The sequence below is a fragment of the Streptomyces sp. NPDC052236 genome, assembly GCF_044548015.1.
GTDB lineage: Bacteria > Actinomycetota > Actinomycetes > Streptomycetales > Streptomycetaceae > Streptomyces.
In genome coordinates, this window is record NZ_JBIUBL010000023.1 from 1 (window position 1) to 170,130 (window position 170,130).

The window sequence follows — 170,130 nt, forward strand, 5'->3', positions numbered from 1 at the left end:
ATGCTCGAAAACGGTCATATTGCGGCCGATCTCACCCAGACCGCCCAGGGCGACAATCCTCAGCCCTCCCTTGGGTAGCGGAGGGGCGGCTTTCAGTTCGGGATGCGGATGACTCATATCCCGAAGCTACCGGAGAGTCGCGCGAGGCGAATCTCCGGGCGTCCGCTTGGGCCGCTGACCTGCGCACGGCTGGCTACGGAGCGTGGTGGGGAGTCTTCCGTGGCGTGCTCGGTGGCGCGCCAATTGGCGTGACACCGTCGGCAGAGCGGTGATGCCGGGTACCCGCGACAAGGAACTCTCGAAGGAGCCGAGCATGGACCGTCACACGATGGACGAGTTGATGGGCGCCCCTGCCGAAACCCCGGACACCCTGATCCGGCACATGATCCACGCGGCTCGGTTCATCGCCGAGGCCGGGCTGCTGACACCCTCGGGCCACGCGAACATGACCGCGCGGCTGCCCGGCGATCCAGAGACCCTGTACCTCATCGGGAAACGGTTCGACGACTCCCTGCGCGAGGACGATGTCGCTGTCATCAACCTCCGCGGCGGGGTCCGTCAGGGAGCCGTCGAAGCCAACGTGGCCGAGGTGCTGGGCATGCACACCGCGGTCTACCAGCGTCTGACCGACGTCAATGAGGTCAATGTCGTGCTGCACACGCACTCGCCGCACACCACCGCGTTCGCGGTCGCGGGCCGTCCGATGGAGGTCGCGATCGAGGCGCTCGCGCTCCTGGGGGTGACCCGCCCGGTCCCGGTCACGCGCGCCTACGCGCCCCGCGGCGGGGAGGACGCGGTGGGCCAGATCCTGGAGGCGATCGGCGAGGACAGCCCTGATACCCCCGATACCCCCGGCACACCCGCGGTGCTGCTCGCCAACCATGGCCTGCTCCTGTGGGGACGGCATGTGGCCCACGCCGTCTATACGCTGCTCTGCCTTGAGGAGAACGCACAGATGGTTCTCGCCTCTCAGGCGCTGGGCGGCCCCCGCGTCATCGACCCTGAACAGACGCGGCGCGCCCTCGCGAGGGCCGAGGCCTTTCGCCGGGCGGGTGACCTCACGGGAAGCCCGTCGGCATCGGCGTCAAGACCCTGAGGTCCTCAGGAAGGGGTGCCACTCATGGCGGTGGTAGAGCAGCGGCGTGCGATCGGGATGATGAGCGCTGCGCAGCACCCGCCCCACCAGCAGGGTGTGATCCCAGACGTCGTAACAACTCTCGACGGCGCAGACGACGCCGGCGGCGGACCCGGCCAGGACCGGCTGCCCGCCCTCGGACACCCACGGCACACCGGCGAATCTGTGGCGCGCCGGTTCCTCCGCGAACCGCCGCGTCAGCTCGCGCTGCTCCCAGCTCAGCACGTTGACGGCGAAGCCGCCCGCGCTCCGGATCTCGTGCGCGGTGCGGCCGGCCGAGGTCAGCGAAATCAGCAGTCCGGGGCGGGTGCAGGGACAGGGACAGCACCGCGTTGGCCGTACAGCCGACAGGGCCGTGGAGCGCCTGTGTGGTGACGACCGTGACACAGGTGGGCATATGGGCCATCGCGGCCAGGAAGTCGGAGGGAGCGCCGTCGTCGCTCATGCGCGGCTCCTGTACGGGGCCAGCGCGGCGCGCAGCTCCTCCGGTACGGGAATCGGGCACATCCCCTGGTCGGTGCGGCGCATACAGGCCACCGTCTGGCCGCCTCGCGCGACGAGCTGAGGCACCGCCGCGTTGGTCCGGTAATAGTGGAAAGCCATGCTGAGCTGGTGGTCGTCGGCCGCGGTCAGCGACATCCGGAGGGAGACCCGGTCCATGGCGTACAGCTCACCGAAGTACTCGCAGTGGCAGGACGCGGTCACCAGAGCCAGCTCGCCGTGCAGCGCCCGCATCACACCCGGCGCCCGTTCCATGAGGAACCGCTCCCGGCAGTGGCCCTGCCAGCGCAGGTAGTTCGTGAAGTACACATTGCCCACGACGTTGGTCTCCTCCAGCGTCACCAGGTGCTCGTACGCGTACGTCGGCGTCGTCGACGGATCGCTGAGAGTCATCGGCTGCCCTCCGGGCCGCTCAGCACCGCCACCGCCACCCGCTCGGCGACCCCCGCCACCCGCAGCACCCCCGAGGCGATGAGGGCGTCACCGGAGCGCAGCAGCACCCACCCGCCGTCGAAGACCCCGCTGAGGGAGAGCGGCGCGCGCGGTGGCCTGCCCGCCTTGGCCAGGCACTCCATCGCCGTCCACACGCGGGTGGCGGCCATGTCGAACGGCTCTCCGCTCCGGTGGAGCAGAAGCTCGGTCAGCGCCAGCCTGTCCGGATCGAGCAGCCCTCGCCACTCGCTGTCGGGGCGCGCCGTCACGGCCTCCCAGTCACAGGCGACCCTGCGCGGTCCCGCCGGGCCGCCGCCGCTCTCGACCCGCAACACCAGTCCGTCCAGATGGCTACGGGAGAGGCCGGGCCGCGGGATCCGCGGTACCGCGGAGCGTTCGCCGGGATGGACCGCCACCGCGAGCGTGTCGTCCAGGCCGAGCGCCGCGGTGGCACGCTCCAGGAGTACGGCCAGCAGCGCGGCCGGCCAGGGGCGGTCACCGCGGGGGAGCGGGCCGACATCCTTCAGCCGCAGCCCGTGCCACTGGACGACGGGACGGCCCGAGGCGTCGAGCCCCTCCACGTCCCAGACGTACTCGCCGTCGGCCGCGCTGAGCTCACTGCCGCGTATCCGCTCGACCGGCCCGCTGCCGGGCCGGATCGTCAGGGATTCGGCGGCCACGGGCAGCAGCCTGCGGTGCGGTACGCAGGCCTGCAGCGCGTGCAGCGTGGCGTCGTTGGCGGACGGGTCGCCCAGCAGCGGGGCGGCGAGCGGCGCCGCGAACCACGGGTCCGCCCGCGCGGGCGCCAGGGTGGCCCGGCAGGTGCGCGCGGACGGGGCGGACAGGCGCTGGACCCGCTGGAAGCGGCCGGTGTGGAAGTACAGCGGTCCGTACAGTTCGGCGGAGTGCAGTTCGCCTGCGCGCAGAGGGTCCTCCACAGCGGGCGGCGCGTGATGTCCGTTCGGGGAGGGCACCGCGACCGGGAAGACAGCTCGGAAGTGGTCGACACAGAAGTCGTTCTCGTCGCTGCGCAGCACGGTCTCGACGGAGTCCCCCCGGTGCAGGGCGCACACCCGTACGGTGCGAGCCCCCTCTTCGGGCACGGTCACCGGATGCGCCCACACGACATCGCGGGCCTCGCACAGCCGTTGGCCGGCCACCGCCGATGCCGCCTGGGCCATGGCTTCCACACCCAGTACGCCGGGCAGCCAGCAGACCCCGTCCAGCCGGTGATCGCTCAGATACGGGTCGCCACGCAGGTCCAGGCGTGCCTCGGCGACCAGTTCGAGCCCCGGGTAGTGGACGCGGAGGTTTTCCAGGAACCGTTGCGAAGGGCCCGGCAGGGCAGGCACCGGCAGGTCTCGGCCCAGCCTCCCGTGCACGGCCACCGTATGCGTATGCGGCGTACCGGCTGCCAGCAGGCGCAGGAACAGGTCGACACCGGTCTCCGGCGCGAGAGGCGTGACATCCTCGCGCAGCAGCGAGTCCAGTACGCCGAGCCGCACCCCCATGCCCGTGCCGGTCCACACGGACCAGTCCACGTTCAGGACCCGGCAGTGCGGCAGCGCGACCGCCAGCCGTTCGAGCTCGGCCCGCAGCAGGCCGTTGGCCAGGGCGTAATGGCTCTCGCCGGGCAGTCCATGACGGCCGATCACCGAACCGAAGCCGACGAGCAGCCGCAGCCGACCGGTGGGCAGCGCCGCGAGAAGATGGCGCAGACCGCTGACTTTCGGGGCGACATGGGCCTCGACGCGCTCCTCGTCCAGGTCGGTGAAGGGCGCCGGTTCGTTGATGCCTCCGGCGTGCATCACCCCGGCGACCGGGCCGAGCCGCTCGGTGAGGCGGCGCACGGCTTCGGCGACCGCGGCCGCGTCGGTGAGGTCGGCCGTCTCGTACGCGGCGCTCACCCCGGCTTCGGCCAGCGCCGCGAGATTCGTACGCAGGGTCTCGTCGCTCTCCGGCCGGGCCCGGCCGAGCAGGGCAAGACGCGCTCCGCAGGCCTGCGCCAGCGCCCGGGCGCAGCTGTGGCCGATGCCCTTGCCGCCGCCGCTGACGAGCAGGACCTCACCGGGGCCCAGTGGGAGCTGGCGCGCGGTGTCCGGCAGCCGCGCGATCTGTTCCATCGGGACGTGTGGCATGCCCCGGCCATCCATGACCACCTCCCGGTACTGCCCGGGCTCCGCGCCCGCCCACCGGGCGGCGTGGCGCAGGCCCGCTTCGGTCTCGGGGACGCGCAGCAGGGTGATGCCAAGACCGGGGTGTTCCTTGCAGAGGCTGTGCAGAAAACCCGAGAGCGCGGTGTCGTGCGCCACGACCACCAGGCGTCCCGTACGGAGCGCGGAGCGGGCGGTGGCCAGGAGCGGGCCGATCGGCGGCGGGCCGGATCCCCGTGGCACATAGAGGAGTTCCGTGTGCTCTGCGTCCGCTGCGCCGCTCGTGAACAACCCGGTGGCGTACGCGGCCGGCTCGCCGCCGCCGAGCACGGTGGTACGCCATCCGGGGCTCGGCCGGGGCAGCCGGCCGTCCCGCGCCCGGCTCAGCCGCTCGGTGAAGCAGTGGACCCAGGTGTCGACGCCTGTGGCGACGGCATCCGGCCCGGGTTCGGCGGCGGAGGGCAGCGCGTCGAGGGCCTCGACCAGGTCGTGGACCCGGGCGTCGGCCAGGGACAGGGGCGCGGACGGCGGGCGGCGGCCCATGCCGTGCGCGGCGGTGGCGGCGAGCTGGGTGACCGTCAGGGAGGTCAGATGCAGGTCGGTCAGCAGCCGGGTCTCCATGCCGATCAGCTCCGGCGCCAGCTCGGTGGCGCGCGCCAGCAGGTCGCGTACGGCAGTCGCGGTGTCCTCGGGCGCGCGGCTCTCCTCCGGCGCCCCCGCCTCCTTCTCCGTCTCCTTCTCCTTCGGGCCGCTGTCAGCGAAGGGAAGAGGCGCCGAACACGGGCTGCTGAGGAAGGTGGGGTCCCGCCAGACGTCGATCGGCCTGGCCGCGCGGTCCGCCGTCAGCGCGTCGATCCGGTGGCCGGCACCCGCCGCGAACAGGGCGGCAGCCGCGTGCGCGGTTGTCGCGGCATCCGGATCGCCGGCGCCCACCGTGACCACGGGAGTGCCGCAGCCCTGGTCGGCGAGGAGGGCCGCCAGGCCCTGCCCCGGCCCGCAGGCGCAGAACAGGTCGGTGTCCGGCAGCACACCGCTGACCGCGTCCCAGAACCGTACGGGCGCGGTGACCTGTTCGGACAGCAGAGCCGTCAGATCGTCGTCCGGGGTGAGTGCTCTGCCGTGCACGGTGGACAACAGGCGGCGCGTGGGGAGGCCGAAATCCACGGTGGCCAGCTCCCGGCGCAGCTGCCGGACGCACGGCAGGACCGCGGGGGAGTGGAAGGCGTGCGACACGGGCAGCACGGAGCAGGCGATGCCCGCCCGGCCCGCGCGGGCCGCCACCTCGCGCAGGTCCGCCAACGGTCCGGCGAGCACCACCGCATGGGGGCCGTTGTACGCGGCGATGACCAGCCCGGTCCCCGCGCAGAGCGACAGCGCGGACGAGGGTTCCGTACGCAGGCTGACCATGCCGGTGCCGGGTATGGCGAGGGAGGCCATCAGCCTGCCCCTGGCGCGTACCAGCCGGATGCTGTCCCGTACGGACAGCGCGCCCGACCACACCAGCGCGGTGATCTCGCCCAGGCTGTGGCCGACGGCGGCCGTCGCCGTGACGCCGAGGGCGTCGAGCATGCGCAGGCCGCGCAGCGACGCGCGGTGGATGGCGGGCTGGGCCTTCTCGGTCCCCGCGGCCCGCGCGCCGTTCACGCGGGCCAGGCCGGGCGCGCCCTGCCCGGGGAACAGCAGGGTGACCCGCCCTCGTACGCCATGTCCCACCCATACGCCGGGCGGCAGGTGCGTCAGCCCGCCCGGCGCGGCGTCGGCCGTAAGCGCAAGGTTGTCGGCTGCGGCGGTGGCCCGGACCGCGAGTTCGTCGGGACTGGCGGCCACCACGGCGACCCGCACCGGACCGGTGGCCCGCCGGCGCGCCAGTTGGGCCGCCAGATCGTGCACCTCGGCGAACGACAGCCGGGCGGCGAGCCGGGAGATCCGCTCGAACAGCGCCCGCATGGCAGCGGCGTCGGTCCCGGCGACGGCGATGACGGCGTGCTCGGGGGCGGGGTGGAGTACTGGCAGCGGCCCAGGTGTGGGGGGCAGCTGTACGGGGGCGGGGCCGGGCCCCGTCGACACCCGTGCCGGGCCGGAAGCGGGCGGCATCGGTGTCGGGTCGCGCTGTGACGGCACCTCCGGCGTATCAGGACCGGTCGACAGGCTCGCCGGGTCGGACGCCGATGCCACCTTTGCGGGTTCAGAACTGGTCAAGACCCGCGCCGGTTTGAGGCCGGACGGTACCTGTGTGGGTTCGGGCCTCGTCGGTACCCGCGCCGGGTTGGTGGCAGGCAGCACCTGCGTGGGGTCGGCGCAGGTCGCTGCTTCCGCCGGTTCGGGCGCGGATGGCGACCTTGCCGGTTCGGGCCCGTACGACGTTCGCGCGGGGTCGGCGACGGGCCGCATGCCCGCCGGGCCGGAAGCGGGCGGCATCGGTGCCGAGTCGCGTTCTGACGGCACCCCCGTCGTTTCCGGCCCGGTCGACACGCGCGGCGGGTTGGCGGGCAGCCCCCGCGCGGGTTCCGTGGAGGTCGCTACTCGCGCCGGGTCGGGCGCGGACGGCGACCTCGCCGGCTCGGGCCTGTACGACGTCCGCGCGGGGTCGGCGACGGACGGCATGCCCGCCGGTGCGCGCCCCGGCGACGACACCGCCGCCCGGTCCGGACCGGACAGCACCAGATGGGCGTTGATGCCGCCGAACCCCATCGAGCTCACCCCGGCCAGCCGGGGCCCTGGCGGCCAGTGCTCCGGGTTGCGCAGGATCCGCAGCCGGGCGGCGCGCGAACGCAGTACGGGATGCGGGGTCTCGCAACCCGTCGTCGGCGGCAGCACTCCGGTGTGCAGGCTCATCGTGGCCTTGATCACGCCCGCCGCGCCGGCCGCCGCCTTGGTGTGGCCGATGTTCGCCTTGACCGTGCCGAGCGCCGCGGGCCGCCGGGCGTTCTCCCGTAGCGCGGTCAGGGCGTTCAGTTCGACCTCGTCACCGACCTGCGTCCCCGTGCCGTGCCCTTCGTGGAGCAGCACCTCGCCCGGGTCGAGCCCGGCCAGTTCGTACGCCCGGCGCAGCGACAGCAGCTGTCCGTCGCGGTCGGGCCGGGTGATGCCGCCGCTGCCGTCGGAGGAGATGCCCCAGCCGCGGATCTCCGCGTAGACGCGCAGTCCGGCGGCGCGCGCGTCGGCCGTTCGCATCAGCGCCAGCATTCCGCAGCCCTCCCCGGGCCAGAAACCGGCGGACCGCTCGTCGTAGACCCGCATACGGTCCGTGGCGAGCGCGCCTGTCTTGGCGAAACCCACCAGCTCGAACGGGTCCAGGCTGAGGTCGACCCCGCCGGCCAAGCCGAAGTCGATGCTGTGGTCCCGCAGCGCCCGGCACAGCTCGATGACCGCCAGCAGCGAGGACGCGCAGGCGCCGTCGACCGTGTAGCCGCCGCCGTGGAAGTCGAAGTGGTTGCAGATGCGCCCCGCGATCGTGTTGGACAGCGCCCCGGCCAGCGACTCGTCGGTCGTCGGCGGGAACGGCGCGAGGTAACCGGCCGCGGCCCGCCGCAGCACCTCGTCGCGCACCACGCCGGCGATGTCCGCGTCCTCCAGGGCGGCGGCGAGTACCCGGCGTACGTACGGCCAGCGCAGCCGCAGCGTCCCCGCGCGGGTGGCGTCGCCGGTGAGGCTGTTGCCCAGGATCACGGCGACACGGTCGCGGGTCAGGCCGGTCCCGCCGGGGAAACCGGCGTCATCGAGCGCGCGGGCGGCCGTCTCCAGGGCGAGCCAGTGCGCCGGGTCGCCTGCCCGGAACACCCGCCCCGGGACACGGAACGCCGACCGGTCGAACGTCCAGCCCTCCAGAACCGCGGCATACAGGCTGTACGTCTTGTCGGCGGCCGTGGGATCGGGGTCGTAGTAGTCGGCGGCGGCCAGCCGTTCATCCGGGAGGCGGCGGAACGCTCTGCGCTGGTCCAGGACCATCTCCCACAACTGAGCGGGACGGTCGGCGTCGGGATAGCGGCAGGCCATGCCGACGATCGCGAGAGAGCCGTACGCGCTCATCGCGACTCCGGCTGGAGCGAGGAGGCCGGCGCCGCGGCAGGCTCGGCCGCCCCGTGGCTGCTCTGCGCCGGTACCGAGGCACGCTCCTCGCGGGGCCGTGGGATCCGCTCGGCGGCGACGAGAACGCACGCTCGCAGCGCACAGGCGATGACCAGCGCGAAGAACAGGCCGAAGACGATGTGGAAGTGGACGAGCACCCCGTACACGGCGGCCGTCGCCGCGCCGAAGACGACCTGATGGCGAGGGGGCGCCGGGGTGGTACCCGGGTCGGTGATCATGTAGTTGGTGAACAGGATGAACGCCGTACCGGTCATCGGCAGTAGTGCGCTCACCAGCGAAATGTCCGTCATGGCCCAGCGGATGACGGCCTGTGCGACGAATCCGGCGGCCCAGCCCGCGATCAGTGGTGCTTTTCTCGTCAGCTTGGCGTTCAGCATGGTCCCGGCCATCAGCACCGCCAGCGGAATCAGCGCGTCCAGCGGGCCGGAGATCCACTCGGTGAACTGGTACGGCGGCGCGATGCCGACCCACGGGAACAGCAGCAGGACAAGAACGATCCCCGTGTTGCTGGGGTTGAGCACATGCCTGGCCCGCCCCGCCACGCGCACCCTGACGACGTACTTGCTCGCCACCCCCGCCACGGTGGCCAGGACGGTCGGCATCAGCCGGTCATTGGCGTACAGCAGCATCGCGCAGGCGAGTGCCGTGATGTAGGCGGGCAGCAGGAAATCCACGACGGCGCTCGCGGAACGGGAGTACCAGGGGTGTACGCGACGGCCATAGGCGTCGATGCTGCCCAGTACGCCCTCGGTGATCAGAGCGGCCGCCACCGCGACCACGGGAGTGAGGTACGCCTGCTCGAAACCCAGCACGGTGTGACCCACGACGGTCAGTACGGAGATGGAGAGCCCGAACCGGCGGAGCGCGGCGCTGCGAGGGTCGTCCGGGCCGCCGAGCAGGTGGCGGACCATGGTGGACGATCGTCGGCCGAATCCCTTCATCGTGCCTCCTCTGTGAGGACCAGCTCGTGCCATCCCGGCCGGAGCGTGGTGCTGCGGGTGTGGATGCGGGCGCAGCCGTCGCGCCAGGTGAGGCGCACCGGAAGAGCACCGGAGGTCGCCTTCTGTCCACCGAGGCCGAAGGTGATCTCGGGAGCGTTCACCCCGTTGTGGCCGTTGGCCGGGTACACCTGCTCGGTACGGACGCTGCCGTCGGGCAGTGTGAGGGTGGCGGTGGCGCCGATGGCGGGCCGCGTCCGGCCGGCCCCGGACCCGCTGTCGCCGCAGGGCTGCCCGCCCGCGGGAAGCCGCAGCCGCAGCCCGAGTACGTCATCGGCCGGGCCGGTATTGCGGAACATGACCGACGGCGCCCACTGGTTGGCCACGACGAAGTCGAGCCTGCCGTCGGAATCCACGTCACCGACCGCGAAGGCCCGGCTGACGGCGTCCGTGCCGACCCCGGTTTCGTCGGCCACATCGGTGAAGCGGCCGCCGGGGCCACGGACGAAGAACGTGTTCTGGTCGTGGCCCGACAGGTCGGTCCCCTCGGGGAAGTGCGGCCACAGCCGGGGGTTGTCCAGGATGAGGTCATTGGACATCGCTGTTTCCTGCAACTGTGCCCAGCGGTTGGTCTGTCCGGCGACGAAGCCTGTGGCGTGCATGATCTCCGGGCTGCCGTCGTTGTCGAAGTCGGCGGCCTTCACATCCCAGGACCAGCCGCTACGGGAGAGACCGAGCGGCTCGCTCTTGTCGTTGTAGGGCGCGACGGCGCGGTGGAGGGACTGTCCCGCCGTCTTCGGACTGCCGGTGGCGACGAACGCGAAGTTGCTCTCGTGCAGGGCGTATGCCTCGCCGATGTTGCTGACCAGAATGTCCGGCACCCGGTCCGGGCCCAGCTGGGTGAAGGCGACACCCATGCCCTTGAAGGAGTCCCGGCCCAGCACCTTCGATTTGGGGGTGGTCAGGTGCCGCTGCCCCACCGCCTCCCGGAAGCGGATACGCCCCGGCGACGACTGGTTGACCAGCAACTGGTCGGGCCCGAAGTCATTGGCGACGTACAGCTCCGGGCGGTTGTCGCCGTCGAGGTCCTGGGTGCCCAGGGCCAGGGTCCAGCCGCGCGTGGCCCGCGCGTCGAAGGCGTCCGGCACTTCGGTGAACCGGACGTCCGGGGCGGGCCCCTGCCGCGCGCCGGTGAAACGCAGCAGCCGGTTGGCGCCACCGTTGTGGGCGTTGGACAGGGACCTGTTCATCACCAGCTGCGGCTGCCTGGCCGTCGGGTCCAGTACGCGCGCCCCGTCCGGGAAGTAGTTGCCGAAGACCAGGTCCAGATGCCCGTCGCCGTCGTAGTCGCCGAGTGTCGCGGCGTTGGTGTTCCATACGGCGCGGGGGCGGACCAGTTCCCGGGCGAGGAAGGCCTTGGTGCCGGGGGCACTGTCCGCGCGGCGCATGAAAATGACGGGTGAGCGGCCCCAGTAGTAGACGACAACGTCTTGCCACCCGTCTTCGTTGAGGTCCGCCGGCAGGCAACCCATGGGCGCGGCGTACGTGGGCATGTCGCGCGCCGGCGGGCTGAGGGCGAAGGGCGCGTAGCGTCGGCCCGTGCCGGGGGCCGGGCCGATGGTGACCGTGTCCGTACGCGGGTCGACGAGGCAGATGTCGTGCGACACGCTCCCGCCGTCGGCGGCGAGGAGCGCCACCCCTGCGCCGACGGAGGAGATCCAGGGCCGGATGTCCCGGTACGCGGGGGCCACCGGCCGCAGCGTCCGGTCGGTGGCCCGGTGGGCGGGAGAAACGAGGTGGGAGGAGAAGGAGAACCGCTGGGCGAGGCGGTCCCGTTGGGTCTGGGAGGCGGCCGGGGGCTGGGTGAGCTGCCACAGCAGCAGGCAGGCGAGCAGCGCGGTGATCCGCGCGAGATTCCGGCGTACCAGTGCGGTCATGGGCGGTGGTCCTCTCGGCGGCTGCTGATGTACAGGTCCCGGATACCGGCACGCCACCGCTGGTAGTGGCCGGTGGAGGCCGGCCGGGGTCCCAGCGCCGCGAGCGCGCGGTCGGTCCAGTCGGCCGCGGTCTCCGCGTCGGCGCCCGTCAGGATGAGCGCTGCCTCGCTGGTGTGCTCGGGAACGGTGCCGGAGATGTGGTGCGCTGTGCAGGCGAAGGCGGAGCCCTGGGCCAGGGCGGCACCATGGCCTCCGGCGGTTCCGGCACCTCCGGCACCTCCGGCTGCTCCCGCGGATCCGGCGGTCCCGGCCGTTCCGGCAGCTCCGGGCGTTCCTGCGGATTGCGCGGATTCCGCGAGGTGCCGCAGTTCGCGCGCCGTGGCACCGCCCGCGTACGTCGCGGCAAGGCCCACCCCGCTCCACAGATCCCCTTGCCGCGCCGCGGGGAACTCGGAGATCCGCAGCGCGATCCCCTCCGGGTCGGCGCACTCGTGGAACCACAGGGCGCGCCCGAGCCCCTGGTCTCGGATCGACCGCTCGTCGGCATTCAGCCCGCGCTCGATCTGCTGCCGCCCGATGACGCGGTCGGGGTGGAAGAACCCCTGGTGGAATCCGTATCCGTCCCAGGCGAGCCAACTCGTGGGCGGCTGTGAGGCGGGACTGCCGTTGCGCGGCCGGAGCCCCAGCCGCGCGTAGGCCCATCCGGCGCCTACGTGGGTGAGGTGCGGATAGCGGGCCGCGGGTCCGGCCAGCAGGGCGGTGAACCGGCGACCGCGCGAGCCGGTGATCAGGTCGAGTACGCAGCAGGCCATGCCCGCGCCCTCGTACGCGAACCCCCGGCGCTCGGGCGGCAGTCGCTCCACGTCCGCCGCGAGTTCCGGCAGGGTGTCGGCGCGCAGGGCGGCGTTGAAGCCGCTGAGGAACGCCAGCCCGGCCGACTGCAGGATCTCGCGGGACGGCCCGCGCCGGAGGCGGAAACGCCGCACTCCGAAATCGACCTGGGCCAGGTTCTGGCGGAGCAGGGGAATCGCGATGCGACGCAGAGGGCGCGGCACCATGGGGGTGGCTCGAGGGTTTTCGGGTGGCGCTGCCTCGGATGGGAGAGGGGCCGGTCCGGGGGAGGAGTGAGAGACCATGTCAGCCGGGCTCCTGTTTCTGGGCATTCTCATCATTTTGGGTGTTCTGGACTCTGGTGATCGCGCGTTCCATGAGGGCGGTCAACAGGTAGGGCCTTGCCACGGCCTGGAAGTCCAGCTGTGGGCTGAGCGCGCGAACGGTGCCCTCCAGAACCAGCAGCGACAGGATCGGGAAGACGAACTGCGGGTCCGCGTACAGCCCGTGGCGACGCTGCAGGGCGAAGAGCCGCGCCGCGAAACCCATCAGGTCGAAGGTGGCGGCCGTCGCTCCCCCGCAGGAGGCGATGAGTGCGGACAGGTCGCGGCGGAAGGCCGCGGTGTCGGTCTGCCGGCCGGTGCGCGCGGTGGACAGCACGACGTCGGCGCAGGTCTGTCCGTCCTCGACGGTCATCGCGTAGAAGAAGTCGGTGAACTTCTCCCGGGCGTGGGCGGTCAGACGCACCGTGAACCCGGCGTCAACGATGGTCACGGTGCGGCCCGGTCCGCAGGAAAGATTGCCGGGATGCAGATCGCAGTGCACGAAGCCGTCGAGGAAGAGCATGTGGTACGCGGCGCACAGCGCGGTGACCGCGGCCTGTTCGCCGCCGGTGGTGCGGGCGGCCTCGCCCAGGTGCGGGTGCGGCTGCCGGTGTAGGTCGCCGAGGTACTCCATGACCAGGACCTCAGGGCCGCACAGCTCTTCGTACACGGCGGGCACCCTCACATGCGGCACCTCGGCCAGATTCTCTTTCAGGAAACGCAGGCTCTGCCGCTCGCGGTGGAAGTCGAGCTGCCCGCGCAGGGAGTCGGCGAGCTGCCGCATGATGTCCACCACCGGCACCCCGCGCAGCGGAGGGAGCCGAGCGGCGAGCCGGGACAGCGCCAGCATGATCGCCAGATCGGTGGACAACAGGCGGACGACGCCGGGCCGGCGGACCTTCAGGGCGACGGTCCGACCGTCGACCAGGTCAGCCCGGTAGACGCAGGCGATGGTGCCCGAGGCCACCGGACGGCGGGTCGCCAGCGTGGGATCGTCCCGCAGCGCCCGCGTCAGCTCGGGGCCGAAGCGGCGAGACCCCGAGCCGAGGGGAAGCGGGCGTACCTGGTCGTGCAGCGTGCTCAGCACCCCGGCGACATGACCGGGGATCAGGTCGGCACGGGTGCTGAGAATCTGGGCGATCTTGACGAAGGCCGGTCCCAGGGCGGTCACCGTGGCCACGAGCCAGGCGTCACGCCGTGGTGCGAAGCCGCCGCTGCCCCGCACGAGCGAGCAGCGAAGGGCGAGGCCGCCGAGCGCGGCCAGCCGGATCATCAGGACCAGGCAGATGCGCAGTCCCCGAACGGCGCCGGCGACAACAGTCACCTGAGGAATGCCGGCTTGGCTCATCAAGCATCCGTCCCTCGCCGTGAGTGGTGGCCGGTCGGTGTGTCATCGGCTCACAGGCCGCCGACCTGGAGGTCGAAGCTCGCGATCGTGGCCACGGTCTGGTCGGGGCTGTCCTTGTCGACCAGCTGGATCTCGCTCTGGAGCTTGTAGGTGTCCCCGTCCGGCGGGAACTTGGAGAGCTCCGCCTTGAGCTTCGGGGCGACCTTGGTCTTCAGGGTCAGCGGCGCGGCGGCTGCCCGGCCCTCGCCGCCGAGTCCCTCGGGCGGACGCTCGATGGTGATCGTGAACGGCAGGACCATCGTCTGGCTGAGCTTTGGCGGGAACGGCTGGATGAGCTCCAGGACGCTCTCCGGCGTGATCGTGATGTCCTCCTGCGTGATGGTGACGGAGCCGAGCTGCGGGTGGTCGGCCTTCACCTCGTGGCCGATGACCTTCAGCAGGACGGCCCTTGTCGGGGGCTCGTTGGGCTTGAGCTCCACCCTGACCTTGATCTGGCCCTTGAACTCCAGGTTGATGACCGCGGTACGCACCTTGAGCGGCACGTTCGCGGCGTAGCAACTGCAGGGGATTTCGGCGCCGACGGGCGGCAGTAGTGCGGTCTGGTTGGGCATTGAGAGAAAACCTCCGAACATTACGCGGGGGGTGTGTGGTGGGCAGTTTCGACATGCCCACGTACCACCATTTGGATCATTTTCCTCATCAGATTCACCCTGCCGAGTGAAAATTAGCGAGCATGGAGGGGATGGGGGTGTATGGGTTAATTACTCGGGGGTCATATAGGAAAGCATCGGCCGTATATTCGTATAATCCGTACGGTATTTCGACTTGCGGGCGTGGGGGCGTACTCAGTTCTCATCGAATCGTCGGCCGCGGGTCTCCGGCGCGAAGAACACGAACGCCAGCGCGGCCAGGGTCAGCGGCGCCGCCGCCACCAGTGCCGTGACCTCCAGGGGAGGTACCGCCGCGGCCCCCACCGACAGCGCGAGGACCAGCACCCCGCCAACCTTGCTCACGGCCGCCGCCCAGCCCGTCCCCCGGGCTCTGAGCGAGGTGGGATACACCTCGGAGCTGTACGCGGCCACCACCGCCGCGGTCGCGCTGATGCCCCACAGCGGGACGAACAGCAGAAGCCGCATCATCGACTCGTTACCGGCGACCGTCTCGCCCGCCGTCGCCAGCACCACCAGCGCCGCCGCCGCGGCACCCGCGACGACGACGACCGTGCGCCTGCTGCTCCACAGCCCGTACAGCAGCGCGGTCAGCAGATTGAGCGGCAGGCTGATCAGGGCGCTGTCCCGCAGAAGGCGCGCGGACGATGCCTCCAGGTATCCGATGCGCCCGAGGTTGACGGGCAGCCACATCTGGAAACCGTAGGTCAGCAGCCCGGCGCCCGCGGCCAGGACGGTCAGCACCGCGGTACGGCCGCCGAACCCGCGCTCCCACAGCCGGAGATAGCCGGGCCGGGGACCGGGCGCGGGACCGGGCGGATCGGCGGGACCGGACACCGGCGCGCCCGGCGGTGCGGGCGTCATGGTCGCGCCGTACCGCAGCAGGACCTCACGGGCCTTGTCCGTACGGCCGGTGGCCAGCAGAAAACGCGGCGACTCCGGGATCCAGCGGTTGAGCACGAGCAGCGCCAGCCCCGTCGGCAGCCCTACGAGCCACAGCGCGCGCCAGCCGAACTCCGGGGTCAGCAGCGCCGCCAGCCAGCTCGTCAACGCGTAGGCGACCGTGACGTTTCCGCCGATCAGCACCATCAGCCAGCCGCGGTGCCGACGCGGAACGGTCTCCGCGAGCAGCGTGAAAGCGATGGGGATCATGCCGCCGGCCGCCATGCCCATCACAAAACACATGAGGACGTTCCACCAGAAGCCCGGCATGGCCCCGCAGACGGACGTCGTGGCGAACAGCATGCCCGCCAGGAGGATCGAATTCCGCCGCCCGATCCGGTCGCCGAGCCACCCCCAGAGGAAGGAGCCCACCATGGTCCCGGAGATTCCGGCGAGCGGCAGCCACGACACCGGTACGCCTCCCCCCGGCCTGAGCGGGGAGGCGAGACCGTACTCGGCGGCGACTCCGGGGACGACGAGGGACAGGGTCAGCGGTTTCATGACGTCGATCGTCACGGCGAGCGACAGCACGATCAGCAGCATGACGTGGGCGGGCCGCAGCCCGGCGTCGTCCTCCGCGGACACCCGGACGGACGTGGCCTCGCGGCGCAGGGCCTCGGCACGGGGCGGCCAGAGCCCGGCCAGCACCGCTCCCGCGCCGCACACGATAAGTACGAGACCCATCACCATGGCCGGATCCGGGACCATCCCGGCCATTCGGTAGCCCATATGACGGGCGGCCAGAAACATGGGCAGGTGCATCACGGTGCCTGCTGTTCCGGCCGCCACCCCGAGCCAGAACCACCCGGGACGGGGAAACCCACCTCCGGCGCTGCGCCCGACGGTGTCGCGCCTGTCGTTCGTCTTTCCCCACAGTTCGGTATTCACTGCCGCCCCCTGAAAGCCGCCCCGTCCCGGTTCGTGAATTCCCTCGGCGGGTGCGCTCCATGCCCGCCAGTATTCATGTCCGATTTCGTTGCCCTCCAAGGCAACCTTTCCGTCCCCGGCGGCAACTCCTCAGCAGCACACCCCCCATGGCAGTCCGGACGAAGGAGAACCATGCCGACTCACAACAAGCCACAGCGCCGCCGAAGCGCAGGAAGTCTGATGGCCGCCGGTGGCGCGCTGGCACTGGCCGTCGTGGCAGGGTCGATGGGCGGATCGGCCTTCGGCGTCGACGGGCAGGACGAGACACCAAAGATGGCCTCCGCCGCATGGGCGTCCGACGTCGCGGACGGCTTCGCCTCCGTCAACGCGCTGGGTCAGAACGGCACGTACGGCGGGCGGGGCGGCCCGACCGTGACCGTCCGCACCCTCGCCGACCTGGAGAAGTACGCGACGGCGCCGGAGCCGTACGTCATCGTCGTCGCCGCGGCGATCAACATGAACCCCAAGGGCAAGGAGATCAAGGTCGCCTCCGACAAGACGATCGTCGGCTCCGGCACCTCGGGCCACATCGTCGGCGGCGGGTTCTTCCTCGGGCAGGGCGTGCACAACGTCATCATCAGGAATCTGACGATCCGGGACTCGTACGCGGGGGTCTGGAACGACAAGGAGAACGACTGGGACGCCATCCAGATGGACGGCGCGCACCATGTGTGGATCGACCACAACGATCTGCGGAACATGGCGGACGGCCTGATCGACAGCCGGAAGGACACGACGTATCTGACGGTGTCGTGGAACCGGCTGCAGAACAACAACAAGACCTTCGGCATCGGCTGGACGGAGAACACCACCGCCGACATCACCATTCACCACAACTGGCTGCGTGAGACCGAGCAGCGCAACCCGTCCGCCGACAACATCGCGCACGCGCACCTGTACAACAACTACCTCCAGGACGATCCGGGCACGACCATCGGTTCGTCCTACGGCAACTACGCGCGCGGCAACACCAAAATGGTGCTGGAGAACAGCTACTTCGAAGGGTTCAAGAACCCCGTCACCAAGGACGCCACCGCCTCCCTCGTCCAGCGCGGCAATGTCTTCGTCAACACCACGGGCCGCAACGAGAGCGGCGGCACGGCCTTCGACCCGAAGACGTACTACAACTACACCCTCGACGCTGCCGCCGACGTCCCCTCGCGTGTGAAGGCGGGCTCCGGGCCGCGGTCGACCATCGGTACGGCGACGGCAACGGCGACGGCGACAGGCACGAGGGCAGTCGCTGCCACCACGCTCACCGTGGCCAAGGACGGCAGCGGCCAGTACACGACCGTACAAGCCGCCGTGAACGCCGTCCCGGCGGGCAATGCCTCCCGCGTCGTCATCAACGTCAAGCCCGGCACCTACCGCGAGACGGTCAAGATCCCGTCGAACAAGCCGCAGGTCACCATCCAGGGCACCGGCGCCAGCCGCAAGGACGTCGTCATCGTCTTCAACAACTCCGCGGGCACCGCCAAGCCCGACGGCTCCGGCACCTATGGCACCAGCGGCAGCGCGACCGTCGCCGCCGAGGCCGACGACTTCCAGGCCCGCAACCTCAGCATCACCAACGACTTCGACGAGGCCAAGAACCAGAACACCACCGGGCACCAGGCGGTGGCCCTGCGCACCGCCGCCGACAAGGTGTTCCTCGACAACGTCATTGTCACCGGCGACCAGGACACGCTCCTGCTCGACACCGCGGCCAAGGCAAAGCTCGGCCGGGTCTACCTCGTGAACTCCTACGTCGTGGGCAACGTCGACTTCATCTTCGGCCGCGCCACCGCAGTGATCAACAAGTCCGTGATCACGCTGACGAAGCGCTGGAACGGCGTCTCCGGCGGCTACATCGTCGCGCCCAGCACGGCCGCCGACCGTAAGGGCTTCCTCATCACCGGCTCCACCGTCAACGGCGCTGTGTCCGCCAGGACCTTCAACCTCGGCCGCAACTGGCACGCGGGCGGTGACGCGACCCTCCGCCCGCAGGCCACGGTGCGCAACACCAGCCTGTCCGACGCCATCAAGACCACCCCGTGGGCCGACATGGGCGGCTTCTCCTGGAAGGCTGACCGCTTCGCCGAGTACAAGAACACCGGCTCCGGCTCCGGCACCGCGAGCGCCGACCGCCCGCAGCTGACCGACGCGCAGGCCGCGGACCAGGAGATCAGCGACTGGCTCGGCAGCTGGACTCCCGCACCCTGACCCGCCGGGCCGGGAGCCTCTGCTCGAACGTGGCCAGGGCCCGGCAGACGGTAAGCCGTCTGCCGGGCCCTGGCCACGAAGTCGAGCGGTGCTGAAAGCGGCGGCTACCGGAGGCTGCCCGCCTTGTCCTTGGTGTTCGAGCCGATCCGGTTCCGTATCAGCGCGACCGCCACCACCAGCGCGGCGAGGAGCACCGACAGCAGCACCTGGGTCCGTCCGCCGCCGTCGCTGTCGTCGGTGAGCATGTAACCGAGTACGAACGTGATCACCGCGATCGTCGCCCACGTCAGGTACGGGAACAGCCACATCCGGACGACGAGCTTTTCGGGGTCCTCGCGGAGGATGATTCCGCGCATCTTCAGCTGCGAGAAGCAGATGACGAGCCATACGAAGAGCGCGATGGCACCCGAGGAGTTCAGCAGGAACCGGAAGACCGTGTCCGGCCACAGGTAGTTGAAGCCGACCGCGACAAAGCCGAAGACGACGGAGACCAGGATCGCGGCCTGCGGGACGCCCCGGGCGTTGGTCCGTGCGAAGGACTGGGGCGCGTCGGCGCGGCGGCCGAGGGAGAAGGCCATCCTGGAAGCGGTGTACAGGCCGGAATTGAGGCACGAGAGGACCGCGGTGAGGACGACCACGTTCATGATCTCCCCCGCGTGCGGGATGCCGATCGAGTCGAGGGCCGCGACGTACGAGCCCTTCTCCGCGATCGCGGGATCATTCCACGGCAGCAGGCAGACCACGACGAGGATCGAGCCGAGGTAGAAGACGCCGACCCGCCAGATGACGCTGTTGGTGGCCTTGGCGACCGCGCGCCGCGGGTTCTCGGACTCGGCGGCGGCGAGGGTGACGATCTCGCTGCCCATGAAGGAGAAGACGACCAGCAGCACGCCGGTGAGGATCGCGCTCGGCCCGTTCGGCAGGAAGCCGCCCGCGTCGGTCAGATGCGCGAAGCCCGCACCGGGGTTGTCCGAGCCGGGCAGCACCCCCAGGACGGCCAATCCGCCGATGACGATGAACCCGGCGATGGCGACGACCTTGATGCCCGCGAACCAGAACTCGAACTCACCGAAGGAACCGACGGAGGCAAGGTTCGTGGCGGTGAGTACGACCATCACGATCAGCGCCCAGCCCCACTGCGGGACGGCGGGCATCCAGCCTTCGAGGATGACGGCGCCGGCGGTCGCCTCGACGGCGAGCACCACGACCCAGAAGAACCAGTAGAGCCAGCCGATGGAGAACCCGGCCCAGCGGCCGAGCGCCCGGTCCGCGTAGGCGGAGAAGGAGCCGGAGCTCGGGTTGGCGGCGGCCATCTCGCCGAGCATCCGCATCACGAAGACGACCATCGCGCCGACCAGGGCGTACGACAGCAGGATGCCGGGACCGGCGGCGGTGATGCCGGAGGCGGAACCCACGAAGAGACCGGCGCCGATGACTCCGCCGATGGCGATCATGGACAGGTGGCGGTTCTTGAGCCCCGCCTGCAGGCCTGACTGTTCGGGAGACTGAGTGTCCGACGAGGGAGACGGGGGAGGGGAGGGAGAGACCACGGGGCTAGGGGGACGTGTAGTCATCTGGACATCCAATGAGTGGGTGGGCGGTCATGCGCGGGGGTGCCTGCTCGAATCGCCCCGGTGCGGGCGGGGCGGGCGGGCGGCCGAGCAGGCGGGCAGGTCACAGACGGTGATGAGGGCCCTGAATCAATGCCACGGGCCGCGCTGCGCGGACCGCGGATTTCGGTCACCGGCGGCGGTGCCGACACCGGTGACGCAGCGGTTACGGCGCGTCCGCGCCTCGCGCTTCCTCCTCGTGAGAGGTGAGCGGCACCGCTTGAGAGGGGATTCGAGCAGCGTATTGGGCAAGTGGGGGCTGCATGCTTGTGCAGCTCGACAAAATGCGTGCGCAATGGCTGTCCGGCTCGCCAATGCCGGTGCCGGCCGGCGCAGGCTCAGGTGGCGGGCGGTCGCTCCAGCCGCAGCTGGAGCATGGCCAGCAACCGCTGCTCGGGACGGGTCAGATCGAGGCCCGTCAGCTCCTCGGTCCTGCGAATCCGGTAGCGCAGTGTGTTGGGGTGTACGTGCAGCCGGGCGGCTGCCGCCCGTACGTCGCCGAAGGCGTCCAGGTAGGCCAGGACGGATTCGGCGAGCTGTCCCTGGTTCCCGCTGTCGTGCTCGACCAGGGCGGTCAGCCGTGAGTCCCGTATCTCGGGGTGGGCGGAGAGCAGCGTCAGCAGTTCGCTGACCAGCACTTCCGCCTGGACATCGGCCAGCCCCGCGACCGTCGTCGCGGCACCGGCACCGAACCCCACGCCGACGCTCGCCATCGCGTCGAGGATGCGGTCCGCTTCCCGGCGCGACTCGGGGACCTCCGCGAGCCCCGGCACGACGCAGCCGACCGAGCCGCGCAGCGACAGGCCCAGGTGGCGGTGGGCGGCGTCGGCGATCTCCTGCCCCCAGCCGCGCAGTATGGCGAGGTCGATGCTGGGCGGCAGCTGCGGCAGCAGCGCGTATATACGGGCATCGACCCGGGTGACCAGGGCGCTGCGGTGATGGGCGGCCGTGTGTACCGAGATCAGGTTGGTGATCTCGGTGCGGGTCAGCTCCGGTGTGGTGACTTCGGCCGCCTCGTACGAGAAGCCCAGGACAGCCGCCGGGCGTGCCGTGTCCAGCCCCAGGTGGTCGGCCAGCGGCTGCGGACTGGCGCTGCCCTCCAGGAGTCCGGCCAGCAGCGTCCACGTCAGCGTCACGTCCGGGGAGAGCTCCCGGCGACGGCGTACGAGATGGAGCGCGGCCACCCGGGCGGCGCCCAGCATCGCCTGCTCCGAGCGTTCGGTCAGCGGCGACGAACTCTCCTGCACCCAGATCGTGCCCAGTTGGCGGTTGCCCGACCGGATGGCCACCGCGAGGCGGCGGCGGATCCCCAGCTCGGGGTGGCTGTCGATGCCGACCACCTCGTCGGAGGCGTGCAGCCGCTGGAAGACACCCCACTTGCGCAGGGTCGCCAGGTACGCCTCCGGGCCCTGCCAGCCCAGGATGGACAGCCGCCGCAGGTCGTCCACCTCGTCGGAGTCCGTGGAGCGGGAGTAGGCCAGCACCCGGTTGGCGGTGTCCTCGATGGAGACGATGCCGCCGGTGAGGACGGCCGTGGTCTGGGCCAGCGAGAAGAGGTCGCCCTCCGCGGGCCCCTCGCCGGGGTGGCCGGGCGGGGCGTTGTCGATGGCCGCGCGGGCGAGGGCGTCCACCTGCTCCCAGCGCGCCTCGCTGCGTACGGAGAGGAGCGCGACCCCCGCCTCGGCGGCGGTCGCGCTGAGGGCGGCGGCCTGGCCGGGAGCGTCCAGCTTGACCGCGACGGCGGCGGCTCCGTCGCGCCCGCCCGCACGCAGCGCGGGGAACGCGGCGCGGCCACGGGCCCCGATGGCGAGAACCAGCTCGCCCGGACGGGCCACCGGCGGGTCCTCGGGGTCGAGCAGGGCGACGCTGCTGATCTGGACGTCCAGTCCGGCGGGAGCGGTCTGCAACTCGACCAGCGGTTCACCCAGGGACATCAGCAGCTGGCGCAGGCTGATGGAGCCGGTGGGCTGGGATGCCGCGGCGTCTGGATCCATGATCGGCACCTTTGCTGGGTCGTGTGCTGATGCTATCCGCCATCACTGTCACGCCCCGCTGCCGCCGCTCGGACGCTGCCGCCGCTCGGAGGCCCTGGAGCCCGACGCCGGGCGGGATAACGCGGCAACCCTTCCGTGCGCGGCGGCGACTGACCGTACGCAACCCGCACGCACCTCTCCTGGAGGAACAATGCAGCATCCGCTTCATCCCCCCACGCGCCGACGCGGCCCCACGCGGGTACTTCTCACCGCCGTCGTCGCCGGAGCGCTCGCCGCCACCGGGCTCACCACGCTGGCCGGGACCTCGTCCGCCGCGGCCGCCGCGACCGCCCGCCAGGTCGAGAAGCTGGACCGCGGAGTCGTCAGTGTCCACACCGGCAGCGGCAACCTCGTCACCTGGCGCTGGCTCGGCACCGACCCGGACAATGTGTCCTTCAACGTCTACCGGGCCGGTACGAAGGTCAACGCGTCGCCCGTCACCGGCTCCACGAACTACTTCCACTCCGGCGCGCCGAACTCGGCCGACTACACGATCCGGGCGATCGTGAACGGCGTCGAGCAGGCCGACTCCGTCCACGCGGTCCAGTTCCGCACCGGCTACAAGGACGTGCCGATCACCCCGCCCGCCGGCGGCTCCGGCTTCACCTACGAGGCGAACGACGCGTCCGTCGGCGACCTCGACGGCGACGGTGCCCTCGAATTCGTCCTCAAGTGGCAGCCCACCAACGCCAAGGACAACTCGCAGTCCGGCGTGACCGGCAACACCATCATCGACGCGGTCAAACTCGACGGCACCCGCATGTGGCGCGTCGACCTGGGGCGCAACATCCGCTCGGGCGCGCACTACACGCAGTTCCAGGTGTACGACTACGACGGCGACGGCAAGGCCGAGGTCGCCATGAAGACCGCCGACGGCACTGTCGACGGCACGGGCAAGGTGATCGGCAACGCCTCGGCCGACCACCGCAACTCGGCCGGGTACATCCTGACCGGACCCGAGTACCAGACCATGTTCAACGGTCAGACGGGCGCGGCGATGGGCACGGTCGACTATGTCCCGGCGCGCGGCACCGTCTCCTCGTGGGGCGACAACTACGGCAACCGCGTGGACCGCTTCCTCGCCGGAACCGCCTACCTGGACGGCGCGCGCCCCTCGCTGATCATGGCGCGCGGCTACTACACCCGTACGGTCATCGCCGCCTGGGACTGGCGCAACGGCCAGTTCACGCGCCGCTGGACGTTCGACACCAACTCGTCGACGAACACGGGCAAGGGCTACGACGGCCAGGGCAACCACAGCCTCTCGATCGCCGACGTGGACGCCGACGGCAAGGACGAGATCGTCTACGGCGGCATGACCGTGGACGACAACGGCAACGGCCTGTGGACCACCAAGCTGAACCACGGAGACGCCGGACATGTCGGCGACCTCAACCCCTCCCGCTCGGGCCTGGAGTACTTCAAGGTGTCCGAGGACAGCTCCAAGCCCGGCTCCTGGATGGCCGACGCGCGCACCGGCCAGATCCTGTGGCAGACCGCCTCCGGCAGCGACAACGGCCGCGGCGTCTCCGCCGACATCTACGCGGGCTCGGCCGGCGCCGAATCCTGGTCCGCGGCCGACACCACACTGCGCTCGGCCACCGGAGGCTCACTCGGCCGCGAGCCGTCCAGCATCAACTTCCTGAGCTGGTGGGACGGCGACACGACCCGCGAACTGCTCGATGCCACCCGTATCGACAAATACGGCACAGGCGGCGAAACCCGCCTGCTGACCGGAGCGTCCGTCGCCTCGAACAACGGCACCAAGTCGACCCCGGCGCTCTCCGGTGACATCCTCGGCGACTGGCGCGAGGAGGTCGTCTGGCGGACCTCGGACAACCGGGCCCTGAGGATCTACTCGTCCCCGAACGAGACGAGCACGAAGATCACCACGCTGCTCCACGACACCATGTACCGCACGGGTCTCGCCTGGCAGAACACGGCCTACAACCAGCCGCCGCACCCGAGCTTCTTCATCGGCAACGGCATGGCGACCGCGCCCCGTCCCACCGTCTTCACTCCCTGACCAACCTGACCAACTTGTGTGTGTGGGGCGGGTTTCCGCCCCACACGCTGTTCGTCATCTCGAACGACATCCGGAATCCCGGTGGATGTCTGCGTGAACCGTTGACGTGTGAAACGATCCACTTTACGGTCCCGTTCGAGGTCACGAGCGCCATTCGAAATCTCGGACAACGGGAGGTGGGGACGCCTCCGTGAAAAGGGCCGCCATGTCACCAACCCTGCCCGGCCGCCGTTCTGTGCTCGGCGGACTGGGAGCGCTGGCCGTAGCGGGCAGCTTCGGTCTCGCCGCCACCGGCCGCAGCGCCTCCGCCATCGCCTCGGACGCGGACGTACGAGTCCGCTACTGGAATCTGTTCAGCGGCGGCGACGGCATCAACATGATCACGACGCTGGACGCCTTCCGTAAAGCGAACCCCGGCGTCGCGGTGAAGGACTCCACCCTCCGCTGGGGCAATCCGTACTACACCAAGCTCGCCATGGCAGCCTCCGGCGACCGCGCGCCGGACCTCGGCGTGATGCACCTCGGCCGGATCGCGGGCTTCGCGCCCGGCCGCCTCCTCGACCCGTTCGATGTGGAACTCCTCGGCCGGTACGGCGTACGGGAGAAGGACTTCAACCCGGCGCTGTGGCAGCGCGGCATGATCGACGGGAAGCTGTACGGGCTGCCGCTCGACATCCACGCGCAACTCAGCTTCTACCGCCGCGATGTGTGCGAGAAGGCCGGGCTGACCGGGGACGACGGCAAACTCGTCCCGATCTCCTCCACCACCGAGTGGTTCGACGCGCTGAAGGCCGCGAAGAAAGTGGTCAAGCCGGGCCTCCAGACCCTCGGCCTGCACGCCAACGACCAGAACTTCGCCTGGTGGTTCTTCCTCTCCTTCTACACACAGCTCGGCGGCGGGTACTTCGACCCCGCCCTCACGGACGTCACCTTCGACGAGGACAAGGCCACCGAGGTCCTGGAGTTCCTGCGCAAGCACGTCACCGACGGCTATGTCACCGCGGGCGCGGCCGACGCCGAGTCCTTCGTCAACGGCAGCGCCTTCGTCTGGGAGGGCAACTGGTCCGTGCCCGTCTTCTCCGGCCCGAAGCTGGATTACGGAGCCACCCCGCTGCCCGCCGTCTTCGGCAAACCCGCCACCCACGCCGAGTCGCACGCCTTCGTCCTGCCGCACCAGGCGAGCCGCGGCGGCCCCGCCAACGAGGGCGCGCACCAACTGGCCGCGTACATCGTGCGGAACGCGGTGGAGTGGGCCAGGGGCGGCCATATCCCCGCCTACCTGCCGACCCTGAGCAGCTCGGAGTACCGGGCGCTCCAGCCGCAGGCCGAGTACGTCTCCGCGATGGACCATATGGCGCTCGAACCATCCGCGTGGTTCGCCGGATCCGCGGGCACCCTCGCCCAGCGCATCGGCCCCGCCGTCGTCTCGTCCAACCTCGGCTCCGCGAAACCCGACGCGGTGGCCCGCCGGATGCGCCAGGTCCTGGAACGGCTCCTGGAGATGAAGAACCCCATGGAAGGCAAAGCCGTGTCCGAGGGAGGTTCCGCGCTATGACGACATCTACGGAGACACTCGCCGCGCCCGCTGTCGTACGCCCCCTCTCGGCACCCCGCGACGAGACCACGCGCGAGCGCCTCGGCCGGATGGTGCAGCACGGCGGCTGGTTCGTCGCACCCTTCCTGCTGCTGTACGGACTGTTTGTGCTGGTCCCCGTAGTGCGCGGACTGTGGCTGAGTTTCACCGACGCCAATATCTCCGCGAACGACGCCAGTTTCGTTGGCTTCGACAACTACCGCGAGGTGCTCGACGACACGCTGTTCTGGGACTCCCTGGGCCACAGCGCGTACTTCACACTCCTCGTGGTGCCCTGCATTGTGGTCGTCGCCTTCCTGATGGCCATGCTCGCCCACCACATCGAGCGCGCCAAATGGCTGTGGCGGCTGTGCTTCTTCGCGCCCTTCCTGCTGCCGTCCGCCGTCGTCGGCGACCTGTGGCGGTGGCTGTTCCAGCAGGCGTTCGGGCTGGTCAACCACACCTTCGGCCTGGAGACACCCTGGCTCGCCCAGAAGTCGACCGCCATGATCGCCGTCGTCATCGCCACTCTGTGGTGGACGGTCGGCTTCAGTTTCCTGCTCTATCTGGCCGCGCTGCAGAACATCCCGCAGCATCTGTACGAAGCCGCGTCGCTCGACGGCGCCAACGCCTGGCACCGCATGCTGCACATCACCGTGCCGATGCTGCGCAATATCACCGGCCTGATCGTGGCCCTGCAGATCCTCGCCTCGCTCCAGGTCTTCGACCAGGTCGCGGTGATGTACGAGTTCGGCCCGGGGCCGGAGGAATCCACCAGAACCCTGGTGCAGTACACGCTGGAACAGGGCTTCACCAGCTACCGGGTGGGATACGCCTCCGCGATCTCCATGGTCTTCTTCCTGATCATCGCGGTCGTCGCCCTGGGCCGGATGTGGTTGCTGCGCAAGCGTGAGGAGGGCGTGCGATGACAACACGTACTACCACTACTACGGTCACTACGGTCCGGTCGAAGTGGACCCTCAGCCAGGTCGTGCTCACCGCGCTCGGCGTCGCCGTGTCCGCGCTGTGGATGGCCCCGCTGCTGTGGTCACTGTCGACCTCGCTCAAATCCGAGACGGAGGCGGTTACCGCCCCCGTCCACTGGATACCGGACGCGGTGACGATCCAGGCCTGGCGGAACGTCTTCGACGCCGGGAACATCCCCAACTGGTTCGTGAACTCGCTCATTGTGTCCGTGTGTGTCACCGCGGTGGTGCTGGTGGTGAGCGCGCTCGCGGGCTATGGCTTCGCCCGTACCGAATTCCGCGGCAAGGGCGTGCTGCTCGGGCTCGTGATGGCCGGGTTGATGATCTCGCCCGCGGTGCTCGGCGTGCCGCTGTTCACCACCGTCCAGTCCCTGGGGATGGTCGACACCTACTGGGGCATGATCCTTCCGCAGTGCGCGCCGGCCGCGATGGTCTACATCCTCTACAAGTTCTTCCAGTCCATCCCGCGGGAGCTGGAGGAGGCCGCGTTCATCGACGGCGCGGGCCGCTGGCGGGTGTTCTTCACCATTGTGGTGCCGCTGTCGCTGCCCTCCCTCTCCGCGGTCGGCATCTTCACCTTCATCGCGTCCTGGAACAACTTCCTGTGGCCGTACATGGTGACCAACAACCCGGACCTGATGACCATGCCGAACGGCATCGCCACCGTGATGAACTCCTTCGGTATCCAGTGGTCCCAGATGATGGCGGGCGGTCTGATCGCGGGCCTGCCCCTGATCATCGTGTTCATCTTCTTCCAGCGGCAGATCGTCAGCGGCGTGGCCCATACGGGCCTGGCAGGCCAGTGACGCGCACAAACCGGAGTTCTCCCGAACCCCTTCTCCGAAAGGCCGGCATGTCCCGCACCGCCCGCTTCACCCTCGACCCCGCCTTCGCCGTCGGAGACGTCGACCCCCGGCTCTTCGGCTCCTTCGTCGAGCACCTCGGCCGCTGTGTCTACACCGGCGTGTACGAGCCGGGGCACCCGACGGCCGACGAGGCGGGCCTGCGCGGCGACGTACTCGCCCTCGTCCGCGAACTCGGCGTGACAGCCGTGCGCTACCCCGGTGGCAACTTCGTCTCCGGCTACAAGTGGGAGGACTCCGTCGGCCCGGCGGACGAGCGGCCCCGCCGCCTCGACCTGGCCTGGCGCTCCACCGAGAGCAACCGCTTCGGGCTCAGCGAGTACATCGACTTCCTGAAGAAGATCGGCCCGCAGGCCGAGCCGATGATGGCGATCAACCTCGGGACCCGGGGCGTGGCCGAGGCCCTGGACCTCCAGGAGTACGCCAACTACCCCTCCGGCACGGCTCTTTCGGACCTGCGCGTCGCCCACGGCGACAAGGACCCGTTCAACATCCGCCTGTGGTGCCTGGGCAACGAGATGGACGGGCCCTGGCAGACCGGCCACAAGACGGCCGAGGAGTACGGACGGCTCGCCGCCGAGACCGCCCGCGCGATGCGCCAGCTCGACCCGTCCGTCGAGCTCGTCGCCTGCGGTTCCTCCGGGCAGTCCATGGACACCTTCGCCGCCTGGGAGGCCACGGTCCTCGCCGAGACGTACGACCTGGTCGACTACATCTCCCTGCACGCGTACTACGAGGAGCTCGACGGCGACCGCGACTCCTTCCTCGCCTCCGCCGTCGACACGGAGTCCTTCATCGAGAACGTCGTCGCCACCTGCGACCACGTCGGTGCCCGCCTCAAGTCCACGAAGAAGATCAACCTCTCCTTCGACGAGTGGAACGTCTGGTACCAGAGCAGGCCCAACCCGCACCCGACCGAGGACTGGCAGGAGGCGCCGCGCCTGCTGGAGGACGTCTACTCGGTCACCGACGCCGTTGTCTTCGGCTCCCTGCTGATCGCGCTGCTGCGCCACGCGGACCGGGTGACCGTGGCCTGCCTCGCGCAGCTCGTCAACGTCATCGCGCCGATCCTGACGGAGCCGGGCGGCCCGGCGTGGAAGCAGACGACATTCTTCCCCTTCGCGCAGGCCTCGCGGTACGGGCGGGGGCGGGTCCTGGACGTACGGGTGGACTCACCGACGTACGAGACACAGAAGTACGGCGAGGTGGCGCTGGTGCAGGCCACGGCGGTACGCGACCCCGAGACGGGCGCGGTCACGGTCTTCGCGGTCAACCGCAGCCAGCGCGAGGCGCTGCCCCTCGAAGTGGCGGTGCACGGGCTGGATGTGACGACGGTGGTGGAGCACACCGCACTGGCCGACGCCGACCCGGAGGCGCGCAACACCCTGGAGCAGCCGGAGCGGGTCGCCCCGCACGAGGTTCCGGGGACGACGCTCAAGGGCTCCGTCGTGAGCGCGACGCTGGAGCCGCTGTCCTGGAATGTGATCCGGCTGGGCTGAAAAGCCTCGCGCTGAGGGGACGGGCCGGTGCGAAGGCCCGCCCCCCGGCGCGTCAGCGGCCGGTGAACCGGGGCGGGCGCTTCTCCAGGAAGGCGCGCATGCCCTCGCTCTGGTCCTCGGTGGCGAACAGGGCATGGAAGACGCGGCGTTCGAAGAGGATGCCGTCGCGCAGTCCGGTTTCGAGCGCGCGGTCCACTGCCTCACGGGCCGCCGTCACCGCCGCCCGGCCGTAGGAGGCGATGGCCGTGGCCGCCTCGGTCGCCTCGTCGAGCACCCGGTCGTCCGGCACCACCCGGGAGACCAGTCCGGAGCGCTCGGCCTCGGCCGCGTCCATGGTGCGGCCGGTGAGGACGAGGTCCATGGCCTTGGCCTTGCCGACCAGCCGGGTGAGCCGCTGGGTGCCGCCAATGCCGGGGATCACGCCGAGTTTGATCTCCGGCTGCCCGAAGACGGCCGACTCGCCCGCGATGATGAAATCGCACATCATCGCCAGCTCGCAGCCGCCGCCCAGGGCGTAGCCGCTGACGGCCGCGATCTTCGGGGTACGCAGGGCGGCGAACTCCTCCCAGCCCGCGAAGTAGTCCTCGTCGGCCATCTCGGTGGCGCTCTTGGCCGCCATCTCCTTGATATCGGCTCCGGCCGCGAAGACCTTGTCGGAGCCGGTGACGACGAAGCAGCCGACGCCGGGGTCCCGGTCCAACGGCCGTAGTACGTCGAGGAGTTCGGTCATCAGGTCGCGGCTGAGCGCGTTGAGCACGGCGGGGCGGTGCAGTCGTACGGTGACCACCCGGCCGTTTCGTTCGATCTTCAGATTCATCGGCAGACCTTCCTACGAGTCCCAGATCGCGCCGTACGCGGGGATGCCTCGGCGTTCCAGGCCGTGCACCACCTGCCAGGTGAGCTTCTTGTTGGAGATGCAGATGACGGCCTCGGCTTCGAAGTCCCGGTAGGCGGCGTGGGCGAGGCGCACCATGTCGGGTTTGCCGTGCACAGAGGTGTCCCAGACCAGCGCGTCCGGCTGGACCGCGAGGATCTCCTCCATGAGCTCGTGCCCGTACGTCGCGTACGGGTCGCGCGTCGCCCACACCAGCCGCGACGGCACCTCGGCGGCCAGCAGATGCGGCAGACACGGTCCGATGCCGCTGCCGGTGGCGACGTAGATCACCTTGGTGAAGAGCGTCTCGATATTGGCGACACCCGCCGTGGTGATGCCCTTGACCCACACCCGCGACGGGGCGTCGTCGATGAAGGAGCCCGTCCAGTCGCCCGCCCGCGAGATGGTGAGCCGGAAACCGGGCAGGCCGGGGGAGGGCACATTGGCGAAGGAGTGCCACTCCTTGAGCGGGCTACGGCTGATGGCCGTGGAGGATCCGGCGAACGGCGTCACGCCGTGGTCGAAGCGGGCCAGCGCCACGTGCGACGAGGGCCGTTCGATATGTACGTCGACCTTGCGCAGCCGCAGCCAGGGCAGGGCGACGCTGAAGGTGACGAGCGCGAGGATCCAGATCCCGGGCTCTCCCGGGCCGCGCGCCAGCAGCAGGGTGTGCGCCCAGAACAGCAGCAGCGCCGTCCAGCCCCCGAAACGGTGGATCTTCTCGAAGTGGTCGTGGAAACGGGACCGGAACGGGGGCAGCGCGGTCGCCACGATGAACGCGAGCAGCGTGATGAGCGCGTACGAGACGGTGAGCAGCCCGGCGGTCCTGTGCCCGCCGTCGCCTGCCGTCAGCGCCACCGTCAGGGCGAGGAACCAGAGCGTCCCCGACAGGGCGCCGCCCATGTGCAGGCCGCCGAAGTGGTACACCTTCCCCAGCGTCCAGCGCACCTTCAGCGGCCAGCTGACCGGAGCCCAAGTCGCCAGCCGGAAGAAGACGTTGATGACGTACTGCTGGCGTACGAAGACGGCGAGCGCGAGGTTCACGAGCGCGGCGTGGCCGAGGGTGCGGGCGCCGGGCAGGCCTCCGGTGTGGGACGCGAAGGCGAGGAAGGCCAGGTTGGCGGCGATGACGCAGGCCACGAGACGGTTGTAGTGCATGAACCGGGGGTGCTTGAGGACCCGTCGGGGCCAGGAGGTGAGGGGAGGCAGCTCCACGTCGTCGCCGTGCCGCGCGTCGGGCGCGGAGGTGGAACGCACGGGTGTCGAGGATGTCATCGCGCCGCCCCCGCTGCCCCGACCCTGGTGTCGATCTCCGCCGCCAGCCGCAGCAGCGCCCTCGCGTCGATCTTGCCGCGGTCGGTCTCGGGCAGGGCCGCGAGCGGCACCACGGCGGCGGGCACGCAGTAGTACGGCAGTGCGTCGGCGACCGCGCGGCGGGCCGCCTCGGGGTCCACGTCCTGGGGGCAGACGAAGGAGACGAGGCTGCGCGCGTCGCGCCTGAGCGTGGCCGCGCGGGCGCAGCCGGGCAGCGACTCCAGGACCGCCGAGACCGAGCGCGGCTCGACCCGGAAGCCGCGTATCTTCACCTGGTCGTCGGTCCTGCCGAGGTGTTCGAGTTCGCCGTCCGCGGTCCAGCGGCCGAGGTCACGTGTGCGGAACATCCGGCTGCCGCCGCCCAGGAAGGGATCCGGGGCGTACCGCTCATCGGTCAGCGCGAGGTTGCCCAGGTACCCGGCGGAGACGCAGTCGCCGCCCGCCCACATCTCGCCGCGTTCGCCGATGGGGACGGGTCGGCGGTGCTCGTCGAGGACGTAGACGGTGTTGTTGGGAGTCGGGCGGCCGATGGTGAGCAGAGCCGCGTCGGGGCGGTGCAGCCGCATCGTATTGACGATGGTGGTCTCGGTCGGACCGCAGCAGTTGTAGAAGTCGCACGTCTGGGACCACAGATCGGCCAGCGCTCGCGGGCACGGCTCACCCGCGACGGCCACGGTCCGCACCTGAGGGCAGGCCGCCGAATCGATCCCGGACAGCACAGTCGGCGTGGCGATCACCACGTCCGCCCGCCGCACGGCCTCGGCGACGTCCTTGCCACGGATGACAAGGGTGCCGCCGCCCGCCAGGCAGCCCAGGATCTCCCAGGCGGCCATGTCGAAGGCGATGTTGAGGATCTGCGCCACCCGCTGCCCGGGCCCGATGCCCAGACTTCCGGGTGCCGTCAGCAGGATGTTGCAGACATTGCGGTGGGTGACGGTGACGCCGTTGGGGGCGCCGGTGGTGCCGGAGGTGAACAGGACATAGCAGCCGTCGTCCGGCGCCACCTCGCGTGCCAGTGTGTACGAGGGCGGTGCGGGTGGGGAGTACGCGTCGTCCATGAGGTCGATCGCGATGCGCACGTGCCCTTCGGGGAGCGGCACCCGGTCCTGATGTTGTGCCTGGGTGAGGATCACCCGGGTCCCGGCGGTGCGGATGACATGGCGCAGCTGGGCGGCCGGGGTGAGGCCGATGTCCTGCGGGACGTAGGCCGCGCCCACCTTGAGGGTGGCGAGGAGCCCGACGACCATCGGGATCGACCGGCGTACGAACAGGCCGACGCGGTCCCCGGGCCGTACGCCCTCGCGGACGAGCCGGGCGGCGAGCAGCCCGGCCCAGTGGTCGAGCCGGCCGTACGTGATGGTCGCGCCCTGGTGCTCGGCGGCGGTCGCGTACGGGGTGGCCGCGGCCCAGTGCTCGAACGCTTCGTGGATGAGGGAGTACGGCACACAGGCGGCGGGGCCCTGGCCGAATTCCTGGAAGAGCCTGCGGTCACGGGGAGTGAGCAGCGAGGCGTGGGGGGTGAGAGTGAGCGGACGCATGTACAGGAGACCTCCTGGCTGTTTCGCATGACGGACCGGGAAATGCATCAGTCGCTGTGCCGAACGCCGTGCGGTCTTTCAGGAGCGTGACTTTAGTCCGTGTGCTTCAACTCTCAACTAGGCCTCTTCGGCCAAGAACTGAGGTGAATTCAGTCAGATGTGACGCCGGGAGTCTCAGCGGCAACGTACGCGAGGGCGGTGGCGACTGTATCTGGGAGAGTCGCGCCCCGGCATACCACCGGCATACCGCCGACTCCCCGGCAAACCCCCGCAAGCACCGAACCCCACATCCCCACACCCCCCACCACGCAAGGAGACCCGAGTGAGCCGCACTTTCCTCTCCCCCCGACGCACAGCATTACTCGCCCTGCCCGCCGCCGTCCTGCTCGCCCTGATGCCGACAACGGCCTCCGCCTACCCCAACCCCGGACGCGTCACCGGCGACATCGTCGTCCACGACCCGACCATGATCCGCACCTCGTCGGGTCAGTACCTGCTCTACTCGACCGGCGACGGGATGCAACTGCGCACCTCCGCCGACCGGACCGCCTTCGGCCGCAACGGCTCCGCCTTCCCCACCCGTCCGGGCTGGTGGCGGAACTACTCATCCACCTCGGACGTGTGGGCCCCGGACATCTCGTACCACGGCGGCAAGTACCTGATGTACTACTCCGTCTCCTCCTTCGGCTCCAGCGTCTCCGCGATCGGACTCGCGACCTCCACGACCGGACAGCCGGGCAGCTGGACCGACCAAGGCGCCGTGTACACGTCCAACGCCTCCAGCGACTACAACGCCATCGACCCCAACCTCTTCGTCGACAGCGACGGCAAGCGGTGGCTGTCCTTCGGCTCCTGGTGGACCGGGATCAAGCTGATCCGGATCGAACCATCGACGGGGAAGCAGTACGCGGGCGACACCGCGCGCCGCTCGCTCGCCTCCCGCCCCACCGGGACCAAGGCGGTCGAAGCCCCGTACATCGTCAAGCGGAACGGGTACTACTACCTCTTCGCCTCGTACGACACGTGCTGTGCCGGGACCAGCTCCACATACAAGATCAAGGTCGGCCGTGCCACGAGCGTCACCGGGCCGTACTACGACAAGAACGGCGTCAGCATGCTCAACAACGGCGGCACACCCGTCATGGAGAGCAACGGGCGCTACATCGGCCCCGGCGGTCAGTCGATCATGGCGGACAGCGACGGCGACCTGCTCGTCTACCACTACTACGACGGCCAGGCCAATGGCACGCCCAAGCTCGGCGTCAACCTGCTGAACTGGAGCAGCGGCTGGCCCGTCGCGTACTGACACGTCACGCCAGCTGGCGGCGCACCAGTTCACGCAGGTGCCCGCCGGCATCGGCGAGGAGGTCGGCCGGTGCGCCCTGCTCCACGATCCGGCCGTCCGCCATGACGATCACCCGGTCGGCGTCCATGACCGTGGTCAGCCGGTGGGCGATCACCAGGCGGCTGGCGCTGAGCGCGCGGGTGGACTCGATCACGACGCGCTGGGTCTCGTTGTCCAGCGCGCTCGTGGCCTCGTCGAAAAACAGGATGCGCGGGCGGCGGATCAGCGCCTGGGCGATCATCAGGCGCTGCCGTTGCCCGCCGGAGATCGCGCCGCCGCCGGAGATCATGGTGTGCAGCCCCATCGGCATCCGCCTGATGTCCTCGGCCAGGCCCGCCAGCTCGGCCGCCGCCCACGCCTCCTCCTGGGAGAAGGGCTCCGCGCCGCAGATGCAGTCCAGGATCGATCCGGTGAGCGGCTGCGCGTTCTGCAGGACGACCCCGCACTGACGGCGTACGGCCGCCTGGTCCAGCGCCGCCAGGTCCTGGCCGTCGTACAGCACGCTGCCCGAGGCGGGCTTGTCGAAGCCGATGAGCAGCCGCAGCAGCGTCGACTTGCCGCAACCGCTGGGGCCGACGATCGCCACGAACTCACCCGGCTCCACCTGGAACGACACCTCGTCCAGGACCAGGGGGCCGTCGTCGGAGTAGCGGAAGGACAGCTTCCTGGCCTCGATCCCGCCGGACAGGACGCCGGGCCGCGCGCTCGCGCCGCGGACCTCCGGCGCTTCGTCCAGGACCGGCTTGAGCTGCTCGAACATGGGCAGTGCGGCAGCGGCCGAGACCAGCGTGCCGGAGACCTGGGTGACCGACGTCAGCAGCATGGTCACGGAGGTGTTGAAGGTCAGGAACTCGCCGGCCGACATGGAGCCGCGGGCCGGACCGGCCAGCAGCATGAACATGGTGAGTGAGCAGAGCGGCAGACAGACCGCGTCGAGGACCGTGGTCAGGTTCTTGATCCGCCCGGCCCGCTGCTGGAGGTGGCGGGAGCGGGCGAACTCCCGCGCCCACGCCGCGTACGCGAAACTCTCCGCCGCCGCGACCCGCAGCTTCGGCAGTCCGCGCAGAGTCTGGAACGCCTGGTTGTTGAGCTTGTTGCCGAGTTCGACCAGCTGCCGCTGCCACCGCAGCTGCCACAGGCCCATCCCGAGGAACACGGCCCCGATGACGACCAGCATCGCGATCGCCGCCAGCGCCAACGGCACGCTGTACCAGAGCAGCAGACCGAGGTTCATCACACCCACCGTGCACGCCTGTACGGCCACCGGGCCGATGCCGGACACCACCCGGCGGATGGCGCTGATCCCCATCGCCGCACTGGCCAGCTCTCCGGTGGAGCGCTCGGTGAAGAACTTCGTCGGCAGCCGCAGCAGCCGGTCCCACACGGCCGGTTGCAGCGTGCTCTCGATACGTCCCTCCATCCGCAGGACCGTGAGGTTCTGCATCAGCGTGAAAGCCGCCGTGACGACACCGGCGATCATCACGGCCAGGGAGAGGTGGACGATGAGGCTCTTCTGCGCCGTCGGCACGTAGACACCGAGCACCTGCCCGGTCGCGATCGGCACCAGCGCGCCGAGCCCGACCGTCACCAGCCCGCCCAGGGCCAGATTGCGCAGGTCGGGATGGGTGGAGCGGAGGCTGAAACGGAGCAGCCGCCACGGCGTCATGGGCCTCTCCGGCAGCGGCCGGTAGAACATCACCGCCCGCGGCTCCAGCTCCCGCGCGCTGTCCTTGTCGACGCGCCGCCGCAGACCGGAGGCCGGGTTCACCGCCTCGTACCGGCCGCGCCGCCACAGCAGCGCGACCGGCGCACCCGACTTGGCCCAATGGCCGACCAGGGGACCGGCGTCAGTGCGCCACCAGCGCCCGTCGAGTCTCACCGCGCGCGTACGGATCCGGGAACCCGCCGCTATCCGCTCGACCGGACTGACCTGGTCGTCCGCCGGCATCGGGCTCCTGGAGGGCTCAAGCAGCGCGATCCCCGCCGCCTCGGCGACCCGGCGGCAGACCGCGAACGTGGCGTCGTCGGCGGCCCGGTCCGCACCGGCGGCTGTCCGTCCGCCCCGCTCCGGCCTGCCGATGGAGGCCAGCAACGCCTGGTCGGCGCGTGCCCGGACGGCTTCGCCCGCCTTGATGCCCGCTGCCGTACGGTCCTCGTGGGCGCGATCGAGGTGTTCGATCCAGCGGTCCACCGCGGACAGCAGCCGGTACTGCTGACTGACCATCCGCTGCCACAGCGCGCCGTCGACCAGCAGGTCGCCCGCCGCCTCGGCGCCGTACGCGGCGCCGTACCGCACACTGCCGGGGGAGACCGGCATCCACAGCATGTCGTCGTCGGCCACCGCCTCATGCGGGCGGCCGTCGAGCGGGGCTTCGAAGAGGACGCCCAGGCCGCGGGCGGTACCGAGGGCGAAGGCGTACTCCAGGGGTGTCGGCGGTGTGTCGTACTTGTACTCGTACTCGTACTCGCCCCGGTACAGCTCCCGCAGCGGAATCCGCCGCAGCACACAGTCCTGCGAAGGCCTGCCGAGCAGCGTGTGCAGCGGCCCCTCGACCGGGCCGAGCAGCAGCGCCCCCGCCTCCAGCCTGCCGAGGAAGTGCCAGTGCCCCTGCTGGGCCGCGTCGACCGCGAACAGATCCAGGGCCCCGGCGGCGACGAGCCACAGCACCTGCGGCCCCTCCAGCGCCAGGCTGCGCAGCCCGGCGCAGTGGACGGGCACGCCCATGCCGCCCAAGGCGTGGATCACCGGGTCGGTCTCGCCTTGGCCGCCCACCATCGCCGATGACACCTCAGTGCTCCTTGACCAGCTGTGCGTACGGACCCCCGGCGGCGACCAGGTCCTCGTGCCGGCCGCGTTCGACCACCGAACCGTGGTCCAGGACCACGATCTCGTCGCTGTCGCGGACCGTGGACAGCCGGTGCGCGATCACCACGCACGCGCAGCCGCGCCGCCGCAGGTTGTCGATGATGACCTGTTCGGTCCGCGCGTCCAGGGCGCTGGTCACCTCGTCCAGGACGAGGACGCTCGGGCGCCTCACCAGCGCGCGGGCGATCTCCAGGCGCTGCCGCTGCCCGCCGGAGAAATTGCGGCCGTCCTGCTCGACCCGGCTGTGGATGCCCTCGGGCCGCCGCGCGATCACATCGTCGTAGAGCGCCGCGTCCTTCAGGGCCGTGATGACCGCCTCGTCCGGTATCGACGGGTCCCACAGCGCCACGTTGTCGCGGACCGTGCCCTCGAAGAGGAACACGTCCTGGTCGACGAAGGAGACCGAGGCGGCCAGCGCGCTGCGGGAGATGTCCGCCACCCTCTGCCCGTCGATACGGATCGTCCCCTCCCAGGGGGAGTAGAGCCCGGAGAGCAGCCGGGAGACGGTCGACTTGCCGCTGCCCGACCCGCCGACGAGCGCGACCTGCCGGCCGGGGCCGACCTCCAGCGAGAAGCCGGTGAGCAGCGGTTTGTCGAGCGGGCTGTAGCCGAAGGTGATGTTCTCCAGCGTCACATGGCCGGTGAGCCTGCGCGTGCTCGCCTCCGGCTCGGGACGCGAGTAGAGCGAGTCGACCGGGAAGTTCTCGACGTCCTTCAGCCGGGCCACATCGGCCGCGAAGTCCTGGATCCGGCCCGCCACCCCGTTCAGCCGGGTGATCGGCGCGGTGAAGCGGGTCACCAGCGCCTGAAAGGCGACGAGCAGACCTATCGATATATGGCCTTCCACGGCCCGCAGTCCGCCGATCCAGAGGATCAGCGCGCTGTTGAGCGTCGCGAGGGTGGGCGCGACGACGGCCAGCGCCGCGCTCGGCACTCCCAGCCGCTGCTGCACGTCCAGCGTGGTGGCGTGCTGTCCCGCCCACCGGCGGAAGTAGCCGTTCTCACCGCCGGTGGCCTTCATGGTCTCGATGAGTTGCAGACCGGTGTACGAGGTGTTGGTCAGCCGGGCGGTGTCCGCGCGCAGCTTCTGGGTGTGGGTGGCCCGCAGCCGGATCACGATCCGCATCGCGACCACGTTGAGCAGCGCGACCAGGACGCCGATGACGGTCAGTTGCGGATCGTACGTCCAGAGCAGGAAGGCGTAGAGGATCACCACGACGCCGTCCACGCCCGCCGCGGCGAGGTCCCGTGCCAGCGTCTCGGCGACCGCGTCGTTGGACTGCAGCCGCTGGACCAGATCGGCCGGGCTGCGCTGGGCGAAGAAGGTGACAGGCAGCCGCAGCAGATGGCGCAGGAACCGGGCGCTGCCGAGGGTGGACGAGATGATGCGCCCGCGCAGCAGGTTCGCCTGCTGGAGCCAGGTCAGTACGGCGGCGAGCGCCACCATCGCCGCCATCGACGCGAAGAGCGGTCCCAGCATCGACGTCTGATTGCCGATCAGGAACATGTCGATGTACGTACGGCTCAGCGCGGGCACCGCGGCGCCGACCGCGACGAGCAGGAGGCTGGCGAGCAGCGCCGCGAGCAGGGTGCCCGCCGTGCCGCGCAGCCGGGCGGGCACGGCGCTCATGATCCCGGGCTTGCGGCCGCCCCGGCGGAAGGCGGCGGTGGTCTCGAAGACCAGCGCGACACCGGTGAAACTGGTGTCGAAGTCCTCCGTCGCCACGAACCGGCGGCCCTTGTCGGGGTCGTTGATGTGCACGCCCCGGCGGCCGAACCGGCGACCCATGCCGTCGTAGACGACGTAGTGGTTGAACTCCCAGAACAGGATGGCGGGCGCCTGCACCTCCGCCAGCGCCGCCGGTTCCATCTGCATGCCCTTGGCCTGCAGGCCGTAACTCCGCGCCGCCTTCAGCAGGTTGCTGGCGCGTGAGCCGTCGCGGGAGACGCCGCAGGCGATGCGCAGTTCCTCCAGCGGCACATGGAGCCCGTGGTGCGCGAGCACCATGGCCAGCGAGGCGGCGCCGCACTCCAGCGCCTCCATCTGGAGGACGGTGGGGGTGCGGACGGCCTTGGGCTTCCTTCCCTTCGGTTTTCTCCCTTGGGGAGTGGTACGGCGGTGGGGGGCCGGAGCGCTGTCCGGGCGGTGCCTGCCGCGGCCCGCCGGTTCCAGTCGCCGCTGCCGCTGCTGCGCGGTGGTCATGGAAGCAGCCAATCGATGGGGTGCTGCTCGGCCAGGTGGATGGAGGCGGTGGCCAGGGTCATGGAGTCGACCGCGTACGGCGGGCCGTCCGCGGACGACCAGGCGTAACCGGACGTGGTGCGCGAGGACGGGTCAAGACGCACCAGCACCGCCACGGGCTGGCCCTGCCGCGAGAACTGTTCGCCGAGCTGACCGCTGCCGAGGAACCCGGTGATCCGTCGGCGGGTCTGGGCGGTCCGGCCGACGGACTTCACCCGGCCGCGCAGCACCCCGTACCGCTGCGTGGGCACGGACTGGACGGTGAGGTCGACGGACGCGCCCACGGGCACCGCGGACGCTCCGTCGGCGGGCACGTACACCATCGCCATCAGGGGGTCGCCGGGACCGGCGACGCGTTCGACAGCCGCCACATCCGCTCCGGTGGTGACCACCGAGCCGATGGTGGCGACGAGGGCGGTCAGCCTGCCCGCGGCGATCGTACGGACGACGGTGCTGCTGCCCTGCGCGGTACGGATCTTCACCAGGGGCGCGTTGGCGGGCACCCGCGCGCCCTCCTCGGCGAGTACGTCGGTGACCTGGCCCGCTACGGGGCTCTGGAGGACGTAACTGCCCTGCGCGTGGGTGAGGATCGCGGGCGCGCCGACAGTGGACGAAAGGGAGCCGGTCACCGCCCAGAACGACGCGGCGAGCACGACGAGGACAGTGACGGTGAGGACGAGCATCCCCTGCGGCCGGGCAAAGCGCACCGGCAGATCGATTTCCTCGGGCGATTGCAGCTTGGAAAGGGCCTTTTGGCGGAACTGCACTTAACTCTGCCCTCGACTGCACATGTCCGGTTCAGGGAGTGAATAGCGTGGTGAGCCCCGGAACGGTGAAGTTCCGGGGCTCCCTCATGGCTTCTCAGAGAGTGGCGGCGAAGCCGGTGAGGGCCGACGAGTTGAGGCCGGCGAACGACTCGACGGCGCCGAGGGCGCCGGTCGCGAGACCGGAGACCGGGGCGACGGAGTCGACGGTCCCGGTCGCGTTGGAGACCACAGCGTCGGCAACGTTGCTCTGCAGGCCACCGGACACGTTGTCCAGGTCGGCGTCGGAGATTTCCTGGGTCTGGATCTGGTGGGCGTTCATGGTGAGGTTCCCTTCACACGGATTACACGAATGGGCCGCGAACCGAGCCTTTTTGCGGCTGTCCCGCAGTGCGAAGGATCAAAGCACGCGGTCCGCTTGAGCAGCTAATCGGACTATCGCCGATCCACTGACGTGTTGACGCTGAATTGCGCCTGTGTGCAAGTGTGTCCATCAATTGGTGCCAGCTTCTTCACACGCTTTCCCGAGTAATTCCGGCATCAGAGTGCGCGGTTGTTCCGGAACTGGACATTCCGGCTCCGGTTGATCCGGGAGCCGCCGACGCGGTGGGGAACTGTGGGGCGCGGTGTGACGCGTGCGCATTCGGTGTGCAGATTCGCTGAAGGGAGCCGTCATGGCGCAACGTAACGCTGGAGCCGTTGACAAGCTGACGACTCGTCAGGACTGTGGTGGGCATGATGAAGATGCGCGCGCGTCTGACCGGTCTTCTCGTCCTCCTCATGACGGCGTCCCTGACCGCGGGAGGCACACCGTCCGCCGCCGCCGACCCCCTGTGGTTCGACGCGCAGGCAGCCGCCGCCTTCACGGTCCAGCAGGGCCGCTTCACCGACGGACTCGGCCGCGAAGTGGTGCTCCGCGGCTACAACGTCTCCGGTGAGACCAAGCTGGAGGAGAACGGCGGACTGCCCTTCGCCTCCGCCGCCGACGCCGCGAAGTCCGCCGCCGCGCTGCGCGCCCTCGGCGGCGGCAACTCCGCTCGCTTCCTGCTGTCATGGGCACATGCCGAGCCCGTGCGCGGCCAGGTGAACCACGCGTACCTCGCCGCCGCCACCGAACAGCTGCGGGCCTTCCTCAAGGCGGGCATCCGCGTCTACCCGGACTTCCACCAGGACCTCTACTCCCGGCACCTGTTCAACCAGGGCAGCTGGTACACCGGCGACGGAGCCCCCAAGTGGGCGGTCGACGCCGGGAACTACCCACAGGAGTCGTGCGGGATCTGCCTCTTCTGGGGGCAGAACATCACCCAGAACGAGGCCGTGAAGCGGGCGACCTACGACTTCTGGCACAACAGGGGCGGCGTCCAGGACGCCTTCCTCGCCACCGCCCAGGCCACCATGGCGTACTTCGCCCAGCACCTCACCCCCGCCGAGTTCGCCGCGGTCGCGGGGATGGACCCGTACAACGAGCCGCACGCGGGCTCGTACGACTCCGGGCAGACCAGCCGCGCGTGGGAGCGGGACGTGCTCTGGCCCTTCTACGTGAAGTTCCGGGCCCGCATGGACGCCGCGGGCTGGCAGAACAAGCCCGCGTTCGTGGAGCCCAACCTCTTCTGGAACGCCAATATCTCCTTCCAGAAGCAGGAGGGCGGCCTGCTGGACGCGGGCAGCGCCCTCGGCCCGCGCTATGTCTTCAACACCCACTTCTACGACCAGAAGGCCATCTCCGGCATCTTCATGCCGGGCAAGGCAGCCGACGGCCAGTACGCCGGGGACTTCGCCACTGTCCGCGACCGCGCCGCGGGCGCCGGAACCGCCGCGGTCGTCAGCGAGTTCGGCCACCCGCTGACCGGGACGGTCTCCGACAAGGCCCCGACCGTCGGCAAGGCGATGTACCAGGCACTGGACTCCCGCCTCCCCGGGGCGACCTGGTGGTCCAGGCCCGAGCAGTCCGGGCCGGTGCTCTCCGGTACGCAGTGGCAGTGGGACATCTACCACGGCCGCCACCACGAGCTCATGAACGGCAACCCCGACAAGGTCCTGACCGCCGGTGACGCCTGGAACGACGAGGACCTCTCGGCCGTCCGCCTCGACGACTCGGGCACGGCCGTGCTGCGCCAGGACGCCCGGCTGCTGGACCGCCTGTACCCCAGCGCCACGGCGGGCCGTACCGTCGCCTTCAGCTACGAGGACCGTTCGCGCGACGGCTCCGCCACCCTCAGCTGGAACCCCGTCCCGGCCTCGCTGCCGCGCGTCTCGGAGCTCGTCGGCTCCGGGCAGTACGGTGTGTTGCTGTGGCGCTCGGACGGCACTGCCGCTCCCACTGCCGCTCCCACCGAGCTGCACCTTCCGGCATCCTTCGCCACGGCCCGCACCACCGTCGTCTCTGATCTGGGCGCGGTCACCGGGCCGCCCTCGTACACGACATCCACCCCGATCGCCGTCGCCCCCGAGCCGGGCGGGACGGGCAGCCGCCGCCTCCTGCTCGGCTCCGGGAGCTCCGGGAGCTCCGGCGGGCTGCATTACGCCCTGGTCACCAACGGCGCGACCGCGCCCTCGGCGGCTCTGCTGAGTGGGGCGCGGGCGGAGCTGGCGACGTGGGCGGCGGGCGTCGCGGCCCGTGGCTGAAAATCGGTCTACGCAGGTGTGGGGGGCTGGCGGCCCGCTGCGGGCGACGATGATCCCGCAGTCACCGTCGCCGCCGCGTGGCATGCGCCGCGGCCGTCCGCGCGGGCGACGATCCGGCCCGCCTCGATGCGTACGGCGGTCTCGGTCCCGTCGCTGACGGCCGATACGCCCGCCGCCGCCGCGAGAGCGCCCGACGCGTCGTACACCACGCGCAGACCCGGCCACGCCGAGGCCGGGAACGCCTGGCGCAGGCAGGCGCACAGGTCGGCGACGGCCAGCCGGGCCAGCGGTACGAGTTCGTCGGGGGCGCCGGTGACCAGGACGGCGGTGACCCGGGTCCCGGGCGGGACGCCCCGTACCGCCTCCTCGACGGCTTCGAGCCGGTGCAGCCCGAGGACCGCCACCACGCCGTCGTCCGTGAGCCGCGCCGGCTCGTCGCGTACCAGGTCCAGCGCGCACGGCGGGGACCACGGCTCGGCGGCGGGGCGCGCCCCCGGGATGTACGCGAGGTGGGGCGGCGGCCACTCGTCGGCCAGGTCGAGGCCCGCCAGCCGCTCGCAGGCGCTGATGACATTGAAGGGGTCGACGAAGCCGGGCGCGGCGTCGGCCATGAGGCTCGCGCCGTGCAGGGTCGTGAGCGCCGCCTCCGCGATGCGTACGAGACGGACGGCGGGCGTTCCGGGTGGGCGCAGGGCCTCCAGGGCGAGCGCGAGCAGGATCGCGTCGAGCTTCATCAGCTGCGCGAACGGCTGCCGGGTCCGGGCGTCGGCCAGGACTTCGGGCATCAGATCCCTGCCGAGCCGGGGCGGACCGTACTGTTCGTCGGTGGCGAGGGGAATCAGCCTGGCCATCCAGGCGCGCGCCAGCGCGCCGAGCGCCTCGCCGGGGGTGGAGCCCGGCTCCGAGCCCGGCTCCGAGTGCGGCTCCCAGCGCGGCTCCGAGCGCGGCCGTTGCGGCCGTTGCGGCGGATGTGGCCGGTGTGGCGGCAGGGTCTGCTGGGGCGCGCGCTCGGCGAGGTCGGCCAGGACGGCGAAGTACAGTGCGCGTTTACCGGGGAAATTGGAGTACACCGCGCCACGGGTCAGCCCCGCCCGGTCCGCGATGCCGTCGATCTTGGCGTCGCGGAAGCCCCGCTCCGTGAACTCGTCCCTCGCGGCGGCCAGCACTCTGGTGCGGTTGCGCTCTTGTGCCTCTGCCCTGGTGAGCCGGCTCATCACCCTCACTCGTTCGTCCGTTGCCGCCCCCTGCCATTCAAGATACCGTGACCATCCAGATGGCGGCGTCATATGATTTGATCATTCGAATGCGCGCACCGCACCCGTACAGACGCTGAGGAGACGCTCCGAATGGCAGCCATTGGTGACGGCGGCTCCCTGCTGACGTGCACGTTCTGCGGGAAGAGCCAGAAGCAGGTCAAGAAGCTCATCGCGGGCCCGGGCAGGCTCTGCATCTGCGACGAATGTGTGGAACTCTGCAACGAGCTCATCGCGGAGGATCCCGGCGAGTCCGCCACGGACACGCCGCGGGAGCTGCCGACACCGCGGGAGATCCACGACTTCCTCGCGGAGTACGTCATCGGACAGGAGAGCGCCAAGAAGGCGCTCGCGGTGGCCGTCCACAATCACTACAAGCGCGTCCGGTCGATCACCGGCGGCAGCGGATCGCCCGCCGGGCGCGAACCCCAGGTCGAGCTCGGCAAGTCCAACATCCTCCTCATCGGCCCGACCGGCTGCGGCAAGACCCACCTCGTCCAGACGCTCGCCCGGGTGCTCGACGTCCCGATCGCGATCGCCGACGCCACCGCCCTCACCGAGGCCGGATACGTCGGCGAGGACGTCGAGAACATCCTGCTCAAGCTGGTCCGGGCCGCCGACGACGACGTGACGAAGGCCGAGACGGGGATCATCTATATCGACGAGATCGACAAGATCACCCGTAAGACCGCGAACCCGTCGATCACCCGCGATGTCTCCGGCGAGGGCGTCCAGCAGGCCCTGCTGAAACTCCTGGAGGGCACGGTGGCGAATGTGCCGCCGCAGGGGGGCCGCAAACACCCCCAGCAGGAGTACATCCAGCTCGACACCAGCAATGTGCTGTTCATCGTCGGCGGTGCGTTCGCAGGCCTGGATCGGATCATCGAGCAGCGGGTGGGCAGCGGCGGCATCGGCTTCGGCGCGGCGATCCGCACCAAGGAGCAGCGGGAGCAGCAGGACTCCTTCGCCGACGTCATGCCCGAGGATCTGCTGACGTACGGGCTGATACCGGAGTTTGTCGGCAGGCTCCCGGTGGTGGCGACGGTCCAGCCGCTGGACCGGACGGCGCTGACGCGGATCCTCACCGAACCGCGCAACGCGCTGATCAAGCAGTATCAGAAGCTCTTCGAGATGGACGGCGTCGAGCTGGAGTTCACCGAGGACGCCATCGAAGCGATCGCCGACCAGGCGCTGCTGCGCCGCACCGGCGCCCGGGCGGCCCGCGCGATCCTCGAAGAGGTCCTGCTGCATCTGATGTACGAGGTACCGAGCCGGGACGACGTGGACCGTGTCGTCATCGGCCGCGACACCGTGCTCGACAACGTCAACCCGACCCTGGTGCCGCGCAGCCTGACCGACCGCAAGAAGTCCGCCTGAAGTCTGTCTGAAAGTCTGTCTGAAGCCCGCCTGGGCAAGTGCCGCTTCCCGGTCGGACCAGGGGGCCGAGCACCGGCACGGGCGACCGCGTGGGGGAGCACGCGCGCCGACCGGCCAACGGCATCGGTGAATGCGCCGCGCTCCATCTGGAACTCCATGGCCGGTCCCTCTCCTTGCCGCCGTCATCAGTGGTTATGACGCTATGCGCCGCCACTGACAACGCCGTTGGTCCTACCAGCCGCCGCCCGCGATCTGCCGGGTGGTGACGTTGAGGCGGTTGAAGAGATTCGTCACACCGATCATGAGGATCAGGGCCGCCAGCTGCTGCTCGTCGAAGTGGTCGGCGGCCTCGTCCCAGATGTCGTCCGGCACCGGGTCGGCCCTGTCGCTGAGCCGGGTCGCGGCCTCGGTGAGCGCGAGAGCGGCGCGCTCGGCGTCGGTGAAGTACGGGGCCTCCCGCCAGGCAGCCACCGCGAAGAGCCGCTCGTCGCTCTCGCCCGCCTTCCTGGCGCTGCGTACGCCTCCGCCCACGCAGAAGCCGCAGCCGTTGATCTGGCTCGCGCGCAGATGGACCAGTTCGAGCGTCGTCTCCGGCACGCCTGCCTGCCTCGTGGTTTTCAGCAGGTTGAGGATGGCGGGCATGGCGGCGGGCAGTACTGTCGCTGGGTTGTTCATCCGTGCCTGCATGATTGCTTCCCTCCAGGGACGTTGTCGTTACTGCTCTGACGGAACGCGGTGAGGGAATGTGACGGCCGGCCGGCGGCGATTTTCGGACGGACCACGCGCGCGTGCACCCCCGAAGTTGCCGCGCAAGTGCCCTGCTGAGAGGATCACTTGACCGTTAAACCTGTTGATCCTGACCATGTGGGGGCTTCGTATGACCGGCACCGAGCCGATTGCCGCGCGCATCGACACCAGCAAGCCGCATCCGGCCCGCGTGTACGACTGGTTCCTCGGTGGCAAGGACAACTACCCGGTCGACGAGGAGCTCGGGCTCCAGATCGAGAGCCTCGACCCCCGCACCAAGCACATCGCCATGAGCAACCGGTGGTTCATGCAGCGCGTCACCCGGTGGATGGCCGGCCGGGCGGGTGTGCGCCAGTACCTCGACATCGGCACCGGCATCCCCACAGAGCCCAATCTGCACCAGATAGCCCAGGCCACCGCCCCCGAGTCGCGCATCGTCTACACCGACAACGACCCCATCGTGCTGACGCACGCGGAGGCGCTGCTGCGCTCCACCCCGGAGGGCGTCACCACCTACATCCAGGCGGACGTCCGCGAGCCCGCCCGCATTCTCGATGAGGCCAGGAAGACCCTGGACTTCGAGCAGCCGATCGCCCTTTCGCTCGTGGCGCTGCTGCACTTCATCGGCGACGGGGACAAGCCGTACGAGTTGGTGCGCCTGCTCGTGGACGCTCTGCCGTCCGGTAGCTACCTTGTGGTGTCGCAGCTCACCGCCGACTTCCACCCGGAGGCCATCCAGCGGGGCGTCGAGATGTACGCGGCCGGCGGCGTCACGCTCGTGCCGCGCACCCAGGCGGAGTTCTCCCGCTTCTTCGGGGGCCTGGAACTGGTGGAGCCCGGGGTCGTCCAGCTGCCCAAGTGGCATCCGGAGCTGGGGCTCGACGAGACCACGGAAGGGAACGAGGCGGTCTCGCTGTACGGGGCTGTGGCACGCAAGCTGTAGCTGTAGCTGTAGCTGTAGCCGAAGCCGAAGCCGAAGCCGAAGCCGAAGCCGAAGCCGAAGCCGAAGATGTAGCCGTAGCCGAAGCCGAAGCCGAGCGTGCAGGGGTGAGGGCCGGGCCCTCACCCCTGCGGCTCGTCAGCCGAGCAGCGTCGGGGCCGCCCGCTCCAGTACGCCGCAGACCCGCTCCCACGTCTCCATGTCCCGCTCCACCGGCGGCAGTTCGGCCGCGTTGCCGCCCTGCCAGCCGTTCGCCAGCGCCACCGGGTCGTCGCCGGTCGCGGCGCTCGCCGCCAGGGCAGCCGCACCCAGGGCGACCAGTTCGCGGTCCTCGGGGATCAGCAGCGGACGCCCGGACAGACGGCGTACGGTCTCCACCCACATACGGCCCTGGGCCCCGCCGCCCACCAGGCGCAGCGGCCGGGCGGCGACGTCCGGGTCCGCCGGGTCGAGGCCGCAGGCGCGCGCCACCTCGTCCAGCGCGCGCAGCACCGTCACGACCGCGCCTTCGTAGGCCGCGCCCAGCAGCTGCTGCCGTGTGGTGGTGTGGCGCAGCCCGGTGAGCAGGCCGGAGGCGGCGGGCAGGTCGGGAGTGCGCTCCCCGTCGAGATACGGCAGGAGCACGGCCTCCCCGCCCGGTACGGCGTCCGCCCGGTCCAGGCCCAGCAGCTCGGCGACCTTGTCGACGGCGAGCGTGCAGTTCAGGGTGCAGGCCAGCGGGAGATACGTACCGTCGGCGGCGGCGAACCCGGCGAGGGCCGCGGAGGTGGGCCGGGTGCGGCTGGCCGCGAAGACCGTGCCGGAGGTGCCGAGGCTGAGCGCCGGGTGGTCGAGCAGGCCCGCGCCGCCGAGTCCAAGGCCGACCGCGGCGGCCATGTTGTCGCCGGTGCCCGCGGCGACCGCGATGCCCGCGGGCAGGCCGAGCTCCGCGGCGGCGGAGGCGGTGAGGGAGCCGATCCGGGCCGCCCCGGTCGCGGCCACCGGCGGCAGCAGGGCGGCGTCCAGGCCGATCAGTTCGAGGAGCTCCGGGTCGTACGCGCCGGTGGCGGTGGAGTACCAGCAGGTGCCCGACGCGTCCCCGGGGTCGGTGGCCGCGACGCCCGCGAGCCGTTCGGTGAGGAAGTCGTGCGGGAGGCGCACGGCTGCCGCGGCCTCGGCGGCGTGCGGTTCGTGCTCGCGCAGCCACTGCCACTTCGCGGCGGTCATCGAGGCGACCGGCACCGATCCCGTACGGGCGGTCCAGGCGTCCGGGCCGCCGAGCGCCTCGGTGAGGGCGGCGGCCTGTGGGGCCGAGCGGGTGTCGTTCCACAGCAGTGCCGGCCGCACAGGGCGCCCGGCGCGGTCAAGGACGACCAGGCCGTGCTGCTGCCCGGCCACCGCGATGCCCGTCACGGCGGACGCGGGCAGTCCGGAGTCCCTGAGCTCCTTGAGCCCGGCGGCGACGGCCCCGCGCAGCGCGTGCCACCACTCCTCCGGGTCGCTCTCGCGGGCCCCGCCCGCACCGCTGACCTGATGCGCCGCCCGGCCCACGGCGAGCGTCCGGCCTGTGGCGGCGTCGATGAACGCCGCCTTGGTGGACTGGGTCGAGCTGTCCACACCGATAACGACCGCCTGTGTCGGCATTGCCTCACCTCTCCATCCCGGCCTATTTTGGCCTTGAGTGAAACAAATTACGTCACGCGGCTCATCGGGAACAGTCGAGCGAGAGCTTCTTTGATCGGGCAGGCGTGTGCATAATTAGTAAGGTAAGAAAACAAACTCCGCACCCCGCACGGAAGGCGGTCATGAAGATGACGGCACGCTTCACGCCCACCCCCGAGGACAAGTTCACCTTCGGCCTCTGGACGGTCGGCTGGCAGGGCCGGGACCCGTTCGGGGACGCGACCCGGCCGGCCCTGGACCCGGTTGAGTCGGTACAGCAGCTCGCCGCGCTCGGCGCGTACGGTGTCACGTTCCACGACGACGACCTGATCCCCTTCGGTGCGTCCGAGACGGAGCGGGAGTCGCACATCAAGCGCTTCCGGCAGGCGCTGGACGCGACGGGCATGGTGGTGCCGATGGCCACCACGAACCTCTTCACGCACCCGGTGTTCAAGGACGGCGGCTTCACCGCGAACGACCGCGACGTACGCCGGTACGCGCTCCGCAAGACCATCCGCAACATCGACCTGGCCGTCGAGCTCGGCGCGCAGACGTATGTCGCCTGGGGCGGCCGCGAGGGCGCGGAGTCGGGCGGGGCGAAGGACGTACGCGTCGCCCTCGACCGGATGAAGGAGGCGTTCGACCTCCTCGGGGAGTACGTCACCGAGCAGGGCTACGACCTGCGGTTCGCGCTCGAGCCCAAGCCGAACGAGCCGCGCGGCGACATCCTGCTGCCGACGGTGGGCCACGCGCTGGCGTTCATCGAGCGCCTGGAGCGGCCGGAGCTGTACGGGGTGAACCCGGAGGTCGGCCACGAGCAGATGGCCGGGCTGAACTTCACGCACTCCATCGCCCAGGCGATGTGGGCGGGCAAGCTCTTCCACATCGACCTCAACGGGCAGAACGGCATCAAGTACGACCAGGACCTGCGTTTCGGCGCGGGCGACCTGCGTACGGCGTTCTGGCTGGTCGACCTGCTGGAGACGGGCGGCTACGAGGGCCCGCGGCACTTCGACTTCAAGCCGCCGCGGACGGAAGACTTCGACGGGGTGTGGGCGTCGGCGACGGGCTGCATGCGGAACTACCTGATCCTCAAGGAGCGGGCGGCGGCGTTCCGCGCGGACCCGGAGGTGCAGGCCGCGCTGCGCGCGTCGCGGCTGGACGAGCTGGCGCTGCCGACGGCGGAGGACGGGCTGAGCGGGCTGCTTGGGGACCGGGCGGCGTTCGAGGAGTTCGACGTGGAGGCGGCGGCGGAGCGGGGCATGGCCTTCGAGCACCTGGACCAGCTGGCCATGGACCACTTGCTGGCGGCGCGCTGACCTCACGGTCGGTGGGCTTGGGCTGCGACCCGGGCCCGTTCCCCTACGCCCTGGGGGTGTGGGGGACCCCCGGTCCTCAATCGCCGGACGGGCTTGACGCGTCGGGCGCTTGTCGGGGGTGCTGCCCCCGAACCCTCCCCCTACGCCCTGCGGGCGTGGGGGGACCCCCAGCGCCTCAATCGCCGGCGGGGCTGGTTTTCCGCCGGACGGGCTGGAAATCCAGCCCGTCTGGGGGTACCTCCCACGCCGCTAGGCGTAGGGGGAGATTGAGGACACGGCCGAAGGCCGTACCGGGGGTCCAGGGGGCGCAGCCCCCTGGTTAAGGGAAGGGGCGGGGAGGGGGGAACCTACCCCCCGGCGTACGCCACCGGGTCCGCCAGCACGTCCCTCACCACCAGCGCCGCCGCCCCCCGCGCCGCATCCGCCGCCGGCGACGACGCCCGCAGCCTGCCCGCGTCCCGCGGCCACAGGCCCGACACCACGCGGCCCGACAGTTCCTCGCTTGCCGGTGGCGAGAGCCAGGGCAGCAGCGGGCGGTAGATCCCGCCCAGCACCACCGCGTCCGGGTCGAACAGGTTCACCGCGCCGGACAGGACCCGGCCCAGCATCAGGCCCGCCTCCGCCAGTGCCGTCACCGCGCGTTCGTCGCCTGCCGCCGCCCGGCGTTCCAGTTCCGCCACGCCCTGCGCGCCGGTCGTCCCGTCGATGCCCGCCGCCCGCAGCAGCGCCGACTGGCCCGCGTACTGCTCCAGGCAGCCCCGCGAACCGCAGCGGCACTCCGGCCCGTCCGCCGACACCACCACATGGCCGATCTCCCCGGCGAAACCGTGCGCCCCGCGCAGCAGCTCACCGTCCAGTACGAGCGCTCCGCCGACGCCGATCTCGCCCGACAGGTACAGGAAGCTGCGCACCTGTCCCAGACCGCCGAACCACAGCTCCGCCAGCGCCGCCAGATTCGCCTCGTTCTCCGAGCGCACCGGCAGCTCCGGCAGACCGGGCCGCAGCGCGGCGAGTGCCTCGGCGAAAGGGCCCTCGGCCGCGACCTGGGTCCAGCCCAGGTTCGGCGCCTGGCGGACCGTGCCCGCCGAGATCAGGCCCGGCAGGGCCAACTGCGCGCCCACCGGTCTCAGTTCCTGCTCGGCGGCCGACTCCAGCGCACGCGCCGCGATCCGGGCCGCCCGGTCGAGCACCTGGTCCGGCGGCACGCCGCTGTTGTCGAGGTGTTCCACGAGACGTACCCGGTCGGTGCCCGCGAGATCCACCACACACACCGACACATAGTCGACATTGACCTCGACTCCGATGCCCGCGACGCCGGTACGGGCCACCTTCAGCGCCGTGCCCGGCCGCCCCGCCTGACCGCTGAACGTCTTCCCGGACTCGGAAAGGAACCCCGTCTCCAAGAGCTGCTCCACCAGCGAGGAGACGGCCGCGCGGGTCAGCCCGACGCGTGTGGACACGCCTGCCCGGGTCGTCTCGCCCGCCTCGCGGACCGCGCGGAGCACCAGGCTCAGATTGTGCCGTCGCACCGTCTCCCGATCGGCCTTGCGCTCCAGCGGCGTGTGGTGGCCGCTCGCGTGGTTGCCAGGCGCGCTGGTGCCATGGACATGGGTGTTGTTTCCAGTGGTGTGGTTGCCATTCATATCGCCGCTGAGCCTAGGCGACCACGCCCGGCCTCACGCCTCCGCGGGGTCGGTCTCCAGCTCGCTGCGCGGTTCCTTCACGATCCGCAGCTCCTCCGCCGTCAGCGGCGGGCCCGGCAGCTGCGGCAACTTGGGCCCGCGCATTACCGCCATGATGATCTCGGGCTTCAGCAGCGCTGTCGTCGGCGCCGACAGCGTCATCACATCGAACAGCGCCCGGGCGATCATGGGACGGCCGGTGGCGGCCAGCATCAACCGGTCGACGTACTGGCGCAGCACATTCGCCGCCGCGCCGGGCTGCTTCCCGATCGCCCCCGGGTACAGGATGTCCTGCCCCGTGGCGAGGTCCCAGGCCGTGGAGACCGGCCGGGCCACCGCCCGCTGCACCCGCCGCGCGAGACCCTCGGAGGCGAGGCCGCGGGTCTCCAGCGCCTCGCGCAGCGCGAGGACCCCCTGCGCCGCGACCGACATGCCGTGCCCGTAGACCGGGTTGTACGTGGCCACGGCGTCGCCGATCGCCACGAACCCCTCCGGCCAGTTGCCGACCTTCTCGTAGTAACGCCGTCGGTTGACGGTGCTGTGCGTGACCAGGACGTCGGTCAGCGGCTCCGCGTGCGCGATGAGCTCGCCCACCACCGGGTGGCGCACCCCGCGCGCGAAGTCCTCGAACGCGTCGACGGCGCTGGTGGGCTGGCCGCCGCGGGTGCCGGACAGCGTCACCAGCCAGCGGCGGCCCTCGATGGGCATGATCGTCGCCGTCTGGCCCGGCCGCGGTTCGCCCGGGTCGGCCTGCACATTGACGATCGGATAGTTCTCCGTGCCCTGCGGCGCGCGGAAGATCCGGCTCGCGTACGCCAGACCCGAGTCGACCTTCGCCTCGTCCACCTTGGCGACGCCCAGGGAGCGCAGCCACTCCGGCGCCCGCGAGCCGCGGCCACTGGCGTCAACCACCAGATCGGCGCCGATGACGCGCTCGCCGCCGTCCTCGGAGCGCACCCGCACACCCGTCACCCGCGCCGCGCCGCCCAGCAGGCCCAGCAGTTCCGTACGGGGCAGAACGGTCACCCGGGAATGGCCGATGACCTCCTCCCGTACCACCGAGTCGAGCAGATCACGGCTGCATGCGATCACGTACTGCATCTCGGGCCAGCGCCGGAACCAGCCCTGCGCGGACATCGACACCAGGCCCGTCGGCAGCGCGACACGGCGGGCGCCCGCCGCGAGCCAGCGGTCGGTGATCCCGGGCAGCAGCGCCTCGCAGGCCCGCGCCCCGCCCGACCACAGCAGATGGGCGTGGTGTGCCTGCGGGAGGCCCTTACGAGACTGGGGGCCGGAGGGCAGGGCGTCGCGTTCGACGACGGTGACCTCGTCCACGTAATCGCGGAGCACCGCGGCGGCCAGCATGCCCGCCAGCCCCCCGCCGATCACGACGGCCTGGCGGGTTCTCGCAGGATCGCTCGAAAGATCACTCTGATCGCGCTGATCACTCATGGGTGCCGCTCTCTGACCTGGCCGCACGCCGGCGGGCTGCTTCAACGACGGGGGAGTTGCGCAGGGCGAGGGACATGCGCACCAGATCGCGCGGTCCGTCGACTGCCTTGGAGGTATACGCCTGCGCCGAACTTATGATCTTGCCTTCCGGGTCGGCTGTACGTGCCTGAAGCGCGGCGGCGACCATCGCCGCGTCGGCGATCGCACGGGCGCGCCGCGGATCGGAGCCCGCCTCGATCGCCTCGTCGTACGCGCTCGCGCGCAGCGCCGGATCGAAGTACGGATCCAGCTGAAGCATGCCGTCATGGATGTCGGACTCGCGCTGGGTGATGCGCAGATCCGCGGACGACCACCAGGAGATGCGTACGGACGGCGAGCCGCTCTCCACAGCGGCGCGCAGCTCGCGCCAGAGGGTGCCCAGCTGCCGGTAGACGGTCCAGTTGTGCCAGTTGTCCGCCAGGCGCTGGGCGACCAGCGGCAGGACGAACCCGAGGGCGCTGAACAACGCGCCCGCGGAGGCCAGCGGCGGTGCGACCACGGAGCTCATACCGTCCCAGTCGTGGCCCGCCCACCGGGCGAACACGGCGCTGAACTTGGTGACGCCGTAGGCGATATTGAACAGCGACCCGATCACGATGGTGATCAGACCTGTCCGCAGTGAGCCGTGCACCTGGAGCGACCAGCGCCAGCACAGCGCGGTCATCCCGAAGGCGGCGACGGAGTGCGCCGTGAGGTAGAGCACGATCATCTCGCGGATGTACGGCGTGTTGGCGTAGTAGCTGTCCAGGTCCCGCAGCCGTTCTACGGGCGCGTCACCGAGGAGGAACAGCACCACCAGAGCCACGTCCACCAGGCCGTACGCGACGATCCAGCGCCGCGAGATCCGCCGGATCTCCGCGGGCGACCCGCCACGCCAGTGGACCAGCAGCACCAGAACGGACGCGCTGAAGGCGGACAGGATGCAGTAGACCAGCGGCGCGGAGATGTTGGGAACGCCGGTGATGCGGTTGACCTGGCCGATGGTCGGGGGCGCGGCGAAGAAGAACGTGGAGGCCGCCAGGACGAGCAGCACGCAGACGGAACGCAGCAGCGGGTCACGCCAGTCGCGCACCATCCCCGGCAGCTTGAACACAAGTGCGATACCCAGCGCGAGAGCCGGGATGTAATAGTCGTCTCCGTCCACGCACTCAGCCCTGTGGCCCGCGGTATCCCAGGGACGCCTCGATCCGCCCGGCGAGTCCGTCCCGCCGTACGGGCCCGCGGCCGGTCGAACCGGCCAGCCAGGAGCGGCACTTGCTGCCGAGCAGCAGACCGAAACTCTCCGCCTCGTTCTCCTCGGCCTGGACGAAGCTCGTCCTGGCCGCGACCTTGAGCACGGTCGCCTGGAGATCGGCCTCGGCCGAGAGCAGCCGCGCGGCGACGGCAGCGCCGTCCACGTGATGGGTGCAGTGCCCGGCCTTCATATGCCACAGCTCATGACCGAGGATGACTAGTTGGTGGTCGGGGGCGGTGCGCTCCTCGATCACGATCAGATCCTGGTCGGTCATGTCGAGCCACAGACCACTGGCCGTGCCGGGCGGGAAGGAGGCCGTGCGGTACCGGACGGGCCGGCCGCGGCGCTTGCTCATTCCCTCGCACAGGGCGGCGTAGAGATCGGCGGGTTCGGCCGGCGCGGGCAGATCGATCCCGGCGATCAGCTCGCCGCACAGCCGGCGCATCTCCTTGCCTATGCTCACCGTTCTCCTCTCCCCGTCAGCTCCTGTGACCTCTGTGTGCGCATGCTTGCCGCCTGGCCCGTCCCACGGTCAGGGCGCCGTGGGCTTGACGCTCTCCAGGAGCAGATCAAGCCACTCGGTGACCTTGTCCCGGTGCTTGTCCGTGGGCAGTTGAGCGGCCCGCCAGGCGATGCCCCGTACGCCATTGTCCTGCAACAGGCGCTCCAGCGGGTCGCTCTCGCCGGCGTAGTCGTGCAGAAGTCTCTGTTCCGTACGCTCGAGGGCGCCACCCAGCGCGGCGGCGTCCTCCGCGGTAAGGAACCCGGCGTGGACTTTGAAGAACCTCTGAATGGCATCGCAGTGCTCCATGGTCGGCCGGCGGTCGCCGTTGATCAGCGCGCCCGCCTGCTGCCGTGACATGCCCGCGCCGTCAGCTATCTCCTGGTGGGTGTACCGGCGGCCATTGGGCTTCAGCCGGGTCCGGCGCAGCAGATCGAAGCGTTGCAGAAAGCGCGCCTGCAGGTCCGGTTCGCCCGCGGGCCGCCCTTCGAGCAGCGCGCCGACCACCTCGGCGGGCACGCCCGAGGCCTCGGAGAGCTGGTGTACGTCGAAGACCTCGCAGCGGCTCAGGCCGAGCTTGCCGGCGAGTTCGGCGACACGGGCAACGGATGCCGCCAGAGGGCCTGTGGCCGTCAGGTCCGGAACCAAGAAGCCGTCTGTCACCAGTAGGTCTCCTAGATCACGCGGTCACTTCCGCACACAGTGGACTGCCGGGAGGCTAACCGCTTCGGGGAAATACAGCCAGGTTTTGCCACAGCTGTGGCGCGATTTGAGCGCTCAGCGGCGTGGAATGCCACGATAGTTGACATGACAGCGTTTGCGGTAGCAGGATCGCCAAGCGGAGGAAAGATCCAAATGGCGCTGCCGCAGCGGGACTTCGGGAAGGGTGGCGTTCTCGATGACACATGAGGCGGGCGCGGAACGCCCCGGTGTCCAGGCGCGTCGCGGGCGTGCCGGAATGGCGCGTGGCGCGGTGCGGACGAGGCGGGTCACCGACGTCCTCAGAAGCCGCCGGGAGGAACTCGGCCTCAGCGAGGAAGACGTGGCCGCCCGGCTGAAGATCAGCACGGTCGCGTACGGCAGCTGGGAGCGCACGCCCGCCCAGGACTGGACCGACGACACGCTCTGCGCCCTCGTCGAGGCCCTGGAGATGAGCGACCAGCAGGGCGGCTGGCTCTTCCGCCTCGCCGTCGACCGTGATCCGCCGCCACCCTGGAAGACGCCTCCCGTGCCCGCGCTGCCGCTGGGGCCCGCGCGTCCGTCGGGGCCCGCCTTTCCGTCCGTGCCGCTGCGTCCGTTTCTGCCCGTGCCGCCGTCGGTGCCGGTGTCGCAAGGCTCGCAGAGCTCGGCGGACTCCATGGGGGAGTCGGAGACCTCGGACTCCGCGGTGCCCTCGGACGCGGCCGACCCCGAGACGGTGGCCTATCTGCGCGACTACGCCGCGCTGATGGACGCCGTACCGCTGCCGTCCGCGCTCTTCGACCGGCGCTGGAACGTCGCGCACGTCAACCCGGCCTTCCAGGAACTGTTCCACGGCATCGGGCCGCACCCCACGGCCATGCCGGACCAGAACTTCCTGCGGTTCGTGCTCTTCCACCCGGACGCCGAGATGGTGCTCGCCGACCGCGAGGCGAGCTGGTGCCTGCCCTTCCTGGCCCAGTTGGAATCCGCTCTGGAGAGTTACGAAGACGACCCGACCCTTCAGTCCATTCGCCGCGACATCGCCGAGGACCCGATCATGGACGCCGCCTTCCGGTGCGGTCTTTCGCACTGGATGCGCGTCGCGGGAGCCGCCGCCGTCCACCACGACGGGGCCGTACGGCCGCTGAACCATCCCGATCCCCGGTGGGGACGCACCGACTGCCGGATCGTCGACGAGACGCCTGCGAGCCTCCAGGACCGGGGCTACACCCGGATGACGCTGGTGCTGCGGGACGCCCGCGCGGCCGATCCGGCACGGCGGCGCGGCAAGACGCATCTGAGGGCGGTCTCCAGCGGCTGACCCGAACCGGTGCCGCGGCCGTCCCTTGCCAGGGGGTGGCGGGTCCCTGACGATGGCCTCATGTCGCAGCAGACGCCAGGAAGCGCAGCAGAAGGTGCGGACAGCCCGGTCAACTCCCGTGGCACCGACCGGAGAACGGTTCTGACGGCAGCCGCCGGAACCGCCGTGCTCGGCACCGCGCTGACCGGCGCCACCGCATCACCCGCGGTCGCCGCCGACCGCGCGGCCGAGGCACCCCGTACGCCCGACCGGATCCAGGACCGTGCCGCCGCCGCCCCTGACCACGACCGTCCCGCCACCGCCCAGCGCCCGTCCCCTGAACTGCGCGCCCTGCTCGGCGAGATAGACCGCGACCGCATCGAGGCGACCGTCCGCACACTCGCCTCCTTCGGCACCCGGCACACTCTCTCCAGCCAGGACGACCCCCAGCGCGGCATCGGCGCCGCCCGCGACTGGATCTTCGCCGAGATGAAGCGATACGCCGCGGTCAGCGGCGGCCGGATGACCGTCGAGTTGCAGAGCTACGTCCAGGAACCGGTGCCCCGTATCCCCGTGGCGACCCGGATCACCAATGTCGTGGCGACCCTGCGCGGCTCCGCGGCCCCCGACCGCGTCTATGTCGTCTCCGGGCACTACGACTCACGCGCCACCGACGTCATGGACGCCGTGAGCGACGCGCCCGGCGCCGACGACGACGCCTCCGGGGTCGCCGTGGCCATGGAACTCGCCCGCGTCATGGCCCGCCGCCGCTCCGCCGCGACCATCGTCTTCGCCGCCGTGGCGGGCGAGGAACAGGGCCTGTTCGGAGCGGCCCATATGGCGCAGACGTACCGGACGGCGGGCGTGGACGTCCAGGGCATGTTCACCGACGACATCATCGGCAGCCCCACGGCCGACGACGGCACCCGGGACCCGTACACCATCCGCCTCTTCGCCGAAGGCGTCCCCACTTCCGAGACTCCCGAACAGGCGGCCACCCGCCGCTCGGTGGGCGGCGAGAACGACTCCCCGTCCCGTCAGCTCGCCCGCTTCGTACGCGATGTGGCAGACAACGACGCCACCGGTATGCGGGTGCGCGTCGTCTACCGCCGCGACCGCTATCTGCGCGGCGGCGATCACATACCGTTCCTCGAACGCGGCTTCCCCGCAGCCCGGTTCACCGAACCGGCCGAGGACTACGCGCACCAGCACCAGGACGTCGCGACGGTGGACGGCAAGCAGTACGGGGACCTGCCCGAGTTCTGCGACTTCGGCTATATCGCGCGCGTCGCCAAGGTCAACGGCGCGGCCCTGTGGACGCTCGCCCAGGCGCCCGGCACCCCCAAGGGCGCGAAGATCCTCACCAGCGCGCTGACCAACGCCACCGAGCTGGTGTGGGAGCGCGGCGCCGAGCCCGACCTCGCCGGGTACGAAGTGGTCTGGCGCGAGACCACCGCGCCCGAGTGGACCCAGGTGATCAAGGCCGGGGACACGACCCGGCACACCGTGGATCTGTCGAAGGACAACGTCTTCTTCGGCGTCCGCGCCGTCAACCGGGCGGGGCTGCGCAGTCCCGTCGCCTTCCCCGCCCCCCAGCGCTGACTCAGTGGAAGTGGCCCAGTGGCCGGTCCGTCAGCGCAGCGACACGATGGCCCACTCCGCGACGAGCGCCACCGCGACGCCCACCCCCAGCACCGCCGTGGCCACGCGCGTACGGCCCTGCCGGCTCAGCACGAGCGCGCTGCCTGACAGGATCAGCGCGATGCCGTAGAAGCCCATGGTCAGCACGGAGTGCGTACTGCCGAGGCGCAGCACCAGCGTAGCGGCCACGGCGATCATGATGACCGCGGAAAGCGCTATCCGTACGTGGCGTGCCTGACGTGGTGTGAGCCCCTGCCGCTCGGGGCTCGAATTGGCTTCTGACATGCGTGGAAGACTAGCTGTACTCCCGCTCAGCCGCGGTGCGCGCTGCCGACCCCCGCGGTCCACAGCGGGGCCGTGCCGGTCAGCTGGCAGGCCATCAGATAGAGCGGGATCGGCGGGGTGTACGGACTGCTGTCGTCATCGGGCCAGCGGATCAGCCGGGGATTCCTCGCCGGTACGTACGCCCCGCGGGCGTAGTGCGCGGGCAGTGGCCAGATCAGCTCAAGGTCCGAACCGGCGGGGACGATCCACCACCACCACTGGTCGTCGGCGAAGACGCAGCCGTTCCGCGGGAGCCGCCCCAGCAGCCGGAACCCGTAGCGCGCGGGCACGCCCACGGCGTCGCAGCCGAGGGATGCCGGCAGCGCGGACGGGAGGTCGAGCAGGGTCATCCCGCTCTCGCTGACCGAACGCCTCTCGCCGACCGAGCCGCCCGCTCCGAACGAGCCGCTCTCCCGGCGGCTTCGCCGGGGCAGAAGGAGCTCCGCCAGGTCCCTCAGCACTGACTCTCCCGCCCGTACGGCGACCGAGGCCTGGGCACCCGGCCCGCCCCGTACGACAACTCGGCCCATACGACACGCCCCTGGCCGGTCCTCGACACATGCGCGCCCCACGCGCTGCTCACGGCCTCGACCAGCAGCAACCCGCGCCCGCGTTCCTCTTCGAGCGGGTCGCAGACGTGCGGGCCGGTGGGCGCGCACCCCTGGTCCCGCACGGTGATGCGCAAGTTCGTTTCGCCGTTGAGGAGTTCGCAGGCGACCAGGCGGCCGTCCGTGTGCACCACCGCGTTGGTGACGAGTTCGGAGACGACCAGCATCGCCGAGTCGTGAATGTCGCCGTCTATGTCCCAGCAGCGGAGGCGCTCGCGGGCGAGCCTCCGCGCCCTGGAGACGTACTCGGCGCGCGCCGGCAGCTCGAAGCCGTACCGGTGGTGGTCGACCCCCGAGCACGGGTCAATGAGCTGGGTGGTGAGCGCGTTACGGGTCACAAGAACACTCTCTCGCTGCAACACGCACCTTGGCAAGACCCACTATGAAAAATGCAGAGTGGGCATATTCATTGAAGCGGCCACGTGGCAGACTGCTCGCAACAGCACATGGGGAGGTCCCAGTGAGTGAACCGCGGTCCGCACCCACTGTTGGCCAGGTCGTTCTTGGCAAGCGCTTGCAGGATCTACGGGAAAGGGCAGGGCTCAAGCGCGAAGAGGCAGCCAGAGTTCTCCGTGTCGCGGCCGGCACCATCCGCCGGATGGAGACGGCCGAAGTCTCGTTGAAAATCCCCTACGTCCAGCTACTGCTGAACGCGTACGGGATCACCGACGACGAAGCGCGCGGCTTCATCGAGCTGACCGAGGAGGCCAACAAGCCAGGCTGGTGGCAGCGTTTTCACGACGTTCTGCCGGGCTGGTTCAGCATGTACGTCAGCCTGGAGGGCGCGGCGGGCCTCATCCGCGCCTACGAACCCCACTTTGTACCCGGCCTGCTGCAGACGGAGGACTACGCCCGGGCGATCATGCTCGGCGGAGCCGTCGGGCAGACCGATACGGCGGACATCGAGCGCCATGTGGCGCTGCGGATGGAACGCCAGTCCCTGCTTACGAGACCCGACGCGCCCAGGCTCTGGGTGATCATGGACGAGACGGTGCTCCGCCGTCCCGTCGGCGGTCCGGGTGTCATGAGAGCCCAGGTCGAGCGGCTCATCGACGCCACCGAGCTGCCTCATGTCACTCTGCAGATCGCGGAGTTCGCAAGCGGACACCACCCCGGCACTTATGGGCCGTTCGTGCTGTTCCGCTTCGTCGTTCCCGAGCTGCCCGACATGGTCTACAGCGAGTACCTCACCGGAGCCGTCTATCTGGACGCCCGGACCGAGGTCGCCTCGCACCTTGAGGTTCTGGACCGCATGGCGGCGCAGGCCGCGACTGCACAACGTACGAAGGAGATCCTCAAGGATCTCCGCAAGGAGCTGTGATGAAACGCATATACAACGGCATGCCCGCCGCTGAGCTGGGCGCCGAGGGCTGGCGCAAACCGTGGAGCGGTGGCAACGGCGGCAACTGCTTCGAGACCATGAAGCTCGCGGACGGCAGAGTCGCTATACGCCAGTCCGCGGATCCCGAAGGGCCGGCGCTGATCTACACCTCCAGCGAGATCGCCGCGTTCATCCAAGGGGCCAAGTCCGGCAAAGCGGACTTCCTCCTCACCTGACACTTCACTTCGTTACCCACCCCCTACCCGCTGTTGCGTATCCGTACGCACCGCACTTGCCCCTACCTACTTTTGCCGCCCGAGCCATGTGGAGTGACAGATGACCGGTCTTGACGCCGCCGCCCTCCGTATCGACACCACCAAGCCGCATCCCGCGCGTGTGTACGACTGGTTCCTCGGCGGCAAGGACAACTATCCCGTCGACGAGGAGATGGCGAAGCAGCTCCTCGCCCTCGATGCGCGCGGCAAGGAAATGGCCCAGGTCAACCGGGCCTTCATGCACCGAGCCACTCGCTGGCTGGGCGCGCGGGGCTTACGCCAGTACCTCGACATCGGCACGGGCATCCCGACCGAGCCCAACCTCCACCAGATCGCCCAGCGGGTCGCGCCCGAGTCACGCGTCGTCTACTGCGACAACGACCCCATCGTCCTGGCCCACGCCGATGCCCTCCTGCGCGGCACCCCAGAAGGCCTCACCGAGTACATCCAGGCCGACGCCCGCGAGCCGCGGACCATCATCGAACGCGCCGCCGACCTGCTCGACTTCACCGAGCCGGTGGCGCTGTCCCTCGTCGCGCTGCTGCACTTCGTGGACGACGAGGACGGGGCGTACGAACTGATCAGCCGCCTCATGGAGCCGCTGCCCTCCGGCAGCTACCTTGTGGTCTCCCACGTCACGGGCGACTTCGACCCCGAGGGCGCGGCGAAGGCCCGCGCGTTGTACCGCGCCGGCGGGTCGACCCTGCGGCCCCGGTCCCGCGAGGAGTTCGCGCGGTTCTTCGACGGTTTCGAGCTGGTCGAACCCGGCGTCTCGCTGACTGCCGACTGGCATCCGGAGCTGGGCGCGGTGGTGGAGACCACAGGCGACGACCCGATCCCGGGGTACGGGGCCGTCGCCCGCAAGCTCTGAAAGGCTGACAGGCCTGAAGGGCCTGAAGGGCCTGACCAGAGGATTCAACGGCGGAGCAGCGTCGCGAGGAACTTCTTCGCGGCCGAGACATTCCCCGCCGAATCGATCGTCCGGTACTCGATCGTGTGAGTTCCGTAGTCGGGTGTGGCGTCGTCCCACGGCACCGCGCGCGTCCTGCCGAGCTTGCCGTAGACCAGATCGTCGATGACCGTGCCGCCCGGAGTGAAGAGGTAAGGGGCGTCGGCGTCGGTCGGCCAGCCGTAGTACGTCTGCCAGCCGTCGCCGTCGACCCTGAACTGCGTCACCGCATAGCCGTCCCGGTCGTCGCGGGCGGTCAGTTTCATCGTGAACGGCCCGTCGTAGACGTACTCCACCGGCCTGCCGGGCCACCGCACCGTGCGCAGCGGGGTCGAGAGCGCGTACGCCGCCGTGGCCGGGGTCGCGTCCACCGTCCAGGTCAGCGTGGAATCCTTGGAATCCTTGGAATCCGTACCGGCGATCCGGGCTGTGAGGGTGTGGGTGCCGGGACGCAGCCGCAGCGTGCGCAGATCGAGGTCGCGGTCGTTGCCCGGGTTGGCCACGGTCCGGCCGTCGAGGGCCCAGCGGACGGCCGGGGTCCGGTCGACGGGGTGTGTGGTGTCGGCGTACACGACGGTCGCGGAGCCCACCGGGGCCTCTGTGTCCGTGTGACCGGTGAAGACGGCCCGGACAGGCGTGGACCGGGGAGTGGTGACCGCCGGGTCGACGGTCCAGGAGACGGTACGGGTCAGGGCGGCGGACCCGCGGATCGCGGGATCGCGTACGAACGGCGTTGGATCGGTGACTGTGGCTGTCAGCGTGTGCGTCCCGCGCGCGAGGTGGAGCCGGCGCAGATCGAGGGTGCGGGCATCGCCGGTGTGGCGGAGCGGACGGCCGTCGAGGCGCCATACGACGTCGAGTTCACCGCCGAGCGGGTGCAGCGTGTCCACCCACACCGTCCGGTCGTCGCCGATCGCGGCGGTGTCGGGCGTATGGTCCTGGACGAGACCGACCTTGGCGGAGATCTTCTGGGTCATCACCTCGCGCCCGATCTGGTCGAAGGCGTAGCCCAGGGTCTTCATGATCGAGTGCTTGCTCGGCCGCCAGACGCTCGTGGTGCTGTACATCCCGCCCTCGTACCGGCCGATGACCCCGCCGGACTCGCTCGGCTCGCCCAGCCAGCGCCACCACTTCGCGTGATGCCGGGCCAGTTGCTTCTCCGTCAGCAGGGTGTGATGGGCCGATGAGGGCTCGCCGCCCTCGTACGCCTCGCCCGGGACGCCGCGCCCGTAGTAGTCGTACTCGTCCTGGAGTCCGCCCAGCGAGTGGCCCAGCTCGTGCGGGGTGATCAGGGAGGAGAGCGCGTTGCCGCCGGAGGCGGTGGCGTACGCGCCGCCCGCGCCGCCGTACGTGTCGCTGTTGGCGAGGGCCACGATCTGCCGGTTGGCGCTCGTGGTGCCGGGGACGAGGTCGGCCAGCGCGGTCGCCGCGGTCGTGTCGACGGTGAGCAGGCGCTGCACACTGGCGGCGTTGCAGCCGCCCCAGAAGCCCATGTCCAGAGGGGTGTCGCGGCGCGGGGAGTCCAGCGCGGGGTCGCAGTCCACCCCGGAGTCGGCGGACGGGACCTCCACCGCCCACACGTTGATGTACGAGCGGTACGAGGCGAACGGCTCGGTGGACCAGAGCACATTGAGGTGCTTCTCGACGTCGGTGCGGAAGGCGGGCAGCTCCGCGGCGGTGTAGCCGTCGCCGAGTACGACGATGTTGAAGCGCTTGTCGGCGGGGCCTGTGGACTGTACGGGGACGACGGTGGCGCGGTCGGTCAGCGGCTCCTCGGCCGCGCCGGCGGGGGTGGCTGTGCCCAGCAGGCAGGCGGCGACCAGGGTTCCCGCGATGGTGAGTGAGGTGGTGAGGAGGGTGACCGCTCTTCGGGGGCGTAAGTCGAGTGAGGTCATGAGCCCGGAGCGTACGACCCTGCCCAATAGGCCGTAAAGATGGCAAAGCTGACGGCGAGACGGCCGCTACGACCGGACGGACTGGGCGGCCGCGCGCCTCGTTTCGACCGGCGGAGGGCTGTGACGGCGGCGCAGGACGTAGCCGGTCAGCACCACACCGGCCGCGATCGCGTACGCCGGGGTGCCCACCGTCTCCCCAAGGACGTCCATATTCACGCTGACGTACTTCGCGGCGCCCGCGACGGCGACGGCGAGCCACTCCCACCTGCCGTCGAGAGCGGCCAGTGCGACCAGCAGCAGCGCGTACCAGGAGTAGCCGGGGGTCAGTAGCAGAAACGCCGTGCCCGTGACCAGCAGGGCGCCGCTCCACGGGCGTTCGGGATCGCCGCGCCACAGCACGTGCCCGACGACCGCCAGCATGACGACCACCACGGCGGCGGGCGCCCAGCCGTCCGGCAGCACCAGCCGGAGCAGGGCGTAGCGGTTGCGGGCCGAGGGGTCGTCGTACCCCTCCTCCTCCACATAGCCGCCGAGGAAACCGAGGACCGAGCCGTCGGAGACAAGGACGTACGGGAGGTAGCTCAGCGCCACCACCGCGGCGGCGGGCAGCAGTACGGCGGCGGCGTCCCGCACCCGCCGCACCCCGGACAGCGCGCCCGGCAGCACCACGGCGGGCAGCATCTTGGTCACGATGGCCGCGCCGAGCAGCGCGCCGCCGAGTGCCCGCCGCTGCCGCGCCACCACGCCGAGCCCCACGACCGTGAGAAGCACGCCCAGCACATCGGCATGCGCGTTGTTGACCGCCTCGATCGGCACGATCGGGCACCACGCCCAGTACACCGCCTTGCGCGGATCACCGCGCCGCCGCAGGACCAGCAGCAGCCCGGCCGTCGTGGCGAGCGCCAGCGCCGCGCCGCCGATCTGCAGCCCTTTGTGGCGTGTCCCGTCCGGCGAGAGCGCGTGGACGAGCAGGAAGTACCCCTCCGCCACCGGCGGGTAGATGGTGTGCACGGTGGGCCGGTTCATCCGGGTGCAGTGGACCTCGCCCCGCGGGCCGCGGATCCGCGCCCGCTCGGGGACCGCGCACCCCGCCCCGGTCGGGAAGAGCCAGTCGTCGCGCAGATGGATCAGCTCGGGATCGCCGGGGGCGTGGTCGTACGGCGAGATCCCCGCCGCCTGCACCCGGCCGTCCCACGCGTAGCGGTACGAGTCGGAGCTGGTGCGCGGCGGAGCGAGGAGTCCCGTCGCGGCCACCGCGATCCCGCCCGCGAGGATGAGCGCCACGGCGTGGCGCACCGGGACCTTGCGGACGGCGATGGCCGCCGCCGCGAAAAGCACCCAGCACGCGCCGTACCACCAGGCAAGACCGGCGGGGTCGGTCACATAGCCGTCCTTGCGGATGGTGAGGGCGAGTACGGCCGTCAGGGCCGCCAGCAGGACAGCGGCGGAGAAGGTACGCGGGTTGATCACGGAGTCAGCCTCGCAGCCGGAGCCCGGCGGGACGCTGTGCCGCCCCCTGACGTCCGTATTCCGTAAGGTGTCGGGCCGCCCCGCGCGGGCGGCCGGGGCGTTCTCATGGAGCTATGAAGCTCAACCTGCATGACGCCCGTACGGCCACCTCGATCGGCCGGTGGCTGGGCGCGGCGATCGTCGTCTGCTTTGTGACCGGAGTGATCAGCCACTATGTGCAACTGCCCCCGGACTGGCTGGCGGGCGCGCTGCCGAGCAGACCGTCCTGGGGCTACCGGTTTACCCAGGGCCTGCATGTGGCGAGCGGGATCGCGGCGATACCGCTGCTGCTCGCCAAGCTGTGGACGGTCTACCCGAGGCTGTTCATATGGCCGCCGCTGCGGTCGGTGCGGCACGCGCTGGAACGGGCGTCGGTGGCGGTCCTCGTCGGGGCGGCGATCTTCCAGCTCTTCAGCGGGCTGCTCAACACGGCGCAGTGGTATCCATGGCCGTTCTCGTTTGTGCCCGTGCACTTCGCGGTGGCATGGCTGCTGCTCGGCGCGCTGGTACTGCATCTGGCGGTCAAGTACCCGGAGATCAAGGCACATTGGGGCAAGCGCTCGCCCGGGACGCTGGAACTGCCGGTGGCGGAAGGGCCGGACCGGCGCTCCCTGCTGACGGGGGTGGCGGCGGCGGTCGGGGCGGTGACCCTGACGACCGTAGGCCAGTCCTTCACCCCGCTGAAGCGGTTCGACCTGCTCGCACCACGCCACCCGGACCACGGCGAACAGGGGCTGCCCGTCAACCGGACGGCCGCGGCGGCGCGGGTGACCGATGTGTCCGCGGCGGACTGGCGGCTGACGGTGCTCGGCAAATACTCGTACGAACTCACCCTCGACGAACTCGCCGCCATGCCGCAACACACGGTCACGCTGCCTATCGCCTGTGTGGAGGGCTGGAGCAAATCGGCCGACTGGACGGGCGTACGCGTCCGTGACCTGCTGGAACGAGCGGGCGCGCGGCCGGGCTCGGCGGTACGGGTGGTGTCGCTGGAGCGCCGGGGTTCGTACCGGGTGATGGAGATGGGCGGCGGTTACACCGACGACCCGCTCACCCTGCTCGCCCTGCGCCTGGGCGGCCGGACACTCTCCCCCGACCACGGCTACCCGGCGCGCATCATCGCCCCGAACCGCCCCGGTGTGTTGCAGACCAAGTGGGTCACCCGGATGGAGGCCATGTGATGCGGATCGTGACGGGCACGCTGGGCGTGGCACTGATGGCGATCGGCGCGGTGCTGCTGCTGGCGGGTGGTCAGGCGGTGGACGTGGCCCTGTGGCTTGCGGGCGCGATCGTCCTGCACGACGGGCTGGTGGCCCCGCTGGTGCTCGCCGTCGGCCTGCTGCTGGCAAGCGTCCCGGCCCGCGGGACCGTGCGCGGAGCGCTGGTGGTGGCGGGGTCCCTGACGGTGATCGCACTGCCACCGATGCTGCGCCCGGGGGCGCCGGCCAACGCGTCGGCGCTGCCGCTGGACTATGTGCGCAACTGGCTGATCCTGATGGGGGCGGTGGTGGTGCTTACGGGCGTACTCAGGGGCGGTGTATTGCTGGTGAGGCGGGTGTCGCGGCGCCGGGTGGCGGAACGCTGAACTCGCGAAGAAGCTTTCGGCGGACTGCTGTGCGATGACCCGTGGGTGGGGAGAGTGAGGGCGGACGAGTACGGGGGATGCGGGTCTCGTACGCCGGGGCGATCCTGCTCGCGGCACTGACCAGCGCGGCGGTGGGCGCGGCCGTCCACGGCAGCGTGGTGCTGTCGGACTGGGGCCCGGTCCTCGCGGTGATCGCTTGGGGGCTCGTGTGGTGGCTGCTCACCTGGACGAAGCTGTTGCGGCCGGGTGAGCCGGCGCTGTACGCGGCGGCGGTCCCGATCGCGGACCCGGCTACGGCGCTGGGCTCACCATCGTTCTCTGGGAGCCGCTCACGGTAGTCGTCTGGCTTGTGTGGGCGGTGGCGCCGCTGGCGCGGGGGCAGCGGGCGGCACGCTGGGAGCGGCGGCATGGGGTGCGGCTGTGGGAGGGACGCGTGGAGCAGGAGCGGCAGCCGGACGGTGCCGACGCCGACCGTCGCGTCTTCGTCTGTACGACGCCGGGCCGTCGGGTCGCCGGGTCGCCGGGCAGCGCGGCGGGCTGAGCCAGGCGTAGGAGCGGCCGGGGGCGCGCTGCGGGGCACCCCGTCCCATGCCCCGCCAATGACCGGGACGCACGGCAGTCACAAGACCGGCCGAGTCCTGAGCGCTAGTCCGTGACGAACGGGGCGTATCCCACTGGGAGCTCGCTCACGAGAAGGTCGGAGAAGAGCAGGGTGAGACGGTGCGCGTTGGTTTCGACGCGCACCTCATGGAAGTCGCTCCCGACGGCTTGCGACCAGCGGCGGGTCGCGTCCGACTCGGGGAGAAGCTTCGCGCCCGGGTACAGGCAGTGCCATTTCACGCCCCAAACGTACCCGTCGAGGTCGGCACCGGTCTCGTGGTCGATGAGACGATCGTCCAATGAGACCCGCCAGGTCTCGGCCGGCACCGACGTCTCGCACCGGGCCTCGACGCAGTATCGGAAGAGATACCGCAGGTAGGCCGGATCGCCACCAGTGCGAGGATCCGCCGTCGCGTAGACGATGACCTCGTAGTCGCGCATGTAGTTGGTGTATCCGTGGTGTACGACGGCGTGATCGAAGGTCTCGTCCAGCATCTGTTCAAGTAGAGCGGCGTCCATGCCGCCGTTCTACCCCACGCGATCAACCGGCCGACAGCGAGGTGGACGGCAGCACCGGCGCTGAGGGCCCCCAGCGATTCCCTCGCACAGGGGCGCCGACCGGCCTACGCCCGCCGCAGTGCGATGAATGTCCGGCCCGCTGCAGTCCACCGGTCCGCCGCGGTCTCCGACCAGCCCGCCGACCGCGCGTAGTTGAGCAGCGCGGGTGCCCCGACCTGGGCCCAGGGGAAGGCCGAGCCCTGCGCGCTGCCGCCGTCGAAGACGCGTACCTGCACGCGCTCGTCCACATCCAGCGGCGATGTTTCCGTGAGGAGCACCCCGTCCTCCGCGACCAGCAGTGCCACGCGCGCCAGCAGGGCCCGAGGGTCCCCGCCTATGCCGATGTTGCCGTCGATGAGCAGCGCCGTACCCCACTTGCCCTCGCGGGGAAGCGGGTCGAACACCGACCGGTGCAGTGCGCTGCCGCCCATGCGTACCGTACGGGCCACCGCCTCCGGGCTCACATCGATGCCCAGCGCCGGCTGCCCCAGCGCGGCGAGCGCCGCGACCAGGCGGCCCGGTCCGCAGCCGATGTCCAGGACCGCGCCGCGGCAGCGCTCCACGACGGTCAGGTCCGCCGCGTCCGGCGCGGCGCACCAGCGCTCCACCTCCAGGGGCAGCAGCCAGCCGTCCGGGCGGCGCAGAAAGAGCGGGCCGCGGCCGGTGCGCAGAGCGTCGGTGTACGGATCGGCCTGCCAGGCGGCGGTTGCGGTCACCGGGCCCCCGTCCGGGCGAGCGCGGCGAGGGTCGAAGCGAACCGGGTGAGCGGGGCCTCCGCCGCGACAAGCCGGGCGTCCTCGGCCGTGTCGACGTCCCGCAGGACCGGCAGTTCACGCACCGTCAGGCCCGCGAGGTCCAGCCGCCGACGCTGTACGGCTCCAGTCTCGGGCACGGACATCGGAACCCCGCGCAGCAGCGCCGGATCCGGTTCGGCCAGCCCGAGCGCCCAGAAGCCGCCGTCGTCGGCAGGCCCGAAGGCCGCTTCTCCCGCGCTCAGTTCCAGGCCTCGGCCGAGGAGTTCAGGGGTCACCTGGGGTGTGTCCATTCCGATCAGCAGGACGGGTCCTTCGCCCTCGCACAGCCCGAAGGCATGCGCCAACCGCGCGTCGAGCCCGCCTCCGCACTGCGGGACGACCTCGATGCCCGAGGTCAGCCAGTCGCCGGGGGCGCCGTCGAGGACGAGCACCCGGCGGCCTACGGGGGTGGCGAGCACGGCGCCCAGGGTGTCGATGAGAGCCGCCTCGGCGAGCCGTGCGGCCTCTTCGGGGGAGTACACGGGCGTCAGCCGCGTCTTCACTCGCCCCGGCACGGGTGCCTTGGCGATGACCAATAGGGTGCCGTAGAGGGCAGTAGGCCGGGGTCTGGGGTTGGGCTGGTCGCTCGGATCCGTGGGCTCCGCCCCGTTTGCCGGTCCCGGTTCGGGCCAGGGCCCCGGTTTGCCGCCCCGCAGTACGGCGTCCCGCTGCCGGACGGCGAGAGCGCCGAGGCCGAATCGGGCGCGCTGCGTCGGCCGGTACTGGCCGAGGTGCCGGCCCGCAGGGGGCAACCCCGGCTCCGTACGGTTCCGGTTCGCGTCGGGCCCGGAGGCTCGGGTCTGGTCTGTGTCCAGGTTCGCGTCGGGCCCGGAGACTCCGGTCCGGTACGCGTTCGTGCGCGTGCTCATGCCCCCGCTTCCGAGCAGGCAGACACCCGCGTGCCCAGCCCGCTCCACGCCACCGGCCCGGTCCTCCGCCGCAACCGCGGCCGCGCCAACCACGCTCACCGCACCCCACCCCCGACCTTGCTCCGCCGCGGCTCCGCCAGTACCGCCCGCATGTCCCTGACCGCCTGCCACGTGCCCCGCCATGTCCCCGTCACCTTCGACTTTCCTGATCTCGGCAGATACGGGACGTCCACCTCCGTCACCCGCCAGTCCGCGTCCGACGCGCGGACCACCATCTGGAGCGGATAGCCGCTGCGCCGGTCCGTCAGGTCCAGAGCGAGCAGCTCCTCCCTGCGGGCCGCCCGCAGGGGGCCCAGGTCGTGCAGCCGCAGCCCCGTGCGGCGGCGCAGCATCCGGGCGAGCGCCAGGTTGCCCGCCCTCGCGTGCGGCGGCCACGCTCCCCGGCCCCGCGGCCGGCGCCGCCCCAGTACCAAGTCGGCCTCTCCGTCCGCCACCTGCCGTACGAAACCGGTCAGCAGGCCCGGGTCCAGCGAAGCGTCGCAGTCGCAGAAGCACACGAACTCCGCCTCCGCCGCCAGCAGCCCCGCATGGCACGCCGCCCCGAACCCGCGCCGCGCCTCGTGGACGACGGTCGCGCCGAGGTCGCGGGCGATCCGGTCCGAGCCGTCCGTCGAGCCGTTGTCGACCACGATGGCCCGCCACCCCGCGGGGATCCGCGCCAGCACCCACGGCAGTGCCTCCGCCTCGTTCAGGCAGGGCAGCACCACATCCACGCTCATGCCTTCGCACCCCGCAGCCCGGCCGCGGCGAACTCCGCCATGCCCTCCGTGAAGCCGACCCGCGCCTTCCACCCCAGTTCGGACGACAGCCGCCGCGAGTCCGCGGTGATGTGCCGTACGTCGCCCAGCCGGTACTCCCCGGTCACCACCGGCGCAGGACCTCCGTGCGCCCCGGCCAGCGCGACCGCCATGTCCCCGACCGTATGGGGTGTGCCGCTGCCCGTGTTGTACGTGGCCAGTACGCCCGGCTGCCGTTCGCGTACCGCCTCCAGCGCGATTGCGTTGGCGTCGGCCACATCCCGTACGTGGATGAAGTCCCGCCGCTGGCGCCCGTCCTCGAACACCCGCGGCGCCTCGCCCCGCTCCAGCGCCGAGCGGAAGAACGAGGCGACCCCCGCGTACGGAGTGTCACGCGGCATCCCGGGCCCGTACACATTGTGGTAGCGCAGCGCCACCGCCCGGCCGCCCGTGGCACGGGCCCAGGCGGCGGCCAGGTGTTCCTGGGCCAGCTTGGTCGTCGCGTACACATTGCGCGGGTCCAGCGGCGCGTCCTCGTCCACGAGACCGGTCGTCAGTTCCGCGCCGCAGTCGGGGCACCGGGGCTCGAACCGCTCGGCCGCGAGGTCCTCGGCGGCGCGGGGGCCCGGCCGCACTCGGCCGTGGCGGGGGCAGTCGTAACGGCCCTCCCCGTAGACCACCATCGAACCGGCCAGCACCAGATCCGGGACACCCGCGGTGGCCATCGCCGCCAGCAGGACGGCCGTACCGAGGTCGTTGCAGGCGACATACTCCGGCGCGTCCGCGAAGTCCGTGGCGAGCCCGACCATGGCCGCCTGGTGGCAGACCGCGTCCACGCCGCGCAGCGCGTGCGTCACCACGACCGGGTCCCGTACATCCCCGTGGATCAGTGTGGCGCCGGGCAGCGGCGGGGGAGCCCGATGGACCGCCGGGAGCAGGGCGTCGAGCACGACGGGGTCGTGGCCGCGAGCGGCGAGAGCCGCTACGACCTGCGAGCCGATGAAGCCCGCGCCTCCTGTGACGAGTACACGCATACAGGCGACGCTACGGGCAGAAGCCCCGCTCACCGGTGCTGTGAGCCGTGGTGTCACAGGTCCGTAAGGACTTCGGCCCTGCGAAGCCCTATGGCTCGTCAGCCCAGGTCGAGCAGATTGCGCAGCCCCAGCCGGTAACGGAGACGGTCATGGCGCTTGAGTGCCTCGATCTCCGGGGCGCGGAACAGCGGCTTCACCGTGCAGCGCGCGGCCGGTGAGCCGATGCCGTCCAGCAGGGCGTTGACGGCGGCGCGGGCGGAGGCGTTGGCGCCCTCCATCGTCGCCAGGTCGATGTCGACCGCGACATAGTCGCCCGCGAGAAAGAAGTTGGGGATACGGGTGGCGGCCTGCGGGCGGTTGTGGAACGTGCCGACGGGGTGGATGAGGAGCTCGTCGTCGTTTGTCGGGTTCGGGGTGCCCAGGCCGTCGACGCCCGGGTCGAGGAACCAGGAGTGCAGCGCGCTGTCCTTGAGGACGGTCGCGCCCGTGTCGTTCAGCGCCGCCTTGAGCTGTGCCCACACCTCGCGGGCGACCTCCGTGCGTGTGCACTGCTTGGCGGTCTTCCCGTAGAGGATGCCCGGTAAATCCCACTCGGAGATGTCCACCGACAGACAGTCCACCGCGATGCCGTCGCCGTAGTCGGCCGCGAAGTCCCGGCCGGGCCAGTGCGCGGCCTGCTGAATGGCGGTCAGGGACCACGGTGAGTCGATCAAGTTGAGGTGGGCGTGCGGCACGGGCGCGCGCTCGGTCAGATAGAACTGGATGCCCGTCATCCAGTCTGTCTCCAGTTTGTCGCACCGCGCCAGCTGCGGGTCCGCCGCGCGCAGCTCCGCTCCCCAGGTCCGCCGCGCGTGCTCCACGGGCATCGCGGAGACGTAGTGGTCGGCGGCCACCGACTGGCGTACGCCCTGCGGGTCCTCGATCACCGCGGCTGTGACGCGCCCGGAGCCGTACTTCACTTCCGTTACCGTCCAGCCGATACGGAAGCGCACGCCCAGCTTCTCCAGGTGCGCCACCCACGGATCGATCCACGCCTCGTTGGTGGGGGCGTTGAGGATCCGGTCGAGCGGTCCGTCGGCGCCCCGGCCCAGCGCGTTGAAGACGAACGCCTCCAGGATGCGGGCGACCGTTCGGGTACTGGCCTCCTCGGCCTTGGTGGCGACGATGTTGCGGGTCAGGCCGATGGCAAGGATGCGCTGATAGTCGTAACTCATCTGCGCGGCGCGGATGAAGTCCCACCAGGGGACGCTCTCCCAGGTCTGGTCGCGCCGCTCGTCGCAGCTGGTGAGGAAGACCAGGAGGCGGTTCACGAAGTAGGCCGTCTCATGGGCGGGGATGCCTACTGCCGTGTCCAGCAGGGCGGTGAGCGCGCGGCGGAACTCGTCGAGGGTGAGATCCGCCGGCTTGTGTCCCGGCCAGGGGAGGGGGATGCGCAGATCCTCGTGGCCGGTGCGGGCGAACACCATTTCGGGCGGGGCCACCAGGTTGTCCCAGACGCCGTTCGCGTTGCCCGGGAAGGGAATGCGGCGCATCGTGTCCGGCAGGTTGTGGTAGATGCCGGGGATGAAGCGGAAGCCGTGCTCGCCGGGCAGTGGGCGGCGACCGGCCTTCGCGCTGTCGGGGACGTCCATGCTGCGGGCCTTGCCGCCGAGCGCCCGGCGCTCGTAGACGGTGACCTGGAAGCCGCGTTCGGCCAGTTCATGCGCGGCGGTGAGACCCGCGACGCCGCCGCCGAGGACGGCGACCGACTGCATAGCGTCCGACGTCCCTTCTGCGGCGCGGGCCGCGGTGGTTGTGGCGGCGGCCACTGTGGCTGTGGCAGCCACTCCAGCCATGAAGGTGCGTCGTGAGTTGCCCACCCGATCCATCCCCAGCCCCTTACCGGCGGTAACAATGCGTCTCGGCGCTGGAGCCTACGGAGATCCCTCCTGACCCGGAAGCCACTTGCGGGCCCATTCGCTCATTGGCTGGAAAATGGACGCATGTCCCGACGCAGCTCACGCCCCCGGCGCACCACCCACCGGACCACCGCCGCACCGGCTCTCACCGCCGAGTCGCCCTGCCCCTGCGGGCTGCCCGCCGCGTACGGCCAGTGCTGTGGCCGCTTCCACAGCGGCGAGCAGTCCGCCCCGACTGCCGAGTTGCTGATGCGCTCGCGCTACAGCGCCTTCGTCGCCCAGGACGCGGCGTATCTGCTGCGTACCTGGCACCCCGCCACCAGGCCGGGCCACCTCGAACTCGACCCCGGCACACGGTGGACCGGGCTGGAGATCCTCCGGACGACGGACGGCAGCGCGTTCCACACCACCGGCACGGTCACCTTCCGCGCCCGCTACCGCAGTCACGGCGAGGCGGGCGAGCTGCACGAAGAGTCCACTTTCGAACGGCACGGCGGCGCCTGGGTCTACGTGGCAGGGACGTTCGTCGAGTGAGGCGGGTCACGCCCCTGTCGTGGACCCGGGCCGCACGATCATCAGGACCGTGACGGTCGCCCACAAGAGGTTGAACATCCCCGTGTACATGGCGAGTCTGGCGGACGCGACGGCGCCGAGGTCCTCCAGGACAGCGCTCTGCCCCGGCAGTATCAGCAGCGCGAGGATTCCCGCGGCGAGCGCCGTGAGCACGATGGAGACGATCAGCCAGGCGTCGCCGAGTACCTGCATGCTGCCGGCGGTCGCGAAACCGAAGACGGGCACGACGACGCCGACGGCCGCGTAGACGCGGCAGATGCGGTGCAGATTGCGTACGGTCCCGAGCGCGTCGCCGCTGTCGGGTTCGGCCGCGGCACGGCGGGCCGCGGGCGGGAAGGCGCTGGCCGCGACGGTCACCGGACCGATGGCGATGATCGCGGCCAGTACATGGACGATGAGCAGAAACTTTGTCACGGCACGCACCACTCCTCGAATGGGGAAGTCGGGGGAAACGGGAAAACGGGAAACGGGGAAAGCAGAAAAGCGGCCCCTGGCGGGGCGGCCGGATCGACGCTATGCAGCGGGGCCGGGACCGGACAGTGGCATGAATGCCACCTTCCAACGGATTCTCGCCAGGGCCCACAGGAGGGCCGCTCCGGCCGCCCCAGGCAAGAGACCAGGTCACCCGGCCTTGGCCGGAATACGGCAGGCACTTAGATTGTGGCCATGCACACCGTGGCCGTACTCGCCCTGGACGGCGTTCTCCCCTTCGATCTGTCGACGCCGCTCGGGGCGTTCGCCCTAACCCGGCTGCCCGACGGCCGGTCCCCGTACCGGACCATGGTCTGCGCCCCGGCGGACGAGATCGACGCCGGCGACTTCAGGCTGCGCGCGCCCTGGGGTCTCGACGCGCTCGCCGACGCGGACACGATCATCGTGCCCGGCTGCGCCGACCCGTCGGCGGCGATCTCGCCCGAGGTCCTGGACGCGCTACGGGCGGCGGCGGCCCGTGGCACCCGTATCGCCTCGATCTGCGTCGGCGCCTTCATCCTCGCCGCCACCGGACTGCTGGACGGCCTGCGCGCCACCACCCACTGGCTGGGCGCGGCGGAACTCGCGGCGCTGTACCCCGAGGTCGAGGTCGATCCCGATGTGCTCTACGTCGACAACGGGCAGTTCCTGACCTCGGCCGGAGCCGCCGCCGGGCTCGATCTGTGTCTGCACATGATCCGCCGGGACCACGGTTCGGCGGTCGCGGCGGACGCGGCGCGGCTGTCGGTGATGCCGCTGGAACGCGAGGGCGGCCAGGCGCAGTTCATTGTCCACGAGCTGCCGCCGAGCCCGGACGGCGCGACCTTGGAACCCGTGCTGCGCTGGCTGGAGGAGAACGCCGGGCGTGAACTCACCGTCGGCGAGATCGCCGCGCACGCGCGGATGAGCACCCGCACCCTCAACCGCCGCTTCCGCGAGCAGACGGCGACCACACCGGTGCGGTGGCTGCACCGGGCGCGTATCCGCCGGGCGCAGTACCTGCTGGAGACGACGGCGTACCCGGTGGACCGGATCGCCGCTCAGGTCGGGTTCGGTTCACCGACCGCGTTCCGTGACCGCTTCAAACGGCAGGTCGGGACGAGCCCGCACGCGTACCGCCGCGCTTTTCAGGGCGCGCCCGTGCCCGGCCGATGATGATCAGGCGCTGCGTCAGCCGGCCCAGCAGGCGCGGCCGGGCTTGATGATCAGTCGCGGGTGGTACGCGGCAAGGATCTTGTTGGCCATCGCCAGCGTCGACAGAGCGTGCTCCCGGTCCGCCCGGTCCTCGGCGCACAGCGGGCCACGGAACCGGTACACCTCACGTACGGCGCACTCCGCGTCGATCTCCGCCTGCAGAATGTCGATCGGCATGCAGGAACCGATCAGCGCGGCGACGCGATCGGGGATCGGCACGGGAATGAGGGGTGACACGGCCACGGGTAGTCCTTCTCTGCTTCTTCGTTCGGGCGCCGACGGTCGATCTGTCTGGCGGCGGGGATGTCTGTGTTCGGCAACCGTTTCGGATCGCCCGCTGATTCCTCGTTGCGCACCATTGCACGGGAATACGTCTACTCAGCGCGGCGAGCTCGCCCAGCCGTCCGTATGTCGGCGGTACCGCCGACATACCATACGCGACCCGGGGCCCAGTACCCGAATCCGCAGTTGGAGGCACGTGTCCGGACCCCGCGGCGGCTTCACGGCGGCACCGCGGCGCCGTCACGGCAGCGAGTCATCGGCGCACTCCCGCAGATGGAGCGCACGCAGTACGCCCTCGGTCGCGAACCGGCTCTCGGGATCACTGAGCTGCGTCCCGAAGATGGTCTCCAGACTGCGCAGCCGGTAGCGCACGGTCTGCGGATGCACATCGAGCAGCTCGCCCATCTGAGCCGCCGTGCCGCGGTTGTCCAGCCAGACCCGCAGGGTCTCGATGAGCCGCCCGCGGCGGGTGGGGGTCAGCTTGGCCAGCGGCGCGAGCTCCCGCTCGGCGAGCTGGTCGAGCAGCGCCGGATCAGCCAGCAGCCAGAGGGTGAGCATATGGTCCGCGCAGAAGACGAGATGGGCGTCGTCGATCACACTGGTGTCGATCAGGTCGAAGACGCGGCGCGCCCAGCGGATCGAGTCCGCGGCGGTCGCGGTCGGCACGGTCAGTCCTACGGCGGCCCGGGTTCCGGTCAACGCGTGTTCCAGCATGTGTCGTCGCTGGGCGTCGAGCGGGCCCGGGACGAGTAAGTGGGGCTGCGGGGTGGAGAGGTCGATCAGGACATCGTTGTCGAGATCCGCCCCCGACAGCTCCGCCGGCGCCCGCAGTGCGACGAGAGTCACCCGCTCGGGCAGCGGCCACCCGGTCTGTTCGCAGAGCTCGGAGATGGCGGTACGGGGCACGGGCGGCCCCGCGAGTATCAGGTGCAGCAGGCGGCGGCGCAGCGTCTCGGACTGCTCGACCGCCTGAGACTGGACCTCCAGATAGCCCTCCCGTGTGAGGGCTTCGAGCTCGTCGACGTACGCGAAGAGGGCGTCGGCGAAGCTGAGCATCAGGGTGGGGGAGAGGTTGTAGCGCCGGCCGATCCGCTTGGCGCGCCGCAGCGCCACCCTCGCGCCGAGCCGGTAGGCGCCCTGCAGGGTCTCCAGGGTGCGTCCCTCGTACGCCTCGAACCGGCCGAAGCGGCGGCACATCTCGTCGCGCAGCGGGGAAGGCGTGGAGGGCGAGGCGACCTGGTCCACGAAGACGGAGATGTTCTGCTCGACCCCGATCTGGATCGCCTTGCCGTAGGGGCCGTTGAGGAGCCGCCCGTACTCGGGATAGGCGCGGGTGACCTCGATGCCTATCTCTTTGATGAGGCTGGGTAGTTCGGGCCGGATGATCGCGGCGAACTCCTGCGGGAGCGGGCCCAGCGGCTCTCCCGCGTCGGACGGCTGTGTACTTCTCGACATGCTGCTCCCCTGGGTCTCGGGGCGTCAGGAGGGGGCAGGACCGGTGTGGGGAAGCGCTCCCACGGGCCGACATGCGTGACCTCTTCGTGGGTGCTGAACATAGACCAGACCGAGCCGCCCGCGCAGCAGTTGGGACATGGCCGGATGACACTGGCCGATGGCCGGGGGCGGGCGGCGGGTGGCGGACGGGCAGGGCGAAAGTGCTCACTTCGGGATAAGAATTCAGGGCGAGTTGTTGCCCCGGCGACAATAAAATACCCACTGGTAAGTGCGTTGCAGGAATCTGCGGAACCGGTATTGCGCGGTCGGTTACCCGCTCGTAACGTCACTCCCGCAAGGTGTTCGACCGGGTGGCCGAAAGAATTCGACCCGCGTTCCAAGAAGTGAGCCGCTGCCGCTTTCCCTGCCCGTATGAGGGACTCATACGGGCAGGGAGCGGTGAAACAGGAACAGGTACGCCAACTCCCCGAAGGGAACTACCCGTGCGAAGAATTGCCAGATCCACGGTGATCGCCGCCGCCGCGTTCGCCGCGTCACTCGGACTCGCCATGACCTCAGCGTCTGCCACTGCCCAGGCCGGCTGGACCGTCACCCCCGCCGGCGCGTTCACAGCTTCCGCGACGGAACCCACCTTGAGCGTTCCCAACGCGGAGCTCACCTGCGACTCGTCCAGCGCGGCCGGCTCCCTGTCGAGTTCGGCCACCAATGATGTCGGTGACATCACGAGCCTCGGCTTCGTCAACTGCTCCGTGATCGGCATTCCATTCACTGTGACGACGTCGGGCATGCCGTGGAATGTGAACGCCCTGGGCGTGAACGCCACCAACCCAGACTGGATCAACGCGTCGATCACCGGTGTCCGTGCGCACATCGGCGGCAGCGGCTGCGACGCGGACTTCGCCGGCACGGTGACCGGGCACTTCGAGAACAGCACGGACAAGCTGGTCATCGACGGTGGCGCTCTGGTGGCCTCGAACGCGAGCTGCCTCGGCATCATCAACGACGGTGACGAAGCGCTGTTCACGGCCTCGTACAGCGTGTCGCCGGGTCGCACGATCTCCCCGAACTAGCGAGCGTCCACAGACAGTACTGACTAGAGCAGTGCCGACGACCCCGTGGCCCGCCTTCCGGTGGCCTCGGGGTTCGTCGGGTCCCATGGGCCGGCTGTAAGGGGAGCGATATGAAGGGCGCCATCGGCCGTCCTCGCCGTACGGCGCGCGTCGCCGCGCTCGGCGCCGTGGGACTGGTGGCCGGGCTGATCGCCGGGCCCGGTTCCGCGGCGCAGGCGCGTGATGCCGACGTGACGGTGGCGTACGAGTGCCAGTTCCCGGCCGGGCCCCAGGAGGTCAGGGCCGAGTTCACCGGGGCGTATCCGGACGAAGGCGCGGTGAACCGGCCCATCCAGCCCGGCGAGACGACCGTGAAACTCAACGTGCCGCGGGCCGCGCTCGCGGGCGCCCTGCCGGAGGGCACGGTGGCGGTGACCGGGAGAGCGACGGTCACCGCACACGTCGGCCAGAACGGCAAGACGGTGGAGGCGGCGTGGCAAAACCTGGCCACGCCGCTGACCCCGCTTCCGGAATCCGGCGACCTCGAACTCGTACACCAAGGCCCTGTGCCCTCCGTGACGGTCACCGCGCCCGGTGAGGTGACCTTCACCGCGGGCGACTTCAAGCTGACGCTGACTCCGCGGACCGCCGACAGCGGGAGCGGCGGCAACCCGAGCGAAGACCCGAGTGGCGAGCCGAGCGGCGAGCCGAGCGAAAGCCCGGGCGAGGAGGGGCGCGGCCTCGGTGACCTCGCTCTGCCGTCCGTCGCCTGCGAGCCGCGAGACGGCCAGGATGCCCGGCTGGCCACCGTGCCGGTGCCCGAGGAGCCAGGCCCTGACCCGACGGCGACCGCGTCGGGGGACACTCCGGGGACGGGACAGCCGGGCGGCACAGGGCCCGGCGGCATCGACGTGGAGGCGACGGAACCGCCGCCCGCAGCCATCTGCCCGACGGAGAAGCCCGCCGGCCAGATTGACGAGAGCTTCGTGCCTCAGCCCCCGCCCGGAGACCCGCCCCGGGTCATCAACCTTCCGGGCACCCACGGCTGTGCATACGCCGTCGGGCTCGCGAACGTACGCAAGCTCAACAGCGCGATGATCATCAACGATCCGAAGAAGGACCCTCAGCTGGTCAATGTGCTCGTGGTCATCCGCTCGGTGATCCGGTCGAACAACGCGAAAGGCGGCGGCTATCAGCGGTTCGACTCCCTCGGGGAACTGAAGCTCCGCGACGCCGAATCCACCTTCCTCACCTTCGGGTTCCAGCCCGTCACCGCGAAGGTGGAATTCATCAATGGCCCGCTGACCGTCTCCACGGGCGAGATCAGATTTACGGGCGGCACCAAAACGCCCTTCGCCCAGGCCGGTTTCTACCAGTCGCTGCGCGTGTACGACGTGAAGGTCAACGGCACCCCCCTGGACGTGGGGCCGAACTGCCGGTCCGCCAGGCCCTACCGGGTGGTCCTGCACGGCAAATTCCCCGAATACGTGCACATCATGACAGGCGGGCGGATGAGCGGGGACCTCACCATTCCCGAGTTCGCCGGCTGTGGCACAGCCGGCGAGGACCTGGACCAGCTGTTCAGCGCCTCGATCTCGGGGTCAGGAAACCATATCGAAATGATCCAGGGCCCCGTCTGCGTGCCGAAACAGACCAACACCACCTGCCCGCCGAAACTCCCGGAACTCCCAGGAAGCTGACGGTCTCCTCATCAACACCATTGTCAACGCGCTCATGGAGGTGAGATGGGAATCGAGGTAGTTGTCGAAGGGCTCACCAAATCCTTCGGCAAACAGAACATCTGGCAGGATGTCACGCTCACCCTCCCGGCCGGAGAAGTCAGCGTCATGCTCGGCCCATCGGGTACCGGAAAGACCGTGTTCCTCAAGTCGATCATCGGGCTGCTCAAACCGGAGCACGGCCGCGTCCTCATCAACGGCGTCGACATGGTGAACAGTTCCGAGCGGGACATCTACGAAACCCGCAAGCTCTTCGGCCTGATGTTCCAGGACGGCGCGCTCTTCGGTTCGATGACGCTCTTCGACAATATCGCCTTCCCGCTGCGCGAACACACCCGCAAAAAGGAATCCGAGATCCGCCGCATCGTCATGGAGCGGATGGACATGGTCGGACTCCTCGGCGCCGAGGGAAAACTGCCCGGCGAGATATCCGGCGGCATGCGCAAACGCGCCGGTCTGGCCCGCGCCCTCGTCCTCGATCCGCAGATCATTCTCTGCGACGAGCCCGACTCCGGACTCGACCCGGTCCGCACCGCCTACCTCTCCCAGCTGCTCATCGACCTGAACGCGCAGATCGACGCGACGATGCTGATCGTCACCCACAATCTCGACATCGCGGCCACCGTTCCCGACAACATGGGAATGCTCTTCCGCCGCAACCTCGTCACCTTCGGCCCGCGAGAGGTGCTGCTCACCAGCCAGGAGCCGGTGGTCGCCCAGTTCCTCAGTGGCCGGCGCGAAGGCCCCATCGGAATGTCGGAGGAGAAGGACGCCGCGACCCTCGCGCTGGAAGCGCTGGAGCAGCGCGCCGCCAACGGCTCCGGCTCGTACGCGACCGGGCCGAGGCCCCTGGTCCCGCAGCTGGAGCCGTCCCCCGGCATGCCCGTACGCCGGGCCGTGGAGCGGCGCAGGCAACGGGTGCTCTCCATGATGGCGGAGCTCCCGGAGCCCGCCCGCGCGGCCATCATGCACAGTTACGCCCCGGCCGGCGGCGGTGTGATCGGATGACCGCGCAGTTGCCGATACGGCCAACCGCCCCGGCCCAGCCTCCACCCGGGCCACCCCGAGCGCCCGGACCGCCAGGCCCGCCCGTGCCCAAGGCCCCGCTGCGGGCGCTGGCGCCGCTGCGCGAGACCGGAAAGCTCTTCGCGCTCGCTGCGGCAGTCACCCGGGCGATCTTCCGCAGGCCCTTCCAGGTACGGGAGTTCATCGAGCAGTTCTGGTTCATCGCCAGCGTCACCATCCTGCCCGCCGCCCTCGTCTCGATCCCGTTCGGCGCGGTGATCGCCCTCCAGGTCGGCTCGCTCACCCAGCAGCTCGGAGCCCAGTCCTTCACCGGCGGCGCCAGCGTCCTCGCCGTCATCCAGCAGGCCAGCCCGCTCATCGTGGCGCTGCTGATCGCGGGCGCGGGCGGCTCCGCGATCTGCGCCGACCTCGGCTCCCGCAAGATCCGCGAGGAGCTCGACGCGATGGAGGTCATGGGTGTCTCGCCCATCCAGCGCCTCGTCGTGCCCCGTGTACTGGCGACCATGTTCGTCGCCGTCCTGCTCAACGGCATGGTCTCCGTCGTCGGCACCCTCGGCGGCTACTTCTTCAACGTCGTCATGCAGGACGGCACCCCCGGCGCGTACTTCGCGAGCTTCTCCGCGCTCGCCCAGCTCCCCGACCTCTACATCAGCGAATTCAAGGCGCTGGTCTTCGGTTTCATCGCGGGCATCGTGGCGGCCTACCGCGGCCTCAATCCGCGCGGCGGTCCCAAGGGCGTCGGCGACGCGGTCAACCAGTCCGTCGTCATCACCTTCATGCTGCTCTTCTTCGTGAACATGGTCCTCACGGCGATCTATCTGAACATCGTCCCCGCGAAGGGGGGCTGAGCGATGTCGATGCTCGGCTGGCTGGACCGCTCCGGCGACCAGCTCACCTTCTACGTACGGGCCCTGATCTGGATTCCGAAGACCCTGCGCCGCTACCTCAAGGAGGTGCAGCGGCTCCTCGCCGAGGTCGCCTTCGGCAGCGGCGGCCTCGGCGTCATCGGCGGCACCATCGGCGTGATGATCGCGATGACCCTGTTCACCGGCACGGTCGTCGGCCTCCAGGGATACGCGGCCCTCAACCAGATCGGCACCGCCGCCTTCACCGGATTCGTCTCCGCGTACTTCAACACCCGCGAGATCGCCCCGCTGGTGGCCGGGCTCGCGCTCTCCGCGACCGTCGGCGCGGGCTTCACCGCGCAGCTCGGCGCGATGCGGATCAACGAAGAGGTCGACGCGCTGGAAGCGATGGGGGTGCGCTCCATGCCGTACCTCGTCACCACCCGCATCATCGCCGGTGTCGTGGCGATCATCCCGCTGTACGCCATCGGGCTGCTCAGCTCCTACTTCGCCTCCCGCTGGGTCACCGTCCTCTTCAACGGCCAGTCCGCCGGCACCTACGACCACTACTTCAATCTCTTCCTCTCTCCGACCGATGTCCTGCTGTCGATCCTGAAGGTGCTGATCTTCAGCGTGATGGTGATCCTCGCCCACTGCTACTACGGCTTCCGCGCCACCGGCGGCCCGGCGGGCGTGGGCGTGGCCGTCGGCCGTTCCGTACGCAACGCGATCGTGCTGATCAGCGTCACCGACTTCTTCCTCTCGCTGGCCATCTGGGGCGCGACAACGACGGTGAAGGTGGCGGGGTGAAGACCACAAGCGCACAAACCGTACGCAGACGGCTCGCCGGAGTGGTCTTCCTGCTGGTGCCCGCCCTGCTGGTGTGGCTCTCGGTCGCCGTGTACGACAAGGAGTTCACCGACGACGCCACAGTCACCGTCCTCGCGGGCAGCGTCGGCAACGAAATGCACACCAACGCCGAGGTGAAGCTGCGCGGGGTCGTCGTCGGTGAGGTCCGCGACATCAGCGCCGACGGCGCGGGCGCCCGCCTCACCCTCGCCATCGACCGCGGCAAACTGAGCCAGGTACCGGCCGACGTGACCGCCCAGATGCTGCCGACCACCCTCTTCGGCGAGCGGTTCGTGGCACTCGTACCGCCGTCACGCAACGCCTCCCCGCGCACCCTCAAGGCGGGGGACACCATCCCGCAGGACCGCTCCAGCAACGCCATCGAGCTGGAGCAGGTGCTCGACAATGTGCTGCCGCTGCTCACCGCCGTGAAACCGGAGAAGCTCTCCGCGACCCTGACCGCCGTGTCCCAGGCCCTGCAAGGGCGCGGCGAGCAGCTCGGCCAGACTCTCGTCACACTCGACGCGCACCTGAAGAAGCTCAACCCGCAACTGCCGGTGCTCAACCGGGACATCGCCCAGCTGGTCAAGGTCAGCCACGTCTACGCGGATGCCGCGCCGGATGTGGTCACCGCGCTGACCGACGCCACCACCACCAGTTCCACCATCGCCGACCAGGAGGCCGAGCTCTCGGGTCTCTACGACTCGACGACCAAATCCGCGCAGGACCTCACTGCCTTCCTGCGGAAGAACCAGGACAACCTCATCCGGCTCGCGACAGTGAGCAGGCCCACGCTGGAGCTGCTGGCCCGGTACTCGCGCTCCTTCCCCTGCACCCTGCGGACCCTCGCCGGGTTCGTGCCCGTCATGGACAAAGCGCTCGGCAAGGGAACCGACCAGCCGGGACTCCATGTGAAGCTCACCGCTGTGCCCTCGCTGGGCAAGTACGTGGCGGGCAAGGACGACCCGGTCTACGGCGCCGGGGGCGGACCGCACTGCTACTCCGTGCCGTACACCGGCAGGCCCGCCGTCGCGGGGGTGGCCTCGGCCGCGGAGAACCTCGGGCTGCCCAACTCCCCGCAGGAGAACCAACTCGTCAATGAACTCATGGCCCCCGAGCTGAAGAAGGCGCCCCAGGATCTGCCCGACTGGAGCACCGTGCTCACCGGGCCTGTCTTCCGCGGTGCGGAGGTGAAGCTCAAGTGAAGCGCCGCAGCATTGCCGGACCGCTGGTGAAGTCGATCGCCTTCATCGTGGTGACCGTACTGGCCACCACCGTCCTGGCGGTCAGCATCGCCAATACCGGGGTCGGCGACACCGCCCCGTACAAGGCACGGTTCACGGACGCGACCGGTCTGATCGCCGGGGACAGCGTACGGATCGCCGGGGTGAAGGTCGGCCAGGTCGAGTCCATCAGGGTCGCCGACCGGCGCGTCGCCGAGGTCAGCTTCAGTGTCCAGAAGGGCCGGAAGCTGCCCGCGTCGGTGACGGCGTCCATCAAGTATCTGAACATGGTGGGCCAGCGCTATATCGACCTCGACCAGGGCCCGGGACCCGTCGGCCGCAGCTTCGCCGCCGGCGCCACCATCCCGCTGGACCGCACCACCCCCGCCCTCGACCTGACCCAGCTCTTCAACGGCTTCCAGCCGCTGTTCGAAGGGCTCTCGCCCAACGAGATCAACGACCTGGCGGGCTCCATCGTCAAGGTGCTCCAGGGCGAGGGCTCCACCGTCGACAGCCTGATCAGGCATGTCGGCTCGCTGACGACCACCGTCGCGGCCAAGGACAAGGTCATCGGTGAGGTCATCAAGAATCTCAACACCGTCCTGAAAACCGTCAACGACCGCGAGGCGGGCTTCAACGACCTTGTGACCACCCTCCAGAAACTGGTCACGGGATTCTCCGGCGACCGCAAACCGCTCGGGGACGCCGTCGTCGCCCTGGGCGACCTGACCGTCGTCACCGCCGACCTCCTCCAGGACGGCCGCGCGCCGCTGAAGAAGGACATCGCCGAACTCGGGCGCCTGTCGAAGAATCTGGGCGACAACAGCCCGGCCATCGAGAATTTCCTGAAGAAGACACCCGCCAAGATGCGGGCGATCACCCGCATCGCCTCGTACGGCTCGTGGCTCAACCTCTATCTCTGCGAGGCGAAGGTGACCGGGGTCGCCACCTCGGACGGCTCCAAGCCGCCCACCGGCATCGCGATAACCGAATCGAGGTGCCAGGGATGATGAGGATGAAACCTGTACGGGAACGCAATCCGGTCAACGTCAGCCTGGTCGGCCTGCTGGTCCTGGTGCTGCTCGGCCTCGCCGCGTACCGGGCTGACTCGCTGCCCTTCCTCGGCGGCGGCACCGCCTACACCGCCGACTTCACCGAGGCCGCCGGCCTGGACGAGGGCGACGAGGTACGGATCGCCGGGGTGAAGGTCGGCGAGGTCACCGCCGTCAGTCTCGACGGCGCCCAGGTGAAGGTCGGCTTCACGGTGAAGGACGCCTGGATCGGCAACTCCAGCACCGCCGCGATCGCCATCAAGACCCTCCTCGGCGAGAAGTACCTCGCGCTCGACCCACTCGGCACCGGCAGTCAGGACCCCGGCGAGCGCATCCCGGTGAGCCGCACCACCTCCCCGTACGACGTCACCCAGGCGTTCAACGGACTCGGCGAGACCATCGGCAAGATCGACACCGCGCAGCTCGCCAAGAGCTTCGAGACGATCTCCGACACCTTCAAGAACTCCCCGCCCAACGTCCGCTCCGCCGCTACCGGGCTCTCCGCGCTCTCGAAGTCTGTCTCCGACAGGGACGCGCAGCTCGCCGAACTCCTCAGGGGCAGCAAGCAACTCACCAAGACCCTGTCGGGCAAGAAGTCCAGCTTCGAAACGCTCCTGGAGGACGGCAACCTGCTGCTCGGCGAGATCCAGGCGCGGCGGGACGCCATCCATCTGCTGCTGACGGGGACGAAGAGCCTCGGCACCCAGCTCAGCGGCGTTGTCCAGGACAACAGAGACCAGCTCAAGCCCACCCTCACCGCGCTCAGCAAGGTCACCACCGTCCTGCTGAAGAACCGCAAGAGCCTGGACGAGACGCTCGCGCTGGCCGGACCGTACTACCGGCTCGTCGGCAACACCCTCGGCAACGGCCGCTGGTTCGACAGCTACGTCTGCGGTCTCGTCCCCAAGAACTATCTGCCCTCTGGTACGCCTCCGACGACCGGATGCATGCCGCCCAAACCCCAAGGCGGCGCCTCATGAACGTCAAGCGCATCGTAGGGATGGCCGCGGGCCTCGCGGTCGTGGCGGTCGCGGGCACCTCGGGGGTGATGGCCCTCAGCGACTCCGGATCCACCCGTATCACCGCGTACTTCAGCCGCGCGACCGGCGTGTACGAGGGCTCCGACCTGCGGGTGCTCGGCGTCAAGGTCGGCACGGTCGGCACGGTGCGGCCCCAGGGCGACGAGGTCAGGGTGACGCTGCTGCTCGACAAGGACGTCAAGGTCCCCCAGGGCGCGCACGCCGTCGTCGTCGCGCCCAGCGTCGTCGCCGACCGGTACATCCAGCTCGCCCCCGCCTACACGGGCGGCGCCGCTATCGAGGACGGAGCGGTGCTGCCCGCCGCGAACAACGCCATGCCGCTGGAGGTCGACCAGCTGTACGAGTCGATCACCGAGCTGTCCACCGCGCTCGGCCCCGAAGGGGCCAACGCGCAGGGCGCGCTCGCCGGGCTCTTCGACACCGGCGCCGCGAACCTCAACGGGAACGGAAAGGCGATCGGCGACTCCATCGAGCAGTTCGGCAAGGCGGCCAAGACGCTCGACGGCAGCAGCGACGATCTCTTCGACTCCCTCGCCTACCTCCAGTCCTTCACCACCATGCTGAAGAAGAACGACGGCAATGTGGCGAAGGCGGAACAGCAACTCGCAAGCGTGACCGGGTTCCTGGCCGACGACAAGGAAAACCTGGGAGACGCGCTCAAGGAACTCGGCACCGCGCTCCGCCTGGTGAAGGACTTCATCAAGGAGAACCGCGACAGCCTCAAGGAGAACGTCGACGCGCTGGTGCCGCTCACCCAGACCCTGGTCGACCAGCGCGCCTCACTCGCCGAGGCCATGGACACGGTGCCGCTCGCCGCGGGCAATGTGCTCAACGCGTACGACCCTGTGCACCGCAGCCTCAACGGCCGCGCCGACATCAACGAGCTGAGCTTCGGCCCCGAGATCGTCATCCCGAAGGAGTCGGGGTCGCTGGCCGGACTGGTGCCGGTCTCCTCGGCGCGGCAGAAGGCCCTTCCCGGGCTTCCGCTGCCGCCCGTCGGCACGGTGTACGGCACCCCGGAGAAGCGGAAGGGGGCCTCCCGTTGAGAACCGCACGTACGAGAACCACGCATACGAGAACTACGCGTACGAGAACCCGAGTCGTCCTCGCTCTGGCCGTCGGGTTCACGGTGACCGTGGCCGGATGCTCGATGCCGGAGGTCTCCGGCATCGAATCGCTGCCGCTGCCCGGCGGTGCCGACCTCGGCAGCCATCCGTACGAGATCACCGCGGAGTTCGCCGATGTGCTCAGCCTGGTCCCGCAGTCGGCGGTCAAGGTGAACGACGTCGCCGTCGGCCGCGTCACCAAGATCACGCTCAGCTCCGACGACTGGTCGGCGAAGGTCACCATGCGCGTCAACGGCGGCGTAAAGCTGCCCGCCAACGCCTATGCGCACCTGGAACAGTCCAGCCTCCTCGGCGAGAAGTACGTCCAGCTCGCCCCGCCCGCGAAGGCGGAGAACGCCAGGGGCACACTCGCCGACGGCGCGGCCATCCCCATCGCCCGCACCAACCGCAATCCGGAGGTCGAAGAGGTCTTCGGCGCGCTGTCGCTGCTGCTCAACGGCGGCGGCATCAACCAGATCAAGACCATCGCCACCGAACTCAACAAGGCCATCGGCGGCAAGGAACCGCAGGTCCGCTCCACGCTGAAGCGGGTCGAAACCCTGGTCACCAGCCTCGACCGGAACAAGGGGAACATCACCGCGGCCCTCGACGGCGTCAACCGGCTCGCCGCCACCCTCGCCACCCGTAAACAGGAGGTCGGACAGATCCTCACCGGGCTCAGCCCGGGACTGAAGGTGCTGGAGGAGCAGCGCGGCTCGCTGCTGACCATGCTCCGCGCTCTGGGCACGCTCTCCACGGTCGCCGTCGACACCATCGAGAAGTCCAAGGACGACACGATCGCCGACCTCAAGGCGCTCGCACCCACCCTGAAAGCGCTCGCCGACTCGGGGCAGGCGCTGCCCGACTCCTTGCAGGTGCTGCTTACGTACCCGTTCACCGACGAGGTGCTGCGCGGGGTGAAGGGCGACTATCTCAACGTCTATCTCGACGTCACGGCGGTCCCGGGGACGACGATCATCCCGGAGTACATACCGGACGAGCAGAAACCCGCCGCGGTCTCCGCTCCTCTGCCGCTGCCCGCAGTGTCCTCCGGGGCTTCCGGGAAAGGGAGCAACTGATGGTCACCCTCGCCACCCGCCTCAAGAACGTCGCCTTCCTCATCATCGCCGTCCTGGTGCTGGGTTTCATCGGCGTCCGCTACGCCGACCTCGGCCACTACGTCGGCATGCGGGACTACTACACCGTACGGGTCCAACTCCCGCAGACCGGCGGTCTGTTCACCCACTCCAATGTCACCTACCGGGGTGTGTCGGTGGGCCGCGTCGGACCCATCGACCTGACCGACGAGGGGGTCGAGGCGGAGCTGCGTATCAAGGACTCCGCACCGCGGATCCCCGCCGACCTCGAAGCGGTCGTCGCCAGCCTCTCCGCGGTCGGCGAGCAGTACATCGACCTGCGCCCGGCGGGCGACGAGGGACCCTTCCTCCGGGACGGCGCGGTGATCGCGCAGGCCGACACTCGTATCCCCGCGCCGGTCACCGATGTTCTGACCAGCGTCGACAGCCTGGCCTCCTCCGTCGATCTGGAGTCCCTGCGTACCGTCGTCGACGAGTTCGGTACGGCCCTCAACGGGCGCGGCGACGACCTTCAGGTGCTGCTGGACAACGGCAACGACTTCGTACTGGCCGCTGACGAGGCCCTACCGGTCAACACCCGCCTGATGATCGACGGCGAGACGGTGCTGCGTACGCAGGCCGAACAGGGCAAGGCACTCAGGTCCTTCGCGGGCGGCGCGAAGGAGCTCGCCGGACAGCTCAGGACCTCCGACACCGACCTGCGCAAGCTCATCGCCGCCGCGCCGGACGCAGCAGGCCAGGTCAGCGGCCTGCTGCGGGACCTCGACCCGGGTCTCGGGGTCGTCGTCGCCAATCTGCTGACCACCTCGGAGGTCGCTGTGACCCGGCAGCGCGGCATCGAGGAGCTGCTGGTCAAACTGCCCGCCGTGGCCGCCGCGGGCTCGACCGCCGTCACCACGGAGGGCGCGAACTTCGGTATGTCGGTGACGTTCTTCGAGCCGCTGCCCTGCACGTCCGGATACGGCTCCACCACCTACCGCAACGGCCTCGACACCTCGCCCGCGACCGCCCTCAACACCAAGGCGCGGTGCGCGTCCCCGCCGGGCAGCGGCATCAACGTCCGCGGCAGCGCGAACGCGCCGAGCGGCGGCCCGGTCCCGGATCCGGTGCGGCCGGGCTCGGCGCTGCCGGGGGCGTTGGGACTGCCCGCGGTGGAGGGGAGCCCGGCGGATCTGGGCGGGCTGCTCGGTCTTGAGGCCGCGGATGATTAGCCGCCTGAGCGACCTGAGTGACCTGAGCGAGCGCCGCCGTGGCGTGGCCATGTGGATCGCCATGGTTCTCGCCGTGCTGTTCTGCGCCTCCGCCGGCTGGTCGTACGGCCAGACCAAGGGCGACGACTCACTGACGTACGCCACCTCCCGCGACCAGGCGCTCAAGGACGGCCGAGCACACATCGCCCGGCTGACGAGCTTCGACGCCAAGGACCCCGACACCGGGCTGCGGCAGTGGCTCGACGCCTCGACCGGGCCGCTGCACGACGAACTGAAGCGTACGAAGGCGAAAACGGACACGACCGTGCGCGCCACGGTCACGGACGCGGCCCTCACCGCACTCGACACCCGTACCGGCATGGCCGAACTGATCGCGACAGTACGGGTCGAGACCGGCGCGGGCGGCACCAAGGCGAGCAGCCCCGACCGCAAACGGCTGGAGGCCACGCTCGCCCGCACCGCGGACGGCTGGAAGGTCAAGGCACTCAGCGCGGTCCCGGTCGGTGGGGCATGAGCGACAGGAAAGGCATGGGAGGACGGCGAGGATGAGCGGGAGTGGGGACATCAGGGCCGTCATACCGGCGCCGCGTTCGTCGCCGGAGAACGATCCGCCCGAACAGGATCAAGACCAGCAGAGCCAGCAGAGCGAACAGGACCGTGAGGACCCGAAGGGCTCGGAGGAGGACCCGCGAGGCCATCCTCGCTGGATCACCCCGGCGGCCGTGGCCGCCGTGCTCGTACTGATCCTCGGCGGCGCCGGACTCCTGTTCCGCGCCGGCCAGTTGAGCGACACCCCGGCCGCCGCCAACCACGCGCTCACCGACACCGAAGCCACCACCCGCGTGATCGGCGAGGTCAGCAGCGCGCTCACCAAGGTTTTCTCGTACTCCCCGGCACAGACGGGCACGACCAGGCAGGCGGCGCGCGAACTGCTCGCGGGCAAGGCAGCGCGCCAGTACGGTGAGCTGTTCGGGCAGGTCGAGAAGCGGGCGGCGGAGCAGAAGCTGACGCTCACCACCCATGTCGTACGCGCCGGAGTGACCCGGCTGACCGACCGCGGCGCGCACCTCCTGGTCTTCCTCGACCAGGTCGCTGAGCGCCGCGGCAAGACGCCCGTCACCTCCGCCGCGCAGCTGTCGGTCACCGCGGAACTGCACGAAGGCCGCTGGCAGATCGTCGACATCACATCCCGCTAGGAGAGAGGAGGGTCCATGGCACGGACGACGAGGAATCCGCTGCTCGCGGCGGCGCTGGCGCTCACGGTCGCCGCGGCCGGATTCGCGGGCTGGGGCGGCTGGTCCTGGTACTCGGCGGCGCACGACGACTCCACGGCGTACGCGAAGCAACGGGACGCGGCGCTCGCCGCGGGGGAGCAGGCGGTGCAGAACATGAACACCCTCGACCACCGTGATCTCAAACGCGGGCTCGACACCTGGGAGGAGTCGGCCACCGGCGAGCTGCGCAAACAACTCACCGACGGTCGCGGTGAGTTCGAGAAGCAGATCCAGCAGGCCAAGACGGTGACCAGCGCCAAGGTGCTGTCGGGAGCGGTGACGGAACTGGACGACCGGGCAGGCAGGGCGAGCGTACTGGTGGCGGTGCGGATCACGGTGACCGCGCCGAAGGGCAAACCGGCCGAGAAGGAGAGCCGGATGCTCGGCGAGCTCACCCGTACGCCCGAGGGCTGGAAGCTCAGCGCCCTCGGCCAGGCGCCGGTCGGCAACGCCGCGGCCGAGTGAAAAGCGAGAGGACCACCGGAACATGTCGACCACCCGTCACCTGATCAACCGCCGACGGCGGCTGGCAACCACGGCCCGCACGCCCGCGACGCCCACCACAACGCGCAAGTCCACGCCGAAGCCCACGCCTGAGCCGCCCCAGAAGCAGCTGAGTCCCAAGGCCGATCCGGAAGCGACGGCGGCAGCACAACGCCGCGTCAGAATCCCGCTGCCCGCCGTCCTGTGCGTACTGACCGTCCTGCTCGGCGGCTTCGCCGCCTTCGCGGTCACTCAGGCCTCCGACGTGCGCGACCAACCCGCCGCCCGCAATTCCGCCCTCACCGACCTCGCCCGGACCAGTGAGGTCAAGGGGCAGATCACCAAGGCGGTCGAGGCGGTCTTCTCGTACAACTTCGCCGACCCCGGGGCGCTGGACAAGGCGGCAAAGGCGCAGCTCACCGGCAAGGCGGTGACGCAGCACACCGAGATGCTCGCCGCCGTGCGCGCCCAGGGGCCGAAACAGAAGCTCGTGCTCACTACCACCGTGACGGAGAGCGGGGTAGAACTGATCGACGGCGACCGGGCTCGCGTGCTTGTCTTCGCGGACCAGAGCAACACCCGGACGGCGACGAAGGACGAAACGACGTACGCAGCCGCCATGTTCGCCGTGGACACGGTCCGGATCGACGGGACCTGGCGGATCGCATCCATCGACACGTTCGGGGCGGGTTCATGAGGCATAAGAAGCACAAGAGGCACCAGAAGCACACGACGCTTGCCATGCTTGGCGGCACACGGTTACGCAGGGGAATGGCCGGGACCACCGCGGCCGTGGCGGCGATGGCCGCGCTCAGCGCCTCGCAGGCCCCCTCTCTCTTACAGGCAGAGCCGGTGACCCACAACAGCAACGCCGGTGCCCAGGGGAAGAGTTCGGCCGAGCCGCCGAACGACGACTCGTACCACACCGAACTCCCGCCGCTGCGCCCCTCCATCGGGCCCCTCCCGCTCACGCCCCCGTCCCCCTCCGGCCCCAGCTCCAGTTCCAGTGGCATCCTGGTCGGCCAGGTCTGGGATCAGTCGGGCATCCCGGCCACCGTCCTGGCCGCGTACCGGCAGGCCGAGACCCGGCTCGGGCGCGCCGATCCGAGCTGCAATCTGCCGTGGCAACTGCTGGCCGCCATCGGCAAGGTGGAGTCCGGCCAGGCACGCGGCGGCCGGGTCGACGCACAGGGCACGACTCTCTCGCCGATCCTCGGCCCGGTGCTCAACGGCATCGGCTTCGCCAACATCTCGGACACCGACAACGGCGCGTACGACGGCGACTCGATGTACGACCGCGCGGTCGGCCCGATGCAGTTCATCCCCTCCACCTGGGCACGGTGGGGCCAGGACGCCAACGGCGACGGGCGCAGAGACCCCAACAACATCTACGACGCCGCGCTCGCCGCCGGACACTACCTCTGCGCGGGACAGCGGAACCTCGTGGTCAAGGCCGACCTGGACCGCGCGATCCTCAGCTACAACCACTCGACGGCGTATCTGAGTACGGTCCTGTCCTGGCTGTCCTTCTACCGGCAGGGCAGCCACGCGGTGCCGGACGGCAAGGGCGTCCTGCCCACCAGCCCCGGCGCGGGTGGCACGACCCCGGCGACACGGCCCGTAGGCGGAGGCGGAGGCGGAGGCGGTGGCGGCGGCGGCGGTGGCGGCGGCGGGGGAGGCGGCGACATCATCGTCGGCCCGCCGCCCGTCCCGCCGGCGCACACCCCGCCGCCCCGCCCGACGACCGGTCCCGGCCCCCGGCCGTCACCTCCGGCGCAGAGCACACCGCCCCCGAGCGACTCACCGAGCCCCACCCCCGATCCCACTACGAGCCCGAGCCCGAGCCCCGCCCCGACCACCGGCCCGACCCCGACCCCCACCCCGACCCCGGATCCGAGCCCCACGGGCTCCCTCTGCGCCACGCCGACACCGACCGAGTCGCCGACCGAACCGGCCGACCCCTCGCCGTCGCCGAGCGACGGGCCCTGCTCACTGTCCGGGGCGTGATCCGGGGGGCGACAGTACCTCCTCCAGGTCGTACCGCACCGGCTCCTCCAGCTGCGCGTATGTGCAGCTGGAGGGGTCGCGGTCCGGGCGCCACCGGCGGAACTGGGCGGTGTGCCGGAACCGGTCGCCCTCCATATGGTCGTACGCCACCTCCACCACCCGCTCCGGCCGCAGCGGCACCCACGAGAGGTCCTTCTTGCCTGTCCAGCGGCTCTGCGCGCCCGGCAGCCTGGCCGTCTCATGGGCGCTCTCCTCGGCCCACGCCGCCCACGGGTGGCCGTCCGGCGCGTCCATGCGCAGCGGCTCCAGCTCCTCGATCAGCTCCTCGCGCCGCTGCGCGGAGAACGCGGCGCAGACGCCGACATGCTGCAGGGCGCCCGAGTCGTCGTACAGCCCGAGCAGCAGCGAGCCGACGACCGGACCGCTCTTGTGGAACCGGTAACCGGCCACCACGACATCCGCCGTCCGCTCATGTTTGACCTTGTACATCAGCCGTATGTCGGGCCGGTACGGCATGTCGAGGGGCTTGGCGATGACCCCGTCGAGCCCGGCGCCCTCGTACTGCTCGAACCACTCCTCGGCCACCTTGATCTCGGTGGTGGCGGGCGCGAGATACACCGGCGGCCGGGCGTCGGCGAGCGCGGCGGCCAGTGTGGTGCGCCGCAGCGAGAGCGGGGCGTCCAGCAGCGCTTCGTCATCGAGGGCGAGCAGGTCGAAGGCGATAAAACTCGCCGGGGTCCGTTCGGCGAGCATCCGCACCCGGGAATCAGCCGGGTGAATACGCTCGGTGAGCCGGTCGAAGTCCAGTCTGCCTTCGTGGGCGATGACGATCTCGCCGTCGACGACGCAGCGGTCGGGCAGCGCGGCCAGCAGGTCCTTCACCAGCTCGGGAAAGTAGCGGGTGAGCGGCTTACCGGTCCGGGAGCCGATCACCAGCTCGGTGCCGTCCCGGTGGACGATCGCCCGGAAGCCGTCCCACTTGGCCTCGTAGTGCATGCCCGGCGGGATCGTCTTCACGGATTTGGCGAGCATCGGCTTGACCGGCGGCATCACGGGCAGATCCATGACCCGATTCTGCCCGATATGCAGCATATTCGCGCTAGGCCTACCGTGGCCCACATGGGTGCAGCGGTGGAACTGGAAGCCGGCGGGCGGACCGTACGGCTGTCCAGCCCGGACAAGGTCTACTTTCCCGAGCGGGGCTTCACCAAGCTGGATGTGGCCCGCTACTACCTGGCCGTGGGGGAGGGCATCACGCGCGCCCTGCGTGACCGGCCCACCACGCTGGAGCGCTACCCCGAGGGTATCGGCGGTGAGTCCTTCTTCCAGAAACGCGCGCCCAAGAATCTCCCCGAGTGGATCCCCACCGCCCATATCTCCTTCCCCAGCGGGCGCACCGCCGACGAGATCTGCCCCACCGAGATCGCCGCCGTGATCTGGGCGGCGAACCTCGGGTGTCTGACCTTCCACCCCTGGCCCGTACGGCGAAACGGCGTCGACCACCCCGACGAGCTGCGCCTCGATCTGGACCCGCAGCCGGGCACGGACTTCGCCGACGCGGTCCGGGCCGCCCACGAGCTGCGCGTCATCCTGGAGGAGCACGCTCTGCGCGGCTGGCCCAAGACCTCGGGCGGCCGGGGCGTACATGTCTTCATCCCGATCGAGCCCCGCTGGGACTTCACGCGCGTACGGCGGGCGGCCATCGCCATCGGGCGCGAGCTGGAGCGGCGTATGGCGGGCCGGGTCACCACGGCCTGGTGGAAGGAGGAGCGCGGCGAGAAGATCTTCTTCGACTACAACCAGACCGCGCGCGACCGCACCATCGCCTCCGCCTACTCCGTACGTCCCAAGGAGCGGGCCCCGGTCTCGGCACCGCTCCGCTGGGAGGAGCTGGACGATGTATCGCCGCACGACTTCGACCTGGCCACCATGCCGGTGCGCTATGCGGAGCTGGGCGATGTGCACGCGGACATGGAGGACCACGCCTTCTCGCTGGACAGCGTGCTGGAGCTCGCCGCCAAGGACGAGCGCGACCACGCGCTGGGCGACCTGCCGTACCCGCCGGACTACCCGAAGATGCCGGGCGAGCCGATGCGGGTACAGCCGAGCCGCGCGAAGAAGCCCGCGAAAAAGCCCGCGAAGAAGCCCCCTTCCTAGGTTGGAAGAGGGCTTCCCAGAAGCCGGAAGTGCTACAGCTCCTTGACGCGGATGTCGCGGTACGAGATCACATCGGTCGTGCCGTGGACCTGGAGCCCGATATAGCCGGAGGAGTACCGCCGGCCGTCCGTGCCCGGGTCGTCGCCGCGCGGCGGAGTGAAGACCTGGCCGCCGACATTGTCGAACTCATTGATCAGCACACCGTTGCGGTAGACCGAGTAGTGCTGGTCGACCACGCGGATCTCGTAGTCGTTCCAGGTGCCCTTCGGCGTCACACCCGCGCCGCCCAAGCCCACCCGGTCGAAGCCGTAGACCGAGCCTGTCTTGTACATGTCTCCGTCAGGACGGTCGAGCACCTGCACCTCGTGCCCGTACTTGATGGCGACCCACTCCGGACGCGACTCCTCCGGGTTGTTGTGGACGTAGGGGAAGCGCACGAAGACACCGCCGTTGGCGTTGGACGCGCCCGGCGCGTCGTCCCGCCACTGGAGCTTCAGCGAAAAGTCACCGTACTGACGCTGCGGGAACCACAGCATGCCCATGCCGCCGACCGTGGTGCTGCTGGTGATGGCCCGGTCGCCGCTGAGGGCGAAGGAACCGCCGCCGACATGCTGCCACTTGTCGAGGGACGCCTGCGTGCCGTCGAACAGATCGCGGTAGCCGGTGTTCTGGCCCGGCTTGCCGATGCCGGACTGCTTGGCCGCCTTGTAGATCTTCTTGTGCTCGCGCTGGTCGATGACTCCGTCCGCGAGCAGCTGGTCGAGCACCTTGTCCACGTGCTTGAGGAACAGCGCGTGCGAGGACCAGTCCTTCTCGTCCTCGATCAGTTCGTTGACGGTGCAGCGGCTACGGGTCATCCGGTTGGGCACACCCGTGTCGACCGTGCCGACGATCACCGTCAACCGCTCGTCGAACTCCGGGCAGTTGGGCGCCGGAACCCCGCCGCCCTCGGCGATCGTGAACGACACCTTCTTCGCCACGGAGGTGTTGCCCGCCTTGTCGGTCGCCCGGTGCAGGACCGTGTGGAAGCCCACCCGGTCGACCATGACGGGAGCCGTGTACGCGAGATAGGGGCCGCCGTCGAGCGAGTACTCGACCTTGTCGACGCCGGAGGCGTCCGCACCGGAGTCCGTCGCGCTGAGCGTGACCTTGGCGCTGGTGATGTACGCGCCGTCGGAGTTCTGTTGGCCGCTCACCACGGCGGTCGTCTCCGGCGGCGCCTTGTCCTCGGCGGGCGGCGCCACCACCGTGAACTCCACGGACTTCTCGGCGGCGGCGTTGCCCGCCTTGTCGGTGGCCTTGTAGCGGACCTGGTGGGTGCCCACCGCGTGCACCATCACCGGCGCGGTGTACGGCTGCCAGGCGCCGCCCGCCCCGATCGCGTACTCGATGGTGTTGACGCCCGAACCGGTGTCGGACGCGGTCACGGTCACCGTGGCCATGTCCAGATACTGCCCCTGGCCGTTCTTCTCGCCGCTCACCGTCGCCGAGGTCTCGGGCGCCGTCGTGTCGTCGGTCGGCTTGGCGGCGACCGCGAAGTCGACCGCCTTCTCGGCGGCCACGTTCCCCGCCTTGTCACTGGCCCGGTAGCGGAGCTTGTGCGTGCCGACCTCGCTGATCACGACCGGCGCGGTGTACGCCTGCCAGGGGCCATCCGCCCCGACCGCGTACTCGACCTTGTCGACACCCAACCCGCCGGCGTCGGTCGCCGACACGGTCACGGTCGCCTGGCCGACGTACGCGCCGCCGGCATTCTGGTCGCCCGTGACCTTCGCCGCCGTATCGGGCGCGGTGGTGTCCTCGCCGCTGGGCTCGGTGACGGTGAGGATGCCCTGCATGGTGCCATGGCCGGGAATGGCGCAGAAGAAGCGGTACCGGCCGGGTGTGAGCGTCACCTCGGCGGTGTGCTTGCCGCCCTGGGCGTCACTGGGGGTGGCGAAGATGTTCAGTGGTACGTCGTTGTTGTACTCGGGATCGGATACGTCGAAGGTCAGCGTGTGTGGCATGCCGATGGTGTTGCCGGTCGCCGCGCTGTTCTCGAACACGATGGTGGTGGCGCCCGCCACCGCGGTGGCCGGGAACGAGACGTACTTGTCGATGGGATCGCCGGCTGTCCAGGTCAGCACCTGTGCGGCAGCCTTACTGGACTGTCCGTACGCGACGGCGGAGGTCAGCCCCAGGACCATGACCACGGTGGCCAGCAGAGCCGTCCAGATGCTCGCTGTTCTGTGTCTTACCAGACTCACCGCACCGCCGCCTTCCTTGCGAGGTTGTCGGCGGACGGCGTCGGCTCGCCGCCCTTGTAGGTGACGCGCCACAGCGCGGACTTGGCGTCGGAGGTGAAGAAACCGCGCCCGTAGTCCTGGACATACAGCGAACCGTCCGCCGCGAACTTCCAGTCCATGAGGTTGCGGATGCCGTTCGCGCCCACCGGGATGATCTTCTTCAGGGTTTCGGCGTGTGCCGGGATGCCGCCCTTGCCGACTGTCCTGGGGTCGGTCAGCACCGCGTGGCGCGGCTGGTCGCCGTCGTAGAAGTCACCGACGAACCACTTCCCGTCCCAGTACGCGGGCCACTTCTCCGTACTCGTGCTCGCCGCGTCGTAGCGGTAGACCGGGCCGTTCATGGTGGCCTGGCTGCCGCCCTTGAGCCACGGCATGAGCAGCTTCTGTTCCTCCGTCTTGTAGCTCGGGACGCCGTTGGCGTCGCGCGGATAGTCCACGCCGCCACCCTGCGGTGAGTACCAGATGGTGTTGGCTGTGACGGGCGGCAGATTCACCAGGCCGTCGTTGTTCGGCGACTCGTTCTTCGGCTTCGCGCAGTCGTACCAGCCGAGCGGCTTGCTCGGATCGGGCAAATTGCGGTCCCGGTAGGGCTGGTTGTTGCCCATGCAGTACGGCCAGCCATGGTTGCCCGGCTTGGTGATCGCGGCGAACGTGTCGTACTTCGCCGGGCCCCAGGTGGTGCTGGGCGCACCCGCGTCGGGGCCGACCCAGCCCGCGTAGAGGGTGTCGGTGGCCTTGTCGATGGAGATGCGCGCGGGGTTGCGCACACCCATCACATAGATCTCACCGCGGGTCTTGCCGCCGCCCTCGTCCTGCTCCTTGCCGGTGAAGAGGTTGCCCTCGGGGAGCGTGTACGTCCCGTCGGCCTCGGGGTGGATCCGCAGGATCTTGCCGTTGAGGTTGTTGGTGTTGCCCGCGGTGCGGCGGGCGTCGGCGAACGAGACACCCTTGAAGTTCGGCTCGGGGTTGTTGCCGGAGTAACCGCCGCTGAAACCGGAGGAGTTGTTGTCACCGGTGGCGATGTAGAGGTTGCCCTTGGAGTCCCAGGCAAGTCCGCCGCCCGCATGGCAGCAGCTGTGGATCTGCACCGGCCACTTGAGCAGCACCTTCTCACTCGCCAGATCGAGCTTGTTGCTCGCCTGGTCGAAGGTGAAGCGCGAGACATAACGCTTGGCCATATGCGTATCGCGGTTGATCTGCGAGTGGGGTGTGTAGTGCAGATACACCCACCCGTTGGTCGCGAAGCCGGGGTCGAGCTCGATGCCGAGCAACCCCTCCTCGACCTTGATCAGCTCATCGCCGCCGCCCTTGTTGCCGAAGACGGTCAGCGCACCGGCGAGCGTGACCTTCTTGGTCTTCGGGTCGTAGACATGGATCTCGCCCTGGCCCTTGCCCATGTCGGGGTTGTTCCAGTCGGTGACGACGGGCTTGCTGGAGTCGGCGCCGCCGCGCCCGATGGAGAACACCCGCCCGTCCGGGGCGGTGACCAGGCCGTGCGGCTCGCCGATCTGGTCGTTCTGGCCCGGCTGGTTGGGCTGGGTGACGCGCTGGGCGGTGTAGTTGGCGTTGATGGTGGCCTTGCAGTCGGCGCGCGAGAGCCGGGTGGTCCAGGAGAGGGCGCCGCGCAGGTGGTCGCGGAAGTCGGTCTCGGCGAAGCTGTCGACCGTACCGCCCATACCGGTGTAGAAGGAACGGCCGCCGTCGTAGTCACGGCACCAGGAGACCGGGTGATCCGCGCCATTGGCGCCGGTGCCGGGCGCGTACGAACTCTCCTGGACGCGCGCCACGGTGTGCACGCTGCCGGAGGGGTTCACCGCCCAGTTGAACCACTTGTCGGGTCGCTTCCACTCGAGCGGGAGCGACTTGGTGGCGGGATGCTGCCGGTCGCCGACCTCGACGACGGCGCGCTGTACCGCGCTCGCCGCGCCGGCCGGGCGGGCGCCGATCAGTCCGGTGAACCAGTCCGAGTACGGCTCGGTGCGCGCCGCGTCATGGACGCCGAGGAAGCCTCCGCCGGCCTCCAGGAACGATTCGAGCCCGGCTTCCTGGGCGGGGTCGAGCACATCGCCGCCGCCGGTGAGGAAGACGACCGCGTTGTACTTGCCGAGTTTGGTCGCGTTGGTGAAGACGGCGGCGTCGTCGGTGGCCTCGGTCTTGAAGCGGCCCGCGGCGGGCCCGGTCTGTCCGATGGTCTCGATCGCCGCGATACCGGCGTCGACGGTCGGCGATTCCTCGGTGGTCGAGGCGTGGAAGACGAGTACCCGGACATTCTGGCCGCCGGGCGGCGACGGCAGGGACAACGTTGTCGCCCCTGTCGCCCCTGTCGCCCCTATCGCCCCTATCGCCTCGGTCGGCGAGGGCTCCGGATAGGGCCTGGCGGAGGCTGTGCTGCTGCCGCCGAGTAAGGACGCGGTCAGGGCGCCGACACCAAGTGCCGCCGCCAGAACGCCACTTCGGGATCTTGACCGGTGATGTGGTGCGCGCTGCATGTGGTCACCCACCCCTCTTTGGTCACATCAACAGCCTGGAAACTAGACCCCTTTTCGTGGTTCGCCAATAGGAACGACCGCAATGGCACAAACTTTGTCCTGGGTGTGGATAAACGAAGGTCCCCCGGCTACCGTGTGGCCGTCGTCGAGGACTGGGGGAGTTCGCACATGGACAGACGGAGCTTCAACTTGCGCCTGCTGGCGGGGAGCGCGGCGGCTGCCACGGGCGTGACATCGTTGTCGGCCGCTTCGGCTTCGGGCGCCGGTGCCGCTGCCGGTGCTGCCGCTGCGGCGCCGAAGACCGCCCCGGCGGGCGGCCGGGTACGCCACCTCAAGCTCTACGCCGAGAAGCTGGCCGACGGTCAGCTGGGCTACGGCCTGGAAAAGGGCAAGGCGACGATCCCGGGCCCGATGATCGAGCTGATCGAGGGCGACACCTTGCACATCGAGTTCGAGAACACCATGGACGTACCGGTCAGCCTGCACGCACACGGCGTGGACTACGACATCGCCAACGACGGCACCAAGCTCAGCAGGAGCCACGTCGAACCGGGCGGCAGCCGTACGTACACCTGGCGCACCCACACCCCGGGCAAGCGCGCGGACGGCACCTGGCGGGAGGGCAGCGCGGGTTACTGGCACTACCACGATCATGTGGTGGGCACGGACCATGGCACGGGCGGCCTCCGCAAGGGGCTCTACGGTCCTGTGGTGGTCCGCAGGAAGGGCGACATCCTCCCGGACAAGCAGTTCGCGATCGTCTTCAACGACATGGTGATCAACAACAAGCCGGGCGGCCAGAGTCCCAACTTCCAGGCCACGGTGGGTGATCGCGTCGAAATCGTCATGATCACGCACGGCGAGTTCTACCACACGTTCCATATGCACGGTCATCGCTGGGCGGACAACAGAACAGGCCTGCTGGACGGCGCGGGCGACGTCAGCCGCATCATTGACAACAAGATCACGGGCCCGGCGGACTCCTTCGGCTTCCAGATCATCGCGGGCGAACACTGTGGCGCGGGGGCATGGATGTACCACTGCCATGTGCAGAGCCACTCCGACATGGGCATGGCCGGGCTGTTCCTGGTGGCGAAGCCGGACGGCACGATTCCGGGGTACGAGCCGCACCACCCGGCGGAGGCGGAGGCGGCGGCGGGGGAGCACGACCACTAAGACTTGTCCCGTGTGTGTACGGGGGCGTCCGGTGTGCGGTCGTGTCGTTCCGGCGTGGGCCCTTGGTCGGCGTGTACGGTCTGCGAACATAAAACTGCACGAACGACCGTGCTAATATATGCCCCTACTTCATCGGCCGACCGAGGAGAACCGGGTATGCACCCCTTGGCACCGCTCCTTCGCACCGCCCTCAACGCCACCTCCCGCGTCGCGCCCGCCCTGGCCGGGCGAGCGGCGTTCACGCTGTTCGCCCGCCCGCTCGGCCGCAGCCGCCCACGCTCGTCCGAACGGGAACTCCACGCCGCCGCACACACCGACCGGCTCACCGTCAACGGCAGGAGCGTCGTCACCTACACCTGGGGAGACGGCGCCCGCCCCGTACTGCTGGTGCACGGCTGGTCGTCGCGCGGCTCGCGGTTCGCCGACTTCGTCTCCGCGCTGCGCGACAAGGGCTACAGCCCGGTCACCTTCGACGCCCCGGGGCACGGCGACTCGGAGGGCCGCGCCACGACGATCCTCGAATACCGGGAGATCATCCGGCAGTTGCACGCGCGGCACGGCGACTTCGAGGCCGTCGTCGCCCACTCCTTCGGGGTGCTGGCGACGTTCTTCGCGCTGCGCGACGGGGTGGTGGCCCACCGGATCGTAGGACTCGGCGGGGTCGGCAGCTTCGAGTATCTGGTCGACGCGTTCTGCGCGGGCCTCGGGCTGAATGACCGGCTGAAGCGGGACTTGCGCCGCCATGTCGAGGGCCTGCTCTTCCCGCGCGAGCCGGACATATGGGAGCGCTTCAACGTCACGTACCGGCCGGAGGAGGTCGCCGTCCCCGTCCTGCTCTTTCACGACGAGGGCGACGGCATGGTGCCCGTGGCCCAGTCGCGGCTCATCGCGGCGACGCACGGCGAGCGCGCACGGCTGGTCGTCACCCGCGGCCTCGGGCACAGCCGGATCCTCAACGCCCCGGACGTCGTCGCGGAAGCGGTGGGCTTCGCCGTATCAGGCCGTGTCGGCCGCGACGAGGCGTCGGTGAGCTGACCGGAGGCGTCGGTCAGCTGACCGTCAAGGCTGCTCGGGCAGCTCCGCGGTGTCCGTGGCCGCCGCGCGCAGGCGGTTGAGGATGCCGCGCGCGGCCCTGTCGTACACCGAATCGTCGTCGTGCAGCACGGACTCGGCGTTGGCCGCCTCCATCAGCGCGATGATCTCGAACGCGAGCTGCGGTACGTCGAGGTCCGCACCGAAGCCGCCGACGCGCCGGGCCTCCTCGATGGTCCGCTCCACGTACGCCACCCAGTCGGTCCGGGCTTTGGCGACCGCGTCGTGCACCGGACCGCTGCGGGCGTCGAACTCGGCGGTGACGGTATAGAAGAAGCAGCCGCCGGCGAAGACGCGGCGCGCGGAGTAGTCCAGCCACCGCCCGCACAGCGCCCACACCCGCGCGGCACCCGGCGGCAACTCACGGGCGGGCGCCACCACCTGCTCGCCGAAGACCTCGATAGCCGCCCGCACTGTCGCGAGCTGGAGCTCTTCCTTGGAGCCGAAGAGCGCGAAGACGCCGCTCTTGCTTAGCTTCAGCTCGGTGGCGATGCGCCCCAGGGAGAGGCCCTCCAGACCTTCCACGGAGGCGACATTCATCGTACGTTCGAGCACCAGCCGCCGGGTCTGGTTACCGCGCTCGACGCGTCCGTCCATACGTGTGCTGCTGCCGGTCATGTCCTCCATCGTACTGAACGCACGGTCGTGCGGATATCCGGATCATTGATCCTTCATTGATCCAGCGTTTATCGGCACGAGACAACGTGTCCCGCATGCCGATCAACACCATCAGCTACATCACCAAAATCACCGACATCACCGACATCACCGACGAAGAACTCTCCTGGCAGGAGAACGCGCTGTGCGCCCAGACGGGACCGGAGTTCTTCTTCCCGGCCCCCGGGTCCTCGACGCGCGAGGCGAAGCAGCTGTGCGGGGCGTGCGAGGGGCGGGTGGCGTGCCTGCAGTACGCGCTCGCCAATGACGAGAGGTTCGGGGTCTGGGGCGGACTTTCGGAGCAGGAGCGGTTCCTCCTCAAGCGCAACCAGGCCTGACAACCGGGCGCGGGCAACCAGCACTCGAGGCCGGTCCGCGGCTAGACTTTCCGCGCTCCGGCAAGCCTTCAGGTAACGGTGGTGCGGATGACTCGGGTTGTAGTACTGGGCGAATACCGGGCGGACAGGCTGATTCCGCCGCTCGTACGGGCCGGCGCCGAAGTCGTCGTCCTGGGATTTGTGGAGCTCAGCTCTTTCCTGGGGCCCGAAGTCGAGTGCGGGAAGCTGCCGCATGACCTGACCGAGCGAGACCTTCTGCTGCTTCTCCAGGGCTATGACGCGGACATCGCGATCCCGAATATGAACTCACCCGGTCAGGAACAAACACTGCCGGTCTACGCCCGTGCCGCGGCCCAGTGGCGGGCGAGCGGTCGGCACATGCTGGTGCACTCCGAGGAATTCGCCACCCTGGCCACCGACAAGGTGGAGTTTCACCGGATCGCGGAACAGCGAGGCTGGCCCGTGCCCCGAGGAGTGATCTGCCACGACGCGACGACGCTTCGGGCCGCTGTTGCCGAGATCGGATCCCCTGTGCTGGTCAAGGAGGCCCGGAGCGAGTCCCATGCCGGGCGGTGCTTTGTGGCGCGCGACGAGCCGCTCGACCGGGCCGCCCTCGACATGATGTACCCGGTCCTGGTGCAACAGGCGGTCGCGGGCGAGGAATTCGCGGTCGAGCTGATCACAGGCCCGTCGTACACCGTCACCTGGCCGGTCGCCTCCCTGGGCATGCTCGACAGCGCTTGCGCGCCGGGGAAGCAGGCCCGGGTCGAGCCCGTCGAACTGCCCGACGGGGTACGGGAGGCGCTGGTCGCCGTCATCCGCGACATCGTGAACACGTACCGGCCGGCCGGCCCTTGGCAGATCGACTTCGCCGTGTCGGACGGCGCGCTCCATCTCATCGAGCTGAACGGCCGGCTCGGCGGGCTGTCCAATATGAGCTGGGCGAGCACGGGTCTCGATCCCCACCTGGCTCATGTCGGAGCCGTGCTGGGGCACCCACTTGAGCAGCCGCGGACGGCACAGGTCGCACTGGAACTTCCGGTGTACAACGAGGCGGTGCTCCCCGCCGCTCCAGCCGGGACGGAGCTGAAGTCCTTTCCGGGAAACCCGGCCAATCGGGTGCCGTACAACGCCGGGTACTACCGGGCGGTTCTCCGTGTCCCCGACAGCCGTGCGGGCGAGGCGCGGGACTGGTTGCTGGGCCTGCCACCGGGGACTCTGCTGATCGACTCCGCTGCGGCGGTCGCCCAGCTCACCCGTGCGATGAAGGCCCTCAAACAGGGCGGTGCGCCGCTCCTCCGCGACGCCTGATTTCCCTGCCGTCCGGTCAGCCGTCCACCGGCCAGGTGCCGCGGCGCACCATCTCGGTCACCTTCTGCGGACCGTTGGCCCGTACGAGCAGCTCCAGCCGCATCCGCTCGATGTCGTCGGCAGACCAGCTCTCGGTCGCCATCGTCGCCTTCTCGTGCGACCAGCCATTGTCGTAGTGGCGTACGACGTAATCCTTCTGGAATTCCCACATCTTTGTTCCGGGCAGCGGGGTGACAATGAAGGGGTTGGCGTAGGCCATCCCATGGTTCATCAACGTCGCCGCGTAGTCGATGGTTTTCTCGATTCCCTCCAGCGACTCGATGTACGGATTACCACCCGGTTCGGACGGTGGATTGACGAAGCCGAGCATAAAGCCGCCGGTGACCTGAATCCCGTAGTCGGTGAAAATTTGCACGATCTCTGCCGTGGCTTTCTGGATGGAGTTCAGCCTGGACTTCCCCGATCGCTCAAGGCTCTCTTCGTTCGCGCTCTCCACGGCGAGATAGACGCTGTAGCAGCCGCTGTCCGCCATTGCCCGAACCAGGTCTTTGAAAGTCAGGCCGCCGCGCATCGCGGCGATGACATTGCGGAAGTTGGGATTGCGGCATTCCTTGTCGTCCATGGCGTCGACGAAGCGTTCGCCCAGGTGCAGCAGGACAAGGTTGAACAGGCTCAGACCTCCTTCCTCCACCCAGGGAAGGTCGTGTTTCTTCAGGAGCTCGCACACCCGCATCGCATAGAGCGGGTCATGCATCAGATGGTCGTCCTCAATGAGGACTTCGGTCACTCCCTGTTTGACGATCTCGGCGAGGTGGAGATCGAACCAGTCCGTGCCCAGCGCCCGCCAGGGTCCGTTCACCATGGGGATATAGCAGAAGTCGCAGCCGACATTGCAGCCGATGGTGGAGAAGATCTGCGCCCAGGACCCGGTGGAGCGCACCCGTGCTCCCGAGGAGTGGTAGGCCTGCTCGTACTGGCTCATGTCCAGCAGTCCGAAATCGGGCAGCGGCATCATGCTCAACCGCTGATCCAGCCCCTGCCGCTTGGGCAGGATCCGCATATACGGGGTCGCCGCCGTGGTCCTGACGAGCGCGCCGTCGCCGCGCCGATAGGCGATGCCCGGTACGGAATCGACGTCGCCCTCCGCGGTGGTGAGCGCCTCCAGCAGCGCTGTGAAGGTCTGGTCGGCCTCATTGAGCACAATGAAGTCGAAGGGCGAATCGGGCAGCGCGTTGCGCCAGTCACCACTGGAGTGCGCGCCGCCGGTGACCGTCACGATTCCCTGGTCGATGTCCTTGATCAGGTCGGCCAGCGCCCGCGCGTTTCCCCACTGCACGGTGTAGTTGCACTGGACGCCCACGATGTCCGGGGCGTATTCCTCGATGCGGGCCCGTAAGTCGGCGTCTTCAAGCCCGTAGCGGACGAGGTGACCGGTGTCGAGGTCGAGGAGTTTGCGCTCGTGTTCCCAGCCCGCGAAGGGGGAGTCGATGATGCGTACGTTGAAGCCGGCCAGCTGTGCGTTGGTGACGATGCGCAGCAGTCCGATGGGAGTGCCGGCCCGTTTCATCACCTCGAAGGTGTCCAGTCCCATGCTCTGGAAGGCACTGGGGGAGGGCGCGGGCTCCACCACGCGGGTGTAGGACGGCACGATGAGCAGAACGCGCGGGGCTTCTCCGCCTGCGCGACGCCGGGCACCGCCGGCGGACGCCCGCAGGGATGGCTGACCGAGGTGTCGCAGCGCGGAGCGTTGCGGAGCGGATGAGAATATGACGGAGGGATTTTCCACAATCACGGACGAGGAACCGGCACGCTGAGCCATTACGGACTCCTATCGACGCTGCCGAACAGTTCCGCCAAGGCTGCCATTTATTTCGCGCCTTGGGCACCCGCTCTTTCTGGACAGTGGGGGGCCGCCGAGCGGGTAATGGGGCGGCAATCCGTGGCGAGTTTTGGACTTGCCCTGGCCGGACTGGATCACGACGGTGTCCTTGAACGCGATATTGAACGTCGCCATGTTCTCGTAGATGGGGGTCGCGTGAGGGAGACTGGTGCTCGGTACGGCCCACGGCGCAGTGGATTGCGCCTGGCGCGAACTGAGTTCCTCTTCGCGACCCCTGGGTCTTCTATGTGCGAGGCGAAGCAGCTGCGTGGGGCGTGAGAGACTCGGCCGCATGATCAGCCATGGCGACGACTCGCGGCACGAACTGTTTCTCCGTGAGGGTCTGGACGCCGTGGACGTGGTGCGCGCTCACACTGCGGCGCTGCGCGTGCTGCGGTCCAGTATTGAGTCGGCTCACGTTGATGCCTACAGCGATGTCGCCTGGCCGCAGGACGTCATGCCCTCTTACGAGCAGGCGCTGTGTCTGGCTCGGAATGCTGTGGTCAGTGGCACCCGATCCGCGAGGGCCGATCCCGGAATGGGGATTGATATCGATATCCGCGACGATGCACAGTTCGAAGTGCTACTGGCCCTGGCTCCCTACACGATCCACGCCGAGGGATGGCTGGGCAATCAGTCGATCTTCAGCATGGATGACACCGGAACAGCCCTGTGGGTCGCCGTCACAGCGGCGGAAGAAGTCGAACTCAGGTCGCAGCTCGACACACTGGGAATAGCGCGAATGGCGTTCACGGCCGAATGCCCTGGAGGGGGCAGAACAGCTAGAGCACGGCAAGGCGGGAGAATCCGGCTGACCCGTGCCCGGCGTCGATCGCCCGTTGAACGGCGGCCCGCCCAGAGCTGAGCACGCTGTCGTCCAGGCCGTTCGCCCGGATGGTGTCGATGACGTCGTCCAAAATCGCCGCCGCCGAGACGACCGTGGAGGCGTCCCCGGGGAAGTCGTCCGTGGTGATGTGCTCGGCGACCACGTCGATCAGCTCGGGGAGCAGACCGGCCATCACGTTCGCATGCCCGCCAAGATCGGCCGGGGTGATGTTCTCCGCGGCGGCCAACCGGAACGCGTGCACCACCCCGAACATCGACGTCCAGAACAGGTCCAGCAGGGACACGTTGAACCCGGCCGCCCGCCCGGGATCCTCGCCGAGGTACGTCCCGTTCTCGCCGAGTGCGGCCAGCGCGCCCTGGTGCGCCTGGTAGACGTCGCTCGGCCCGCTGTACAGCAGCGCCGCCTCCGGGCCGCCGACGACCCCGTTCAGGATCACGCCGTCGATGTAGTGGACGCCGTGTTCCGCTGCCCACGCGGCCATCTCGCGGGCCTGCTGCGGCGAGCCGCCGGTGAGGTTGACCAGGGTGCGGCCCTTCAGCGCGTCGGGATCAAGAACCGATCGCACGGCCTGGTAGTTCAGCACGCACACGATGACAAGAGGGCTCGCGGCGATCGCCTCGGCAGCGGTGCCGGCAATGGTGGCGTCGAGGTCGTTTCCTTTGCCTGGCGTGCGGTTCCACGCGGTGGTGGGGTGGCCGGCGGTGGCGAACGCGGTCGCCAGTGCCCGGCCCATCGGGCCAAGTCCGAGGACAGCCACGGGTGTCATGCCGGTTAAGCTAAACCTTCACGTTGACGTCAGAGTCAAGTCGGGAGCCGGGATGCGGATCGGGGAACTGTCGCGACGGACAGACGTCAGCGAGCGCGCGTTGCGGTACTACGAGGAACAAGGCTTGCTGCGCCCGGAACGGCGGCCGAGCGGCTATCGCGTGTACAGCGACGCGGACGTGCCGGCAGTACGGCGGACCGGGGCCTGCTCGCGGCCGGGCTGAGCACAGCGCAGATTGTGGAAGTGCTGCCGTGCATGGTCGATGACAACGGCCTGTTGATGCCCAGCTGCCCGGAACTGGTCGACGAGCTGGTCAAGCACCGGGACCGGATCGGCGAGGCCATCAGCGAACTGGAAGCGACCCGCGCCAACCTGAACACGATCATCGCCGGCGAACAGCGAGGAGGCTGACACCGGGCGCCTCCGGGCTGCTTCGGCAGGCACGGGAAGAGAGGCCGCAGGTGGGAGCGGGCATGGCGGAGCCGCCGGGCCTCGGAGGTGAAGCCGGGCGGTATGGCCTTCATCGGCCCGCATCCTCGCGAGCGTGACCAGCCTCGCGTTCACGCCGCACTGCTGAGGGCACCGACGACCTACTCTCGGTCGATTGTCGGATATGTGCTCAGCATGGTGTTGAAGTAGCCCTCCGGGGCTTCTTCGAGGTAGTCCAGCAGGTTCTCCAGGAAGGCACGCAGATGCGGAAGCGCGTTGTGCTGATCCAGGTCTTCCTGGGAACGCCAGACTTCGTACAGGAAGAATCGGCCGTCCTCATGCTTGTGGAGGTGGTACTGCAGGTTCCCCTCCTCCTGCCGGGTGGGTTCCACGAATGAGGTGAGGATCCGCCTGACCTCCTTGGCGCGCTCCGGCTTGGGCCGCAGGAAACCGTAGAGGGAGATGGGCGTTTGCGTTGTCGTCATAGGGCCAACGCTAGAATCTGCCACCGATGTGAGGTTCAAGTTCGTCGCGCGTGAGGTGGGTCACATGAAAATCGGCGAACTGGCTCGCGTGTCGGGCGTGAATGTACGGCTGCTGCGTTACTACGAGGAGCAGGGCCTGCTCACCTCGTACCGGGCGGGTGGCGGCCACCGCCACTACACGGCCGACGCTCCCACCACAGTCGCTCAGATCCGCACCCTGCTGGCTGCGGGACTCCCGACGAAGGTCATACGTGACCTCATGCCCTGCCTCCTCGGTGACGGCCCCGAAGTCGACGCCTGCGTGCTGGGCCATCTGCGGACGCGGCTGGATGATCTGGACACTCGCATCGCCAACCTGCAACAGGCCCGAGCATCGCTCAACGGCCTCCTCGACGCTTCCATGCAGGCATCCCGGAGGATGCCCTCATCCGCCTGACGCGCCGAGCGATCCAGGCGCGGAAAACGCAGTGGTGGCCCCCTCGGACTCGCCGAGAGGGCCACCAGCCGGCTGGACGCAGCCGGACGCAGCCGGACGTAACGAAGAAAGAAGGCGGTCAGCGCGCCGCGCGCGCCGCCAGACGGGCCTTGCGGGCCGCCAGCTTCTCGTCGAACTTGCTCGCCTCGGCGTCCAGGCCCCGCATGTACAGGCCCAGCTCCTCCTGCGCCTTCAGACCCTCCGGGCCAAGCCCGTCGATGTCCAGCACCTTCAGGAAGCGCAGCACCGGCTGCAGCACATCGTCGTGGTGGATGCGCATGTTGTAGATCTCGCCGATCGCCATCTGCGCCGCGGCCCGCTCGAAGCCCGGCATGCCGTGCCCCGGCATCCGGAAGTCGACCACGACATCGCGCACGGCCTGCATCGTCAGGTCCGGGGCGATCTCGAACGCCGCGCCCAGCAGGTTGCGGTAGAAGACCATGTGCAGGTTCTCGTCGGTCGCGATGCGCGCCAGCATCCGGTCGCAGACCGGGTCGCCCGACTGGTGGCCGGTGTTGCGGTGCGAGACGCGCGTCGCCAGCTCCTGGAAGGCGACGTACGCCACCGAGTGCAGCATCGAGTGGCGGTTGTCGGACTCGAAGCCCTCCGCCATGTGCACCATCCGGAACTGCTCAAGCTTGTCCGGGTCGACCGCGCGCGAGGTCAGCAGGTAGTCGCGCATCACGATGCCGTGGCGGCCCTCCTCGGCCGTCCAGCGGTGCACCCAGGTGCCCCAGGCGCCGTCGCGGCCGAAGAGGGAAGCGATCTCGTGGTGGTAACTGGGGAGGTTGTCCTCGGTCAGCAGGTTCACGACCAGCGCGATCTTGCCGATGTCGGTGACCTTGGACTGCTCAGGCTCCCAGGCCTGGCCGTCCTCGAAGAAGCCGGGGAAATTGCGGCCGTCGGTGAACGGGACGTACTCGTGAGGCATCCAGTCCTTGGCGACCTTGAGATGGCGGTTGAGTTCCTTCTCCACCACCTCTTCCAGCGCGTACAGCAGTCGCGCGTCGGTCCACGCGTCCGAACTGCCGAGTTGAGGAGAGGTGATCGTCACGGGTTACTCCTGGGGACGGGAGAGTTGTACTTACGGATTCGTAGGTTACGAGACCGTAGGTTAAGGCGGCGGTAAGCCTCAGGCCAAGCCCAGCATAAAGATGTCCGGTTACCTTCCGTTATGCGTACAGGTCGCGGAGCCGTACGGAGAGACAAGTCACGCATCCTTCGAGTTTTTCGAACTCGCTGATGTCCACCGTGACGGGCTCATAGCCGAGCTCCGCGAAGAGCTCCGCCGTCTTCGGCGCGCTCGCCGCCATCAGCAGCCGGCCCCCGCCGAGCAGCACCACATGCGCGCCCGACTCCTCCGGTACGGGCAGATGGTGCGGGAAGGCGGTCGGCGTGTCGATCAGCGGCGGGTAGCCGATGACCGTGCCGTCCGGCAGCGCGGTCACCGCCGACTTCAGGTGCAGCGCCTTGCTCACCGGTACGGCGACGACCTGTGCGCCCAGCGGCTCGAAGGCCGCCCGCAACTGCTGGACCCCGGCCGCGTTCGTACGGCCGCCACGCCCCACGTAGATCGTGTCGCCGACCTTCAGGACGTCGCCGCCGTCGAGGGTGCCGGGCTCCCACCCCAGTTTACCGAGCAGCCGAGCCGGGCCACCGTCTCCTCGACCGTCGCCGTCTCCGGCCTGCGGGATTCGGCTCCCGGGCGCGTGATCAGCGCGACGTTCCGGTACATCACCACCGTGTCCTCGATGAAGACGCCGTCCGGGCAGTCGTCGGCGGGCTCTGTCTCGACGGTCTCCCAGCCGTGCTCGCGCAGCGTCCCGGCGTACGTCTCCCACTGTTCGAGCGCCAGCCGGGCGTCGACCGGAGTGCGCTCCATGTGGGTGACCAGGCCCTCGGCGAGGCGCGGGCTCGGTCGGCGGATCAGGGCTTTTCTACTGGGCACGGGCGCCTCTCCAGAGATCTCGGCGGTCTGGTGGCGCCCATCATGGCCGTCGTCCCGGGGGATGGAATCCCCGAAGGGCGGTGGCGGGACCGCTCAGCCGCGCAGCTCAGCCTCGTACCTCCTCCGCGTCGATGTCACGCAGCTCGCCGTCCAGCAGCAGCCAGCGCGTGATGCCGATCGATTCCAGAAACGCCACATCGTGGCTCGCCACGATCAGCGCCCCCTCGTACGACTCCAGCGCCGCCGTCAGCCTCCGCACGCTCGCCATGTCGAGATTGTTCGTCGGCTCGTCCAGCATCAGCAGCTGCGGCGCCGGCTCCGCGAGCAGCAGCGCGGCCAGCGTCGCGCGGAACCGCTCGCCGCCCGACAGCGTCCCGGCCCGCTGGTCCGCCCGCGCGCCCCGGAACAGGAAGCGCGCCAGCCGCGCCCTGATCCGGTTATTGGTCACGTCGGGCGCGAACCGCGCCACGTTCTCCACCACGGTCAGCTCGTCGTCCAGCACATCGAGCCGCTGCGGCAGAAAGCGGAACGGGACCTCGGCCACCGCCTCGCCCGCGACCGGCTCCAGCTCTCCGCTGATCGTCCGCAGCAGGGTCGTTTTGCCTGCTCCGTTACGCCCGACCAGCGCGATCCGCTCCGGGCCGCGCACTTCGAACTCGCCCTTCACCTCGGCTCCGTAACGTAGCGCCAGCGCGCTCAGCCGCAGCACGCCCCGGCCAGGATGGACCTTGGTGAACGGCAGCTCGACGCGGATCTCGTCGTCGTCGCGGACCGCCTCCGCCGCCTCGTCGAGCCGCTCCTTCGCCTCGGCGAGTTTCTCGGCGTGCATGATGCGGTGCTTGCCCGCCGACTCCTGGGCCGCGCGCTTGCGCGCCCCCATAACGATCTTCGGCTCGCGCTTGGAGTCCGCCATCTTCTGGCCGTACCGCTTGCGGCGCGCCAGCTTGAGATGCGCCTCGGCCAGATCGCGCTTCTGCCGCTGTACGTCGGCCTCGGCGACGCGGACCATACGCTCCGCCGCCTCCTGCTCGGCCGCGAGCGTCTCCTCGTACGCGGAGAAGTTCCCGCCGTACCACGCGACCTCCCCGTCGCGCAGATCGGCGACCTGGTCGACCAGCTCCAGCAGCTCACGGTCGTGGCTGACCACGACCATCACCCCGGACCAAGCGGCCACCGCGTCGTACAGCCGCCTGCGCGCGTACAGATCGAGGTTGTTGGTCGGCTCGTCGAGCAGCAGTACGCCCGGCCTGGCCAGCAGCAACGCGGCCAGCCGCAGCAGGACGCCCTCGCCGCCCGACACCTCCCCGATGGTGCGGTCGAGGCCGATGTGGCCGAGCCCGAGCTGGTCGAGGGCGGCGCGCGCCCGCTCCTCGACGTCCCACTCGTCGCCGACCGCCGTGAAGTGCTCCTCGCTCGGATCGCCCGCCTCGATGGCGTGCAGGGCGGCGCGGGCGGCGGCGATGCCGAGGACCTCGTCCACGCGCAGCGCGGTGTCGAGCACGAGGTTCTGCGGCAGATAGCCGACATCGCCCGCGGTGCGCACCGCTCCGCCGGAGGGTGTGAGGTCTCCGGCGATCAGCCGCAGCAGCGTGGATTTTCCTGATCCATTGCGGCCGATCAGGCCGGTCCGTCCCGGGCCGACCGCGAGCTGGAAGTCATCGAAGACACCGGTGCCGTCCGGCCAGGCGAAGGTGAGGGCGGTGCAGGTGATGTGGGTGGGGGCTGTAGACATACGGGTCTCCGGTTGCGTGGAAGGGGTGCGGGCAACGGATGGAGACACCAGCGGTACGGGCGACGGGCCACGGGCGACCAGAGCGGGAGCGCGGACATGGAAAGGTCCCGGTCGGGAAGGGAGGACGGCTCAAGCACCGAGGTCGCACGCAGTGCGTACAGAGCATGCTGAAAGCAGCTGTACCGCACGGTGTCTCAGGACCTCAGATGCGCAACGTCCCACTCCAATCGACGACAACAGGACCCTGTCGACGCTACGAGGGGCGGTCGCGGGCTGTCAACGAGATATCGAGCACGCGGCCCGACGTCGATGTCGGATTTTCGCCAGCCACCCGGGTCCGCCCGGTGCTTGAGTTCCGCTCATGACCGACCTCACTGAGCTTGCCCGCCGCTTCCACTCCCTGCACACCGCCGACCGCCCCCTGGTCCTCCCCAACGCCTGGGACACCGCCGGCGCCCGGATCATCGCCGACACCGGTGCGGCGGCGATCGCCACCACCAGCGCGGGCGTCGCCTGGGATCTCGGCGCCGCGGACGGCGACCGGCTGGACCGCGGAGCCGCGCTCGACCGGCTGGCACGTATCTGCTCCGCCGTCGACATCCCCGTCACGGCGGACATCGAGGGCGGCTACGCCGAGACCGCGGACGGCGTCGCCGACACGATCCGGGCGGTCCTCGCCGCCGGAGCGGTCGGCGTGAACATCGAGGACGGGATCCGGCCCGCCGACGAGCACACGGCGCGGATCGCCGTCGCCCGCGCGGCCGCCGACGCCACGGACGTGCCGCTGTTCGTCAACGCCCGGATCGATGTCTTTCTGGCGGGCATCGGCGCGGAGCCGGACCGGCTGAAGGAGACGCTGAAGCGGGCCGCCGCATGTATCGCCGCGGGCGCGGACGGGATCTTCGTGCCGGGCGTGGTCGACCCCCGGACGGTCGAGGCCCTCGCCCACGGGATCGACGCGCCGCTGAATGTGATGGCCGGTCCAGGGGCGCCCGACACGGCGGAGCTGGCGCGGCTGGGCGCGGCGCGCGTCAGCGTGGGGTCCCAGATCGCGCAGGCCGCGCACGCGCTCGTACGCGAGGCGGCCCGGGAACTGCTCACCTCGGGCACCTACACCGCCCTGTCCGGCGGTTACGACTACCTGGAGCTCAATGCTCTCCTCGGCGCCGAGCGCGCGTAGGACGTGCGTAGGACGTGCGTAGGAGACGCAGAACAGCCCTCAGCAGGCGTCGCGCAGCAGCTCCGCCAGATTGTGATCGAGGTCCAGAAAGAGGTGCTCCCGGCCGTCCGGGACCATGTCCTGTGCGCGCTCGAGGAAGCGGCGCAGCTCGCTGGTGCGGACATGCACCATGGCGATGCCCTCGGGGGCGTGGAACTCCAGCACCGTACGGTCGAAGCCGTACGGCCGCACACGTACGTCGCCGACCCCGGCCGCAGTGTCCACGCCCGCCGCGAGCAGTTCACGGGAGAACGTCCAGGACACCTCGCTGCCCTCCAGCGTCGCCGGAGCGGGGAAGGCCATCTGTACGGCGAACGGCTCCTCGCGGTCGTATCGGAGTGTGGCCGGTACGCACTCCATCTGGGGCGCCGAGGCGACCAGCCGGGCTTGCACGGCCTGCTCGATAACGGTGTACAAGGCCTGCTCCTTATTGCGGTGCGTGGCTCGGGTGTCGCGCCCGCGGCCCCCTGTCACCGGGAAAGACGGCAGAACGAGCCTTTGCGTGCATCGAGGTGAAGAGTATCGAGAGTGAAGTACGTCACGTGCGCTCCTCGTCGCGCTCTGGACGGCGTTTCGCCCGTGGGCTAGCTTCCAGCGCCATGATCTCCATGGGGAAGACGAGACGAATGGTGTCGGCGGGACTGTGCGCGGCAGCCCTGGCCGCGGCCCTGGCCGTACCGGCTCAAGCGCAGGCAGCGCCCGCTCCCGCTCCAGCTCAGCAGCGGCCTGGCTGGTCCCTCAAGGACACCGGCGCCGACGTACGGATGCGGGGCCTCGCGGCCGTCAGCCGCAGCACCGCGTGGGTGGCGGGCTCGAAGGGCACCGTGCTGCGTACGTCCGATGGTGGCCGCCGCTGGCTGAACGTATCGCCGCCCGGCGCGGGCGAGTTGGAGCTCCGCGACATCGAGGCCTTCGACAACCGGCGCGCGGTCGTGCTGGCGATCGGGGAGGGCGAGGCGTCGCGGGTCTTCCGTACCGAGGACGGCGGGGCGAACTGGACCGAGTCCTTCCGCAACACCGACCCGAAGGCCTTCTACGACTGCATAACCTTCTTCGACAGCCGGCACGGCCTCGCCATGAGCGATCCGGTGGACGGCACGTTCCGCATTCTGTCGACCGGTGACGGCGGCAAGTCGTGGCGGGTGCTGCCGAGCGCCGGGATGCCCGCCGCGCTGCCGGGCGAGGCGGGCTTCGCCGCGAGTGGCCAGTGCCTGGTCAGCGCGGGCAGCAAGGACGTATGGCTGGCGACGGGCGGCGGCGCGACGGCGCGCGTGCTGCACTCCGCCGACCGCGGCCTGAACTGGACGGCCGTCGAGTCGACAATCCCGGCGGGGGACCCGGCACGCGGGGTCTTCGCGCTCGCCTTCCGGGACCGCGACCACGGCATCGCCGTCGGCGGCGACTACCGCGGCGACCAGGCGTCCCCGCGCGCCGTAGCGGTCAGCCGGGACGGCGGGCGCAGCTGGCGGCAGGCGAAGACGCCGCCGCCCGCCTACCGTTCGGGCGTGGCCTGGCTGCCGCACAGCCGCTCGGCGGCGCTCGCCGTCGGCCCGTCCGGGACCGATCTGACGGTGGACGGCGGGCGCACCTGGCGCACCGTCGACACCGGTTCGTACGACACGGTCGACTGCACACCCGACTTCGGGTGCTGGGCCTCGGGGGAGAAGGGGCGGGTCGCCAGGCTGGAGTTCTGAGGTAATTCCGGCTGCCGTGTCTTCATGTCGGCATGTCGTCATACAGTGGGCCGTACCATGAAGATCATCGAGACGCCCGCCGACTGGCCCGCCGACGAGCCCGCCGCCCTGGCCGTCCAGGACGAACTGCGCAGCCGCGTCATCCTGGACGAGCCGGGGCCGCCGCCCGGCGCCGGCCTGGTCACCGGCGTCGACGTGGCCTACGACGACGAGCGCGATCTCGTCGCCGCGGCGGCCGTCGTCCTCGACGCCGCGACGCTCACCGTCGTCGAGGAGGCCACCGCGGTCGGCCGCGTCGCCTTCCCGTACGTGCCGGGGCTCCTCGCCTTCCGCGAGCTCCCGACCGTACTCGCCGCCCTTGAATCGCTGACCGCCGAGCCCGGTCTGGTGGTCTGCGACGGTTACGGGCGGGCGCACCCGCGCCGCTTCGGGCTCGCCGCGCACCTCGGCGTACTGACCGGGCTGCCGGTGATCGGCGTCGCCAAGAACCCCTTCGTCTTCCGCTACGGCGAACTCGGCGCGCGCCGCGGTGACTTCGCACCCCTCCTGGCTGACCATGGAGAGGAAGTCGGCCGCGCGCTGCGCACCCAGGACGGCGTCAAGCCGGTCTTCGTCTCGGTCGGGCACCGGACGACGCTCGACAACGCCTGCGCGCATACGCTGCGCCTCGCGCCCCGCTACCGGCTGCCCGAGAGCACGCGCCGGGCCGACCAGCTCTGCAGGCGCGCCCTGGCGGAGGCGACTGCTCAGTACCCGAACTGAGTACCCGAACTGAGTACGTGAGCTGAGTATCCGCGCGGATGTCATGTCCTGGTCGTGATCGACATGCTGACTGTCATGACCACCACACGGACAACAACGCGCAGCGCGACCGGCGCCACCCCCGTCCACCTCCTGGAGCGCACCGTCACGATCGTGCTCGTCACCGCCGCCCTGGTCGGCTTCGGGGATCGATGATGTACGTAGCGCTGACCGGCTGATCAGTCGACCGGCTGACCGCTGACCGGCTGACCGCTGACCGGCCGACACTCACCGCGTGTCGGCCACCCGGAAGGCGATTCCCGCCGCCCGCAGCCGTTCCAGCAGCGCATCGCCCATCGCGACGGCCGTCGTGACCTGCCCCGCTGCCTCCGGCAGCGCGTCGAAGGCCAGACAGAGCGCCGACTCGGCGAGCATCTTCGCCGTCTCGTCGTACCCCGGGTCCCCGCCCGCGACCTCGGTGAAGACCCGGCGGCCGCCGCCCTCGCCCACGAAGCGCACCGAGAACGAGCTCTTCGCCCGGCGCTCAGGACCCGGCCCCTCACCCGGCTGGAGGCGGCCCATCAACCACCGCCGTGCCGGGGGCAGTTGCGCGAGCGCGTACCCCGCCGTCACGGCCGCCGCGCCGCCGAGCGCCATCGGCAGCCGCTCGACCGCCACGTACTGCCGGTAGCGGAAGTCCGGTCCGTACCACGGCAGCGCCGCCGCCGACCGCGCCACGATCCGCGGGTCCATCGTCGGCATCGGCAGCGCCCAGGTGCCGGTCTCCCGGCTGAACCGCGGCCCGCCGAGCGGGGCCCGCGCCCGCCGCCCCACCAGCCGCGGCTCGTACAGCCGCCGCTCGCGCGCGGCCCGCAGGGTCTGCCGGCCGCGGCTCATGATGGTGAGTGCGGACGCGAGCGTCCCGCCCGAGACCGCGGCGTCGGTGCGTACGAACCCGTCGACCCGCAGCGGCACGTCCCGCGGCAGTTGCTGGACGGTGAAGTACGCCCCCAGGTCGTACGGGATCGAGTCGAAGCCGCAGGCGTGGACGAGCCGCGCGCCGGTCTCGCGGGCGCGCGCGTCGTGGCGTACGTACGTCAGGTCCACGAACTCCGGCTCACCGGTCAGATCGGCGTAGTCGGTCCCCGCGTCCGCGCAGGCGGCGATCAGCGTCTCCCCGTACCAGACGTACGGACCGACCGTCGTCGCCACGACCCGGGCGGACTCGGCGAGTTCGCGCATCGCGGCCGGGTCGGCTGCGTCGGCCTCGATCAGCGGCAGCCCGGCGCAGGCGGGGTAGGTGGCCGTGAGGTGCTCGCGCAGCCCCTCCAGCTTCTCCCGGCTGCGGCCCGCGACGGCCCAGCGGCATCCGTCGGGCGCGTGCGCGGCCAGATACTCCGCGGTGAGCCGACCGACGAACCCGGTCGCTCCGAAGAGCACGATGTCGTACGGGCGGCCGTACGTGCGGTCGTACGCGCGCTCCACGCGATCGGTTCCATTCTGGCTGTTCAATGCGCCCCTCCGCCGTTGCTCCGCTGATGTCGGTGGCTGACGCTAGCGTGCCCGCGAGCCGCGCAGAAGGCGCGTTAAGCGCTTGCTTGGCCCAAACCCTTGTGCGGAGTGAAACGTGTTCTTACCATCGCTGGTGTTACATCAGTTGTGTCACAGTGCTGGGGGCTTGATGGCAGTGTCAGGGAACGACTCGAACGGTCCGCTGACCGGGGTACGTGTGGTCGAGCTGGCGGGCATCGGCCCCGGCCCGTTCGCCGCGATGCTCCTGGCCGATCTCGGGGCCGATGTCGTACGGGTTGACCGGCCCGGCGGCGCGGGGCTGAACATCGATCCGGCCTACGACCTCACCAACCGCAACAAACGCTCGGTCCTGATCGACCTCAAGGCGGCGGACGGCCCGGGCCAGGTCCTCGATCTCGTCGAACGCGCCGACATACTGATCGAGGGGTACCGGCCGGGCGTCGCCGAGCGGCTCGGGATCGGCCCGGAGGAGTGCCTGGCCCGCAATCCCCGGCTCGTGTACGGGCGGATGACCGGCTGGGGCCAGGACGGACCGCTCGCCGAGCGCGCCGGGCACGACCTCGCGTACATCGCCATCACCGGCACGCTCTCCATGATCGGCAAGTCCGACGAGCCGCCCGCCATTCCCGCGAACCTCGTGGGCGATTACGCGGGCGGCTCGCTCTATCTCGTGATCGGCGTGCTCGCGGCGCTCCAGCATGCCCGTACGGAGGGGGGCGGCGGCCAGGTCGTGGACGCGGCCATCGTGGACGGCACCGCCCATCTCGCCACGATGATCCACGGAATGATGGCGGCGGGCGGCTGGCAGGACCGGCGCGGGGCGAATCTCCTCGACGGCGGCGCCCCCTTCTACGGCAACTACGAGACCGCCGACGGCCAGTACATGGCGGTCGGAGCGCTGGAGCAGCGGTTCTACAACGAGTTCATCGAGCTTCTCGGCATCAAGGACGAGGCTCCGGCCCGTAAGGACTTCGCCCGCTGGGACGAGCTGCGCGAGGCCGTGGCCGCCCGCTTCAGGACGAAGACACGCGACGAATGGACCGCGGTCTTCGCGGGCTCGGACGCCTGTGTCGCGCCGGTGCTCTCGCTCACCGAGGCCCCCTCGCACCCGCATCTCGCGGCCCGCGGCACGTTCGTGGAGCACGGCGGGATCACCCAGCCCGCGCCCGCTCCCCGCTTCTCCGCCACGCCCGGGGCCGTACGGCGTCCGCCCGCCCTGCCCGGCGCGGACACCGCGGAGGTCGCCGTCGACTGGGACGTGCCCACCATCCGGGCCAGGGAGGGCGACAGCTGATGAAGCGCCAGATCTTCGCCGCCGAGCACGACGCGTTCCGCAAGAGCGTCCGCACCTTCCTCACCAAGGAAGTGGATCCGCACTACGAGCAGTGGGAGAAGGACGGCGTCGTCAGCCGGGACGCCTGGCTGGCCGCCGGCCGGCAGGGGCTGCTCGGCATGGCCGTGCCGGAGGAGTACGGAGGCGGCGGCAACGCCGACTTCCGCTACAGCGCCGTGCTTGCCGAGGAGTTCGCCCGCGCGGGCGTCGCCGGGCTCGCGCTCGGGCTGCACAACGACATGGTCGGCCCGTACCTCACCGGCCTCGCGACCGAGGAGCAGAAGCGGCGCTGGCTGCCCGGATTCTGTACGGGTGAGCTCGTCACCGCCATCGCGATGACCGAGCCGGGCGCGGGATCCGACCTCCAGGGCGTCCAGACGCACGCCGAGGATCGCGGCGACCACTGGGTGCTCAACGGCTCGAAGACCTTCATCTCCAACGGCATCCTCGCCGACCTGGTGATCGTGGTGGCCAGGACGACCCCCGAGGGCGGCGCGAAGGGTCTCTCGCTCCTCGTTGTCGAGCGTGGCACGGACGGCTTCGAACGAGGCCGCAACCTCGACAAGATCGGCCAGAAGTCCCAGGACACGGCCGAGCTCTTCTTCAACGACGTACGCGTCCCCAAGGAGAATCTGCTCGGCGAGTTCAACGGCGCGTTCATCCATCTGATGACCAATCTCGCGCAGGAGCGGATGAGTATCGCGGTCGCCGGAATCGCCGCCGCCGAATTTGTGCTGGAGATCACCACTCAGTACGTCAAGGAGCGCGAGGCTTTCGGCCGGCCGCTCGCCAGGCTCCAGCACATCCGTTTCGAGCTCGCGGAGATGGCCACCGAGTGCGCTGTGACGCGTACGTTTCTCGACCGCTGCATTGTCGATCACGCGAATGGGGAGCTGGACGCGGTGCACGCGTCGATGGCCAAATGGTGGGCGACCGAACTGCAGAAGCGGGTCGCGGACCGCTGCCTCCAGCTGCACGGCGGGTACGGCTATATGACGGAATACCGCGTCGCGAAGGCGTTCATGGACGGCCGTGTCCAGACGATCTACGGCGGTACGACCGAGATCATGAAGGAAATCATCGGCCGCGCGATTCTTGCCTGACCTTCACAGCTGATTCGAAAGGTTGTTGTCTTGAGTACCGAAGGTACCGAAGCGTATGTGTACGACGCGATCCGAACCCCGCGCGGGCGCGGCAAGGCCAATGGCGCTCTGCACGGCACCAAGCCCATTGACCTCGTCGTCGGTCTGATCCATGAAATCCGGGCGCGTTTCCCCGGGCTCGACCCGGCGGCGATCGACGACATCGTGCTCGGTGTCGTCGGGCCGGTCGGCGACCAGGGCTCCGACATCGCACGCATCGCGGCGATCGCCGCGGGGCTGCCCGACACGGTGGCCGGCGTACAGGAGAATCGCTTCTGCGCCTCGGGTCTCGAAGCGGTCAACATGGCGGCGATGAAGGTCCGTTCGGGCTGGGAGGACCTGGTGCTGGCCGGCGGCGTCGAGTCGATGTCCCGGGTGCCGATGGCCTCCGACGGCGGCGCGTGGTTCGCCGACCCGATGACCAACTACGCGACCGGTTTCGTGCCGCAGGGCATCGGCGCGGACCTCATCGCCACGATCGAGGGCTTCTCGCGTCGCGACGTTGACGAGTACGCGGCGCTCTCGCAGGAACGGGCCGCCACGGCGTGGAAGGACGGGCGCTTCGAGCGCTCCGTCGTCCCCGTCCGGGACCGCAACGGCCTGGTCGTACTCGACCACGACGAGCACATGCGCCCCGGCACGACCGCGGACAGTCTCGCGGCGCTCAAGCCCTCGTTCGCGGGGATCGGCGACCTGGGCGGCTTCGACGCGGTGGCGCTGCAGAAGTACCACTGGGTGGAGAAGATCGACCACGTCCACCACGCGGGCAACTCCTCCGGCATTGTCGACGGCGCGGCGCTCGTCGCGATCGGTTCGAGGGAGGTCGGCGAGCGCTACGGGCTGGTGCCGCGCGCCCGGATCGTCGCCGCCGCGGTCTCCGGGTCCGAGCCGACCATCATGCTGACCGGGCCCGCGCCGGCGACCCGTAAGGCGCTCGCCAAGGCGGGGCTGACGATCGGCGACATCGACCTGATCGAGATGAACGAGGCGTTCGCGGGGGTCGTGCTGCGCTTCGCGCGCGACATGGACGTCTCGCTGGACAAGATCAACGTGAACGGCGGCGCGATCGCGCTGGGGCACCCGCTGGGCGCGACGGGGGCGATGCTGCTGGGCACGGTGATCGACGAGCTGGAGCGGCAGGACAAGCGGTACGGGTTGGTCACGCTGTGCGTGGGCGGCGGGATGGGGATCGCGACGGTGATCGAACGGCTGTAGTCGAGTCCGGCCGGGCCCGGGCCCGGGCCCGGGCTCAGGGTTCGCCACGCAACGCACCCACCAACATGGAGACTTCGCAATGACCGAGAGCACCGCCAAGAGCACGACGAGCACGTCCGAGAGCACCACCATCCGCTGGGAACAGGACGCGACCGGCGTCGTCACCCTCGTCCTGGACGACCCCAACCAGTCCGCCAACACCATGAACCAGGCCTTCAAGCAGTCCATCGCCGCGATCGCCGACCGCGCCGAGGCCGAGCAGGACTCCATCCGCGGCATCATCTTCACCTCCGCCAAGAAGACCTTCTTCGCGGGCGGCGACCTCAAGGACATGATCAAGGCCGGTCCCGAGGACGCCCAGTACGCCTTTGAGACGGGCATGGGTATCAAGCACGCCCTGCGCCGGATCGAGACCCTCGGCAAGCCCGTCGTCGCCGCCATCAACGGCGCCGCTCTGGGCGGCGGTTACGAGATCGCCCTCGCCTGCCACCACCGCATCGCCCTTGACGCCCCCGGCTCCAAGATCGGCCTGCCCGAGGTCACCCTCGGCCTGCTCCCGGCGGGTGGCGGTGTCACCCGTACCGTACGGCTGATGGGCATCGCGGACGCGCTGCTGAAGGTCCTGCTCCAGGGCACCCAGTACAGCCCCCGGCGCGCCCAGGAGAACGGCCTCATCCACGAAGTCGCCACCACGACCGACGAGATGCTCGCCAAGGCCCGCGCCTTCATCGACGCCAACCCCGAGTCGCAGCAGCCCTGGGACGTGAAGGGCTACAAGATCCCGGGCGGGACCCCGTCGAACCCGCGGTTCGCCGCCAACCTCCCCGCCTTCCCCGCGAACCTGAAGAAGCAGACCGCGGGCGCTCCCTACCCCGCCCCGCGCAATATCCTGGCCGCGGCCGTCGAGGGCTCGCAGGTCGACTTCGAGACCGCGCAGACAATCGAGGCGCGCTACTTCACGGAGCTCGTCACCGGGCAGATCGCCAAGAACATGATCCAGGCGTTCTTCTTCGACCTCCAGGCCGTCAACTCCGGTGCCAACCGCCCCGCGGGCGTCGAGCCGCGCCGGGTCCGCAAGGTGGCCGTGCTCGGCGCCGGGATGATGGGCGCGGGCATCGCGTATTCCTGCGCCCGCGCGGGCATCGACGTCGTCCTCAAGGACGTCACCGCCGAGGCGGCGGCCAAGGGCAAGGCGTACTCCGAGAAGCTGCTCGCCAAGGCGCTCTCCCGGGGTCGTACGACCGAAGCCAAGCGCGACGCGCTGCTCGCCCGCATCACGCCGACCGCTGACGCCGCGGACCTGGCCGGCTGCGACGCCGTGATCGAGGCGGTCTTCGAGGACACCGCCCTCAAGCACAAGGTGTTCCAGGAGATCCAGGACGTCATCGAGCCGGACGCGCTGCTCTGCTCCAACACCTCGACCCTGCCGATCACCCTGCTCGCCGAAGGCGTGTCCCGGCCCGTCGACTTTGTCGGGCTGCACTTCTTCTCGCCCGTCGACAAGATGCCGCTCGTCGAGATCATCAAGGGTGAGCAGACCGGCGACGAGGCGCTGGCCCGCGCCTTCGACCTGGTCCGGCAGATCAACAAGACCCCGATCGTCGTCAACGACTCGCGCGGTTTCTTCACCTCGAGGGTGATCGGCCAGTTCATCAATGAGGGCGTGGCGATGGTCGGCGAGGGAGTGGACCCCGCGTCTGTCGAGCAGGCCGCGGCCCAGGCCGGGTACCCGGCCAAGGTGCTCTCCCTGATGGACGAACTGACCCTCACCCTGCCGCGCAAGATCCGAGACGAGACGAGGCGCGCGATCGAGGAGGCGGGCGGCAGCTGGGCCGGGCACCCGGCGGACATGGTGATCGACCGGATGGTGGACGAGTTCGGGCGCCCGGGCCGCAGCGGTGGCGCGGGCTTCTACGCGTACGACGAGGACGGCAAGCGGGCCGGGCTGTGGCCGGGGCTGCGCGAGCACTTCGCCAGGCCGGACTCGTCCGCGTCCGATGTACCGTTCGCCGACATGCAGGAGCGGATGCTGTTCTCGGAGGCGCTGGACAGCGTCCTCTGCCTGGAGGAAGGCGTGCTGACGTCGGTCGCCGACGCCAATATCGGCTCGATCATGGGCATCGGCTTCCCGGCCTGGACGGGCGGCGTGCTCCAGTACATCAACGGGTACGAGGGCGGGCTGCCCGGCTTTGTGGCGCGCGCCCGGGAGCTGGCGCAGAAGTACGGCGAGCGCTTCGAGCCGCCCGCGCTGCTGGTCGAGAAGGCGGAGACGGGCGAGCGGTTCGGCGACTGACCACTGAGCGGGTGAGACCGTCGGGTCACTCCACCGAGGGGTCGACCGGGCGGTCCCGCCGGTGACGTTCCAGCGCCCGGCCATAGCGACGGGTCAGGTCCGGCATGATTGACTGCCCCTCGTCGGGCCGGGCCAGACCGAAGACGTAACCGGGGAAGTCGAGCTCCTTCTGGACGGCCCAGATCCCTTCGTGGTCGTCCGGACTGAACAGCTGCGCCGGATCGCCTACGGCGACCCAGCCGATGGGTACGGTGGTCCCTTCGGGGACGACCGTGCGCAGGTGGACGACGGCGTTGATGCGCACCTCCGTGCGGGCCCCGATCGCGGCGCCGTTGAACACCCGGCTGCCGGTGGCGAGGAAGACCTCATCGGCGATGTCGCAGCCCACCAGGTACGCGCCGGGCCCGACCAGGACATGACGGCCCAGGCGCACCGGATCGCGCGGTGTTCCGCGCAGGACCGCGTTCTCCATCACGACGCAGTCCTCGCCGAGTTCGACGGGTCCGCCCTCGGCGGTGAGTACGGCCCCGAACAGCACCCGGCAGCCCGGCCCGACCCGTACGTCGCCGCAGAGGGTGGCGGTCGGGGCGACGTAGGCGGTGGGATGCACGACGGGTGAATGGCCTTCATGTTCAAGCAGCATGGTCACCATCGTGCCCTGGTGTCGCTCAGTCCGCTCAGTCCGCGGGGTGCGCTGAGCCGCTGAGCCGCTGAGCCCGCTCAGTCCGCTCAGTCCGCGGTGAAGGCGGCCCGCAGCTCCTCCTTCAGCGACCGCTGGAACGCGGTCACCAGCGCCTGCACCACCATCGGCTGCATATGCGCCGACAGCGACCTCATCGCCGCCACCTGCTCCGGGTCCGACTCCCGCTCCCGGTACGGGTTCCACACCTCGTCCCGGAAGAGCCGGGTGAGTTCGTGCGCCGCCGAGCGGGTGTGCTCCAGCAGGACCGTACGGGCCGCCAGGATCGTCTCGTACGCGATCGGCACGTCCAGCAGTTGCACACCGAGCCGCAGCAGCCCCGGGTCGAGCCGGAAGCCGTCACCGCCCGCGCGCTCCAGGACGCCCATCGCGGCGAGCCGGTCGATGTCCTCCTCGGAAAGACCTCGTCCCGCTCGGCGTTCGAGATCGGCGCGGGTCGCCTCCTCGGCGGAGTCCGGGGTCCAGGAGGCGACCAGTGCGCGGTGGATCGCGAGATCGTGGGCGCTCAGATCGTCCGGCAGCTGCGCCAGGTAGCGCTCTATCGCGGCGAGCGTCATCCCTTGGTGCTGCAACTCCTCGATGAGGGCCAGCCGGGAGAGATGTCCGGGACCGTAGTGGCCGACGCGGCGCGGGCCGATCACCGGGGGCGGGAGCAGACCGCGCGTGCTGTAGAAGCGGACGGTGCGCACGGTGACCCCGGCACGCGCGGCCAGCTCGTCGACGGTGAGCGTCGGCTCCGTCGACTTGTCGGTCGCCATTGCTGCGCCTCGCTTCCCCTTTTCAGTGCCGCCGTTCCGTGCCACCGCGCGGATGCGGTGTAACAGTATTACTGTCTCACCAGTGTTGTGGATATGTCCCGACGACTGTCAGCGGCGGCCCGTACGGTTTTCGCATGTCCGAGATCGAGTACGTACGGGGGGACGCGACCGCGCCGCAAGGCAAGGGCGTCAAGCTGATCGCACATGTCTGCAACGACCTGGGCGGCTGGGGCAAGGGCTTCGTCCTGGCGATATCGCGGCGCTGGGCGGAGCCCGAGGCGGCCTACCGGCGCTGGCACCGGGAGCGAGCCCGCAATGACTTCGGGCTCGGCGCCGTGCAGTTCGTCCAGGTGGGCTTGTACGTGTGGGTGGCCAACATGGTGGGACAGCGGGGAATGCGGACCGGCAGCAAGGGAGTTCCGGTGCGGTACGAAGCGATCGACGCCGCGCTCGGCGCGGTGGGGGACAAGGCCGTGGCCCTCGGCGCGTCCGTCCACATGCCGCGGATCGGCTGCGGGCTGGCGGGCGGGAAGTGGTCGCGGATCGAGCCGCTGATAGCCGACCGGCTGGTGGCCAGGCACATACCCGTGACGGTGTACGACCACGGGGACTGATCGCGCGGGTGGAGTGGCAGCACGAAGGGCGTGCCCACCCCAGGGGGCACGCCCTCATGTGCGCCTCAGGCGCCTCATGCGCCTCAGGCGCCTCATGCGCCTCAGGCGCCTCATGCGCCTCATGCGGCTCGTCGTGCGTCAGTACACGACCACTCCGTACGCGGTGAGTGCCTCCCGCACCGGCTGGTGGATCGCCGATCCGTTGGTGCCGGTGCAGCCGGAACTGCCCGAGTGGATGCCCAGGGCCGTGGTACCGGCGAAGTGCGCGCCGCCGCTGTCGCCGCCCGCCGAGCAAGCCGTGGTGCGGACCATGTTGTAGACCGGCCCGTCGCCGTAGTTGACGGTCACATTCACGGCGGTGACGTTCCCGCTGGTCACCTTGGTCGTGGAGCCGCTCTTCCTGATGGCCTGGCCGACGATGGCGTCCGCCGCCGACGAGATTTCCTGGAAGCTGCCGTTGTAGAGGTTGACGTTCCCGGCGGGGGACGAACCGTTCGTATAACGGACGATGCCGTAGTCATTGGTCGGGAAGCTGGTGCCCTCACGCGTCCCGATGGCCGCGCCGCCGGACGTCGCCGACCAGCTGGTCGCCGAGTTGGTGCAGTGCCCTGCCGTCACGAAGTAACGGAGCGTGCCCTTCGATACGTTGAACGCGGCCGAGCAGCGGAAGCCCCCGCCGTAGATCGCGTCGCCGCCGGCAACTTCCTTCTTGAAGACGCCCGGTACGCGCTTGATCCGCACCGCATCGCCGAGGCTCGCGGCCACCTTCTCCAGGCGGGCCAGGGAGAACGCGGACACCGACTGGTCGGCCTCCACCGAGACCTGGTTCGTCGCGGGATCGATGCCCCATGACGTTCCGGTGATCTTCGCCTTGCTCTCCAGGGTGGCCATGGCGGATTCGAGCTGGGCCGTATCGCGCCGGACGATCTCCGCGCGTGCGCCGGCGGCCCGTACCCGCTCGGCCGAGGCCGCGTCGGTGACGGTGACGACCAACTCGCCGCTCTTGGCGTCGAGATAGGAGCCCGCAGTGTGGTCGCCGAGGGCGCGATCGAGGGAGGAGTGCAGCGAGTACTGCGTCGCTGAGGCGGAGACACCCGCGGTGGGCTGCGCGGTGGGTTCCGGGGCGGCGCCGGCCGTGCCGGTGCCGAGGCCGACGGCGGGGAGGGCAATGAGGAGCGAGAGGCAAATGCGCGCGCGAAGCGTGCGTCTCATGAGGGGCTTCTCCTTCGTACGAGTCCGCAGTGGGGGGTTGCCGGGGAGCAGATGGACTGGACCAGTCCGGAGAGTGCGAACTCAATGTGGCATGGCCCTGTCACGCACACAAGGGCGTCTGAGGCCCGTGAAGCGCGTGACAGCGGAAGATCCACGCCGGCCCCGGTGGCGTGTTTGGCCTACAGGGCGGCGTGGGCGGCCCGTTCACGCCGGGTGCGGCCGTCGGCGAGCCGCTGGTAGTGGCTCGCCTTGGCGTGCAGGCACTCGCTCTCGCGGCGCAGACGGTGCTGCTTGGCCAGGACTTCGGCCGCACGGACATCGCCCCTGAGCCGAGGGCGGTGATCGTGCCGTCGCCGTGGAGGCGGGCGGCTCCGGCGGACAGCAGGGTATTCAGGCCTCAATCCACGCCGAGCGCGATGCTGTGCCCACTGTGAGCGGTCTTCGGCACGGCGTGGGTGTAGGCCAGATCCACCCGCTCGCCGTGGAGGCGGAGGTGGGCAGATGCAGCACCGCGCCCGGCGGGATGGTGGGCGGCAGCGTGATCGGGCAGGCCATCCACGATCAGTCCCGGTAGGAGCGGGGGTGCCGGCGAAGCGGGAACTGTAGCCGCAGGAGCGCCCGCCCCGGTGTGTCGGCGCGTTCGATGGTGGCCTGCTGCCCGTCGCAGGCGGACAGCAGGAGCATCAGTGCCGCCCCGGGGGCTGCCTCCAGCTCGAACACATCGGCCGACAACCGGCCGTGCCGCTGGGCGAAGGCAGCGATCTGCCGGGTGCGGCCCTTGATGACATTGGACGGCAGGTGCTGCCCGCCTGGCACCGCGTCCCGCACCGCGTCCCGCACCGCGTCCCACTCCTCACCGGTGCGCCTGCCCGGATCGGCGGGCCAGGTCCTGAGCACCCCAGCCGTGAGGTCGGCGCGCCACTGCGCCGAGCGCAGGAGTCGCCCGGCTTGCTCCTGCGCCATCCGCACGATCCGGTCATTGACACGAAAGCTCTCCGGGACGGTGACGGTCCAGCCCATACGGCGCAGCGCCATCCACGCCTGCGACGGCAGCCCGCGCCCCCGCCGTCCTCACCGGAGGCGAGCGCCTCCGCATCGGCGGCGTTCCAGTGACCGGCCAGCACACCGGCGGCCATGTCCGACGCCATATCGGCCGCCCGGCCCACCCGCTGCGCCACAGCGGAAGAGGCCAGCAGTTCCCCGCTCTTCTCCTCCACCCCGGCCCGCAGCACACCACGGGCTCACGCGGTACGTGCCGCCTCCCCCGCGGCGAGGGGCGGCCTCCTGCTCCCCGTTGCTGCCGACCGTGCCACCGCAACCACCCCCCTCCACGCCGCCACCCCATCAACGACACCCGCCCGGAAAGGTCACCCATTCGACCTACGAATCCATATGCGACGGGACACGCACCCGACACAAGGCACCCCACCTCGCGAGCCAACAGCCATCCACCAGCCGCCCAACGGAACACGCAGCCCTACCACGGATACCTAAAGAAATACGTGAGCCTCCCTTGGCTTCGGCGGAGCGAGGGCGAGCGGGTGAGAGCGCTCTCAAAATTGGGCCTGGAGCGTGCCCCTCAGTTCCTCATTCCGTCAAGACTCGAAGGCGTGACGGCTTGGACTCAGCTGCAACTGCCGTCTGTGTCCAAGCTATTGACATGAATGTTTCAGGAGTTTTACGTTCCTCACCATCTGAGAGCGCTCTCGGACGCTACGCCCCCCGCCACCTTCCGCCCCGAACCGAGGTGCCGTAGATGCCAGCCCCCCGCACTCGACCAGCCCGAGCACCAGCCCGCCCAGCTCGACCAGCTGCCGCGCTGATGCTGGTCACCGCCCTGGCCGCCATCAGCCTCGGCCCGGCCGCCACCCCGGCCGCGGCTGCCACCGTCCCCGTAGGCTCCGGCAGTTACTCCGACACCCGCCCCGCCGGTACGTCGGGCCCGACCACCAACACCGGCGCGCCGGTCACCCCCAAGCTCACCGCCGCCGTACGGGACAAGCCGGTCCCCACCAACGACTGGTGGTCCTCGCTGGCCTTCCAGCGGTACGGCGACAACCCCTGGTCCACCCCCATGTACGGCCACCCGCTCACCTACCAGGCAACCGCCGCCGGACTCGAGGTGGGCTACCCGACCACCCCGGCGATCGTGGGCGAGGGCCGCCAGTACGAGTACGCCCACAAGCGCGACCTGACACTCGGTCTGACCGGGCTCAACTCACCGGACACCAAGGCCGACGCCTGGTCCGACTGGACCGTGACCCCCTACTGGTCCGACGGCGCCCGCACGCTGCGTACCACCATCGGCCACGGCATGCCGTTCGTATACGCCAAGGGCTCCGGCGGCAACGCCCAGATCACCACAGCCGCCGCGCCCACCGTCTTCTCCGACCAGGGCAATGTCCTCGGCATCACCGTCGCGGGCCACCACTACGCCCTGTTCGCGCCGACCGGCGCCGACTGGAACGTGGCCGGAACCACCGTGACCGCCGGTCTCGGCGCGAAGGACTACTTCTCGCTCGCCGTACTGCCCTCCACCGACGCGCTCGCGACGTACAAGAAGTACGCCTTCAGCTTCGTCACCGGCTCCAAGGCGACCTGGAGCTACACCGGCGGCACGGTCGGGGCCACCTACGCCCTGACCACCGAGGCCAAGGAGGGCACCGAGCGCGGCACGCTCCAGGCCCTCTACCGCCACCAGTGGCTGAACACCACGGACGCGCTCACCCCGTACACCTATGTCTCGCCGCGCGGCACCATGAAGGTCCGCGAGTCGGCCTCCTTCACCACCAGCCAGAAGGCGTCCGCCGCGCTGCCCGGACTGCCGAGGACGAGCGCGGTCGACTCGGCCCGGCTCAAGGGCTACCTCGACCAGGTCGCCAACGCCGCCGACCCCTTCGACGGCGCCACCGACACGTACTGGACCGGCAAGGCGCTGGGCAAGCTCGCCCAGCTGGTGCCCCTGGCCGACCAGACCGGCCAGACCGCGACCCGTGACAAGCTCCTGGGCCTGATGAAGGGCCGTCTCCAGGACTGGTTCACGGCGGGCGGCGCGAACGAGTTCTCGTACGACAAGTCCTGGAAGACGCTGACCGGCTACCCCGCCTCGTACGGCAGCGACACCGAACTCAACGACCACCACTTCCACTACAGCTACTACGTCTACGCCGCGGCGATCATCGCCCAGTACGACCCGGCGTGGGCCGCCGACTCCGCGTGGGGCGGCATGGTCAAGACCCTGGTACGGGACGCGGCCAACCCCAGCCGCACCGACACCGCCTTCCCCTTCCTGCGCGGCTTCGACGTGTACGCGGGCCACAGCTGGGCCTCGGGCCACCAGGGCTTCGCCGCAGGCAACAACCAGGAGTCGTCGTCGGAGTCCACCAACCTCTCCGCGGGCCTGATTCTCTGGGGCTCGGCCACCGGCGACACCGCGCTGCGTGACCTGGGGACCTACCTCCTGACCACCGAGGCCGAGGCGATCGCCCAGTACTGGTTCGACGCCGACCAGCAGGTCTTCCCGTCCGCCTTCGCCAAGGACACGGCCGGCATGGTGTGGGGCAGCGGCGCGGCGTACGCCACCTGGTGGACCGCCAACCCCGAGGAGATCCACGGCATCAACGCCCTTCCGATCACCGCCGGTTCTTCCCTGCACCTGGGCGGCGAGAAGGCCGCCATCCGGCGCAATATCGCCGAGATGGAACGGGAGAACGGCGGCCCGGCCGTCGAATGGCGCGACATCCTCTGGGAATTCCAGTCGCTGGCCGACCCGGCGGCGGCGAAGTCCAAGTGGGACGCGGGCAACGCGGGCTACACCCCCGAACAGGGCGAGTCCAAGGCCCATACGTACCAATGGATCACCACCCTGGACGCGCTCGGCGCACCGGACGCGACGGTGAGCGGGGACATCCCGAGCTCCGCGGTCTTCACCAAGGGCACGGTGCGGACGTACGCCGCGCACAACTACGGCTCCACGGCCCGTACGGTGACCTTCTCCGACGGCAAGACACTCAGCGTTCCGGCCCGTTCGACGGCGACCGGCACCGGGGCCGGGGGCGGCCCGGACCCGGACCCCGAGCCGCCGACCGGCAACACCTTCCAGCTGCGTACGGGAGGGGTGCTCACCACGGCGACGACCGGCACGGCGGGCGCGGACACGATCGCCTCGGCGGCCGGAGCGAACTATGACGGCACCCCGCACCTGCCGCTCGTCTACGAGGTCAAGCAGGTCAACGGCGTGGTCGCGCCCGGCGCCGCGACCGCGTTCCGCCTCCGGCTGGACGCGGGCACGGCGGTCGGCCTCGGCCAGCAGGCCAGGATCAGCTACGACCTCACGGGCGACGGCACCTTCGAACGGACCGAGACGTACAGCTACTTCGCGACCGACCCGGTGACCGGCTGGGAGGACTACGCCCAGTCGCGCGGCCTGAAGTCGGCGACCGGCAGCCTCGGCGACCTCAAGTCGGGCACCGTACGGCTGGAGGTCTGGCACGCCATCGGCAATGGCACGGCGAAGCTCCAGACCGGCCCGGCGACGTCGACACTCGTGATTCCCTACAACTGACCGTCACAAGGGAGCTGAGGAAGCTGCTGTCGGCGGGCGCCGGGCCACTCAGGCCGACGCCCGCCGCACCAGCGTGGTCGGGGTGATCACGGATGCGGGGACCCCCGCCCCCGCATCACCCCCATTGCTCTCATTGCTCTCATTCAGTACCCGCATCAGCAGCCGCACCATCAACCGGCCCATGCCCTCGATGTCCTGGCGGACCGTTGTCAGCGCGGGCTCTGTCGACCCGGCGACCGAGTCCATGTCGTCGAAGCCGACCAGCGCCACATCCTCGGGCACCCGCAGCCCGCGTTCGCGCAGCGTCCGCAGCGCCCCCGAGGCCATCAGGTCATTGGCGGCGAAGACGGCGTCCAGGTCAGGGCGGCGCTCCAGCAGCTCGGCCATCGCCCGCGCGCCGCTGTCCGCCGTGAAGTCGCCCTGGCAGATGAGCTCCGGATCGGCGTCGAGGAGGACGTCGCGATAGCCGTCCATCCGGTCCAGCGCGGAGGTCTGATCGCGCGGGCCCGCGATGTGCGCGATGCGCTCGCGGCCGAGGGAGACCAGATGCCGTACGGCCTCGCGGGCACCGCCACGGTTGTCGGCGTCGACATACGGGACGGCGAGTTCGGCGGTGGCGACGCCGGGCCAGCCGGGACGGCCGCCGAAGACGGTCGGCACCTTCACCCGGCGGATGATGGAGGGCAGTTGGTCGTCGTTGTGGAGCGAGAAGGCCAGCGCGCCGTCCACATGGCCGCCGCCGAGATAGCGGGCGATCCGGTCGTAGTCGCCGGGACCCTCCACCCACAACAGCACCAGCTGGGAGTCGTACGCCGTCAGCTCCCGGCTGATGCCCCGCACCTGCTGCTCGAAGAAGGGGTCGGAGAAGATCCGGAACTCGGGCTCGGTGATGATCACGGCGATCGCGCCATTGCGCCGGGTGACCAGGGTGCGGGCCGCCTGGTTCGGTACGTATCCGAGCTCGTCCACCGCCTGGCGCACCTTGTCGACCAGTACCGGGCGCACTCCCGCGCCGCCGTTGACGACCCGGGAGGCCGTGGCCCGGGAGACGCCGGCGCGGGCGGCGACGGCTTCCAGAGTGGGGCGGGACCCAGTGGTCTGCTCGGGCAAGGCGGGCGCTCCTACGTGTGCTCGGTCTCGGTGTCTGTGTGCTCGTGTGTGCTCGGTCTGCTGACGCTGCCGTACAGGCTATCCGGTCCGAGGCGGTTTCTGAGAGCGCTCCCATTCGCTCCCGTCCCGCTGTACCGGTCGCCGACATGATCCCCTCTGTCCCATCTGCCCCTTTGATGCCTCTACGGCACTCTGTCGCAAGGGAGTTGACCGGAGTACCTTCCGCCCATGCCGATACGTGTGCGGACCACCCGCTTGACGTACAGATCGCTGGTGATGGCGGCCTCGGCCGCCCTGATGGCCGTGACCCTCGCCCCGACAGCCGCCCAGGGCGCACCCGCCCGGGAGGCTCGCGAGAGCAAGCCCGTCCACTCGTACGAGAACGCGATCCGCGAATCCGTATGGGTCGATACCCGGCTCGACGGCGACGGCGACGGAAAGACCGACCGGGTCGCCGTGGACATCGTCCGGCCCCGCGAACCCGCGCAGCAGGGCCGGAAGATCCCCGTGATCATGGACGCCAGTCCGTACTACTCCTGCTGCGGACGCGGCAACGAGAGCCAGAAGAAGACCTATGACGCGAACGGGAACCCGGTTCAGTTCCCGCTCTACTACGACAACTACTTCGTCCCGCGCGGCTACGCCTTCGTCGCGGTCGACCTGGCGGGCACCAACCGCTCCGACGGCTGCGTGGACGTCGGCGGCCCGTCCGACATCCAGTCCGCCAAGGCGGTCGTCGACTGGCTGAACGGCCGCGGTCGCGGCTACACCACCCGTACCGGCGGCGAGCGCGCACGCGCCGCCTGGAGTACCGGCGCCACCGGCATGATCGGCAAGAGTTACGACGGCACGATCGCCAACGGCGTCGCCGCCACCGGAGTCGAGGGGCTCAAGACGATCGTCCCGATCGGCGCCATCTCCTCCTGGTACGACTACTACTTCGCCAAGGGCGCCCCGCTCTACAACTCCGGCCCCGACTGGCTCTCCAACCGTATCGAGAGCCCCGAGGCCCGCGCCCGCTGCCAGGCCGTCCAGCAGCGGCTGGTCGACGAGGCCCCCCGCACCGGAGACGTGACCGGACTGTGGAACGAGCGCGACTACGTTCCCGACGCCGACAACGTCGAGGCGAGCGTCTTCGCCGTGCACGGCATGCAGGATCTCAACGTCCGGAGCAAGCACTTCGGCCAGTGGTGGGACGCCCTCGCCGACGAGGGCGTGGAGCGCAAGGTCTGGCTCTCGCAGACCGGGCATGTCGACCCGTTCGACTTCCGGCGCGCCGAGTGGGTCACGACCCTGCACCGCTGGTTCGACCACTACCTCCTCGGCTACGACAACGGCATCGACCGCGAGCCGATGGCCGACATCGAGCGCGCCCCCGACCAGTGGGCCACCGACCGCCACTGGCCGCCCCGGGCCACCGACACCACCAGCCTCCGCCCCGGAAAGGGCACGGTCGCGGGCGTCGGCACGCTCGGCCTGAAGCCCGCCGCTCCAGGCGCGAGCGAGACTTTCACCGACGACCCGGCGCTGGGCGAGACCGACTGGGCCGCCCGGATCGAGCAGTCGACCCCCGCCAAGGCCGGATTCATCACCGAGCCGCTCGGCCGCGACCTGCGCCTCTCCGGCTCCTCCCAGGTGACGATCACCGCCACCCCCTCCACCACCACGGCCCATCTCTCCGCCGTACTGGTCGATCTCGGCCCCGACACCATCCGGGACTACGCCGCCGCGGGCGAAGGCATCACCACCCTCGCCGAACGCACCTGCTGGGGCCCGGGCACCGCCGGTGACAGCTCCTGCTTCAAGGAGACGACGGCGCGCACGGCCGCCGTCGACTACACCATCTTCAGCCGCGGCTGGGCCGACCTGGGCAACTACGCCTCCGCCGCCAAGGGCCGCCCGCTGACCCCCGGCAAGGCGCACACCATCACCCTAGACCTGCACGCCGCCGACCATGTCGTCCCGGCGGGCCACCGTCTCGCCCTGATCGTCGCCGGTACGGACCGGGGCCTCATCGACCCTCCGGCCGCCGGCCCGACGCTCACCGTCTCTCTCGCCCGAACGGCCGCGAAACTGCCCATCGTCGGCGGCGCCTCCGCGTTCGTACGCGCCACCGCGGGGTCCACTGAAGCGGTCGGTCCCCGTGAGTCCCCTCTCGACGGGGTGTCAGAGCCGCGCCGGATCCGCCCGATACCCGGAGGCACCACCCGATGAACTCACTGATGAAGTCCCGGATGAACTCCCGTATCCATATACGTCTGCGCGTCCTGGCGCTGACCGCGATCGCCGCGGCGCTCGCCGTACCGCTGGTCACCGCGCCCGCTGAGGCGGCGCACACCCCGCCACCGCGTACCGGCTTCGAGAGCAGCGACGGCGCGCGCTGGACCAGCCAGCCCGAGGAGCAGACGTTCCTGGCCGCCGTCGACCGGGGCAGCGACCGCGTGTCGGTGGGCAGGATCGGGACGACGAAGCAGGGCCGCCCGCTCCAGCTCGTACGCATCGGCGCGCCGTACGCCACGCACACCGTGCTGCTGATCTGTACGCAGCACGGCGACGAGCCGTCGGGCCGGGACGCCTGCCTGACCAAGATCCGTGATCTCGTGTACGCGAAGGACGGCGCGACCCGGCGCCTGCTCGCCCGCACCCGCATCCTCGTCGTCCCCACCGCCAACCCGGACGGCCGCGCCGCGAACACCCGTGGCAACTCCGACGGGGTGGACATCAACCGCGACCACATCGCGCTGAAGACCGCCGAGGGACGGGCCATCGCCGCCGTCATCCGTGACCAGCGCCCGGACGTGATCTACGACTTGCACGAGTACGGCGCCACCCCGCCGTACTACGACAGGGAGCTGTTCGACCTTTGGCCGCGCAACCTCAACACCGACGCCAAGGTCCACGACGAGTCGCAGATCCTGTCCGAGCGGTACGTCCGCCCGGCCGCGCACGCGAGCGCCTTCACCATCGGCACGTACGGCATCTGGACCGACCCGGTCACCGGCGACCCGATCAGGCAGGTCGCGGGCGACGGCCAGGAGCGCATCCTGCGCAACGCCTCAGGCGTCAAGAACGCGCTCGGCCTCCTCATCGAGAGCCGTGTCGATCCGCTGACGGAGGGGGAGCAGGCCGACGCCGCGCTGAACAACCGGCGCCGGGTGGCGAGCCAGCTGGCCGCCCTGGGCGGCCTGGTCTCCTTCAGCGACGAACGGCGCGGCCGGATCGAGGCCGCGACCACCGGCGCCCGGCTGGCGGGTTTCAAGGACCGTGGCCCGGTCTATCTGGGCGGCGCGGACAACGACCCGGCGACCGGCGAGGAGACGCTCGCGGACCCGCCCTGCGGCTACCGGCTCGACGCGGCGCAGTACGAGGAGGTCAAGGACGAGCTGGCACTGCACGGAGTTGTCGCGCGACCAGAGGCAGAGGGGGCGTTTGTGCCGCTGCGGCAGACCGAGCGCGAACTGATTCCGCTGCTCCTCGACACTCGCGCGGCCTACCACCTCACAGCCGGTGACCCGGTGACCGCCTGTTGATCCTGGCAGGGGTGCGGCCCGTGTGGTACGGGGTACCGGAGAGCGAAATGCTCCAGAACCCCTGAAAGGTGCCGCTTGTGTCGCACGACGAAAAGAAACCGGGACAGCGGTTGCGACTGCCGGTGCGGGCGGCCCTGCCGGGCCGCCATCCGTACGAGGACAAGCCGCCCGTCACGGACCGGGTGGTGTTCGGCGTAACGGCCTGTCTCACCCTCGCCTTCATGCTGTGGGGGACGGTCTTCACCAAGGCGCTGGAGAGCGCCTCCGACACGATGCTGAACGGCCTGATGCACAACGGCGGCTGGGCCTTCGTCCTGGCCGCCTCGGGCTTTGTCGTCTTCGCTCTCTGGCTGGCCATCAGCCGTTACGGCCGGATCCCGCTCGGTCAGGAGCACGAGGGACCCGAGTTCCGTACGGTGTCCTGGGTCGCGATGATGTTCAGCGCGGGTATGGGCATCGGACTGATGTTCTACGGCGTCAGCGAGCCGCTCGCGCACTACACCGACCCACCGCCCGGGACCGACCCCGCCGACTCGGCGCAGGCCATGCAGACGGCCATGGCCACCACGCTCTTCCACTGGACCCTCCACCCCTGGGCGATCTACGCGGTGGTCGGCCTCGCCATCGCGTACAGCACGTTCCGGCGGCGCAGGCGGCAGACCATCAGCGCGGTCTTCGAGCCCCTGATCGGCAAAAAGCGCGCCGACGGCCCACCCGGCCGGGTGATCGACATCCTCGCGATCTTCGCCACGCTCTTCGGCTCCGCCACTTCGCTGGGCCTCGGCGCCCTCCAGATCGGCAGCGGATTCAGGGAGCTGGGCTGGATGGAGAGGACCAGCACCGGGCTGCTCGTCGCCATCATCGGGGTGTTGACCGCCGCGTTCGTGTTCTCGGCGATCTCGGGCGTCGAGAAGGGCATCCAGTGGCTGTCCAACACCAACATGGTGCTGGCCGTGATCCTCGTCCTCTTCGTCTTCGTCGCCGGGCCGACGATCATCGTCCTCGATCTGCTGCCGACCTCGATCGCCTCCTACCTCGGGGATCTGCCGCAGCTCGCGGGCCGTACGGAGGCGGCGACCGGGGGTGGTGAGGCCGTCGCCGACTGGCTGTCCAGCTGGACGGTCTTCTACTGGGCGTGGTGGATCTCCTGGACCCCGTTCGTCGGCATGTTCATCGCCCGCATCAGCCGCGGGCGCACCATCCGTCAGTTCGTCGGCGGCGTGATCCTGGTGCCGAGCACCGTCAGCCTGGTCTGGTTCGCGGTCTTCGGCGGTACGGCGATGAAGCTCCAGGAGGGCGGACGCCTCGCGCCGGAGACGACGCCCGAGGGCCAGCTCTTCGGCGTGCTCCAGGAGTTTCCGATCGCCGGTGTGATGAGCCTGCTGGTGATGATCCTGGTCGGGATCTTCTTCGTTTCGGGGGCCGACGCGGCCTCCATCGTGATGGGCACGCTCTCCCAGAAGGGCACGTTCGAGCCGCACCGGTTCATCGTCATCTTCTGGGGCGTGGTGACCGGTGGGGTGGCGGCGGTGATGCTGCTCGTCGGGCAGGGCAAGGGCGACGCGCTCGCCGGACTGCAGCATCTGACGATCCTCGTCGCGGCCCCGTTCGTGCTGGTGATGATCGGCATGTGCCTGTCGCTGATGCGCGATCTGCGCCAGGACCCGCTGATCGTGCGGGGTGAGCTCGCCGAGGAGGCCGTGGAGACGGCCGTGATCGCGGGCCATGAGAAGTACGCGGGTGAGTTCGAGATCCGTATCGGCCCGGGCCCGGGCCCGAGCCCGAGCCCGGAGGCCGAGGACAGCACGGAATCGGACAGGTCTCCGGGATCCCGCGAATCCGGGGGATCCCGGGCAGATGAGCCCTGAGCAGGACGAGCGCCGAATTCCGGTGGACGGGCGGGCGGTGACAGGGGATCCTTCGTCGCCGCCCGCACCATGGAAAAGCGTGCTGGTCGCGCCCACGGGCCTTTACCGGCTGGCGGGTCTTCTCTGACCCACCAGTCCCATCAGACGGCGATGGTGGTGCCGTCGAACCGGTTGAGAGTGAAGACCGCGTCCTCCAGGGTGGTCTCCTTCGCCTCGCGCAGGAGACCGATCGCTATCTCCTCGCCCAGCCGTACGCCCCGGGTGTAGTCGGTGCGCCAGTGCACGCCGGCCATGTTGCGCCCGGTGGCGATGTTGGCGGCGACCTTGTTCAGTTCGCCGCCGACGGTGAGCCGGTCGGCGTCCGGGCCGGTGTACGGCTCCAGGGCGGTGCCGTCGGTGCTGGGCACGACCGGACCGGGCAGGATGTGCGACTCGTCGAACCATGCCTTGAGGAGGGTCACGCACGCTCCCGCCACCGTGGCGTGTCCGGAGGCGTACGAGGGATGGGTCGGGCTCCCCTCGGGGAACGCCTGCGGCATCAGATAGCTGCCGTGCTTCTCGAAGACCCGCTTGACGGCGACGGAGTCCAGCACCTCCGAGTCGATGGGGTACTCGCGCTGCCCGCGCAGCTGCTGGTGGACCCGGCCGCCGAACTCCTCCGGCCGCATCCGCCGGTGGACGTACCACTTCTGGTACCACACTGCCCTGAGGGCGCGCGTGGCCACTTCGGTGACGAGGGAGAGGATGTGCGGGCCGCCGTACGTCGCGAAGCCGACCTGGTTGCGCGAGAAGTTGTACGGATTGCCCGCGTCCACCGGCGCGTTCGCGCCCAGCAGGATGAGTGCGGCGTTGAGGTAGGCCTCGTACAGCGCGTCGAAGTGCACATAGTGCGCGAGGTCGCGCGGAGTCTGGATGTATCGTCGCGTCGCGAAATTCCGCTCGTCCGGCTCACGCTCGGAGCCGTTCTGGACCTCGAGCCACTCGCCCCAGGTGGTGAGGTGGTCGACCGGGCGGGCCAGGGTGTCCTGCCGCTGCGAGATCAGCAGCGTGCCGTACGGGATGTCCTTGAGCAGGAACTGCGAAAGATACGGCCCGATCAGGTCGTGCCGCGAATCCCCGCGGAAGATCGTCTGCGGTGTCACCAGGCCGCCCTGCTTGGGCGCCCGGAAGTCCGAAAGACCGCCCAGCTCGGTGGCCGCTTCGGCGACCAGGCCGCTGTCGCCGAACCGCGTGAACAGCACATCACGGCAGAGCGCCATCCAGTACAGCTCCACCGCCTCGGCGGAGTTCTCCGCGCTGTCGGTGCGCGGCGCGGGCGGGATGGTGAGCGCCTGCGCGTCCGGGCCGTCCAGGCCGAAGGAGAGTCCGGCCTGCGGGTTGACCAGCCCGCGTGTGTCGCCGAGCGGGATCCGCTCGAAATCCTCGTAGCTGCCGGTGGCCAGTGCCCGGCGGAGCAGGCGGTAGGCAGCCGGTTCGACCTCGCCGTACTTGTTGTGCGGAAGCGCCTTGGAGTAGTTGCAGATGAAAGGGTGGTCCGTCTCCTCCCCATTGGCGGCGTGGACCGGTACCTGACGCTGAAACTCGGCCTCGGCGGCCTGGATGCGCGTGTCACGCGCGACAAAACGACGATCACTCATGCGAACTCCCCGTATTCCCCCGTGAATTGTGCGTAGAACCGCACTCCTTCTATGAAACTTCGGGTGATGTAGGACCACTGTAAGAAAGCACCTAATCCGGTATATCTACACATATGAGGGGAGGGCTTCCGCATCAGGCTCTACGTCGCGCCCCACCGCCCCCGGCTAGGATCGGGGCCCTCATGACTGCCACTCTCGTCGCCAAGGATCTCGCCGCAGGACGCGGCGACCGCTCGCTCTTCTCCGAGCTCGACCTCGTCGTCGCGCCCGGCGATGTGATCGGACTCGTCGGTGTCAACGGCGCCGGCAAATCCACGCTGCTGCGTCTACTCGCCGGACTCGACCAGCCGGACCAGGGTGAGCTGAGGCTCTCCCCGCCCACCGCCACCGTCGGCCATCTCCCCCAGGAGCCCGAACGGCGGGCGACGGAGACGGTAGGGGACTTCCTCGCCCGGCGTACCGGCGTCACCGCCGCTCAGCTCGCCATGGACGAGGCGACCCAGGCGCTGGTGGACGGCGCGCCCGGTGCCGACGACGCGTACTCCACCAGCCTGGAGCGCTGGCTCGACCTGGGCGGCGCGGACCTCGAAGAACGCGCCGAGGAGGTCGCCGCCTCGCTCGGTCTGACCGTCGGCCTCGGCCTGCCGATGACCGCGCTGTCCGGCGGCCAGGCGGCCCGCGCCGGACTCGCCTCGCTGCTCCTGTCGCGCTACGACCTCTTCCTCCTGGACGAGCCGACCAACGACCTCGACCTGGACGGCCTGGAGCGCCTGGAGACGTTCGTCAAGGGCCTGCGCGCCGGGACGGTCGTGGTCAGCCACGACCGCGAGTTCCTCACCCGTACCGTCACCAAGGTCCTGGAACTCGATCTCGCGCAGCAGCGCATCACCCTGTACGGCGGCGGCTACGCGGCGTACCTGGAGGAGCGGGAGACCGCGCGCCGTCATCTGCGCGAGGACTTCGAGGAGTACGCCGACAAGAAGGCGGCGCTCGAAGGCCGGGCCCAGATGCAGCGGTCCTGGATGGACAAGGGCGTCAAGAACGCCCGCCGCAAGGCGACGGACAACGACAAGATCGGCCGGAAGTTCCGCAGCGAGGCCAGCGAGAAGCAGGCCGCCAAGGCGCGGCAGACGCAGCGCATGATCGAGCGGCTCGACACCGTCGACGAGCCCCGCAAGGAGTGGGAACTGCGGATGGAGATCGCGCCCGCGCCCCGCTCGGGCTCCGTCGTCGCGACGCTGCGGAACGCCGAGGTCCGCCGCGGCGACTTCGCCTTCGGACCGGCCGACCTCCAGATCGACTGGGCGGATCGCGTCGCCATCACCGGAGCCAACGGCGCGGGCAAATCCACCCTCCTCGCCGCGCTCCTCGGCCGCCTCACCCTCGACGCGGGCCACGCCTCGCTCGGCTCGGGCGTGGTGGTCGGCGAGGTCGACCAGGCCCGCGGCCTGTTCTACGGGGCGGAGGCGCTGCTGGACGCGTTCTGCGCGGCCGTCCCCGACACGGAGCCCGCGGAGGTCCGCACGCTGCTGGCGAAGTTCGGCCTCAAGGCGGAGCATGTGCTGCGCCCGGCGACCACGCTCTCGCCGGGGGAGCGGACGCGGGCGGCGCTGGCGCTGCTTCAGGGGCGGGGGGTCAATCTGCTCGTACTGGACGAGCCGACGAACCATCTGGACCTGGTGGCGATCGAACAGCTGGAGTCGGCGCTCGACTCGTACACGGGGACGTTGTTGCTGGTCACGCACGACCGGCGGATGCTGGACGCGGTGCGGACGACACGTCGTGTCGAGGTGGCGGAGGGCAAGGTCATCGAACACTGAGCCCGCTGGTCGGGGGCGCTGCCCCCGAACCCCCGCGCCTCAATCGCCGGCGAGGCTGGGTCTTCCGCCGGCGGGGCTTAAGTTGCCGATGGCCCGGCAATTCAAGCCCGTCCGGCGTTGAGGACCGGGGTCTGGGGCGGAGCCCCAGTTGCGGGGTGGGGGTACGCCCCCTCGGCCCAAAGGGCCTGGGGGGACCCCTACCCACGCCGCTAGGCGTAGGGGGAGGGCGGGTAGGGGAAAGCCCGCCGCAGGCGCACTCGCAACGCACCCCGCACCCGCACCCCCGTCAGCCCCGCTTACCCCCGCCCTTCGGGTCCACCAACCCCGCCCGCCGCAGCGCGTCCGCCATCGCGCTGTTCGACGCGGCCGGAGCAGGCGCGGCCTGACGAGAGCCGCCGCGTCCGCCACCGCGCTGCTGCGGAGGCCTCCCCCCGCGCTCCCGCTGCGGCGCAGTCCCACCCGCAGTCCCACCCCCAGCCGCGACCGTCGCCTCATCGTCCAGCCTCAGCGTCAGCGCGATCCGCTTCCGCGGGATGTCGACGTCGATGACCTTGACCTTCACCACATCCCCCGGCTTCACCACGTCCCGCGGGTCCTTGACGAACGTCTTCGACATCGCCGACACATGCACCAGTCCGTCCTGGTGGACACCCACATCCACAAACGCGCCGAACGCCGCGACATTCGTCACCACGCCCTCCAGCACCATCCCGGGCGTCAGATCCCCCAGTTTCTCGACACCCTCCTTGAAGGTGGCCGTCTTGAACGCGGGCCGCGGGTCCCGCCCCGGCTTCTCCAGCTCGCGCAGGATGTCCGTCACCGTCGGCAGGCCGAACTTCTCATCCACGAATTCCGCGGGCTTCAGCGTGCGCAGCACCGGCGTGTTGCCGACCAGCGACGCGACCTCGCCGCCCGTCGTCTTCACCATCCGCCGCACCACCGGGTACGCCTCCGGGTGCACGCTCGACGCGTCCAGCGGGTCGTCGCCGCCCCGGATCCGCAGGAAGCCCGCGCACTGCTCGTACGCCTTCGGGCCGAGCCGCGCCACCTCCTTGAGCGCCTTGCGGGAGCGGAAGGGGCCGTTGGAGTCGCGGTGCGCCACGATGTTCTCGGCGAGCCCGGTGCTGATGCCCGACACCCGCGAAAGCAGCGGCGTGGACGCGGTGTTGACGTCGACACCGACGCCGTTCACACAGTCCTCCACGACCGCGTCCAGCGAGCGGGAGAGCTTCACCTCGGACAGGTCGTGCTGGTACTGGCCGACCCCGATCGACCTGGGGTCGATCTTCACCAGCTCCGCCAGCGGATCCTGGAGCCGGCGCGCGATGGAGACCGCGCCGCGCAGCGACACATCCATCCCCGGCAGCTCCTGCGAGGCGAACGCGGACGCCGAGTACACCGAAGCACCCGCCTCCGAGACCATGACCTTCGTCAGACCCAGCTCCGGGTGTTTCGCGCACAGTTCACCGGCGAGCTTGTCGGTCTCGCGGGACGCCGTGCCGTTGCCGATCGCGATCAGATCGACGGAGTGCTCCTTGGCGAGCCGCGCAAGCTTCGCCAGCGACTCGTCCCACTTGTTCGCCGGGACGTGCGGGTAGATGACGTCCGTGGCGACGGCCTTGCCGGTCGAGTCGACCACGGCGACCTTCACACCCGTACGGAATCCGGGGTCGAGCCCCAGCGTCGTACGCGTGCCCGCGGGCGCGGCCAGCAGCAGATCCCGCAGGTTCGCCGCGAAGACCCGTACCGCCTCGTCCTCCGCCGCCGTACGCAGCCGCAGCCGCAGGTCGATCCCCAGATGCACCAGGATGCGGGTCCGCCACGCCCAGCGCACCGTGTCCACCAGCCACTTGTCGCCGGGACGGCCGCGCTCGCCGATGTTGAACCGGCTGGCGACCATTCCCTCGTACGTGGACGGGCCCGGCTGCTCAGAAGGCTCCTCCGGCTCCAGCTCCAGGTTGAGGATCTCCTCCTTCTCGCCCCGGAACATGGCGAGCACCCGGTGCGAGGGCAGCTTGGTGAACGGCTCGGCGAAGTCGAAGTAGTCGGCGAACTTGGCGCCGGGACCCTCCTTCGCGTCGCCCTTCCCCTCGCGTACCTTCGCCACGAGCCTGCCGCGCGTCCACATCCGCTCGCGCAGTTCGCCGATCAGGTCGGCGTCCTCGGAGAAACGCTCCGTCAGAATCGCCCGCGCGCCGTCCAGCGCCGCGGCGGCGTCCGCGACGCCCCGCTCGGCGTCGACGAAGGCCGCCGCGGCGGCCGGCGGCTCCACCGAGGGGTCGGCGAGCAGCCCGTCGGCGAGCGGCTCCAGACCGGCCTCGCGGGCGGTCTGCGCCTTGGTGCGCCGCTTCGGCTTGAACGGCAGGTAGATGTCCTCCAGCCGCGCCTTGGTGTCGGCTCCCCGGATCCGCGCCTCCAGCGCCTCGTCCAGCTTGCCCTGGTCGCGTACGGACTCCAGGATCGCGGTGCGCCGCTCCTCCAGCTCGCGCAGGTAGCGCAGCCGCTCCTCGAGCGTGCGCAGCTGCGCGTCGTCGAGCATCTCGGTCGCTTCCTTGCGGTAGCGCGCGATGAACGGCACGGTCGACCCGCCGTCGAGCAGCTCGACGGCCGCCTTCACCTGTCGCTCGCGTACGCCGAGCTCCTCGGCGATCCTGCCTTCGATGGACGTCGTCACGGTTCCCCGACTCGCCTTCTCCTGCTGGCTGTGCTGGCTCTGCTTGAGAGTGCATTGTGCCGGGTGGCCGGGGGCCGTGTCGCCCGCCGCCTCGGGACACGCCTTGGGACACGCCTCGGGACGTGCCCCGGATACGTCAGACGCGGCGCGTTCCGCCGCCGCGGCGCGAGGCTCCGCCGAAGAGCCGGGCCAGCGCCCGGAAGGGCAGCGCGACCACATTCGCGAGCGCGGAGCCGATCATGCGGAGTACGTCTGCGACGGCGGCGAACAAAGGGACCTCCTGAGTCGGTGGCTGTCGCCCCCGGGTAGCCGTGGAGGACCCCGTCAAACAATCAGCCCTTGCCGTTGAGGTCGTCGGGGAACGCGCCCGCGCCCACCGCCGTCAGCAGGAACCCGCGCCCCAGCTCCGTCAGCCGCTCGACGCCCTTGGCCCCCAGATGCTCGTAGGGCGCCCGGTCGAGGCGGTCCGTGTGCTCCTCCAGCTCCGCCCGGAGCCGTACGCCGTCCTCGGTCAGCCCGCCCTTGGCGTCCAGCAGCCCGCGCTCGCGAAGCCGTTCCTCGGCGGCCTCCCAGTCGGCGCGCCGCCAGCCGCGCGTGGCCAAGATCCACCGCGGCGACATGCCCTTGCCGGTCGCGGTATGGCTCACCAGGGCTTCGACCGGGTCGAGCCCGGCGCAGAGCAACGCCACGACATGACCGTCGCCCCGGTGCTCACGCAGCAGGGTCGCGCCGTGCCAGTAGGCGAGATGCGGCTCCTCGGGCACCGGCAGATCGGCGTGGGCGGCGTACAGCGGCCGGGCGTGGCGCGTGCACGCCTCGGCGGCGCGCAGCGCGAGCCCCGCGGCCTCCGCCAGCTCCGGCGAGGCGATGATCTCGTCACCGAGCAGCCGCCGCAGCGTGGAGTCGACGGCGCGCTGCCGGGCCGCCAGTACCGCGTCGGGGGATGCGGTGTCCCACACGGCGGGCAGATGGCGGGCGATCAGCTCATGGTTGAAGTTGTAGAAGGCCGCCGAGACCACGCCGGGACCGACAGCGCCCATCGCGGCCGAGCGCCCGGCGAAGTAGGCGGCTCTCTCGTCGTTCACCCCGAGCCGCGCGAGTTCCTTCATGAAGTCGGGTGAGAAGTAGACGGTCGAGTGCATCGGGTTGAGGGCGTTGTGACAGCGGCGGCCGGCGCGCGCGGGCAGAGGGCTCATGCCCCGTACGTTACCGACTGGTTAGTACGGTGTGAAGGACGGGACACTCCGGGGCGTCGGCAGGCATGGCGGCTCATGGCAGTCCTTCACAGTCCCTGGCAGTCCCCGGCAATCCATGGCAGGAAAGGTGGGGTGTACGGCATTGCGGCCGTCTCCGGCACGCCCAAGGATGGCTGCCATGACCAAGCGATCCGTACTCGTCGTCCTCTTCGACGACCTGCAGAGCCTCGACGTGACCGGCCCGGTCGAGGTCTTCGCGGGCGCGAGTCTGGCCGGCGCGGGCGGCACGTACGAGATCCGCACCGCGTCCCTGGACGGCACCCCGGTCCGTACGTCCAGCGGGCTCACCCTCGTCCCGGACGCCGGCCTCGCCGACGCCGCCACGCCGCACACCCTGCTGGTCCCCGGTGGCCAGGGCACCCGCGCCCCCGATCCCCGCCTGATCGACTGGCTGCGCGTCCACGGCCCGCGCGCGCAGCGGCTCGTCTCGGTCTGCACCGGGGCCCTGCTGCTCGCCGAGGCAGGGCTGCTCGACGGCCACCGGGCCACCACGCACTGGATGGCCTGCGAACACCTCGCCCGCACATACCCGGCCGTCGACGTCGAACCGGACCCGATCTTCGTACGCGACGGGAGGCTGGCCACCTCGGCCGGTGTCACCGCCGGCATCGACCTCGCGCTCGCCCTGGTCGAGGAGGACCTGGGCCGGGACACCGCGCTGAGCGTCGCCCGCCATCTCGTCGTCTTCCTCAGGCGGCCGGGAAACCAGGCCCAGTTCAGCGTCCAGCTGTCCGCCCAGACCGCGCGGCGCGAGCCGCTGCGCGATGTGCAGCAGCACATCACCGAACACCCGGAAGGGGATCTCTGCGTCGAGTCGCTCGCGTCCCGCGCACGGCTCTCGCCCCGCCATTTCGCCCGCGCCTTCCAGAAGGAGACGGGCACGACCCCGGGCCGCTACGTCGAGCGGGTCCGTCTGGAGCATGCGCGCCGGCTTCTGGAGGACACCTCGGGCGGCGTGGAGGAGATCTCGCGCGCCTGTGGCTACGGCACTCCGGAGGCGATGCGCCGCGCCTTTGTGAAGGCCCTCGCCACGGGACCGGCCGAATACCGGCGCCGCTTCCGCACTCCGGCCCCGAAATAGTGCACCGCTGATCGAGAGGCACACCCACCATGCAGATCGCCATCGTTCTCTTCGACCGCTTCACCGCACTGGACGCCGTAGGGCCCTACGAGATGCTCTGCCGCCTCCCCGACACCGAGGTGGTCTTCGTCGCCGAGCACACCGGCCCGGTCACCAACGATCGGGGAAGCCTCTCGCTCGTCGCCACGAAGACCTTCGCCGAGGTGAGCAGCCCGGACATCGTCGTCGTCCCCGGTGGCCCCGGCCAGAGCGACCAGATGGAGAACGCGACCCTGCTGGGCTGGCTGCGCGCCGTCGACGCCACCACCACCTGGACCACCTCGGTCTGCACCGGCTCACTCCTGCTCGCCGCCGCCGGACTGCTTCAGGGCCGCCCGGCCACCTCGCACTGGCTGGCCCTGGACCAGCTGGGGAAGCTGGGGGCCGAGCCCACGGGCCGCCGGGTCGTCATCGACGGCAAGTACATCACCGCCGCCGGGGTCTCCGCGGGCATCGACATGGCGCTGACGATGGCGGGCAAGCTGGCGGGCGAGGAGCACGCCCAGGCCACACAGCTCCTCACGGAGTACGACCCGCAGCCGCCGTACGACGCGGGGTCGCCGGAGAAGGCTCCGGCAGCGCTGGTCGAGGAGTTCCGTACGAAGAGCCGCTTCATCCTTCAGTAGCTGGAGCAGCAGGGACCGACCAGGTGAACCGGGGCGTCCGGCGCTCCAGGAAGGCGGCGACCCCCTCCGCGGGGTCGCCGCTGCCGCTCGCCTGCTCCTCCCAGTGGCCGTCCCGGTCGGTGCGGCCCGTCGCGAACTCCTTCGCCGCCGCCTGGGTGAGCTGCGAGCGCGACACGACGATCCTGGCGAACTCCGCCACCCGCTTGCCCAGTGCGTCGATGGACAGCACCTCGTCCACCAGACCGGTGCGCAGCGCCCGTTCCGTATCGATCAACTCGCCCGAGAACAGCAGATACTTGGCGGCGGCGGGACCCACCAGCGAGACCAGCCGCCGGGTGGACGAGGACGGATAGACCAGGCCCAGCTTCGCCGGTGTCACCCCGAACAGCGCGCCCTCTTCCGCGAACCGCAGATCGCAGGCCGCGGCGAGCTGGCAGCCGCCGCCGACGCAGTAGCCGCGTACGGCGGCGAGCGTCGGCTTCGGGAACGCGGCGAGCGCCTCCTCCGCCCGTACGGCGAGCGACTGCGGGGCCTCGCCGGGCTCCCGCAGCGAGGAGATGTCGGCGCCCGCGCAGAAGGTCGGGCCTTCGCCTGTCATCACCAGGGCGCGTACGGACTCGTCCGCCGCCAGCTCCGTCAGCAGCTCGGGCAGCGCGCGCCACATCCCGGCGGTCATGGCATTGCGCTTGGCGGGATTGCTGATGACGACGGTGGCGACCCCGTCCACGACGGTGTGCGCGAGCTGCGGTGACGGCGACGGCTCCATGCGCCGGATGCTAGCCCGATGCTAGCCGGCGGCGCGGCTCCGCCTTCAGAGACAGTCGCACAACTGACGGTGCCATTCGCGCGAACCCGGTCAAAAGCCGTCGATACACGTCGACTTCTGTTCAGTGGCCCGGTCCGGCCAGCTGATTCCCAAGACTTGTTGCTCAATGGGCTGGGACAGTCGAGCCGAGGGTGGTGCCGGATCATGGAGAGCCGCGGGAGCGTCCCCGCTCCGCCGCTGTCGTACGAGGGGGTCTGGCGCTTCACCGCTCCCGCGGTCGAGGCGTCGGTTCCGCAGGCCCGGCACGCCGTTCGCGATCTGCTCGGCCGCCAGGGCGTACCGGTCGCGGACGACCTGGTCCATGGGCTGCTGCTGATCGTCTCCGAGCTGGTCACCAACGCCGTACGGCACGCGGCCCTGCTCTCGCCGGAGGTCGCCGTCGAGGTCGCCGTCGGCGCGGAGTGGATCCGGGTGTCCGTCGAGGACAACCACCCGTACAGGCCCACGGTGCTGGAGGCGGACCATGGGCAGACGGGCGGGCGCGGTCTGCTGCTCGTACGGGAGATCTCGCTGGAGGCGGGCGGGACCTGCGACGTCGAGCACACCGCGAGCGGCGGCAAGATCATCTGGGCCGCGCTGCCGCTGAAACCTCTCGAACCTCCCGGCGACAGACCGCCACCCGACAGCTCACCGTCCGACAGCTCACCGTCCGGCAACTTGCCACTGGGCAGCTCGCCATTCGGCAGCTCACCGGCCGACGGCTCGTCACTCGGCGGCTCGCTACTCGGCGGCTCGCCGCTCGACGGACCGACGCCGTAGCCTCACCAGCCCCCGGACGGCCCCGTCAGCTCCTTGATCGCCGGGCGCGCGGCGTCCAGCACCGTCATGAACCACGCCGAGAAGGGGCCTTCGCGATGCCGCTCGGCCAGCTCCTCCGGCGTCACGAACGCCGTCTCGCCGACCTCCTGCGGGTCCGGCCGCGGCTCGGTCTGCACCAGCCCCACGTAGAGGTGGTTGTACTCCTGCTCCACCAGCCCGGAGTCCGGGTCGGGGTGGTTGTAGCGGACCGTGCCCGCCTCGGCGAGCAGTGTGGGTGAGATCCCCAGCTCTTCGTGCGTACGCCGGGCCGCGGCCGCGAACGGCGCCTCGCCCGGATACGGGTGCCCGCAGCAGGTGTTCGACCAGACGCCGGGGGAGTGGTACTTGGCCGACGCGCGGCGCTGCAGCAGCAGCCGACCCCGCTCGTCGAAGAGGAATACCGAGAACGCCCGGTGCAGTTGCCCAGGTGCCTGGTGCGCGGAGAGCTTCTCCGCGGTGCCGATGGTATTGCCGTGCTCGTCGACCAGTTCGAGCAGGATCGATTGTGATGCGCCGTTCGACGAGCTGTTCGTCGCGGTGGCTGGTGTGGTCGGCATGCCCATCCTTCGCTTCGGTCCTCGGCCCTGACAGGGCAACTGAGGGGCCTGCCCAGTCTGCCGCACAAAGGCGGCTTGTCCGCACTTCGACAGACTGGGCATGTCCGCCCCTGCCGCGTGCGCACGCGGCAGGGGCGGACATGCTGTCTTGTCGGCTACCTCGAATGTTGGCCGGTTTTCGGCCCTGTCTCCGATCGCGTACCGGATCCAGTGACGCCGGGCCGCAGCACGTAGCCGGTGTACCCGTACTCCGTGCCGTGCTCCCGGCGCATGGCGATCTCCGCACGCGTCGCGGCGAGCGCCTGCGCCATGCCCGGGAGGGTGGCATCGGCGGCGTCGGCCCGCTCACCGAGCGGGCCGTAGTACTCGTCCCAGTCGCTCTCGGGCTGCGGGTACACCCCGAGGACGTCGTAGCCCGCCGCGAGCGCCGCCGATGTGTTCTCGGCGGTGGTACGCAGCGGATACTGCTCGTCCCAGAAGGCGCGGGCCTCGGCCGAGGGCTCCTCGGCCGTCCATTCGCATTCGGTCAGAACCAGCGAGCCGCCCGGCCTGAGCAGCCGCCGCCACTGCCGCAGCGCGGCGTCGAAGCCGATGGCGTACGCCGAGCTCTCCGCCCAGACGAGGTCGTACGAGCCGTCGGGGAGGGGAAGCTCGGCCATGTCGGCGTTGACGGTACGGATCGCGTCACCGAGCCCGCGCGCCCCGGCGGTCTGCCGCAGCTCGTCGAGGAACGGTTCGTGCAGATCGACGGCCGTCACCCGCGCCCCGGCCTCGGCGGCCAGCAGAAGGGCGGACCGGCCCGGGCCACAGCCCAGGTCGAGCACGCGCGGACGGGCGGGATACGGCCCGGCGAGGGCGAGCAGCCGCCGGGAGGTGGTGTCGGAGCCGGGGCCCTGCCGCGGGAGACCGTGGTGCAGGGCGAAGAAGGCATCGTGAAGAGCGTTGAGAGCGTTGTCGGACAACGTGGGAACCCTTGAGTGTGTGCGGGTCCCGGCCGGCGTACGAAAGACGGAAAGACGTACGTGTCAGTGCGTACGGGTCAGCCGAGAGCCCGGAAGCTGAGGAGGACGGACCGTGTGCTGCGCAGGGCAGCGGTCACCGTGACGTTCATCAACTCAGCTCTTCTCAAGCGCGGGGACGAGACTGGATGAGACTAACAGCCGTCAGTGACAGAGCTTCGCCTCGTGTTCCGCATGGCCGACCGGCTCCAGCTGGAAGGTGCAGTGCTCCACATCGAAGTGATCCCCGAGGCACCCCTGCAGGGCGTGCAGCATCTTCTCGTGCCCGACCGCGTCCAGCACGTCCCGGCTCACCACCACATGCGCCGACAGCACCGGCATCCCCGACGTGATCGTCCAGGCGTGCAGATCGTGCAGATCCTCCACGCCGGGCAGCGCCACTATGTGCGCCCGCACCTCGCCCATGTCGACGCCCTTCGGAGCCGCCTCCAGCAGCACGTTGAGCGTCTCGCGCAGCAGCTTCCAGGTGCGCGGCACGATCATGAGGCCGATGACCAGGGACGCGATGGGGTCGGCGGGCTGCCAGTCCGTCGCCAGGATGATCCCGGCCGAGATCAGCACCGTGACCGAGCCGAGCGCGTCCGCGACCACCTCCAGATACGCCCCGCGCACATTGAGGCTCTCCTTCTGGCCCCGCACCAGCAGGGACAGCGAGACCATATTGGCGACGAGACCGACCAGGGCGAAGACGATGGCCAGCCCGCCCTTGGTCTCCGCCGGGGTGATGAAGCGCTCCACCGCCTCGTACACCAGATAGCCGCCGACGCCGAGCAGCAGCAGACAGTTGGCGAGCGCGGCCAGGATCTCGGCCCGCGCGAAGCCGAAGGTGCGGTTCTGTCCGTTCAGCGCCGCCGGCCGGTTGGCGAAGTGGATCGCCAGCAGGGCCATCGCGAGCCCGACCGCGTCGGTCGCCATATGGGCGGCGTCGGCGATCAGGGCGAGGGAATCGGCCAGAACGCCGCCGACGATCTCCACGACCATCACGCTCAGTGTGATGGTCAGCGCGATGCGCAGCCGCCCCTGATAGGCCAGGGCCGCGGTACCCGTCGGCGGCGGGCCGCCGTGTGTGTGCCCGTGGTCGTGCCCAGCCCCCATGAGGACGCCTCCTGGTCATCGGAACGTGATCTGCCGAGACCTCAGTGAACTACGGGCGGGGGGTATGGGCAACACGGCACTGAACACCGTTGTCATTCCCCTGACCTGCGGAAACGGGCGCAGGGAAGGAACCCGCGAGATGGCTGCGGACGATATGCAGGTCAGGGACGCCGGCCGGCCGCCGTGGTCCGCCCGCGGATCACCTGCCGCGGGCCTCGGGATGGCGCAGGCACCAGCCCTCCCACGCCGACTCGACCATCTCGCGTACCCCTCGCGAGGCCGTCCAGCCCAGCTCCTTGGCGATCAGATCGACCGAGGCGACGGCCTTCGCCGCATCGCCGGGACGGCGCGGCTCGATCACCGGCTCCTGAGCGAATCCCGTGACCTCCGCCACCAGATCGGCGAGCTCCCGCACCGAGACGCCGACCCCACGGCCGATATTGACCGTCAGGTCCCCGGCCGGAGCTCCCGAGCCGTCCTGCTCGGCCAGCCTGCGCGCGACCGCGAGATGGGCGTCCGCCAGATCAGATACATGGATGTAGTCGCGTACGCAGGTGCCGTCCGGAGTCGGGTAGTCGGCGCCGAAGATCCGCGGGGCCTGGCCGCGGGTGATCCGGTCGAAGAACATCGGAATGATGTTGAACACTCCGGTGTCGGCCAGTTCCGGCTGCTCGGCGCCCGCCACATTGAAGTACCGCAGACAGGCGGTGGACATTCCGTGGGCGCGTCCCGCCGCCCGTACCAGCCACTCGCCCGCGAGTTTGGTCTCGCCGTACGGATTGATCGGCTCGCAGTGAGCGGACTCCGGGATCAGCTCCATGTCGGGTACGCCGTACACGGCGGCCGACGAGGAGAACAGGAATCGCCGGACCCCGGCCGCGACGACCGCTTCGAGCAGCACGGTCAGGCCGTGCACATTCTCGCGGTAGTAGCGCAGCGGCTGTTCCACGGACTCGCCGACCTGCTTCTTCGCCGCGAAATGCAGAACACCCGTGACGGCGTGGTCGGCGAGTGCGCGGTCGAGCAGCTCCCGGTCCAGGAGCCCCCCGCGCACCAGAGGAATGGAGTCGGGCAGTCGCTCCGTGACCCCCGACGACACATCGTCCAGGACGACGACCCGCTCGCCCGCCGCTGTTATGGTCCGCGCCACATGCGCACCGATGTACCCCGCACCACCTGTGATCAGCCAAGTCATGCCGACCACCCTAGGCCCCCGCCCCACCACCGCGAGCACGCGGTTTGCACGCGGTTTGTGGGGCGGGGCATCGATCGACAATGATGATCTCGGTGGACCTTGGGGCCTGCCCCATGGCGAGTGGGCCGTCAGAGGGAAGCAACGGCCAGTGAACTCCCCCTCCGGCACATCCGATAGCCTCTGCCGACGTGCAACCGACGTGCCGCCGCCCGCGCAACCGGGTCGAGACGCCGCGCATCCGAATCCCCGCTTCCCTGTTCAGTGCCAAGGAGTGAGTTCGTCTGTCGACCGCCATCCTCACCGGTCCGCCCGTGCCCGGATCGTCGCTTGAGGGCGATCTGCGGTCACTGGGCTTCGACGTACGGATCGCCTCCGGCGCCGAGGACACCACCGCGCTGATCGCCGCCGTGCCGGGGGCAGACCGCGTCGCTCTCGTAGACCCCCGCTTCGTCGGCCACGTCCACGCCCTGAGGCTGGCGCTGACCGACCCCCGCTTCCCGGCCGCCGCGGCACCGGGCGCGCTGACGGTGCAGCCCGAGGCGCGGGCCGCCCTGACCCGGGTCCTGTCGGCCGTCCCGGCCGCGGTCCGGTCCGCGGACACCGGCAGCACCCACAGCACCGACGGCACCGGGACCCCCGAGGCGAAGAACGCGGCGGCGGCGCCCGATGCGCTCGCCGACGCGCTCGCCGCCACCGGCACCGCCGTACACCGCCCCGAGCTCGGGTCGCTCGTCGCGACCGTGCCAGGTGACCCCCAGGCCCGTAACGAAGCCCGCCAGGCCGTCAGCGCCGTGGACGACGAAGCCGTACGGCTGCGCTCGGCGGTGAAGGCCCGCGACGGCTTCTTCACCACCTACTGCATCAGCCCGTACTCCCGCTACCTCGCCCGCTGGTGCGCCCGCCGCGGACTGACCCCGAACCAGGTCACCACCGCCTCGCTGATCACCGCGCTGATAGCCGCGGGCGGCGCGGCCACCGGCACCCGCGCGGGTTACATCGCCGCGGGCCTGCTGCTGCTCTTCTCCTTCGTCCTGGACTGCACCGACGGGCAGCTCGCCCGCTACTCCCTGCAGTACTCGACCATGGGCGCCTGGCTCGACGCGACCTTCGACCGCGCCAAGGAGTACGCGTACTACGCGGGGCTCGCCCTCGGCGCGGCCCGCGGCGGAGACGACGTATGGGCCCTCGCGCTCGGCGCCATGGTGCTCATGACCTGCCGCCATGTCGTCGACTTCTCCTTCAACGAGGCGAACCACGACGCGGTCTCCAACACAAGTCCGACCGCCGCCCTCTCCGACAAGCTCGACAGCGTCGGCTGGACGGTGTGGGTGCGCCGGATGATCGTGCTGCCGATCGGTGAGCGCTGGGCGATGATCGCCGTGCTCACCGCCGTGACCACCCCGCGTACCGTCTTCTACGCGCTGCTGATCGGCTGCTCCCTCGCCGCCTGCTACACCACAGCGGGCCGCGTCCTGCGCTCCCTGACCCGCAAGGCCCGCCGCACCGACCGCGCCGCCCAGGCGCTCGCGGACCTCGCCGACTCCGGCCCGCTCGCCGAGGCCGCCGCCGGCGCCCTCGGCGAGCGGGCCAAGCGCCTGCCCGCGCTGCTGCCGCTCGCGGCCGCCCTGGCGGGCGGCACCGCGCTCGTCGCCACCGCGGCCCTCACCGACTACGGCACCCCCTGGGTGGCGGTCGCGGCCGTGGTCTACGTCATCACCTCGGCCATCGCCGTCGCCCGCCCCCTCAAGGGCGCTCTCGACTGGCTCGTCCCCCCGGTGTTCCGGGCCGCCGAATACAGCACCGTCCTGGTGCTCGCGGCCCACGCCGACGTCCAGGCTGCGCTGCCCGCCGCATTCGGGCTGGTCGCGGCGGTCGCCTACCATCACTACGACACGGTGTACCGCATCCGCGGCGGTACGGGCGCGCCCCCGCGCCTGCTGGTGCGGGTGATCGGCGGACACGAAGGACGGATCCTGGCTGTCGCGCTGCTCGCCGCCCTGCTCGACAGTTCGGCCTTCACCATCGCGCTGACAGCGCTCGCAGTGGCCGTCGCGCTCGTGGTGCTTGTGGAGAGCATCCGCTTCTGGGTGTCCTCCGGGGCACCCGCCGTCCACGACGAAGGAGAACTCGCATGATCGGCCTTGTACTGGCAGCCGGTGCCGGACGGCGACTGCGCCCCTACACCGACACGCTCCCGAAGGCCCTCGTGCCCGTGGACCCCGCGGGAGACGGATCCCTCACCGTCCTCGATCTGACCCTGGGGAACTTCGCCGAGATAGGCCTCACCGAGGCCGCCGTCGTCGTCGGCTACCGCAAGGAGGCCGTGTACGAGCGCCGGGCAGCCCTGGAGGCCAAGTACGGCCTCAAGCTGACGCTCATCGACAACGACAAGGCGGAGGAGTGGAACAACGCCTACTCCCTGTGGTGCGCCCGTGACCTCTTCCAGCAGGGCGTCATCCTCGCCAACGGCGACACCGTCCACCCGGTCTCCGTCGAGCGGAGCCTGCTGGCCGCCCGCGGCAACGGCCAGAAGGTCATCCTTGCCCTCGACACGGTGAAGCACCTCGCCGACGAGGAGATGAAGGTCATCGTGGACCCCGGCAAGGGCGTCTCGCGCATCACCAAGCTGATGGACCCCGCCACCGCCACCGGCGAGTACATCGGGGTCACCCTCATCGAGCCCGAGGCCGCCGAAGAGCTCGCCGACGCGCTGAGGACCACCTTCGAGCGCGACCCCGACCTCTACTACGAGGACGGCTACCAGGAGCTCGTGAACCGCGGCTTCACCGTGGACGTGGCCCCCATCGGCGAGGTCAGCTGGGTCGAGATCGACAACCACGCCGACCTCGCGAAGGGCCGTGAGATCGCGTGCCTGTACTGACCCGACTGATCCCGTCCCCGGTCGTCGTGGACATCAGCCGCGGCGCCCTGGACGATCTGGCCGGGCTCCTCGCCGACCAGCGGATCTCCTCCTCCGGCAAGCTCGCGATCGCCATCAGCGCCGGCTCCGGGCAGGCGCTGCGCGAGAAGCTCTCGCCGGTGCTCCCGGGCGCGGAGTGGTACGCGGTCGCGGGCGGCACCATCGACGCCGCCGTCAAGCTCGCCGACGACATCAAGGGCAAGCGCTACGACGCGGTGGTCGGCCTCGGCGGCGGCAAGGTCATCGACGTGGCCAAGTACGCCGCCGCGCGGATCGGCCTGCCCATGGTCGCCGTCGCGACGAACCTGTCCCACGACGGCCTCTGCTCGCCGGTGTCCACCCTGGACAACGACAACGGCCGAGGCTCCTACGGCGTCCCGACGCCGATCGCGATGGTCATCGACCTCGATGTCATCCGCGAGGCCCCGGCACGGTTCGTGCGCTCCGGCATCGGGGACGCGATCTCCAACATCTCGGCCATAGCGGACTGGGAGCTGTCCCACCGCGTCACCGGCGAGTCCGTCGACGGCCTGGCCGCCGCCATGGGACGTACCGCAGGCGAAGCCGTACTGCGCCACCCGGGAGGCGTCGGCGACGACGAGTTCCTCACCGTACTCGCCGAGTCGCTCGTGCTCTCCGGCATCGCCATGTCGATCAGCGGAGACACCCGCCCCTCGTCCGGCGCCTGCCACGAGATCAGCCACGCCTTCGATCTGCTGTACCCCAAGCGCGCCGCCAGCCACGGCGAGCAGGTCGGCCTGGGCGCCGCCTTCGCGATGCATCTGCGCGGCGCCCGCGACGACGCGGGACTCTTCGCCGACGTGCTGCGCAGGCACAGTCTGCCGGTACTGCCCGCGGAGATCGGGTTCTCCACCGACGAATTCGTCGAGGCCGTGGCGTACGCGCCGCAGACCCGGCCGGGCCGTTTCACCATCCTTGAGCACCTCGACCTCTCCACCGACCAGATCAGGGACGCGTACGCCGACTATGCCAAGACCATCAGTAGCTGAACTCCGTCCGGTCGTTCACCCGGAGGGCGTGAAGGACAGGCGCAGCGGCGAGCACTGGGCCGGGCGCATGTACATGCGAGAGATCTCGCTGCACATCGACCCGTACCTGGTGAACACCAGGATCTCTCCCAACCAGCTCACCTACCTCATGGTGGTGGTGGGCGTGCTGGGCGGCGCCGCCGCGCTGATCCCCGGACTCACCGGCGCGATCCTCGTGGTGGTCCTCTTCCAGCTGTACCTGCTGCTCGACTGCGTCGACGGCGAGGTCGCCCGCTGGCGCAAGCAGACCTCGATCACCGGCGTCTACCTCGACCGCGTGGGCCACTACCTCTGCGAGGCGGCCCTGCTGGTCGGCTTCGGACTCCGCGGCGCCGATGTCTTCGGCACCGGGCGCCCCGAGTGGCTGTGGGCCTTCCTCGGCACCGTCGCCGCCCTCGGCGCGATCCTGATCAAGGCCGAGACCGACCTGGTCGACGTGGCCCGCCAGCGCAGCGGACTGCCCGCCGTCAAGGACGAGGCCTCCGTGCCGCGCTCCTCCGGTCTGGCCCTGGCCCGCCGTGCGGCGGCGGCGCTGAAGTTCCACCGGCTCGTCGGTGGCATCGAGGCCAGCCTCTTCATCCTGCTCGTGGCGGTCATCGACATGGTCCAGGGCGACGACCTCTTCTACACCCGCCTGGGCATCGCGGTCCTCGCCGGGATCGCCGTCGTCCAGACCCTGCTGCACCTGCTGTCCATCCTCGCCTCCAGCAGGCTGCGATGAGCGGCCTGAAGCTCGGCGCCGTCATCATCACCATGGGCAACCGCCCCGACGACCTGCGCGCCCTCATCGACTCGGTCGCCAAGCAGGACGGCGACCCGATCGAGGTGGTCGTCGTCGGCAACGGCGCGCCCGTGACCGGCGTGCCGGGCCACGTACGCACCGTGGACCTGCCCGAGAACCTCGGCATCCCCGGCGGACGCAACGTCGGCATCGAGGCCTTCGGCCCCGCGGGATCCTCCGTGGACGCCCTGCTCTTCCTGGACGACGACGGCTCGCTGCCCAACCACGACACCGCCGAGCTGGTGCGCCAGGCCTTCGCCGCCGACCCGGAGCTGGGCATCATCAGCTTCCGGATCGCCGACCCGGTGACCGGGCTCACCCAGCGCCGCCACGTGCCGCGACTGCGCGCCTCCGACCCGATGCGATCGTCGCGGGTGACGACCTTCCTCGGCGGCGCGAACGCCGTACGCACCAAGGTCATCGCCGAGGTCGGTCCGCTGCCCGGGGAGTTCTTCTACGCCCACGAGGAGACGGACCTGGCCTGGCGGGCGCTGGACGCGGGCTGGGCGATCGACTACCGCTCGGACATGGTGCTGTTCCACCCGACCATGCCGCCCTCCCGGCACGCGGTCTACCACCGCATGGTGGCCCGCAACCGGGTCTGGCTCGCCCGCCGCAATCTGCCCGCGCCCCTGGTCCCCGTCTATCTCGGGGTCTGGCTGCTCCTCACTCTGGCCCGGCGTCCTTCCGTGCCCGCGCTGAAGGCCTGGTTCGGCGGCTTCAAGGAGGGCATCCGGACACCCTGTGGTCCACGCCGGCCCATGAAGTGGCGTACGGTATGGCGGCTCACCCGACTGGGCCGACCTCCCGTCATCTGACAAGCTCGGTTCTGAGACCATTCGGGCGTACGACCGGGCTTCCGGGCGTACGCCCGGGTTCCGGCGACGCCCGGAGCCGCGCCCGACCCCCCGCGCATCTTGAACACGAAAGTTTCAACTTGTGAGTGAGACAACCCATGACGGTGCGGTCGCGCTGAGCGCCCCACCATCTCCCGACGACGGCCTGTCCGCGGCGGAACTGGCAGCGAAGTACGGACTGTCGGTGAGCGGCGCCCGGCCGGGGCTCGTCGAGTACATCAAGCAGCTGTGGGGTCGCCGTCACTTCATCCTGGCCTTCTCGCAGGCCAAGCTGACGGCCCAGTACAGCCAGGCGAAACTCGGCCAGCTGTGGCAGGTGGCGACGCCCCTGCTCAACGCCGTCGTCTACTACTTGATCTTCGGGCTCATCCTGGGAACCAGGGAGGGCATCCCCAACGAGGTCTTTGTCCCGTTCCTGGTGACGGGCGTCTTCGTCTTCACCTTCACGCAGAGCTCGGTGATGGCGGGCGTCCGGTCCATCTCGGGCAACCTCGGCCTGGTCAGAGCACTGCACTTCCCGCGGGCCGCCCTGCCGGTCTCCTTCGCGCTCCAGCAGCTCCAGCAGCTGCTGTTCTCGATGCTGGTGCTGTTCCTCATCGCGATTGCCTTCGGCAGCTACCCGAGCCTGTCCTGGCTGCTGATCATTCCCGCGCTGGCTCTCCAGTTCGTGTTCAACACCGGGATGGCGCTGATCATGGCCAGGCTCGGCAGCAAGACCCCCGACCTGGCTCAGCTGATGCCGTTCGTCATGCGTACCTGGATGTACGCCTCCGGTGTCATGTTCTCCATCCCGGTGATGCTCGCGGACAAGCCGGACTGGATCGCCCGTGTGCTGCAGTGGAACCCCGCCGCCGTCTATATGGACCTCATCCGCTTCGCGCTGATCGACGGTTACGGCTCCGAGAACCTGCCCCCGCACATCTGGGCGTTCGCGGTCGGCTGGGCGATCCTGTTCGGCGCTGCCGGGTTCGTGTACTTCTGGAAGGCTGAGGAACGGTACGGCCGTGGCTGAGGACAAGAACCAGGGACGTGTTCCCACCGTGATCGCCGAAGACGTGCACATCGTCTACCGGGTGCACGGCGGCAGCGGCGGCAAGGGCAGCGCCACCGCCGCCCTCAGCCGCATAATGCGCCGCGACAAGGGCGAATCCCGCGGCGTCCGCAAGGTGCACGCCGTACGAGGCGTCTCCTTCACGGCGTACCGCGGCGAGGCGGTCGGACTCATCGGCACCAACGGCTCCGGCAAGTCGACCCTGCTGCGAGCCATAGCGGGTCTGCTGCCGACGGAGAGCGGCAAGGTCTACACCGAAGGCCAGCCCTCCCTGCTCGGCGTCAACGCCGCCCTGATGGGCGACCTGACCGGCGAGCGCAATGTCATCCTCGGCGGTCTCGCCATGGGAATGTCCCGCGAGGAAGTCCGCGAGCGCTACGAGAGCATTGTCGACTTCTCCGGCATCAACGAAAAGGGCGACTTCATCACCCTGCCGATGCGCACCTACTCCTCGGGCATGGGCGCCAGGCTCCGCTTCGCGATCGCGGCGGCCAAGGATCACGACGTCCTCATGATCGATGAGGCGCTGGCCACCGGCGACCGGAAGTTCCAGATCCGTTCCGAGGCGCGTATCCGCGAGCTCCGCAAGGAGGCCGGCACGGTGTTCCTGGTCAGCCACAGCGTCGGGTCGATCAGGAGCACCTGCGACCGTGTCCTGTGGCTGGAGAAGGGCGAGCTCCTGATGGACGGCCCCACCGACGAGGTCCTCAGGGCGTACGAGCGGGAGACCGGCAGATAGTTCCCGGTCCGCAGGCCCCCGCCGGGTCATCCCGGCGGGGGCCTTCTGCGTCCTTTCGCCAAAGTGAAGTCAAGTTCAGTGATCCCAGGGAAGGTTGGCCAAGATTGCAGCGTTCTTGTAATGCGCACAACGCCCCGACGTATCGATGCGCGTTGTACAACGTAAGCTGTACCGGTGCTGAATCGCGGCAAGTGGGGCGATACCCCCCTAGGCATCCTGTCCGCCAGGCGGTCCCCCAGTCGGGAACTCCGGCGGCGTGTCCGAAATGGGATGCATTGGGTCGGCAGTGTAGAACGGGAGATGTGACGGCAATGACGGGAAATCTCCAGCTCCGCGAGGCTTTCACCGTCCCCGCGCCGGGCAGCGCGCAGTGACGGACAGCAGATATGCGCGCACAGGGGTCGTCCCGGCGGATTCGGCGCGCGCCACGCTCGACAAGGTCGCGCACGAGAACTTCCCGGTGGCGCCCTTCTTTCTGCCGCGCGCCTGGCGTGACGACCTGATGGCCGTGTACGGATACGCCCGCCTCGTCGACGACATCGGCGACGGCGACCTCGCGCCCGGCGGCGCGGACGCCCGTCACCTCGGGGTGTCCCCGGCGCTCGCCGACGACCGGCTCGCCCTGCTCGACGCCTTCGAGGCCGATCTGCGGCACGTCTTCGACGCGACGCCGCGCCATCCGCTGCTGCTGGCCCTCCAGCCCACCGTGCGCCGCTGTTCGCTCACCCCCGAGCCTTTCCTCGGCCTGATCGAGGCCAACCGCCAGGACCAGCTGGTACGGCGCTACAAGACGTACGATGAGCTGCTCGCGTACTGTGAGCTGTCCGCGAACCCTGTCGGCCGTCTGGTACTCCAGATCACCGGTAGCGCCACCCCCGAGCGCGTACGGCTCTCCGACGCCATCTGCACCGCTCTCCAGATCGTCGAGCACCTCCAGGATGTGACCGAGGACCTCGGTAACGACCGGATCTACCTGCCCACCGAGGACCTGCGGCGCTACGGGGTCACGGAGGCCGACCTCGCGGCGGGCACCGCCAACGCGTCGGTGCGCGCGCTGATCGCGTACGAAGCCGAACGCGCCCGGGAGCTGCTGAACGAAGGCACACCTCTGGTGGGCAGCGTCCACGGCAGGCTGCGGCTGCTGCTCGCCGGTTTCGTGGCCGGAGGGCGCGCGGCCCTGACCGCGATCGCGTCCGCCGGACATGATGTTCTGCCCGGACCGCCCAAGCCCACCAAGGCGCGTCTGCTGCGTGAAGTGGGAGCCGTTCTGGCAAGAGCGCGTAGAAAGGGGTGAGCCGGACAATGGAGGTACCGACGGAGGTGTCCGCGCCTGTGCAGGCCGCGTACAGCTACTGCGAGGCCGTCACCGGACAGCAGGCGCGCAACTTCGCGTACGGCATCAGACTGCTGCCGACCGAGAAGCGGCAGGCCATGTCCGCCCTGTACGCGTTCTCGCGGCGCGTGGACGACATCGGCGACGGCGCGCTCGCGCCCGAGGCCAAGCGGGACCGGCTCGAAGTGACGCGGGGACTCCTCGACCGGGTCCGGCAGGGCACGGTCGACGAGGACGACACCGACCCGGTCGCCGTGGCGCTCACAGACGCGGCCCGCCGCTTCCCGCTCCCGCTGGGCGGGCTCGACGAGCTCATCGACGGGGTCCTGATGGATGTCCGTGGCGAGACGTACGAGACCTGGGACGACCTCAAGGTCTACTGCCGGTGTGTCGCGGGCGCGATTGGGCGGCTCTCGCTCGGCGTGTTCTCCACCCAGCGCGGCGCGCGCGCCGCGGAACGGGCGGGCGAGTACGCCGACACGCTCGGCCTGGCGCTGCAGCTGACCAACATCCTCCGGGACGTACGCGAGGACGCGGGCAACGGGCGCACCTACCTGCCCGCCGACGATCTCGCCAAGTTCGGCTGCTCGGCCGGTTTCCACAGCGCCACCCCGCCGCCCGGCTCCGACTTCACCGGCCTGGTCCACTTCGAGGTCCGGCGCGCCCGCGCGCTCTTCGCCGAGGGCTACCGGCTGCTTCCCATGCTCGACCGGCGCAGTGGCGCGTGCGTGGCCGCGATGGCGGGGATCTACCGCCGCCTCCTGGACCGCATCGAGCGCGACCCGGAGGCGGTGCTGCGCGGCCGGGTGTCGCTGCCCGGACGCGAGAAGGCGTACGTCGCGGTGCGCGGGCTGTCGGGACTCGACGCCCGGCACGTCACGCGGCAGACCCTCAGGGGGCGCTCGTGATGCCGCCGTACGCGAGGGCGTGTGCGCCCACTCCCTGGACTTCGTCCGCGTGGGAAGCACGACCTGCGGGCACGCCCGCACGGTGCCCGTCCGCGCCGCGGAGCCTGGGGGCCCGCTCCCGGGTCTCCCCGTACCCGCCCTCCCCGGCTTCGCCCGCCTCGCGCCCGGCGAACCACGGCCGCCGCCGCGCCGCGCCCCTGACCGCTACGACCCGAGGGGAGGCCCTATGACGGACGACGATGTGCTGCTCCGGCGCGCCGTGGTGGTCGGCGGGGGACTCGCGGGCATCACCGCCGCCCTGCAACTCGCCGACGCGGGCCTGAGCGTCACCCTGGTCGAAGGCCGCCCCCGGCTGGGCGGCCTCGCCTTCTCCTTCCGCCGCGGCGACCTCACCGTCGACAACGGCCAGCACGTCTATCTGCGCTGCTGCACCGCCTACCGCTGGTTCCTCGACCGGGTCGACGCCACTCACCTCGCCCCGCTCCAGGACCGGCTCGACGTGCCCGTGCTGGACGTGGCGCATGCGCGCGGGCCGCGGCTGGGGCGGCTGCGCCGCAGTGCCCTGCCCGTGCCGCTGCACCTCGCCGCGTCCCTCGCCACCTACCCGCACCTCTCGCTCGCCGAGCGGGCCGGTGTCGGGCGCGCCGCGCTGGCGCTGGGCAGGCTCGACCCGGCCGACCCCGCGCTGGACGGCATCGACTTCGCGACCTGGCTCGGCCGCCACGGCCAGTCCCGGCGCACCATCGAGGCCCTGTGGGACCTGGTCGGCGTGGCGACGCTGAACGCCACCGCGCCCCATGCCTCGATGGGCCTGGCGGCGATGGTCTTCAAGACCGGACTGCTCTCCGAGCCGGGCGCCGCCGACATCGGCTGGGCCCACGTGCCCCTCGGCGAACTCCACGACACGCTTGCCCGCAAGGCGCTCGACTCCGCGGGCGTACGCACCGGGGTCTCCACCCGCGTCAAAAGCGTCTCCCGCGCGGGCCACGGCCGCTGGCACATCGACCTGGACGGCGAACAGCTGACCGCGGACACCGTCGTGCTGGCCGTAGCGCAGCGCGAGGCCCACGCGCTGCTGCCCGAAGGAGCGCTCGACGACCCCGACCGGCTCCTCGACATCGGCGTCGCGCCGATCCTGAACGTCCATGTCCTGTACGACCGCCAGGTGCTGCGCCGCCCTTTCTTCGCGGCGCTCGGCACCCCGGTCCAGTGGGTCTTCGACCGTACCGAGGCCTCGGGGCTGACGGACGGCCAGTACCTGGCGCTGTCCCAGTCCGCCGCCCACGACGAGATCGACACACCCGTAGCCGTACTGCGCGAGCGCTATCTGCCCGAGCTGGAACGGCTGCTGCCCGCCGCGCGCGGCGCGCGGGTACGCGACTTCTTCGTCACCCGGGAGCGGACGGCGACCTTCGCCCCGGCCCCTGGCGTCGGCAGACTGCGCCCCGGCGCGCGCACCCGCGCGCCGGGCCTGTACCTTGCGGGCGCGTGGACCGCCACCGGCTGGCCCGCAACCATGGAGAGTGCCGTACGCAGCGGTTTCAGCGCTGCGGGCGCCGCGCTCTCCGCCCTCGGCCGCCCCCATGAACATCCGCTCAAGGAGGTGGCATGAGCCTTAGTACTGGAACCACCAGAGGAGAGACCGTGCCGACTGTGCCCTCGGCCAACCAGGCTGACGTGACCACAGCCAGAGCGGAAAGCGCGGACACCCTGGCGCTGCTGGAGCGCGGGCGGGCCATGTCCACTCCGGTCCTGCGCGCCGCCGTGAACCGGCTCGCGGCGCCCATGGACACCGTCGCCGCCTACCACTTCGGCTGGATCGACGCCGAAGGCCGTCCCGCCGACGGGGACAGCGGCAAGGCGGTGCGCCCGGCGCTGGCCCTGCTGTCCGCGGAAGCGGCCGGAGCCCCGCCCGAGGTCGGCGTCCCCGGCGCCGTTGCCGTCGAGCTCGTCCACAATTTCTCGCTGCTGCACGACGACCTGATGGACCGCGACGAGCAGCGCCGCCACCGCGACACCGTCTGGAAGGTGCACGGCCCCGACCAGGCGATCCTTGTCGGCGACGCGCTCTTCGCGCTCGCCAGCGAGGTCCTGCTGGAGCTCGGCACCGTAGAGGCGGGACGCGCCACCCGCCGCCTCATCACCGCGTCCCGCAAACTGATCGACGGCCAGGCCCAGGACATCTCGTACGAGCACCGCGAGCGGGTCACCGTCGAAGAGTGCCTGGAGATGGAGGGCAACAAGACCGGCGCGCTGCTGGCCTGCGCTCTCTCCATCGGAGCGGTCCTCGGCGGCGCGGACGACCGCACGGCCGACATGCTGGAGTCGTACGGCTACCACCTCGGCCTGGCCTTCCAGGCCGTCGATGATCTGCTCGGCATCTGGGGCGACCCGGTCGCCACCGGCAAGCAGACCTGGAGCGATCTTCGCCAGCGCAAAAAGTCCCTGCCGGTCGTCGCCGCGCTCGCCGCGGGCGGCCCGGCCTCGCAGCGCCTCGGCGAGCTGCTCGCCGCCGATGCCAAGAGCAATGACTTCGACAGCTTCTCCGAGGAGGAATTCGCCACCAGAGCGGCGCTGATCGAGGAGGCGGGCGGCCGGGAGTGGACTTCGCAGGAGTCCCGCAGGCAGCACACCATCGCGATCGAGGCCCTCAATGGCGTCGACATGCCGGAAACGGTCCGCGCGCAGCTCACCGCGCTCGCGGACTTCGTCGTCGTACGGAAGAAATGAGCGCTATCGCCCGTAGATCCGTGTTCTCCGGGGGCTAGCCGCCCCCAACCGCAAGCAGTCGCCGGCCGGTGTACGGGAAACCGGGCGCCGGGCGACGGAGACCCCAGCACAGCAGAGATCCACTGCAACGAAGGGGAAGCCATGACAGCGACGACCGACGGAAGTGGCGGGCCCGCGGGCGCCCGCGCAGCCGCGGCCACCGAAAAACTGACCGAACCCGAACCCGAACCCGAAACCAAAACCGAAACCGAAACAACGCGCACAACTGCCGGCGGTGACGTCCTCGAAACCGCTCGGCAGGCAGCGGCACGGTCCGTCCAGTACTTACTGGACCATCAGGACGCCGCGGGATGGTGGAAGGGCGACCTTCAGACCAATGTGACGATGGACGCCGAGGACCTGCTGCTGCGTCAGTTCCTCTCCATCCAGGACCCGGCGGTCACCGAGGCCGCGGCCCGGTTCATCCGGGGCGAGCAGGCCGAGGACGGCACCTGGGCCACCTTCTACGGCGGCCCCGGCGACCTCTCCGCCACCATCGAGGCATACGTCGCCCTGCGGCTGGCCGGTGACCGGCCCGACGACCCGCACCTGGCCCGCGCCTCCGCCTGGGTACGCGAGCAGGGCGGCATCGCCGGAAGCCGCGTCTTCACCCGGATCTGGCTGGCCCTGTTCGGCTGGTGGAAATGGGACGACCTGCCCGAACTGCCGCCGGAGCTGCTCTTCCTGCCGAAGTGGTTCCCGCTGAACATCTACGACTTCGGCTGCTGGGCCCGGCAGAGCATCGTGCCGCTCACCGTCGTCTCCGCGAAGCGGCCGGTCCGGCCCGCGCCCTTCACCCTGGACGAACTGCACACCGACCCCCGTACACCGAACCCGCCCCGGCCCCTCGCGCCCGCCGCGAGCTGGGACGGCTTCTTCCAGCGCGCCGACAAGGCGCTGCACGTCTACCGCAAGTTCGTGCCGCGCCGGTTCCGCACCGTCGCGGTGAACGCCGCCGCGCGCTGGATCATCGAGCGACAGGAGAACGACGGCTGCTGGGGCGGGATCCAGCCGCCCGCCGTGTACTCCGTCATCGCGCTGTATCTGCTCGGCTACGACCTCCAGCACCCCATCATGCGCGCCGGTCTGGAGTCGCTGGACCGGTTCGCGGTGTGGCGCGAGGACGGTGCCCGCATGATCGAGGCCTGCCAGTCGCCGGTCTGGGACACCTGCCTCGCCACGATCGCGCTCGCCGACGCGGGGCTGGCTCCGGACCACCCCGCGCTGGTGAAGGCTGCCGACTGGATGCTCGGCGAGGAGATCCAGCGGCCCGGCGACTGGTCCGTACGCAGGCCCGGGCTCGCCCCCGGCGGCTGGGCGTTCGAGTTCCACAACGACAACTACCCGGACATCGACGACACGGCCGAGGTCATCCTCGCCCTGCGCCGGGTCCGGCATCCCGACGCCAATCGGCTCGACGCGGCGATCGAGCGGGGCGCGCGCTGGACCGCGGGCATGCAGTCGAAGAACGGCGCGTGGGCCGCCTTCGACGCCGACAACACCAGCCCGTTCCCCAACCGACTGCCGTTCTGCGACTTCGGCGAGGTCATCGACCCCCCGTCGGCGGACGTGACCGCGCATGTCGTGGAGATGCTGGCGTACGAGGGCAAGGCGCACCACCCCCGTACGCGCCGCGGCATCGCATGGCTGCTGGACGAACAGGAGGACAACGGGGCCTGGTTCGGGCGCTGGGGCGTCAACTACATCTACGGGACGGGGTCGGTGGTGCCCGCGCTCACCGCGGCGGGGCTGCCCGCCGCGCACCCCGCGATCCAGCGCGCGGTGCGCTGGCTCGAATCCGTACAGAACGACGATGGAGGCTGGGGCGAGGACCTGCGCTCCTACCGCGAGGACAAGTGGATCGGGCGCGGCGCCTCCACCGCCTCACAGACCGGGTGGGCGCTGCTCGCGCTGCTCGCGGCGGGGGAGCGGGACAGCAACTCGGTGGAGCGGGGGGTTGCCTGGCTCGCCGAGACCCAGCAGGCCGACGGCTCCTGGGACGAGCCGTACTTCACCGGCACCGGGTTCCCCTGGGACTTCTCCATCAACTACCACCTCTACCGGCAGGTCTTCCCGCTCACGGCGCTCGGCCGCTATGTGCACGGGGAGCCCTTCGCCGACACCCACAGGGGGGCCTGATGGAAGGCGCCTCCGAGTCGTCGCCCGGCCTGCCCGGCCGCTATGGCCCGCCCGGCGTCTCCGCGCCGCTGCTGATCGCCTGCGCGCTCTCCATCGAGAGGCTCGCCCTGCGCGGCGGGGGCCGCCACCCGGTGACCGTACTGCGTACGGGCATGGGGCCGCGCAACGCCGAGCGCGCCGTGCTGGAGGCGCTGGGCAAGCAGCCCGAGTCCGTGGTCGTCGCCTCCGGCTTCTGCGCCGGACTCGCCCCCGGCATGCACCCCGGAGACCTGGTCGTCGCCGACGAGACCCGCGACGCCCATGGCTCCACCGAATGCACCAGCACACAAGCGCTGGTCAAGGCGGTGACCCGGGCGGTGCCCGGCCGCACCGTACACACCGGCCCACTGACCGGCTCCGGCCATGTCGTACGCGGACATGAGCGGGCCGAACTGCGCGCCACCGGGGCGATGGCGGTGGACATGGAGTCCGCCGCCACGCTCCGCGCCGCACTGTCCACCGGGACCCGCCCGGTTGCGGCCGTCCGGGTGGTCGTGGACGCTCCTGAACATGAGCTGCTCCGCATCGGCACGGTACGCGGTGGGATATCCGCCTTCCGCGTGCTCCGTGCCGTCCTTCCCGCGTTCTTCGAATGGCACCGTTCTTTGCTGCTCCCCAGGAGGTGAGCTAGATGGCCATGCCGCTCCGTCAGACCATCAGGGTCGGGACGTACCTTCTTGAACAGAAGCTCCGCAAGCGTGAGAAGTTCCCGCTCATTGTTGAGCTGGAACCTCTCTTCGCCTGCAATCTGAAGTGCGAGGGCTGCGGGAAGATCCAGCATCCGGCCGGAATTCTGAAGCAGCGTATGCCGGTCGCGCAGGCGGTCGGGGCGGTGCTCGAATCCGGGGCCCCGATGGTCTCCATTGCCGGCGGCGAGCCGCTGATGCACCCTCAGATCGATGAGATCGTGCGTCAGCTGGTGGCCAGGAAGAAGTACGTCTTCCTGTGCACCAATGCCATGCTGCTGCGCAAGAAAATTGAGAACTTCACCCCGTCTCCGTACTTCGCGTTCGCCGTGCACATCGACGGCCTGCGCGAAAGGCATGACGAGTCGGTCGCCAAGGAAGGGGTGTTCGACGAGGCGGTGGAGGCGATCAAGGAAGCCAAGAAGCGCGGCTTCCGGGTCACCACCAATTCCACCTTCTTCAACACCGACACCCCGCAGACCGTCATCGAGGTGCTCAATTACCTCAATGACGACCTGAAGGTGGACGAGATGATGATCTCGCCCGCGTACGCCTATGAGAAAGCCCCCGACCAGGAACACTTCCTGGGCGTCGAGCAGACCCGCGAGCTGTTCAAGAAGTCCTTCGCGGGCGGCAACCGGCGGCGCTGGCGGCTCAACCACTCCCCGCTCTTCCTCGACTTCCTCGAAGGCAAGGCCGACTTCCCGTGCACGGCGTGGGCCATCCCGAACTACTCGCTCTTCGGCTGGCAGCGCCCCTGCTATCTGATGGCCGACGGATACGTCCCGACGTACCGGGAACTCATCGAGGAGACCGACTGGAGCAAATACGGCCGCGGCAAGGACCCGCGCTGCGCCAACTGCATGGCGCACTGCGGCTACGAGCCCACCGCCGTACTCGCCACTATGGGCTCCCTCAAGGAATCCATCAGGGCGGCTCGCGAGACCGTCACGGGAAATCGCGGGTGATGTGATGTCAGCGGCAGGGGGCCCAGTACCTCTGGGGCTCCCCGCGCTGCCGGCCCGGCCGATCTCGATGCGCCGCGTCTCGCGGCGCATCGAGGTCGGGTCGGTGGCGGTGGGCGGGGATGCTCCGGTGTCTGTGCAGTCGATGACGACGACGCGTACGTCGGATATCGGGGCGACGTTGCAGCAGATCGCGGAGTTGACCGCGTCGGGGTGTCAGATTGTGCGGGTGGCGTGTCCGACGCAGGATGACGCGGACGCGCTGGCGACGATCGCGCGGAAGTCGCAGATTCCG

141 protein-coding genes and 4 pseudogenes are annotated in these 170,130 nt (G+C 70.1%); 79 read left to right on the forward strand and 66 right to left on the reverse strand.

The features are described from left to right. Positions 1-313 precede the first annotated feature (313 nt). A complete protein-coding gene (locus ACIHCQ_RS31100) occupies positions 314-1,096 on the forward strand; it encodes a class II aldolase/adducin family protein (RefSeq protein ID WP_399669692.1) in 783 nt (260 codons plus the stop codon). On the opposite strand, the gene ACIHCQ_RS31105 is transcribed toward ACIHCQ_RS31100, so the two are convergent. From ACIHCQ_RS31105 to ACIHCQ_RS31145, 9 genes are all read right to left on the reverse strand, one after another. Next, entirely contained in the window at positions 1,085-1,522 is a 438-nt protein-coding gene (locus ACIHCQ_RS31105; protein WP_399669695.1) for a flavin reductase family protein, read from the reverse strand. The two genes, ACIHCQ_RS31100 and ACIHCQ_RS31105, sit on opposite strands and share 12 nt — an antisense overlap. A 54-nt stretch (positions 1,523-1,576) precedes the next feature. After that, positions 1,577-2,029 carry an acyl-CoA thioesterase gene (locus ACIHCQ_RS31110; RefSeq protein WP_399669698.1) on the reverse strand — a complete coding sequence of 151 codons (453 nt, stop codon included), beginning with the start codon at positions 2,027-2,029 and terminating at the stop codon, positions 1,577-1,579. Continuing rightward, complete coding sequence (locus ACIHCQ_RS31115) at positions 2,026-8,250, reverse strand: SDR family NAD(P)-dependent oxidoreductase (protein ID WP_399669701.1); 6,225 nt, start codon at positions 8,248-8,250, stop codon at positions 2,026-2,028. The genes ACIHCQ_RS31110 and ACIHCQ_RS31115 overlap by 4 nt, the downstream gene beginning before the upstream one ends. Beyond that, complete coding sequence (locus tag ACIHCQ_RS31120) at positions 8,247-9,251, reverse strand: enediyne biosynthesis protein UnbU (RefSeq protein ID WP_399669704.1); 1,005 nt, start codon at positions 9,249-9,251, stop codon at positions 8,247-8,249. The genes ACIHCQ_RS31115 and ACIHCQ_RS31120 overlap by 4 nt, the downstream gene beginning before the upstream one ends. Next, the gene (locus tag ACIHCQ_RS31125) at positions 9,248-11,185 is read right to left on the reverse strand and encodes an FG-GAP repeat domain-containing protein (RefSeq protein ID WP_399669707.1); all 1,938 of its coding nucleotides are present in this window, start codon (positions 11,183-11,185) and stop codon (positions 9,248-9,250) included. Before ACIHCQ_RS31125 ends, ACIHCQ_RS31120 begins: the two co-directional genes overlap by 4 nt. Beyond that, a complete protein-coding gene (locus tag ACIHCQ_RS31130) occupies positions 11,182-12,243 on the reverse strand; it encodes a DUF1702 family protein (protein ID WP_399669710.1) in 1,062 nt (353 codons plus the stop codon). The genes ACIHCQ_RS31125 and ACIHCQ_RS31130 overlap by 4 nt, the downstream gene beginning before the upstream one ends. Before the next feature lie 79 nt (positions 12,244-12,322). Then, positions 12,323-13,687: an ABC1 kinase family protein gene (locus ACIHCQ_RS31135; RefSeq protein ID WP_399669713.1), complete on the reverse strand. Its 1,365-nt coding sequence runs from the start codon at positions 13,685-13,687 to the stop codon at positions 12,323-12,325. Between the two features lie 50 nt (positions 13,688-13,737). After that, positions 13,738-14,298 (reverse strand): hypothetical protein, encoded by a 561-nt coding sequence (locus ACIHCQ_RS31140; protein ID WP_399669716.1) that lies wholly within the window; start codon positions 14,296-14,298, stop codon positions 13,738-13,740. Between the two features lie 234 nt (positions 14,299-14,532). Next, the gene (locus tag ACIHCQ_RS31145) at positions 14,533-16,185 is read right to left on the reverse strand and encodes an MFS transporter (RefSeq protein ID WP_399669719.1); all 1,653 of its coding nucleotides are present in this window, start codon (positions 16,183-16,185) and stop codon (positions 14,533-14,535) included. Positions 16,186-16,356: 171 nt separating this feature from the next. Here ACIHCQ_RS31145 and ACIHCQ_RS31150 point away from each other — a divergent pair, with 171 nt between their 5' ends. Further along, positions 16,357-18,426 (forward strand): pectinesterase family protein, encoded by a 2,070-nt coding sequence (locus ACIHCQ_RS31150; RefSeq protein ID WP_399669722.1) that lies wholly within the window; start codon positions 16,357-16,359, stop codon positions 18,424-18,426. 104 nt (positions 18,427-18,530) lie between these two features. On the opposite strand, the gene ACIHCQ_RS31155 is transcribed toward ACIHCQ_RS31150, so the two are convergent. Together ACIHCQ_RS31155 and ACIHCQ_RS31160 are read right to left on the reverse strand one after the other, a co-directional pair. After that, on the reverse strand, positions 18,531-20,000 hold the full coding sequence (locus ACIHCQ_RS31155) for an amino acid permease (RefSeq protein ID WP_399669725.1): 1,470 nt from the start codon (positions 19,998-20,000) through the stop codon (positions 18,531-18,533). A gap of 374 nt (positions 20,001-20,374) precedes the next feature. Beyond that, a complete protein-coding gene (locus ACIHCQ_RS31160; protein WP_399669728.1) occupies positions 20,375-22,030 on the reverse strand; it encodes a PucR family transcriptional regulator in 1,656 nt (551 codons plus the stop codon). Between the two features lie 190 nt (positions 22,031-22,220). On the opposite strand from ACIHCQ_RS31160, the gene ACIHCQ_RS31165 reads away from it, so the two are divergent. The 5 genes from ACIHCQ_RS31165 (at position 22,221) to ACIHCQ_RS31185 (ending at position 29,016) form a co-directional block, all read left to right on the forward strand. Continuing rightward, positions 22,221-24,095 carry a rhamnogalacturonan lyase gene (locus ACIHCQ_RS31165; RefSeq protein ID WP_399669731.1) on the forward strand — a complete coding sequence of 625 codons (1,875 nt, stop codon included), beginning with the start codon at positions 22,221-22,223 and terminating at the stop codon, positions 24,093-24,095. Between the two features lie 205 nt (positions 24,096-24,300). Then, positions 24,301-25,650 carry an extracellular solute-binding protein gene (locus ACIHCQ_RS31170; protein WP_399669733.1) on the forward strand — a complete coding sequence of 450 codons (1,350 nt, stop codon included), beginning with the start codon at positions 24,301-24,303 and terminating at the stop codon, positions 25,648-25,650. Beyond that, complete coding sequence (locus ACIHCQ_RS31175; RefSeq protein WP_399669736.1) at positions 25,647-26,597, forward strand: carbohydrate ABC transporter permease; 951 nt, start codon at positions 25,647-25,649, stop codon at positions 26,595-26,597. The genes ACIHCQ_RS31170 and ACIHCQ_RS31175 overlap by 4 nt, the downstream gene beginning before the upstream one ends. Further along, positions 26,594-27,460 carry a carbohydrate ABC transporter permease gene (locus ACIHCQ_RS31180; RefSeq protein ID WP_399669739.1) on the forward strand — a complete coding sequence of 289 codons (867 nt, stop codon included), beginning with the start codon at positions 26,594-26,596 and terminating at the stop codon, positions 27,458-27,460. Before ACIHCQ_RS31175 ends, ACIHCQ_RS31180 begins: the two co-directional genes overlap by 4 nt. Positions 27,461-27,507: 47 nt before the next feature. Then, positions 27,508-29,016, forward strand: a complete 1,509-nt coding sequence (locus ACIHCQ_RS31185; protein ID WP_399669742.1) for an alpha-N-arabinofuranosidase — start codon at positions 27,508-27,510, stop codon at positions 29,014-29,016. Between the two features lie 52 nt (positions 29,017-29,068). On the opposite strand, the gene ACIHCQ_RS31190 is transcribed toward ACIHCQ_RS31185, so the two are convergent. The 3 genes from ACIHCQ_RS31190 to ACIHCQ_RS31200 are packed head-to-tail and all read right to left on the reverse strand — an operon-like array spanning position 29,069 to position 32,742. Continuing rightward, complete coding sequence (locus ACIHCQ_RS31190; RefSeq protein WP_399669745.1) at positions 29,069-29,833, reverse strand: enoyl-CoA hydratase-related protein; 765 nt, start codon at positions 29,831-29,833, stop codon at positions 29,069-29,071. Between the two features lie 12 nt (positions 29,834-29,845). After that, entirely contained in the window at positions 29,846-31,165 is a 1,320-nt protein-coding gene (locus ACIHCQ_RS31195) for a hypothetical protein (RefSeq protein WP_399669748.1), read from the reverse strand. Then, entirely contained in the window at positions 31,162-32,742 is a 1,581-nt protein-coding gene (locus ACIHCQ_RS31200) for an amino acid adenylation domain-containing protein (RefSeq protein WP_399669751.1), read from the reverse strand. Before ACIHCQ_RS31200 ends, ACIHCQ_RS31195 begins: the two co-directional genes overlap by 4 nt. Before the next feature lie 394 nt (positions 32,743-33,136). Here ACIHCQ_RS31200 and ACIHCQ_RS31205 point away from each other — a divergent pair, with 394 nt between their 5' ends. Then, a complete protein-coding gene (locus ACIHCQ_RS31205; protein WP_399670076.1) occupies positions 33,137-34,048 on the forward strand; it encodes an arabinan endo-1,5-alpha-L-arabinosidase in 912 nt (303 codons plus the stop codon). Between the two features lie 4 nt (positions 34,049-34,052). On the opposite strand, the gene ACIHCQ_RS31210 is transcribed toward ACIHCQ_RS31205, so the two are convergent. The 4 genes from ACIHCQ_RS31210 to ACIHCQ_RS31225 all read right to left on the reverse strand — a co-directional run bounded on the left by ACIHCQ_RS31210 (position 34,053) and on the right by ACIHCQ_RS31225 (position 40,281). After that, complete coding sequence (locus ACIHCQ_RS31210) at positions 34,053-36,863, reverse strand: NHLP bacteriocin export ABC transporter permease/ATPase subunit (RefSeq protein ID WP_399670079.1); 2,811 nt, start codon at positions 36,861-36,863, stop codon at positions 34,053-34,055. A 13-nt stretch (positions 36,864-36,876) separates the two neighbouring features. Continuing rightward, positions 36,877-39,156 carry an NHLP family bacteriocin export ABC transporter peptidase/permease/ATPase subunit gene (locus ACIHCQ_RS31215; protein ID WP_399669754.1) on the reverse strand — a complete coding sequence of 760 codons (2,280 nt, stop codon included), beginning with the start codon at positions 39,154-39,156 and terminating at the stop codon, positions 36,877-36,879. Next, complete coding sequence (locus ACIHCQ_RS31220; protein WP_399669757.1) at positions 39,153-39,962, reverse strand: HlyD family efflux transporter periplasmic adaptor subunit; 810 nt, start codon at positions 39,960-39,962, stop codon at positions 39,153-39,155. Before ACIHCQ_RS31220 ends, ACIHCQ_RS31215 begins: the two co-directional genes overlap by 4 nt. A 94-nt stretch (positions 39,963-40,056) precedes the next feature. Beyond that, the gene (locus ACIHCQ_RS31225; protein ID WP_399669760.1) at positions 40,057-40,281 is read right to left on the reverse strand and encodes a type A2 lantipeptide; all 225 of its coding nucleotides are present in this window, start codon (positions 40,279-40,281) and stop codon (positions 40,057-40,059) included. A gap of 413 nt (positions 40,282-40,694) precedes the next feature. Here ACIHCQ_RS31225 and ACIHCQ_RS31230 point away from each other — a divergent pair, with 413 nt between their 5' ends. Then, positions 40,695-42,584, forward strand: a complete 1,890-nt coding sequence (locus ACIHCQ_RS31230; protein ID WP_399669763.1) for an endoglycosylceramidase — start codon at positions 40,695-40,697, stop codon at positions 42,582-42,584. 8 nt (positions 42,585-42,592) lie between these two features. Here ACIHCQ_RS31230 and ACIHCQ_RS31235 read toward each other — a convergent pair whose 3' ends face one another. Beyond that, positions 42,593-43,798: a TetR/AcrR family transcriptional regulator gene (locus tag ACIHCQ_RS31235; protein ID WP_399669766.1), complete on the reverse strand. Its 1,206-nt coding sequence runs from the start codon at positions 43,796-43,798 to the stop codon at positions 42,593-42,595. 132 nt (positions 43,799-43,930) lie between these two features. Here ACIHCQ_RS31235 and clpX point away from each other — a divergent pair, with 132 nt between their 5' ends. Further along, positions 43,931-45,214 (forward strand): ATP-dependent Clp protease ATP-binding subunit ClpX, encoded by a 1,284-nt coding sequence (clpX, locus tag ACIHCQ_RS31240; RefSeq protein WP_399669769.1) that lies wholly within the window; start codon positions 43,931-43,933, stop codon positions 45,212-45,214. A 231-nt stretch (positions 45,215-45,445) separates the two neighbouring features. Here the strand turns inward: clpX and ACIHCQ_RS31245 are convergent, their stop codons facing one another. After that, a complete protein-coding gene (locus tag ACIHCQ_RS31245) occupies positions 45,446-45,901 on the reverse strand; it encodes a carboxymuconolactone decarboxylase family protein (RefSeq protein ID WP_399669772.1) in 456 nt (151 codons plus the stop codon). 190 nt (positions 45,902-46,091) lie between these two features. Here ACIHCQ_RS31245 and ACIHCQ_RS31250 point away from each other — a divergent pair, with 190 nt between their 5' ends. After that, a complete protein-coding gene (locus ACIHCQ_RS31250) occupies positions 46,092-46,904 on the forward strand; it encodes an SAM-dependent methyltransferase (protein WP_399669774.1) in 813 nt (270 codons plus the stop codon). Positions 46,905-47,039: 135 nt separating this feature from the next. Here the strand turns inward: ACIHCQ_RS31250 and xylB are convergent, their stop codons facing one another. Next, positions 47,040-48,524, reverse strand: coding sequence for a xylulokinase (gene xylB / locus ACIHCQ_RS31255; protein WP_399669777.1), 1,485 nt, complete (start codon positions 48,522-48,524; stop codon positions 47,040-47,042). A gap of 167 nt (positions 48,525-48,691) precedes the next feature. Here xylB and xylA point away from each other — a divergent pair, with 167 nt between their 5' ends. Continuing rightward, positions 48,692-49,861, forward strand: coding sequence for a xylose isomerase (gene xylA, locus ACIHCQ_RS31260; RefSeq protein ID WP_399670082.1), 1,170 nt, complete (start codon positions 48,692-48,694; stop codon positions 49,859-49,861). Between the two features lie 347 nt (positions 49,862-50,208). On the opposite strand, the gene ACIHCQ_RS31265 is transcribed toward xylA, so the two are convergent. The 5 genes from ACIHCQ_RS31265 to ACIHCQ_RS31285 form a co-directional block, all read right to left on the reverse strand. Beyond that, positions 50,209-51,504 carry an ROK family protein gene (locus ACIHCQ_RS31265; protein WP_399669779.1) on the reverse strand — a complete coding sequence of 432 codons (1,296 nt, stop codon included), beginning with the start codon at positions 51,502-51,504 and terminating at the stop codon, positions 50,209-50,211. A gap of 33 nt (positions 51,505-51,537) precedes the next feature. Next, on the reverse strand, positions 51,538-52,995 hold the full coding sequence (locus tag ACIHCQ_RS31270) for an FAD-dependent oxidoreductase (protein ID WP_399669782.1): 1,458 nt from the start codon (positions 52,993-52,995) through the stop codon (positions 51,538-51,540). Beyond that, the gene (locus ACIHCQ_RS31275; RefSeq protein ID WP_399669785.1) at positions 52,988-54,178 is read right to left on the reverse strand and encodes an MAB_1171c family putative transporter; all 1,191 of its coding nucleotides are present in this window, start codon (positions 54,176-54,178) and stop codon (positions 52,988-52,990) included. The genes ACIHCQ_RS31270 and ACIHCQ_RS31275 overlap by 8 nt, the downstream gene beginning before the upstream one ends. Positions 54,179-54,182: 4 nt before the next feature. After that, positions 54,183-54,713 (reverse strand): toxin-antitoxin system, toxin component, encoded by a 531-nt coding sequence (locus ACIHCQ_RS31280; protein WP_399670085.1) that lies wholly within the window; start codon positions 54,711-54,713, stop codon positions 54,183-54,185. Between the two features lie 87 nt (positions 54,714-54,800). Beyond that, positions 54,801-55,433, reverse strand: coding sequence for a helix-turn-helix domain-containing protein (locus ACIHCQ_RS31285; RefSeq protein ID WP_399669788.1), 633 nt, complete (start codon positions 55,431-55,433; stop codon positions 54,801-54,803). Positions 55,434-55,668: 235 nt separating this feature from the next. On the opposite strand from ACIHCQ_RS31285, the gene ACIHCQ_RS31290 reads away from it, so the two are divergent. Both ACIHCQ_RS31290 and ACIHCQ_RS31295 read left to right on the forward strand, forming a co-directional pair. Beyond that, positions 55,669-56,772 carry a helix-turn-helix domain-containing protein gene (locus ACIHCQ_RS31290; RefSeq protein ID WP_399669791.1) on the forward strand — a complete coding sequence of 368 codons (1,104 nt, stop codon included), beginning with the start codon at positions 55,669-55,671 and terminating at the stop codon, positions 56,770-56,772. 60 nt (positions 56,773-56,832) lie between these two features. Beyond that, the gene (locus ACIHCQ_RS31295) at positions 56,833-58,353 is read left to right on the forward strand and encodes a M20/M25/M40 family metallo-hydrolase (protein WP_399669793.1); all 1,521 of its coding nucleotides are present in this window, start codon (positions 56,833-56,835) and stop codon (positions 58,351-58,353) included. A gap of 30 nt (positions 58,354-58,383) precedes the next feature. Here ACIHCQ_RS31295 and ACIHCQ_RS31300 read toward each other — a convergent pair whose 3' ends face one another. The 3 genes from ACIHCQ_RS31300 to ACIHCQ_RS31310 all read right to left on the reverse strand — a co-directional run bounded on the left by ACIHCQ_RS31300 (position 58,384) and on the right by ACIHCQ_RS31310 (position 59,662). Continuing rightward, a complete protein-coding gene (locus ACIHCQ_RS31300) occupies positions 58,384-58,677 on the reverse strand; it encodes a hypothetical protein (protein ID WP_399669796.1) in 294 nt (97 codons plus the stop codon). 26 nt (positions 58,678-58,703) lie between these two features. After that, a complete protein-coding gene (locus ACIHCQ_RS31305) occupies positions 58,704-59,066 on the reverse strand; it encodes a hypothetical protein (protein ID WP_399670088.1) in 363 nt (120 codons plus the stop codon). 104 nt (positions 59,067-59,170) lie between these two features. Continuing rightward, positions 59,171-59,662, reverse strand: coding sequence for an ATP-binding protein (locus ACIHCQ_RS31310; protein ID WP_399669799.1), 492 nt, complete (start codon positions 59,660-59,662; stop codon positions 59,171-59,173). Positions 59,663-59,784: 122 nt separating this feature from the next. Here ACIHCQ_RS31310 and ACIHCQ_RS31315 point away from each other — a divergent pair, with 122 nt between their 5' ends. The 3 genes from ACIHCQ_RS31315 (at position 59,785) to ACIHCQ_RS31325 (ending at position 61,791) form a co-directional block, all read left to right on the forward strand. Then, the gene (locus tag ACIHCQ_RS31315) at positions 59,785-60,645 is read left to right on the forward strand and encodes a helix-turn-helix domain-containing protein (RefSeq protein ID WP_399669802.1); all 861 of its coding nucleotides are present in this window, start codon (positions 59,785-59,787) and stop codon (positions 60,643-60,645) included. Beyond that, on the forward strand, positions 60,645-60,881 hold the full coding sequence (locus ACIHCQ_RS31320) for a DUF397 domain-containing protein (protein WP_399669805.1): 237 nt from the start codon (positions 60,645-60,647) through the stop codon (positions 60,879-60,881). The genes ACIHCQ_RS31315 and ACIHCQ_RS31320 overlap by 1 nt, the downstream gene beginning before the upstream one ends. A 100-nt stretch (positions 60,882-60,981) precedes the next feature. After that, positions 60,982-61,791 (forward strand): SAM-dependent methyltransferase, encoded by an 810-nt coding sequence (locus tag ACIHCQ_RS31325; protein WP_399669808.1) that lies wholly within the window; start codon positions 60,982-60,984, stop codon positions 61,789-61,791. A 44-nt stretch (positions 61,792-61,835) separates the two neighbouring features. Here the strand turns inward: ACIHCQ_RS31325 and ACIHCQ_RS31330 are convergent, their stop codons facing one another. Together ACIHCQ_RS31330 and ACIHCQ_RS31335 are read right to left on the reverse strand one after the other, a co-directional pair. Beyond that, a complete protein-coding gene (locus ACIHCQ_RS31330; protein WP_399669810.1) occupies positions 61,836-63,764 on the reverse strand; it encodes a M64 family metallopeptidase in 1,929 nt (642 codons plus the stop codon). Between the two features lie 66 nt (positions 63,765-63,830). Then, positions 63,831-65,234 carry a glycosyltransferase 87 family protein gene (locus ACIHCQ_RS31335; protein WP_399669813.1) on the reverse strand — a complete coding sequence of 468 codons (1,404 nt, stop codon included), beginning with the start codon at positions 65,232-65,234 and terminating at the stop codon, positions 63,831-63,833. A gap of 113 nt (positions 65,235-65,347) precedes the next feature. Here ACIHCQ_RS31335 and ACIHCQ_RS31340 point away from each other — a divergent pair, with 113 nt between their 5' ends. The 4 genes from ACIHCQ_RS31340 to ACIHCQ_RS31355 all read left to right on the forward strand — a co-directional run bounded on the left by ACIHCQ_RS31340 (position 65,348) and on the right by ACIHCQ_RS31355 (position 67,399). Continuing rightward, entirely contained in the window at positions 65,348-66,454 is a 1,107-nt protein-coding gene (locus tag ACIHCQ_RS31340; RefSeq protein ID WP_399669816.1) for a molybdopterin-dependent oxidoreductase, read from the forward strand. Further along, positions 66,454-66,858 (forward strand): hypothetical protein, encoded by a 405-nt coding sequence (locus ACIHCQ_RS31345; protein ID WP_399669819.1) that lies wholly within the window; start codon positions 66,454-66,456, stop codon positions 66,856-66,858. The genes ACIHCQ_RS31340 and ACIHCQ_RS31345 overlap by 1 nt, the downstream gene beginning before the upstream one ends. A gap of 77 nt (positions 66,859-66,935) precedes the next feature. Beyond that, entirely contained in the window at positions 66,936-67,196 is a 261-nt protein-coding gene (locus tag ACIHCQ_RS31350; RefSeq protein WP_399669822.1) for a hypothetical protein, read from the forward strand. Between the two features lie 11 nt (positions 67,197-67,207). After that, positions 67,208-67,399 (forward strand): hypothetical protein, encoded by a 192-nt coding sequence (locus ACIHCQ_RS31355; protein WP_399669825.1) that lies wholly within the window; start codon positions 67,208-67,210, stop codon positions 67,397-67,399. A gap of 104 nt (positions 67,400-67,503) precedes the next feature. Here ACIHCQ_RS31355 and ACIHCQ_RS31360 read toward each other — a convergent pair whose 3' ends face one another. From ACIHCQ_RS31360 to ACIHCQ_RS31385, 6 genes are all read right to left on the reverse strand, one after another. Next, the gene (locus ACIHCQ_RS31360) at positions 67,504-67,977 is read right to left on the reverse strand and encodes a hypothetical protein (protein WP_399669828.1); all 474 of its coding nucleotides are present in this window, start codon (positions 67,975-67,977) and stop codon (positions 67,504-67,506) included. Between the two features lie 104 nt (positions 67,978-68,081). Beyond that, entirely contained in the window at positions 68,082-68,732 is a 651-nt protein-coding gene (locus ACIHCQ_RS31365; protein WP_399669830.1) for a methyltransferase domain-containing protein, read from the reverse strand. After that, a complete protein-coding gene (locus ACIHCQ_RS31370; RefSeq protein WP_399670091.1) occupies positions 68,729-69,346 on the reverse strand; it encodes a DUF2064 domain-containing protein in 618 nt (205 codons plus the stop codon). The genes ACIHCQ_RS31365 and ACIHCQ_RS31370 overlap by 4 nt, the downstream gene beginning before the upstream one ends. Positions 69,347-69,774: 428 nt before the next feature. Next, a complete protein-coding gene (locus tag ACIHCQ_RS31375) occupies positions 69,775-70,458 on the reverse strand; it encodes a glycosyltransferase family 2 protein (protein ID WP_399669833.1) in 684 nt (227 codons plus the stop codon). After that, a complete protein-coding gene (locus ACIHCQ_RS31380; protein ID WP_399669836.1) occupies positions 70,455-71,510 on the reverse strand; it encodes an NAD-dependent epimerase/dehydratase family protein in 1,056 nt (351 codons plus the stop codon). Before ACIHCQ_RS31380 ends, ACIHCQ_RS31375 begins: the two co-directional genes overlap by 4 nt. Positions 71,511-71,608: 98 nt before the next feature. After that, positions 71,609-73,378 carry an FAD-dependent oxidoreductase gene (locus ACIHCQ_RS31385; RefSeq protein ID WP_399669839.1) on the reverse strand — a complete coding sequence of 590 codons (1,770 nt, stop codon included), beginning with the start codon at positions 73,376-73,378 and terminating at the stop codon, positions 71,609-71,611. Positions 73,379-73,492: 114 nt separating this feature from the next. Between ACIHCQ_RS31385 and ACIHCQ_RS31390 the strand changes: the two genes are divergently transcribed. Continuing rightward, a complete protein-coding gene (locus ACIHCQ_RS31390) occupies positions 73,493-73,942 on the forward strand; it encodes a YchJ family protein (protein ID WP_399669842.1) in 450 nt (149 codons plus the stop codon). Positions 73,943-73,948: 6 nt separating this feature from the next. Here the strand turns inward: ACIHCQ_RS31390 and ACIHCQ_RS31395 are convergent, their stop codons facing one another. Then, complete coding sequence (locus ACIHCQ_RS31395) at positions 73,949-74,395, reverse strand: hypothetical protein (protein WP_399669845.1); 447 nt, start codon at positions 74,393-74,395, stop codon at positions 73,949-73,951. Between the two features lie 252 nt (positions 74,396-74,647). Between ACIHCQ_RS31395 and ACIHCQ_RS31400 the strand changes: the two genes are divergently transcribed. Beyond that, positions 74,648-75,607: a GlxA family transcriptional regulator gene (locus ACIHCQ_RS31400; protein WP_399669847.1), complete on the forward strand. Its 960-nt coding sequence runs from the start codon at positions 74,648-74,650 to the stop codon at positions 75,605-75,607. A gap of 15 nt (positions 75,608-75,622) precedes the next feature. Here ACIHCQ_RS31400 and ACIHCQ_RS31405 read toward each other — a convergent pair whose 3' ends face one another. Next, positions 75,623-75,889, reverse strand: a complete 267-nt coding sequence (locus tag ACIHCQ_RS31405) for a hypothetical protein (RefSeq protein WP_399669849.1) — start codon at positions 75,887-75,889, stop codon at positions 75,623-75,625. Between the two features lie 279 nt (positions 75,890-76,168). Continuing rightward, positions 76,169-77,383, reverse strand: coding sequence for a helix-turn-helix domain-containing protein (locus ACIHCQ_RS31410; RefSeq protein WP_399669852.1), 1,215 nt, complete (start codon positions 77,381-77,383; stop codon positions 76,169-76,171). A 482-nt stretch (positions 77,384-77,865) separates the two neighbouring features. Between ACIHCQ_RS31410 and ACIHCQ_RS31415 the strand changes: the two genes are divergently transcribed. The 16 genes from ACIHCQ_RS31415 (at position 77,866) to ACIHCQ_RS31490 (ending at position 93,384) form a co-directional block, all read left to right on the forward strand. Next, a complete protein-coding gene (locus tag ACIHCQ_RS31415) occupies positions 77,866-78,453 on the forward strand; it encodes a hypothetical protein (RefSeq protein ID WP_399669854.1) in 588 nt (195 codons plus the stop codon). Between the two features lie 110 nt (positions 78,454-78,563). After that, positions 78,564-80,132, forward strand: a complete 1,569-nt coding sequence (locus tag ACIHCQ_RS31420; RefSeq protein WP_399669857.1) for a DUF6801 domain-containing protein — start codon at positions 78,564-78,566, stop codon at positions 80,130-80,132. A 45-nt stretch (positions 80,133-80,177) separates the two neighbouring features. Next, on the forward strand, positions 80,178-81,179 hold the full coding sequence (locus ACIHCQ_RS31425) for an ABC transporter ATP-binding protein (RefSeq protein WP_399669860.1): 1,002 nt from the start codon (positions 80,178-80,180) through the stop codon (positions 81,177-81,179). Then, positions 81,176-82,045 carry an MlaE family ABC transporter permease gene (locus ACIHCQ_RS31430; RefSeq protein WP_399669863.1) on the forward strand — a complete coding sequence of 290 codons (870 nt, stop codon included), beginning with the start codon at positions 81,176-81,178 and terminating at the stop codon, positions 82,043-82,045. Before ACIHCQ_RS31425 ends, ACIHCQ_RS31430 begins: the two co-directional genes overlap by 4 nt. A 3-nt stretch (positions 82,046-82,048) precedes the next feature. Further along, entirely contained in the window at positions 82,049-82,852 is an 804-nt protein-coding gene (locus tag ACIHCQ_RS31435; protein ID WP_399669866.1) for an MlaE family ABC transporter permease, read from the forward strand. After that, positions 82,849-84,096, forward strand: a complete 1,248-nt coding sequence (locus tag ACIHCQ_RS31440) for an MCE family protein (RefSeq protein ID WP_399669869.1) — start codon at positions 82,849-82,851, stop codon at positions 84,094-84,096. The genes ACIHCQ_RS31435 and ACIHCQ_RS31440 overlap by 4 nt, the downstream gene beginning before the upstream one ends. After that, positions 84,093-85,124, forward strand: a complete 1,032-nt coding sequence (locus tag ACIHCQ_RS31445; protein WP_399669872.1) for an MCE family protein — start codon at positions 84,093-84,095, stop codon at positions 85,122-85,124. The genes ACIHCQ_RS31440 and ACIHCQ_RS31445 overlap by 4 nt, the downstream gene beginning before the upstream one ends. Further along, positions 85,124-86,146: an MCE family protein gene (locus tag ACIHCQ_RS31450; protein ID WP_399670094.1), complete on the forward strand. Its 1,023-nt coding sequence runs from the start codon at positions 85,124-85,126 to the stop codon at positions 86,144-86,146. Before ACIHCQ_RS31445 ends, ACIHCQ_RS31450 begins: the two co-directional genes overlap by 1 nt. Beyond that, a complete protein-coding gene (locus ACIHCQ_RS31455; RefSeq protein ID WP_399669874.1) occupies positions 86,143-87,252 on the forward strand; it encodes an MCE family protein in 1,110 nt (369 codons plus the stop codon). The genes ACIHCQ_RS31450 and ACIHCQ_RS31455 overlap by 4 nt, the downstream gene beginning before the upstream one ends. 65 nt (positions 87,253-87,317) lie before the next feature. After that, on the forward strand, positions 87,318-88,391 hold the full coding sequence (locus ACIHCQ_RS31460; protein WP_399670098.1) for an MCE family protein: 1,074 nt from the start codon (positions 87,318-87,320) through the stop codon (positions 88,389-88,391). Further along, the gene (locus tag ACIHCQ_RS31465; RefSeq protein ID WP_399669877.1) at positions 88,391-89,620 is read left to right on the forward strand and encodes an MCE family protein; all 1,230 of its coding nucleotides are present in this window, start codon (positions 88,391-88,393) and stop codon (positions 89,618-89,620) included. The genes ACIHCQ_RS31460 and ACIHCQ_RS31465 overlap by 1 nt, the downstream gene beginning before the upstream one ends. 22 nt (positions 89,621-89,642) lie before the next feature. Next, entirely contained in the window at positions 89,643-90,134 is a 492-nt protein-coding gene (locus tag ACIHCQ_RS31470; RefSeq protein WP_399670101.1) for a hypothetical protein, read from the forward strand. A gap of 31 nt (positions 90,135-90,165) precedes the next feature. Next, complete coding sequence (locus ACIHCQ_RS31475; protein ID WP_399669880.1) at positions 90,166-90,816, forward strand: hypothetical protein; 651 nt, start codon at positions 90,166-90,168, stop codon at positions 90,814-90,816. 15 nt (positions 90,817-90,831) lie between these two features. Next, positions 90,832-91,359, forward strand: a complete 528-nt coding sequence (locus ACIHCQ_RS31480) for a hypothetical protein (protein ID WP_399669883.1) — start codon at positions 90,832-90,834, stop codon at positions 91,357-91,359. A gap of 22 nt (positions 91,360-91,381) precedes the next feature. After that, positions 91,382-92,074, forward strand: coding sequence for a hypothetical protein (locus ACIHCQ_RS31485; RefSeq protein WP_399669886.1), 693 nt, complete (start codon positions 91,382-91,384; stop codon positions 92,072-92,074). Between the two features lie 74 nt (positions 92,075-92,148). Next, a complete protein-coding gene (locus tag ACIHCQ_RS31490; protein WP_399669889.1) occupies positions 92,149-93,384 on the forward strand; it encodes a lytic transglycosylase domain-containing protein in 1,236 nt (411 codons plus the stop codon). Here the strand turns inward: ACIHCQ_RS31490 and ACIHCQ_RS31495 are convergent. Continuing rightward, positions 93,367-94,449 carry an ATP-dependent DNA ligase gene (locus ACIHCQ_RS31495; RefSeq protein ID WP_399669892.1) on the reverse strand — a complete coding sequence of 361 codons (1,083 nt, stop codon included), beginning with the start codon at positions 94,447-94,449 and terminating at the stop codon, positions 93,367-93,369. The genes ACIHCQ_RS31490 and ACIHCQ_RS31495 overlap by 18 nt on opposite strands. A 54-nt stretch (positions 94,450-94,503) precedes the next feature. On the opposite strand from ACIHCQ_RS31495, the gene ligD reads away from it, so the two are divergent. Beyond that, positions 94,504-95,541 carry a non-homologous end-joining DNA ligase gene (gene ligD, locus ACIHCQ_RS31500; protein WP_399669895.1) on the forward strand — a complete coding sequence of 346 codons (1,038 nt, stop codon included), beginning with the start codon at positions 94,504-94,506 and terminating at the stop codon, positions 95,539-95,541. A gap of 32 nt (positions 95,542-95,573) precedes the next feature. On the opposite strand, the gene ACIHCQ_RS31505 is transcribed toward ligD, so the two are convergent. Together ACIHCQ_RS31505 and ACIHCQ_RS31510 are read right to left on the reverse strand one after the other, a co-directional pair. Continuing rightward, positions 95,574-97,727 carry an OmpL47-type beta-barrel domain-containing protein gene (locus ACIHCQ_RS31505; RefSeq protein ID WP_399670104.1) on the reverse strand — a complete coding sequence of 718 codons (2,154 nt, stop codon included), beginning with the start codon at positions 97,725-97,727 and terminating at the stop codon, positions 95,574-95,576. Between the two features lie 56 nt (positions 97,728-97,783). Continuing rightward, positions 97,784-100,315: a ThuA domain-containing protein gene (locus ACIHCQ_RS31510; protein WP_399669898.1), complete on the reverse strand. Its 2,532-nt coding sequence runs from the start codon at positions 100,313-100,315 to the stop codon at positions 97,784-97,786. A gap of 168 nt (positions 100,316-100,483) precedes the next feature. Between ACIHCQ_RS31510 and ACIHCQ_RS31515 the strand changes: the two genes are divergently transcribed. Continuing rightward, positions 100,484-101,491 (forward strand): multicopper oxidase domain-containing protein, encoded by a 1,008-nt coding sequence (locus ACIHCQ_RS31515; protein WP_399669901.1) that lies wholly within the window; start codon positions 100,484-100,486, stop codon positions 101,489-101,491. 156 nt (positions 101,492-101,647) lie between these two features. After that, complete coding sequence (locus tag ACIHCQ_RS31520) at positions 101,648-102,526, forward strand: alpha/beta fold hydrolase (RefSeq protein ID WP_399669903.1); 879 nt, start codon at positions 101,648-101,650, stop codon at positions 102,524-102,526. Positions 102,527-102,550: 24 nt separating this feature from the next. Here ACIHCQ_RS31520 and ACIHCQ_RS31525 read toward each other — a convergent pair whose 3' ends face one another. Next, positions 102,551-103,201, reverse strand: a complete 651-nt coding sequence (locus ACIHCQ_RS31525; RefSeq protein WP_399669906.1) for a TetR/AcrR family transcriptional regulator — start codon at positions 103,199-103,201, stop codon at positions 102,551-102,553. Between the two features lie 95 nt (positions 103,202-103,296). Between ACIHCQ_RS31525 and ACIHCQ_RS31530 the strand changes: the two genes are divergently transcribed. Next, positions 103,297-103,578 (forward strand): WhiB family transcriptional regulator, encoded by a 282-nt coding sequence (locus ACIHCQ_RS31530; protein ID WP_399669909.1) that lies wholly within the window; start codon positions 103,297-103,299, stop codon positions 103,576-103,578. 87 nt (positions 103,579-103,665) lie between these two features. Continuing rightward, entirely contained in the window at positions 103,666-104,889 is a 1,224-nt protein-coding gene (locus tag ACIHCQ_RS31535) for an ATP-grasp domain-containing protein (RefSeq protein ID WP_399669912.1), read from the forward strand. Between the two features lie 16 nt (positions 104,890-104,905). Here ACIHCQ_RS31535 and ACIHCQ_RS31540 read toward each other — a convergent pair whose 3' ends face one another. Then, entirely contained in the window at positions 104,906-106,537 is a 1,632-nt protein-coding gene (locus ACIHCQ_RS31540) for a B12-binding domain-containing radical SAM protein (protein WP_399669915.1), read from the reverse strand. A 523-nt stretch (positions 106,538-107,060) separates the two neighbouring features. Between ACIHCQ_RS31540 and ACIHCQ_RS31545 the strand changes: the two genes are divergently transcribed. Further along, a complete protein-coding gene (locus tag ACIHCQ_RS31545; protein ID WP_399669918.1) occupies positions 107,061-107,633 on the forward strand; it encodes a hypothetical protein in 573 nt (190 codons plus the stop codon). Here the strand turns inward: ACIHCQ_RS31545 and ACIHCQ_RS31550 are convergent. Further along, a complete protein-coding gene (locus ACIHCQ_RS31550; RefSeq protein ID WP_399669921.1) occupies positions 107,551-108,381 on the reverse strand; it encodes an NAD(P)-dependent oxidoreductase in 831 nt (276 codons plus the stop codon). The genes ACIHCQ_RS31545 and ACIHCQ_RS31550 overlap by 83 nt on opposite strands. Positions 108,382-108,433: 52 nt before the next feature. Between ACIHCQ_RS31550 and ACIHCQ_RS31555 the strand changes: the two are divergent. Beyond that, positions 108,434-108,792, forward strand: a pseudogene (locus tag ACIHCQ_RS31555) (MerR family transcriptional regulator). Positions 108,793-108,971: 179 nt separating this feature from the next. On the opposite strand, the gene ACIHCQ_RS31560 reads toward ACIHCQ_RS31555, so the two are convergent. After that, positions 108,972-109,295 carry a putative quinol monooxygenase gene (locus ACIHCQ_RS31560; protein WP_399669924.1) on the reverse strand — a complete coding sequence of 108 codons (324 nt, stop codon included), beginning with the start codon at positions 109,293-109,295 and terminating at the stop codon, positions 108,972-108,974. Positions 109,296-109,359: 64 nt separating this feature from the next. Here ACIHCQ_RS31560 and ACIHCQ_RS31565 point away from each other — a divergent pair, with 64 nt between their 5' ends. Further along, a complete protein-coding gene (locus ACIHCQ_RS31565) occupies positions 109,360-109,731 on the forward strand; it encodes a MerR family transcriptional regulator (protein WP_399669931.1) in 372 nt (123 codons plus the stop codon). Between the two features lie 118 nt (positions 109,732-109,849). Here ACIHCQ_RS31565 and ACIHCQ_RS31570 read toward each other — a convergent pair whose 3' ends face one another. The 3 genes and pseudogenes from ACIHCQ_RS31570 to ACIHCQ_RS31580 all read right to left on the reverse strand — a co-directional run bounded on the left by ACIHCQ_RS31570 (position 109,850) and on the right by ACIHCQ_RS31580 (position 113,450). Continuing rightward, positions 109,850-110,824, reverse strand: a complete 975-nt coding sequence (locus ACIHCQ_RS31570) for an acyl-ACP desaturase (RefSeq protein ID WP_399669934.1) — start codon at positions 110,822-110,824, stop codon at positions 109,850-109,852. 118 nt (positions 110,825-110,942) lie between these two features. Further along, positions 110,943-111,718, reverse strand: a pseudogene (gene ddaH, locus ACIHCQ_RS31575) (dimethylargininase). Positions 111,719-111,824: 106 nt separating this feature from the next. Further along, entirely contained in the window at positions 111,825-113,450 is a 1,626-nt protein-coding gene (locus tag ACIHCQ_RS31580; RefSeq protein WP_399669938.1) for an ABC-F family ATP-binding cassette domain-containing protein, read from the reverse strand. A 361-nt stretch (positions 113,451-113,811) separates the two neighbouring features. On the opposite strand from ACIHCQ_RS31580, the gene ACIHCQ_RS31585 reads away from it, so the two are divergent. Next, entirely contained in the window at positions 113,812-114,630 is an 819-nt protein-coding gene (locus tag ACIHCQ_RS31585) for an isocitrate lyase/phosphoenolpyruvate mutase family protein (protein WP_399669941.1), read from the forward strand. A gap of 39 nt (positions 114,631-114,669) precedes the next feature. On the opposite strand, the gene ACIHCQ_RS31590 is transcribed toward ACIHCQ_RS31585, so the two are convergent. After that, positions 114,670-115,086: an SsgA family sporulation/cell division regulator gene (locus ACIHCQ_RS31590; RefSeq protein WP_399669944.1), complete on the reverse strand. Its 417-nt coding sequence runs from the start codon at positions 115,084-115,086 to the stop codon at positions 114,670-114,672. 182 nt (positions 115,087-115,268) lie between these two features. On the opposite strand from ACIHCQ_RS31590, the gene ACIHCQ_RS31595 reads away from it, so the two are divergent. Both ACIHCQ_RS31595 and ACIHCQ_RS31600 read left to right on the forward strand, forming a co-directional pair. After that, positions 115,269-116,363, forward strand: coding sequence for a WD40/YVTN/BNR-like repeat-containing protein (locus ACIHCQ_RS31595; RefSeq protein WP_399669947.1), 1,095 nt, complete (start codon positions 115,269-115,271; stop codon positions 116,361-116,363). A gap of 57 nt (positions 116,364-116,420) precedes the next feature. Beyond that, positions 116,421-117,125, forward strand: a complete 705-nt coding sequence (locus ACIHCQ_RS31600) for an endonuclease V (RefSeq protein WP_399669950.1) — start codon at positions 116,421-116,423, stop codon at positions 117,123-117,125. Positions 117,126-117,392: 267 nt separating this feature from the next. Here the strand turns inward: ACIHCQ_RS31600 and ACIHCQ_RS31605 are convergent, their stop codons facing one another. Continuing rightward, positions 117,393-118,616, reverse strand: coding sequence for a saccharopine dehydrogenase family protein (locus ACIHCQ_RS31605; RefSeq protein ID WP_399669953.1), 1,224 nt, complete (start codon positions 118,614-118,616; stop codon positions 117,393-117,395). A gap of 169 nt (positions 118,617-118,785) precedes the next feature. On the opposite strand from ACIHCQ_RS31605, the gene ACIHCQ_RS31610 reads away from it, so the two are divergent. The 4 genes from ACIHCQ_RS31610 to ACIHCQ_RS31625 all read left to right on the forward strand — a co-directional run bounded on the left by ACIHCQ_RS31610 (position 118,786) and on the right by ACIHCQ_RS31625 (position 124,620). Then, on the forward strand, positions 118,786-119,931 hold the full coding sequence (locus ACIHCQ_RS31610; protein ID WP_399669955.1) for a CaiB/BaiF CoA transferase family protein: 1,146 nt from the start codon (positions 118,786-118,788) through the stop codon (positions 119,929-119,931). Beyond that, a complete protein-coding gene (locus tag ACIHCQ_RS31615) occupies positions 119,931-121,073 on the forward strand; it encodes an acyl-CoA dehydrogenase family protein (RefSeq protein WP_399669958.1) in 1,143 nt (380 codons plus the stop codon). The genes ACIHCQ_RS31610 and ACIHCQ_RS31615 overlap by 1 nt, the downstream gene beginning before the upstream one ends. A gap of 30 nt (positions 121,074-121,103) precedes the next feature. Further along, positions 121,104-122,327: an acetyl-CoA C-acetyltransferase gene (locus ACIHCQ_RS31620; protein WP_399669961.1), complete on the forward strand. Its 1,224-nt coding sequence runs from the start codon at positions 121,104-121,106 to the stop codon at positions 122,325-122,327. A 79-nt stretch (positions 122,328-122,406) separates the two neighbouring features. Next, positions 122,407-124,620 (forward strand): 3-hydroxyacyl-CoA dehydrogenase NAD-binding domain-containing protein, encoded by a 2,214-nt coding sequence (locus ACIHCQ_RS31625; RefSeq protein ID WP_399669965.1) that lies wholly within the window; start codon positions 122,407-122,409, stop codon positions 124,618-124,620. 25 nt (positions 124,621-124,645) lie between these two features. On the opposite strand, the gene ACIHCQ_RS31630 is transcribed toward ACIHCQ_RS31625, so the two are convergent. Both ACIHCQ_RS31630 and ACIHCQ_RS31635 read right to left on the reverse strand, forming a co-directional pair. Then, a complete protein-coding gene (locus ACIHCQ_RS31630) occupies positions 124,646-125,263 on the reverse strand; it encodes a gamma carbonic anhydrase family protein (RefSeq protein ID WP_399669968.1) in 618 nt (205 codons plus the stop codon). 86 nt (positions 125,264-125,349) lie between these two features. Continuing rightward, positions 125,350-126,078 carry a MerR family transcriptional regulator gene (locus ACIHCQ_RS31635; RefSeq protein WP_399669971.1) on the reverse strand — a complete coding sequence of 243 codons (729 nt, stop codon included), beginning with the start codon at positions 126,076-126,078 and terminating at the stop codon, positions 125,350-125,352. Between the two features lie 134 nt (positions 126,079-126,212). Between ACIHCQ_RS31635 and ACIHCQ_RS31640 the strand changes: the two genes are divergently transcribed. Further along, positions 126,213-126,692, forward strand: a complete 480-nt coding sequence (locus tag ACIHCQ_RS31640) for a macro domain-containing protein (RefSeq protein ID WP_399669974.1) — start codon at positions 126,213-126,215, stop codon at positions 126,690-126,692. A gap of 138 nt (positions 126,693-126,830) precedes the next feature. Here the strand turns inward: ACIHCQ_RS31640 and ACIHCQ_RS31645 are convergent, their stop codons facing one another. Further along, the gene (locus ACIHCQ_RS31645) at positions 126,831-127,904 is read right to left on the reverse strand and encodes a S1 family peptidase (protein WP_399669977.1); all 1,074 of its coding nucleotides are present in this window, start codon (positions 127,902-127,904) and stop codon (positions 126,831-126,833) included. A 430-nt stretch (positions 127,905-128,334) separates the two neighbouring features. On the opposite strand from ACIHCQ_RS31645, the gene ACIHCQ_RS31650 reads away from it, so the two are divergent. Beyond that, on the forward strand, positions 128,335-128,478 hold the full coding sequence (locus ACIHCQ_RS31650; RefSeq protein WP_399669980.1) for a hypothetical protein: 144 nt from the start codon (positions 128,335-128,337) through the stop codon (positions 128,476-128,478). Here the strand turns inward: ACIHCQ_RS31650 and ACIHCQ_RS31655 are convergent. After that, positions 128,466-128,939: a hypothetical protein gene (locus ACIHCQ_RS31655; protein ID WP_399669983.1), complete on the reverse strand. Its 474-nt coding sequence runs from the start codon at positions 128,937-128,939 to the stop codon at positions 128,466-128,468. The two genes, ACIHCQ_RS31650 and ACIHCQ_RS31655, sit on opposite strands and share 13 nt — an antisense overlap. A 721-nt stretch (positions 128,940-129,660) precedes the next feature. On the opposite strand from ACIHCQ_RS31655, the gene ACIHCQ_RS31660 reads away from it, so the two are divergent. Continuing rightward, complete coding sequence (locus tag ACIHCQ_RS31660) at positions 129,661-132,468, forward strand: glycosyl hydrolase (protein WP_399669986.1); 2,808 nt, start codon at positions 129,661-129,663, stop codon at positions 132,466-132,468. 48 nt (positions 132,469-132,516) lie between these two features. Here the strand turns inward: ACIHCQ_RS31660 and ACIHCQ_RS31665 are convergent, their stop codons facing one another. After that, positions 132,517-133,578: a LacI family DNA-binding transcriptional regulator gene (locus tag ACIHCQ_RS31665; RefSeq protein ID WP_399669989.1), complete on the reverse strand. Its 1,062-nt coding sequence runs from the start codon at positions 133,576-133,578 to the stop codon at positions 132,517-132,519. Positions 133,579-133,806: 228 nt separating this feature from the next. Here ACIHCQ_RS31665 and ACIHCQ_RS31670 point away from each other — a divergent pair, with 228 nt between their 5' ends. The 3 genes from ACIHCQ_RS31670 (at position 133,807) to ACIHCQ_RS31680 (ending at position 138,976) form a co-directional block, all read left to right on the forward strand. After that, positions 133,807-135,792, forward strand: coding sequence for a Xaa-Pro dipeptidyl-peptidase (locus ACIHCQ_RS31670; protein ID WP_399669992.1), 1,986 nt, complete (start codon positions 133,807-133,809; stop codon positions 135,790-135,792). Positions 135,793-135,812: 20 nt separating this feature from the next. Further along, positions 135,813-137,108, forward strand: coding sequence for a M14 family metallocarboxypeptidase (locus tag ACIHCQ_RS31675; RefSeq protein ID WP_399670107.1), 1,296 nt, complete (start codon positions 135,813-135,815; stop codon positions 137,106-137,108). 77 nt (positions 137,109-137,185) lie between these two features. Then, on the forward strand, positions 137,186-138,976 hold the full coding sequence (locus ACIHCQ_RS31680; protein ID WP_399669995.1) for a BCCT family transporter: 1,791 nt from the start codon (positions 137,186-137,188) through the stop codon (positions 138,974-138,976). Positions 138,977-139,116: 140 nt separating this feature from the next. On the opposite strand, the gene ACIHCQ_RS31685 is transcribed toward ACIHCQ_RS31680, so the two are convergent. Then, positions 139,117-140,613 (reverse strand): vanadium-dependent haloperoxidase, encoded by a 1,497-nt coding sequence (locus ACIHCQ_RS31685; RefSeq protein ID WP_399669998.1) that lies wholly within the window; start codon positions 140,611-140,613, stop codon positions 139,117-139,119. A 182-nt stretch (positions 140,614-140,795) separates the two neighbouring features. Between ACIHCQ_RS31685 and ACIHCQ_RS31690 the strand changes: the two genes are divergently transcribed. Next, positions 140,796-142,433 (forward strand): ABC-F family ATP-binding cassette domain-containing protein, encoded by a 1,638-nt coding sequence (locus tag ACIHCQ_RS31690; RefSeq protein ID WP_399670001.1) that lies wholly within the window; start codon positions 140,796-140,798, stop codon positions 142,431-142,433. A 286-nt stretch (positions 142,434-142,719) separates the two neighbouring features. Here ACIHCQ_RS31690 and ACIHCQ_RS31695 read toward each other — a convergent pair whose 3' ends face one another. The 3 genes from ACIHCQ_RS31695 to ACIHCQ_RS31705 form a co-directional block, all read right to left on the reverse strand. After that, positions 142,720-145,107: a Tex family protein gene (locus tag ACIHCQ_RS31695; protein ID WP_399670005.1), complete on the reverse strand. Its 2,388-nt coding sequence runs from the start codon at positions 145,105-145,107 to the stop codon at positions 142,720-142,722. A gap of 136 nt (positions 145,108-145,243) precedes the next feature. Further along, positions 145,244-145,378 carry an LPFR motif small protein gene (locus ACIHCQ_RS31700; RefSeq protein WP_399670008.1) on the reverse strand — a complete coding sequence of 45 codons (135 nt, stop codon included), beginning with the start codon at positions 145,376-145,378 and terminating at the stop codon, positions 145,244-145,246. 61 nt (positions 145,379-145,439) lie between these two features. Then, on the reverse strand, positions 145,440-146,303 hold the full coding sequence (locus ACIHCQ_RS31705; protein WP_399670011.1) for a hypothetical protein: 864 nt from the start codon (positions 146,301-146,303) through the stop codon (positions 145,440-145,442). A 178-nt stretch (positions 146,304-146,481) separates the two neighbouring features. On the opposite strand from ACIHCQ_RS31705, the gene ACIHCQ_RS31710 reads away from it, so the two are divergent. Beyond that, complete coding sequence (locus ACIHCQ_RS31710) at positions 146,482-147,444, forward strand: GlxA family transcriptional regulator (RefSeq protein ID WP_399670014.1); 963 nt, start codon at positions 146,482-146,484, stop codon at positions 147,442-147,444. 29 nt (positions 147,445-147,473) lie between these two features. Next, the gene (locus ACIHCQ_RS31715) at positions 147,474-148,109 is read left to right on the forward strand and encodes a DJ-1/PfpI family protein (RefSeq protein ID WP_399670018.1); all 636 of its coding nucleotides are present in this window, start codon (positions 147,474-147,476) and stop codon (positions 148,107-148,109) included. On the opposite strand, the gene ACIHCQ_RS31720 is transcribed toward ACIHCQ_RS31715, so the two are convergent. After that, entirely contained in the window at positions 148,096-148,875 is a 780-nt protein-coding gene (locus tag ACIHCQ_RS31720; RefSeq protein ID WP_399670021.1) for an enoyl-CoA hydratase/isomerase family protein, read from the reverse strand. The two genes, ACIHCQ_RS31715 and ACIHCQ_RS31720, sit on opposite strands and share 14 nt — an antisense overlap. A 204-nt stretch (positions 148,876-149,079) precedes the next feature. Here ACIHCQ_RS31720 and ACIHCQ_RS31725 point away from each other — a divergent pair. Then, a pseudogene (locus ACIHCQ_RS31725) lies at positions 149,080-149,526 on the forward strand (ATP-binding protein); the annotation flags it as partial. 170 nt (positions 149,527-149,696) lie between these two features. On the opposite strand, the gene idi reads toward ACIHCQ_RS31725, so the two are convergent. From idi to galE, 4 genes and pseudogenes are all read right to left on the reverse strand, one after another. After that, a complete protein-coding gene (gene idi, locus ACIHCQ_RS31730) occupies positions 149,697-150,290 on the reverse strand; it encodes an isopentenyl-diphosphate Delta-isomerase (RefSeq protein ID WP_399670023.1) in 594 nt (197 codons plus the stop codon). 185 nt (positions 150,291-150,475) lie between these two features. Continuing rightward, positions 150,476-151,252 (reverse strand): annotated as a pseudogene (locus ACIHCQ_RS31735) (class I SAM-dependent methyltransferase); the annotation flags it as partial. Positions 151,253-151,453: 201 nt separating this feature from the next. Further along, positions 151,454-152,404, reverse strand: a complete 951-nt coding sequence (locus ACIHCQ_RS31740) for a cation diffusion facilitator family transporter (RefSeq protein ID WP_399670026.1) — start codon at positions 152,402-152,404, stop codon at positions 151,454-151,456. Positions 152,405-152,603: 199 nt separating this feature from the next. After that, on the reverse strand, positions 152,604-153,599 hold the full coding sequence (gene galE, locus ACIHCQ_RS31745; RefSeq protein WP_399670029.1) for a UDP-glucose 4-epimerase GalE: 996 nt from the start codon (positions 153,597-153,599) through the stop codon (positions 152,604-152,606). A gap of 281 nt (positions 153,600-153,880) precedes the next feature. Here galE and ACIHCQ_RS31750 point away from each other — a divergent pair, with 281 nt between their 5' ends. From ACIHCQ_RS31750 to ACIHCQ_RS31820, 15 genes are all read left to right on the forward strand, one after another. After that, positions 153,881-155,734 (forward strand): DUF5941 domain-containing protein, encoded by a 1,854-nt coding sequence (locus ACIHCQ_RS31750; protein WP_399670110.1) that lies wholly within the window; start codon positions 153,881-153,883, stop codon positions 155,732-155,734. Next, positions 155,731-156,480, forward strand: coding sequence for a sugar phosphate nucleotidyltransferase (locus ACIHCQ_RS31755; RefSeq protein ID WP_399670032.1), 750 nt, complete (start codon positions 155,731-155,733; stop codon positions 156,478-156,480). Before ACIHCQ_RS31750 ends, ACIHCQ_RS31755 begins: the two co-directional genes overlap by 4 nt. Next, positions 156,468-157,529: an iron-containing alcohol dehydrogenase family protein gene (locus ACIHCQ_RS31760; RefSeq protein ID WP_399670036.1), complete on the forward strand. Its 1,062-nt coding sequence runs from the start codon at positions 156,468-156,470 to the stop codon at positions 157,527-157,529. The genes ACIHCQ_RS31755 and ACIHCQ_RS31760 overlap by 13 nt, the downstream gene beginning before the upstream one ends. Next, positions 157,507-158,289 (forward strand): CDP-alcohol phosphatidyltransferase family protein, encoded by a 783-nt coding sequence (locus tag ACIHCQ_RS31765; RefSeq protein WP_399670039.1) that lies wholly within the window; start codon positions 157,507-157,509, stop codon positions 158,287-158,289. The genes ACIHCQ_RS31760 and ACIHCQ_RS31765 overlap by 23 nt, the downstream gene beginning before the upstream one ends. Further along, positions 158,286-159,167, forward strand: a complete 882-nt coding sequence (locus ACIHCQ_RS31770; RefSeq protein WP_399670042.1) for a glycosyltransferase family 2 protein — start codon at positions 158,286-158,288, stop codon at positions 159,165-159,167. The genes ACIHCQ_RS31765 and ACIHCQ_RS31770 overlap by 4 nt, the downstream gene beginning before the upstream one ends. 121 nt (positions 159,168-159,288) lie before the next feature. Next, positions 159,289-160,218, forward strand: coding sequence for an ABC transporter permease (locus tag ACIHCQ_RS31775; RefSeq protein ID WP_399670045.1), 930 nt, complete (start codon positions 159,289-159,291; stop codon positions 160,216-160,218). Continuing rightward, positions 160,211-160,996 (forward strand): ABC transporter ATP-binding protein, encoded by a 786-nt coding sequence (locus tag ACIHCQ_RS31780; protein WP_399670048.1) that lies wholly within the window; start codon positions 160,211-160,213, stop codon positions 160,994-160,996. The genes ACIHCQ_RS31775 and ACIHCQ_RS31780 overlap by 8 nt, the downstream gene beginning before the upstream one ends. Positions 160,997-161,366: 370 nt before the next feature. Then, on the forward strand, positions 161,367-162,290 hold the full coding sequence (gene hpnC / locus ACIHCQ_RS31785; RefSeq protein WP_399670051.1) for a squalene synthase HpnC: 924 nt from the start codon (positions 161,367-161,369) through the stop codon (positions 162,288-162,290). A gap of 8 nt (positions 162,291-162,298) precedes the next feature. Next, entirely contained in the window at positions 162,299-163,237 is a 939-nt protein-coding gene (gene hpnD, locus ACIHCQ_RS31790; RefSeq protein ID WP_399670054.1) for a presqualene diphosphate synthase HpnD, read from the forward strand. Between the two features lie 226 nt (positions 163,238-163,463). Next, on the forward strand, positions 163,464-164,849 hold the full coding sequence (hpnE, locus tag ACIHCQ_RS31795) for a hydroxysqualene dehydroxylase HpnE (protein ID WP_399670058.1): 1,386 nt from the start codon (positions 163,464-163,466) through the stop codon (positions 164,847-164,849). Continuing rightward, positions 164,846-165,967, forward strand: a complete 1,122-nt coding sequence (locus ACIHCQ_RS31800) for a polyprenyl synthetase family protein (protein ID WP_399670061.1) — start codon at positions 164,846-164,848, stop codon at positions 165,965-165,967. The genes hpnE and ACIHCQ_RS31800 overlap by 4 nt, the downstream gene beginning before the upstream one ends. Before the next feature lie 141 nt (positions 165,968-166,108). Next, the gene (gene shc, locus ACIHCQ_RS31805) at positions 166,109-168,145 is read left to right on the forward strand and encodes a squalene--hopene cyclase (RefSeq protein ID WP_399670064.1); all 2,037 of its coding nucleotides are present in this window, start codon (positions 166,109-166,111) and stop codon (positions 168,143-168,145) included. After that, positions 168,145-168,810: a 1-hydroxy-2-methyl-2-butenyl 4-diphosphate reductase gene (locus tag ACIHCQ_RS31810; protein WP_399670067.1), complete on the forward strand. Its 666-nt coding sequence runs from the start codon at positions 168,145-168,147 to the stop codon at positions 168,808-168,810. The genes shc and ACIHCQ_RS31810 overlap by 1 nt, the downstream gene beginning before the upstream one ends. A gap of 5 nt (positions 168,811-168,815) precedes the next feature. Further along, positions 168,816-169,838, forward strand: a complete 1,023-nt coding sequence (hpnH, locus tag ACIHCQ_RS31815) for an adenosyl-hopene transferase HpnH (protein ID WP_399670070.1) — start codon at positions 168,816-168,818, stop codon at positions 169,836-169,838. 4 nt (positions 169,839-169,842) lie between these two features. Further along, positions 169,843-170,130: flavodoxin-dependent (E)-4-hydroxy-3-methylbut-2-enyl-diphosphate synthase (locus ACIHCQ_RS31820; RefSeq protein ID WP_399670073.1), on the forward strand; the 288-nt coding region annotated here is incomplete at its 3' end.

Bases quoted from the DNA above. Each gene is read 5' to 3' on its own strand.
- ACIHCQ_RS31250 (WP_399669774.1), top strand. From the start codon at position 46,092: ATGACCGGCACCGAGCCGATTGCCGCGCGCATCGACACCAGCAAGCCG.
- ACIHCQ_RS31480 (WP_399669883.1), top strand. From the start codon at position 90,832: ATGGCACGGACGACGAGGAATCCGCTGCTCGCGGCGGCGCTGGCGCTC.
- ACIHCQ_RS31655 (WP_399669983.1), bottom strand. From the start codon at position 128,939: ATGGCGCTGCGCCGTATGGGCTGGACCGTCACCGTCCCGGAGAGCTTT.
- ACIHCQ_RS31520 (WP_399669903.1), top strand. From the start codon at position 101,648: ATGCACCCCTTGGCACCGCTCCTTCGCACCGCCCTCAACGCCACCTCC.
- ACIHCQ_RS31190 (WP_399669745.1), bottom strand. From the start codon at position 29,833: ATGAATCTGAAGATCGAACGAAACGGCCGGGTGGTCACCGTACGACTG.
- ACIHCQ_RS31535 (WP_399669912.1), top strand. From the start codon at position 103,666: ATGACTCGGGTTGTAGTACTGGGCGAATACCGGGCGGACAGGCTGATT.
- ACIHCQ_RS31545 (WP_399669918.1), top strand. From the start codon at position 107,061: ATGATCAGCCATGGCGACGACTCGCGGCACGAACTGTTTCTCCGTGAG.
- ACIHCQ_RS31230 (WP_399669763.1), top strand. From the start codon at position 40,695: ATGATGAAGATGCGCGCGCGTCTGACCGGTCTTCTCGTCCTCCTCATG.
- ACIHCQ_RS31710 (WP_399670014.1), top strand. From the start codon at position 146,482: ATGACCAAGCGATCCGTACTCGTCGTCCTCTTCGACGACCTGCAGAGC.
- ACIHCQ_RS31400 (WP_399669847.1), top strand. From the start codon at position 74,648: ATGCACACCGTGGCCGTACTCGCCCTGGACGGCGTTCTCCCCTTCGAT.
- ACIHCQ_RS31645 (WP_399669977.1), bottom strand. From the start codon at position 127,904: ATGAGACGCACGCTTCGCGCGCGCATTTGCCTCTCGCTCCTCATTGCC.
- ACIHCQ_RS31215 (WP_399669754.1), bottom strand. From the start codon at position 39,156: ATGACCACCGCGCAGCAGCGGCAGCGGCGACTGGAACCGGCGGGCCGC.
- ACIHCQ_RS31585 (WP_399669941.1), top strand. From the start codon at position 113,812: ATGACCGACCTCACTGAGCTTGCCCGCCGCTTCCACTCCCTGCACACC.
- ACIHCQ_RS31625 (WP_399669965.1), top strand. From the start codon at position 122,407: ATGACCGAGAGCACCGCCAAGAGCACGACGAGCACGTCCGAGAGCACC.
- ACIHCQ_RS31120 (WP_399669704.1), bottom strand. From the start codon at position 9,251: ATGAAGGGATTCGGCCGACGATCGTCCACCATGGTCCGCCACCTGCTC.
- ACIHCQ_RS31420 (WP_399669857.1), top strand. From the start codon at position 78,564: ATGAAGGGCGCCATCGGCCGTCCTCGCCGTACGGCGCGCGTCGCCGCG.
- ACIHCQ_RS31205 (WP_399670076.1), top strand. From the start codon at position 33,137: ATGCCGACAACGGCCTCCGCCTACCCCAACCCCGGACGCGTCACCGGC.
- ACIHCQ_RS31235 (WP_399669766.1), bottom strand. From the start codon at position 43,798: ATGAGCCGGCTCACCAGGGCAGAGGCACAAGAGCGCAACCGCACCAGA.
- ACIHCQ_RS31380 (WP_399669836.1), bottom strand. From the start codon at position 71,510: ATGCGTGTACTCGTCACAGGAGGCGCGGGCTTCATCGGCTCGCAGGTC.
- hpnE (WP_399670058.1), top strand. From the start codon at position 163,464: ATGACGGACGACGATGTGCTGCTCCGGCGCGCCGTGGTGGTCGGCGGG.
- ACIHCQ_RS31510 (WP_399669898.1), bottom strand. From the start codon at position 100,315: ATGCAGCGCGCACCACATCACCGGTCAAGATCCCGAAGTGGCGTTCTG.
- ACIHCQ_RS31705 (WP_399670011.1), bottom strand. From the start codon at position 146,303: ATGAGCCCTCTGCCCGCGCGCGCCGGCCGCCGCTGTCACAACGCCCTC.
- ACIHCQ_RS31690 (WP_399670001.1), top strand. From the start codon at position 140,796: ATGACTGCCACTCTCGTCGCCAAGGATCTCGCCGCAGGACGCGGCGAC.
- ACIHCQ_RS31245 (WP_399669772.1), bottom strand. From the start codon at position 45,901: ATGCAGGCACGGATGAACAACCCAGCGACAGTACTGCCCGCCGCCATG.
- ACIHCQ_RS31165 (WP_399669731.1), top strand. From the start codon at position 22,221: ATGCAGCATCCGCTTCATCCCCCCACGCGCCGACGCGGCCCCACGCGG.
- ACIHCQ_RS31160 (WP_399669728.1), bottom strand. From the start codon at position 22,030: ATGGATCCAGACGCCGCGGCATCCCAGCCCACCGGCTCCATCAGCCTG.
- xylA (WP_399670082.1), top strand. From the start codon at position 48,692: ATGACGGCACGCTTCACGCCCACCCCCGAGGACAAGTTCACCTTCGGC.
- ACIHCQ_RS31530 (WP_399669909.1), top strand. From the start codon at position 103,297: ATGCCGATCAACACCATCAGCTACATCACCAAAATCACCGACATCACC.
- ACIHCQ_RS31150 (WP_399669722.1), top strand. From the start codon at position 16,357: ATGCCGACTCACAACAAGCCACAGCGCCGCCGAAGCGCAGGAAGTCTG.
- ACIHCQ_RS31115 (WP_399669701.1), bottom strand. From the start codon at position 8,250: ATGAGCGCGTACGGCTCTCTCGCGATCGTCGGCATGGCCTGCCGCTAT.
- ACIHCQ_RS31130 (WP_399669710.1), bottom strand. From the start codon at position 12,243: ATGGTGCCGCGCCCTCTGCGTCGCATCGCGATTCCCCTGCTCCGCCAG.
- ACIHCQ_RS31525 (WP_399669906.1), bottom strand. From the start codon at position 103,201: ATGACCGGCAGCAGCACACGTATGGACGGACGCGTCGAGCGCGGTAAC.
- shc (WP_399670064.1), top strand. From the start codon at position 166,109: ATGACAGCGACGACCGACGGAAGTGGCGGGCCCGCGGGCGCCCGCGCA.
- ACIHCQ_RS31810 (WP_399670067.1), top strand. From the start codon at position 168,145: ATGGAAGGCGCCTCCGAGTCGTCGCCCGGCCTGCCCGGCCGCTATGGC.
- ACIHCQ_RS31280 (WP_399670085.1), bottom strand. From the start codon at position 54,713: ATGCGCCGGCTGTGCGGCGAGCTGATCGCCGGGATCGATCTGCCCGCG.
- ACIHCQ_RS31345 (WP_399669819.1), top strand. From the start codon at position 66,454: ATGCGGATCGTGACGGGCACGCTGGGCGTGGCACTGATGGCGATCGGC.
- ACIHCQ_RS31465 (WP_399669877.1), top strand. From the start codon at position 88,391: ATGGTCACCCTCGCCACCCGCCTCAAGAACGTCGCCTTCCTCATCATC.
- ACIHCQ_RS31635 (WP_399669971.1), bottom strand. From the start codon at position 126,078: ATGGCGACCGACAAGTCGACGGAGCCGACGCTCACCGTCGACGAGCTG.
- ACIHCQ_RS31270 (WP_399669782.1), bottom strand. From the start codon at position 52,995: ATGAGTGATCAGCGCGATCAGAGTGATCTTTCGAGCGATCCTGCGAGA.
- ACIHCQ_RS31100 (WP_399669692.1), top strand. From the start codon at position 314: ATGGACCGTCACACGATGGACGAGTTGATGGGCGCCCCTGCCGAAACC.
- ACIHCQ_RS31320 (WP_399669805.1), top strand. From the start codon at position 60,645: ATGAAACGCATATACAACGGCATGCCCGCCGCTGAGCTGGGCGCCGAG.
- galE (WP_399670029.1), bottom strand. From the start codon at position 153,599: ATGACTTGGCTGATCACAGGTGGTGCGGGGTACATCGGTGCGCATGTG.
- ACIHCQ_RS31140 (WP_399669716.1), bottom strand. From the start codon at position 14,298: ATGCCCAACCAGACCGCACTACTGCCGCCCGTCGGCGCCGAAATCCCC.
- ACIHCQ_RS31390 (WP_399669842.1), top strand. From the start codon at position 73,493: ATGTCCCGACGCAGCTCACGCCCCCGGCGCACCACCCACCGGACCACC.
- ACIHCQ_RS31600 (WP_399669950.1), top strand. From the start codon at position 116,421: ATGAAGATCATCGAGACGCCCGCCGACTGGCCCGCCGACGAGCCCGCC.
- ACIHCQ_RS31135 (WP_399669713.1), bottom strand. From the start codon at position 13,687: ATGAGCCAAGCCGGCATTCCTCAGGTGACTGTTGTCGCCGGCGCCGTT.
- ligD (WP_399669895.1), top strand. From the start codon at position 94,504: ATGGGTGCAGCGGTGGAACTGGAAGCCGGCGGGCGGACCGTACGGCTG.
- ACIHCQ_RS31615 (WP_399669958.1), top strand. From the start codon at position 119,931: ATGAAGCGCCAGATCTTCGCCGCCGAGCACGACGCGTTCCGCAAGAGC.
- ACIHCQ_RS31210 (WP_399670079.1), bottom strand. From the start codon at position 36,863: ATGGTGGGCGGCCAAGGCGAGACCGACCCGGTGATCCACGCCTTGGGC.
- ACIHCQ_RS31425 (WP_399669860.1), top strand. From the start codon at position 80,178: ATGGGAATCGAGGTAGTTGTCGAAGGGCTCACCAAATCCTTCGGCAAA.
- ACIHCQ_RS31715 (WP_399670018.1), top strand. From the start codon at position 147,474: ATGCAGATCGCCATCGTTCTCTTCGACCGCTTCACCGCACTGGACGCC.
- ACIHCQ_RS31565 (WP_399669931.1), top strand. From the start codon at position 109,360: ATGAAAATCGGCGAACTGGCTCGCGTGTCGGGCGTGAATGTACGGCTG.
- ACIHCQ_RS31505 (WP_399670104.1), bottom strand. From the start codon at position 97,727: ATGGTCCTGGGGCTGACCTCCGCCGTCGCGTACGGACAGTCCAGTAAG.
- ACIHCQ_RS31225 (WP_399669760.1), bottom strand. From the start codon at position 40,281: ATGAACGCCCACCAGATCCAGACCCAGGAAATCTCCGACGCCGACCTG.
- ACIHCQ_RS31595 (WP_399669947.1), top strand. From the start codon at position 115,269: ATGATCTCCATGGGGAAGACGAGACGAATGGTGTCGGCGGGACTGTGC.
- ACIHCQ_RS31610 (WP_399669955.1), top strand. From the start codon at position 118,786: ATGGCAGTGTCAGGGAACGACTCGAACGGTCCGCTGACCGGGGTACGT.
- clpX (WP_399669769.1), top strand. From the start codon at position 43,931: ATGGCAGCCATTGGTGACGGCGGCTCCCTGCTGACGTGCACGTTCTGC.
- xylB (WP_399669777.1), bottom strand. From the start codon at position 48,524: ATGCCGACACAGGCGGTCGTTATCGGTGTGGACAGCTCGACCCAGTCC.
- ACIHCQ_RS31200 (WP_399669751.1), bottom strand. From the start codon at position 32,742: ATGCGTCCGCTCACTCTCACCCCCCACGCCTCGCTGCTCACTCCCCGT.
- ACIHCQ_RS31485 (WP_399669886.1), top strand. From the start codon at position 91,382: ATGTCGACCACCCGTCACCTGATCAACCGCCGACGGCGGCTGGCAACC.
- ACIHCQ_RS31495 (WP_399669892.1), bottom strand. From the start codon at position 94,449: ATGGATCTGCCCGTGATGCCGCCGGTCAAGCCGATGCTCGCCAAATCC.
- idi (WP_399670023.1), bottom strand. From the start codon at position 150,290: ATGCCGACCACACCAGCCACCGCGACGAACAGCTCGTCGAACGGCGCA.
- ACIHCQ_RS31175 (WP_399669736.1), top strand. From the start codon at position 25,647: ATGACGACATCTACGGAGACACTCGCCGCGCCCGCTGTCGTACGCCCC.
- ACIHCQ_RS31640 (WP_399669974.1), top strand. From the start codon at position 126,213: ATGTCCGAGATCGAGTACGTACGGGGGGACGCGACCGCGCCGCAAGGC.
- ACIHCQ_RS31550 (WP_399669921.1), bottom strand. From the start codon at position 108,381: ATGACACCCGTGGCTGTCCTCGGACTTGGCCCGATGGGCCGGGCACTG.
- ACIHCQ_RS31375 (WP_399669833.1), bottom strand. From the start codon at position 70,458: ATGAGCGTGGATGTGGTGCTGCCCTGCCTGAACGAGGCGGAGGCACTG.
- ACIHCQ_RS31325 (WP_399669808.1), top strand. From the start codon at position 60,982: ATGACCGGTCTTGACGCCGCCGCCCTCCGTATCGACACCACCAAGCCG.
- ACIHCQ_RS31765 (WP_399670039.1), top strand. From the start codon at position 157,507: ATGCCAAGACCATCAGTAGCTGAACTCCGTCCGGTCGTTCACCCGGAG.
- ACIHCQ_RS31155 (WP_399669725.1), bottom strand. From the start codon at position 20,000: ATGACTACACGTCCCCCTAGCCCCGTGGTCTCTCCCTCCCCTCCCCCG.
- ACIHCQ_RS31490 (WP_399669889.1), top strand. From the start codon at position 92,149: ATGGCCGGGACCACCGCGGCCGTGGCGGCGATGGCCGCGCTCAGCGCC.
- ACIHCQ_RS31300 (WP_399669796.1), bottom strand. From the start codon at position 58,677: ATGTCAGAAGCCAATTCGAGCCCCGAGCGGCAGGGGCTCACACCACGT.
- hpnH (WP_399670070.1), top strand. From the start codon at position 168,816: ATGGCCATGCCGCTCCGTCAGACCATCAGGGTCGGGACGTACCTTCTT.
- ACIHCQ_RS31385 (WP_399669839.1), bottom strand. From the start codon at position 73,378: ATGGATCGGGTGGGCAACTCACGACGCACCTTCATGGCTGGAGTGGCT.
- ACIHCQ_RS31560 (WP_399669924.1), bottom strand. From the start codon at position 109,295: ATGACGACAACGCAAACGCCCATCTCCCTCTACGGTTTCCTGCGGCCC.
- ACIHCQ_RS31455 (WP_399669874.1), top strand. From the start codon at position 86,143: ATGAACGTCAAGCGCATCGTAGGGATGGCCGCGGGCCTCGCGGTCGTG.
- ACIHCQ_RS31305 (WP_399670088.1), bottom strand. From the start codon at position 59,066: ATGACCCTGCTCGACCTCCCGTCCGCGCTGCCGGCATCCCTCGGCTGC.
- ACIHCQ_RS31675 (WP_399670107.1), top strand. From the start codon at position 135,813: ATGAACTCCCGTATCCATATACGTCTGCGCGTCCTGGCGCTGACCGCG.
- ACIHCQ_RS31720 (WP_399670021.1), bottom strand. From the start codon at position 148,875: ATGGAGCCGTCGCCGTCACCGCAGCTCGCGCACACCGTCGTGGACGGG.
- ACIHCQ_RS31265 (WP_399669779.1), bottom strand. From the start codon at position 51,504: ATGAATGGCAACCACACCACTGGAAACAACACCCATGTCCATGGCACC.
- ACIHCQ_RS31290 (WP_399669791.1), top strand. From the start codon at position 55,669: ATGACACATGAGGCGGGCGCGGAACGCCCCGGTGTCCAGGCGCGTCGC.
- ACIHCQ_RS31180 (WP_399669739.1), top strand. From the start codon at position 26,594: ATGACAACACGTACTACCACTACTACGGTCACTACGGTCCGGTCGAAG.
- ACIHCQ_RS31685 (WP_399669998.1), bottom strand. From the start codon at position 140,613: ATGAGTGATCGTCGTTTTGTCGCGCGTGACACGCGCATCCAGGCCGCC.
- ACIHCQ_RS31330 (WP_399669810.1), bottom strand. From the start codon at position 63,764: ATGACCTCACTCGACTTACGCCCCCGAAGAGCGGTCACCCTCCTCACC.
- ACIHCQ_RS31430 (WP_399669863.1), top strand. From the start codon at position 81,176: ATGACCGCGCAGTTGCCGATACGGCCAACCGCCCCGGCCCAGCCTCCA.
- ACIHCQ_RS31515 (WP_399669901.1), top strand. From the start codon at position 100,484: ATGGACAGACGGAGCTTCAACTTGCGCCTGCTGGCGGGGAGCGCGGCG.
- ACIHCQ_RS31410 (WP_399669852.1), bottom strand. From the start codon at position 77,383: ATGTCGAGAAGTACACAGCCGTCCGACGCGGGAGAGCCGCTGGGCCCG.
- ACIHCQ_RS31295 (WP_399669793.1), top strand. From the start codon at position 56,833: ATGTCGCAGCAGACGCCAGGAAGCGCAGCAGAAGGTGCGGACAGCCCG.
- ACIHCQ_RS31110 (WP_399669698.1), bottom strand. From the start codon at position 2,029: ATGACTCTCAGCGATCCGTCGACGACGCCGACGTACGCGTACGAGCAC.
- ACIHCQ_RS31800 (WP_399670061.1), top strand. From the start codon at position 164,846: ATGAGCCTTAGTACTGGAACCACCAGAGGAGAGACCGTGCCGACTGTG.
- ACIHCQ_RS31755 (WP_399670032.1), top strand. From the start codon at position 155,731: ATGATCGGCCTTGTACTGGCAGCCGGTGCCGGACGGCGACTGCGCCCC.
- ACIHCQ_RS31475 (WP_399669880.1), top strand. From the start codon at position 90,166: ATGAGCGGGAGTGGGGACATCAGGGCCGTCATACCGGCGCCGCGTTCG.
- ACIHCQ_RS31770 (WP_399670042.1), top strand. From the start codon at position 158,286: ATGAGCGGCCTGAAGCTCGGCGCCGTCATCATCACCATGGGCAACCGC.
- ACIHCQ_RS31435 (WP_399669866.1), top strand. From the start codon at position 82,049: ATGTCGATGCTCGGCTGGCTGGACCGCTCCGGCGACCAGCTCACCTTC.
- ACIHCQ_RS31350 (WP_399669822.1), top strand. From the start codon at position 66,936: ATGCGGGTCTCGTACGCCGGGGCGATCCTGCTCGCGGCACTGACCAGC.
- ACIHCQ_RS31340 (WP_399669816.1), top strand. From the start codon at position 65,348: ATGAAGCTCAACCTGCATGACGCCCGTACGGCCACCTCGATCGGCCGG.
- ACIHCQ_RS31580 (WP_399669938.1), bottom strand. From the start codon at position 113,450: ATGTCTACAGCCCCCACCCACATCACCTGCACCGCCCTCACCTTCGCC.
- ACIHCQ_RS31170 (WP_399669733.1), top strand. From the start codon at position 24,301: ATGTCACCAACCCTGCCCGGCCGCCGTTCTGTGCTCGGCGGACTGGGA.
- ACIHCQ_RS31185 (WP_399669742.1), top strand. From the start codon at position 27,508: ATGTCCCGCACCGCCCGCTTCACCCTCGACCCCGCCTTCGCCGTCGGA.
- ACIHCQ_RS31740 (WP_399670026.1), bottom strand. From the start codon at position 152,404: ATGGGGGCTGGGCACGACCACGGGCACACACACGGCGGCCCGCCGCCG.
- ACIHCQ_RS31125 (WP_399669707.1), bottom strand. From the start codon at position 11,185: ATGACCGCACTGGTACGCCGGAATCTCGCGCGGATCACCGCGCTGCTC.
- ACIHCQ_RS31630 (WP_399669968.1), bottom strand. From the start codon at position 125,263: ATGCTGCTTGAACATGAAGGCCATTCACCCGTCGTGCATCCCACCGCC.
- ACIHCQ_RS31360 (WP_399669828.1), bottom strand. From the start codon at position 67,977: ATGGACGCCGCTCTACTTGAACAGATGCTGGACGAGACCTTCGATCAC.
- ACIHCQ_RS31195 (WP_399669748.1), bottom strand. From the start codon at position 31,165: ATGACATCCTCGACACCCGTGCGTTCCACCTCCGCGCCCGACGCGCGG.
- ACIHCQ_RS31660 (WP_399669986.1), top strand. From the start codon at position 129,661: ATGCCAGCCCCCCGCACTCGACCAGCCCGAGCACCAGCCCGCCCAGCT.
- hpnD (WP_399670054.1), top strand. From the start codon at position 162,299: ATGGAGGTACCGACGGAGGTGTCCGCGCCTGTGCAGGCCGCGTACAGC.
- ACIHCQ_RS31670 (WP_399669992.1), top strand. From the start codon at position 133,807: ATGCCGATACGTGTGCGGACCACCCGCTTGACGTACAGATCGCTGGTG.
- ACIHCQ_RS31450 (WP_399670094.1), top strand. From the start codon at position 85,124: ATGAGGATGAAACCTGTACGGGAACGCAATCCGGTCAACGTCAGCCTG.